This is a genomic window from Mediterraneibacter massiliensis (assembly GCF_001487105.1).
GTDB lineage: Bacteria > Bacillota > Clostridia > Lachnospirales > Lachnospiraceae > Mediterraneibacter > Mediterraneibacter massiliensis.
In genome coordinates this window covers 1,115,340-1,346,025 of sequence record NZ_LN913001.1, presented here as the reverse complement: position 1 = coordinate 1,346,025, position 230,686 = coordinate 1,115,340, and the positions used below count along the sequence as shown (strand labels likewise).

The 230,686-nt window shown below is 42.8% G+C and carries 205 protein-coding genes, 1 tRNA gene, 4 pseudogenes, 2 riboswitches and 1 other annotated feature (2 of these 213 only partly in view); of the genes and pseudogenes, 30 read left to right on the top strand and 180 right to left on the bottom strand.

The window, feature by feature from the left end; all coding sequences use genetic code 11:
* Positions 1-520, bottom strand: the 5' portion of a protein-coding gene (locus BN3282_RS10680) for a glycosyltransferase family 4 protein (RefSeq protein WP_059069048.1). It extends 569 nt beyond the left edge of the window; 520 of the gene's 1,089 nt are visible here — the first part of the coding sequence; its start codon is at positions 518-520; its stop codon lies off the left edge, out of view.
* Positions 521-799: 279 nt separating this feature from the next.
* Here BN3282_RS10680 and BN3282_RS10675 point away from each other — a divergent pair, with 279 nt between their 5' ends.
* A complete protein-coding gene (locus tag BN3282_RS10675) occupies positions 800-1,282 on the top strand; it encodes a sporulation initiation factor Spo0A C-terminal domain-containing protein (protein WP_059069046.1) in 483 nt (160 codons plus the stop codon).
* A gap of 407 nt (positions 1,283-1,689) precedes the next feature.
* On the opposite strand, the gene BN3282_RS10670 is transcribed toward BN3282_RS10675, so the two are convergent.
* The 55 genes from BN3282_RS10670 to BN3282_RS10395 all read right to left on the bottom strand — a co-directional run bounded on the left by BN3282_RS10670 (position 1,690) and on the right by BN3282_RS10395 (position 72,168).
* A complete protein-coding gene (locus BN3282_RS10670) occupies positions 1,690-2,037 on the bottom strand; it encodes a hypothetical protein (protein WP_059069044.1) in 348 nt (115 codons plus the stop codon).
* Positions 2,038-2,470: 433 nt separating this feature from the next.
* Entirely contained in the window at positions 2,471-3,340 is an 870-nt protein-coding gene (rfbA, locus tag BN3282_RS10660; protein WP_059069040.1) for a glucose-1-phosphate thymidylyltransferase RfbA, read from the bottom strand.
* 12 nt (positions 3,341-3,352) lie between these two features.
* Positions 3,353-4,429 (bottom strand): dTDP-glucose 4,6-dehydratase, encoded by a 1,077-nt coding sequence (gene rfbB / locus BN3282_RS10655; protein ID WP_059069039.1) that lies wholly within the window; start codon positions 4,427-4,429, stop codon positions 3,353-3,355.
* A 9-nt stretch (positions 4,430-4,438) separates the two neighbouring features.
* A complete protein-coding gene (gene rffA, locus BN3282_RS10650; protein ID WP_059069037.1) occupies positions 4,439-5,572 on the bottom strand; it encodes a dTDP-4-amino-4,6-dideoxygalactose transaminase in 1,134 nt (377 codons plus the stop codon).
* 31 nt (positions 5,573-5,603) lie between these two features.
* Positions 5,604-7,352 (bottom strand): hypothetical protein, encoded by a 1,749-nt coding sequence (locus BN3282_RS10645; protein ID WP_059069035.1) that lies wholly within the window; start codon positions 7,350-7,352, stop codon positions 5,604-5,606.
* 11 nt (positions 7,353-7,363) lie between these two features.
* Positions 7,364-8,329 (bottom strand): glycosyltransferase family 2 protein, encoded by a 966-nt coding sequence (locus BN3282_RS10640; protein WP_059069033.1) that lies wholly within the window; start codon positions 8,327-8,329, stop codon positions 7,364-7,366.
* 17 nt (positions 8,330-8,346) lie between these two features.
* Complete coding sequence (locus tag BN3282_RS10635) at positions 8,347-9,717, bottom strand: MmgE/PrpD family protein (protein WP_059069032.1); 1,371 nt, start codon at positions 9,715-9,717, stop codon at positions 8,347-8,349.
* Positions 9,718-9,740: 23 nt separating this feature from the next.
* The gene (locus BN3282_RS10630) at positions 9,741-10,592 is read right to left on the bottom strand and encodes a fumarate hydratase (protein WP_059070402.1); all 852 of its coding nucleotides are present in this window, start codon (positions 10,590-10,592) and stop codon (positions 9,741-9,743) included.
* 16 nt (positions 10,593-10,608) lie between these two features.
* Positions 10,609-11,115, bottom strand: a complete 507-nt coding sequence (locus tag BN3282_RS10625) for a fumarate hydratase C-terminal domain-containing protein (protein WP_059070400.1) — start codon at positions 11,113-11,115, stop codon at positions 10,609-10,611.
* Positions 11,116-11,125: 10 nt separating this feature from the next.
* Complete coding sequence (locus BN3282_RS10620; protein ID WP_059069030.1) at positions 11,126-12,271, bottom strand: HpcH/HpaI aldolase/citrate lyase family protein; 1,146 nt, start codon at positions 12,269-12,271, stop codon at positions 11,126-11,128.
* A gap of 15 nt (positions 12,272-12,286) precedes the next feature.
* Positions 12,287-13,174 (bottom strand): peptidase, encoded by an 888-nt coding sequence (locus tag BN3282_RS10615; protein WP_205408543.1) that lies wholly within the window; start codon positions 13,172-13,174, stop codon positions 12,287-12,289.
* A gap of 5 nt (positions 13,175-13,179) precedes the next feature.
* Positions 13,180-14,310 (bottom strand): phosphonopyruvate decarboxylase, encoded by a 1,131-nt coding sequence (aepY, locus tag BN3282_RS10610; RefSeq protein WP_059069027.1) that lies wholly within the window; start codon positions 14,308-14,310, stop codon positions 13,180-13,182.
* Between the two features lie 23 nt (positions 14,311-14,333).
* The gene (locus BN3282_RS10605; RefSeq protein WP_059069025.1) at positions 14,334-15,281 is read right to left on the bottom strand and encodes an aldo/keto reductase family protein; all 948 of its coding nucleotides are present in this window, start codon (positions 15,279-15,281) and stop codon (positions 14,334-14,336) included.
* A gap of 28 nt (positions 15,282-15,309) precedes the next feature.
* Positions 15,310-16,602, bottom strand: coding sequence for an ATP-binding protein (locus BN3282_RS10600; RefSeq protein WP_059069023.1), 1,293 nt, complete (start codon positions 16,600-16,602; stop codon positions 15,310-15,312).
* Between the two features lie 20 nt (positions 16,603-16,622).
* On the bottom strand, positions 16,623-18,050 hold the full coding sequence (locus tag BN3282_RS10595) for a lipopolysaccharide biosynthesis protein (RefSeq protein WP_059069021.1): 1,428 nt from the start codon (positions 18,048-18,050) through the stop codon (positions 16,623-16,625).
* On the bottom strand, positions 18,047-19,201 hold the full coding sequence (locus tag BN3282_RS10590) for an ATP-grasp domain-containing protein (protein WP_059069018.1): 1,155 nt from the start codon (positions 19,199-19,201) through the stop codon (positions 18,047-18,049). The genes BN3282_RS10595 and BN3282_RS10590 overlap by 4 nt, the downstream gene beginning before the upstream one ends.
* A 97-nt stretch (positions 19,202-19,298) precedes the next feature.
* Positions 19,299-20,990: a glycosyltransferase family 39 protein gene (locus BN3282_RS10585; RefSeq protein ID WP_059069017.1), complete on the bottom strand. Its 1,692-nt coding sequence runs from the start codon at positions 20,988-20,990 to the stop codon at positions 19,299-19,301.
* A gap of 19 nt (positions 20,991-21,009) precedes the next feature.
* A complete protein-coding gene (locus BN3282_RS10580; RefSeq protein ID WP_059069015.1) occupies positions 21,010-22,509 on the bottom strand; it encodes an O-antigen polysaccharide polymerase Wzy family protein in 1,500 nt (499 codons plus the stop codon).
* Positions 22,502-23,512, bottom strand: coding sequence for a glycosyltransferase family 2 protein (locus BN3282_RS10575; protein WP_059069013.1), 1,011 nt, complete (start codon positions 23,510-23,512; stop codon positions 22,502-22,504). Before BN3282_RS10575 ends, BN3282_RS10580 begins: the two co-directional genes overlap by 8 nt.
* Before the next feature lie 32 nt (positions 23,513-23,544).
* On the bottom strand, positions 23,545-24,816 hold the full coding sequence (locus BN3282_RS10570) for an oligosaccharide flippase family protein (protein WP_059069011.1): 1,272 nt from the start codon (positions 24,814-24,816) through the stop codon (positions 23,545-23,547).
* Positions 24,789-26,192: an O-antigen polymerase gene (locus BN3282_RS10565; RefSeq protein WP_059069008.1), complete on the bottom strand. Its 1,404-nt coding sequence runs from the start codon at positions 26,190-26,192 to the stop codon at positions 24,789-24,791. The genes BN3282_RS10570 and BN3282_RS10565 overlap by 28 nt, the downstream gene beginning before the upstream one ends.
* A 23-nt stretch (positions 26,193-26,215) precedes the next feature.
* Positions 26,216-27,313 carry a leucine-rich repeat domain-containing protein gene (locus BN3282_RS10560; RefSeq protein ID WP_059069007.1) on the bottom strand — a complete coding sequence of 366 codons (1,098 nt, stop codon included), beginning with the start codon at positions 27,311-27,313 and terminating at the stop codon, positions 26,216-26,218.
* Between the two features lie 30 nt (positions 27,314-27,343).
* Positions 27,344-28,468, bottom strand: coding sequence for a DegT/DnrJ/EryC1/StrS family aminotransferase (locus tag BN3282_RS10555; RefSeq protein WP_059069005.1), 1,125 nt, complete (start codon positions 28,466-28,468; stop codon positions 27,344-27,346).
* 13 nt (positions 28,469-28,481) lie between these two features.
* Positions 28,482-32,282 (bottom strand): GH25 family lysozyme, encoded by a 3,801-nt coding sequence (locus BN3282_RS10550; protein WP_059069003.1) that lies wholly within the window; start codon positions 32,280-32,282, stop codon positions 28,482-28,484.
* 39 nt (positions 32,283-32,321) lie between these two features.
* Complete coding sequence (locus BN3282_RS10545) at positions 32,322-33,395, bottom strand: Gfo/Idh/MocA family protein (RefSeq protein WP_059069001.1); 1,074 nt, start codon at positions 33,393-33,395, stop codon at positions 32,322-32,324.
* A 12-nt stretch (positions 33,396-33,407) separates the two neighbouring features.
* Positions 33,408-34,721 carry a nucleotide sugar dehydrogenase gene (locus BN3282_RS10540; protein ID WP_059068999.1) on the bottom strand — a complete coding sequence of 438 codons (1,314 nt, stop codon included), beginning with the start codon at positions 34,719-34,721 and terminating at the stop codon, positions 33,408-33,410.
* Positions 34,722-34,735: 14 nt separating this feature from the next.
* On the bottom strand, positions 34,736-35,848 hold the full coding sequence (locus BN3282_RS10535) for a glycosyltransferase (protein ID WP_059068997.1): 1,113 nt from the start codon (positions 35,846-35,848) through the stop codon (positions 34,736-34,738).
* A gap of 47 nt (positions 35,849-35,895) precedes the next feature.
* Complete coding sequence (locus tag BN3282_RS10530) at positions 35,896-36,996, bottom strand: glycosyltransferase (protein WP_059068995.1); 1,101 nt, start codon at positions 36,994-36,996, stop codon at positions 35,896-35,898.
* Positions 36,997-37,037: 41 nt separating this feature from the next.
* Positions 37,038-37,937: a UDP-3-O-(3-hydroxymyristoyl)glucosamine N-acyltransferase gene (locus tag BN3282_RS10525; RefSeq protein ID WP_059070398.1), complete on the bottom strand. Its 900-nt coding sequence runs from the start codon at positions 37,935-37,937 to the stop codon at positions 37,038-37,040.
* A 44-nt stretch (positions 37,938-37,981) separates the two neighbouring features.
* Positions 37,982-39,229, bottom strand: coding sequence for an acetyl-CoA acetyltransferase (locus BN3282_RS10520; protein WP_059068993.1), 1,248 nt, complete (start codon positions 39,227-39,229; stop codon positions 37,982-37,984).
* Between the two features lie 10 nt (positions 39,230-39,239).
* Positions 39,240-40,547, bottom strand: coding sequence for a 3-hydroxyacyl-CoA dehydrogenase family protein (locus tag BN3282_RS14745; RefSeq protein WP_082667527.1), 1,308 nt, complete (start codon positions 40,545-40,547; stop codon positions 39,240-39,242).
* Between the two features lie 13 nt (positions 40,548-40,560).
* Positions 40,561-41,808 carry a glycosyltransferase family 4 protein gene (locus tag BN3282_RS10510; protein ID WP_059068992.1) on the bottom strand — a complete coding sequence of 416 codons (1,248 nt, stop codon included), beginning with the start codon at positions 41,806-41,808 and terminating at the stop codon, positions 40,561-40,563.
* Positions 41,809-41,810: 2 nt separating this feature from the next.
* Positions 41,811-43,235, bottom strand: coding sequence for an O-antigen ligase family protein (locus BN3282_RS10505; RefSeq protein ID WP_059068990.1), 1,425 nt, complete (start codon positions 43,233-43,235; stop codon positions 41,811-41,813).
* 14 nt (positions 43,236-43,249) lie between these two features.
* Positions 43,250-43,930, bottom strand: a complete 681-nt coding sequence (locus tag BN3282_RS10500) for a sugar transferase (RefSeq protein WP_059068988.1) — start codon at positions 43,928-43,930, stop codon at positions 43,250-43,252.
* 58 nt (positions 43,931-43,988) lie between these two features.
* On the bottom strand, positions 43,989-45,185 hold the full coding sequence (locus BN3282_RS10495; protein ID WP_059070397.1) for a DegT/DnrJ/EryC1/StrS family aminotransferase: 1,197 nt from the start codon (positions 45,183-45,185) through the stop codon (positions 43,989-43,991).
* A gap of 10 nt (positions 45,186-45,195) precedes the next feature.
* Positions 45,196-47,148, bottom strand: a complete 1,953-nt coding sequence (locus tag BN3282_RS10490; protein WP_059068986.1) for a polysaccharide biosynthesis protein — start codon at positions 47,146-47,148, stop codon at positions 45,196-45,198.
* Positions 47,149-47,335: 187 nt separating this feature from the next.
* Positions 47,336-48,871 carry an LCP family protein gene (locus BN3282_RS10485; RefSeq protein WP_059068984.1) on the bottom strand — a complete coding sequence of 512 codons (1,536 nt, stop codon included), beginning with the start codon at positions 48,869-48,871 and terminating at the stop codon, positions 47,336-47,338.
* A 41-nt stretch (positions 48,872-48,912) separates the two neighbouring features.
* Positions 48,913-49,830: a nucleotidyltransferase family protein gene (locus tag BN3282_RS10480; protein ID WP_059068982.1), complete on the bottom strand. Its 918-nt coding sequence runs from the start codon at positions 49,828-49,830 to the stop codon at positions 48,913-48,915.
* A gap of 57 nt (positions 49,831-49,887) precedes the next feature.
* A complete protein-coding gene (locus BN3282_RS10475; protein ID WP_059068980.1) occupies positions 49,888-50,163 on the bottom strand; it encodes an HPr family phosphocarrier protein in 276 nt (91 codons plus the stop codon).
* Between the two features lie 21 nt (positions 50,164-50,184).
* Positions 50,185-51,435 (bottom strand): CdaR family protein, encoded by a 1,251-nt coding sequence (locus tag BN3282_RS10470; RefSeq protein WP_059068978.1) that lies wholly within the window; start codon positions 51,433-51,435, stop codon positions 50,185-50,187.
* Positions 51,422-52,297 carry a diadenylate cyclase CdaA gene (gene cdaA / locus BN3282_RS10465; protein ID WP_059068977.1) on the bottom strand — a complete coding sequence of 292 codons (876 nt, stop codon included), beginning with the start codon at positions 52,295-52,297 and terminating at the stop codon, positions 51,422-51,424. Before cdaA ends, BN3282_RS10470 begins: the two co-directional genes overlap by 14 nt.
* Before the next feature lie 13 nt (positions 52,298-52,310).
* Positions 52,311-53,432, bottom strand: coding sequence for a hypothetical protein (locus BN3282_RS10460; protein WP_059068975.1), 1,122 nt, complete (start codon positions 53,430-53,432; stop codon positions 52,311-52,313).
* Positions 53,433-53,435: 3 nt separating this feature from the next.
* The gene (locus tag BN3282_RS10455) at positions 53,436-53,861 is read right to left on the bottom strand and encodes a hypothetical protein (RefSeq protein WP_330382194.1); all 426 of its coding nucleotides are present in this window, start codon (positions 53,859-53,861) and stop codon (positions 53,436-53,438) included.
* 52 nt (positions 53,862-53,913) lie between these two features.
* Positions 53,914-54,540 carry a ComF family protein gene (locus tag BN3282_RS10450; RefSeq protein ID WP_317246559.1) on the bottom strand — a complete coding sequence of 209 codons (627 nt, stop codon included), beginning with the start codon at positions 54,538-54,540 and terminating at the stop codon, positions 53,914-53,916.
* 53 nt (positions 54,541-54,593) lie between these two features.
* Positions 54,594-56,804 carry an SF1B family DNA helicase RecD2 gene (gene recD2, locus BN3282_RS10445; protein WP_059068971.1) on the bottom strand — a complete coding sequence of 737 codons (2,211 nt, stop codon included), beginning with the start codon at positions 56,802-56,804 and terminating at the stop codon, positions 54,594-54,596.
* 150 nt (positions 56,805-56,954) lie between these two features.
* Complete coding sequence (gene mreB, locus BN3282_RS10440; protein WP_059068970.1) at positions 56,955-57,944, bottom strand: rod shape-determining protein; 990 nt, start codon at positions 57,942-57,944, stop codon at positions 56,955-56,957.
* 247 nt (positions 57,945-58,191) lie between these two features.
* Positions 58,192-61,038, bottom strand: a complete 2,847-nt coding sequence (uvrA, locus tag BN3282_RS10435) for an excinuclease ABC subunit UvrA (RefSeq protein ID WP_059068968.1) — start codon at positions 61,036-61,038, stop codon at positions 58,192-58,194.
* A gap of 18 nt (positions 61,039-61,056) precedes the next feature.
* Positions 61,057-63,045, bottom strand: coding sequence for an excinuclease ABC subunit UvrB (uvrB, locus tag BN3282_RS10430; RefSeq protein ID WP_059068967.1), 1,989 nt, complete (start codon positions 63,043-63,045; stop codon positions 61,057-61,059).
* 352 nt (positions 63,046-63,397) lie between these two features.
* Positions 63,398-64,501, bottom strand: a complete 1,104-nt coding sequence (tnpB, locus tag BN3282_RS10425; protein WP_059068965.1) for an IS200/IS605 family element RNA-guided endonuclease TnpB — start codon at positions 64,499-64,501, stop codon at positions 63,398-63,400.
* Positions 64,502-64,519: 18 nt separating this feature from the next.
* On the bottom strand, positions 64,520-64,924 hold the full coding sequence (gene tnpA, locus BN3282_RS10420; protein WP_059068964.1) for an IS200/IS605 family transposase: 405 nt from the start codon (positions 64,922-64,924) through the stop codon (positions 64,520-64,522).
* Between the two features lie 342 nt (positions 64,925-65,266).
* Positions 65,267-66,922: a galactose/methyl galactoside ABC transporter permease MglC gene (locus tag BN3282_RS10415; RefSeq protein ID WP_059068962.1), complete on the bottom strand. Its 1,656-nt coding sequence runs from the start codon at positions 66,920-66,922 to the stop codon at positions 65,267-65,269.
* Positions 66,923-66,940: 18 nt separating this feature from the next.
* Positions 66,941-68,449, bottom strand: coding sequence for a sugar ABC transporter ATP-binding protein (locus BN3282_RS10410; RefSeq protein ID WP_059068960.1), 1,509 nt, complete (start codon positions 68,447-68,449; stop codon positions 66,941-66,943).
* A gap of 142 nt (positions 68,450-68,591) precedes the next feature.
* Positions 68,592-69,875, bottom strand: a complete 1,284-nt coding sequence (locus BN3282_RS10405; RefSeq protein WP_059070393.1) for a substrate-binding domain-containing protein — start codon at positions 69,873-69,875, stop codon at positions 68,592-68,594.
* 347 nt (positions 69,876-70,222) lie between these two features.
* On the bottom strand, positions 70,223-71,062 hold the full coding sequence (locus BN3282_RS10400; RefSeq protein WP_059068958.1) for an AraC family transcriptional regulator: 840 nt from the start codon (positions 71,060-71,062) through the stop codon (positions 70,223-70,225).
* Positions 71,063-71,103: 41 nt separating this feature from the next.
* Positions 71,104-72,168 carry an aldose epimerase family protein gene (locus BN3282_RS10395; RefSeq protein WP_059068955.1) on the bottom strand — a complete coding sequence of 355 codons (1,065 nt, stop codon included), beginning with the start codon at positions 72,166-72,168 and terminating at the stop codon, positions 71,104-71,106.
* A gap of 183 nt (positions 72,169-72,351) precedes the next feature.
* On the opposite strand from BN3282_RS10395, the gene BN3282_RS10390 reads away from it, so the two are divergent.
* Positions 72,352-73,521, top strand: a complete 1,170-nt coding sequence (locus BN3282_RS10390; protein ID WP_059070391.1) for a galactokinase — start codon at positions 72,352-72,354, stop codon at positions 73,519-73,521.
* A gap of 16 nt (positions 73,522-73,537) precedes the next feature.
* Positions 73,538-75,031, top strand: a complete 1,494-nt coding sequence (gene galT / locus BN3282_RS10385) for a UDP-glucose--hexose-1-phosphate uridylyltransferase (RefSeq protein ID WP_059068953.1) — start codon at positions 73,538-73,540, stop codon at positions 75,029-75,031.
* Positions 75,032-75,072: 41 nt separating this feature from the next.
* On the opposite strand, the pseudogene BN3282_RS14740 reads toward galT, so the two are convergent.
* From BN3282_RS14740 to BN3282_RS10375, 4 genes and pseudogenes are all read right to left on the bottom strand, one after another.
* Positions 75,073-75,265, bottom strand: a pseudogene (locus BN3282_RS14740) (UDP-glucose 4-epimerase); the annotation flags it as partial.
* A pseudogene (locus BN3282_RS15620) lies at positions 75,264-75,353 on the bottom strand (ATP-binding protein); the annotation flags it as partial. The pseudogenes BN3282_RS15620 and BN3282_RS14740, both read right to left, overlap by 2 nt.
* Positions 75,354-75,369: 16 nt before the next feature.
* On the bottom strand, positions 75,370-76,101 hold the full coding sequence (locus tag BN3282_RS10380) for a YczE/YyaS/YitT family protein (protein WP_242866629.1): 732 nt from the start codon (positions 76,099-76,101) through the stop codon (positions 75,370-75,372).
* A 387-nt stretch (positions 76,102-76,488) separates the two neighbouring features.
* Complete coding sequence (locus BN3282_RS10375; protein ID WP_059068952.1) at positions 76,489-77,145, bottom strand: ABC-2 transporter permease; 657 nt, start codon at positions 77,143-77,145, stop codon at positions 76,489-76,491.
* A gap of 169 nt (positions 77,146-77,314) precedes the next feature.
* On the opposite strand from BN3282_RS10375, the pseudogene BN3282_RS10370 reads away from it, so the two are divergent.
* Positions 77,315-78,689 (top strand): annotated as a pseudogene (locus tag BN3282_RS10370) (transposase).
* Between the two features lie 182 nt (positions 78,690-78,871).
* Here BN3282_RS10370 and BN3282_RS10365 read toward each other — a convergent pair.
* The 12 genes from BN3282_RS10365 to BN3282_RS10315 form a co-directional block, all read right to left on the bottom strand.
* Positions 78,872-79,732, bottom strand: a complete 861-nt coding sequence (locus tag BN3282_RS10365; RefSeq protein WP_059068950.1) for an ABC transporter ATP-binding protein — start codon at positions 79,730-79,732, stop codon at positions 78,872-78,874.
* A gap of 3 nt (positions 79,733-79,735) precedes the next feature.
* Positions 79,736-80,107, bottom strand: coding sequence for a GntR family transcriptional regulator (locus BN3282_RS10360; protein ID WP_059068948.1), 372 nt, complete (start codon positions 80,105-80,107; stop codon positions 79,736-79,738).
* 239 nt (positions 80,108-80,346) lie between these two features.
* Positions 80,347-80,508, bottom strand: a complete 162-nt coding sequence (rd, locus tag BN3282_RS14735) for a rubredoxin (RefSeq protein ID WP_082667524.1) — start codon at positions 80,506-80,508, stop codon at positions 80,347-80,349.
* A 113-nt stretch (positions 80,509-80,621) separates the two neighbouring features.
* The gene (locus tag BN3282_RS10355; RefSeq protein ID WP_059068947.1) at positions 80,622-81,683 is read right to left on the bottom strand and encodes a ribonucleotide-diphosphate reductase subunit beta; all 1,062 of its coding nucleotides are present in this window, start codon (positions 81,681-81,683) and stop codon (positions 80,622-80,624) included.
* 36 nt (positions 81,684-81,719) lie between these two features.
* Positions 81,720-83,996 (bottom strand): ribonucleoside-diphosphate reductase subunit alpha, encoded by a 2,277-nt coding sequence (locus BN3282_RS10350; protein ID WP_330382190.1) that lies wholly within the window; start codon positions 83,994-83,996, stop codon positions 81,720-81,722.
* Between the two features lie 137 nt (positions 83,997-84,133).
* Complete coding sequence (gene ytvI, locus BN3282_RS10345) at positions 84,134-85,261, bottom strand: sporulation integral membrane protein YtvI (protein WP_059068943.1); 1,128 nt, start codon at positions 85,259-85,261, stop codon at positions 84,134-84,136.
* Positions 85,251-85,865, bottom strand: coding sequence for a ribosome biogenesis GTP-binding protein YihA/YsxC (gene yihA, locus BN3282_RS10340; RefSeq protein ID WP_059068941.1), 615 nt, complete (start codon positions 85,863-85,865; stop codon positions 85,251-85,253). Before yihA ends, ytvI begins: the two co-directional genes overlap by 11 nt.
* Positions 85,866-85,878: 13 nt before the next feature.
* The gene (gene lon, locus BN3282_RS10335; protein WP_059068939.1) at positions 85,879-88,224 is read right to left on the bottom strand and encodes an endopeptidase La; all 2,346 of its coding nucleotides are present in this window, start codon (positions 88,222-88,224) and stop codon (positions 85,879-85,881) included.
* Between the two features lie 70 nt (positions 88,225-88,294).
* Positions 88,295-89,566: an ATP-dependent Clp protease ATP-binding subunit ClpX gene (gene clpX / locus BN3282_RS10330; RefSeq protein ID WP_059068937.1), complete on the bottom strand. Its 1,272-nt coding sequence runs from the start codon at positions 89,564-89,566 to the stop codon at positions 88,295-88,297.
* 25 nt (positions 89,567-89,591) lie between these two features.
* The gene (gene clpP, locus BN3282_RS10325; RefSeq protein ID WP_059068934.1) at positions 89,592-90,173 is read right to left on the bottom strand and encodes an ATP-dependent Clp endopeptidase proteolytic subunit ClpP; all 582 of its coding nucleotides are present in this window, start codon (positions 90,171-90,173) and stop codon (positions 89,592-89,594) included.
* Positions 90,174-90,259: 86 nt separating this feature from the next.
* A complete protein-coding gene (gene tig, locus BN3282_RS10320; protein ID WP_059070387.1) occupies positions 90,260-91,546 on the bottom strand; it encodes a trigger factor in 1,287 nt (428 codons plus the stop codon).
* Between the two features lie 86 nt (positions 91,547-91,632).
* Positions 91,633-92,181 carry a DJ-1 family glyoxalase III gene (locus BN3282_RS10315; RefSeq protein WP_059070385.1) on the bottom strand — a complete coding sequence of 183 codons (549 nt, stop codon included), beginning with the start codon at positions 92,179-92,181 and terminating at the stop codon, positions 91,633-91,635.
* A 239-nt stretch (positions 92,182-92,420) separates the two neighbouring features.
* On the opposite strand from BN3282_RS10315, the gene BN3282_RS10310 reads away from it, so the two are divergent.
* Both BN3282_RS10310 and BN3282_RS10305 read left to right on the top strand, forming a co-directional pair.
* Positions 92,421-92,867 carry a CYTH domain-containing protein gene (locus tag BN3282_RS10310; protein WP_059068932.1) on the top strand — a complete coding sequence of 149 codons (447 nt, stop codon included), beginning with the start codon at positions 92,421-92,423 and terminating at the stop codon, positions 92,865-92,867.
* 116 nt (positions 92,868-92,983) lie between these two features.
* A complete protein-coding gene (locus tag BN3282_RS10305; protein WP_059070383.1) occupies positions 92,984-93,370 on the top strand; it encodes a helix-turn-helix transcriptional regulator in 387 nt (128 codons plus the stop codon).
* A gap of 105 nt (positions 93,371-93,475) precedes the next feature.
* Here BN3282_RS10305 and BN3282_RS10300 read toward each other — a convergent pair whose 3' ends face one another.
* From BN3282_RS10300 to BN3282_RS10290, 3 genes are all read right to left on the bottom strand, one after another.
* Positions 93,476-95,755 (bottom strand): adenosylcobalamin-dependent ribonucleoside-diphosphate reductase, encoded by a 2,280-nt coding sequence (locus BN3282_RS10300; RefSeq protein ID WP_059068930.1) that lies wholly within the window; start codon positions 95,753-95,755, stop codon positions 93,476-93,478.
* 93 nt (positions 95,756-95,848) lie between these two features.
* Positions 95,849-96,847 (bottom strand): Gfo/Idh/MocA family protein, encoded by a 999-nt coding sequence (locus tag BN3282_RS10295; RefSeq protein ID WP_059068928.1) that lies wholly within the window; start codon positions 96,845-96,847, stop codon positions 95,849-95,851.
* Positions 96,844-97,785, bottom strand: a complete 942-nt coding sequence (locus tag BN3282_RS10290; protein ID WP_059068926.1) for a ketopantoate reductase family protein — start codon at positions 97,783-97,785, stop codon at positions 96,844-96,846. Before BN3282_RS10290 ends, BN3282_RS10295 begins: the two co-directional genes overlap by 4 nt.
* 95 nt (positions 97,786-97,880) lie before the next feature.
* Between BN3282_RS10290 and BN3282_RS10285 the strand changes: the two genes are divergently transcribed.
* Positions 97,881-97,967: transfer RNA gene (locus BN3282_RS10285), tRNA-Ser, on the top strand.
* Positions 97,968-98,051: 84 nt separating this feature from the next.
* Complete coding sequence (locus tag BN3282_RS15105) at positions 98,052-98,225, top strand: hypothetical protein (RefSeq protein WP_162858242.1); 174 nt, start codon at positions 98,052-98,054, stop codon at positions 98,223-98,225.
* Between the two features lie 165 nt (positions 98,226-98,390).
* Here BN3282_RS15105 and BN3282_RS15615 read toward each other — a convergent pair whose 3' ends face one another.
* From BN3282_RS15615 to BN3282_RS10250, 8 genes are all read right to left on the bottom strand, one after another.
* Complete coding sequence (locus BN3282_RS15615; protein ID WP_408606327.1) at positions 98,391-98,507, bottom strand: AraC family transcriptional regulator; 117 nt, start codon at positions 98,505-98,507, stop codon at positions 98,391-98,393.
* A 72-nt stretch (positions 98,508-98,579) separates the two neighbouring features.
* Complete coding sequence (locus tag BN3282_RS10280) at positions 98,580-99,065, bottom strand: hypothetical protein (protein WP_059068924.1); 486 nt, start codon at positions 99,063-99,065, stop codon at positions 98,580-98,582.
* A gap of 134 nt (positions 99,066-99,199) precedes the next feature.
* Positions 99,200-99,385 (bottom strand): ferredoxin, encoded by a 186-nt coding sequence (locus tag BN3282_RS10275; RefSeq protein ID WP_059068922.1) that lies wholly within the window; start codon positions 99,383-99,385, stop codon positions 99,200-99,202.
* Between the two features lie 180 nt (positions 99,386-99,565).
* Positions 99,566-100,396 carry an Mrp/NBP35 family ATP-binding protein gene (locus BN3282_RS10270; RefSeq protein WP_059068921.1) on the bottom strand — a complete coding sequence of 277 codons (831 nt, stop codon included), beginning with the start codon at positions 100,394-100,396 and terminating at the stop codon, positions 99,566-99,568.
* A 129-nt stretch (positions 100,397-100,525) separates the two neighbouring features.
* Positions 100,526-101,911 (bottom strand): MATE family efflux transporter, encoded by a 1,386-nt coding sequence (locus BN3282_RS10265; RefSeq protein ID WP_059068919.1) that lies wholly within the window; start codon positions 101,909-101,911, stop codon positions 100,526-100,528.
* A gap of 83 nt (positions 101,912-101,994) precedes the next feature.
* Positions 101,995-103,143 (bottom strand): ABC transporter permease, encoded by a 1,149-nt coding sequence (locus tag BN3282_RS10260; protein WP_059068918.1) that lies wholly within the window; start codon positions 103,141-103,143, stop codon positions 101,995-101,997.
* Positions 103,130-104,284 (bottom strand): ABC transporter permease, encoded by a 1,155-nt coding sequence (locus tag BN3282_RS10255; RefSeq protein ID WP_059068916.1) that lies wholly within the window; start codon positions 104,282-104,284, stop codon positions 103,130-103,132. The genes BN3282_RS10260 and BN3282_RS10255 overlap by 14 nt, the downstream gene beginning before the upstream one ends.
* A 14-nt stretch (positions 104,285-104,298) precedes the next feature.
* Positions 104,299-105,228: an ABC transporter ATP-binding protein gene (locus tag BN3282_RS10250; protein ID WP_059070381.1), complete on the bottom strand. Its 930-nt coding sequence runs from the start codon at positions 105,226-105,228 to the stop codon at positions 104,299-104,301.
* A gap of 581 nt (positions 105,229-105,809) precedes the next feature.
* Between BN3282_RS10250 and BN3282_RS10245 the strand changes: the two genes are divergently transcribed.
* Together BN3282_RS10245 and BN3282_RS10240 are read left to right on the top strand one after the other, a co-directional pair.
* On the top strand, positions 105,810-106,514 hold the full coding sequence (locus BN3282_RS10245; protein WP_242866628.1) for a sensor histidine kinase: 705 nt from the start codon (positions 105,810-105,812) through the stop codon (positions 106,512-106,514).
* Entirely contained in the window at positions 106,511-107,131 is a 621-nt protein-coding gene (locus BN3282_RS10240) for a response regulator (protein ID WP_059068912.1), read from the top strand. The genes BN3282_RS10245 and BN3282_RS10240 overlap by 4 nt, the downstream gene beginning before the upstream one ends.
* Positions 107,132-107,209: 78 nt before the next feature.
* On the opposite strand, the gene dnaJ is transcribed toward BN3282_RS10240, so the two are convergent.
* The 25 genes from dnaJ to BN3282_RS10115 form a co-directional block, all read right to left on the bottom strand.
* Positions 107,210-108,400 carry a molecular chaperone DnaJ gene (gene dnaJ, locus BN3282_RS10235; RefSeq protein ID WP_059068910.1) on the bottom strand — a complete coding sequence of 397 codons (1,191 nt, stop codon included), beginning with the start codon at positions 108,398-108,400 and terminating at the stop codon, positions 107,210-107,212.
* A 115-nt stretch (positions 108,401-108,515) separates the two neighbouring features.
* Entirely contained in the window at positions 108,516-110,387 is a 1,872-nt protein-coding gene (dnaK, locus tag BN3282_RS10230; protein WP_059068909.1) for a molecular chaperone DnaK, read from the bottom strand.
* Positions 110,388-110,445: 58 nt separating this feature from the next.
* On the bottom strand, positions 110,446-111,108 hold the full coding sequence (gene grpE, locus BN3282_RS10225; RefSeq protein WP_059070380.1) for a nucleotide exchange factor GrpE: 663 nt from the start codon (positions 111,106-111,108) through the stop codon (positions 110,446-110,448).
* A 27-nt stretch (positions 111,109-111,135) separates the two neighbouring features.
* Positions 111,136-112,185, bottom strand: coding sequence for a heat-inducible transcriptional repressor HrcA (gene hrcA, locus BN3282_RS10220; RefSeq protein ID WP_059068907.1), 1,050 nt, complete (start codon positions 112,183-112,185; stop codon positions 111,136-111,138).
* A gap of 148 nt (positions 112,186-112,333) precedes the next feature.
* Entirely contained in the window at positions 112,334-113,512 is a 1,179-nt protein-coding gene (gene hemW / locus BN3282_RS10215; protein ID WP_059070378.1) for a radical SAM family heme chaperone HemW, read from the bottom strand.
* A 1-nt stretch (position 113,513) separates the two neighbouring features.
* Positions 113,514-115,328, bottom strand: a complete 1,815-nt coding sequence (lepA, locus tag BN3282_RS10210; protein WP_059068904.1) for a translation elongation factor 4 — start codon at positions 115,326-115,328, stop codon at positions 113,514-113,516.
* 33 nt (positions 115,329-115,361) lie between these two features.
* Positions 115,362-116,363: a DNA polymerase III subunit delta gene (gene holA / locus BN3282_RS10205; RefSeq protein ID WP_059068903.1), complete on the bottom strand. Its 1,002-nt coding sequence runs from the start codon at positions 116,361-116,363 to the stop codon at positions 115,362-115,364.
* A 72-nt stretch (positions 116,364-116,435) separates the two neighbouring features.
* On the bottom strand, positions 116,436-118,736 hold the full coding sequence (locus BN3282_RS10200; RefSeq protein ID WP_059068901.1) for a ComEC/Rec2 family competence protein: 2,301 nt from the start codon (positions 118,734-118,736) through the stop codon (positions 116,436-116,438).
* 11 nt (positions 118,737-118,747) lie between these two features.
* A complete protein-coding gene (locus BN3282_RS10195; RefSeq protein ID WP_059068899.1) occupies positions 118,748-119,668 on the bottom strand; it encodes a GerMN domain-containing protein in 921 nt (306 codons plus the stop codon).
* A 17-nt stretch (positions 119,669-119,685) separates the two neighbouring features.
* Positions 119,686-121,161, bottom strand: a complete 1,476-nt coding sequence (locus BN3282_RS10190) for a sensor histidine kinase (protein WP_082667523.1) — start codon at positions 121,159-121,161, stop codon at positions 119,686-119,688.
* A complete protein-coding gene (locus BN3282_RS10185) occupies positions 121,118-121,804 on the bottom strand; it encodes a response regulator transcription factor (protein ID WP_059068897.1) in 687 nt (228 codons plus the stop codon). Before BN3282_RS10185 ends, BN3282_RS10190 begins: the two co-directional genes overlap by 44 nt.
* A gap of 26 nt (positions 121,805-121,830) precedes the next feature.
* Entirely contained in the window at positions 121,831-122,499 is a 669-nt protein-coding gene (locus BN3282_RS10180; protein ID WP_059068895.1) for a helix-hairpin-helix domain-containing protein, read from the bottom strand.
* Between the two features lie 137 nt (positions 122,500-122,636).
* Positions 122,637-123,068, bottom strand: coding sequence for a DMT family transporter (locus BN3282_RS10175; protein WP_059068893.1), 432 nt, complete (start codon positions 123,066-123,068; stop codon positions 122,637-122,639).
* 65 nt (positions 123,069-123,133) lie between these two features.
* Positions 123,134-124,324 carry an aspartate aminotransferase family protein gene (locus BN3282_RS10170; protein ID WP_059068892.1) on the bottom strand — a complete coding sequence of 397 codons (1,191 nt, stop codon included), beginning with the start codon at positions 124,322-124,324 and terminating at the stop codon, positions 123,134-123,136.
* Positions 124,311-125,213, bottom strand: a complete 903-nt coding sequence (gene argB / locus BN3282_RS10165) for an acetylglutamate kinase (RefSeq protein WP_059068890.1) — start codon at positions 125,211-125,213, stop codon at positions 124,311-124,313. The genes BN3282_RS10170 and argB overlap by 14 nt, the downstream gene beginning before the upstream one ends.
* Positions 125,214-125,248: 35 nt before the next feature.
* On the bottom strand, positions 125,249-126,472 hold the full coding sequence (argJ, locus tag BN3282_RS10160; RefSeq protein WP_059068889.1) for a bifunctional glutamate N-acetyltransferase/amino-acid acetyltransferase ArgJ: 1,224 nt from the start codon (positions 126,470-126,472) through the stop codon (positions 125,249-125,251).
* A gap of 47 nt (positions 126,473-126,519) precedes the next feature.
* The gene (locus tag BN3282_RS10155) at positions 126,520-126,966 is read right to left on the bottom strand and encodes a GNAT family N-acetyltransferase (protein WP_059068887.1); all 447 of its coding nucleotides are present in this window, start codon (positions 126,964-126,966) and stop codon (positions 126,520-126,522) included.
* Between the two features lie 40 nt (positions 126,967-127,006).
* Positions 127,007-128,047, bottom strand: coding sequence for an N-acetyl-gamma-glutamyl-phosphate reductase (gene argC, locus BN3282_RS10150; RefSeq protein WP_059068885.1), 1,041 nt, complete (start codon positions 128,045-128,047; stop codon positions 127,007-127,009).
* A 262-nt stretch (positions 128,048-128,309) separates the two neighbouring features.
* Entirely contained in the window at positions 128,310-129,557 is a 1,248-nt protein-coding gene (locus BN3282_RS10145; RefSeq protein ID WP_059068884.1) for a glutamate-5-semialdehyde dehydrogenase, read from the bottom strand.
* A gap of 33 nt (positions 129,558-129,590) precedes the next feature.
* A complete protein-coding gene (gene proB, locus BN3282_RS10140) occupies positions 129,591-130,568 on the bottom strand; it encodes a glutamate 5-kinase (RefSeq protein ID WP_059068883.1) in 978 nt (325 codons plus the stop codon).
* A gap of 391 nt (positions 130,569-130,959) precedes the next feature.
* Positions 130,960-131,319: a fluoride efflux transporter CrcB gene (crcB, locus tag BN3282_RS10135; protein ID WP_059068881.1), complete on the bottom strand. Its 360-nt coding sequence runs from the start codon at positions 131,317-131,319 to the stop codon at positions 130,960-130,962.
* 20 nt (positions 131,320-131,339) lie between these two features.
* Positions 131,340-132,518 (bottom strand): iron-containing alcohol dehydrogenase, encoded by a 1,179-nt coding sequence (locus BN3282_RS10130; RefSeq protein ID WP_059068879.1) that lies wholly within the window; start codon positions 132,516-132,518, stop codon positions 131,340-131,342.
* Between the two features lie 2 nt (positions 132,519-132,520).
* On the bottom strand, positions 132,521-133,105 hold the full coding sequence (locus tag BN3282_RS10125; RefSeq protein ID WP_059068877.1) for a cysteine hydrolase family protein: 585 nt from the start codon (positions 133,103-133,105) through the stop codon (positions 132,521-132,523).
* The gene (locus tag BN3282_RS10120) at positions 133,093-133,692 is read right to left on the bottom strand and encodes a GrpB family protein (protein WP_317246560.1); all 600 of its coding nucleotides are present in this window, start codon (positions 133,690-133,692) and stop codon (positions 133,093-133,095) included. The genes BN3282_RS10125 and BN3282_RS10120 overlap by 13 nt, the downstream gene beginning before the upstream one ends.
* A gap of 2 nt (positions 133,693-133,694) precedes the next feature.
* Complete coding sequence (locus BN3282_RS10115) at positions 133,695-134,528, bottom strand: DNA-3-methyladenine glycosylase family protein (RefSeq protein ID WP_059070373.1); 834 nt, start codon at positions 134,526-134,528, stop codon at positions 133,695-133,697.
* Positions 134,529-134,617: 89 nt separating this feature from the next.
* Between BN3282_RS10115 and BN3282_RS10110 the strand changes: the two genes are divergently transcribed.
* From BN3282_RS10110 to BN3282_RS10090, 5 genes are all read left to right on the top strand, one after another.
* Entirely contained in the window at positions 134,618-135,289 is a 672-nt protein-coding gene (locus BN3282_RS10110) for a response regulator transcription factor (protein ID WP_059068876.1), read from the top strand.
* A 70-nt stretch (positions 135,290-135,359) separates the two neighbouring features.
* Positions 135,360-136,271 (top strand): ABC transporter ATP-binding protein, encoded by a 912-nt coding sequence (locus BN3282_RS10105; RefSeq protein WP_059068874.1) that lies wholly within the window; start codon positions 135,360-135,362, stop codon positions 136,269-136,271.
* Positions 136,264-137,088 (top strand): ABC transporter permease, encoded by an 825-nt coding sequence (locus BN3282_RS10100; protein ID WP_059068873.1) that lies wholly within the window; start codon positions 136,264-136,266, stop codon positions 137,086-137,088. Before BN3282_RS10105 ends, BN3282_RS10100 begins: the two co-directional genes overlap by 8 nt.
* Positions 137,089-137,100: 12 nt before the next feature.
* Positions 137,101-138,000 carry a sensor histidine kinase gene (locus tag BN3282_RS10095; protein ID WP_059068871.1) on the top strand — a complete coding sequence of 300 codons (900 nt, stop codon included), beginning with the start codon at positions 137,101-137,103 and terminating at the stop codon, positions 137,998-138,000.
* Between the two features lie 365 nt (positions 138,001-138,365).
* Positions 138,366-139,589, top strand: a complete 1,224-nt coding sequence (locus BN3282_RS10090) for an argininosuccinate synthase (protein ID WP_059068869.1) — start codon at positions 138,366-138,368, stop codon at positions 139,587-139,589.
* 120 nt (positions 139,590-139,709) lie between these two features.
* On the opposite strand, the gene BN3282_RS10085 is transcribed toward BN3282_RS10090, so the two are convergent.
* From BN3282_RS10085 to BN3282_RS10075, 3 genes are all read right to left on the bottom strand, one after another.
* Complete coding sequence (locus tag BN3282_RS10085; protein ID WP_242866627.1) at positions 139,710-140,585, bottom strand: C39 family peptidase; 876 nt, start codon at positions 140,583-140,585, stop codon at positions 139,710-139,712.
* Positions 140,586-140,730: 145 nt separating this feature from the next.
* Positions 140,731-141,993 carry a uracil permease gene (gene uraA / locus BN3282_RS10080; RefSeq protein ID WP_059068867.1) on the bottom strand — a complete coding sequence of 421 codons (1,263 nt, stop codon included), beginning with the start codon at positions 141,991-141,993 and terminating at the stop codon, positions 140,731-140,733.
* A 68-nt stretch (positions 141,994-142,061) separates the two neighbouring features.
* Positions 142,062-143,027 (bottom strand): dipeptidase, encoded by a 966-nt coding sequence (locus BN3282_RS10075; protein ID WP_059068865.1) that lies wholly within the window; start codon positions 143,025-143,027, stop codon positions 142,062-142,064.
* A gap of 77 nt (positions 143,028-143,104) precedes the next feature.
* Here BN3282_RS10075 and BN3282_RS10070 point away from each other — a divergent pair, with 77 nt between their 5' ends.
* From BN3282_RS10070 to BN3282_RS10060, 3 genes are all read left to right on the top strand, one after another.
* Entirely contained in the window at positions 143,105-143,806 is a 702-nt protein-coding gene (locus BN3282_RS10070) for a gamma-glutamyl-gamma-aminobutyrate hydrolase family protein (protein ID WP_059068863.1), read from the top strand.
* Between the two features lie 131 nt (positions 143,807-143,937).
* Positions 143,938-144,120 (top strand): hypothetical protein, encoded by a 183-nt coding sequence (locus tag BN3282_RS10065; protein ID WP_059068861.1) that lies wholly within the window; start codon positions 143,938-143,940, stop codon positions 144,118-144,120.
* 16 nt (positions 144,121-144,136) lie between these two features.
* On the top strand, positions 144,137-144,394 hold the full coding sequence (locus BN3282_RS10060) for a spore coat protein (protein WP_059068859.1): 258 nt from the start codon (positions 144,137-144,139) through the stop codon (positions 144,392-144,394).
* Positions 144,395-144,508: 114 nt separating this feature from the next.
* On the opposite strand, the gene BN3282_RS10055 is transcribed toward BN3282_RS10060, so the two are convergent.
* The 8 genes from BN3282_RS10055 to BN3282_RS10020 form a co-directional block, all read right to left on the bottom strand.
* Complete coding sequence (locus tag BN3282_RS10055) at positions 144,509-145,174, bottom strand: YoaK family protein (protein ID WP_059068857.1); 666 nt, start codon at positions 145,172-145,174, stop codon at positions 144,509-144,511.
* Between the two features lie 36 nt (positions 145,175-145,210).
* Positions 145,211-145,990: a Cof-type HAD-IIB family hydrolase gene (locus BN3282_RS10050; RefSeq protein WP_059068856.1), complete on the bottom strand. Its 780-nt coding sequence runs from the start codon at positions 145,988-145,990 to the stop codon at positions 145,211-145,213.
* Between the two features lie 79 nt (positions 145,991-146,069).
* Positions 146,070-146,429, bottom strand: a complete 360-nt coding sequence (locus BN3282_RS10045; RefSeq protein WP_059068854.1) for a YccF domain-containing protein — start codon at positions 146,427-146,429, stop codon at positions 146,070-146,072.
* 619 nt (positions 146,430-147,048) lie between these two features.
* Entirely contained in the window at positions 147,049-147,567 is a 519-nt protein-coding gene (locus BN3282_RS10040; protein WP_059068852.1) for a ClbS/DfsB family four-helix bundle protein, read from the bottom strand.
* A gap of 24 nt (positions 147,568-147,591) precedes the next feature.
* Complete coding sequence (locus BN3282_RS10035) at positions 147,592-147,870, bottom strand: hypothetical protein (RefSeq protein ID WP_059068851.1); 279 nt, start codon at positions 147,868-147,870, stop codon at positions 147,592-147,594.
* A 35-nt stretch (positions 147,871-147,905) separates the two neighbouring features.
* The gene (locus tag BN3282_RS15220; RefSeq protein WP_059068849.1) at positions 147,906-148,130 is read right to left on the bottom strand and encodes a hypothetical protein; all 225 of its coding nucleotides are present in this window, start codon (positions 148,128-148,130) and stop codon (positions 147,906-147,908) included.
* A 58-nt stretch (positions 148,131-148,188) separates the two neighbouring features.
* Positions 148,189-149,802: a recombinase family protein gene (locus BN3282_RS10025; protein WP_059068847.1), complete on the bottom strand. Its 1,614-nt coding sequence runs from the start codon at positions 149,800-149,802 to the stop codon at positions 148,189-148,191.
* 111 nt (positions 149,803-149,913) lie between these two features.
* Positions 149,914-150,141, bottom strand: coding sequence for a hypothetical protein (locus tag BN3282_RS10020; protein WP_029731960.1), 228 nt, complete (start codon positions 150,139-150,141; stop codon positions 149,914-149,916).
* Positions 150,142-150,218: 77 nt separating this feature from the next.
* On the opposite strand from BN3282_RS10020, the gene BN3282_RS14730 reads away from it, so the two are divergent.
* On the top strand, positions 150,219-150,458 hold the full coding sequence (locus BN3282_RS14730) for a hypothetical protein (RefSeq protein WP_082667522.1): 240 nt from the start codon (positions 150,219-150,221) through the stop codon (positions 150,456-150,458).
* A 410-nt stretch (positions 150,459-150,868) separates the two neighbouring features.
* Here BN3282_RS14730 and BN3282_RS10010 read toward each other — a convergent pair whose 3' ends face one another.
* The 9 genes and pseudogenes from BN3282_RS10010 to BN3282_RS09975 form a co-directional block, all read right to left on the bottom strand.
* Positions 150,869-152,083, bottom strand: a complete 1,215-nt coding sequence (locus BN3282_RS10010) for a replication initiation factor domain-containing protein (RefSeq protein ID WP_059068844.1) — start codon at positions 152,081-152,083, stop codon at positions 150,869-150,871.
* 406 nt (positions 152,084-152,489) lie between these two features.
* Positions 152,490-153,056 (bottom strand): DUF2625 family protein, encoded by a 567-nt coding sequence (locus tag BN3282_RS10005; protein ID WP_059068842.1) that lies wholly within the window; start codon positions 153,054-153,056, stop codon positions 152,490-152,492.
* Between the two features lie 59 nt (positions 153,057-153,115).
* The gene (locus tag BN3282_RS10000; RefSeq protein WP_059068840.1) at positions 153,116-153,484 is read right to left on the bottom strand and encodes a hypothetical protein; all 369 of its coding nucleotides are present in this window, start codon (positions 153,482-153,484) and stop codon (positions 153,116-153,118) included.
* A gap of 41 nt (positions 153,485-153,525) precedes the next feature.
* Positions 153,526-154,431, bottom strand: a complete 906-nt coding sequence (locus BN3282_RS09995; protein WP_059068839.1) for a hypothetical protein — start codon at positions 154,429-154,431, stop codon at positions 153,526-153,528.
* Positions 154,432-154,638: 207 nt separating this feature from the next.
* Positions 154,639-154,749, bottom strand: a pseudogene (locus BN3282_RS14725) (helix-turn-helix domain-containing protein); the annotation flags it as partial.
* A 155-nt stretch (positions 154,750-154,904) separates the two neighbouring features.
* Positions 154,905-157,337, bottom strand: a complete 2,433-nt coding sequence (leuS, locus tag BN3282_RS09990) for a leucine--tRNA ligase (protein WP_059068837.1) — start codon at positions 157,335-157,337, stop codon at positions 154,905-154,907.
* Between the two features lie 92 nt (positions 157,338-157,429).
* Positions 157,430-157,688 (bottom strand) — a binding site (T-box leader).
* Between the two features lie 99 nt (positions 157,689-157,787).
* Positions 157,788-159,197 carry an alanine/glycine:cation symporter family protein gene (locus BN3282_RS09985; protein ID WP_059070369.1) on the bottom strand — a complete coding sequence of 470 codons (1,410 nt, stop codon included), beginning with the start codon at positions 159,195-159,197 and terminating at the stop codon, positions 157,788-157,790.
* Between the two features lie 2 nt (positions 159,198-159,199).
* Positions 159,200-159,297, bottom strand: a riboswitch (glycine riboswitch).
* Between the two features lie 73 nt (positions 159,298-159,370).
* A complete protein-coding gene (locus BN3282_RS09980) occupies positions 159,371-160,153 on the bottom strand; it encodes a ZIP family metal transporter (protein WP_059068835.1) in 783 nt (260 codons plus the stop codon).
* An 84-nt stretch (positions 160,154-160,237) separates the two neighbouring features.
* Positions 160,238-160,825, bottom strand: coding sequence for a DUF3793 family protein (locus tag BN3282_RS09975; RefSeq protein WP_059068834.1), 588 nt, complete (start codon positions 160,823-160,825; stop codon positions 160,238-160,240).
* Positions 160,826-161,056: 231 nt separating this feature from the next.
* Here BN3282_RS09975 and BN3282_RS09970 point away from each other — a divergent pair, with 231 nt between their 5' ends.
* Positions 161,057-161,479, top strand: a complete 423-nt coding sequence (locus BN3282_RS09970; RefSeq protein ID WP_059068832.1) for a hypothetical protein — start codon at positions 161,057-161,059, stop codon at positions 161,477-161,479.
* Positions 161,480-161,572: 93 nt separating this feature from the next.
* On the opposite strand, the gene BN3282_RS09965 is transcribed toward BN3282_RS09970, so the two are convergent.
* The 4 genes from BN3282_RS09965 to BN3282_RS09950 form a co-directional block, all read right to left on the bottom strand.
* Positions 161,573-163,219 (bottom strand): hypothetical protein, encoded by a 1,647-nt coding sequence (locus BN3282_RS09965; protein ID WP_059068830.1) that lies wholly within the window; start codon positions 163,217-163,219, stop codon positions 161,573-161,575.
* 60 nt (positions 163,220-163,279) lie between these two features.
* Positions 163,280-164,725 carry a TrkH family potassium uptake protein gene (locus tag BN3282_RS09960; RefSeq protein ID WP_059068829.1) on the bottom strand — a complete coding sequence of 482 codons (1,446 nt, stop codon included), beginning with the start codon at positions 164,723-164,725 and terminating at the stop codon, positions 163,280-163,282.
* Between the two features lie 9 nt (positions 164,726-164,734).
* Entirely contained in the window at positions 164,735-166,093 is a 1,359-nt protein-coding gene (gene trkA / locus BN3282_RS09955) for a Trk system potassium transporter TrkA (RefSeq protein ID WP_059068827.1), read from the bottom strand.
* Between the two features lie 161 nt (positions 166,094-166,254).
* Positions 166,255-168,330, bottom strand: coding sequence for an elongation factor G (locus BN3282_RS09950; protein ID WP_059068826.1), 2,076 nt, complete (start codon positions 168,328-168,330; stop codon positions 166,255-166,257).
* 230 nt (positions 168,331-168,560) lie between these two features.
* On the opposite strand from BN3282_RS09950, the gene BN3282_RS09945 reads away from it, so the two are divergent.
* Positions 168,561-169,670, top strand: coding sequence for a prephenate dehydrogenase (locus tag BN3282_RS09945; RefSeq protein WP_059068824.1), 1,110 nt, complete (start codon positions 168,561-168,563; stop codon positions 169,668-169,670).
* Positions 169,671-169,704: 34 nt separating this feature from the next.
* Entirely contained in the window at positions 169,705-170,997 is a 1,293-nt protein-coding gene (gene aroA, locus BN3282_RS09940; protein WP_059070368.1) for a 3-phosphoshikimate 1-carboxyvinyltransferase, read from the top strand.
* Positions 170,998-171,014: 17 nt separating this feature from the next.
* Here the strand turns inward: aroA and folK are convergent, their stop codons facing one another.
* The 5 genes from folK to BN3282_RS09915 are packed head-to-tail and all read right to left on the bottom strand — an operon-like array spanning position 171,015 to position 175,021.
* Positions 171,015-171,827: a 2-amino-4-hydroxy-6-hydroxymethyldihydropteridine diphosphokinase gene (gene folK / locus BN3282_RS09935; protein ID WP_059068823.1), complete on the bottom strand. Its 813-nt coding sequence runs from the start codon at positions 171,825-171,827 to the stop codon at positions 171,015-171,017.
* A gap of 22 nt (positions 171,828-171,849) precedes the next feature.
* Positions 171,850-172,671, bottom strand: coding sequence for a dihydropteroate synthase (folP, locus tag BN3282_RS09930; protein ID WP_059068821.1), 822 nt, complete (start codon positions 172,669-172,671; stop codon positions 171,850-171,852).
* Positions 172,668-173,159, bottom strand: a complete 492-nt coding sequence (locus BN3282_RS09925; RefSeq protein WP_059068819.1) for an HD domain-containing protein — start codon at positions 173,157-173,159, stop codon at positions 172,668-172,670. Before BN3282_RS09925 ends, folP begins: the two co-directional genes overlap by 4 nt.
* A 13-nt stretch (positions 173,160-173,172) precedes the next feature.
* The gene (gene folE / locus BN3282_RS09920) at positions 173,173-173,730 is read right to left on the bottom strand and encodes a GTP cyclohydrolase I FolE (protein ID WP_059068818.1); all 558 of its coding nucleotides are present in this window, start codon (positions 173,728-173,730) and stop codon (positions 173,173-173,175) included.
* Positions 173,720-175,021: a bifunctional folylpolyglutamate synthase/dihydrofolate synthase gene (locus BN3282_RS09915; RefSeq protein WP_059068816.1), complete on the bottom strand. Its 1,302-nt coding sequence runs from the start codon at positions 175,019-175,021 to the stop codon at positions 173,720-173,722. Before BN3282_RS09915 ends, folE begins: the two co-directional genes overlap by 11 nt.
* A gap of 271 nt (positions 175,022-175,292) precedes the next feature.
* Here BN3282_RS09915 and BN3282_RS09910 point away from each other — a divergent pair, with 271 nt between their 5' ends.
* The 3 genes from BN3282_RS09910 (at position 175,293) to BN3282_RS09900 (ending at position 180,164) form a co-directional block, all read left to right on the top strand.
* The gene (locus BN3282_RS09910; protein ID WP_059066375.1) at positions 175,293-177,041 is read left to right on the top strand and encodes an IS1634 family transposase; all 1,749 of its coding nucleotides are present in this window, start codon (positions 175,293-175,295) and stop codon (positions 177,039-177,041) included.
* 513 nt (positions 177,042-177,554) lie between these two features.
* Positions 177,555-179,303 carry an IS1634 family transposase gene (locus BN3282_RS09905; RefSeq protein WP_059066375.1) on the top strand — a complete coding sequence of 583 codons (1,749 nt, stop codon included), beginning with the start codon at positions 177,555-177,557 and terminating at the stop codon, positions 179,301-179,303.
* A gap of 249 nt (positions 179,304-179,552) precedes the next feature.
* Positions 179,553-180,164: a VanZ family protein gene (locus BN3282_RS09900; protein WP_059068815.1), complete on the top strand. Its 612-nt coding sequence runs from the start codon at positions 179,553-179,555 to the stop codon at positions 180,162-180,164.
* A gap of 21 nt (positions 180,165-180,185) precedes the next feature.
* On the opposite strand, the gene BN3282_RS09895 is transcribed toward BN3282_RS09900, so the two are convergent.
* From BN3282_RS09895 to nuoE, 7 genes are all read right to left on the bottom strand, one after another.
* Positions 180,186-181,361 carry a SpoIIE family protein phosphatase gene (locus BN3282_RS09895; protein WP_059068813.1) on the bottom strand — a complete coding sequence of 392 codons (1,176 nt, stop codon included), beginning with the start codon at positions 181,359-181,361 and terminating at the stop codon, positions 180,186-180,188.
* Between the two features lie 3 nt (positions 181,362-181,364).
* Entirely contained in the window at positions 181,365-183,074 is a 1,710-nt protein-coding gene (locus tag BN3282_RS09890; protein ID WP_059068811.1) for a [Fe-Fe] hydrogenase large subunit C-terminal domain-containing protein, read from the bottom strand.
* A 90-nt stretch (positions 183,075-183,164) separates the two neighbouring features.
* Entirely contained in the window at positions 183,165-184,907 is a 1,743-nt protein-coding gene (locus BN3282_RS09885; protein ID WP_059068809.1) for an NADH-dependent [FeFe] hydrogenase, group A6, read from the bottom strand.
* 15 nt (positions 184,908-184,922) lie between these two features.
* A complete protein-coding gene (gene nuoF / locus BN3282_RS09880) occupies positions 184,923-186,710 on the bottom strand; it encodes an NADH-quinone oxidoreductase subunit NuoF (RefSeq protein WP_059068807.1) in 1,788 nt (595 codons plus the stop codon).
* An 18-nt stretch (positions 186,711-186,728) separates the two neighbouring features.
* Positions 186,729-187,112 carry a (2Fe-2S) ferredoxin domain-containing protein gene (locus BN3282_RS09875; protein WP_059068805.1) on the bottom strand — a complete coding sequence of 128 codons (384 nt, stop codon included), beginning with the start codon at positions 187,110-187,112 and terminating at the stop codon, positions 186,729-186,731.
* Between the two features lie 39 nt (positions 187,113-187,151).
* Positions 187,152-187,712 (bottom strand): ATP-binding protein, encoded by a 561-nt coding sequence (locus tag BN3282_RS09870; RefSeq protein ID WP_059068803.1) that lies wholly within the window; start codon positions 187,710-187,712, stop codon positions 187,152-187,154.
* A gap of 3 nt (positions 187,713-187,715) precedes the next feature.
* Positions 187,716-188,210, bottom strand: coding sequence for an NADH-quinone oxidoreductase subunit NuoE (gene nuoE / locus BN3282_RS09865; RefSeq protein WP_059068802.1), 495 nt, complete (start codon positions 188,208-188,210; stop codon positions 187,716-187,718).
* Positions 188,211-188,474: 264 nt separating this feature from the next.
* Between nuoE and BN3282_RS09860 the strand changes: the two genes are divergently transcribed.
* From BN3282_RS09860 to BN3282_RS09840, 5 genes are read left to right on the top strand one after another with little or no spacing between them, the layout of a single operon-like run.
* Positions 188,475-188,819 (top strand): DRTGG domain-containing protein, encoded by a 345-nt coding sequence (locus tag BN3282_RS09860; RefSeq protein ID WP_059068800.1) that lies wholly within the window; start codon positions 188,475-188,477, stop codon positions 188,817-188,819.
* Position 188,820: 1 nt separating this feature from the next.
* Positions 188,821-189,243 carry an ATP-binding protein gene (locus tag BN3282_RS09855; protein ID WP_059068799.1) on the top strand — a complete coding sequence of 141 codons (423 nt, stop codon included), beginning with the start codon at positions 188,821-188,823 and terminating at the stop codon, positions 189,241-189,243.
* 16 nt (positions 189,244-189,259) lie between these two features.
* Complete coding sequence (locus BN3282_RS09850) at positions 189,260-190,651, top strand: [Fe-Fe] hydrogenase large subunit C-terminal domain-containing protein (protein WP_059068797.1); 1,392 nt, start codon at positions 189,260-189,262, stop codon at positions 190,649-190,651.
* A gap of 2 nt (positions 190,652-190,653) precedes the next feature.
* Positions 190,654-190,986, top strand: a complete 333-nt coding sequence (locus BN3282_RS09845) for a DRTGG domain-containing protein (protein WP_059068795.1) — start codon at positions 190,654-190,656, stop codon at positions 190,984-190,986.
* Positions 190,983-191,708 carry a PHP domain-containing protein gene (locus tag BN3282_RS09840; protein ID WP_059068792.1) on the top strand — a complete coding sequence of 242 codons (726 nt, stop codon included), beginning with the start codon at positions 190,983-190,985 and terminating at the stop codon, positions 191,706-191,708. The genes BN3282_RS09845 and BN3282_RS09840 overlap by 4 nt, the downstream gene beginning before the upstream one ends.
* A gap of 56 nt (positions 191,709-191,764) precedes the next feature.
* Here the strand turns inward: BN3282_RS09840 and BN3282_RS09835 are convergent, their stop codons facing one another.
* From BN3282_RS09835 to pheS, 36 genes are all read right to left on the bottom strand, one after another.
* Positions 191,765-192,454 (bottom strand): response regulator, encoded by a 690-nt coding sequence (locus tag BN3282_RS09835; RefSeq protein WP_059068790.1) that lies wholly within the window; start codon positions 192,452-192,454, stop codon positions 191,765-191,767.
* A 1-nt stretch (position 192,455) separates the two neighbouring features.
* A complete protein-coding gene (locus tag BN3282_RS09830; RefSeq protein WP_059068788.1) occupies positions 192,456-193,886 on the bottom strand; it encodes a sensor histidine kinase in 1,431 nt (476 codons plus the stop codon).
* 12 nt (positions 193,887-193,898) lie between these two features.
* Positions 193,899-194,549 carry a potassium channel family protein gene (locus tag BN3282_RS09825; RefSeq protein WP_059068786.1) on the bottom strand — a complete coding sequence of 217 codons (651 nt, stop codon included), beginning with the start codon at positions 194,547-194,549 and terminating at the stop codon, positions 193,899-193,901.
* 38 nt (positions 194,550-194,587) lie between these two features.
* Complete coding sequence (locus BN3282_RS09820; RefSeq protein ID WP_059068784.1) at positions 194,588-195,928, bottom strand: TrkH family potassium uptake protein; 1,341 nt, start codon at positions 195,926-195,928, stop codon at positions 194,588-194,590.
* Positions 195,928-196,395, bottom strand: a complete 468-nt coding sequence (locus tag BN3282_RS09815; protein WP_059068783.1) for a hypothetical protein — start codon at positions 196,393-196,395, stop codon at positions 195,928-195,930. The genes BN3282_RS09820 and BN3282_RS09815 overlap by 1 nt, the downstream gene beginning before the upstream one ends.
* A 181-nt stretch (positions 196,396-196,576) precedes the next feature.
* Positions 196,577-196,726: a hypothetical protein gene (locus tag BN3282_RS15095; RefSeq protein ID WP_162858241.1), complete on the bottom strand. Its 150-nt coding sequence runs from the start codon at positions 196,724-196,726 to the stop codon at positions 196,577-196,579.
* A 129-nt stretch (positions 196,727-196,855) separates the two neighbouring features.
* On the bottom strand, positions 196,856-197,293 hold the full coding sequence (locus BN3282_RS09810; RefSeq protein ID WP_059068781.1) for a precorrin-2 dehydrogenase/sirohydrochlorin ferrochelatase family protein: 438 nt from the start codon (positions 197,291-197,293) through the stop codon (positions 196,856-196,858).
* A gap of 30 nt (positions 197,294-197,323) precedes the next feature.
* Entirely contained in the window at positions 197,324-197,950 is a 627-nt protein-coding gene (locus BN3282_RS09805; protein ID WP_059068780.1) for a precorrin-8X methylmutase, read from the bottom strand.
* Positions 197,941-198,933, bottom strand: coding sequence for a bifunctional adenosylcobinamide kinase/adenosylcobinamide-phosphate guanylyltransferase (locus BN3282_RS14720; RefSeq protein WP_082667521.1), 993 nt, complete (start codon positions 198,931-198,933; stop codon positions 197,941-197,943). The genes BN3282_RS09805 and BN3282_RS14720 overlap by 10 nt, the downstream gene beginning before the upstream one ends.
* A gap of 52 nt (positions 198,934-198,985) precedes the next feature.
* The gene (locus tag BN3282_RS09795) at positions 198,986-200,605 is read right to left on the bottom strand and encodes a peptide ABC transporter substrate-binding protein (protein WP_059068778.1); all 1,620 of its coding nucleotides are present in this window, start codon (positions 200,603-200,605) and stop codon (positions 198,986-198,988) included.
* A gap of 10 nt (positions 200,606-200,615) precedes the next feature.
* The gene (locus BN3282_RS09790) at positions 200,616-202,421 is read right to left on the bottom strand and encodes a dipeptide ABC transporter ATP-binding protein (RefSeq protein WP_059068775.1); all 1,806 of its coding nucleotides are present in this window, start codon (positions 202,419-202,421) and stop codon (positions 200,616-200,618) included.
* 7 nt (positions 202,422-202,428) lie between these two features.
* Complete coding sequence (locus BN3282_RS09785) at positions 202,429-203,253, bottom strand: ABC transporter permease (protein ID WP_059068774.1); 825 nt, start codon at positions 203,251-203,253, stop codon at positions 202,429-202,431.
* Positions 203,250-204,179, bottom strand: coding sequence for an ABC transporter permease (locus BN3282_RS09780; RefSeq protein ID WP_059068772.1), 930 nt, complete (start codon positions 204,177-204,179; stop codon positions 203,250-203,252). Before BN3282_RS09780 ends, BN3282_RS09785 begins: the two co-directional genes overlap by 4 nt.
* A gap of 9 nt (positions 204,180-204,188) precedes the next feature.
* Complete coding sequence (gene cobA / locus BN3282_RS09775) at positions 204,189-205,742, bottom strand: uroporphyrinogen-III C-methyltransferase (protein WP_059068771.1); 1,554 nt, start codon at positions 205,740-205,742, stop codon at positions 204,189-204,191.
* Entirely contained in the window at positions 205,727-206,632 is a 906-nt protein-coding gene (gene hemC, locus BN3282_RS09770) for a hydroxymethylbilane synthase (RefSeq protein WP_059068769.1), read from the bottom strand. The genes cobA and hemC overlap by 16 nt, the downstream gene beginning before the upstream one ends.
* Positions 206,623-208,158, bottom strand: a complete 1,536-nt coding sequence (locus BN3282_RS09765; protein ID WP_059068768.1) for a cobyric acid synthase — start codon at positions 208,156-208,158, stop codon at positions 206,623-206,625. The genes hemC and BN3282_RS09765 overlap by 10 nt, the downstream gene beginning before the upstream one ends.
* Positions 208,159-208,160: 2 nt before the next feature.
* The gene (locus BN3282_RS09760) at positions 208,161-209,246 is read right to left on the bottom strand and encodes a pyridoxal phosphate-dependent aminotransferase (protein WP_242866625.1); all 1,086 of its coding nucleotides are present in this window, start codon (positions 209,244-209,246) and stop codon (positions 208,161-208,163) included.
* Between the two features lie 15 nt (positions 209,247-209,261).
* On the bottom strand, positions 209,262-210,239 hold the full coding sequence (gene cbiB / locus BN3282_RS09755) for an adenosylcobinamide-phosphate synthase CbiB (RefSeq protein ID WP_059068766.1): 978 nt from the start codon (positions 210,237-210,239) through the stop codon (positions 209,262-209,264).
* Positions 210,240-210,255: 16 nt separating this feature from the next.
* Positions 210,256-210,861: a histidine phosphatase family protein gene (locus BN3282_RS09750; RefSeq protein WP_059068765.1), complete on the bottom strand. Its 606-nt coding sequence runs from the start codon at positions 210,859-210,861 to the stop codon at positions 210,256-210,258.
* Entirely contained in the window at positions 210,852-211,622 is a 771-nt protein-coding gene (locus tag BN3282_RS09745; RefSeq protein WP_059068763.1) for an adenosylcobinamide-GDP ribazoletransferase, read from the bottom strand. Before BN3282_RS09745 ends, BN3282_RS09750 begins: the two co-directional genes overlap by 10 nt.
* A gap of 12 nt (positions 211,623-211,634) precedes the next feature.
* A complete protein-coding gene (gene cobT / locus BN3282_RS09740; protein ID WP_205408542.1) occupies positions 211,635-212,708 on the bottom strand; it encodes a nicotinate-nucleotide--dimethylbenzimidazole phosphoribosyltransferase in 1,074 nt (357 codons plus the stop codon).
* A complete protein-coding gene (locus BN3282_RS09735; RefSeq protein ID WP_059068761.1) occupies positions 212,705-214,129 on the bottom strand; it encodes a cobyrinic acid a,c-diamide synthase CobB in 1,425 nt (474 codons plus the stop codon). The genes cobT and BN3282_RS09735 overlap by 4 nt, the downstream gene beginning before the upstream one ends.
* Positions 214,126-215,388 (bottom strand): bifunctional cobalt-precorrin-7 (C(5))-methyltransferase/cobalt-precorrin-6B (C(15))-methyltransferase, encoded by a 1,263-nt coding sequence (locus BN3282_RS09730; RefSeq protein ID WP_059068760.1) that lies wholly within the window; start codon positions 215,386-215,388, stop codon positions 214,126-214,128. Before BN3282_RS09730 ends, BN3282_RS09735 begins: the two co-directional genes overlap by 4 nt.
* Entirely contained in the window at positions 215,381-216,112 is a 732-nt protein-coding gene (gene cobJ / locus BN3282_RS09725; RefSeq protein WP_059068758.1) for a precorrin-3B C(17)-methyltransferase, read from the bottom strand. The genes BN3282_RS09730 and cobJ overlap by 8 nt, the downstream gene beginning before the upstream one ends.
* Positions 216,105-216,965: a precorrin-4 C(11)-methyltransferase gene (gene cobM / locus BN3282_RS09720; protein WP_082667520.1), complete on the bottom strand. Its 861-nt coding sequence runs from the start codon at positions 216,963-216,965 to the stop codon at positions 216,105-216,107. The genes cobJ and cobM overlap by 8 nt, the downstream gene beginning before the upstream one ends.
* Positions 216,962-217,708, bottom strand: coding sequence for a precorrin-2 C(20)-methyltransferase (gene cobI / locus BN3282_RS09715; RefSeq protein WP_059068756.1), 747 nt, complete (start codon positions 217,706-217,708; stop codon positions 216,962-216,964). Before cobI ends, cobM begins: the two co-directional genes overlap by 4 nt.
* Positions 217,705-218,841 carry a cobalt-precorrin-5B (C(1))-methyltransferase CbiD gene (cbiD, locus tag BN3282_RS09710; RefSeq protein ID WP_059068754.1) on the bottom strand — a complete coding sequence of 379 codons (1,137 nt, stop codon included), beginning with the start codon at positions 218,839-218,841 and terminating at the stop codon, positions 217,705-217,707. The genes cobI and cbiD overlap by 4 nt, the downstream gene beginning before the upstream one ends.
* A 78-nt stretch (positions 218,842-218,919) precedes the next feature.
* Entirely contained in the window at positions 218,920-219,693 is a 774-nt protein-coding gene (locus BN3282_RS09705; protein ID WP_059068752.1) for a sirohydrochlorin cobaltochelatase, read from the bottom strand.
* A 202-nt stretch (positions 219,694-219,895) separates the two neighbouring features.
* Positions 219,896-220,087: riboswitch (cobalamin riboswitch) on the bottom strand.
* Positions 220,088-220,205: 118 nt separating this feature from the next.
* Positions 220,206-221,999: a carbohydrate-binding domain-containing protein gene (locus BN3282_RS09695; protein WP_059068748.1), complete on the bottom strand. Its 1,794-nt coding sequence runs from the start codon at positions 221,997-221,999 to the stop codon at positions 220,206-220,208.
* A 165-nt stretch (positions 222,000-222,164) separates the two neighbouring features.
* A complete protein-coding gene (cobK, locus tag BN3282_RS09690) occupies positions 222,165-222,932 on the bottom strand; it encodes a precorrin-6A reductase (RefSeq protein ID WP_059068746.1) in 768 nt (255 codons plus the stop codon).
* 21 nt (positions 222,933-222,953) lie between these two features.
* A complete protein-coding gene (locus tag BN3282_RS09685; protein ID WP_059068744.1) occupies positions 222,954-224,075 on the bottom strand; it encodes a cobalt-precorrin 5A hydrolase in 1,122 nt (373 codons plus the stop codon).
* A gap of 126 nt (positions 224,076-224,201) precedes the next feature.
* On the bottom strand, positions 224,202-225,560 hold the full coding sequence (locus tag BN3282_RS09680) for an MATE family efflux transporter (RefSeq protein ID WP_059068742.1): 1,359 nt from the start codon (positions 225,558-225,560) through the stop codon (positions 224,202-224,204).
* Positions 225,557-226,006 carry a MarR family winged helix-turn-helix transcriptional regulator gene (locus BN3282_RS09675; protein ID WP_059068740.1) on the bottom strand — a complete coding sequence of 150 codons (450 nt, stop codon included), beginning with the start codon at positions 226,004-226,006 and terminating at the stop codon, positions 225,557-225,559. The genes BN3282_RS09680 and BN3282_RS09675 overlap by 4 nt, the downstream gene beginning before the upstream one ends.
* Positions 226,007-226,217: 211 nt before the next feature.
* A complete protein-coding gene (gene queA / locus BN3282_RS09670) occupies positions 226,218-227,243 on the bottom strand; it encodes a tRNA preQ1(34) S-adenosylmethionine ribosyltransferase-isomerase QueA (RefSeq protein WP_059068739.1) in 1,026 nt (341 codons plus the stop codon).
* A 22-nt stretch (positions 227,244-227,265) separates the two neighbouring features.
* On the bottom strand, positions 227,266-229,686 hold the full coding sequence (gene pheT / locus BN3282_RS09665) for a phenylalanine--tRNA ligase subunit beta (protein ID WP_059068737.1): 2,421 nt from the start codon (positions 229,684-229,686) through the stop codon (positions 227,266-227,268).
* A 25-nt stretch (positions 229,687-229,711) separates the two neighbouring features.
* Positions 229,712-230,686, bottom strand: partial view of a phenylalanine--tRNA ligase subunit alpha gene (pheS, locus tag BN3282_RS09660; RefSeq protein ID WP_059068735.1) — the 3' portion only. 45 nt of this gene lie beyond the right edge of the window; the window shows 975 of its 1,020 coding nt (coding positions 46-1,020); its start codon lies off the right edge, out of view; its stop codon occupies positions 229,712-229,714.

The window sequence follows — 230,686 nt, the reverse complement described above, 5'->3', positions numbered from 1 at the left end:
CCGGTGCGATCCAGTTATAGATACTTTGTATCTTCTTCGGCCTGATATGAAACTTTTTTATATAATCCTGCCGGTTCTGTTCGGTCAATGTCACCGTACGATGTGAGATCAAGGCCGCCCAAAACCGAAACAGCGTAATATCCCTTTTCTCCGCTTCGTTGATCAAAGCACCATGGTCACAGAAGACAAACTTCGCTCTAGTAAAGAAGCGGACCGGCGATACCGTAAGAGCCGGATGATTCTCCATCAAAAATACAATATCTATCTGATTCATCTTTATATATGCTTTAAAGGGGTGAAAGCATCTTGTGATCCGCCTGCGTATCCGGCAGTCCCATTTTAATTCCGCATGGTAATGGATCCGCTTATCTAAATGATAAGGTACTTTACCATCTTTCCCGAAAATCGCAAATATATATACCTCATAATCATTACAGAAGGCATTGGCAAGTGAAGTTGTCACCTGTTCAACGCCCCCGGTTACTGTCATATCATAATTTACAAAACATATCTTCTTCATGTTATCCTCATGTTTTTTGCTTTATCAACTTGGTTTTACAAAAACAGACTCATTTTGTCTGTTTCCCTTCCTATTATACGCAGAAATAAACGCTTACGTCAATGCAATCTGCTTTTTTTGAATAATTGTATCCCATTGAGTAACGAAAATTGCTAAATTGAAAATAAATGTGCGCTATTGGGCATTTACGAAAATAGTCGAATAATCCCTATTGTTTTCTATAATTTTCCAATTTAATATAGTTAGCGGAGATTATAAAAGGATTGGGGGATATTGTCATTGAATTGCAAACACTGTATCAGCCGACTCCTGGATTGTCTGGGCGCCAGCAACACATGTACGGGATATGATTACATTATATATGGTATGTTACTGATCATGGATGATGCGAGACGTATAAATCTGATCACAAAATCTCTGTATGTCGATATCGCTCTATTTTACGATACAAGTTGGAATTGTGTCGAAAAAAATATCCGGTCTGTCGTCAGTTCTATATGGGTTTCCGGCAATGAAGAACTATTAGAGATCATTTTCAAAAAATCGCAGAAAAAGCAGAAACCCACAAATAAGCAGTTTTTCCGATGTCTGTATGAGTATATTTCTGCTTTATACAGCGGGATAAGCGAACAGTATGATTTTCCTCTTACTTGTCCAATTTCTAAACAGTATTGTAAATGGCTGGATGAGTTCTATAAGAATATTGGAATATCGGACAGATCATGCAAAAAAACAGACCCACATGCACCAGACAGATCTTAAAAAACAGGCAGCTCATGATAAGTACTGACCGGCAGTATGAAAATACTATCTTTTCAACTGCATTTCCGACAAAAAGAAAAATCTCCCACAGAATATCAACTGTTAAAAACGCTGGTTTCTGTGGGAGATTTATATTTTCTCCGCTGATGAACGGCAACACTCCAGAAGATTTAAGGCCAGTTACATCAACTTTACATAATACTTGAATAATCAGAAAATATATGACGTAACTCTGCCTCACCCGACTGTATTTGATAAATACATTTATAACTTTCTGCCACACTTCTGTTTTCTGCAAGTTAAAAATTCATTTAAATTCTTTTTATCCATGCTTTTTTCATAAAGGTCTAGTGACAAACTATTAGTCACATTCCAATACGAAAATGCGTTCTTTTCATTACACTGACTCAAATCATATGCAACAATATCTCGCAATCTGATTTTCTGTCAGCTTCTACAATCATACTCTTCCCATTATAGATTTTAATGAAGCTACCTTCATCAGAGATAACAACCGGCATTTGTGCATTCCATATTTTCCCGTGGATATCTAGATTAGCCCGACTATTTAAATCATCAAAAAAAATTGTAAATACACTGCCATCTACAATATAAGCAGCATAAGGAGCCAATTCGAGCAACACTCTTCTATCGTGCCATGATAAATCAGTACATTTATCCACATCAGATAAATAGAATAATTTTTCTGATTTATTATACCCTAATTTCTGAATAACCATTTCGATAGTACTCATTTCATCGCCTCCTTGTTTTCATTAAGAGTATAGTATGATATATGCCGTCCAATAAACAGTTCCAAAAGCACATCTTTCACACCAGCCGCATCGAATACCACTCCGACTGCGATTAAGGCAGCGATCAAGAGGCCGATCAGTTTGAAAAACTTCGATATGTGTGTTATAGAATTGTTTCATAATTTTCCCTTAAAAAATTCCCCAAAAACTCTTGACGAACTACCATTTACATCTAGAAGAAAAGAGGCATTATACTTTATAGAAGAAAGAAAAACTCTCGCAAAAAAACGAGAGTTTTTCAGTGCCCTTGATTTTAAAATTTATTTCGAAAGTCGGCTGATAGCATGCCGTAATAACTGGTAATGTATAAACATGGGTACATCTTGTTTTGCGCAGTATCTTTAACCGTGGGGAACTCCCCTTCTACTGCCTATTACAGCCCTTCCGCAATATCTAAAAGATACTGCCCATATGCTGTCTTTTCAATCGGCTCCGCCAACTTGAGCAGCTGCTCTCTATCGATAAATCCACGCCTGTAAGCAATCTCTTCAATGCACGAAATATACAGTCCCTGTCTGTTCTGAAAAGCCGCCACAAAATCCGCCGCATCGATCAGAGCTTCCGGCGTCCCCGTATCCAGCCAGGCAAAGCCTCTTCCTAACAGTTTTACTTTTAACTGATCCTGCTGTAAATACACATTATTTACACTTGTGATCTCCAGTTCCCCTCTGGCTGACGGCTTCACATTTTTGGCAATATCGATCACTTGATTATCATAGAAATAAAGTCCCGGTACCGCATAATTGGATTTGGGCTTTGCCGGCTTTTCCTCGATGGAGCGCACCTTATAGTCCTCATCAAACTCTACAACGCCGTATGCTTTTGGATTTTTCACGTAATATCCGAAAATAGTGGCTCCCTCTTGCCGCTGTACGACTTTTTTCAATATGTCAGAAAAACTCTGTCCATAAAAGATATTGTCTCCCAAAACCAAGGCCACTCTATCTTGTCCGATAAAGGTTTCTCCTATGATAAACGCCTCTGCCAGACCTCGTGGTTCCTCCTGTACAGCATAGGAAATGGACAGTCCAAAACGGGAACCATCTCCTAATAGTTCTTGAAAAACGGGGACATCCCGTGGGGTGGAGATGATCAAAATATCCTGGATACCGGCAAGCATTAGAGTCGACAATGGATAATAAATCATCGGTTTGTCATACACCGGCAAAATCTGCTTTGAAACCGCATATGTAAGCGGATATAGACGAGTTCCTGAACCTCCTGCCAAAATGATTCCCTTCATATCTGTTTCCTCCTAGACTTGATACATTTCCTTATAATACTTCTGGTACTCTCCGCTTGTCACATTGTCTACCCACTCTTCATGTTCCAAATACCAGCGGATCGTTTTCTTGATCCCTTCTGCAAAACATGTCTCCGGATACCACCCTAATTCCTGACTGATCTTGTCCGGTGCAATGGCGTATCTTTTGTCATGCCCTTTCCTGTCTTCTACAAATGTGATCAGATCTTTCCTGATATTTTTCCTTCTGGAATCTTGTTCCGGCAGGTATTCCAACAATGTTTCCAGAATAATATGGACGATATCTATATTCGTCTTTTCGTTATGCCCGCCTATATTATAGGTTTCAAAAAGCCTTCCCTTTTCCTGTACCATATCGATCCCTTTGGCATGATCTTCCACATACAGCCAATCCCGGACATTGAGTCCGTCTCCGTATACCGGCAGCTTTTTTCCTGACAATGCGTTATGTATCATAAGCGGGATCAATTTTTCCGGGAACTGATAAGGACCGTAATTATTGCTGCAATTCGTGATATTTGCCGGGAACCCGTATGTATCCATGTAGGATTTCACAAGCATGTCAGAAGATGCCTTGCTGGCAGAATAGGGACTATGCGGCGCATACGGGGTATCTTCATAAAAATATCCTGTTTCTCCCAGAGAACCATATACTTCATCGGTAGATACATGAAGGAATCTCTTGCCCTCTTTAAATGTCCCGTCCGGCAGTTCCCATGACTCCTTCGCTGCATTCAGCATGACAAGCGTTCCCAGTACATTGGTCCGTACGAAAATCTCCGGATTCTTTATACTGCGGTCTACATGGCTTTCCGCTGCAAAATGCACGACACGGTCGATTTCATACTGCTTGAAAATCGCGCGTATTGCCTCTGAATCACAGACATCTGCTTTATAAAAAATATAATTTTCTCTTTTCTCTACTTCTTTTAGGTTCTCCAGATTCCCTGCGTAAGTCAGTTTATCCACATTGATGATGCGGATCTCCTCTCCATATTTTTGAAACATGTAATGAATATAATTTGAACCGATAAATCCAGCCCCGCCTGTCACTAAATATGTTCTCATAGCACTCTCCTATTTTTCTTTCCAAAACCGCTTGATTGTTTCTGCTGTCTGCTCTACTTCACTGTCTTTTAGACTATAGTACATAGGAAGACGCAGCAATCGTTCACTTTCCTTCGTAGTAAACCTGTCTTCACCTGAAAAACGGCCATATTTCTTGCCTGCCGGTGCTGTATGGAGCGGAATGTAATGAAAAGAAGCCGTAATCTCCCTTTCCTTCAGATAAGAAATCAACCTTGTCCTCTCGTCCAGATCTTTCACCTTGATATAAAACATATGGGCATTGTGCTCGCAATTTTCCGGCACAAACGGAAGCTCCAGATATCCGGCTTCTTCCAGCTCCTTCAGCTGCTCATGATACATGCTGTAAATAGAACGCCGCCGGGCATTTATCTTATCCGCCTGCTCTAGCTGTGCATACAGATAAGCCGCGTTCAATTCACTTGGAAGATAAGAAGATCCTTTTTCTACCCAAGTGTATTTATCCACCATTCCTCTGAAAAACTGGCTCCTGTTCGTCCCCTTCTCCCGGATGATCTCTGCTGCCTCTATATTCTCTTCATCCCGGATCAAGAGAGCTCCGCCTTCTCCCATACTATAGTTCTTCGTCTCATGGAAGCTATAACATCCGTAATCTCCTATCGTTCCCAAAGCCTGTCCCTTATACGTACTCATAACTCCCTGAGCCGCGTCTTCGATGACAAAAAGATGATGTTTCTCAGCAATCTCCATAATCTTATCCATTTCACAGGAGACTCCCGCATAATGGACAGGAACTATTGCCTTTGTCTTGTCCGTGATCGCTTCCTCGATAAGATTTTCATCTATATTCATCGTATCCGGACGGATATCCACAAAAACCGGAATGCCGCCCCGCATCACAAAAGCGTCCGCTGTTGAAACAAACGTATAAGAAGGCATGATCACTTCATCGCCGGGCTGGATATCACAGAGAAGCGCTGCCATCTCTGTCGCATGTGTGCAGGAGGTAGTCAGCAGCACTTTTTTACTTCCTGTACTTTCTTCCATCCACTGGCTGCATTTCTTCGTAAAATTCCCGTCTCCGCAGATCTTGCCTGCTTGGATCGCTTCTTTTATATACGCTTCTTCCTTCCCTACGTATGGTGGGATATTAAATGGTATCATTTTCTCTTTCGCTTCCTTTCTAAAATCTTCATTACTCGCATGAAAATTTTATAACTGAACAGTCTGCCACTTTTTCTACAATTTCATATTTAACAGTACAATCGTATGTTTTACTAAGATAATTTATTAAAGAATTTAATATGGCATTATCATTATTCACAAAATACACATTATCTTCAAAAAATTTATCTGCATATAACTCTGAAAGTCCATTTGCTTCTAACCTTTCATAATATATCGGAGAGAACATGGTTGCGCCCCCCCATGAAAAATAATTCAGCGTAGTATTTCTATTTTCATTTTCCCACGGACTATACCGGGAGCTAACAACAGACAATGCGTAAATATACAAATTATCCGGATGTGATGCGCAATACTCATCCAAAACAGCCTTTTCCTGTATCTCTTTAACAAGTAGTGGATCCTGCATTTTCTTATTCACTTCTTTTATATTTGCAAATGCAAAAATACCACATATACACAGCACTCCCAATATTATTCTTTTTTCTATTTTACAATTTTTGCTGCACATAAGCAACATCTGTAGAACAAGAAGACATAATAACGGAACTAAACACAATAAATATACTCTTATTAATATTCTTCCTTTAAAAGATAAATAAAAAAGTAGTCCGCCTCCCAATAACATTCCGCTGAAAATCCATAATAAATGTCGTCGTTCTTTTTTTACGCACACTATTGCAGTAATTCCTAACAGACATACAACACTACCAAAAAATGTATAAAATGCAAGTTTATTACTAATTAGGAATTGCTGTAAAGTGATAATCCCAGAAATAATCTGATTTTTCAAGCTATTTTGTTCTGCTACATATGCTTCATTTATAATTTGAAAATTTTCTTTAGTGACTGCTTTATCCATAAAAAACCAGCCATTTACCAGCTCATATAGTTCTTCACTCCATCCAGCTTTCTCATAAATACTTCGGCCTTCTTCATAAGAAAGTCTGGGATAATCGCAGAACTGCGCCCGCTGCGCATTATATTCTCGATATGCTTTCCACTCAGCAGCACCATAATATTTTTGATGTATAGCGGAAGCGCCGGCTATCAATATGATTGCACTCATAAATATTGTACTATACAGTATCCCCTTTTGTTTCCAACTTTTTTTTGTGGAACAAAACAGCTTGATCAGCATCGCAAAAATGCTGCAGACCAACACAACTTTTCCAGCCAATGGTCTTGTAATATAAGAAACAAATATTAATAATATCGCCAATATGCCATCTATTATCCGTATAGCTTTAGACTCATTTAAATAAGTTCCCGTAATCAATGCGATTGCTGCCGCTCCTAAGATTCCCGCCAAAGTAGTAAACTGTATAAATACAATGCTATAATGGATACACAAAAAGTAAAATACTAAATAGAATAAAGTTCCTTTCCAAAGCGTCCATCCCTTACTTACAAAAATACGAAATATCGTTTTTAAAATTATAACATTCGCAAAGTATAAAAGTAAAATTGTAGTTATTGTATACCAACTGAAGCCAGGAAAAATCTTATACAAAAAACTAATTCCATAATCTCTGACAATATTAGAATAAATTGTCCCTACTTCTGGATTTCCTGTCTGCCTTCCCGACAATATATTCATCATAGAGCTGTCATCATTTGTTTCAAACTGTACAGGAAAAATACGATATATAATAAGCATCAATATGGCAATTATAACTCCGGCAGCCAGAAAACGTCCTATCTCTGTCTCATATAAGAAACTTTTTCTTCTGGCAGACTTATCACTTTCTTTTTCCATATCTACCTCACTTATTTATTTTTATAAACATTATTTTCATATTTCGTACAATACTTGTTGAGAATTTCATCCCTGACCTGATAATTCGGAAGTCTCACCATAATCAAAAATATTTTACCTAAATATTCGCCGATAATTCCGAGCAGTATCATAATAATTCCGCTCAATACCAACATAACGATCATATTAGACGCATATCCTATCAGCATACTTGGATGGAGCAGTTTCTTGATAAAAATAAAGATTGCATACCCGAAACCTGCTATTGCACAACCTACTCCTAAATAAATGGATAATCCCAATGCCTTTGTACTAAAACTTGTAATTCCATTTTTCCACAGCCGGAATAATTTTCCTAGTGTATAGTTACTTTTTCCGCTTATTCTTTCTTTATGCTCCATTTCTATATCCGTTATTTTTTTCGTCAACCTGCGTACATAACTGGATAATGCGTTAACTGGGCTTCTGCTGTTTTTAATCATTTTAATAGCAAATGCACTGTATGCTACAAAACTAGATACATGAACATCCTTATCTTTCACTTTCATTAATGACAGCAAAAAACTATTCATCCAACTTGTCACTCTTTTAAACAAAGAATGTTTTTTATGCGGAAAATACGCATAAACCATGTCATAGCCTTCCTGTATTTTCTCTGCCAGATCAAAAATACCTTCCGCCGGATGCTGTCCATCATCATCCATTGTAATCATAACATCTCCATGCACATATGGAACAGCTGCCATTTTCGCGCTGCTCTGTCCAAAATTCTGTGATAAATTTACACCTGTAATCCTATTGTCCTCTCGGCATAACTGTTCAATCACTTTAAACGTATTATCCGGAGACCCATCATTTACCAAAATAATTTCGTATTCGTACTCCGCTCTCATTGAAAATGCAGTCTGAATTTCTTCTACTACCATTCTAATTGTCTTTTCGGAACGATAGCATGGAATTGCAATCGATATTAACATTTTCCCATTCTTCCTCCTTAATCAATATAAATAAGACATTCATTAATAGAATGATATTTTTGTAATTTTTCAAAATTTTGTATATATTTTATTACATTTTTATAGTTTATAGCTGGTTCTTTAGCAAAACAGGTTTTTACTTTCAGCCCTATTTCTTCCCAAAAAACAGGGTTGCCTGCCTCCCCTTTTGGTATAGTAACTACTTCTTCAAATACTTTTCCATCTGTTGTTGTTAATACAACCTTTGCGCCTCTTATTCCCCTTCTTTTATCTTCATATGTATTATCTGGAATAAGATTTATTTTATCGATCAATGCTTTTTCCTCTACAGAAATTACAGGTTCTTCTATTTCATCAAATCCATACCTTCCCACTAAAAATGCTTTAGCAAAGGCATAATATAAAGAAAATTTCGCTTCTCCACTTGATTTAGGATATTTTATAGTTCCGGTATACCGAATTGCGTTTTCATATATGCTAATATCAATCTTTTCTATTTTATCCACAAATTGTTTTTCACAAATATGCTTTCTCAATGCCAATGCCGCATCAATAACACAGTGTGTATGTCGGCAAGCAGGATATAATTTCAAATAACTTTCAGCTATTGTATATATTTTCCCAAGAGTTTCTGTAATTTCCTTTATATCTACATGCTCGGACATTGCATGCAGCCATCCTTTATCACTCTCTAGTGGTTTTTTTGGAGTGTCGATACCAAGCTCTGCTAATTTTGCAGAAAAAACTCCTGTTTTTGCTGCATTAGCCGGGTTAATCGGCTTACAGCACTGGCCGCTTTCTGATACTAAAATCAATCCACTTGACTGTACTGCTGCCAATGAAATGGCAGAATATATCTCTTTTTCATTAAGTTTCATAAGTTTTGCACATGCGGCTGCCGCCCCTAAGGCCCCCGCCGTTCCTGTAGAGTGAAAGCCTCTATGAGCCAACCCAGGCTGTGCTGCCGCAGCAACGCGATTACACACTTCATACCCCGCATTAATTGCAGTAATAATATCCTGACCTGATGCTTCCGATTTTTCTGCTATCGCAAATACTGCAGACATCACAGAGACTGCCGTATGTCCCATAGCTTTCCGATTTCCATCATCCATATCAGCACCATGCGCATACAATGCATTCAAAAAGGCTGCCTGCTCCACTGGTATTTTCTTTGTTGTCATAAATACCGAAGCTTCTTTTACTCCGCCTGTATCAAGTATAAGCCTTGTCACTTTTTCATTAAATTCCTTATTGATCCATATTCCTGCTGCCAATGCTGCATAATAATCCGCTATATACAATTTTGTCGTTTCTATAACCTGTGCAGACAAATCAGAATATTCTAATTCGTAAATAAATTTGCTTAACGTTTTTGTTATTGACATCTTTTGTCCCTTCCCAACCCCTTTTATAACTCAACACTGCTGATTCTTGGTTCAAAGCAACAGCATGGACGGATACAAACAATCCGCACTCCACTGGCTCTCTGTGGTCCGACCTTTAAAAATGTGGCCAACACACTTTTTCCTCCTAATCCTAACGGACCTATATCACCTTTATTTACACCATCCGTAATTTTCTTTTCCAACTCATTTTGTCTGTCATAAGTGCCATACACTTGTGCTTCCATCATCAGAGAGGCTGCTTCAAAATGAGAGCGCCCGACTCCTACGGCAAGCGTACACGGTGTACACCCCAACTGTTTCACAGCTTCTGAAGCGCGGCTTATAATTTCTTCTGCTACTACATCTACACTATGTTTATGGAAAACTCTATAGGTCGTGGCTCGAATCGCTGGTCCGCCGCCCTGCATGATAATATGCACACGCAAAACATCTTCCTCTACCTGTTTTATCAAATAAGGAGCAGGCAACACAGCTCCCGGATTCGGACTCAATCTTCCCGCCTGCGAAATTCTCTCACTGTCGTTTCCACAAATCGCCATAGGACGCCCCGGAAGTTTCTCTAACCCATCTTCTATTCCTTCCATAATAATTTCCAGCATTTCACCCGTCATACTTCTATTTTTTCCAATTTCAATAAAAACATGGGGGATACCCGTGTCATCGCAAAGAGGACTTTTAGCTTTTTCTGCCGCAAGTGCATTCTCCAGAATCGTTTCTAGCACCCACTTACTATTTTCATTCTTTTCTTCCGCTATCGCCCGTTGATACGCTGCTATTTTGTCTTGCCGGAATGTTGACCCAGCCAAAATAATTGTATTGCTTATTTTTTCTTTGATTTCCTCTGCTTTTAACATACTCAACTCTCTACCTTTAAAAATATATGGATTTACCATGTGCCGCTGCTATAATTGCAGGAATTTCACAAACCTTTAACATATGAAAAGCCTCCATCCCCTCTTCCTCAAATGCTATAACTTTCTGTTCTAAGGTTTTACTTTTTAGCAATGCCGTTACAGGAGGGATCACAGCGAACACAGAATGATATGTATTGAGTGTATCTATTGTCTCCTGCCGAATCGCACCTTTTCCCAAATGAATTTTCACCCCCATAGAGGCTAACGGTCCTATACTGGATTCTATCTCTAATTTGTTGCTCGAGGTCGGTCCAACTCCTGCCGGACTCACTGCCGTATGAAAGATCACACTTCCAGTCAGATCAATTCCCAATTTTTCTGACACTGCCTCTTTTCCCATTTTAACTAACTTCGGAAGTACTGCGTCTCGTCCACAGAATATATATCCTGACAGACAAATTTTATCTCCCACACAAAGACTATCTATTATATCCTGACTAATTGGTGTATTTATTTTCCGCATTTTCATTCCCTCATTCATTGACCGAAAAAAGTTTCAAATACTCTGTTCCATCCTTTATAACACCATATACTTTTGCTCTCATATATATTTTTTCTGCCCAATTGGTATGAGGCGCAATTTCATTCATTTTATTTGCATTATGACTTTTGATAACACCGCCATCCGTATTTAAAATCTGGCAGGCATCTTCATATTCTTCCAACGTTACAGCCTGCATTGCATTCACGAATTTAATATGTGTAGGATGTATAACGGTTCTGCCTATGAAACCATTTGCTTTATCCAAGATCACTTCCCGTAATAGGCCATCAACCGCATCATTAAATATCGGTACACGTTTTAGCAAGGAATCTTGAATATCATGTTCCGGCAGATCTTCAAACATCATTTCTTTACTGGCTCTAAAATATTCCCATACAGGACCTGATACTACATACTCATTATTTCTAGAAAAAACATTCAAAATATCAGACAGGCAGTCCCTTACTGGCATAATATCATAAATGGTGTAGTCAATTCCTCTTCTTACGCCGAATGCAGATGAAAAATCTGTTGCTCCTACCCTCACTTGTAACACAATACTTTTATAACTATCTAAAATTTTCTTGATTCCCAACAACTCTCCTACTCTTGTTTCTCGAAATGCTACTGTCTCGTCCTCAATAATAGGCATACCATAAATAACTTCAGAAAACTTTTCATTTAGACTTTTTAAATAGGAAAAATACTCCCAGCCATTCAAAGTATTAAACTTAGGGAAATTAATCCCTGCTAAGACTTTAATCTGTTTCTTAGTAAGTTTTTCTCCAAATCTTTTAAACTGCTCAATATTTCTTACACGGCAAAAAATCAACGGAATATTTTCATACGTAATTTCTCCGTTTTCTAATGCTGTACTAATCCTATCCAGCATACTTAAAGTATTTGTCTCCGCTTCTTCCACCTGCTCTTCCGGACATGCATCCTCAAAACACATAACCATAGAAGTCAGGCCCGGTATCGCATTTCTTAATATTTTTTCTGTAAAATCTTTTGTTCCTGGCATATACATAGTTGCTCCCAGGCAGTACTTCAACATATCCAACTTTGTATATTTATTAAACTCTTCCGGAGCTTTTTGAAACACAAACTCTGGATTATATTTTTGATGTCTCATACGATCCCCCCGCTATTATACACGTTTTGGCGACATAACTGCTTCTGGATAATACTCTTTTATTACACGCTTTACAAGCATAATCTGCTTTGCGCGCTTTTTCGCATCTTCTTTAGACGTTTCCCAGCTATGCGTCTTCGCAACAGACCCTCCCGTTTTCAGATATATAGGAGCCGCAATACGTATCATCTCCGGCACTTCATAGTGACGGATAAAGCCGCCTGACGAAGCCGGATTTTCTGTATGAATATCTATGGGAACATCTACAGCAGCCCGCATTGCCGACAGCATTTGAAGCTGGATATCACGAACCGGATTGATAGAATCTGCCCCAATACTCTCCAATAATTTAGCAGAACAGGGATTTCCATGTCCCATATGAGCAGATACCTTAAATTTGCAGTCTGCAGGAATTTCTCCTGCCTTTCTCATCTCATTTAGAAGCCAAAGACATCCTTCATCATACACAAGAAAACTTCGGCAACCTAAACGAGCAGCACGTTTCACATCCTCTGCCGCCCGCACAATCTGTTCCTGTCCGCGCAGCCTATACCCCATCCGTTGCCCTTCAGGGGTATGTACAGATGCACTTGTATCCAAAGTTGCTCTTGGACCAATTGCCAAAACTAATTCTACAGACCATTTCTTTGCCAGATCTACCATTTCTTGAATCTCTTCATCCATAAGCATCATGATACCTTTTGTCTGCGTCACACGATGAATAAACACTCCATATTCATCTAAACTTTCCAATAAGGCACGCATTGTTCCAGGACCTTGTATCCCGGGTACCTCTAAACGATACTGCCCTCCGTCTTCAAATCTCTTTTCAGAGTCTGGAAGTGCGTATAAATCTCCTTCCGGCAGTCCAATTTTCTTTAAAAATTCTCTCGTCTCTAACATGGCTTTTATTTCCTTTCTTTTAGTTCTTCCATAAGTTTTTTTATATCCTCTTTTAATGAAGCTTTCAGCGGTCCTAATGTATCTCGCATACCTGCACGAATACGTACTTCTATAAATAAAGCCTGACGGTCTGCCCGCATTTCTGTCAATGCTCTTTTTAACTCTTCGCTCGTAGCTACACGTACTGCCTTTTCATACCCACATCCTTCTGCAACTTTCGCAAAATCCACGCTTCTTCCTGCGGACGGCTGCCCGCCTACTGACTCATGAGCTCCATTATTTAAAACAATGTGAAGCAAATTAGGAACCGGTTTTTCCCCTATAATCGCAAATGCTCCCATGTGCATAATCGCTGCTCCATCCCCGTCCAAACAGACCACTTTTCTATCTGCATGGGATAATGCAATTCCAAGTGCCACAGAAGAAGCATGTCCCATAGAACCTACATTTAAAAAGTCACATTCATGACTTTCTCCCCTCTCTTCTCTTACAATATATAATTCTCGCGTTGCCCGTCCTGTCGTTGCCGTATATATTGTATCTTTAGGAAGCGTCTCTAAAATAATACGGATAGCGTCTTCTCTGCTCATTGGATAACTAGTATCTGTTATTTTCTTTTTGACGCCTGTAAATACTCCTTTTTTCACAATAAGTGCTACCGCTCTTTTTTCTCTGACAGCTTTCTCTACCACAGAAGCCGTAACCTCCGTCATTGTTTCTTCATTATCCTCCAATACTGCAACCGGTATACCAACTGTTTCAAACATAGCTTTCGTTGTCTTTCCTTGTACCATATGCTGTTCATGATCGCCAATTCCCGGTTCTCCCCGCCATCCTACTAACAAAACCATCGGAATTCCGTATACGCTTTTGTCTACAAGAGATACCAACGGGTTGATTGCATTGCCTATTCCTGAGTTCTGCATATATACTAAAGGAACTTTTTGTTCTGATAAATAGTATCCAGCAGCAATGGCAACCGCATTTCCTTCATTTGCCGCAATTATATTTTCTTTTTCCCCTTTTGTCTGCTGGAGATACGAACAAAAGGAATGTAAAAATGAATCTGGAACCCCTGTATAAAATCCTATTCCATTTTCTTCTAATACCTCTACAAATTTTTCTGGTTGTATCATTTTCTTTTTCTCCTCGTAAAAGACTACACTCCATAATATCTGAAATATTCCGGGGAATCTGCCTTGCATAATTCCCATGCTTCTTCCATTGCATTAACGACAGCTTCCGGCAGTTTATCCCCATTTAATCCATTTATGTTTTGTTCAAGCTGTAAACAGCTGGACGCTCCCATAATAATACCATCTCCGTTTTCAACTTTCAACTCAGAATGATAAGCAAGCCACTTTATAGCAGCTGTTACGATGCTGATCCCATGCTCGTCACAGGCATTCTGTATTACTTTTACTGCATCAAAATAAGATTTCTTCCAATACCGTTTATGGTAAGTAGGTCGGCACTTGAATCTTCCTGCCTCCGGTGCAGTTTCGTACCCTTTATATTTTCCTGTCAGCAGTCCCCCTGCCAATGGATTGTATGCATGAAAGCTTATATGATAGGCATGAAGAGCATCAAACAATTCTCGTTCCACATTTCTGCCCAGTACATTGTACAGTCCCTCATAAACAGAGGGCTTTACCCATCCGTTTTTTTCACATTTAGCCAATACATCTATCACAAGCCATGCCGGAAAATTGCTCAATCCCAACCGCTTAAAAGTTTTCTTTTCATACCAGCTATTTACTGCCTCCAACGCACTCTCTATCGGAGTATTATAATCCGGGAAATGCAAATACAATGTATCTACTTTCGTCACGTTCATCCGCTCTAAAGATTCTTTAATCTGCATATCTACTGCTTCTTTATCCAGTCTTCCTGTAACTCTAGGATTGACTTTTGTAGCAAGCTGTACGTCATACGCTTCTAATGCCGGAAGGATCTCACCTATCATTTTTTCACACTTTCCATCATTATACACATAAGCTGTATCTACTTCATGAAAGCCCTTACTCAAAAACATTGTACACATTTCTTTAGCAATTTCTTTTTCTACCTGTTGTCCAAAAGTCATTGTTCCCAATATCAACTTCATATTATTCAACCTCGTTTTCTTTCCTTTTTTATCTCTTATTATTTAACAAATATCCTGCCTTTTTAATTCTTGCTGTATCAAAATATTTATATATCATATCCTTGCCGTCCATATCTTTTATATCTAAATTTCTCTGGATGAAGTCTATTTTTTCTATAATCTCTTCTTCTGAATCCGCTATGAACTTAAATCTGCCAAAATGTTGCTGTATCGTCCCAATATACTGCGGCTTGATCTCATCTCCTATTTTATAGTAAGTGTCTAATGCCTCCAATTGAATACTGTCTTTTATTTTTTGAATACCATCAATTTCTGCGATTGTACCCACTTTCAATGGAATGTTAAAAATACATGCCTTTTTCCCTCCCATGTAAGGATCTATTTTCTGTATTTCTTCCTGGGTAGCAAATTCTCCCTCTACTGCATAGCGAATCATCATTTTCATATCATTTACTCCGGTCAATGGTTCCACTAACTTATATAACAAACCGCCGCTTAACCGAAGTCCCATCTCGTGAAAATATATTTCATCCTCCACCAGTGCCTGCATAAAAAATGTGGCATTTTCAATTTTTTCTGCTTTAAACATTCGTTTAACATTTTCATCTATATTTTCTATATAATATTGCGTATATTTAGATGGATAAATTCCTACAGCGTTGATCAACCCCTCTTTTTCCTTTTCCGCTACGGTATATGTATCTCCCGTTAATACGAGATAAATCTCACCTTTATTCGCAATATACCGCACATTGAAGCCAATTCCTTCACTCTCCACGAATTTTTCTACAAGCGCTTTTTTACTCTCCGAAGCTTTTAATGCCCTTGTGTATGCGTCTTCCAGTTCATCTTCCTTACTGCATACTGTGATTCCTCTTGAACTATTTCCATCTACTGGTTTTACAATAACCGGATATTTTATATTTGCTCTGTCAGCTATATCAAATTCCGGAGCGCAAGGAACTTTAAATGTGTTGCACATCTGCTTATAACTGCTCTTGTTTGCGCACGTATCCCACTGCTCCTCCGATGCATAAAATCTTAACCCGCTGGCTTTGCATAACTTCATTACATTTATGATATTAAACTCACTTGGTCCGCAGAAAACCCCGTCTATCTTTTCTTTCTCGATCAATTTTTTCAATTCTTCTATATCTGCCGTGCTGATCTGGTAACTTTTATCTGCTTTTTCTTTTGCGGCTCCTCCCTGCAGATAATCTGTGGCAATAACATAATATCCCAATTTCTTAGCTTCTAACACCACATCTAAAGCAGCAGCGCCTCCGCCTAATACCAACAACCGTTTTTGCTCTTTTTCCATTATATCATCCTCCTATTTTCTTACTCATGCTTTTTCAAATTTGGTATTTGTGTCAATAATAAAACGACCCCTATGATACATGCTATGCACCATCTGACTATCCAGTTTACGGAAAACATATGCATTGCTCCTATCGATAGAACTAAAATGGCAAGAGAAATAACCAACATTTTCCACAAAGGGATTATCCGATCTCCGGTAACTCTTTTTTCTAATACTCCCTGTACTAACATAAGCATAAAATAGCTAAACGCTGTCGTATATGCTGCTGCCTGATATCCCCATTGAATAATACAAACATAATTGAGTATAACATTTAATATCATGGCGAAAATTGTTCCCCCCGCCACATATTGGGTTTTCATATAATAATTCTGCATAGCACTATATATATAGCTAAAAAAGCGGAACAATGTACCTACCAGCATGGGCGCTACCAAATAACGCGCCATACTATATTCCTTGCCGCCTAAGATCAGAATTGCTTCCGGCGCTACTATGACGATCAAAATTGTCATAATACCAAAGATAATCGCAATACGAAGCCAGGGCTTCTCTACGTCCCTCTCTTCTTTTCTTGCAATTTTTTCATAAAGCCAGGGCTGCCAGGCATTCCAGACCGAATCTTCTATTACCCACATAATAAACGATATCGTTGTTCCCAATGCAAATATTCCGGCGCTTTCTGCTCCAACCATTTTTTGGATCATAATCTTGTCTGACTGATTCATGATTTGGATAGAAATTTGTTCCGGAATCAACGGGAGGCTGTATAAAAGTCCATATTTCCAATAACTTTTTTTATATAAAAGTTTTCCTTGTCGATAAATAAGGAACATTAAGAAAAAACCTACGAGAATTTGCGAAAAATAATACCCTCCTACTCGCAGTTCTACCAAATATTTTTCATATCCCCATTGATTTCCTAAATACAATAACGCTATAGAAAGCAAGGTAGCCGGCAGCATAGTAAGCGTTGTGATTAACGTAACGTTTTTATACTGCATCTTCTGCTTTTCCCGCCTCTGGTAAAACAAGGTACTTGTATAACTGAAAATATAAAGGAACATTACAGTAAACAAGAATACATTCATTCCCAGAAACGTAGAAATCGGCTTATATAGTATAAGAAAGAAAAGTGCAAATACACTAATACTAATATAAGACAGAGATTGTACGGAAGATACATATTCATCATATTTATCCCCGAAATCTATCTTTGCCTTTTCTAAACTACGGTATAATCCCAATGACATCAAGGGGACTAAAATCAATAGCCAGGACTCGTACACTCTTAATTGACCATATTGCTCTGTACTGACTAACCGCGTATATATAGGTGTTGTAATAAATGTAATCCCTCTTACAATAAGCTGCGTCAATACATAAAAAAATCCTGCCTTTAGCGCAAGATTATTCAATTCTCCATCTCTATCTGCCCTTTTCATTCATGTATTACTCCAAATAAAGCTTTTTTTAGTTCCTTATAGTTTTCTCCTGCAACTATAAAATATCCATGTCTGCTTGAACTGTCTGATACTTTTTTTCCTATTGTCTCTTTATCTATTTCACTTAAAACAACGCTAAATTCTTTACGTTCTTTTATCTTTTCAAAAATTTCCAAGTCACTTTGCTGCATTATGAAACGAATCGCTGCATACTTCTTATATGTCTTTTTTTGAAATACCGGAACATTTCCTTGTGCTACATCTATGACCATCTTCATATAATCCTGACCTGTTGATAATTGAACCAGATCAGAACCAATGCAGTCTCCACCCATACGAGCACCGATTTCTATAATTCTAACAACGCCTTGTTTGTCTATTTTAAATTCCGTATGTGTAGCTCCATTTTGGATCTTTAATGCCTCTAATGCCGCAAAAACAATTTGCTTAATTTTCTCCTGCATATTTTCTGGAATATCAGCTGGCTGAATATGTCCAATTTCGATATAATGAGGTGCTCCGGTTGTAAATTTTTCTGTAAATGCAAGGAATTGATGTTTTCCTTCAAAAGAGATACATTCACAACTATATTCTTTTCCTTCTAAAAACTCCTCTACGATAGCTGCCTTTTCAAAAGATTCGCGCGTAGCTGAAATGAGCGCTTTCTCTATTCCTTCTCTTTGAGATACTTTGGTGATTCCTCTGCTTCCGGAACGATCTGTAGGCTTTACGATCACTGGATATTTCAATTCTTCCGGCAATTTATTTTCGTCTGCTTTTACTTTCGCAAATTTTGGCGTAGAAAGCCCGCCTTCTTGTAAAGCCTTACGCATTTCATACTTATTGGTTGCGATCAAATCACAGATTTCCGGATTGGCCGGTAAATTTAAATTTCTTGCAACATAATTTACAGTCAGCACCGCCAGATCTGAAGCAATTGATAAAACCGCTGCTGGTCGAATTTCTCTGCATACTTCCAAAATTTCTTCTTTTTTAGTTATATCAAGAGGATAATAATAATCGGCTGTTCTTTCGCCAATATCTCCACATTTCCATGCAAATACATGCGTCTCATACCCTAATTCTTTTGCGCGCAAAATCAATCTGTTTTGAAAACTATTTGCCCCTATAATAACAATCTTTTGTTTCATACTTCTCCTTTATCTGATCAAATTTTATATTCCACTTTCTATTTTAATGCTTTTCTTTATTTTGTCTACACTTATTTTTATTCTCTATTTTCGATTTTTAATCCGGAACAAAAATCTGATACCATCCGTTATCATAATGCAGTTTATAATTCCTTTGTTCTATCAGTTCTATAATTTTATCATATTTTTCTTGGCTTCTATATACACCATTTTTATCTATATCAGCCAGCAATATGACCGGTTCCCCCTTTTCTTTTAAACTCTTTTTTAAATCTATATTAAATTGTTCTTCCGGATAGCTCTCCAGATCCACCCACACTTTATCCAAATATGGTTTCATATCCGATATGACACATCCGATATTAAAATCTCCTAACGCCAATAAATATTTATTATCCAAAGAATCTAATTCTCTCTCCAACTCATCAATATACTGAGCACGTTCTTTTGATGTATGGATAAAACCGTACTCTCTTGCCTGTACCTTCTGTGTCAGAAATTTATTTTCACTGTCTCGATAAACATACGTAGTTCCATATTGTATCCCCTGGCAGATCGTCAGACCAGCTATTCCTGCCACTAATATGCAGACGACTTTTTTCAGCTTTTTTGTCTCGATATTTCCTGCGATGATAAAACAACAGGAAAATGGAAACATCATAAACAATAAAAAGTACATCCATCCATTATCGGTTCCTATAGGCAACACACACTCTGCAAGCAACGCTGCCATACACAGCGAACTGAGAACCACCTTCTTTTTATAAAAATATACGATGCCAAACATCAGCAGTATTATCATAAAAATGCCAAACATTTGCAGGAAACGTAAAACTTCTACTTTCATTCCTACATAAATTGCATATCCAACGATGATGCAATTTACTCCCAGATATACTCTCCTCTTTTCTTGTGTTTTGCTTTCATCCCTCTTACTTTCATATATAAACCATAAAACCAAAAGTGGAATTAAAATATAGCCGTATCTGATCCAATCCTTTATTCCCTCTATTCCGCCCATATACAGTTTTGATAAAATATTTCCTGCCCCATGGCTTGTTTCATTTCCCTGCAATGTATTCGTCGTACGCAATAAATAGGAAAGGACTGACTCCTTTCCTAAAATTACGATTGCCGTAATGCCTCCGATGCTCCAGCCTCCAAACACTCCGCCTAAAAAAGCACAGCATGCCTGGAAGCCTTCTTTTATTTTTTTCTTTCCTGGAATGTAGTACCAAAAAACCGCAAGTCCAAAACAGGCTTCTAATATATTTGGCAGTCTAAAAAATGTATTGATCCCTATAAGAAGCCCGGAAATAGCAATCTTACTTGTTTTCTCTTCTTCCAACCCTTTGAACAAACAGCAAAGCGCCATAACCTGGATAAACATAGACGTAGCATTATAATTCATGATATGTGATAATGTCATTGAAAACAAAGAACCTGTCAATACAGATAGGATGAGCAGACCTGAAGATACATATTTCTTCCAGGTACAATAAATCATAATTCCACTGCACAAATATAACAGCCAACTGAGCACCGATAACACAAATGCCTGATGCGAAGGAAAAATCGTATAAATGATTCCTCCTAATAAATCTGTAAAAAATGTACCAAAGCCTTTTATGTTTACTTCAGGATCAAAATAATATTTATATTTTGTCAAATAAAACCCCTGATCCGTAACATCTATTCCTTTATAAATAAAAAACCAGAACCAAGCTATAAAAATCCCCCATAATATCAAATCAATTTTTCTTTTGTTTTTCTCATAACATTGCTTCATGATCCATACTCCTATATTTCTATTTTCTCCTTCTTTTCACATGATCTTTGAACCATTCTGACAGTTTCCATTTTTGCCACCAATACACGCAAAAATAGCACCCTGCTACACACATCCAAAATTGCAATGTCACGATAAATGTCAGCCAGCCGGTTGCCTCTGCCCGAGGTATAAAAAAGATATTCTGAAGGCAAGCCAAAATAATCGTATTGACCAGCATCTTTTTACCGAATCCGTATACCATATACAGCAGAAGAGCACCTAGCAGTACACTAAAAATAAACACACCGATAAAACCAAAGTCTGTTGCCACTTCAAGAAGATAACTGGACCCTCTTCCTCTTCCCTCCAGATACTGATCTTTCATGCTCAAATAGGATAATGCATGAGACAGACTGTTGCTGTTTTCCGCATTAAAAATACTATTATAAGAAGTAAGAGGTTCTGTATGAAAAATAGTCTGTCCGACGGATCCTCTGTACAAATAATCAATGATCCCGCCAAAAGTATAGTTGACTGGTTTTAAATTTTTTAACCCTGAGGTATATCCATAGCCAATGCATAAAACATCAAAAGAAACTCCCTGACTGTAAAAAAATTCAGAAATCATCCCCAAAAAATTTCCTATTTTTATCCCTGCTCCACTTCTGACAGAGGCATATACAACCATAAACAGCATTAATAAAGGGGTACATATGATGATGATTCCTTTTTCTACTTTTCCTATCCATTTTTTGTCATCTACAAGATAATCTCTTAACAGGAAATATGATAAAGCAAAAAACAGACTTAATACAAATGGATTTCTGACTCCTATCAAAAGAGACGGCAAAGTTGAAAATACATACAATATCAACGGCATGATCGCCATTTTTTTCGAAGGCAACGTAGCCAAAAAAATACATAAACTATATTTCATAAAAGAAGCCGCTGTATGAACGATACCTGGCAGCTTACTGGTAAAATTCGTATAATACTCTAAATAATTTCCTGTTCCGATCGCAAGCACCGGTTCAAACTGCTCTAATAGATAAAAAAACATGGAAACCAAAAAAATCATGAACGACACAATACGCATTGCCTCCGCCATGTTGCTTGTATCTTCATGTTTTTTATTGATCGCCTTCTTTGTTCTATATATCCTGTCAGCAAGATTACTTCCCACTAACAGCGCTGTTTCTGTCAAAAACAGCAATTTTAATGCAAACCAGATATTTTCTTTTGCCTGAGAAGCCGTATTCCACCATTCTGTTCCTCTACACAACCCAATAAAAGAACGTGACAATAAAAAAGTAAATATAGTAATTTGCATAAACAAATATAAAAAACTTTTGGAAAAATTTTTTATACCATATAATACATTAATTCCATATAACAGTAAAAGCCCGACCAATGCTATATTAAAATCTTTTTTTAAAAGTCCGATACTCCATACAGCCAAACTGATGATGCCTAAAAACAATACCCCTACATTTTGCTTGCATGGAATTTTCCCCATATAATACTTCAATTTATTCATTTTTCTCCCTCACTTTTTTACGCCAAAACGGCATCTTTATAATACCCACCAGTGTCCCGAAACCATATGCTATGTGAAGAGAGAAAAAAATAACGGGCAGCACAAGATATTGGCAATAAAATTTCTGCTTTTTTATTGCTAACAGCGACATAAGCAAATTCACTATTAGATATACGATGGATAAAATACAAAAGGGTACTGCGCATCCGACTGCCGCTCCAATCACTGTAAGCAAGATAGAAAGAATAAACAGCAGGGGGACAAAATGATAAAATGAAAAACATTGCGGACACACACCTAACGTTAATCCTATCCAATATCCATTTCCGTATTTTTGTTTCAACATCTTTGACCAGGAATTCCGAATATTTTGATAGGATACGATTTCCGGACTATAGCAAATCCTATAACCGGCTTTCCGGATACGATAATGCATTTCGTTGTCCTCCGTCCTGCCAAGATTTTCATTAAACAATCCTGCTTTTTGGAACACTTCTTTTCGATAAGCACCATGAAAGACAGATTTGACATATGTCTTATGATGCCCCTTCCTGTATGGCGCAATACTGCTTCCAAACATAGACGACTCTGCCAATAATAATGTATGTCTCCAAGGTGTGTCTTCCTCCGATATATTTGGACGAGGCCCCCCTGATACGTCCTCTCCTGTCTGGATACACTGTACGTTTTTCGAGACAAACTCTTTCGGTATCATCGTATGGGCATCGATCCGCATGATGATATCGCCCTTAGCCGCCCTGATAGCTATATTCCATCCCGCTGCCTGAATCTTTTTTTCATTATCCAAAATAACAACTCTTCGAAAACCATTCTTCTCTTCTGCAAACTGCTCCATTAACTCCCGCGTTTTGTCAGTAGACATTGCATTTACCAAAATGATTTCCATTTCCCCATGAGGATAATCTTGCTCTCGTATATCTTGAAACAATGATTTTATTGCCTTTTCTTCATTATAAGCAATTACACAAAACGAAACTAACATTATCTTTCCCCATTTTTCTGTAAATTAATTTTTTATGTTACAGGTGATTCTAAACATTTTTTTCTAAAATAAATCCAGTATACTATACCTGAACCTATATATACAAGACCTGTTGCTATACCCGCTCCCCATATACCAAATTTCATGATTGCAGCATATGTTAAGATTATGTGACAGACGCAGGATATCGCTGCCATAATTGCATTAAACTTTGCAATTCCGATTGCCGGAAGGAAATTCATCGGAATCATGCGAATGGCAGCATTCAAAGCGTTCACTACCCAGAATACAGAGGAAAGTGCAATTGCCTCTTCATATCTGCTTCCATATACGATTCGGATAATATACGGAGTCAATACAATCCCGGCTATAGAAATGACTGTGATCAACAGGGCTGTAATCATTCCGATCTTTTTAGATATCTTCCATACTTCCTTCTTGTCTTCTGTCTTTGCTACAATGGTAAAATAATAAACAATAATAGATTGTGTCACAAAGGATAACTGTCCCGGTATCATGATCGCTATTTTATAATTCGACGTAATTGCCTCGCTGCGTAATAATTCATTTACCAAAGTCATTTCGTTAATCGGCATAATAAGAGAAAATAAATTCGACATTGTCAAAGATATGGACATGACCATAAAACTCTTTATCTCTTCTTTTGCCAATCTAGCCGGAGAAACATTCAATAAATATTTCTTTAAGCTTTTTGCGACCACGAATATTGCTATACCTATTGCACAATATCTCGCATATGCAATTCCCGGAATCCCAAGCAAAAGTACAAAGCATACACTCCCCAGAAATACGACGGTGGTTTGTATTACCGCCGCCCTTGCATATGCCGTATTTTCTCCATGGGCCCTTAGATAGCATAACACTGTATTTAAAACATTGTTTAAGATTGGGTAGAATACCAATACATATACCATACTTTTTGCTTCCGGAAAAGGAATTGTCGCAACAGTCACATAAATAACGACTAATAGAGAAAGTATGGCTTCAAAAAGCGTTCCATATTTCATAGCAAATACAAAATACGCTTTATCCAGTTCTTTTGTTTTCGCTGTCGCACAATATTTTAATATACTGGAGGCCATCCCAAGACCGGCAAAAGAAATCACGTAATTATATAAATTATCTGCATAAGTTAAATACGCATAATCGTCTTTACTTACTAAACGTACAATCACAATGCTTGAGACAAATGCTATCATCTTAACCAGAGTATTTCCAATGAATATATGAAAAAAACCGCCTTTAATCAGACTGCCTATTTTCTCCTTGATTGTATAATACATTTTTGAACTCTACCTTCCATTTTTGTCCACTGCTCTAAAATAAATTTCCCAATTTTTCCATTTTTTTCAAAACAAATATAAATCACTAATATAACAAAGAATGAAAAAATAATATCGAAGCTATATACAAAATCACAAAAACCACCTTCCAGCATTGTTCCCATCTTCACTGTCAGTACTCCAAGCAAGGCAATCATACTCGGTGTCTTTTTCAATTTCAGGATGATATACATAAATAACATTGCTATAAACGCTACCCATACAACGGACAGGCAGACTCCTATATATCCCCAATTTGCATAAGCCTCTCCTGTAAACAGAGTGTTCATCACTCCTGCGGAACCATCATACACTCTTTCAGAGCCATAAAACGCCATTGTAACTTTCGCACTTCTTAAATATAAACTTTCATCCATTCCAAGTAACTTTAAAATCGTAGGTGTAAAACTCCGTCCTCCTAAAAAGCCAAATATATGAGGGAACAGATCAAAACAATATGTCAATGTTCCAACTTCTGTAAAAAGAGTCCTGCCTAACGGCCCATTATAAACATCTAAAATATTGCCGGCAAACCCCGTCTGGAAATAAGAAATTATAAGTACGCCGCCCAAAAAAATGCCGACAGCGATCATATAAATTGTTTTAATTCCGCCTTTGAAATAAATATAAATGAGTATAAATACTAAGAGATAAAATACTACCGGTGATTTTTCAAATTTATAAGTTTTAATAATAATCGAAGCAATAAATAGTATTCCCGAAATAACTGCCCACTGCTTTGTTCTAACTGTTAAAAAATAAGAATAGCTAATATAGGATAACAAAGGTATCAAAGAAAGAATACATATATTCGTTACATACGGATGTATAAAATAAGTTTGTCCGATGCGGGTACGCTCCAACGCAAAATTAAAATCTCCTGAAGCAAATAGCAGCTTCCATATTGGAACATACCCTATCTTTAATAAAAAACCTATTAACAAGAGCATACAGAACAGTGTTACAAAAGAAAAACCCCATTCAAAAAAACGATTCCTTTTTGTCTCCACTTTTCTTTTTAAATAATACGCATATTCTGTTTTTATATTGAAACGTACAATCTTTTGAAAAAGTAAAATAAACAATGGAAAACAAACTGCCATTCCCCATACGACTATCGCTGCAATATGACAGCTTTTTTCCTTATTTATGAGATATGCAAACGTATAGTGTTCGTCATATCCCAACATAACAAGAGAAATACCGATAAACGACTGGAGCATAAATATATAATAAATATAAGAGATTATGTTAAATTTCCCTGGATTTAGAGTTCCTGCCGCTTTCTTAAATAAAACTGTTGATATGCCAAAAATCGCTGCCACCAAAATAAACATTTACTAAAACCTCTGCCTTGAATTTATAAATTGTACTGCTTCTGCAATAAGTATTGTTTTGTCTTTGTATCTCCATTTCTAAAATGCCCAATCATAAAATCCAATTGACTCCTGTCAACTCTATCATCCATATAAATGCTGTTAAAAGCTGGCAATACTTTTAACATTTCCACATGTTCTATTTTTGTTGCCCGAATATCTAAATATTCTAACTTTTCGCACTGCAAAATTCCATCCAATGAATGAAAATCATTATACGACAAATTCAATTTTATAAGATTTGGGCAACCATCCAATACCTCCAAGCCTTCCAAATGATTACCATATATATTTAATTCTTGAAGGGAGGGGAAGTCCCCCATCTTGTCCAATTTCTGGAAAGCATTGTTGCTCAGATCCAAAACTTTCAAAGCGCTCATATCAGATAACTGCGGTGTCTCTGATAACTTATTAGAACCGGCATACAGATAAACCAAATTCTCGATGTCTCCTAGCGGATCTATAGATATCAGTCTGTTATTGGCAATATCGATATAACTCAAAGAAACCATTTTTTCAATGCCTGGTTCTATTGAGCTGATATTATTTTGTTGAAGTCCTACTGTTTGAAGACCATTTAAATTATATAAAGGCGTAATATCTGTTATATTGTTATTCCCTAAAAATATTTCTTTTAACGCATAACACTCTGACAAAGGAGTTAAATCCTCTATGTTGTTGCCCGTAAGATTTAAACTCTTCAGTTTATCTAATTTACCTATTACATGGAGATCACTGATCTCACAATTCTTAATAACAAGAGATGTCAAATTAGGAAATTTTACTAAATCTGAAATATCTTCTATCTGCTTGTTGTCCTCAATTTCCAATGTAGTAAGATTTTTAAGATCATCTGTTGTTATATATTTCTTTTCCAAGCTCTTTTGAACTGCTTTTTCAAATTCTTTATCTTCAAACCGCACATGTCTTATTTCTTGACGCTGCTGCACATAAAGATAAATGCCGCCAGAAAAAAGTACTACGAGCAGAGTAACGCATACTGACCATAATATAATTAAAATGGGATGTCGGTTCTCATATTTCTTAAGTTTTTCCCCCCACCGCTTTATATATTTTATCATAATGTCAGTTTCCTCTCGATCGTTTCAAAATTATCCTAAAAAATCTTTTACGTGTTTACTTACTTGTTCTATATCTTTCTCCTGCAAGTATGGATGCATCGGTAAAGACACCACTGTATCACACAACTTTTCCGCTGTCTTACATTCCTCATACTGATGAAGATTATGAAACGCAGTTTGAAGATGCATCGGTTTTGGATAATATACCATACTCGGAATTCCATTTTCCTTCAAATATCCCTGCAGATCATCTCTTATCGTTTTTTCTGTAACCTGTATTGTGTATTGTGCCCAGCTGGAATAGAAGCCGTCAGGCACAACCGGAATTTTGACTGTTTCTCCCAAAAAGCCGTTATATTTTACTGCCGCTTCATTAACTGCCTGCAGCTCATACCTTTTAAACGCCTCCAATTTCACCTGCAGCACAGCTGCCTGTAGTGTATCTAATCTGGAATTCCAACCGATTCGTACATTATCATATTTAAAACTTCCTTTTCCGTGTACTCTTAAAGATTGTAACAACTTTGCAGTTTTTTCATCATTTGTAAAAATCGCTCCACCGTCTCCATAACATCCCAACGGCTTAGCCGGGAAAAAAGAGGTCGTGGCGGCATCGCCAAAACTACATGCTCTTTTTTCTCCGATTTTCCCGCCAAATCCTTGTGCTCCATCTTCCAGAAGATACAGATCATATTTTTTTGCGATTTTTGATAATTCCCGATAATCCGCCGGCTGACCAAATAAATCAACGGCTATGATCACTTTAGGTATAAGCTTACCTTCTGCCAGCACCGCCTGGATCGCTCGCTCCAATGATGCGGGATCTGCGTTATATGTATCCGCATTTACATCATAAAATACCGGTGTTGCTCCTGCAAACGCAACGACCTCCGCTGAAGCGAAAAAAGTAAAATCCGGAACGAATACCGCATCGCCCTCTTTCACTCCCCATGCCATCATCATCATTGATAATGCATCGGTTCCATTTCCACACGTAACACAGAACTTCGTTCCTACATATTCAGATAATTCTTTTTCCAATTCAGAGACCTGTCCGCCACTTATAAAATTACAGTCCTCCAAAACTTTGGAAATCCCACTATCTATATCCTTTTTTAATTCTTTATACTGTGTTTTTAAGTCTCTAAACTGCATACGATCCTTCCTTTCAATATTTCATATAACCAATATTCATATCAACATCACCGGATATACCTGAAACTTTTCCCCTTGAGGAATACTGCCAGATCGTGACTCTTCCGGGACCTCTGTACTGATGTCCCAAATCCGGTGTATAGTCTCTGTACTCTGCCACCCATACATCTTCCCCGGCGAATTCCTCCATGTCGATCATAGACTCTAACCAAGATCTGCTGGCATAGATCATAAATGTATAGCCATTTTCTTCAATTATTTCCCTAAATGTCTTTATAATAGCTGTTCTTTCTGCCATACTAAGTGTTCCCTGGGTTTCCCAATCTTCCATATCATAAGCGATTGGATATCTAAACGTACATCCACTCGCCTTTAAGGCATTGACAACTGCATAAGCTTCTGTCCTTGCCTCAGAAACACTCATGGCATATCCATATCTGTATGCACCGATAGCAATACCATTTGCTGTGGCTCCAGCTGCATTTTGATAAAATTTAGAATCTACGGCAAGTGCGCCCATCTTATTTTCTACAACTCTAAGCATAGCAAAATTCACGCCTTCTGCTTTTACCTTTGCCCAGTTTATATTGCCTTGATAAGAGGAAACATCAATTCCCTTAAAAAGATTTCCATCAGATGCTACTTGCATAAAATAAGATGCCTGTACCACGTTATTCGCCTTATCTTTTACGTTTACATAATAAGTATAATTTCCCGGAATCCCTGTCATAAATGTATACTTATTAGACGTTGAATAGTTCCTGACTATCTTGCTCCCGCCTTCATATACTCTTACAAACTGATATTGATATTCCCCATAGCCTCCTGAAGCTGATGCTGTCAATGTTACACTTCTATTTGAATACTCAGCTGTTGTTTTATTGCTTTCCAACGTTGCATACATCTGATAATCAGGATGTATTTTTACAGTCATGCTATAGGACTTACTCTTTGTTTGATTTTGTCCGTCCCGGACTGTTACTGTATATATATGACTGCCGACTGTTTTTGTCGTAAAATGATACGTATTATCCTTGCTAAACTTCTGTACGACTACAGTTTCTCCTCCGTATGTCTCAGAAAACTGATATTCATAGTTTTTGTCATATCCACCTGAGGCTGTCGCTGTAAGCGCTATTGACCGTCCCACATATTCTGTTGTAGTTTTATTACTGCTTAAACCTACTGCGATCTCATAGTCTGGATGAGCCGCAACTGTCATCTTATATGAAAGTTTTAATGTCTTTCCTTTACTGTCTTTTACATCTACATAGTATGTATGTATACCGACTCCTTTGGTAGAAAAACTATACGTGTTTTTACTGCTATATTTCTGTACTACTTTCGTCTCTCCATTATATGTTTCCGAAAATTGATACTCCAGTGTACCATTTCCTCCCGTTACATCTGCTGTAAGTGTAACACTTCTCTTTGCATATTCTCCGGTACTCTTATTACTGGTTAGAGTCCCTTTCATCGTCTGTTCCGGCTGTGTATCTGGTTCTGCATACACCTGCATCTTATATTTCAATTCCAGTAGCTGACCTGCTTTGTCTGTCACGGTCACTGTATAGGTATGGCTCCCTACTCCTTTTGTCGTAAAGCTATAGGTATTTTTTTCACCCTCTTGCACTGTCTTTGTAATACCATTATAACTTTCTTTAAAAACATAGTTATAGCCGCCATACCCTTTTGACAGTTTTGCCGTTAAAGTGACGCTCCTGTTTTCATACTCCGCCGTCGTCTTATTGCTTGTCAAGGTTCCCGCCATTTCATAGCCGGACTGCGGCACTACTGTCATTGTATAAGAAAGTCTGAGCGTCTGCCCTTTATTGTCCTTCACGTCTACATAATAGGTATGCTTTCCAATTTCTTTCGTTGTAAATGAGTAGGTATTTTTCGTACTATATTCTTGTACTACTTTCGTCTCTCCATTATAGTTTTCGGAAAACTGATACTTACGTGTGCCGTTTCCTCCCGTTACGTCTGCTGTCAGCGTAACTCCCCTGTTCACATATTCGCCGGTGCTCTTATTGCTTTTTAAAGTTCCGGCTAGTTTTACAACCGGTTCCTCGCACACCTGCATCTTATATTTCAATTCCAGCTGTTGACCTGCTTTATCTGTCACTACCACTGTATAGGTATGGCTGCCCACTCCCGCTGTCTTAAAACTATACGTGTTTTTTTCACCTTTTTGCACTGTCTTTGTAGTCCCATTATAGCCTTCTTTAAACACATAGCTATAGCCGCCATATCCATTTTTCATATTTACTGTCAATGTAACACTTCGATTCTCATACTCTGCCGTCGTCTTATTGCTTGTCATGGTTCCTGCCATCTGATAACCGGACTGCGGCACTACTGTCATTGTATAAGAAAGTCTGAGCGTCTGCCCTTTATGATCCTTCACATCTACGTAATAGGTATGCTTTCCTATCTCTTTCGTCGTAAAAGAATACGTATTTTTTGTACTGTATTCTTGTACAACTTTCGTTTCTCCATTATAATTTTCCGAAAACTGATACTTGCGTGTACCATTTCCTCCCGTTACATTTGCTGTCAGTTTAACACTTCGATTTACATATTCTCCGGTACTTTTACTGCTTGTCAAGGTTCCTTTTAATTTTACAACTGGTTCTTCATACACATTCATCTTGTATTTTAATTCCAGCTGCTGACCTGCTTTATCCGTCACTATCACTATATAGGTATGGCTGCCTACTCTATCTGTCTTAAAGCTATAGGTACTGTCTTCTCCTGTCTGCACAGTCTTGGTTATTCCATTATAGCTTTCTTTAAATACATAATTATAGCCGCCATACCCCTTTGACACCTTCGCTGTCAATGTGACACTCCGATTTTCATACTCTGCCGTCGTTTTATTGCTTGTCAAGGTTCCCACCATTTCATAGCCCGGCTGTAACACTATCGTCATTGTATAAGAAAGTCTGAGGGTCTGCCCTGTATTATCTTTTACATCTACATAATAATTATGCTTTCCTATCTCTTTTGTAGTAAAACTATATGTGTTTTTATCACTATATGCCTGTACTACTTTTGTCACTCCGTTATAGACTTCAGAAAACTGATATTCCAGATCTCCATTGCCGCCTGTTACATTGGCAGTCAGTCTGACACTTCGGTTTACATATTCCCCTGTGCTCTTATTACTTGTCAAAGTTCCTGTCAATGCAGTTCCTGTACTTTTTTCTATTCCTTTTTCATCAAAAAAAGAACTTGCGGCATTTTCTCCTTCACCAGCAGCGCTACCTCCTGTATTTTCTATACTCTCAGATGGCGCCTCTTTCTGTTCCTCTTGTTCCACTCCTGCATTTTCCTGACCGTCAGTACTGCTCTGATCATTTTCTTCTTGTTTCTGCACATGTACAACTATCTTTTTCACTTCTAACAGCTGCTTTTCATCCAAGATCTGTATCTCGTATGTTTTCTGGCCTTCTTCTGTAAAATCCAGCTGTAGTTCTTGTTCCGCGCCTTCTGCTAAAACAGTACTCCCGTTTTCTGTATTTTCCATAAATACAAACTCATATGGCTTCTCTTGTGCAGAAACAACAGATAAAGTTGCTTTACTCCCCAAAACAACCTCCAGCTCAAATTCACTCAAATACGGATTTTCTGCTGCTATTTTTTCTTCTTGAAGCAGATCCTCACTCTGTGTATCTGACTGTTCCACCAGCTTCACTTCAAACAAAGACAAGTTATCCTCGTTTGCATTTTCTGCCTGCACCTGTATCACACTCGTCATGAATAATACAAAACACAAAATCCCACTTATTAATTTTTTTACTCTTCTCAAAACAGCTCTCCTAAAATATGTTTTACTCTGTATTGTCTGTTAGAACTCGCCTGCCATATCCTGACTTGCAAATTCTTGTATCGGAAATTTAACGGCTTTTCCTTCTTTTTGGCTTTTGTAGATTCCCAGTACTAACTCTAATGCATTGCGGCCGGCATATGCATCTACATATGGTTTCCGATCCTTTTCTATTGCTTCTATCATATCAGCATACAGACTCGTATGACCGTTTCCATATACATTACTGGTCTGTTCTTCCAGGCCTTTATTCTTTTCATCTTTTTCTGTTTCTTCTGCGAAATCCCATACATCAATATTATTTGTAGATTTCCCGCCCAGTTTCACTGTTCCTTTCTCTCCAAATAAATATAATGTTTCTTCTAAATTTTGGGGATACACATTTGTCGTGCCCTCAATAGTGGCTACTGCTCCATTTTTAAATTTCACAACTGCCATCCCTATATCTTCTGCTTCCAGATAATGATGAAACTGCTGTCTCGTCACACCGTATACTTCCTCCACTTCTTCTCCCATCATCCAGCGCAGCAGATCGATTCCATGAATACATTGGTTCATCAGGGCTCCACCGTCCTGTGCCCAAGTCCCTCGCCAAGGTGCCTGTGTATAATACTCTTTATTCCGGTTCCATCTTACATGGATAGAACCATGTGATAATTTTCCGAATCTTCCGGCTTCCAGAGCTTTCCTCATCTCCTGTACAGCAACATTAAAACGATTCTGATGACATGCTGACACCTTCACTCCCTTTTCTTCTGAAAGTCGGATGATTTTGTCCGCATCAGCTATACTCATTGCCATCGGTTTTTCAATGATCACATTCACGCCCCGCTCTATACAATATAAGGCGATTTCTGCATGAATACCGCTTTCTGTCGCAATAGCTATAAGATCAAATTGATTTTCATCTACCATTTTTTTATAATCTGTATATCTTTTAATATTCGCATCATTCTGCAGATCATGTTTAGACAGCACATTTTCTATATGTTCCGGTACAACATCGCAGGCAGCAACAAATTCCAAATGATTATTAACTACTGCCTTCACATGATTTGTAGATATTCTCCCGCAGCCTATCAAACCATATCTCATCTTTATATCCTCCTACAATATCTCTATGTTTTCTCTATCTTCAATATTTTTCATAACATTTTTTGTATCAAAAATAGCTTTTGCATTTTTCTGTACCATATTGTAATCCACATTACTGTGCGCTGTAGTTATCATGACCAGATCGTAAGAAGCGATCACCTCCGGATTAATTTCTTTCAGCCCTTGATATTTTTCTCCCAAGTATTTATACTCTGCAATCCACGGATCATAAAAAGAAACATCTGCCTTTTCTCTTTTTAAAACTTCGATCACCTTAAGCGCCGGACTCTCTCTGTAATCATCGATATCTTGCTTATAGGCTACACCCAATACGAGTACTTTTGCTCCATTCATTGCTTTGGCGCTGCGATTCAATATTTTGCTTGCTCTCTCTACACAATACTCCGGCATTTTATCGTTGATCATCATAGAGCTTTCAATCATGGAAGTGTGGAAACCATACTCTCTGGCTTTCCAGCTTAAATAATATGGATCCAATGGAATACAGTGTCCGCCAAGTCCTGGTCCCGGATAAAAAGCCTGGAAACCATACGGTTTTGTTTTAGCGGCATCGATCACTTCCCACATGCTGATCCCCATTTCATTACAAAGCATTGTAAGTTCATTGATAAGCCCTATATTAATATTTCTGTATGTGTTTTCCAAAATCTTTTCCATCTCTGCAATTGCGGGAGAAGAAACCTCATATACCTCTCCTTCTAAAACAGCACGGTACATCGTGGCAATGACTTCTGTTGCTTCCTTGCCTATCGCACCTACGACTTTCGGCGTGTTTTTCGTTTTATAAATCAAGTTTCCGGGATCGACACGCTCAGGCGAAAAGCCTAAATAAAAGTCTTCCCCGCACTTTAAACCGGAACCTTCTTCCAGAATCGGTCTAATCAGTTCTTCTGTCGTCCCTGGATAAGTAGTAGATTCCAAAACAACCATAGTTCCTTTTGTCAGATATCTGGATATTGCCTCTGTAGAAGATTTTACATAGCTGATATCCGGCTGCTGATGTTTATCCAAAGGTGTAGGAACGCAAATTGCGATAAAATCCACATCTTTAACAAAACTGAAATCTGTTGTTGCTTTCAGCATCCCTTCCTCGACCAATTTCTGTAAATCTTTATCGACCACATCTCCTATGTAATTGTGACCTGCATTTACCAGATTGACCTTTTCCTCCTGCACATCAAAACCAATCGTCTCAAAACCTGCCTTTGCCTTTTCTACTGCCAGGGGAAGGCCTACATAGCCTAAGCCTACAACTCCTACTTTTAATTTTCTTTCTTCGATTTTCTTTAATAATGTTTCTTTCATTTTCTCTTCCTCTCTCATATATTATTTGCTAAGTCTTTTGCTACTTTCTTTGCCCGTTCCGTCCACAGATTCTCTTGCCGAACATCCTTGAGACGTTTTGACATTTTTTCTAATACAGAAGGATCATCTATGATCTTTCTTAACACTCTTTCCAAGTCTTTTTCCGTATAATTTATACTCCACCCTATATGATTTTCTTCGATAAATCTTCCTGCTTCTGTATCAGCCGTTCCAATCATAGGTTTTAAATGTCCCAAATATTCAAAAACTTTAATCGGCATTGCTATACTCATATATTCACCTTTTCCGGCAAAAGCACAGCATAGATCTGCCCACTTATAATACTTTTCCAGTTCTTCTCCCATAGCATGGACGATTTTGATCCGGGGCGTCATATATTGACCATAGATTTCCTTCGACTCTTCCCATTCTGTTTTTCTACAGCAAAGGATCAATTCCAAGTTTTCAAATTTTGACAAAACCTTCAAAAACATTTCCAGATTATATATTCTATTGATTCCGCCGACATAAAAAATCCGCAGTTTCTCGTTTTCTATATCGTGTTCTTCTAGTTCCTCTACTGCATCACACCCCGGCGGAAGCAAATCTGCCTTACCAAGTAACACGGGATATTCCTCTAAGTATTTTTTCACCGCCATAGAGGTAAGATAAAACTTATTCAGAAGCTTCCCATATTTACATAAATCATAACGATACAAGGGAATGGAAACACATCTTTTATACCACGATACGCTTTCCCTGTACATTGGAAATTTCCATTGTATATCACGGTAAAATAATCCAATCTGAATGCCATGTTTTTTACAAAATTTAAAAAATCCAAAATCCAGTCCCGGATATCTTGGCAAATGATTTTTTTCGGTTAATAAGGTTGGCATAGTACTGCTTTCAGAATATAAAAAATCATATTGTATTCCATGCATAATATTGGACTTTATCCTGTTTATACACTCTTTTCTCTCTTGGCCATACCCCATAACATACTCTACGTCATATCCAATTTCCCGGAATGCCTGCAGCATTTTTACCGGTCTGACATTAGACCCGGAATGTCCCTGCAAATTGATGTGATTTGGAATATGAAATATGCATTTTTTCTTACTCATAGCTATCTTTTTCTTTCCTATCTCTGCATATAAAGCTATATTTTATGTTACTCTTTGTAAAGATTTTCATATATTTCTTCCATAGTTGTGACATTGTTTTCCCAATTATAATATTCTTCTACTCTTTTTCTTCCGTTTTTCCCGAATTCATTACGCAGACTCTGATCCAAGACAAGTTCTTTTAAAGCTTCTTTACACCCTTCTATATCTTTCCTCTGTATAACATATCCGGTTTTTCCCGTTTTCACAACTTCTTTCAATCCATCTGCGTCCGAAACTACAACCGGCACTTCCATTGCCATTGCCTCTACGACCGCCACGCCAAAACTCTCGCTATTGAGTTGGCTAAATGCGCAAAAAATATCTATGTGTTTCAACGTTGCTGGTACTTGTGTATTTGGAATCCTTCCTTTTAAAAACACGCAGTCTTGTAGTTCCTTATCACGAATCAAATGCTCGAGTTCTTGCTTTTGTTCCCCGTCGCCATAAATTTCCAGAACAATGCTCTTGCCGCTTTTTTTGATATCCTCATCTTTCAATAACTTTTCAAAAGCCAAAATCGTTTCTTTTATACCATATTTAGGTGCCAACAGTTTTATATTACCTATCACGATTGTATCCTTTTGCTCCTCTTTATAAGCATACGGATCAAAAAGATTTGTATCCACACCAAACGGAGTAATGTGTATCGGCAGATTTTCTTCATTGATTACCTTTCTTAACTGCTCTGCCATACAAAAACTTGTAGAAGCAATTTCCTTGGCATACCGCACATTCTTTTCCAAGATTTTCTTTTTTATCTTGCTCTCATAGGGAAAATCATATACATCACTTCCCCATATTGATAATAACATCTGCTTAAATCCCGCAAGTCTGGCTAATGTACCATATCCACTTGCATAATGAACATTTATCACATCTGGTTTTATTTTTTTTGCCAATTTTTTTAAGGCAAAAACATTGAAAAAGTATCCTCTATTTCCAGTAAATGGCAACTCACATAATTTTACTTTTTTATCAATTTTATCTGCTTTAGGATTATGTCCCCTATTATATACAAGATAAATTTCATGGTTTCTATTTGCAAGCGAATTGACCCAACGTACAGTATGAATACTATTTGCCGCAGATAAAAATAAAATCTTCATTCGTATTATTTCCTTTCTCCCCTATTATCTGTAGATGTCATTCAACTTTCCGTTTCATTTATCCTTTTCAAATTCTTGATAAATTTACCGTGTTCAATAGCAAAATTCCCTGTTACACTATGATCATCCGGTACATCTTTCGTTGCCACAGAACCGATGTTTACTCTTGCATTTTTTCCGATATGAAGACCATTGCTGACGGTTGCGGAAAAACCGATCCAACTTTTCTCTCCGATAACCGTCCTGCCTCCAACACCGCACTGCGCCACGAGCATGACATTATCCTCTACTTTCACACCATGAGCGATATGCACTAAATTATCTATTTTCACATAGTTTCCGATCACAGTATTATCCCAGGGGTATACAGCCCTGTCTATGCAGGCATTGTACTGTATCTCTACATGTTCTCCTATGTTCACTCCCCCGGCATGAGCAACGCTTAAAATCACATCTCCATCTCTTTTAAACTCAAAGCCAACTCCGCCGATTTTAGAACCTGCGCGTATAATGGAATGATCTCCTATGACCGTATTTTCCCTGATCACAACAAACTCTTCTATTATAACATCATTTCCGATAATTACATTATTTTTACTTATGCTGGCCGTTTCATCTATTTTGCAGTTCTGTCCGATTTTTGTCTCAAATCTTTTGCGGCAGTATGGATATGCCTCATTTTCAGCCAAAAAATTGTGCACTTCAAAAAATAACATTCTTGGATTTTCCGTTACGCAAATCCCTTTATTCCACCCTGCCATTTTTAATTTTTCTGCCACAGCCTCTGTCGCACATATCATGCAAACATTTTGTTTCACATCATTTAAATATTTTTCATTATCCAAAAAAACACAGGTATTAAAATCCACATCTGACGCTGTCAACGCCAACCCTTCAAAATCACATTCTGAAAGGATCACATATTTTTTTTGAAATTTCATTTCATTTAAAATATCACTCAAAAGCATGTACTTTTCCTACCTTTCTAATTTCCCAGAATAAAGACATAATTGGTCGTAGCAGAACCTCCGATATTAAGCATACAGCCATTTTCCGCTTTTCCTTGCTTTTGATAACTTCCCGCCTGTTTTGTCACTTGTTTATATAGATCCAAAAACATCCTGACTCCACTTGCACCAACGGGATGACCGCACCCGATAAGTCCCCCGCTCAAATTAATAGGATATTTTCCGTCTTTCTGTGTTATCCCTTCTAGTACTGCACGGAATTCTTCTCCTGGATCTGTGATCCCAAATGCCGAAACCGCCGCATATTCACTGGAAGTAAAGCAGTCATGTGTTTCAAAAAAGTCTATATCCTTCAATGTAATTTTTGCTCTTCTGTACGCATCCAGTACCGCCTGTCTGGTCCAAGGCAATATATATGGATTTTCTTTACTCTCCCGCATTTTTTTATCGAACAGCATCGGAGCTACTCTATGCCCATATCCTTTGATATATGGTTTATCTTTTAGTTCTCTTTTTTGCAAATAGTTTTCTGAAACTAAAACAACCATTGCAGCTCCATCTGTCACTTGTGAGCAGTCAGAAACAGCCAATCTACCGCCTACAATACTATTTGTTTCGCACCCACGCATATTTGCCTGCGTTTCACTCATAAACCATTTCCGAGTCTGAGAAAGTGGATTACTTTTTGCATTGGCATAATTTTTAGCTGAAATAGTAGCTAAACTTTCCATGAAAACTTTTTCATCCGGATGATACTTTTCAAGAATTTCATCTGCCAATCTTCCAAACAGCTTAGGAAACGGAAAATCAATATTTCGCCCTTCCTGTTCATAATAAGCAGCATATCCCAGGTAGTCTCCGCCGATTTTCGGAGAAACAGTTTTCATAAGTTCAAAACCTATTACCAGTGCTACATCATACTCTCCTGTTTGTATTTTTGTCATAGCTGCATCCAAGGCAACAGACCCTGATGCGCATGCAGCTTCATACCTTGCTGATGGCACTCCGTAAAACGCCGGATTCACTTCTGTCAATAAAGCGCCCAAATGTCCTTGTTCTATATACTTTTCCGCGACAAAATTCCCCACATAACATGCCACTTTATTTTCCTTATTTAAATTTTTAATATCTGAATAACTCAGATTACAATCACGCAGTCCGTCTTCAATAACTTCACGCAGCAATGCGATCACATTTTTTCCTTCTTTGCTCCAGTTTCTTTCAAAATCTGTCTGAGCGCCGCCTAGCACAAATACTTTGTTCATTTCCATCTCCTTATCGTTTTGCTTTAAAATATCTACGATAGTCATATCTTGATTCAGGCAAACTTTTTGTCAATTGCTTCAAATTCACTTCTTTGCATATCGTTTCCCCCAGCCGTTCCGTACAAAGCCGGCAAAACTCTTCTCTGCCTCCCAGAGCTTGTATCAAAGCCAACGGAGGAATCCAACTAAATCCGTCTGCCATGACCGCATCTGCATCTGAAATCGTATCCCCTACCATATGAGTCGCATACAAAGCATATACCGCATATTTTAGTAAAAACTCCATACACAATCTGGCTTCGAGAGACTGATTTGCTTTAAAGCCTCTAAATGTCTCTTTATAATCTCCTACTCGCAAAGTTTCTATCATATCTTCGGCAAATGGAAACTTATATGAATATTTTTCTCTATAGCGTCCTGTCTGTATGTCATACACACGATATTCCTTTTTCCCATTCTCGTGCTTGATCGTCTGGTATACCCCTTTTTTCGTTTTTCTTCCTAAATCTCCCTTTTCGATCATCTGATTTAGAAAGGCAGGCATCGCAAAAGTATCTTTTGCATAATCGCTCGTCTGATCATACAAATTATCCACTATCGCCTTATGCACATCGAGTCCCACAAAATCTGCCGTTAAGATCGGAGCCATATTTCTGCCCGTAAAAGGACCTAAAATAGCATCTATATAATCAATTCCCCCATTATATTTATACTTCTCTGCAGCCTGGATAGCTTCGTTGATAAATTGAAATCCAATTCTATTTCCTAAAAATGCCGGTGAATCTTTCACCTCAACAGTTGTTCTATACAAAACTTTTTCCACATATGATTTTATTTGCTCTACCACAGTTCTATCCGTATATACACTTGGTATCACTTCACATAAAACCATATTATATGGCGGATTAAAGAAATGAAGGCCCAGATACTTCTTCCTTTTTTCAACAGAAAAACATTCCGAAAGCGTTTTTATTGACAAGCCTGACGTCCCTGTACAAATGATCTGTCTTTCATTTGTATATTTTTCTATTGTCTTATTTAATTCCATTTTTATCTGAAGATTTTCTGCAACACTTTCAAAGACAAGATCTGATTCCTGTATACATTCCTCCAGAGCAGAATACTCTTTGGGAATCAAAAGCTCTCCGATCGCCTCGCCTTTGACAGACAACATTGCATTTTTCCTCGCCCGTTCCCCATCTTCCTTTTTTCTGCAGACCATATAGACTTTACATTTTCCAAAGGCTGCAAATATTCCGGATATATTGTATCCCATTGTTCCATTTGCCCCTATAACCGTAACTGTTCTGATTTTCATTCATGCCTCCCTATTATTTTCTCACTGCTTTTTGTATAATATCAATAATTTTATCCGTCAAAGTAATATAATTATAGTCTTTTGCTCCCCGCCGTGCATTCTCGCACATTTCTCCATATTCTTTTTCCTCCAATTTACTCAAAGACAAAAGAAGATCTGCATATTCCTCGGCAGAATTCATATTTCTAGATATTCCACAATGATATTTGTTTATGATATCATATCCCATAACTAAATTTGATATAATCGGTTTTCCACTAGCCATGTATTCAAATAATTTATTCCAGCTGCAACCATACTTTTTTAATTCTGAATTTTTTACATTTATCAAATTAGCATCTGCTTTAGAAAGAATATATGGAATGAATTTTTTTTCTACTCTCCCCTTAAATACAAGATTAATGCCATACGTTTGACTCTTTTGTTCCAAATATTCCTTTTCGGTTCCATCTCCATACACAAGTATTTTTATAGAGCGGATTCCTCTTTCTTTCAAAACTTTTCCGGCTTCTACTAAAGTTCCCAGATTATTTACTAATCGGATAGATCCCATATAGACAATCTTAAAATGAGAAGTATCTTCCAGGTCTTCATCTTGTATCACATATTTCTCTTTATTTTTCTCAAACTCCTCTAAATCCACCCCATTATTCACATGGTTCACTTTCTCCAGATCTATTGCTTTGTCCCAGCCTTTATCCCGTATGTAGTCTTTTCCGCCTTCCATCGTGAAGATCAGCTGATCTGCCTTTTTATATATCCATTTTTCAAGTTGATACAATACTTGGATAATAGGATTTTTACGAGACATTCCTTTATATTCCACAATGGATTCTGGCCATAAATCTCTGACTTCCACTACTACCGGAATTTTATACTTTCGTCCGAACAATAGAGCAAAATAAGCAACAAACAAATCTGGAGAAGACGTGTAGATCACATCCGGTTTTTGTTTATCCAGAAATTTTCTCATCGTCTTCCAAGTCTTAAATGGCAGATCCATCATATTAAATATCCGATCAAGCCCATTTCCTTTATAATCTCTGCTTCTTACAAATGTATATTCTATTCCATCTTCCATTTCTTCCCTATAAAGAGACTTATCACTTATCATATTAATCTCTGTATTATGAATTTTACTGGACGTAAAAATCTTTACAGTATGCCCTTTTTTTTGAAGATACTTGGAAAAATAATAATGCCTCACTAATCCTCCCATATTTGGCGGTATCGCATAGTGATTCACAATCCATACATTCATCTTTATCTCCTTCTGCCAGCTATAGCATGTCTATTTTCTTTTGCTATATTTATATTAAAAAGTATAAAAGTAAATAATACAAACCAATAGTTCTTATCACTTATATATCCAAACGGATATGATATAAATGCATTTACATATACAATTCCAAACAACATTATCAAAAACAGGATATCCTTGTGATACTTTTTAAGATTTTTAATCAAAGAATAGGCGATACTGCATATGATCATAAAACTTATCCCAACCTTACATATGCCACCTGACAGCATATCTGACAGCACAAAATTATGTGTATACATCCAATGCCTCTTTGGTTCTTCTTTTAAATGATAGACTGTCATGAGACTTGTTTTATTTTCTTTAAAATCATAAATATCGCTTTGATATGAAGCGCCTTTCCCAAATAAACATTCTTTCCCATCAAAATTCTTTATCTCATCTGCCGCAATTCCCCATATATACAAACGTTTTTTCAAAAAGTCACCTGAAAGGATTGACTCCATATTATCTGTAGTTTTCCCCTCTTTTATATTGTTTTCTGCTTGTACATATCGTTCATAGAATAACTGCTGTGCTTTCTCACAAATATTGGTACTGATCCAAAAAACTGCCACACTAAGCCCAAACAATAGTATACATTTTTTTATTTTTTCAAAACATTCTCCCTTAAAAAGGAAAATATCTATTATAAAAAGATATATACAAAAGACAATTGTAACTCCGATCATCAAAAGAAAATTTCTTCTTGAGGATACCAAATATAAAACAGTCAGACTAAAAAGAGCAAATAGGCCTAATTCAATATACTTTTTCCAATATATTTTATCATTTTTAAGAAGAAGCCATACCCCTGCAATGTATCCTAATAAAATAAGAGTTCCAAATTGATTATAGTCTTTACATGTTGATAATCTCCTATAATATAGCAGAGGAAATATTTCCAATCTATAATTTATAACGGCGATTATGCTGACAATCAGCTCTACTGCTACAAATGACCCCAGTAACAAATTCATATCCTTTTCTATATTTTGTTTGCCTTTTATCACAAGGTAAAACAGCCAAAGAAACGCCAGTCCTACCATCTCAAGGACAACTATATATTTCATTGCTGCATACATTTTATCTGCTGTATAGATAAAAGTAAACAGATCATAAGCAATATACAGCACAAAACATATTAACACACCTTTTATACAGCCAATCATCTCTAGCATTTGTACTAGCAGATTTTTAAAGGAGCAGATATTACAAATGATGATTTTAACAGCAAAAAGCAGTGACATACAATATACTATTTTAAAAATACTAAACGGAAACGGTACAACACTCTCTACCAATTGCAATACGATATTTAAATATAGTAAATATCCAAATGCTAAAGTTTCTTCCCGACTTAATTCCTTTTTTAACATTAAATGCATGTCGTTTTCCTTTGTCACTTTATGACTGCCACAACTGTGGCGATCATTGTCTTTATATCCTGTCCAAAACTAAAGTTCTGGATAGACTGCAAATTATATTTCATTTTTTCCGGCAATATCTTTTCGATATATACCTGATCCGCATTGTCGGCGGATTCCAATAAACGTTCTTCATCTTTATATTCAATGCTGGCAAGTGACGTCACTCCCGCCGGCATAAGAAGCGTTGCTTTCATTTCATCTGTATAATGGGCAACATACTTCTCCACTTCCGGCCGGGTGCCTACAAATGTCATATCTCCCGTCAGGATATTCAAAAGCTGCGGCAGTTCGTCCAGACGGCAGCCTCTAAGCACTTTTCCCACTTTTGTCACTCTGGCGTCACCTTTTGTCGTCACCTGCGTACCTATCTGATCCGCATGATCGACCATGGTTCTGAATTTAAAAATCCTGAATGTCTTCCCATACTGTGTCACTCTCACTTGTCTGAAGAACACCGGTCCCTTTGAGTCTGTCTTTATCCAGACGCTTAACACAAGTAAAACCGGCGACAGTAAAAGCAACAGAATACTTGCGGCTATTATATCAAATATACGTTTCAGAAGCAAACTTCCCTTACGTCTCTGCAGCATATCATAGTATATTTTTACTTCTTCCACTTGCATATCTTTCGGAAGATCGTTCCACTTCCTCATACTTCTTTTCCTCACTTACACATAATCAGGCAAAGCCGCCTGTCTAAAAGGCATGTACCTAGACAGAAACACATTGTTTGAACACATCGATCACATACTGTACCTCTTCATCCGACAATTTCGTATGAAGGGGAAGCGTAATCTCATTTTCAAACATGGCATATGCGTTCGGATAATCTTTTATATCAAATCCCAGATCTTTATATGCTGTCAAGAGGGGCAGCGGTTTATAATGTACGTTTGTCGCAACTCCGGCTTCCGCCATTTTTCTGATGATCTGATTGCATTCTTCCCTGTTCTTTCCATTTACTCTTACCAGATACAGATGTCCGCTGGATGCATAGTCTTCTCCGAAATGTCTGAGTATTTGTACATCCAGATCTTTCAAGCCTTCATTATACATCTCTATGATTTCTTTTCTTCTCTGCAAAAGTGCGGGATACCTTCTTAATTGTACGATTCCCAGAGATGCCATGATATCTGTCATATTGCATTTAAAATAGGGCGCCACGATGTCATATTCCCATGCTCCCAACTGTGTTTTTGCCAGTGCGTCCTTGGATTGTCCATGTAAAGAAAGGAGCATGTATTGTTTATAGATTTCTTCATTATCCACGCCTTCTATATCTTTCCATACAACTGCTCCGCCTTCCGCTGTCGTCAGATTCTTTACGGCATGAAAAGAAAAGCTCGTAAAATCCGCGAACTCTCCACTGTGTTTTCCCTTTTTCACTGCGCCAAAGGCATGCGCGCCATCGGCAACGACTGCTATACGGCCAATCTTCTTCTGTAATTCCGTCTCTGCATGAAATAACTCTTTTTTACGTTCTACGATTTCAAAGATCCGCTCATAATCACAGATCACTCCTCCCAGATCAACAGGTATGATTGCTTTTGTTTTTTCTGTGATCGCCGCTTCCAGTTTCTCATAATCCATTTCATAGGAGTTAGGCTGTACATCTATCATTACGATCTTGGCGCCTACGTGCTGTATCACACTCGCTGATGCTGTATACGTATAGGCACTGGTGATCACCTCGTCTCCAGGACCTATCCCCAGTACCCTTAATGTCATTTCGCTGCACGCTGTTGCGGAATTTAAACAGACTGCCCTGCTCGTATGACAATATGCTGCGATCTGTTTTTCAAAAAGTTTCGTCTTCGGCCCTGTTGTGATCCAGCCGCTTCTTAATGTATCTGCTACTTCTGCGATTTCCTCTTCTGTAATATCCGGAGGGGAAAATGCTATATGCATGTTCTTCATCCTATTTATCCTCCACTACTGGTTTTTCATGACTTGCTTTTCCAAGACTTAACAATTCCTGATAAGCTTCTTCGTCTCGTTCTTTATCTTCCGGTCTGATATGATAAGTGGGTACAATCCTGGAGACGATTTCCTTTACATCCCTTTGTTCGTCTGCCGCTGCTTCCTCCAGCAGCTTCAGTTCACTTAAGAAATGCACTTCGTTAAATTCCAGCGGCTTTCCGACATAGATCAGATTATTTGCTGTCTTCTTAAGCCCTTCTTCCTTTGTCAGGATTTCTTCATACAATTTTTCTCCCGGCCGCAGTCCCGTATAGACAATATCCATGTCTACTCCTAAAGTATACCCAGAAAGCCGGATCAAATTCTTGGCAAGATCCGCGATCTTCACCGGTTCTCCCATATCCAGGACAAAGATCTCTCCTCCTTTTGCAAGAGCTCCTGCCTGCAATACCAGAGATACCGCTTCCGGTATAGTCATAAAATAGCGGATGATATCCGGATGGGTCACCGTCACCGGACCGCCTGCCGCCATCTGCTTTTTAAACAGCGGTATAACGCTCCCATTACTTCCCAGCACGTTTCCAAAACGAACTGCTACAAATTCGGTACGGGAATATCTGCTGAATGTCTGTATGATCATCTCGCAGAGACGTTTGGATGCCCCCATGATATTTGTAGGATTCACAGCCTTATCCGTAGAGATCAATACAAACTTTTTCACGCCATACTTGTCCGCCGCCCTTGCTGTCTTATATGTGCCAAAGACATTATTTTTGATTGCCTCATTTGGACTGTCCTCCATCAGAGGCACGTGCTTATGGGCTGCGGCATGATAGATCACATCCGGACGATATAGCTCCATCACACTTTCTATCCGTTTTGTATTTCTTACGGAACCGATCAGTACCTCCAGCTTCAGCGCCGGATATTTTTTCTTCAATTCCTGCTGGATATCATAGGCATTATTTTCATAAATATCAAATATGATCAATATCTTGGGATTATGTGCCGCTATCTGCCTACACAGTTCGCTGCCGATAGAACCGCCTCCGCCTGTCACCAGCACTACCTTATTCCTGACATAGCCAGAGATACTGTCGATATCGATCTTGATCGCATCTCTTCCCAGCAGATCTTCGATCGATACTTCCCGCAGTTTCGATACGCTGACTTCCTCTGTTATCAGCTGGTACATGCCGGGAAGTACTTTCAGCTTACATTCTGTCTCATTGCAGATCCGCAGGATCTCCCTTGTATCCTTCGCACTTGCTGAAGGAATCGCTAAAATAATTTCATCAACGTTATACCTTTTGGCTAATTCTTTTATCTTTGTCCGGTCTCCCATAATACGGACACCCCGGATATATTTTCCCTTTTTAGAAGGATTGTCGTCGATCACGCAGACCACATTTCGATTCAAATGCCTGCTGGTCTTCAGTTCCGTGATAATAATATTTCCGGCTTCTCCCGCCCCGATCACCATCGTATTGATCGGGCGCTTTCCGGTCTTTACCAGTCCTCTTTTTAACACATGCAGGATCCGGTAAGAAAATCTCGTAGCCAATGTTGTCATTGTAAGGAAAAAGAAGTAAAAGATATGGAAGCTTCTCGGTACCGGCAGGTACAAAAAGCCCATCCCCATCGCCTGAAATGCCGTAGAAAGCAGACTTGCTCCGACGATCAGTCCTGCTTCATGCATACTTGCATAAGACCATACCCTGTTATACAGATTTAAAACAAGAAAGATTACAAGAGTTGTCACTATATTGATCCATACATAAGCTTTTATACTCGCCATGTATTCTTCCGGCACCCAGCCTGAATACACATTATCCAGCTTAAACCGGATGATCAATGCAGCATAGGTATCAAAAATAATCGTAAGAATATCTACAATAAAAAGCAAAATCATTCTTGTCCTTGACGTCTTTAGACTAAGTATATTTTTCATAAAATCCTCTCCGATAATACTGTTACAAATTATTACAACTTTTTTACATACTATAATATAATACCAAACTTCTATAAATTATACAATAAGTATATAACGAAAAAATGTATATATATTGTGCTTCTCACTGGATAAATACGGCAAAAAGCACAAGAAGAAACATTTCTGCCTTCTTGTGCTTTCTATTTTAATTCAAAGATTCTCCGTCCGTCAAAGTTCCGCCTTCTTCTTCCACCACATTGATCAGGTCTATGATCTCGTCTACCTGCGCATAATCCGGCTCTACAACAGAAAGCAGCGTATCTCCGCTGGAATAACAGTATCCTTCGCTGTTATACCCTTCTGCGGCTATCGACTGGATCGTCCATTTTGCGTTTTTATTTAACTGGTATTTGATCAAAGCATTGATCTGATCCTGGGACATGTTGGTTTCAACATCCTTACTCACCTGATTCATAATGCTGTTTGCCTTTAGGAGCATCGTCGGCGACAGACATTTCTTCAGCATCGCCGTGATCACCGCCTGCTGGTTCTTTCCTCTCTGGTTGTCTCCATCCGGCAGGTTCTGCCTTTCTCTTGAGAAAGCAAGTGCCTGTTCTCCTGTAAAATGATTCATTCCCTGCTGTACATCCATCACATATTCTGAATCCGGACTCGTAGTAAACGTATATTCTGAGTACACATCAATGCCGCCTAACGTATCGACAATATCGATCAGTGACGTAAAATTCAGACGTGCGTAATAATTGATTTCTGTCTCATACAATTCTCCCAACGTTTCCATAGAAGCATCTACTCCATAGATTCCCGCATGGGTCAATTTATCCGGCAAGCCTTCGGAAATACCCGGGATTGGCACATAATAATCCCTTGGCGTTGTCACCAGCAGGATCTGATATGTCTTCGGATTGACGACCGCTATAATATTCACATCACTCCGGCTCGTCTCAGACACGTCGCCATATACATCAATACCGCTGATATATACTGTGAATGGCTTCTTTGTAATACTGCTGTCTCCGGAGCCGCCAAAATCAAGCTGTATGCGGATATCATGACTGTAAATGATCTTCACACTTTCATTAAAATCCGGAACAGCCTCTTCCATGAGGCTTGTATATGCCTGGTTGTAAACAATCGCATCTACTTCACCGTCACGCAGAGCTGCTGCCTGTTCCTGAATAGAGTCATATTCAGCAGTCACTATATCTGCCCCTAACTCCTCCTGGATATCTGTCACCGCGGCCTGCATATTATCCGCGCCTTTTTGGAATTGTACGCCAAACGTATAATCTGCCGCATCTTCCAGAACCTCTGCCGGATCGTCTGCACGCACTGCCACGACCATCTTGTCCACTTTATAACCGCCGCTTGTGATCTTTCCGATCATATCATTTGCCTGTGCCACATAGTAGGAACCAGCCAGCAAAACCATCGTCATAAGAAGGCTGAATATTTTTCCGGGCACTCCCCGTCTGCGGCGTGCCACCTGTGAATTCAAAGTAATGCACCACAGTAAAAATAAAAACGCCGCTATCAACGCCAGATATTTTACAGGCAGCATGCCCAAAAGATACAGGACGATCATCAAAAGGATACTGGCAATCGTCTGAAGAACGATACAGACTGTACCGAACCGATTCCGTTTTGACCGTCGTGCATATTTATCTGTCTTTCTTTTGCTTTGTGCAGCAGTATCTGCCCGCCTTGTTTGCTTTGCCATCCTATTTTCTTTTCTCCATTACCTTTCCCGCAGTCTTTATATCATTCAAATAATGTGGAAGGATATACTCCGTTTTGGATCAGTCCACGGATTGCGTTTACAACTGTTTCCTTATCCTCTTTATAAGTCACTCCAAACCATTCATCAGGAGATTCTAATACTTTTACTTCCAATTTTTTCTCCGCCAATAAAGAACCTATGAGCGTCGGAAGTAAATATTCTGCTTTTAAATCTTCTTCCTTTATATTATCCAAAAACTCTGCAAACCCGACTTCCAGAACACCAAAGAAGGTGGGATTTAATCCCCACATATTCATAGAAACCGGTAAGTTTGCATCCAGCACAATCTCTTTGCCCTCTTCACGGATCACTGCGTTCTCCCCGTCTTTTTCTATATGATGGGTCTCCGTTATATCTAACAGGTATCCATCTTCATCAACGTGACAAACGCCTCTTGTCACGCCTCCGTTGTCACTAAGCGTGTTTTTTAAAACAAAGCTGACCATGCAAATTTGTATTTTATCAGTTTTCACAGGTGTTGTCAAATAGGCATATGCTTTTGCAAAAGCTTCTTTCCCATAATAATCATCTGCATTTATCACGAGAAACGGCGTATCGACAAGTTCTTTGCAGCAAAGGATCGCCTGCCCTGTCCCCCAAGGCTTTGTACGTCCGGCAAAACGTTTTTTATAGGCTTTGGGAATATCTTCCACTTCCTGATAGGCATATTCCACTTCCACGATTTTTTCGATCCGGTTTCCGATAACCGCCTTAAAATCTTCTTCCAGATTTTTACGGATCACAAATACAACTTTATCGAATCCCGCTTCCAAAGCATCATAAATAGAATAATCCATGATGATCTCACCATTTGGTCCCACCGGTTCCAACTGTTTGATCCCTCCTCCGAATCTACTCCCAATGCCTGCGGCCATGACCACCAACGTAGCTCTGCTCATAGCTTTCTCCTTTCTCTGATTTTTCTATACTTTTATGTAAAACCACACTTGAAGTGCCTATTCGCCCAGTCCATCTTCTACAATCCGCATCATTTCTTCGAGAGCTTCTATTTCATCTTTTCCCTCACAGAAAATCTCAATCTCATCTCCGCTCTTCACACACGCTCCTAGAACGCTCAACACACTTTTTGCGTTTGCGGTCACATCCTCTGCTCTGCTGATTTTCCGGATAACGATCTTACTTGCGAACTGCATCGCTGTTTTGCAGAATAATCCCGCCGGCCTTAAATGCAGACCCGTCGGATTTTTGATTTTCACTTTTCCACTGACCATCCCTGACACGCCTTTCCTTTCCTAACTTTCTTTTTCCTCCAGTGTAACCTTGATGGAAGGAATCTCTTTTAAACTAATGCCATCCGGCACATCTACAGTCACAGGTACTTTGTAGACGCCCGGCTCCGTATATTTCTTCAGATCTACGGAGACAGCTTCTGTAATATCCAGTGTTTCCAACAATTCTTCTTTCCCCGTAAACTGCAGGGAGATTTCTGCTCCAGGCTCATAACTGACCTTCAGTTTTTCTGACAGATTTGTCACTTTTATAGACTCTGCCTGTATTTCTACTGTCTTGACACCCTCCTGCTCTGCCATGACCGTAACCACAACCGTATTTGCCGTCTCCTCTGCCAATGTGACCCCTTCCGGAAGATACGGAAGAACATCGACCGCTCTTTCTTCCTTGCCCTGGAGACCTGTGATATCTATCACAGAGTTCGGGATTACGATCTCTTCGATTTGATCTAAGTCTTCTTTGTCACCGCATATCTGTATGCTTGACGGCTCTACCGTCAAACCTGTGTAGACAAAGCCTTCAGCAGGGATGCCGGATACAGTCAGATTCAACGGCACTGTCTTTGTTTCCAACATTTCTATATATACACTGATTCCCTGTTCTCCAAGGTTATTTGTCAGCTGTGTCTGATCTATCACATTTCCATTGACATCATATAAGATCAATTCAGCTTCTAGTTCTGTATCGCGCGAAAGTCCAGATACATCTATCTTTGCTACAGCTTTGCTGATCTGCTGTACCAAGGACTCCGAGCCGCCGATAGAAACTTTCTCCGGATTGACAGTCATCTCTCCAACTACATAACCGTCCCTAGGAGTTCCTGTCGCACTGACTGTCAGCGGGAATGTATTTTTCGTCTTTCCTTCTACTTTGATCTTGAGATTCCGCGGATTAGCCTCTGCCAGTTCATATTTGTCCGAATATCCTTTTACACTTGCGGAAATAGGCACAAGATAGGTATTTGTATCCATCTCGCTCAAGTCCGCCGTAGCGACGATATCTTCTTTCGAAATATCGGACAGCACAGACCTTTTCGCATACACAGTTACAGAAGTTTTCTGTTCCTCCAGAACCTGATACACCTTTCCTTGATTCGTTACGATCTCCGGATTGACGATCATGACATCCACATCTGAAAATGTTGCCTTTGACACCGGATCATCTATATTTACTACGATCAACCAGAGCAGGGCAGCGAAAACAAACGCCATGATCTTCAGGCCAAAATTTTGCTTCCATCTATCTTTCTTCATTTTTCCGCCGTCCTTTCTTCCTCAAAGTAAATTTCTTAGATTCAGGACTCCTATATTGGATCTGATGCAGTCTTGCAGACAGATATTCTCTTGTCACTCCTCTGGTCAAATATCCCGCCATCGCAATGGATACTTTTCCTGTCTCCTCAGAAACAACGATCACCAGCGCGTCGCACACTTCGCTCATTCCAAGAGCCGCTCTGTGTCTGGTCCCCAAATCTTTGCTGATCTGCATATTGTCAGAAAGAGGGAGATAGCAGGTAGCCGAGGTGATCCTGTCTCCGCGTACGATCACCGCTCCGTCATGAAGCGGCGTATTGTGCTCAAAAATATTTAGAAGAACCTGGGAAGATACTTTACAATCAAGTTCAATACCTGTCATCTCATATTCTGTAAGGCGGGTTGCCTGCTCTACAACGATCAGAGCTCCGGTACATACTCTCCCCATGTCAAAACATGCAGAAACAATCCCTTCTATCGTTTCATCTGAAAATCTCTGATTTTCCTTATTTTTGTCAAAGGGGTTGATGGTACTCAAAAGATTCTTTTCACCTAATTTTTCCAATGCGCGGCGTAATTCCGGCTGAAATACAACTACCGCCGCTATTGCCAATACATTGATCGATTCTTTTGCAAGAAAAAGGATCGTATGCATCTGAAAGATCGCCGCAGCCAAAATAAACAAAGAAAGTATGATGATCCCTCGCAGCAACATCCAGGCTTTCGTATTTTTGATCCACAACATAATCTCATATACAATGACAGCAACAATAAAAATTTCAATAATATCTGTCACTTGTATATCTGGAAAATACCAGCCGTCTATGAAGTTTTTAAAAAATCCACTAAGCCATAATCTCACCTAAGCCACCGCCTTATTTCTGTTTTTCTTCATCCAGCCCAAGTTCCTTGCTCAGACTCCTCGTAAGGAGAATCTCATCCGTGGACTTTGCTCTTTCCTCTCTGCTGTTTTCCACTGCTTTTCTATTCGCTGTTCTTCTTTTCAGTTCCATCGCCCCATCGGACATGTGCTGCAGTTCGGATGAATCGATCGCAACTGTCTCCTGTCCCTGATGCTTAGTAATACGCTTTACACTTTTTTCAGGCACTGCCACGCCCACTTTAGGAACTGCCTTTACATAATAATAGTATTCATCATCTTCAAACTGTATATGCTCTGTTCCGCTGTAATCGACAGAAAAGAATAAAAATTCCAGTACTAATCCCACAAGCATTGCCATAATGCCGCTGCCGATCAGAACAGCATAAGAAATATGCAGTCCCAGGGCAAGATTCCCAGCCATCCCGACAATGACCGCAGCAACCGCTCCTGCTGCGGAAGCAATCTTCCACGCATGATCTACAGCACGAGTGCGTATCGCATTTACAACCAATAATCCAAGGACAACAGCTAATGCTATCGTCCACATTTCTTTATTTCCGACCGCCTGCTTCGCGAAAGTCATAAGGGTACTTATCATCCCGCCTGCATCTGCGCCCTGCAGTGCAGTGGAAGAGACCTTCACCAAATGTACCAGATAATATGCCATCACACCGCACACTGCCGGCACAGCTAAAACCGGAGCTCCCATAAGGCCAAACGCCACCGGCAGCACTACAGGCATTTTATATGCACAGGCAAGCACCGCTATAAGGACCACCCACGCTCTTTTTGGAGTAAAACGGAAATAAAAAATATACATCAACAGAAAAACCCCCGCCGCAAACGCTGCGATCGGCATAGACAGAGCATACAGATGAACCAGTACCAGAGCCGTTGCCGCAAGCGTCATGATCAGAAGCGGCAGAAACGCACAGACAGCTGCCAGACCCACCGTACATATTATAGAAGAAGCGCCTTTCATAAAACCGATATTTGCATTGATCGTTCCAAATAAAAGGAGCCCAAATAAAAACTGCAGCGCTTTTGTAATATACATAGAATATTTCGCATATATCTGTTGGATCTGTTCTTTTAAAACAAGTAATGTACTCATAATCTACCTTTTCTCCTTCATATACAACTTTCCGATACGGGATAGATCCCTGTAATATTTCTTTACTCTTTGCTTTGCTTTATTGTGTTTTTTCTTATAAAAACTGCTCGCACAGATCCCGTATATAACGATCAGAACAAGGTAAGCACCGATCGCCACAGCCGCTATGACAAATAATTTTGTAAAATCTAGATTTTGCAGCAGACTGTCTGAATAGCAGAACACAATCCCGCCTGCCAGACAGGCGTATCCGATCGTAATCCACACAAGTGTCAGCCATGTATGGAGACTTGCATAATCCTTTTTATAATAACTGCTGATTTTCAAATCTTCTTCAGCCTGATGTTTCTCGTAAATTGCTGTTTTTGTCATCAGCCGTATCCTGCCTTTATCCAACATATATACTCTGCACACCTTTCTATTCTTCACGTTATTTTTTCTCGCACTTATGCTAACACATCATTTTTAGTATAGCATACACTCAGAGCCCTTGTCCAATGCTTATAGTCAAAAAATAGACATTTTGAGCGCCTGCTTTTTTTAATATTTTTGCTGCCGCGTGTATCGTATTTCCGGTCGTATAGATATCATCGATCAACAATACATTTCTCTTTGGTTTCCACGTTTTTTCCACCCCAAATGCCCTTTGTATGTTTTCCCTTCTCTCACTGTCGCTGAGCAGTTTCTGCGGCATCGTTTTTCTAACTCTTCGCAGTGCGCCTGCGTTTACCGGGATCTCCATATATTCTCCAAGCTTTCTCGCCACCAGCTCTGCCTGATTGAAACCTCTCCTCCTCTGCCTTGACGAATGAAGAGGGATTGGGAGAATTTCTTCAATCTTCCAATTTTCTATCTGTCTGCCATACCGTTTCGCAAGTTCTTCTCCAAAAACGTCTGCATACACTCTTTTATTATGATATTTAAACTGATAGATAGCCGTACTTACCGGCTCTTTATGTACCCAAAGACTCCTTCCCTGAGCATAGGACAGTGTATGCCGCAGACAGTCACTGCAATATTCTTCCTCTTCTGTCTCCAATGGTTTTCCACACTTCATGCAGCGCGGCTCATCTATATAGACGATCTTTTTTCTGCATACAGCACAGATGCCTTTCCTTTCTATCCGTCCACAAAACGGACATACCGGTGGATATAACAGATCTAAAATTCGGCTATGCGTTCTGCCAGGCTTGTGTATCTGTTCTGTTCGTTTTTGTTTTGTATCATTTCCTGAAATGTCGCATCACTCCCTACAATTGTTAGACATTTTTTTGCCCTTGTCACAGCTGTGTACAACAGATTGCGGTTATACAAAAGTCTAGGACCCGGAAGAAGCGGAATGATCACTGCCGGGTACTCGCTTCCCTGGGATTTATGTACCGTGATCGCATAGGCAAGTTCTAACTCATCCAGCATGTCAAACGAATATTTTACTTTGCGTCCTTCTTCATACTCTACTTCTACCGTCTCATCATAAAAATAAATATCTCGGATGATCCCCATATCTCCATTGAACACACCCAGCCCCTTGTCTACCACGAGCCCGAACTTCGTACTGACTTCCCATTCCAGCTGATAGTTGTTTTTTATCTGCATCACTTTATCTCCCACCCGGAATATCCTGCCGTTTATTTCCTTTTCTTGTTTCTGCGGTTCCGCAGGGTTCAAATATTTCTGTAGGATCGTGTTTAATCTTTCTACCCCAAGAAGTCCCTTTCTGGTAGGCGTCATCACTTGTATCTCTGTAGGAAGTGCATCTACATATTTCGGCAGCTTCTTTTGGATCAGTGTAATAACTACACTGATGATAACATCTGCTTCCTGCCGTTTCAAAAAGAAAAAGTCTCTGCTTTTATTATCCAAGACCACCGGTTCACCGGCATTGATCTTATGTGCGTTTACCACAATATCGCTCTGTCCTGCCTGCCGGAATATTTTTGTCAATGTCACGACCGGAAACCGGTTTGAAGAAATGATATCTTTCAGGACGCTTCCCGGACCTACGGACGGAAGCTGATCCACATCGCCTACCAGTACGAGACGCGTGCCCGGAATCACCGCGGATAAAAGCGCATGCATAAGTGGCAGATCCACCATGGACATTTCATCGATGATGAGCACATCTGCCTCCAGAGGATTGTCGCGGTTCTTCATAAAACCGCCTACATTTCCTTCCTCCTCCGGGTTGCCGTTTACCTCCAGCAGACGATGTATTGTCTGCGCCTCATAGCCCGTCGCCTCCGTCATTCGTTTTGCCGCCCTCCCGGTAGGCGCTGCCAGTAAAATACTCATCCCTTCCTTTTCAAAAAATTGTATCATCGTATTAATGGTCGTCGTCTTCCCGGTACCCGGTCCGCCCGTCAGTATCAAAAGCCCATGCTTGATTGCTTCGATCACTGCCTTGTGCTGTAATATGTCCAGAGAAATATTTTCCTGTTCCTCCACTTTTTTCAAGCGCTTTTCCATCATATCTTCTGGCATTTTACAGTCTATATCTAAATCATGAAGCATTTTTGCTGTATTGAGTTCCATATAATAATAATGGGCGGGGTACACACGGATTTCGCCTTCCGTCTCTTTCATTACTGTCTTGCGCTCCACACATAGATCCATCACATATTTTTCAATATCTTGGATCTCTATCTCCAAAAGTTCTCCTGCCCTTCTCAGCAGGATATCCTGCGGAAGATAAATATGCCCTTCCCCAACTGCCTGCTGTAATGTGTAAAACAATCCGCTGCGGATCCGATAATCTGAATCTGTGTGTATCCCGATCCGGGAAGCGATCTCATCTGCCGTTTTAAAGCCGATTCCCTCTATATTGTCTGCAAGCTGGTAAGGATTTTCTTCCAACACACGGTATACTTTTTCTCCATAATGCTTATAAATCTTTGCCGCCAGAGTAATGGAGATCCCGTATTTCTGAAGATAGATCATGGCCTGGCGCATATCCTTCTTTGCCGCTATCTGCTCAGCAATCTCCTGCGCTTTTCTCTCACTGATCCCTTTTACTTCTGCCAGCCTTTCCGGTTCCTGCTCAATGATCCGGAAGGTATCTTCCCGAAACTTTGCCACAATCCGCCCCGCCAGCGCTGCTCCTACCCCTTTCACAGCCCCAGACCCCAAGTATCTTTCGATAGATACTTTGTCTTCCGGCTCTTTTACCTTATGTAAAACTACCTTAAACTGGCTTCCATATACATTATGATTTACATATTCTCCATGCAGTTCCAACAGTTCTCCTTCACTGATAAAATTAAACTCTCCAACGCAAGTGATCTCTCCATCTTCATTTTCCAGATTCAGCACTGTATATCCATTCTCTTCATTCCGAAATACAATATGTTCCACATACCCAGTAACTACTTCCACGCTTTTCTCCTTCTCTCCCCGTATACAGCTCGATTTTTCCTATAATTATTTATAGAAGCAACTATATAAAGACAACATATAGAAACGGAGATATGCCCTCTCAAAGACCACACCCCCGTTCCCTGTTCTTTGTTGATTTTATCCTACAATCTAAAAATCTTTTCTGCCGCTCATAAATTCGACAAACTGCCCTGTTCCTATTGCAACTACCTTCATCGGATCTTCTGCCGTCATCGTATTAATTCCTGTCTTTTCTTCTATCAATTCTTCTAGACCACGCAGCATAGCGCCGCCTCCTGTCAAGACGATACCTCTGTCCAAAATATCAGCAGACAGCTCCGGCGGTGTCTGTTCCAGTACAGAAATAACCGCTTCTACGATCTGCCCGGTTGCTTCTCTGAGCGCTTCCTCTGTCTCGGAGGACGTCACCGTCACGGTCTTGGGCAGACCTGTCACCAGGTTCCTTCCTCTGACTTCCAGTGTCTCTTCCTCCACCAGAGGATACGTTGTTCCGATTTTGATCTTTATATCTTCAGCCGTACGCTCGCCGATCAGAAGATTATGCTTCTTCCGCATATATCTGACGATTGCCTCGTCAAAATCATCGCCTGCAACTTTTATGGACGTATTGACGACTGTACCGCCCAGTGAGATCACAGCAATATCCGCTGTTCCGCCGCCTATATCTACGATCATATTTCCACATGGTTTTGCAATATCTATCCCGGCTCCGATAGCCGCTGCTACCGGTTCCTCGATCAAATGTACTTCTCTTGCGCCGGCCGCAAAAGTAGCCTCTTCTACTGCTTTCTTCTCTACTTCCGTAACACCGCTCGGCACACAGATGCTGATACGTGGTTTCTTGAACGTACGCTTTCCTAAAGACTTCTGTACAAAATACTTGATCATTTTCTCCGTCACTGTGTAATCTGAGATTACTCCCTGACGCAGAGGCCGGACTGCTATGATATTCCCCGGTGTCCGCCCGAGCATCAGACGCGCTTCCTCCCCGATCGCCTTGATCACATTTGTATCTCTGTCAAAAGCCACTACCGACGGCTCCTTTAATACTACGCCTTTTCCCTTTACGTATACCAGTACACTTGCCGTACCTAAATCTATCCCGATATCCACTGACATATCGACTCTCCCTTCTAATTTCTCTATACTCTTCCACTCTTATCCCCTGTATCTTTCTGTCTCATAAGACAAGATTTTATCCGATCACTGTTGCAGATAAAGCATCCATCCCCATATGCTCCTTTACCCTTAGTATACGAGAAACAGACAAAACCGTCTCACAATTTTGTCTATCCACACACTGAGGGTATCTGCACCAATTAGTATAATAAACTTTTTCTGAAATGGAAACCCCTTTTTCATATTTTTAGTTTTTCTTAAGGATTGCGTCTATATACTTGCCTGTATATGATTTTTTATTCTTTGTCACCTCTTCCGGCGTACCCACAGCAACGATCGTACCGCCTTTGTCGCCTCCCTCTGGTCCAATATCGATAATATAATCTGCTGTTTTGATCACATCCAGGTTATGTTCGATCACCACTACCGTATTGCCGTCTCCTGATAACCTGCGCAGGATCTCCGTCAGTTTATGCACATCCGCAAAGTGCAGACCTGTGGTAGGTTCATCTAAGATATATACCGTTTTCCCTGTACTTCTCCGGCTTAATTCAGAAGCCAATTTAATACGCTGTGCCTCGCCGCCGGAAAGTTCCGTAGAGGGCTGTCCCAGACGAATATACGAGAGTCCTACGTCATTTAGTGTCTCCATTTTTCTCCGAATACTCGGAACATGTTCAAAAAACTTCAACGCTTCTTCCACCGTCATATTCAGGACATCATAGATCGTTTTCCCTTTGTATTTTACTTCCAGCGTCTCTCGATTGTATCGTTTTCCCCCGCAAACTTCACATGGCACATACACATCCGGCAAAAAATGCATCGCAATCTTTATGATCCCGTCCCCACTGCATGCCTCACAGCGTCCGCCCTTGACATTAAAACTAAACCTTCCCTTTTTGTATCCTCTCGCTTTCGCATCCGGCGTAGCCGCAAACAAATCACGGATCAAGTCAAACACGCCTGTATACGTCGCCGGATTTGAACGTGGTGTTCTGCCGATCGGCGACTGATCGATAGCGATCACTTTATCCACCTGTTCCAGTCCTTCAATCCTTTTATGCTTTCCCGGGATCGTACGGGCATGGTTTAATTCCTTTGCCAGCTTTTTATATAAGATTTCATTGATCAGGGAGCTCTTCCCGGAACCGGAAACACCTGTAACACAAGTCATCACCCCCAGTGGAATCTCTACATCTATATTTTTCAAATTATTTTCCTGAGCGCCGACAATCTTTAAGAAACCTATTGGTTTCTTTCTTTCCTTCGGAACCGGAATTTTTATTTTTCCGCTTAGATAAGCGCCTGTTACAGATTTTTCATTTTTCATAATCTCCTTTGCCGTGCCTACCGCAATAACTTCACCGCCATGTTCTCCTGCTCCTGGTCCAATGTCTACAATGCAGTCTGCCGCAAGCATTGTATCTTCATCATGCTCCACTACGATCAAAGTGTTTCCCAGATCCCGCAGGTGTTTTAACGTAGCCAGCAGTTTATCATTATCTCTTTGGTGCAGCCCGATACTCGGCTCATCCAAAATATACGCCACACCTACCAGACCAGACCCTATCTGAGTCGCCAGCCTGATCCTCTGCGCTTCTCCTCCGGATAAGGAGCCTGCCGCTCTGGAAAGGGTCAGATATTCTAATCCCACATCCATCAAAAACTGCGTCCTGGCTTTGATCTCTTTTAAAATCTGGCTTCCGATCATTTTTTGCGTATCCGTCAATTCCAGGCCGGATAGAAATTGCTGCAGCTTTTCAATTGAAAGCGCCGTCACCTCTGCAATATTCTTTCCTCCTACAGTCACTGCCAGTGCGCCGGGCTTTAATCTTTGTCCGCCACAGGCAGAGCACGGCGTAATATTCATAAACGTCTCATATTCCGCCTTCATCGCTTCTGAACCTGTTTCACGGTATCTGCGTTCTACATTTTTTATCAATCCTTCAAACACCACGTCATAGACGCCTTCCCCACGCTGACCTTTATAATACACCTTTACAGATTTACCATTTGTACCATAAATTAATACATCATGAATTTTTTTCGGGTACTTTTCAAAGGGCGTATCCAGATCAAATTTATATTCCTTGCACAAAGCGTCTAAGATCGCCCTCGTAAAACTAGATTTATCTGCACAGGACTGCCAGCCCAGGACTGTGATCGCTCCTTCTCTGATAGACAAAGACGGATCTGGGATCATCAGTTCTTCTGCGAATTCCATCTTATAGCCCAGTCCATAACAGTCCGGACATGCGCCAAACGGATTATTGAAGGAAAAACTTCTAGGTTCGATCTCCTCAATACTGATCCCGCAGTCCGGGCAGGAGAAACTCTGACTGAAATTCAGCGGCCTGCCTCCTATTACATCTACAACAAGCAGACCTTCCGCCAGATGCAATACGCTTTCCACAGAGTCGGTCAGACGTTTTTCTATTCCCGGTTTTACGATCAGGCGATCTACTATGATCTCGATCGTATGTTTGATGTTTTTATCCAACTGTATCTCTTCAGAAAGTTCATACAGATTTCCATCTACACGTACACGTACATACCCGCTCTTTTTGGCCCTTTCAAATAATTTAGTATGCGTTCCTTTCCTGCCTCTGACTACCGGTGCCAAAAGCTGGATCCTTGTACCTTCCGGGAGCGCCATCACCTGATCTACCATCTGATCTACAGTCTGCTTTTTGATTTCCCTGCCGCATTTCGGACAATGCGGGATTCCGACCCTCGCATAGAGCAAACGAAAATAATCATAGATTTCGGTTACAGTCCCGACTGTAGAACGCGGATTGTGATTTGTCGACTTCTGGTCGATGGAAATTGCCGGAGACAGTCCTTCTATACTTTCTACATTTGGTTTCTCCATCTGCCCTAAGAATTGTCTGGCATAAGAAGAAAGCGACTCCATATATCGCCTTTGTCCTTCCGCATAAATCGTGTCAAATGCCAGGGAAGATTTCCCTGATCCGCTCAAACCGGTAAGAACGACCAGTTCATTTCTTGGTATATCCAAATCTATATTTTTTAAGTTATTTTCATTTGCGCCTCGTATCTTGATATACTTCCGCGCATCCATCTTTATGCCCATATTGTGGTTTTATCCTTTCTATTCATCCATTTCATGCAAAGATTTTTTTAACTGTAACAATTTATCACGTAATTCTGCCGCCGTCTCAAAATTTAATTCTGCCGCCGCCTTCTTCATTTGTTTTGTGATATCTGCCACTAATTTTTCCAATTCTTTCCGGCTCATAGATTCTGGGTCTTTTTCCATACGCATCTCTTCTGCTGCCACTTTCTTTGAGATACTGATCAGATCCCGTACCGATTTCTGTATAGTCTTAGGCGTGATCCCATGCTCCTCGTTATATTTTATCTGGATCTCACGGCGACGCTTCGTTTCCTCCATTGCCAGTTGCATAGAGTCTGTGATCATGTCTGCATACATGATCACATGTCCTTCTGCGTTCCGCGCCGCGCGTCCGATGGTCTGGATCAGCGACGTCTCAGAACGGAGGAATCCTTCCTTGTCCGCATCTAAAATTGCGACCAATGTGATCTCTGGAATGTCCAGTCCCTCTCGCAGCAGATTGATCCCTACAAGCACATCAAATACATCCAGCCGCATATCTCGTATGATTTCTGTCCTCTCTAGTGTGTCTATATCCGAATGAAGATACTTTACCCGTATCCCCACCTCACGCATATACTCTGTCAGGTCTTCTGCCATCCGCTTTGTCAGCGTCGTTACAAGCACTTTATTCTTCTTGGAGACCTCCTTGTTGATCTCCCCGATCAGATCATCTATCTGTCCTTCCACCGGACGGACTACGACCTCCGGATCCAAAAGCCCCGTAGGGCGGATCACCTGCTCTGCCCGCAGAAGCTCATGCTCTTCTTCATAAGGTCCCGGAGTCGCGGAAACAAACAATACTTGGTTGATCTTAGATTCAAATTCTCCAAAATTCAGCGGACGATTGTCCTTTGCCGATGGCAGGCGAAAACCATACTCTACCAATGTCGATTTCCTAGATTGATCGCCGGCATACATACCGCCGATCTGTGGAACAGTCTTATGAGACTCGTCGATCATTATGATAAAATCATCCGGAAAATAGTCGATCAGTGTATACGGAGCCTGTCCCGGCTTTAGGCCTGCAAGATGACGGGAATAATTCTCAATTCCCGAACAAAACCCTGTCTCTTTGAGCATTTCTATATCAAAATTCGTACGTTCCGCAATTCTCTGTGCCTCCAAAAGCTTATCCTGGCGTTTAAACTCTTTTACTCGTTCTTTCAGTTCTGCTTCTATGTCTTTCACTGCGCGATTAATATTTTCTCTGTCGACTACATAGTGAGAAGCTGGAAAGATCGCTGCATGCTTTAATTCATCTTTGATCTCTCCGGTCAAAATATCTATTTCTGTGATTCTGTCGATCTCATCTCCAAACCATTCAATACGGATGGCTGTATCCATAGAGTTCGCTGGGATAACTTCCAGTACATCCCCTCTTACCCGGAAAGTCCCTCGATGAAAATCCATTTCATTGCGGTCGTATTGGATCTCTACCAGCTTTGCCATCACTTCATCTCTGTCCCGTATCATGCCCGGTCGCAGAGAGATTACCATATTCTGATAATCTACCGGACTGCCCAGTCCGTATATACAAGAAACACTTGCCACGATCACCACGTCCCTGCGCTCCATCAGAGCCATGGTCGCTGAAAGGCGCAGCTTGTCTATCTCATCATTGATAGAGGAATCCTTGGCAATGTAGGTGTCTGAGGAAGGAACATAGGCCTCCGGTTGATAGTAGTCGTAGTAGGATACAAAATATTCTACTGCATTATTGGGGAAGAATTCTTTGAATTCCCCATAGAGCTGCGCCGCCAGCGTTTTGTTGTGGGCGATAATCAGCGTCGGTTTATTTAATTGTGCGATGACGTTCGCCATCGTGAAAGTCTTGCCGGAACCGGTGACCCCTAGTAAAGTCTGGCATTGGTTGCCTTCCTTGAAGCCTTTTACAAGCTGCTCAATGGCTTGGGGCTGGTCGCCGGTAGGGGCATATTCTGATACTAATTCAAAATGATCCATGAAATTCCTCCTATGAATCTATTATCTTCATTCTCTCTGGCTATTATATCAGAATATAAAATAAAAGTACAGAATAAATCGAATGTTTGTTCTGTACTTCTCATTACCATTTTCCTTATTATATCTTCTGCATAGCCGAAACAGCCACGCCTTGCAAGGAATTATTATTCTCCAGAATCTTTTCTTATTTCGTGAACTACCCATTGTCTAAAGCCAATGGGCTTCCTGCTTCATCGACCTCGTGTCTCCGCTCCGCTTCGGTCGGCTCAAAGCCGACGTTCACTGAACGTCGTTCGCCCTACTATCTCCACAGGCGTTAATTCGGGCAGTTCCTGCCCTATATATGCTTCTTTTATGCTATTTGCCTTAATCCTTCTGCCAGTATATTTTTTGCGGCATTGATATCTCTATCTTGTTTTGTTCCACAATTCGGACATATCCATTCCCTTACCGATAAATCTTTTGTATCTGTATTTTGATATCCACAGGCAAAACACAACTGGCTACTGGCATAAAATGTGTCTATTTTGACATATTCCCTGCCATTCCATTTTGACTTATATTCCAGTTGCCTTGTAAGCTCATACCATGACACATCACTGATTGATTTTGCTAAATGATGATTTTTTACCATGTTTTTTATCTGCAGATTTTCCGAAACTATTACTTGGTTTTCGCTGACAATTTCGTGTGAAATCTTATGTAGATAATCTTTTCTGCTATTTGTTATCTTCTCATGGCATATTGCGATTTCTTTTTTCTTCTTCTCGTAATTTCTGCTGCCTTTTTCCTTATATTCCAGTTGCCTTTGCAGTCTCGACAGCTTCCTCTCATTCTTTTTTATTATCTTTGGATTTTCGTACCTTATCCCATCCGATGTGATACATAAATCCTTAATCCCTAAATCCAATCCTATATTTTGGTTTCTGTGTGGCAATTTTTCATGCTCTGTTTCTACCAGTATTGACACATAGTATTTCCCACTTGGAACCTGACTGACCGTGGCTGATTTTATTTTGCCATGGAATTCTCTGTGCAGTTTTGCTTTTACTTCTTTTAACTTTGGCAGCTTTATTTTTCCATTCTCTAAATCTACAGCTATATTTCCATTCGTAAAATTCGTTGTATAGGATTTATGGGTATCGTGTTTACTCTTAAACTTTGGATAGCCCGTATGTTCTTTGAAAAACTTCTGATAAGCTGAATCCATATTATAGATTGCATTCGTCAGGGCAAACTTATCCACTTCTTTTAACCATTCATATGTCTTCTTTAATTCTCTGTTACAGTAATTGTTGCAGCCTGTTTTACTGATGGTTTTTTTCTCTTTCTCGTAAGCTTCTTTTCGATATGCAAGCGTCTGGTTATATACAAAACGGCAACAGCCAAATGTTTTAGCTATCTGCATTTTCTGCTCATTGTTTGGATATACCCTGTATTTATATGCTTTTAACATTTGCTGACGCCTGCCCTTCTATCCTTGATTTTCTATATACTTCTTTAACATTTCTTCGGAAACATTTCCTACACTACAGGCAAAGCATCCATCTGTCCAAAAGGTATGTTCTTTCCAAAAATGTTTTCGTAAATAAGTGGAATATCTCTCCCAAATGTGATATGTTGTATAACCTTTCATCAGATTTACGATTTTACTGACAGACATTATTGGTTCTGTCTCTATCATGTAATGAATGTGATCTTTGTCAGTTTCCATATACCTAATAATTACATTATGTCTTTGACATATCTCATAAGAAAACTGTTTTATATCATCTGATATTTGCTTTGATGTCAGTAATTTCTTTCTATACTTGCACACAAAAATATTATGATATTGGAGTAAATATTTGTGTCTGCTTTTTGATTTCCATGTTCCCATGGCGTAAGTATAACACAAGCCACTACTTTTGGCTATCTTAACCCACCGTCTAAAGCCAGTGGGATTGCGGTAGCCTTATTTCAATAAGATATGACTTTTCGTACGTTTACTATCAGCCACATTTTCAAATATATTCGTAACAGGATTCGTCACGAAGCCACAAACTCTATGCCCCATACACATCTGCTGTACTAATTTCTTTGAACTGTCCCAGTCATTGTGTTTTTTGTATCCCCAAATTTACGTCATGCAAGTCTTGATTTTCCTTGCGTTTTAGAAGTATCGTTATCTAACGTCAACTTTCGTTCTGTCCGTAATGTCTTATTTTCTCTATACTGTCTACTACTTTTTCTGTACATATTTCAGACAATCGAGTGTTACCGCGATAAGAATGATGATACCAGAAAATACAAACTGAAGGTTTGTATCAATTCCAAGTATTGTCAGTGCATAGGTCAGCGCCGTGAAAATGATAACACCGACTACAACGCCGGAAATCTTGCCGATACCTCCTGTAAAGGATACGCCGCCAACAACGCAGGCAGCGATTGCGTTCATTTCCCAGCCCTGTCCGTATGCCGCGGAACCGGATCCGACCATTCTCGCACATTCCAGCCAGGAGCCGAAACCATAGAGAATACCTGCCAGGATGAACGCTCCCATTGTCACCTTAAATACGGATATACCAGACACAGAAGCCGCTTCCGGATTTCCGCCGACCGCATACAGATTCTTTCCGAATATGGTTTTGTTCCAGATAAACCATACAATAGCAATCGCTGCAACCGCCCAGATGATAATCGTTGGGAAGGCGTTGAATTTCGGGATAATCATAGTCGGGATCATCGGATTGATCGCTCCGAAGGACACACCCTTTGTAGCGTAGGTTACAATACCAAAGATAATCAGTGTATTTGCCATTGTTGAAATAAACGGATGCATTTTAAACTTCGCTGTAAAAAAACCTGCAATGATTGTAAATATCGTGCAGAGCACAATACACACGATAAGCGCCAGGATAAGCTGTGCGATGACCGGGATCCTCGTAAAGTCGAACACGTGCCCAAACACAGCGCCTGTATTTATACCTTGATGCATGATGATCGTGGCGGCAGTCATACCCATACCTACCATACGTCCGATAGAAAGATCGGTTCCTGCCAGCATAATCAGTCCCGCAACTCCCAGTGCAAGAAACATCTGCGGTGACGCCTGCTGGAGTATATTCAGTACATTGTTATATGTCAACAGCGGAGCCCCTTTCACAAGCGGGGTGATGATACATAATGCGATAAATACGATAATTATTGCGAAATACAGTCCATTACGCAGAAGAAAATCCCTGCGGTTGAAGGTATACTTATAGTTTTCCCATTTCTGTGCTTTTGCTTCTGCAAATGTAAATTTTGACATGCGCAGCAGATCGATCAGGTGGTATTTATATGTATATGCCGCATGTCTTCTGTCTTTTACCGCCTGATAATCTTTCTGGAGTTCCATCTTCGCATCAAACAGCCTGTTTTTGTATACATACTTCTCATCCTTGATTTCCTGGTGATCTGTCGTCTTGGAAAGAAGCTGGGCATGTTCTTTCCCTAGCGCCGCGACCGCACTCCGGTATTTTGCCTTTGCCGCTTTCTTTTCCTCCTTGCAGCTTGCCTTGACAGCCTGATAGTAATCCTTGTCAAAATGTTCTTTCAAGTGTTCTTCCGCCTTGGCGATTAATTTTGAGACCTCCGCCTTATGGCTGTTTTCCACAGCCTTTGCTTTTTTCAATTCTTTTTTCAGATCTGCGAACCGATTCGCCTGTTCGCCTTTTGTCATAGTTTTGTCTCTTTTAAGTACGTCCATACTGCTCTGGAGCGAAACCACTTTATCTGTACCGTCTTTCCGTAAGCTGTCGATCTTTGCCTGAATTCCTCCTACATAATCTTCTATAGGCTTAAGAAGCTGTGCTTCCTGTCCAGCCGTAAGAATTTTTCTATTTCCATTTGCCATATCTTTAAATCTCCCTTTTTATAGGTGTTTTGCACTGAGCCTTAACAATTCTTCCTGATCTGTTTCTTTTGTGTTGACTATGCCAGAGAGCCGCCCATTCGACATAACGCCGATCCGGTTCGTAATACCCAGGATCTCCGGCATTTCAGAGGAAACAACGATAATCGTCTTTCCCATTTTCGCCATCTGGATAATCAGTTCATATATCTCATATTTCGCCCCTACGTCAATTCCGCGCGTAGGTTCATCCATCATGAACACCTGGGGCTGTCTCTCCAACCATTTCCCGAAGATGACCTTCTGCTGGTTTCCGCCCGACAAGCTGGAAATCATATCCTCCGGCCCCATACATTTTGTGCGCATTATTTTAATCTCATCGGAGGTTGCTTTCGTCATCTTTGAATCGGAAAGCGCCACTCCCGATTTATAATGATCCAGATTTGCTATTGTAGTATTGAAAACGAGGTCGCCTTTCAAAAAAATCCCGTTTGCCTTCCGTTCCTCCGTAATCAAAGCAAAACCATGATCCATTGCCTCTTTTGCACTGTTGAAATTCATCAGTTTATTGTTAAAGTACACTCTTCCCGCAGCCCTTGTACGGATTCCGAAAATCGTTTCCAGAAGCTCTGTCCGCCCCGCCCCGACAAGTCCGTACAACCCAAATATCTCTCCTTCCCTCACCTTAAAAGAAATATCCTGGAGATAAGGTGCAAACTTTGTTGAAAGGTGCTGGACGGAAAGCACCGATTCTCCCGGTGTATTGTCCACCAGTGGGAAACGGTTGTCCAGTGAACGTCCGACCATCGCCGCAATCAGCTCGTTCATATCTGTGTCCTTTGTTTTCTTTGTCATAACAAGATTACCATCCCTAAGTACAGAAATCTCATCGCATATCTCGAATATCTCATCCATTTTATGTGAAATATAAATAAGCGCCACGCCCTGTTCCCTGAGCATCCGCATCATCTCAAACAGTTTCTCTACTTCCTGTACGGTCAATGATGAAGTCGGTTCGTCAAGAACAATAATTTTTGAATTATAAGAAATTGCTTTGGCGATCTCACACATCTGTCTCTGTGATACAGACATATTTCTCATTGGTCCTGAAAGGCTGACAGTTATCCCGAGCTTTCTGAAAAGCTCGGATGCCTCTTTTTTCATCCTTCCTTCATCAACCACGCCTATGGAATTAGTCGGATAACGTCCGAGAAACAAGTTATCTGCCACATTTCTTTCCAGACACTGGTTTAGTTCCTGGTGAACCATTGCAACGCCGTTTTCAAGTGCGTTTTTGGGTCCTGTAAAGTTTACTTCCTTCCTGTCAAGGAAGATCTTTCCTTCGTCTTTCTGATACGTACCGAACAGACACTTCATCATTGTTGATTTTCCGGCGCCATTTTCACCCATCAGTCCCATAACTGTCCCTCGTTTCACATCCAGGTTAATGTGATCGAGAACTCTGTTGCGTCCAAAGGACTTGCTCAGGCCACGTATCGATAAGATAATATCCTCTCTTCTGTCTGCCATTATTTCTTACTCCTGTTCACATGTAGTCATATTTTCAACATTCTCAGATCATGGAAAACCTCTGCAGTATCCTTGCCCCATGAAAACAATTAGGGGGAATTTCTTCCCCCTAATAAAATGCCCATCCTTATTTCAACAGATATTATTGATCAAGTATTGATGTGTAGGAAGCTGCATTATCAGTCTTAACCATGTTAATCGCGAATGCATCATACTGGCTTGGATTTCCAAGACGATTTGTGATGTTAGACTCTGTCTGTCCATCGCCGCCGATATATTCAACTTCAAGGTTAAGTAGATCGTCATAACTCTGAAGAAGCGGCTGGTATGTAGAACTCAAGAAGTTATCTGAGGCATTGTAGATATCCAGCCATACTGATTTCTTCGGAGATGTTTTGTCATCCAACTGATTAGATACCGCGTCAAGAATTTTCGTTGAGTCTGTAAAGTCTTTGTAGTTTTCAGAAGTAACAGGTACATTCATCGCGTAGTAAGAACGCTGTTCTTCATTGTATATATACAAATCTTCGCTCAATACGTTTCCTTCTTCATCCTCTGTGCTGATACCTGTATTGATGTCAACGCCGTCCAGCGCATTGCGGATCAGGCGAAGTGTCAGATATGCCTGTACGTCCGCGTGCTGACTGATTGTTCCGCCGTATCCCTCTGCGATAGCTGCAACAGCATCACTGTTGGCATCGTATCCGAATGTAGGTACTTTGTTATCCTTAGACCATGCATTGAACATAGACATTCCCATACCGTCATTGTTGGAAACGATAATGTCAATCTGATCTCCGAAAGAACTTGACCATGTTCCGATGGCATTTCCTGCCGTAGCCGCATCCCATGTTGCTCCTGAGTTATTCTTCATTTCTTGGGAAGCAAGTTCACGTACTACATATGTCTTTCCATCAACTTCAATAGAACCGTCTTTTACTCCCGTTTGTTTCCCGTCTGTATTTGTTCCTATTGGATCGCTGTTGATATTCCCGTCTTTATCAACACCTGTACCAAGCGCCTCACGAGTTCCTCTTGTACGTGCGATAGAATCGTTATGTCCAATATCGCCAATTGCTAGAACATATCCGATTGTGCCATCGCCGTTTCTGTCAATCTTAGCCGCATGTTCCTTGATATAGTCAACAACCATTTGTCCTTGTGCTTCTCCGCCCTGTGCAGCATCAAATCCCACATAATATGTATTATCGTTGTAAGTCAGTGCGGCTTTATCCAACTCTCCTGTAGAGCTATTGGACGGCTGACGGTTGTACCAAATCAACGGTTTGTCCTTGTTTGTTGCTGTGGATTCTGATTTAGCGTCTCCGCCTTTATCCGCGCCCTTGTCAGAGCCGCCTCCGCCGCAGGCTGTAACAGAAAGTGCCACTACGGCCGCCATGGTTATCAAAGCTAATTTTTTCTTCATACTTTTGATTTTCATAATACTTTCCTTCCTTATCCCTTTTCATAAATATTTCAGCTTATACTTTATCTATGTAGTTATGAAAAGTCTATCTGATTTTAGATTTTTAAACGTTTTTTACATATTTTTTATCGCAAGCTCTTTATTGTTGTTCTGTTCTCAATTTTTATTAATTACAATATGGTTATTGTCATTTGTATAAGTAAAATTTCTTTTATTAAAAAAACGATTAGAGAGTCTGACCTTTTGGTCTTTTTTACTTCTCTAATCGTTCTTATTCGTCTATTTTTTTCCTGCACGTAATATACCTTTGCAAATAGGCAATAAATTACAAGCCGCGTTCTATCTTTTCATTTTCTTTTCCCAAGTTCTCTGTAAACAGACGGACTTACCTTTCTATATTTTTTAAAAACCTTTGAAAAATATAGATTGTTGTCAAAACCTACCGAATAAGCCACCGCAGAAATAGAAAGACTTGTTTCTTTCAAAAGACTGCACGCCTTCTCTATTCTGTATTCAGACAAATACTCTTTCGGCGCCTTTCCCATATATAGCTTAAACGAACGGAACAGATGGCTCCGGCTTATCCCTACATATACTGCCACATCCTCTACTGTCACAGGGTAAGAATAGTTCTTTTCAATATACTTTCGGGCTTGTTCTACATACAACATTTGTACATCCTCTGTCCCGCTTTTTTCATCATAATATCTCATAAATACAGATAACAGGCTGTAGAGCACTCCCGTCATCGCCGCAGACGCTTCATATGTATTTCCTTTTACGGTATAAATTTTTTCAAGATGTTCCCGAAGCTCCTCATTTGGCATTTGTCCGTTCAAGATATACGGTTTTTCTCTAGAAAATTCCGTATTTCGGATGAGCTCCCCTGCCTCTGTTCCCATAAATCCGACCCATGCATATTCCCACGGTTCTATTTTATCCGCATAATAACGCACTTCTTCTCCCGGATACAGAATAAATGTATCTCCTTTATGCAGATGCCAAACTGTTCCCCTCGCGGAATAATAACCGCTCCCTGACAAAATATGATGGATACAATAATGATCCCTTATTCCAGGTCCCCACTGATATTCCGGTTCGCATTTCTGGTATCCGACATTATAAACCGACAGTGCATTCAGCCGGGGTTCCCCAATCTTATATGAATGTTTATACGTACCCGTCATTTCTACCGCCTCTTTTGCTTCCTGTTATATTAGTTCTCACTTTAAGAATCTTTATCTGTCGAAAAACGAAACGCCGTATGAGTATCATATTTTTCTCCCGCCCTGCATACAGGGCTCGGAAAATTTTCGTGGTGTACCGCGTCCGGCCAGCACTGCGTCTCCAAGCAGACTGCGCTTCTCTTTCCGTAGACGGCTCCGTTCTTCCCTTTTTCATTCTCCACGTAATTTGCCGTATAAATCTGTATGCCGGGACGATCCGTATAGGTTTCCATCACGATCCCGCTTTTTTCCCCACGCAGTTCTGCTGCTTTTTCAAATTTCCCCTGATTTTTCAAAACCCAGTTATGGTCATACCCGTTTCCAAAATGCAGGGGTTCATACTCTTCTTCTATTCTTGCTCCGATTTTTGCTCCATTTCTAAAATCCATTGGCGTCCCTTCTGCCGACAGAATCTCTCCCGTTGGAATCGCATAGGCGTTTCCGGGAGTAAAACAGTCCGCTTCTAATTGCAGCGTATGCCCCAGCACACTCCCGCTGTCATGTCCGTCTAAATTGAAATAGCTGTGATTCGTCAGATTGAACAGGCTGTCCTTGTCAGCAGAAGCCTCGTACCGGATGTCCAGCGTATCCCTTTCATCCAGACGGTAGGTCACATATATGTCCGCATTCCCCGGGAACCCTTGATCCCCATCCGGGCTGTGCAGCTTAAAACGAACATAACTGTCGGTATATTCTTCCGTTTCCCATATTCTTGTATTATAAAAATCCGTTCCGCTATGCAGATTATTCCCGTTATCATTATCCGCGAGTGTGTATGCCATTTTATTCAGTTCGAACTGCGCTCCGGCGATACGGTTCGCGTTCCTTCCTACGATCGCGCCGAAAAAACAGGTACCCTTTTTATACCCTTCGGGAGTGTCATAGCCGAGCACCACATCTGTTCGTTTTCCCTCTTTATCTCTTACCCATAAGCGAACCAGCGACGCGCCCAAGTCTGTAATCTCCGCCGCTGTCCCGTTCTTATTTTGCAGAACATACAAAGAAACTGTACGCCCTTCTTTCGTCCACCCGAATTCTCTTTTTGTTCCTACGTTCTTCCTTTCCATGTTTTTCCTCCTCAATCACGCTTTTTTACTTTTGTTTTGTCTATTATATCCTTAGCCCCTATATCAGGCAACATTTTTACATCATATTGCACGAATTTATCATATGTCCGGAAAAAATTATATAGTATAATTAAATTGTAATATTTTTTTAACCGTATAAAATTTTCAGGAGGAAAACAGATGATGAAAGAAAAACTGTATGACAAATTCAAAGAGCTTTTCGGGGATGCCGATGGCGCGCATTTTTATTTTTCTCCCGGACGTGTCAATCTCATCGGCGAACACACGGACTACAACGGAGGACATGTGTTTCCCTGTGCGCTGACGCTCGGCACATATGGTGTGGCAAGGAAAAGGGCAGACCGTCTGATGCACTTTTATTCCCTTAACCTGGATCAAATCGGAGTGGTGGAAGCATCTCTGGACGATCTGACAAACAAAGCCGTATATGACTGGGCAAATTACCCTCTAGGAGTTGTATGGACATTTGCCGAAAAAGGGTACTCCTTAGATACCGGATTCGATATGGTGATCTGGGGGGACATTCCGGGCGGCGCCGGACTTTCCTCTTCTGCTTCCTTAGAAGTCCTTACCGGAATTATGCTCACAGATTTATTCGGCTTCACAAAGTTAAGCCTTACGGATCTCGCTTTATTCGGCCAGTATTCTGAAAATAATTTCAACGGCTGCAACTGTGGTATCATGGATCAGTTTACGGTGGCGATGGGGAAAAAGGACAATGCCATTTTCCTTGACACAAGCACATTAAACTATGAGTATGCCCCCGTTCTCCTTGACGATGCCAAAATCATCATTACCAACAGTAAAGTAAAACACAGCCTCGTTTCCTCTGCGTACAATGACCGCCGGCAGGAGTCTACAGATGCCCTGGAGGATTTACAGAAAGAACTTTCCATTGCGTCTCTCGGAGACCTTACCGTGGAAGAATTCGAAGAGCACGCGGATCTGATCCGGGACGATGTCCGCACACGGCGCGCCCAGCACGCAGTCAGTGAGAATCAGCGAACTATAGAGGCTGTCGCTGCGCTTCAAAATGGAAATATTGAAAAGTTCGGAAAACTGATGAACCAGTCTCATATCTCTCTCCGGGATGACTATGAAGTGTCCTGTAAAGAAATTGATCTGCTCGTTTCTCTCGCATGGGATATCCCCGGCGTCATCGGTTCCCGCATCACAGGCGGTGGTTTCGGAGGATGCACAGTCAGCATTGTGAAAAATGACGCTGTTGAAACCTTCATTGAAACTATCGGAAATACATATAAAGAAACATTCGGGCATGAGGCAGAATTCTACACTGTAGATATCGGCGCCGGAGCCGGCCGTCTCGATTAAGAGGGGAGGAACTGCCATGCTATATGAAGCTATAAAAAAATTAGTACAATACGGAATTGCCAGCGGGCTGACCCCTGCTTCCGAAAAAATCTATACGACCAATCAGCTGCTCTCCCTCTTTCACGAGGACAGTTATGAGGACGTACCCTGCGATTCCTCTTCCCTTGTACTGGAAGATTTGCTCCGTAAACTGTTGGATGAAGCTGTTTCCCGTGGAATTATCACAGACAGTATCACATACCGTGATCTGTTTGACGCGAAAATCATGAATTGCCTCGTTCCCCGCCCAGAGCAGGTGCAGAGAGAATTCTGGGAGAAATACCGGATTTCTCCGGAATCTGCGACCTCTTATTTCTATAAGTTCAGTCAGGACAGTGATTATATCCGACGTTACCGTATTAAAAAAGACAGAAAATGGAAAACAGACACCCGGTACGGCGCGCTGGATATTACGATCAATCTCTCCAAGCCCGAAAAGGATCCGAAGGCGATCGCGGCTGCAGGAAAAGCCGTCTCTTCCTCTTATCCTAAGTGCCTGCTCTGCATGGAAAATGAAGGATATGCCGGAAATCTGCGCCACCCTGCCCGCGATAATCACCGTATTATTCCGCTTACGCTTGACAACAGTGAATGGGGATTCCAGTATTCGCCTTACGTCTATTACAATGAGCATTGTATTGTATTTAACAGAAAACACATTCCTATGAAAATAAACAAGCAGACCTTTACACGGCTGTTTGACTTCATCCGCATATTTCCGCACTATTTTATCGGTTCCAACGCGGATCTGCCAATCGTGGGCGGCTCTATTTTAGAGCACGATCATTTCCAGGGAGGCCGCTATACCTTTGCAATGGCAGAAGCGCCTGTTGAAATACCATTTATATTAAAGGGATACGAGGAGATACAGGCCGGTATCGTTAACTGGCCCCTGTCCGTTATCCGTCTGCGCGGATCTGACACACAGCGGCTTACCGCCCTCGCTTGCCATATTCTTGATAAATGGCGGGGATATACAGACAAAGAAGCCTTTATCTTTGCTGAAACAAAAGGAACGCCCCACAATACAATCACACCGATCGCGCGGAGAAAAGGAGAACTCTATGAGCTAGATTTGACACTGCGAAACAACATGGTGACAGACGAGCATCCTCTCGGCGTATATCACCCCCATGAGGAACTGCATCATATCAAGAAAGAAAATATCGGACTGATCGAAGTGATGGGACTCGCAGTTCTTCCAAACCGGCTGAACCATGAAATGGAACTTCTAAAAGAATATATTTTAGAAGGAATCGATCTGGATAGTAATCCTGAAACGTCTAAGCACGCCGCCTGGGTAAAAGAATTTCTGCCATCTTACACGGATGTCACAAAAGAAAATATCGGATATATTATCGAACAAGAGATCGGCAGAGTATTCTGCCGCGTACTAGAAGATGCCGGCGTATACAAATGCACTCCAGAAGGAAGAAACTCTTTCCTGCATTTTATAGAAACTCTCTCATAAATGTTAAGAGGGTATCCCCAAAGCTATAAAATGGCTAAAAGGTAACACATAGCGATGTCTCCCGCCCGATGTGGCTTAATCTCATAAGGAATGTCTTTTTTACATGCATATACTCCGTACTCCTGTACCGTCGGGAGTATCATAATCATCTCCGAATACTCCTAGGCGCTCCCGTTTTCCAATCGCCGCCTGCGATATATAAGGCAGCAGATTATTCGGGATGCCTTTCGGATCTCCGTATACTGTCGCGGCTGTCAATCACAAAAAACATCTGCTCCATCGCGTAGTCGGTGCTGCGCTCTACGCCTAAACCGTCAATGATAAACTCCAATGTGCCATCAAGATCTACTTGGCTGTGCCAATTTTCTGGATAGGAATCTCACAACAAAACCAACCAAAAAAGCCGCGACGATCGTCCCCTCACGAATACCTTGTAGTTTTCCGAAAAAGATGACGGACAATAAAACGGCTATAACAGTTATGGCTATATCAAATACCATTTTTGTCACGCCAAATTCTGTTTTCCATCTGAATACGATCGCGCGTACGAGAGATTCTCCCGGAAGCATGGCCACATTGGCACGCACTTCCATATATACGCCTACACCTAGGATTATGCAGCCGATCAACATACAGATAACTTTCATAACATAAGTCTGCGGATTTACAAAAAACAGCAAGTTCATACTCACATCAATAAAATATCCAAACACGATGGATACCGGTATTTGCAGTGCATGTTCCCATTTAAAGTCTCTTTTTAAAATAATCAACTGAAGCACGATCAGGAAAACACTGAACAATACTGTAAATTCTCCCAGCGTAAACGGAAATTGCAAACTCAGAATATAGGGAATAGACGAAAGAGGAGATGTTCCCAAATCTGCCTTAATAGCCATGCCTATTCCCACAGAATTAATAAACAAACCGCTGATAAATATGATATACCGTTTTAACTTATCCATTTTACCTCCACATAGGATCCCATCTGCTGTCACTTCCAAACAACCATATCCAGTATGTACCGTAACATATTTTTCTATCTCCTTCAAGAGCAATGCGCGGCGCATTGGCAAATATTGAAATTTTATTTCTTCTGCCTTTCTAACATCAGTATAAATTGCATTCTCGATTTGGGTAACTATTAGGCAACATTGCGAATACTAAAATTGGGGATATCTTCTTTTTGCACAGGATTCTTTTTCTCATATGCCTTACCTACAGTTTTATGTTCCCTCTTATTATGCTTGAATATTTGTACATGTTCAGTATCTATATACAAAACGAGGTGTATAGTAATAAAATATCTTATTATCCTATGGATTGCATATTCCTCTACCTTTGCAGCAGCCCTGCTTTCCTCTTTATATATTACAGATCGAACACGTTTTATCTCTTACTGTGCTGTCCGCATAATTAATTTTGGCAGAATAACAGGCACATTTTTTGTCCCCTTTTTAAAATTCTTTCTTTTTCATGATCTGTACACTGAGGCCAAAAGAAAAAAACAAGATAAGTATAAGGATCACAAATCCGGTTATCCAAAGCGCTGCCGTCCCCATAGTAGACAGCCTGCTGAAAATCTCCTCTATATTTATGCCTGCCTTTTTTAAGATATATATACTCCCGTAACATACAAGAAAGAGACCGCCCAATGTAATGATCATTGCTGTTCTGCCTTTATTTCCACCAAATTTCAACTGTACAGGTACTGTCACAGAAATGATCAATAGTACAAAACCAAGATACACCATATAACCCATCAGCCATTCCGCATCCAGCGCCAATCTGCCGGACACAGCTGCATAAGCTGCCGCCAAAGCCGTCGTCACACACCATGTGCCGCCTCCATAGAGAAGTGCAAACACATATTTTTCTGATACATAGAGTTTCCGTGAGATCGGGAGTGTAAATAAAAATGCATATCCATTATCAAATTCGTCATAACTGATCGTCGTCAATACAAATATAGTAGCAATAAAAGTGAGAAACCCTACCATATAAGACGGACTTTCCCACAAAAAGGAAAAAGCAATTCCCATGACAAGTATCAGTATCCCAAATGTTTTCTGCAGTTTTGCTATATAGAAATCTTTCAGCAGCAGTCCTTTCATAGTGTTTCTCCTTTCATCATCATCAATACATAGGCGTTTGCGAAACGCCACAAGCCGCATAAATACGGCATTTTAACTTTTATAAAACAAAACATCTCCTCAACGGATTGTGGTAAAATAGAGTTGCCTAGAAACTATAAACCAACCACCCGAAAGGAGATGTACCTATATGATAACATATAAGCAGCTCACTTTGGCAGAAGTTTTTGAAAATTGCCAAAATAAATTCGATAATGACAAATATCAGTTTCTTTCTCTACTTGACCAAACCATTAATCTTGATGAAATTGTTCCTGTTTCTTTTGTTACTCATTTTCACGCTTCTACAGGAAGACCTCGCAAGCATCAGCTTTATCCTATAATCAAGGCTCTCCTTATTCAGCGCATTTTCTCAATCCCGACCGATACTCTTCTGATCATATTTTTAAAATATTCTCAGGAACTACGGGATTTTTGTGGCTTCCGTGTTGTTCCTGATGCCTCAAAATTCACTCGTTTTAAACAGGACTTTCTTATGGACTTACAATCGATGTTTGATCACTTAGTTGATATCACTGAACCGATCTGCCAACGTATTGATTCTAACCTTGCTTCCATGAGCATCTTTGATACTTCTGGAATTGAGGCATGGGTGACAGAAAATAATCCGAAATACGCGAACCGTATCATAAAACAGTTAAAGGCCTTTGCAAAGGCTCACAACTTTGATCCTTACAAAGCTGCTTACGGCTCAATGCCCACACACGCTGCTGCTAACCCGGCTATCCAACAGATGTATATCAACGGACATTTCTGCTATGCCTATAAGTTTGGTATTGTCACGAATGGTCTTGGTATTGTTCGCGATATTACCTTCTACAATAAAGATTTCCTAAATGCTCATCCTGATATCATTGTTGAAAAGAAATCCGATTCGCCAGATGAAGATAAATCACTTGCGGACTCTAAGGCGCTGCTCCCTGTTTTGATTGATTTCTTTCAGAAGCATCCTTTGATTAACCCTAAAACTTTTCTAGGCGATGCCGCTTTTGATACCATTGAAATCTACAAAGCCCTTTTGGATGATCTTGGCTTTGAAAAAGCATTGATTCCACTCCGGACAAAACTATCAATGGAAGAACATGGCTACACCTTCAACGAAAATGGTGTTCCTTGCTGTCCGCATGATTCCACACTTCCAATGAAACGGGAAGGGAGTAAATCTCATCTGAGAAGCAAACTTCCCAGCATGAAGTTTGTATGCCCTAAAATGAAATGGGAATACAACCGTGAAACCAAAACGAAACGCCGTGTCTGCCACTGTGAGAACCCCTGTACCACATCTTCCTGTGGAAGAATGATTTACATTTACCCCGAAAAGAATCTGCGTGCCTATCCCGGTGTGGAACGTGGTTCCGTAGAATGGGATGAGACCTACAAAATCCGTGTAAACGTTGAAAAATCAATCAACCATTTTAAAGACAGTTTCTGTATTGCCGGTCGTAAAACCCAAAATGAGAAAACACTACATGCAGATTTGTTGCTTGCAGGAATTTCTCAGTTAATAACTGTCATGGTTGCTGATAAAATTCACCAGCATCAATATATACGAAGTTTAAAACCACTCATAGCATAGGACTTACCAACTTCATAAGCCCATGAGGTTTATTTGTTGTGCCAAGAAATGAACGATTTTCACTTCCTATCTCAAGAATCCTGCATGACAGGATCCTTTGCCTGTTTTTAATCAGGATTGCGGACTTGTTTCGCAATTACCTATCATCAATACAACTTCGTCAATGCCGACATTTTCTATTACGATCCTCGGATAGTTTTCCATGTAATATTGCTTCTGTTCTGTCAGAAGCTGATACCCAAACGCTTCCTTTCTCTTACGCAAAATATATTGTGTATCTAAATTTTTAAATTGTTCTTCATCTACCTTTATGACCGCGTATCTGTCCAGCAAACGATCCGTTTCTTCATGCAAGATAATCTGCCCGTCCTTAAGCATATACAGATCGTCGCACAACCCCTCCAAATCCCCGGATATATGAGAACTTATCAGAATGGCGCGTTCCTCACCTTTTTCCATATATTCTCTTAAAATATCCAGCATTTCCTCTCTTGCCGCAACATCCAGACCTGCTGTAGGCTCATCAAGCAGCAAAAATTTCGCCTCATGGGACATCGCCAGAAGAAGTTTTAACTTTGCTTTCATGCCGGTAGAAAACGCCTTAACCTTTTTATTTAGCGGGATACAAAACTGTTCACATTGCTCCAGAAACTGCTCTTTATGAAAATATGGATACATATTCTCCATAATGCGAATGATTTCCTTCACAGACAAATATTCACTGAAACCCGAATCTGACAGCACAACTCCCATCTCCGCTTTCTCTCTATTTGTCAGTATCCTGTTGTCTTTTCCTCCGATTTCTATTGTTCCTCCATCTATACGCAGCAAGCCTAGCACTGCCTTAAATACTGTCGTTTTCCCTGCTCCGTTCGGTCCGATCAAACCGGTGACATAGCCCGGCTTTACTTCCATAGAACATTGCAGCATAAACTTCCCATACTGCTTCTGTACATCGTTTATTCTCAACATATCCTATCCCTCCAATATCAATTCCATCAATGCGCGGATATCTTCCGACGTCAGCCCATATCTTTTTGCTCTGCGGATTAATTCCTCCAGTTCTGTTTCAATCTCTTTTCTGTATTCTTCCAACATTCTCTCTTTATTGGCCGCCGCTACATATGTGCCTTTTCCATGTACTGTGACAGTAAACCCCTCTTGTTCCAGATAGTCGTATGCCTTTTTCACGGTAAGGGCGCTGATTCTCAATTCTTTTGATAAAGTCCGGACAGATGGCAGGTTCGCATTTTCTTTCAGCTCTCCGCTTAAGATCAAAGCTTTGACTTGCTCTACAATCTGTTCATAGATTGGTACCATCGATGAACTGTTTATGATTATCTTCATATATTCTCTCCTCCATCCACAAACAGTATATAACAGTTTATAACTGTTGTCAACTGTTATATACTGTTTATTTCATGGAATCTACTTGCAAAAGCAGATTTTCTTCTTTCTAGAACAAATTCCGCTCTCCCTATTTCTCACATAAATAATAAAACAGACACTTCTTTTCAGAAATGTCTGTTCTATACCATTTGCTCATCTTATACCTTGTCGTGCGCAGCACGCCCGCATGGATATACTTACTCTGTCTCAGAGAACTGGTCTTTGCCTACTCCGCAGAGAGGACAGAGGAAATCTTCCGGAACATCTTCCCATTTTGTTCCTGGATCGATGCCGTTATCCGGATCTCCTGCTGCTTCGTCATAAATGTATCCACATACATCGCAAATATATTTTTTCATTATATTGCACCTCCATTTTCTTTTCCTGCTTTTCATCATAACATACCCATTTTCTTTTTTCAATGTGTTCTGTCATAGTTTATCCAGAGTTGTCTAATTCTAATAAATTTCTCTTATAGATCATCTATCAGCGCCGTGGATTTTGCATATGCCGTAGAACGTGCTTCGAAAAAATCTGTTTTTACCATATTGGCATTAGCATATTGCGCCACCCATTTCATAGATCCCGGTTCTTCTTCATATCCCGGATACAGACTCTCATAGCCTAATGATCTCCATCTTACATTCCCCAGATATCGGATATAGTCTGTGATCATTTGTTTATTCAGTCCGGGCACACCGTCTCCTATCACATAATGCCCCCAGGAGATTTCCTGGCGAACCCCCTCTGTGAGCAGCTCTTTCATCTGTGCCTCTGTCTCTTTGTCAAATAATTCCGGACATTCCTCTTTCAATTCTAAAATGATATTCCTAAAAAGCCACAGATGTGTATTTTCATCACGGTTGATATAGCGGATCTCCTGAGCAGAACCGGGCATTTTTCCATTTCTTGCCAGATTATAAAAAAACATAAAGCCAGAATAAAAGTAGATTCCTTCCAGAATATAATTTGCCATGATTACTTTCAGAAGAGTCCTCGCATCCTTTTTCTGTTGAAACGCGTTATAACAATCCCCGATAAATGTATTTCTCCTAAGTAAATGTTCATCTGTCTTCCACTGATACAAGATTTCCATTCTTTCGTCCGGTGAACAGATCGTATCCAACATATACGAATACGACTGAGAATGTACACATTCCTGAAATGTCTGGATGTTCAGACACAGATTGACTTCATTAGCCGTGATGTACTCTCCTATGCAGGGAAGATTTGCCGTTTGGATAGAATCCAGAAAAACCAAAAAGGATAATATCTTATCATATGCCTTTCTTTCTCCTTCTTCCAACTTTGGATAATCCTTTACATCCTGGGACAGATTGATCTCCTCCGGGATCCAGAAATTATTCATCGCCTGCCGGTACCAGGCGGATGCCCATGGATATTTTAAATTATTATAGTCGTTTAAGTTGGTCGTATTGCCTCCGATCATCCGCCTTTTCCGCACTTCTGTATCTCCGTTTGGATTAAATAAAGGCTTGCGCTCCAAAGGTCTTTCAATCTGTCGTTTCTCCATATCTGACTCTCCTCTTGATATATAGTAAAGCATTTCTTAAGAAGAACAAGATTCACATTCTTCTACCTCTAATGCCTTCGACCTGACATAATAGATAGTCTTAACACCGCTTTCCCATGCCAGCAGATATAATTCCAGCACCTGCCGCATCGTATACTCATTCGTGATATACAGGTTGACCGACTGCGCCTGGTCGATATGACGCTGCCGTATCCCGCATGCCCGCACCGACCATTTCTGATCGATAAGATGTGCATTTTTATAGTACCAGTATGTCTCCGCGCTCAGTTCCGGCGCCGTCCTCGGCAGCATAGCTCCCTTTTTTTCCTCTAAGAAAAACTTCTTCATGACCGGATCCACCCCTGCTGTTGTCCCTGAAAGGATCGACGTAGAACTGGTCGGCGCTACCGCCAGAAGATAGGCGTTTCGCATGCCCTGCTTTTTTACTTTCTCACGCAGCTTCTTCCACTGGACAGAATCATATCCTCTCTTTTCAAAATAAGCACCCGTATCCCAGTCTGAACCTGTGAAATAGTTATATCTCCCCTTTTCCGCCGCGTAATCGCTGCTCGCTTCTATAGCCGCATAATTGATTTCTTCAAATAAGGCGTCCACAAATGCAAGATGTTCTTCTGATTCCCATCTTATATGCTGTTTCGCCAACATATGATGATATCCGCTCACGCCAAATCCTATGGCTCGGTACTTTCCATTTGTAATCTCTGCATAAGGAAGAGGGTAAAAATTCAGATCAATAACATTGTCCAACGCCCGCACCACTGTGCGGACCACTTCTCTGACATAAGCTTTATCCTGTATAGGAAGCCTCCCCAACGTCAAGGATGCCAGATTACATACGACAAAATCGCCTGCTTTTGTTGTATTGACAACGACTGTATCGCCTTCCTCTGTCTGTATCTGCGTACTGACAGTCGATATAGGAGACATATTCTGCGCGATCTCTGTACATAAATTAGAACAATAGATCATGCCCTTGTGTGGATTCGGATTGGCACGGTTCACCGTATCTCTGTTAAAGGCAAAAGGAGTTCCGGTTTCCACTGCGGATTTTATAATAAGGCGTACAATCTCTTTTAAACGTATGGTTCTTTTTGGTATCCGCGCATCTTGTACACATTCCCAATATTTTTTCTCCCATTCTTCTCCATAACTATCCTCCAGACAGTATCCCCTGGCCAGAAAAATATCATGGGGACACATCAGATGCCATTCCTGATCCAGATCTTCCTTCGCCATCTTCCAAAAAAGATCCGGATAACACACTGCCGGAAAGACATCGTGTGCCTTCATTCTCTCATCTCCATTATTTGTACGGATCTGCAAAAACTCCGGCAGATCTCTGTGCCATGCATCCAGATAAACCGCCGCTGCGCCTGCGCGTACTCCCAGCTGATCTACGGCAACCGCCGTATCGTTGACAATCCTGACCCAGCGTATGACTCCGCCTGCTGCTCCTTCAAACCCTCGGATGGAGCCGCCTGCCGCACGAACTTTCCCAAAATACAGTCCCATTCCGCCCCCGTATTTACTCACTTGGGCAAAATTATCCACAGAACGGAAAATCCCTTTCAGACTATCCGGCACCACATCAATAAAACAGGAACTTAATTGGTGGAACGGCTTTCTTGCGTTCGATAATGTGGGAGTCGCCATCGTCACCTCCATCTTAGAGAGGACAGTATAAAAACGTTTTACCCATTCCATACGATTCCGTTTTTCTTTCATCGCAAGATGAAGCGCAATCCCCAAAAACATTTCCTGCGGACTTTCCAGCGGTACATGCTGATGCGTCGATATGACATACCGTTTCAAGAGCAGTTCCAGGCCGGAAAATGTAAATACCTTATCTCTTTCACGCTCTATATAATTCTCTGCCTCATATATTTCTTCCTTGCTGTACGCCTCCAGAATGTAGGCTCCATACAGCCCCTGCTCTGTAAGATAACAGATCTTTTCATAAAAGCCGTGGATCCCTCTTTTTCCCTCTTCTGCCTCTAATTTTCTGTAAAACGAAAATGCCAGAAGTCTTCCGGCAATCTTTTCCCATTCGGGAGCTTCCTGGCTTGTCAGCTCTGTGGCTGCATTGATCAAAGCCTCCAGCTGTTCTTCCTTATCCATCTTTGGCTTCAAAAAGCCGGTTGCTCTTTCTTCCAATATAGACAGTGCATACACTTCTTGTGGGAAGTCTTCCTCTATCTCCCGTAATACTTCTGCGATCCCCTCTGTATCAAATTTTTTCTCTGTTTCTTCTCTCTGTATAGTCATACGCCCCTCCCGTCTGTATTCTAGCAAGATATAGAGCAATTATATACTAGAATTAGATTATTTTCAACAGCAAAATACAATATATTGTGTTTTTACATAAAATATCAGCTCTGTCACCATTTTTTGGAGATCACCAGAGCTGATATTCTTCTTTTCACTTTTTTTCAGTTTCTTTCTTCCCGCAGTCCTAGTATTCCTTCTACTAAGATCTTTACGTCATTAAAAATATAGTCGAATGCCCCTGCCTGACACATATTCATAAGGATCATCCCGATCGGTACCGCCAGGATCATACCGATGACGCTGCTGATCCTATATCCGATATACAGTAAAAATAATGTGACCAGGGGATTGAGCCCCATACTGTCTCCTACCAGCTTAGGCTGCAGAAGCTGCCTGACGAGCTGGGTAACCACATAGAAAATGACTAAAATAACCGTCATCTTATAATCTCCCATAAAAAACTTGTAGATCGCCCACGGGATCATAGCTGTTCCTGTTCCAAAAAACGGCAGAAAATCCAAAACTGCGATCAAAAATGCGATCAGAACAAAGTAGCGGACATTCAAAACAGCAAAGCCAATCAGAAGGATCACAAACACAACTCCCATGATTTTAAACTGGGCTTTAAAATATCCTCCTACCGCATATCGCAGATTATCCATGACAAGGGACATGCGCTTCGTGACCGATTCCGGAAAAACTTTCTTAAACCACTGGATCACTTCTTCTCTCTGAACTGTAAAAAAATATGCAGACATGATCGCTACGATAAACCCGATCAGATAAGACGGCAGACTTTTCGCAAAATTTCCGGCCGCCGTTACTGTAGGCTCGCTGACTTTGGATACCCAGTCTCCCATATACTGATCCAAGTTTGCCACAATCGTGTTCCAGCCATTTTGTACTCCCTCCGGCAGTTTTTCAAAAACTCCTGACAGCGTATCACCTATCTGCCTCAAGCCGCTTTCTAGCTGTGCGTACAATTCCGGAAAATTCCTTGCCAGATCTCCGATTTCATTTACGATCCTGCTGACAGCAAAATACAGAACAAACACGATCAATGCAAGCACCAGTATAACGATCAGCGCAGATCCTAATTTTTTTACGATCTTTAGCCTTCTCTCCAACCAGTTTACCAAAGGCGCTGCAATCGCCGATATGATCCATCCGATCACAAAAGGCATAAAAAAGCCGATCGCCTTTATCCCAATGATGACAAATGCTGCTGTTGCTAATAAACTAAAGAGCAGGCTGACCGTAACCTGCCAATATGGGCGCCTATTTTCCATTCATTTCCACCTCTGTCTTACCCAAATATTCTGTCTCGACCAGTTCCCAAATCTCCTCTCTTCCTTGTTTTGTAACGGAAGAAAACGGGATCACTCTTGTTCCCGGCACAAGATCTAATCCTTCTTTTATCATCTTTATATGTTTCTGGACCTGGCTTCTCTTTAGTTTATCCAGTTTTGTAGCAATAATGATCGGTGCGAATCCTTGCTCCACGATCCATTGGTACATCATTTTATCGTTGGCAGAAGGCGCATGCCTGCTGTCAATAAGCAGAAACACTGCCTGCAGCTGCCCAGAAGCATGCAGATATCGTTCGATCAGCTTTCCCCACTGCCGCTTTTCTTCCTCCGACACCTTTGCATATCCGTATCCCGGAAGATCTACCAAGTACAATTCTTCATTGATATTATAGAAGTTGATTGTCTGTGTTTTCCCCGGCGTGGCAGAAATCCTAGCATACGATTTCCGATTCATTAATGCATTGATCAAAGAAGACTTTCCTACATTGGATTTGCCCGCAAACGCAATCTCCGGCTTTTCATTTGCCGGCAGCTTACTCGTGATTCCACAGACTGTCTCCAAATTTATACTTCTTATTACCATGCTCTCCCCCTCCCTATCCTTTATTTTCTTCTTCACCGTGAGCAGGGACAAGTGCTTCCTTTAACACTTCATCCATATTTACTACAGGTATGATCTGCATTCCTCTTGTAATCTCAGCAGCCAACTCTTCCACATCTACTTTATTATCTTTCGGAATAAGAACCGTCTTTATTCCCGCATTTTTTGCTGCCAAAAGTTTTTCTTTCAGTCCACCTATAGGAAGTACCCTTCCTCTTAATGTCACCTCCCCGGTCATTGCCAGATCGGAACGTACTTTTCTCCCCGTAATGGCGGAAATCATGGCTGTCGCCATCGTGATCCCAGCAGAAGGGCCGTCTTTCGGTACTGCTCCTTCCGGAATATGTACATGAATATCATGTTTCTCAAAAAATGTTTCTGAAATCTTATACTGTTCACTGACAGAGCGTATAAAACTGATACCTGTCTGAGCAGACTCTTTCATCACATCGCCTAACTGACCTGTCAGCATGACTTCCCCATTTCCCGGCATAACATTTACTTCTATTTGCAGTGTATCTCCGCCTACGCTCGTCCAGGCAAGTCCTCTGACAATACCGATCTCCGGATCTGGATTTGCCATCTGATACGTATATTTTTCTCTTCCCAGATATTTATGGATATTCTTTTCGGTCACTGCTATTTTCTTCTTTCCGGTCGTCAAAAGCTCTTTGGCTGTTTTACGGCAGATATTTCCTATTTCTCTCTCTAACTGCCGTACCCCCGCCTCTTTTGTATAATTTCTGGCAATCTTCCAGATCGCGTTCTTGCTGATCGTAAGCTGTTCCTGTGAAAGTCCATGCTTTTCCATCTGTTTTGGGATCAGATGTTCTGCGGCTATATGCAGCTTCTCATTCTCTGTATAACTGCTGATCTCGATCACTTCCATCCGGTCTAAGAGGGGTCTTGGAATCGTCTGAAGTGTATTTGCCGTCGTGATAAACAGAACCTCTGACAGGTCAAGCGGCACTTCCAGATAATGGTCACGGAATTTATGATTCTGCTCACTGTCCAAAACTTCTAATAAAGCCGAAAACGTATCGCCTTTATAATCTGTGCTGACCTTATCGATCTCATCCAGAAGCAAAAGCGGATTTTTTACGCCTGCCATTTTTATCCCGCCGGCTATACGTCCCGGCATGGCTCCCACATAGGTCTTTCTGTGTCCCCGTATTTCTGCCTCATCCCGAACGCCGCCCAGGGAAATTCGTACATAGGGCTTTTTCAGAGACTTTGCCAGTGACTTTGCGATAGAAGTCTTTCCAGTTCCCGGCGGCCCCACCAGACAGAGAATCGGACTTTCTCCTTTTTTTGTCAGCGTACGGACTGCAAGAAACTCCAAGATCCTTTCTTTTACTTGCTCTAATCCGTAATGTTCCTCTTCTAATACCGCTTTTGCATATGCAATATCTGTGGAATCTTTGACCGCTTTGTCCCACGGCATTTCCAAAAGCGTCTCGATATATGTCCGGATCACACCGCTCTCTGCCGGAGAATTCAAAGAACTTTTAAACCTGCTGATCTCCTTTTTCAATTTATCTTTTATTTCCTTTGGAGCCTTCAGCTTCTTTGCAGCCTGTTCAAATTCCTCTGCGTCCGAGAGCGTCGTGTCATCCCCCAGCTCCTCTCTGATAAGCTTTAACTGTTCTCTTAAAATATATTCCCTCTGGTGCTTATCCACACGTTCTTTTACTTTCTGCTGTATTTCTTCCTTGATGTCCATGATCTGCACTTCATTCACTAACTTGAAGCAAAGCAGTTCATATCGTTTCCAAAAATCTGTTTCACTGAGTATTTCCTGCTGATCACCATAATATAACGGAATATTCGCCGCGATCTCATCTGACAGCTTTTTAAGATCTTTGATCTCCAATATCTGTGCCACAGCTTCTTTGGACATTTTCCCCTTCTTTGCCGCATACTCCACAAACATATCTTTCAGACCCCGCAGCAGTGCTTCTCCGTTCAGATCTTCCGGCACCGTGATATCCGAGTCATCTACGATATCCACTTCACCACGCAGATAAGGTTCTTCATATTCCATACGTTTTAAGATTCCTCTGGTCTCTCCTGCGACTAACACTCGTACGATATGTTTCGGCAGTTTGATGATCTGTTTGATCGTACCTACAGTCCCGACCTCATACACATCCTCCAGCTTTGGGTCTTTCGTCTCTATGTCTTTTTGTGCGGTCAAAAAAATCTTCTGTTCTTCTATCATTGCCTCCTGGATCGCTGCGACAGATTTGTCTCTGCTTACGTCAAAATGTACGACCATGCCGGGCATGATCACCATTCCTCGAAGCGCCACCATAGGGAGGCTTCTCGTCTCCTTCTTCATATGATCTCCTCCTGGATCTTGATATAGAAAAGGCAGGTACATGGTCTATCCTCTGCACCCGCCTGAAATATTAAGCACTCTCAGATGTCAAAAACGACCGGCGTTCTTCTCCATCACACTCATAGAGCGGCACGCCCGTTCCCTGAACAACTTCCTTTGTGATCCGGCATCCTTTGATCGTGTCGTCTGACGGTACTTTAAACATCGTATCCATCATGATATTCTCCATAATCGCACGCAATCCTCTGGCGCCGGTTTTTCTGGCAAGGGTAGTCTCCGCTATCGCAGTCAAGGCATCCTTGTCAAATTCCAATTTTACCCCATCCAATTCCAATAACTTCTGGTACTGCTTCACGATCGCGCTCTTAGGCTCTGTCAGGATCCTTATCAACGCATCTTTATCCAGCATATCCAGCGATACCGTAACCGGAAGACGCCCTACCAATTCCGGGATCAGTCCGAATTTTACTAAATCCTGGGGAAGTGCTTCGTGCAGAAGCACATCAATATCATATTCATGTTTTGACGCTATCTCTGCGTTGAAACCGATAGACTTGCGATCCAGCCGTGTCTCTATAATTTTGTCGATTCCCTCAAAAGCTCCTCCGCAGATAAACAAAATATTCGTTGTATCAATCTGGATCAATTCCTGATGAGGATGTTTTCTGCCGCCCTGAGGAGGAACGGAAGCAACTGTCCCCTCAATGATCTTTAAGAGTGCCTGCTGTACGCCTTCACCGGATACATCACGAGTGATCGACGGATTCTCCGATTTTCTTGTGATCTTGTCGATCTCGTCAATATAGATGATTCCATGCTCTGCCCTCTCAATATCTCCATCTGCTGCCTGAATCACCTTTAACAGAATATTCTCCACATCCTCACCGACATATCCCGCCTCTGTTAAAGCAGTGGCATCAGCTATTGCAAAAGGAACATTTAAAATCTTCGCCAGTGTCTGTGCAAGCAGGGTCTTGCCGCACCCTGTAGGCCCTAACATTAAAATATTACTCTTTTGCAGCTCTACCCCCAGATCCTGCTCTGCCATGATTCTTTTATAATGATTATAGACAGCCACAGACAGCACTTTTTTTGCCTCATCCTGACCGATGACATAATCATCTAAAAAGGCTTTTATCTCCTCCGGTGTCAAAAGATTAATATCGTCAAAACCTCTGCGGTCTCCATAGTCAAATTCTTCCTCTATGATCTCTGCGCACACATCTATACATTCGTCGCAGATGTACGCGCCATTCGGCCCTGCTATCAGCTTGCGCACTTGTGACTGTGTCTTATTACAGAAAGAACATCTCACGATGTCGTCATTTGGTTTTCCTGCCATATACTCTCACCTCATATCGCCGCCTTTAGTGGCTGGCGATCACTTCGTCTATTAATCCATATTCTTTCGCTTCAGCCGCAGACATAAAGTTATCCCGTTCTGTATCTACCTTGATAACTTCCAACGGCTGCCCTGTATTTGCAGCCAGAATTTCATTTAACTTCTGACGCGTACGCAGGATATGCTCCGCAGCGATCTGAATCTCTGTCGCCTGCCCCTGTGCTCCGCCGGACGGCTGATGGATCATGATCTCAGCATTAGGCAACGCAAATCGCTTTCCCTTCTTCCCTCCGGAAAGGAGAAACGCTCCCATACTTGCGGCCATACCGATACATACTGTCGATACGTCACACTTAATATATTGCATTGTATCATAAATAGCAAGTCCCGCAGTTACAGAACCACCCGGACTGTTGATATAAAGCTGGATGTCCTTGTCTGGATCATCTGCTTCCAGAAAAAGAAGCTGTGCCACAACTACACTCGCCGATACATCATTTACTTCTTCACCAAGAAAAATAATCCGTTCTTTCAATAACCGGGAATAAATGTCGTAGGATCTCTCCCCACGGCTCGTCTGTTCAATGACATAAGGTACTAAACTCATCTGTCTTCCTCCTAACTCTATCTGAATCTATAAAGTAGAATCGGGATGCCCTCAATACCCAGGCACCCCCTTCACTACAGGTTGTCTTATCCTTCTACCGCAGCCTCAGCGATGAGTGTTACCGCCTCCTGTACCGCAATATCTTCTTTCATCTGTTTCTTTTCATTTTCGCCCATAAATTCTTTCAGTTTCTCAACTTCCATCTGATAAGACTCTGCCATCTTCTTCAATTCTTCTTCCAGACGTTCTTCTGAAACTTCAATATTCTCTGCAGCGACAACCGCTTCCAGAACCAATCTTGTCTTGATCCGTTTCTCTGCCTGCGGTCTTAATTCTTCCATCATCTTTTCTTCCGTCATCCCTGTAAACTGGAAGTATTGCTCTACAGTAAGTCCCTGCTGCATGATACGGCGTGCGAAATCATCCGCCATCTGCTTTGTCTGCAGATCGATCATTGCCGCCGGGATATCCATCTGCGCATTTTCGATCGCTGCGTCTACAGCCTGGTTTTCTTTCTTTTCTTTTCCTTCACGTTCTTTGCGCTCTTTGATCTTCTTCTTCACTTCTGCTTTGTAAGCATCCAGTGTCTCACATTCAGAAACGTCGGAAGCGAACTCATCATCCAATTCCGGCAGTTCTCTCACCTTAATCTCATGAACTGTACATTTAAATACAGCTGCCTTGCCAGCCAGTTCTTTTGCCTGGTATTCCTCCGGGAATGTTACGTTTACTTCCATTTCTTTTCCAATCTCAGCGCCAATCAGCTGTTCCTCAAAGCCCGGGATAAACGCGCCTGAACCAATCGTCAGAGGATACTTTTCTCCCTTTCCTCCTTCAAATGCTTCTCCATCCACAAAACCTTCAAAATCAAGAAGCACCTGATCCTTGTCCTGTACTGCGCGGTCTGTCACTTCAATTGTTCTGGCGTTGCGCTCGCGTTCTTTTTCGATTTCTTCATCCACTTCTTTCTGTGTGACTCTTGTGGACACTTTATCTACTTTCAGACCTTTGTATTCGCCTAATGTCACTTCCGGCTTCACCGCTACTTCTGCTGTAAAAATAAACGGTTTGCCTTTCTCCAGCTGTACAATATCGATCTTCGGCTGAGAGACAAGTTCTAACTCACATTCATCGTATGCTTTTCCATATGCCTCTGAAATCATATGATTTGCCGCTTCATCATAGAACACTTCCGGTCCATACATTTTCTCGATCATCTGGCGCGGAACTTTCCCTTTACGGAATCCCGGCACGCTGATTTTTTTGCGTTCTTTTATATATGCCGCCTGAAGAGCTTTTTCCACTTCTTCAGCAGAAACTTCGATCGTCAGTTTCGCCATATTATGTTCTAATTTTTCTACCTGTAAACTCATTTTTTTATCTTCCTCCTTGATTTTATCCAGATATTCGCAGTCATTGGAACAGTATAGCATAAATAGCCGCAAATTTCCAGCATTTTTTAAGTATAAACAATGGCTTTTTTCACTTCCTGTGCCTTTTCTTCCCCATACAGAACAGAAACAAGGCGGAGTCCGAAAGCAATGGCTGCTCCCATACCTCTTCCTGTGGTGATATTACCGTCTGTTACCGTCGGTTTCTGCACCACTGCCGCACCTGTCAGAGCCTCTTCAAAAGATGGATAGGCACATGCCTGCCTGCCTTCTAAGAATCCAAGACTTCCCAATATAGACGGCGCCGCACAGATCGCCGCGATCTGAAGCTTTCTTTCATATGCCGACAAAAGAAGTTTTCTTAAACCTTCATGTTCTTTCAGGTGGAGCGTACCCGGCATACCTCCAGGAAGCACCAGCATCTCCATATTCTGAAAATCCATTTTTTCAAATAGCTCATCCGCCAGCACATCAATCTGATGAGCCCCATGAACAGTATAGTCCCCAGTCACTGAAATCGTTTTAACACAGGCTCCTGCGCGACGCAGAATATCGACTACGGTAAGCCCTTCTATCTCCTCAAAGCCATCCGCAAGAAATACACACACTTCTTTCATTGCTCTTTCCTCCTTCATTTTTCCGGCTTTTTCTCCTGTTTTCCCACCGGTTCTGCCCACAACTCCGGCGCACAGGCGACAGTATCAAAATCCGCCATACCGCCGCCTGTACATCGATCCTGCAGTATTTAGTTTATCAAATACATATAGGAAATGCAACGTTTTGTCCCTCTTTCCTTGCCAGAGAACCCCAAAATATATTATGATAAGAAAAGTTCCCGGACAGAAAGGAGAATAAAATGGAAATTGAGCGTAAATTTTTGATCGATCCAGATCAACTTCCCTTCCCCCTTACAGACCTTCCTTCCCATCACATAGAACAGGGGTACCTCTGCACAGAACCTGTCGTGCGTATACGCAGAGAAGACAATGACTATATTTTGACTTACAAGTCAAAAGGACTGATGATACGGGAGGAATACAATCTTCCTTTGACACAAGAAGCCTACGTACATCTGAGAACAAAAATTGACGGCAAACTGATCCAAAAAAGAAGATATCTTATCCCCGCCGGGCAAGGACTCACGGTCGAACTCGATGTGTTCGAAGGCGAACTTGCTCCGCTTTGCCTCGCCGAGGTAGAATTTCCAGATGAAGACTCTGCCAGATCCTATATCCCGCCCGAATGGTTTCAGAATGAAGTCACATATGATCCCAGCTATCATAACAGCAGTCTCAGTAAATAGCAACGCTTTGTGTCTATTCTGCATTTCTTTTCATTTCGTCGCATAAATATCCATTTATAGGGAAACTTGCTATAATAATGTGTACTATCAAATTCTGCGTAAATGGAGGTGTCAGTGTGTCGAATATACAGCTTGTAAGTAATCTATTGAGATTGCGGAAAACACATAATTACACGCAGCAGCAAGTCAGCGATATGCTGAATATTTCCAGACAAGCGTATTCTAATTATGAGACGAGCAAACGTACTCCGGATCTAGATTCTCTGATACGTCTTTCTCAGATTTATCATATTTCGCTGGATGAACTTGTAAACCACTCTTTTCGGCAGGACGGCATCCTGCAGGAACAGAAAGGTCCATATACTACCGCTCTGGAAATTTCATCCGCCGACACGATTTATCTGACACAAGAAGAAGTCACATTGATCCGCCAGTATCGCGATGCTTCTGACGATGACCGCAGACTGGTCAAAAAGGTGCTAAATGTGACCGATTCTCTATAGAAAAATCAGGAGAATATCCACAAATACGAGGATATTCTCCTGATTTTTCAGCTTATTTCAATTAAACATCTTATTATATCTATTTTTTAATTCCGTTCTATATTCTTACAGGCATTTACTCCATCCACAACTTTTGCAGATATTACATCCTCCCTCAAATACAAGCGGCTCTCCACATTCCGGGCAATAGATTTTATCAATGGATGCTTCTGTCGTTACAGCCTTTGGCTTCGGTATCTTTTTCTCCTTCTTAGGTGCTCCTTCCGCCTTCTCCTGCAACTCCTCCTGCATTTCATTGTACATATCCAACAGCGCATTTCCCACTGCCATCGGACAGCAGGCGCCTTTGCTCGTATCTTTTCTGGTCACCCTGCGCGCTGTATAGGACGGACAGGATCCACTGGAATTCAGCTGATCTACGATTGTTTCGATATCAATGCCGCCTCTTGCACTGATCGAGATCATACGGGACAGCCCTACCATGAAGTTGTTACATCCTCCCGTAGACCCTTTACTTAAATAGGTTTCCAGCAAAGCGCCCGTATGTGGATCGAACAAGGCGATACAGTGCAGGCTGCCGCAGCCTGTGATCAATTTTCTCTTCTTGCCGACTACATCGTCTGTCACCAGCAGAATATCCCCTCTTTTTAACCCCTCTCCTGCCTTTACCTTCTTTACTTCTTTCGCCGTATCTGTATTTAAGATCCCGATCCGCTTACAGCCGTCGCGGAAGATCGTGATTCCTTTAAGACCTTTATCATAAGCATACATGTAGAGTCCTTCTGTCTCTTCCACCGTAAAACTGTTTGGCACATTAACTGTAGAACTGATCGAAGCATCGATGTGTTTCTGCCAGATAGACTGCATATCAATCCTCTGCCGATAATCCAGAGTCATCGCTGTCACAAAATAATCCGGGAGCAGTTTATCATCCTTTAATTCAAACTGCTTCATATAGCGCTCCACGATTTTCGTATAAACCTTGTAGTATACATCTTCTCCATGCAGCGACTCTGTTTTTCTCTCATAGTAATTTGCATAGATCGGCTCGATCCCACCAGAAATCCCCAGCATAGTAGACAGTGTTCCCGTTGGCGCGATCGTAAGGAGCTGCGAATTCCGCAGTCCATATTTACGGACCATTTCTTTTGTCTTTTCTGTTGTGTTCGCAAGAAAATACGGTGTTTCTTCAATCTCTTCTGTCTGGCAGGCCGGAAATGTTCCCAGTTCTTTTGCCAGCTTCGCAGATGCCATGATCGCGGCGTCCGCCATCGCAAACCCGATTTTGTCACACATGTTTACCGCATCTTCTTCCCCATATGTCAGTCCCAGTTTGATCAGACAGTCTGCCAGTCCCATGATCCCCAGTCCAATCTGACGCCACTTTTTCACACTCTCCTGCTGCTCTTTCAAAGGATGCAGAGGAAGTCCTTCTTCCAATACTTCGTTTAATGCGCACACGGAAGCCTGTACACATTTTTTAAAATCTTCAAAGTCAAATACCGCGTTTTCCGTAAATGCATCCTGCACAAATTCTGCCAAATTCAGACTGCCAAGCAGACAGCTCCCGCCTGCGGGCAGCGGTTCTTCTGCACACGGATTGACGCCTGCATAGGAAAAACTTTTTGTATTGCTCAGCAGATTCCAGCTTGTGATCCGATCCCAGAATAAAGCGCCCGGCTCCGCATAATCCCAGTTTGTCTCTGCAATCTTTCGGAACATCTCTCTCGCATTGACTTTTTTTTCTATCACTTCTCCCGTTGCCGCTCTCTCATAATGCAGAAGATAGTCTTTATTCTCCTTTACTGCATCCATAAAATCTTTGTGGATCCGAATAGATATATTCGCCTTGGTCACCTTATCCAAATCCGTTTTGAGGTCGATAAATTCCTCTACATCCGGATGTGAACTGTCAATGGAGATCATCAGCGCACCCCTTCTGCCATTTTGACCGATCAGTCCCGTTACGAGAGAATACAGATCCATAAAGGATACAGAACCACTTGTCTCCTTCGCAGCATTATTGATCTTCGCTCCCCGCGGACTTAGATTGGATATATCTATTCCACATCCTCCGCCGTAGCTGTATGTCCTGGCCAGCTTCTTTGCACAGTCAAAAATACTTTCAATCTCATCTTCCGGCGGCGCGATTACATAGCAATTTGAATACGTGACTTTCCTTCCTTCCTTATGAAGTCCCCGATTCGATAATATCCTGCCCCCAAACAGGAATTTCTTCTCCCGGACATATCCTTCGATCTCCTCATTTCCTCCGCTTACACGATGCAGCCAATCCTCAAAGGATTCTCCCTCATTACAGTACTTCTTCGTCCATATATCTATACCAAGCTGATTGCCTTCTCCCAGCCATTCCTCTACTGTCATTTTTCCTTCCTTTCTTTTATCTTGTTATTTTGTTTCTCTTATTTACTGTTTCTGTTCCCAGACATATGCCAGAAACAGAAAATCCACTGCCCTCTATGGCAGTACAGGCTCTGCAACTTTGTCTGCCGGAAATACAATCTGAAGCTTTCTTCTTACTTCGTCCATCATCTCCATCTCCATAGCAGAAATGTGAAGTGCTTCCTCAGACGGCAGTTTTTCCTCAATCAGATCACACCATTTCTCGATCTCATACAGCATATTATTTTCCGGTTTCTGAATCCGAATCTTTTCGTCCTCTTTTTTTCTGTAAAGAATCCTTAGTTCTTTCGGATCCACGAGCCTGTCAATGATCAAAATACCTTCTTCTCCCTGTATCTCGCTCTCTGCCATTCCATTTGTAATCTTAGAGTAAGAAAGTTCTGCCAGCATATCAGGATACCCTGCCAAGATTGTTCCTTCCCCGTCCACTCCATTTTCTAAAAACACCGCGTCCGCCTGTATTCTGTCCGGTTTTCCAAAGAGCAGAAGAAGCGGATGCACACAATATACACCTATATCCATCAGCGCCCCATTGGACAGTTCCGGTTTAAATGCATTCTCGATCTGTCCAACTTTAAATTTATCATACCTGGAAGAATACTGACAAAAACGAAACGACGCTCTTCTGATCTTTCCCAACTTAGGCAAATTTTCTTTTACAGCTGCCATGCCCGGATCATAGGCTGGACGCATTGCCTCCAAAAGTACGACATTATTTGTCATTGCCGCCTGTCTCATCCTCATAAATTCTTTGTAGTTGCTGCAGATTGGTTTTTCACAGAGTACATGTTTTTTATGTTCCAACATAAGCACCGCCTGTTCACAATGCAAAAAATTCGGGCTTGCTATATAGACTGCATCGATTTCTTCCGCCTCTGCCAATTCTGTCAAATCTGTATACACCGTGTTTACACCGTGCTTTTTCGCAAACTGCTCTCCTGTATCTCTGGAACGGGAATACACCGCAGTATGCATAAGACGCGAACACTGTCCCGCCGCCTCCAAAAATAGATCCACAATAAAATTTGTACCGATTGTCGCAAAACGTATCATCTGTTTTCCTCCAATAATCCTATGTTTTTTTCTTCCAGCACCTGTATTGCTTTTAAGAGCATCCAGCATATAGGCGTATCTACACCTGTCTCCTTACCCATGCGTACGACCGCCCCCGCAAACATCTCGATTTCCGTTTTTCTCTTATTTTCCAGATCCTGCAGTGTGGATGGCTTGTTATAAAAAGGAATTCTGTACAACGCTTCTTTCTGCCGATTCAACTGTTCATCTGTCAGTATAATTCCTTTTTTCAGGGCGATCTGCTGCACTTCCCGCATCGCCGCCATCCGGATTTCATCTGCCGGTTCACTTTTTATCAATGAACCAAAGGGAATGCCAAGCAGGGCACAGGGAAGATTCTCTCCGATATTGCAGGCGAATTTATGCCAGATACCATGCAGCATATCCTTTTGTATCTGAAAAGGGATATCACTCTTTTCAAATAACCGGGCTATCGCCTGCACCCGCTGTGTATAAGGCTCTTCATTTTCCTTTTCCCCAAAATATACCTTTCCGCTATATGGGTTGAATTCTGTCTTTCCGTCTTTCATCACGATCGATACTCTCATATAGGAGTATAAAACATGTTCCCAACCATACTCGTACGCAAGTTTCTCCTCACTGTCCACACCGTTCATCACACAGAGTATCTGTGTATCTTCTCCCACAAATTGGCGGATATCCTGTATCGCCTGCTCAAGGCTTGTATCCTTGACAGCCATGATAACCAGATCCACCCTTTTTCCTTCTTTTGGCGGCAGGATACGGAATCGATGCACTACGCCGTTTACCGTAATTCCCTGCTCTTCCAAACGCTTCTTTCTTTCTCCTTCTGCGATCACACAGAACTTATCTTTTCCCAGGCATGCTTCCAGCCGCGGCGCAAAAAAAGAACCCATCGCACCAAGACCGATGAGCGCTACACTATTTATCTCCATCGTTCTTCCTCCTTTTTTCATATTATACACGAATTTTCTTTTAAAATCTATTTGCTTTATTCTGTTTTTTTGCTATAATAGCTAGGAAAACTTATGGAGACGTATCGAAGTGGTCATAACGAGCCGCACTCGAAATGCGGTTGTCCTTTTGGGGCACGTGGGTTCGAATCCCACCGTCTCCGCTTTTTTTATTTCTAATATTTTATATTTGTATATATCCTTCTGCGGCGAAACTATAACTTTTCCGTTAGATAGGGAGTGATAATATGAAATTGACCTCTGAACGGCTTACCAATGCAAACATTTCCCAGACTATGAACAATATTATTCAAGATATTCGAAATATTGGCATGCACTTTGCAATGCTAGAGGATATAAATACAGATTTAGCTGAGGAGATTATTCAAAATGTATCGGCTATAGACAACAAAAAATCTTGAAAAGCGGGTATGATGATATTATGTGTTTCGGCATACGAAACATTGATACAATAGACATACTTGCTGATTTCTTGTATAAATACTAAATAAGTAATACAAAATAACGTGGGCCTGCTTCATTTTAAAAGTAAGCCCGCGTTTTATATTTTTATTCTCTGTTTTTAATCACGCAGGGGGGCAAAACCTGTTCTTTTTTACGCGACTGAAATAATATGCATCGGAATACCCCACTTGTTCAGCTAATATAGACAGCGTAACCTCCTCACAGTAATTTTTGTGAATATATCCAAAGAGGATGTCTCACCTGTTTTGCAGCGCCCCTTTTATCCTTGTATCAATCTGTGTGTTTTCTCATCAATAGGAACACAGCACAACGATCTTCTGCGGCGTTGTCTGCGGCGGAATACTGAACGTCGTCGCCGTATAATATACAAGCAGATCTGCATTTTCCGGGAAACAAGTATATCTCTGTCCATTGGCTGTCATAATATTCGTAAATGGTGTCAGATTTAATTGCAGCGCATTGTTCTGCGCAGTCAGAGTCTCATCAAAATAATCCAGCATTACATTTTGTTCTCTTCTTAACACAGTGACCAGCTCTGCCTGATATTGCGGAGGGAAGATCGCCGGTGCAGGCAGACTTGTATCATAAAAGGCAGCTACCCGCATTCCCTTTCTTAATCTTACACTGTCGATCACCTGCGTCTCCGGCGAAATGATAAGATTGATTGTCTCCATATTACTATCTGTCATGATCGAAACCATCTGAGAACAGCAGTCGCTCCCGCTGGTCACATTCTGGATCGTCCCCGTTACTTTCTGGTAATTTTCATATGCCATGGCAAAAACCCCTTTTTTTTATGATATGCGAAAACCATGGATCAGTGCAGAACTATAAAAAGAAGCCCGCGAACGAGCTTCTTATATTGCGCCGAACAGCTTTTATGACCAGACATCTCGACGCGTCGTATCTTCTATTCTTCTGTATGAATTGCATCTACCGGGCAATTGTCTCTTGCTTCTCTGACTGTATCCTCCGTCGCCTCGCAAATCTCTCCCACAGCCTGCGCTACCTGATCCTCATTTATCTCAAAGACCTCCGGACAGATGGATGCACAAAGGCCGCAGCCAATACAGTTTTCGTCTACATACGCTTTCATATATTTGCTCCTTTTCCATAATAATACCGTTTTGGATGTTTTTGGTCGCACACCTGCTTCCATGCAGCAGACGAAGAAGCCTATAGATAAAAAGCATCTTAAATCTTTCGTCCACTTTTATATAAGTATGTGCCCAAATGTTTCAGATTATACATAAGCGTACGCTTCCGTCTAAATCTTTTACAATGTGATGTCCTTCAGATATGGATTCTGCGCCTCGTAGAACTTCTCTGCCTCCACGACTTCTGCAATAGCCGTATCTATCGGCATTTTCCCAAGTACCGGTATATCCAGTTCTGCTGCGATCTCATCAATATGACTTTCTCCGAACACTTTGATTTCTTTTCCGCAATCCGGACATTTTACATAACTGTAATTCTCTATGATCCCAAGTACCGGTATATCCATCTGCTTTGCCATATGATATGCCTTCTTTACGATCATCTGCACCAGATCCTGCGGCGACGTCACGATCACGACTCCGTCTACAGGAAGCGACTGGAATACAGTCAGCGGCACATCTCCTGTTCCCGGCGGCATATCCACAAACAGATAATCCAGATCTCCCCACATAACATCAGACCAGAACTGCTTTACCACACCTGCAATGACCGGACCTCTCCAGATGACCGGAGCAGATTCATCCTCCATGAGAAGATTCACAGACATGATCCTCGTCTCATCCTTTGCGATACACGGTAAAATCCCTTCTTCCGTTCCTCTTGCCATGCCATGCACACCATACATTTTAGGAATGGATGGTCCTGTGATATCTGCATCCAAAATACCTACTGTATATCCCTTTTCACGCATCATACGTGCCAAAGATGCTGTCACAAGAGATTTCCCAACGCCGCCTTTTCCGCTGATCACACCGATCACTTTCTTTACCTGCGTATACATATTAGCCGGTACGCGAAAATCCTCTTTTTTACTCTCACATGTAGACGCATGTTCACAGCCTGCGCAGGAAGACTCTGAACATCCTCCATTATTTTGTTCTTCTGCCATCTTTACATACCTTCTCTCTGCTTTCTTTTATTTCCTGTTTTTACAGTTTTCATCTGTACAGTCGATATACAGTATAACATATTTTCAGGAAGGAAAACACTCTTTTTATACATTTACCCTGCTATAATATCAGCTATCTTCTTCTCGCGTCACGATCTTCAGCCACTTGTAGCTTCTATACCGCTTATATGTGATCGGTAATTTGATCAGTTCATCACTCATCAGTATCATATATACGAGCGGTACCGGCAAATGCAGTATGAACGCGGCGATAAAACCTAACAAAATGGAACATCCCCACATCGTCCCTACATCCAGCAGCAACCCGAAACGTGTATCCCCGCCGGAACGAAAGATGCCTACGACCATTGTGGTGTTCCATGCCTGCCCGATCACGAAATAAGACATGACAAAAAACATAAATTTTAAATACTCTTTCGCCGCCATTGTCAGCGACAATGCTGCCGCTGCTAACGGAGCCGCCGCCAGGATCAAAAGTCCGCCGGCCAGACCCATAACGACACTTAAGAAAATAAACCGCCGCGCATATGCCTTGGCATGTTCCATCTTTTTCTCACCGATCGTCTTCCCCAGATAGATTGCTGCCGCGCTGGCAAGCCCGAATGCGACGACCGTCGCAAGCTGTCTTGCTACCTGCGCCACAGAATTTGCCGCTACTGCCGCACTGCCCAAGTGCCCCAAGATCGCTGTATTAGCAGCAGTGCCTAGACCCCACATGATTTCATTTGCTACGACGGGAAGCGAATATTTCATAAAATCCGAAAACAATGTCCTGTCCACATGCCAGATATAGGACACTTTCAATTTGATATCCTTATTAAAAAAACGCGCATACCCTGCCACGAGGCATATCTCCAGCACTCTCGCGCATACTGTTCCAATTGCCGCCCCTTTCACGCCCATTGCCGGACATCCGAATAAACCAAAGATGAAGATTGAATTCAGCGCCACATTGCACAGCAGAGAAAGCAGATAAACGACCGTCGCTACCACGACTCTCTCCACACTTCTCATCACATACAGATAGCCTTGCGTGATCCCCATCAAAACATAAGAAAAAGCGACGATCCGCAGATATGATACGCCCTGTTCTATGACTGCCGGATCATTTGTAAAAATCTTCATAAGCAGACCGGGCACCGCAAGTGCTGCTGCCATAAAAGCAGCTGTGACAAGGATCGCCGCTTTCACTGTCATTCCCAGGATCTTTTCGATTGCCTTTTTATCCTTCTTCCCCCAATACTGCGCTGTCAAAACAGTGGCTCCCGACGTCAGTCCAAACAAAAACAAGGTCATGATATATTGTACCTGCCCAGCAAGGGAAGCGCCCGAAAGCGCTTTTTCTCCTACCCTTCCCAGCATAATAACATCCGCCGCCGTCACTCCGACATTAATCAGATTTTGCAATGCCATAGGAATGACAAGCGCGATGACATTGTAGTAAAAAACTTTCCAGTCTATTCCCAGATTCTCTTCCTTTTCTCTTAAAAACATACTATCCCTCTCATTTCCTTTTCTCATCCGTTATTATAGCTGTTTTTCGAAAGGGATGTAAAGCATATTTTTCTGTTTTTCTCCTACCAGTGTTTTTCTCTTGATACCACAAATGTCACACACATAAACGCCAAGGCAAATACAAGCTGGATCCCGATCCCCTGCAGGACTTCTGTCCTGACGCTTCCTGTAATATCCCCAAACTCACTCAGGATCTGATTGACCTTCTCATACCAGTAGATCGGAAGAAACTGTGCCGCCGTCTTCACCGTCTTATTCATATACTCAAGCGGTACAAAGACTCCGCATACAAAGCACATGCCCAAAGTAAGCGTATTGACCAGTCCGCTAAGTGCATTGGAATTTTTTATTGCCAGTCCGCATAGATAAGCGATCGACAGAACAGTCAGTACCAGGACAAGCGAATTTAGCAAAAACCACACAAACCCTTCGCTCTTTATAAACCGCTGCCCATACAGCAATATTCCCACCGCCGTCAAGATCGTCCACAAGGCAAGCGACAGAATACATGCCGCCGCTATCCCTTCCGCGCTCTGCCTCTGTCTCGATACAGCAGATGCCTGCATTCTGCGTGACAGCTCGCCTCTTCTGAAGCCTAACAAGATATACCCCAATATATAACATATAACACTCATAACAAGATAAGGCATATATTGATAATAAAACGTATAGTCCGGTGTTTTTCCTACATTCTTCTTTGTATCAAGCAAGGTAATCTCTGCACTTTTTATATCCCGCATTTTTTCTGCAGCTTCTGCCTCTGTAAAATCTGCCGCTTCATAAATTTGGGCATACTGCAGGAAACTATTGATCTGTCGATCTATATAATATCCGGAAGAGGATCCCGGCAGCTTCACAACTTTCAAAGGTTCCCCTTCTGCGATACACGTCTGCGCAAAGGATTCCGGTATCCACAAAATATACTCTACATTCCGATAAAACAAATTTTCCTGCAGTACTTCTTTCTCATTTGGAAGAAGAACAATCTCATTCGTCCTTCCCAAATATTCTTTCAGACTGTCTGCCAGCACGCCTTCGTCCTCATCTACAATTCCAATAGGCACACTTGCTTTCTGATATCCCGGCGCCTTTTTCTCTCCTGCCGATACTTTTTGAAAGACTACGGTAACTACAAAGAAAATAGCAAGGTACATCATAAACAACCATATATTTTTCTTTGCGATTTTCATATATGCCTTAAATACTGTCATACCGTTCCCTCCTCACGATCAAAAACGCTCCGGTCACCATCAAGATACACAAACTCCCAAGAAGCATAAGATTTTTCATATAGCGCGCCGGATCATCATACACATTGATACTGTACAATGCATCCGCAATCACTGCCGCCGGATTCACGCGATTGAGAAAGGGTATATTTCTCTCCACAACATCCTTCATCGTACCATTGAACAAGCCTGCCAAGAAACTGCATAGCATAGAGACGCCGATCAAAATCCCAATCTTTACGCCTTCACCCATTTTCCCAATACTGCTGACAAACAGTCCCATAGAAACACCAAGCATACTTCCAAGGAGCGCGATCGGGATCATCTTCAGAAAATTACCGCCAAATGCCAGTCTAAATCCATATTTCAAATAAAGAAGCAGAACCATAATATTAAAAAAGTGTAATGCGAAAGAAATAAGGATTTCCATCAAAATATGTTTCATTTTGTGTACAGGACTGACACATCTGCGCGCGGCAAGCGCTGTCAGATTCGCCTGCAGACACATCGCCGACCCGAAGCCGATGAAACATCCGTATAAGCATGCCATTCCGATCAATGCATAGAAAAACTGCGCATTTCCGTCTGTCGTCTTACCTCCTAAAGATACCTGTTTGATATATACATCTTGTTTGGACAGACTCTTTATCACCATCTCGACTTTCTCCGGATGTTTCTGCGCTATATTTAACAGCACCTGTCTGCCATTCTCATAATTTTCAAGGAGAGTCTGCAAAATACTCTGAGAAATACCGTTTCCTCCTACAGTCAGAGAACGTTCTTTCCCTACATAGAAGATTCCTTGCACCTTTCCGGCCCGCAGAGTTTTTTCCGCTTCTTTTTCCGTCATTTCCTCCGTGCGGAGCAGTCCGTTTTCTGTCTCCTTTTTTACACTTACTGCAGCAAGAAACTGCAAAAACACTTTCTGTTCTTCTTTTACGCTCTCGCTTTGTACTTCCTGTTTCACGACTGCGACCGGGATCGTCTCAAAATCCGCTTCTGAAATATTTCCAAACGAGAGATAGAAGAAGGTAGCTAGAAGCAAAGGAAAGAAGAAGGGCCAAAATACAGTGCTTAAATTCCTAAGCTTTGCTTTCCCTGTATATTTGATCAAATCCAGCATTACCGTTCCCTCCTTTAATCCCGAAGCTGTTTTCCTGTAATTTCCAAAAACACATCGTTGAGTGTGGGCAGTTCGGAAAATACCCTGCCAAAATCAATCTCTCTTTCCTGCATATAGGTTAGAATACGGATCAGATTGTGCTTCGCCTTAGTACACCGCACCGTTAATATCTGCTCTTTATACAGCACTTCAAAAACATGTGGTATCTCCTGGATCTCCTGAAGCTGCTCTTCTGTCAGGGCAACAGCCTCAACTGTCACCATTTCTCCCATCTTTATCATGCTTTTTAATTCTTCTTTTGTCCCTTCTGCCACGTTTCTCCCATGATCCATGATCGCGATCCGTGTGCAGATCTGCTCTACTTCTTCCATATAATGGGATGTATAAATGATCGTAGAGCCTTGCCGGTTCAATGCCTTCATCCCTTCCAAAATCTTATTTCTGCTCTGGGCGTCTACCGCCACTGTCGGTTCATCCAAAATGATCAATCTGGGCTTATGCGCGATCCCACAAGCTATGTTCAGTCTGCGCAGCAATCCACCGGATAGTTTCTTAGGGTACATCTTCTTAAACTCTGTAAGTTCCACAAATTCCAACGCCTCTTCCACCAGCTTTTTTCGCTCTTTCTTATCTCTTATATATAATCCGCAGAAATAATCAATATTTTCATACACATTCAATTCATCAAAAACTGCCACCTCCTGAAGGACGATCCCAATCTGTTTTTTTACCCGATAATTATCCGGCGCCATCTCTTCACCGAAAATACGGATATCGCCTCTGTCGTATTTTAACAGGGCCAACATACAGTTTATAGCCGTAGACTTCCCGCTGCCATTGGGTCCGAGCAGTCCGAAGATTTCTCCTTCCTCTACTTCCAGATTAAAATGATCTAACGCGACCAGACTGCCATATCGTTTTACCAGGTTTTTTATCTCGATGATCATATCCTTATCTCCTTCCTCTTGTTATCTCTTAGTATACATACTGATATTTTCTCTTTGCAGTGTAATCTGTCATAACTTCCATATGACAAATGTCATAACTCCTGTTTTTTCTTTGCTCTATCTCTCCTTTTGTACTATAATAAATCCAGGAAACTTAAAAACGCTCGCTGCCCTGCGAGCGTAAAAGGAGGGGCTTTCGCCGTCTGAATATGAAGCATTTTCTCAATCTGTGTTTACTTATGCTGACCGGTATTCTATGTCTGTTCTTTATAGAGCCAGACATTCAATATGTGTTCTCATTTTTGATGACCTTGATTTTTTACTGCCTGACCCGTATCATCACAAGAGATTTTTTACTTTACCTCTTATGCATTTGCGGCTTTTTTTCCGTCTTGTTCTATGCGGAATTCTTTTGCTTTTATCCTGTCTTTTTCTATATGCTTTTCTTGAAAAAACAGTATCTTCCGGCCATCCTAGGGGGGATTTCTTTTTTGATGATCGTACGTATGCATCTTTTCCCCTATCCTGTTCTCATACTTGTCTGTTTTGGTACACTGCTTGCTTTTTATCTCCAATATATGGCAACGCATTATGAAACTTTAGAGGCTCGTTTTCTTTGTACGCAGGATGACAGCCGTGAGCGTACGCTTCTGCTCGCAGAGAAAAACCGATCTCTGATGGAAAAGCAAAATTATGAAATCTATGCGGCCACATTGCGTGAACGTAACCGGATCGCCAGAGAGATCCATGACAATGTAGGGCATCTCCTCTCACGCTCCATCCTTCTTCTTGGAGCTGTAAAAGCAACAAATACCGACATCTGCCTGCATAGCACTATAGATTCCCTAGAAATGACATTAAACTCCGCCATGGATACGATCAGAAACAGCGTACATGACCTGCACGATGAAGCCATAAATTTAGAGGAGGCGATTGCTTCTGTCATAAAAGACTTCTCATTCTGTCCCGTACACTACTGCTATGACTGCGGCAGAGACGTTCCCAAAGATGTAAAATACAGCTTTATAAGTATTACAAAGGAAGCGCTTTCTAATATGATACGGCACAGCAATGCCACGAAAGCCTCCATTCTGATCCGAGAACACCCGGCACTCTATCAACTCTGTATCGAAGACAATGGTTCCAGCTATACGCCAAAGACTTACGGGATCGGTATTTCCAATATGAAAGAGCGTATCAGTGCCCTGCACGGCAATGTACAAATACTGACAGAAGACGGATTTAAAATATTTATCACAATTCCAAAGGAGACAACCTTATGAAACTGATCTTGATCGATGATGACTGCCTCGTTGTAAACGCTTTGCAGATGATCCTCACTGCCGTACCTGATTTTTGTGTGGCCGCGACTGCCTTCGACGGTCGGCAAGCCCTTCCCCTGTACAGAAAACACCGTCCGGATGTCCTTCTCATGGATATCCGGATGAAAGAAAGAAACGGTCTGGATGCTGCGGCAGATATACTGGCAGAATTTCCAGATGCGAAGATCTTGCTTCTGACGACTTTTTCTGATGATGAATATATTGTAAAAGCATTAAAAATAGGGGCAAAAGGATATCTTTTAAAACAAGACTATCAGACCATCGCTCCGGCGATACGTGCCGTCTGCTCCGGTCAGACTGTCTTTGGGAATGAGATTGTATCGCGTATCCCAGATCTTCTCCACAAACAGCCTGCGTTTGACTATGCCTCTTATGATATCAATGAACGAGAGACTGCTATCATCCGTCTTATAGCAGAAGGTTTAAGCAATAAAGAAATTGCCGCACAGCTATATTTAAGTGAGGGAACTGTACGGAATTATCTGAGTGCCATTCTGGATAAACTAAATTTAAGAGACCGCACGCAGCTTGCTGTTTTCTATTATCAAAACAAATAGGATATCTGTCTCGTCTGCACAAAAAAGTGGGTGTCGGAAATATTCCTGGCACCCACTTTTTCTGTGCTTTCAAGTTTTTTATTCTTCAAAAGCTTCTTTTACTTTATCCATAAATCCTTTTTTCTTAGACTTCTTTTCACTTTTTTCGGATACAGATTCATTCTGACGCAACGTATTCCCTGTCAACTCATCAAATCTGCGCAAAGCTTCTTTTGCCTCCTGGCTCAATCTCTCCGGTGTCTGGATGACTAAAGTGACATAATGGTCTCCTCTTACCTGCGAATTTCTCAGAGACGGCACACCTTTTCCTTTCAGACGTACTTTCGTATCTGTCTTCGTTCCCGCTTTTACCGTATAGAGCACGTCTCCATCCACAGTCGGGATCCTCACATCGCCGCCTAACGCCGCCTGCGCGAATGAAATCGGGACAGTGGAAAAAATATGCATATCCTGTCTCTGGAAGATGGGATGTCTGGATACATTGACTTCAACCAACAGATCTCCTCTCGGACCGCCGTTTACACCGGGTTCTCCCTTATCCCGTATACGCACGCTCTGCCCATTATCTATCCCTGCCGGAATCGTAACTTTAATTTTCTTCCTGCTGGATGTATACCCTGTTCCTGAACAGGAGGAACATTTTTCTTTGATTACTTTCCCTGAACCTCCGCAATTCGGACATGTCTGCACATTTTGTACAGTTCCAAAGAATGACTGGGAAGTATATACGACCTGACCTTTTCCTCCGCATTTCGGACATGTCTCCGGAGATGTCCCCGGTTTTGCCCCGGTTCCATGGCAGGCTTCGCAGGGATCTTTCAATACTAAGTCCAGTTCTTTTTCACACCCGAACACAGCCTCCTCGAATGTGATACGAATACTCTTCCTTATATTGCCGCCTCTCATCGGTCCGTTTCCGGCACGGCCGCTTCTCCTGCCACCGCCAAACAGATCTCCAAAAATATCTCCAAAAATGTCACTGAAATCAGCGCCGTTAAAATCAAAACCGCCGAATCCTCCTGCTCCCCCGGCGCCGCCTTCAAATGCCGCATGCCCGAACTGGTCATACTGTCTGCGTTTATCAGGGTCACTGAGTACTGCATACGCTTCTGATGCCTCTTTGAATTTTTTCTCTGCCTCGGCATCTCCCGGATTCATATCGGGATGGTACTTTTTAGCCAGGGCACGATAAGCCTTCTTAATCGCTGCTTCATCCGCGTCTCTGCCGACACCAAGCACCTCGTAATAATCTCTTTTTGACTCTGCCATAATACTATACTCTACCTTTCACTCTTTCATTCATCTTTTATACACGGCACAAAGAGTTCCGCAAACGGAACTCTTTGTGCGGCGTATCTGTCCTCGCAAAGCGTTGTAAGTGCTCTTAGACTTCCTTATAATCTCCGTCTACAACGTCGTCACCCTGGAAGCCGTCCGGTGCCGGTCCTGCCTCCGGTGCGGGGCCTCCTGCGGCTCCTGCTCCTGCTGCAGCTCCTGCCTGCTCATACATCTTTGTGAAAAGTTTCTGCGCGCTCTCCATCAATTTTTCTTTTGCAGCCTTGATTTCAGCTATCTGTGCTTCTGTAGCCTCCTCAGGAGTAGATTTTGCCAACACGTCTTTCAATGCCTGACAGTCTGCCTCAACTGCTGCTTTATCATTTGCATCCAACTTATCGCCCACTTCTTTGAGAGCCTTTTCTGTCTGGAATACCATAGTGTCTGCTTCATTTCTTGTATCGATCGCTTCTTTTCTCTTCTTGTCCTGCGCCTCAAATTCTGCTGCTTCTTTCACAGCCTTGTCAATATCTGCGTCTGACATGTTAGAACCTGCGGTGATCGTGATATGCTGTTCTTTTCCTGTTCCCAGATCTTTTGCAGATACATTTACAATACCATTTGCATCAATATCGAATGTAACCTCGATCTGCGGTATTCCGCGTGGAGCCGGCGGAATACCATCCAGTCTGAACTGACCAAGTGATTTATTATCTTTTGCGAACTGTCTCTCGCCCTGCACTACATTAATATCTACTGCTGTCTGATTATCTGCTGCTGTAGAGAAAATCTGGCTCTTCTTTGTAGGGATCGTCGTATTTCTCTCGATCAACCTTGTAGCGACACCGCCCATTGTCTCAATAGACAGTGACAACGGAGTAACATCCAGAAGAAGGATATCTCCTGCGCCTGCGTCTCCGGCAAGTTTTCCTCCCTGTACAGAAGCGCCCAGCGCAACACATTCGTCCGGATTCAGGGACTTGCTTGGTTCTCTTCCCGTCAGACGTTTTACTTCTTCCTGCACAGCCGGTATACGTGTAGAACCGCCGACAAGCAGCACCTGCCCTAATTCAGATGCGGTCAGTCCTGCGTCAGAAAGTGCTCTCTTCACAGGTTCTGCTGTTTTATCAACAAGATCTCTTGTCAACTCGTCAAATTTTGCTCTTGTCAGATTCATATCAAAATGCTTCGGCCCTTCTGCTGTTGCTGTGATGAACGGAAGGTTGATATTCGTCGTTGTAGCAGAAGAAAGTTCTTTTTTCGCTTTTTCTGCGGCCTCTTTTAATCTCTGGAGAGCCATCTTATCTGTAGATAAATCTACGCCTTCTTTTGCTTTAAAGTCAGCAAGCATATAATCTGTAATCTTCTGGTCAAAGTCGTCTCCGCCCAGTCTGTTGTTTCCTGCCGTTGCAAGTACTTCGATGACTCCGTCGCCAATCTCGATGATCGAAACATCAAAGGTTCCGCCGCCCAAGTCATATACCATAATCTTCTGCTCTTTTTCATTATCCAGGCCATAGGCAAGTGCGGCAGCCGTAGGCTCATTGATGATACGTTTTACATCCAGGCCCGCGATTTTACCGGCATCCTTTGTCGCCTGACGCTGTGCGTCATTAAAATAAGCCGGAACAGTGATCACTGCTTCTGTAACTTTCTCACCTAAGTATCCTTCTGCATCTGCTTTGAGCTTCTGCAGGATCATAGCCGAAATTTCCTGTGGTGAATATTTCTTTCCGTCGATATCTTCCTTATGGTCTGAGCCCATCTCTCTTTTGATCGATGAGATCGTCCTGCTTGCATTCGTTACTGCCTGACGCTTTGCCGGCTCACCGACTAAACGTTCTCCTGTCTTTGTAAATGCTACGACAGACGGTGTCGTTCTCGCGCCTTCTGTATTCGCGATGACTGTGGGCTGCCCACCTTCCATAACAGCCACACAGCTGTTTGTTGTGCCTAAGTCAATTCCTATTATTTTTCCCATACTAAGATTCCTCCTTCATTGATCTTCTGATCTATTTCTTTATTCTGTTTATGGAATATTAATTTGCTACTTTTACCATACTGTGCCTTACCACGCTGTCTCTGTATGTGTACCCTTTCTGGAACTCTTCTGTGATGATATTCTCTCCCAGTTCCTCATCCTCTACATGCATCACTGCATTATGAAAATCCGGATCAAATTCCTTGCCGACTGCTTCTATCGGTCTTACTTCAAGGGCTTCCAGTGTTGTCATCAATTGTTTATAAATCTTCTCCATTCCTTCTGCAAAAGGATTGCCCTTTTCCTCTTCCTTCACCGCTGCGAGCCCTCTCTCGAAATTATCGACAACTGGAAGGATCTTTTCAATCACATCTTTTGCTCCGATTTCATACATCTGTGATTTTTCTTTATCTGTACGCTTTCGGAAATTATCAAATTCCGCCATCTGCCGCGTCAGCCGATCTGTAAGTTCTTCTATTTTCTCATCCTTTTTGTCTTTCTTCGGCTTTTTAGAAAACAACTTCTTCTTTTCTGGCTTTTCACTTTCAGTATCTTCTACGTCTTGCTCCGTGCCTTCCTCGGTCTGTTCTTCTTTTGTCTCTTCTGCTTCAGCTGCTTTTGTCTCTTCTGCATTTACGCTGTCTTCATCTTTTTTCTGCTTTTCACTTGCCTTTGCTTTTGCCTCTTCAACAGCTTCTTTTACCATATCTTCTTTGCTCATCTTTTCATCCACTGATTTTTCACCTTCCTATTCTTTCGACTCTTTACTGTAAATCGCATCCAACTCATTTTGCAAAGTTTTCAGCGTTTTCATGACATGTTCATAATCCATACGTTTAGGACCGATGATACCGATCGTTCCTTTCATGCCTTCTCCCAGTTCGTATGTTGCTGTCACTACACTGCAGTCCTTCATCGTCTTAACAGGCGTCTCATCTCCGATATACACCTGGATCCCATGATTGTCCTCACTGGCAAGCGTCTCCGTCACCAGATCAGCTAGCTGCTGCTTTTCCTCAAATGCACTGATGATCTCCTGGGCGCTCTGCTTATCGCTCAATTCCGGATATTTGAAAATATTCGTCGCGCCGCTCGTATAAATCTCCATATCATCTTCTACATGGATGATCTCCGCCACTGCGTCCAGCACATTTCCGATCACCTGGCTGTGGATACCTGCCTGCTCTTTTAACCGCGCGATCAGCCCCAGTGTGATCTGATCGATCGACATCCCGTTCAATGTTGTATTCAGCAGCATATTCAGCTTCAGAAGGTTTTCATTACTTAAGCTTTCGCCAACTTCAATGATCTTATTCTTGATTACATTCCCTCCCATTACAATAACAGCCACGATCTGTTCTTCATCCACCTGGGACAACTGGATGAACTTCAGTGTATTGCGGTTGTTCATAGGAGACGATACCATGGTCGCATAATTGGTATTTGCGGCAAGCACCTTTGCCGCCTGCTGCAAGACCTGCTCCACCTTCCCCGTCTTCTCAAGCATTGTATTTTTCAGTTCTGTAATCTCCTGCTCTTTTTCCTCCATCAGCATATCGACATATAGCCGATATCCCTTGTCAGAAGGAATCCGCCCCGCAGATGTATGCGGCTGGAAAATATAACCCAAGTCTTCCAGATCCGCCATCTCGTTCCGGATCGTCGCAGAACTTAAATTCAGTTCTGTATATTTGGAAAGGGTCCTTGAACCAACAGGTTCTCCTGTCTCAAGATAGTTCTGGATGATTGCCTTTAGTATCGTCAGTTTTCTTTCATTTAAACCTGTGTCCGTCACCATCTTATTCTCCCTTCCTAAAGTTTATTAGCACTCTTTAGTTTTGAGTGCTAACACCTTACGTATATTAAGATAGCACTAGGATTTGTGTTTGTCAACACTGTTTATACATTTTTTAGGATTAGAAAGGCAAAAGATATACTTTCCTATATTATCTGTCAAAAATAAATTTTTCAAATACATAGTTGCTGATATCTATGCCGAAATCTGTCAGGGAAAGGAAGCCGCCCTGCTCTTTTAAAAGTCCCTCTTTTTTTAGCTTTCGGATCGGTTCTCCATATACGCTGTATACTTCTCTTCCAAACCGATCAAAAAATTCCGCGTAAGAGATCCCTTTCATTTTGCGGAGCCCCAGAAACATAAATTCTTCCATCTGCTCCTCTATGCTTAAGATCTCCGTGCCGACTCTCGCAGAAGCAGACGGCTGTCCAGTCTCAAAGATCTGAAGATACTCGTCTAAACTGCTTGTATTGGAAAAACGTCGTTCCCCTATCAAAGACGCGGCGCCAAGTCCCAGGCCTAGGTATTCTTTTCGTTCCCAATATCCTAGATTATGACGGCATGCATATCCCTTCTTTGCATAATTTGAGATTTCATACCTTTCGTATCCGTATACTTTTAAAATGCGCTCTGTTCTTTTGTACATCTCCCGGTCTGCATCTTCTCCTGGAAGCGCCGGCATATCCTGCTTTTCCTGTGGTCGTTCTCCGTTTATATACCAGGTATAAAAGGGCGTACCTTCCTCCAATATCAGGCTATATGCTGAGATATGTTCCGGTTTTGCTTCTGCCGTTTTTTTCAAAGTCCGCTCCCAACTCTCAATATCTTGTCCCGGGATCGCAGAAATCAGATCTACATTAATATTCTCAAAACCGCAGCTCCGTGCCATATGAAATGTATCTGCAAATTCCTCAAATGTGTGTATCCTGCCCAAAAATTCTAATTCCCGATCGTCCGCCGACTGCAGTCCGATACTCAGACGATTGATCCCGGACGCTTTCCACTGTCTTAATTTTTCCGCCGATACAGTGCCGGGGTTTACTTCTATCGTAATCTCGGGTTTCTCTGCAAATGTAAATATCTGATGTAGCGCGCGGAAAATCCGCGCCGTTTCTTCTGCTGCTAAAATGGACGGAGTTCCTCCGCCCATAAAAATTGTTGTCACTATATATTGCTGTGCAAATATGCTCTGGCTCTCTATCTCGCAGATCAACGCATCTACATATCGCCGCATCGTTTCTTCATCCGCAGGCGCAGACAAAAAATCACAATATGCGCATTTCCTGACGCAAAATGGTATATGCAGATACAATTCTAGTTCTTTTCTCATATCAATCATCATCCAATTTTAAAACACTCATGAATGCTTTCTGTGGAATTTCTACATTTCCTATCTGGCGCATTCTCTTCTTTCCTTCCTTTTGCTTCTCCAACAATTTCTTCTTACGGGAAATATCACCGCCGTAGCATTTTGCCAAAACGTCTTTTCGCATCGCGCGGACAGTTTCTCTGGCAATGATCTTACTGCCGACCGCCGCCTGGATAGGAATTTCAAAAAGCTGACGGGGGATTTCTTCTTTTAATTTTTCACACATTTTTCTTCCCCGTTCATATGCGCTTCCGCTAAAGACGATGAAGGACAGTGCATCTACTTCTTCTTTGTTGATAAGAATATCCAGCTTCACCAGTTCAGAACGTTCATATCCCAACATCTCGTAATCAAAAGAAGCATAGCCTCTGGAACGAGATTTCAAGGCATCAAAGAAATCGTAGATGATCTCATTTAGCGGAAGATGATAATGAAGAACCGCCCGTTTTTCTTCAATATACTCCATTCCCTGGTATACCCCCCGGCGTTCCTGGCATAGATCCATGATCGCACCGATAAATTCAGATGTCACCATAATCTCTGCCTTTACCATTGGTTCTTCCATATAATCAATCTCCGCCGGATCCGGCAGATTCGTCGGATTCGTCAGATCGATCACTTCCCCATTTGTCTTATGCACCTTATAGATAACACTTGGCGCCGTTGTCACCAGATCCAAATTATATTCTCTTTCTAAACGTTCCTGAATGATCTCCAAATGCAGAAGTCCCAGGAAGCCACAGCGGAATCCAAAACCGAGCGCAACAGACGTCTCTGCTTCAAACTGCAGGGCAGCGTCATTTAACTGTAGTTTTTCCAAGGCATCTCTAAGGTCCGGATACTTTGCGCCGTCCGCTGGATATAAACCACAATACACCATCGGATTGACCTTCTTATATCCCGGAAGCGGCTCGGCACATGGTTCCTGCGCATTGGTCACCGTGTCACCTACTCTTGTATCTTTTACATTCTTAAGACTCGCCGTTATATATCCTACCATACCGGCGCTCAGTTCCTGGCATGGTATAAACTGTCCTGCGCCGAAGTATCCGACTTCCACCACATCTGCCACAGCGCCTGTAGCCATCATTTTGATCGGAGTTCCCTTTTTTACTGTTCCTTCTTTGATCCTGCAGAACACGATCACCCCCTTATACGCGTCATATACGGAGTCAAAGATCAGCGCCTTTAGAGGCGCCGCCGCATCTCCGCCCGGCGCGGGAATCTTCGTGATGATCTGTTCCAATACGTCTTCCACATGCAGCCCCGTCTTAGCCGATATAAGCGGTGCCTCATCCGCCTCGATACCGATCACATCTTCAATTTCTTCTTTGACCCGATCCGGATCCGCGCTTGGCAGATCGATCTTATTGATGACCGGCATGACATCCAAGTCATGATCCAGGGCAAGATACACATTCGCCAGCGTCTGCGCTTCCACCCCCTGTGCCGCGTCCACGACCAGAATGGCGCCGTCGCACGCCGCAAGACTTCTGGATACCTCGTAATTAAAATCTACATGCCCAGGAGTGTCTATCAGATTAAAAATATATTCTTCCCCATCCTTTGCCTTGTAGACAGTCCTGACCGCCTGCGCCTTGATCGTGATCCCTCTCTCCCTCTCCAGCTCCATATTGTCCAGCACCTGGGACTGCATCTCCCGGCTTGTCAAAAGCCCTGTTTTCTCAATGATACGATCTGCCAATGTCGACTTTCCATGATCGATATGTGCGATGATACAAAAATTTCGTATTTTACTCTGTTCTATCTCGGACACTTCTTTTCCTCCTGTTATATCCCGTATTTTTCTCTATTTTTTACAGTTTTTCTGATTACCCGCGGAATATTTCACTAAAAACAATTCCACTGCCAGATGATCTGTCAAAAGCCCCGTTTTTACTCTCTGTTCAATGTCGGCGGCATCTTCCATGATCAGGCGCAGTTCCCGGCTCTTAAAATATTTCTCCTGCTCCATATATTTTCCCGCCGCGAACGGATGGAGCCCTGCTTTTGCCGCGATTTCCTTTCTGCCATATCCCTTTCCGATCAGCTCTTTTACATGAAATAAGATCCGGTACTGCCTTGCCAAAAGGAATAAGATCCGCATAGGCGGTTCTTTTAAAGCAAGCAGTTCATAATACAGATCCAACGCCTTTTTCTGTTTCTTCTCTGCCACTGCGTTGACCATGTCAAAAATATGATTTGTCATCTGTGTTACACAGACAGCGTCAATATCTTCCTTTGTGATGCTGTTCCGTTCCATAGTATAACAAAACAGCTTTTCAAGTTCCCGCAGAATATTCTCCATATCGGTTCCGATCTTATTCAGAAAATATACGATACAGTTCTCTGAAATCTGCTTATTCTCTTTTCGTACGAGCCCTGCTACCCACCGTTTCAAAGTCCCCTCATCCTGCATAGAAAGCTCAACAATACGCCCTTTTGCCTTTACTGCCTTATACAGTTTACTGCGTTTATCTACTTCACTTTCTACAAAAAGGAAGAAAGAAGTCTGCGGCATTTCTTTTACATATTCTGCCAAATCCGCACCTGCGCTCTTAAAAAAGCCGGTATTTTCAAATACCAAAAGCCTGCGCTCAGAAAAAAAAGGAAGCGTCTCTGCCAGGTCTATCACCTCTTTTACATCCACATTCTTCCCTTCATAATACGCATAGTTCATCGTATCCCCTTCTGGAAGCATTGCTTTTGTAAGCCGTTCCTTATACTGTTTCTTCAAATATCCTTCCTCTCCATAGAGAAGATATATTTGTTTAAATTGTCCTGTTTTTAAATCTTCATTTAAACTCTTCATAGCTTCTCTATTATATATGAAGTTCTTCCTGTTTGACAAGAGGTTTATCTGACTGTTCCCTGACTGCGTGCTTCATTTTACATATCCTTGTATCCGTATACTCTGTCCGTCACTTTCTATTGTGATTGCTCCATTGTCCTGGGTAGAATAGAGCCTACTTCCCTGCGTCTTAAGTCTTTTAAGTACTTCTTCATGGGGATGCCCATAACGGTTTTCTATTCCTGCAGAGATCAGAGCGATCTCTGGATCTACCTGTTCTAAAAATCTTTGCCCACTGGAGCCCTTGGAACCATGATGAGCCACTTTTAATATCTCATAAGTCCCCCGTATTTCCTCTTTAACCAATGTCTGTTCACTTTGTCCTTCTATATCCCCTGTCAGCAGAATGTCCAGATTTTTATAGGAAATATCCAATACCATAGAAGCCTCATTCCCTTTCTCCTGATCATATTCCTGGTCGGGATGCAGACAGACAATTTTCATTTTTCCTTCTGTGAGTCGATCTCCTTTTCCCATCACCAAAACTTTTGTGTCATTTTGAACTGCCGTCTGTGCCAGATCTGTCAGTTTCTCGTCCCACACCTGCTCTGGCGGAAGAACCAGATTTTTTATGCGGACTCCTATCTTCTGCCTTTCCAGCAATTCTTTTGTTCCATTTATGTGGTCTTCATCACCATGAGAAATCAAAATATAGTCCAGTGTGTCTACTGCTCCTGACAAAAGATATGGCTCTATCCTGTACTTTCCCACCATAGATACATCGCTGCTTCCACCGTCGATCAGATACCTCTTGCCTTTCGGTCCTCTTATGAAAATCCCATCCCCTTGCCCCACATCCAGAACTACTATTTCCATCCCTGTTTTTATACGGTGGCTGCACATACAGGCAGCTGGCAAAATAAACGCTGCCGCCGCAAACCCTCCGACAGCTTTCCATGCTCTTTTTCTCTGCCTGTCTTTCTCTGCCTGTTCGTCTGTACTCTGCTTTCTATCCCTGTCTTTTTTGTTGTAAAACCATATGCAGATTCCTGCCAGTACGACATAATACAGCAGCATATATATTTTGGGCGGTCTGCCTGTCACCACACGACTTCCCGGCAGTCTGCCTGCCAAGGTACATGCTTTGTCATAAAAAAACAAGATCCCTTTGCACAGAAATAACACCTTTTTCCCTGCGCTTTTCGCAAAAAGAAGGAGCCCAGAACCCAAAAGCCCTGCCGACATAAAAAGCGGCATCAGCGGAATAATGAGCATATTCAAAAATATAGAATAAGGCGGGATTTCAAAATAAAAATATAGCATGGGCCCAAGAAGTGCCAGATTGACTGCTGCGCTGGCACACAATCCTCGAAGACAATGCTTTTTTACTCTTACCTGTACTTTCCGTTTTTCTTCCCCGCCGGATATTAGCCCCTTCTCCAGGATAGGAAGCAGAAGGAGCAGTCCGGCAAGGGAACCAAAAGAAAGCAAAAAGGAAGCATCCAGCACGCTGAGTGGTGAAGACACCGCCACAATCGCTGCCGCCAGAGAAAGGCTTGTCGCCATATCATATTGTCTGCCGGACACCTCCGCCCCCATGCGTATGGCAAACATAAGAAGCGCACGTATACTGGAGATCCCTGCCCCTGTCATCATAGTATATAACAGCATAAAAACGGCAGATACTGCGCCGGATACTGCAAAAGGCAGACCCAAACGGCGCAGTATCTTATACAGCCCCATTCCGATAAATGACATGTGCAGCCCGGAAATAGCCAATATATGTCCAATCCCTGTCTTACGGAATCCCTCCTTCATAGATTCGTCAAGTCCTGCCTTTTCCCCCAGCAAGACCGCACTGACTCCGTTTCCATAATACCCGCCTAATATCTCGATGAGACTATTTTTCCACCTATATTTAAGTGCTGTCAGTTTCTCTCTCACGGCCGCCGTATCGGCGCTGATCACTTCTATGCTGTCTGCCCATAAAAGTGCGTGGATCCCCTGTCTACGGTAATAAAATCTAGTATCAAAATTCCCGCGGTTTCTCGCTGTTTCAAAAACCTCTGCTGCTCCTTGTACATATACCTGATTTCCTATTTTTACCTGTTCTTTGGATATATTTGGTTTGAGATAAACCAGAATTTTAGATTCTTCTATGATCTGCGTTTTACACTTTCCACTTATTCGTATATTTTTTATATAAAACGCCTGTACATGTTCTTTTTCTTCCCGCTTATATACTGTCCCACTTATTGCTGTATCCTCCCCTGGGACAGCGCTTTTTTCTGGCCGGGAGAGCTCTTGTTTTTTAGAATCTTGGAGTTCTCCCGCCAGTACTGTCACAATACCCAGAAGAAAAAGTGACAGTACACATAAGGGTCTCTTTATCATACTTTCATTTTTTAAGATGTCCAGTCCATATCTGCTTTGAGCGGTTTGCTCAAGTCCACCTTCTCCATATAGACTGCGTTTGATTCTCCGTTTACTGTAATCTGAACTTTTGAAGCTTCTGTTCCTTCAACGAGAGAATTTACAATCGAATAGACCGCGACTTCCGGCAGCACATCACACGTACTGTTTAAAAATTCACTGTCGAAATTCACATAACAGATCCCGTCTTTGATCGTAACCCCCAATAGATTCGCCGACGGATTGATCGTTGGATAAACGCCGTCCTTTTTCGGTCCTTGCATCAATTTCTCAACGATCAGTTTCTCCTTGGAAATATTGCTGCTATATTTTACATCCATTGTCTGTTCTACTAATTTATCGCCCTTTTCATTTGCAAAATATAATTTTAAAGAAGTACTCTGATAGGAACTGGGAGAGGAGCCTGCATTTTGTACAAAATCATCTGCATTCATCATCCCGATTTCTTTTCCTTCGCTGTCACGGATCGGGTCGCCTTCCACACTAAAGCATACTCCATTTATCCCTTTTATCTCCAAAAGGGACTGCACGGAAGCTGCACGCACCAATTTTTCTTCCACCGGGTCGATCTTCGCATATTCTTTATTAAAATCAATATATAGTATGCTTCCTTTTAACCGGCACTCTTTCACTTTCACATCTTTTGGAAAAACCGTTGTATAGGCAATATCCTGGGCAGGCCTCTTTAATTCTTTAAGCATTTCTTCCGCACATTCTTCCGCTTCCGACTTTTTCTGCTCGTATGTGACTTTGACAAGCCCCGTCCTGTCTTCATTCAGGCAATAAATGAAGGGATCCCCCTCTTTTACATCCGTACGCTTATTGCAGCCAGACAGAAGTACGATAAAAAAGACTATACAAAATATCTGTAAAATTCTTTTCCTTTTATCCACTGCTTTTTCTGCCTCCTTTAAACCGCCGCATAGATCAGAGGAATACGTACCGTAAACGTCGTTCCTTCCCCTTCGCTGCTGTATACTTTCACCGAGCCACGATGCATGATGACCGCTCCCCTCACAATGGACAATCCAAGACCTGTTCCACCCATCTCCCGTGAGTGGGATTTATCCACCCGGTAGAATCGCTCAAAAATATGTTCTTGATCTTCTTTTGGAATACCGATGCCAGAATCCGCTACCTTTACATAAAAGTATTTATGATCCGCATTCAAAGATACATGTACCCACCCATTTTCATGATTATATTTCAAAGCATTCTCCACCAGATTCGAAAAAGCAAGCGATAACTTCATCTCATCAATCTCCGCCACCACTGGACGAAAACTTTCCAATACGACTTCTACGTTCTTTTTCTCCGCTATTGGTTTCAACCGTTTTAATATCTGCTCCAACATCTCATTGATCTGAACGGAAGTTATATTTAAGGTTGTTCCCTTTTTATCCATCTTTACAAGAGACAAAAGATCCGTGATGATATCATTTTCTCGATCTATTTCTTTAGCTATATCCCCCATAAATTCCTGATATAATTCTACCGGCACTTCTTTTTGCGCCAGGAGCGAATCTGCCAGTACTTTCATGGACGTAAGGGGTGTCTTTAATTCATGAGATACATTGGAGACGAATTCCTCTCTGGAATCATCCAGCTGTTTTAGTCTGCCCAACATTTTATTGAACGCCTCGCTCAGCATCCTTGTCTCTGTAAATGTATCTTCATGCAGCACGTCATCCTCATAGCCTTCTGATACATTCTCAATGGATTTTGTAATCTTGTGCAAAGGACGTACCATTCTGTCCGCGATCAGGATCCCGAATGCTGCTACAAAGATCAACACTCCTGCGATGATAACAAGACTATTTGTCTTAAGAATCTTCAGATTGTTTTTGACCGTATCGGTAGAAACGCTTGCCAGCATAACTCCTGTGATCTCTTTCCCTTTAGGATCCAGGATCGGAGAAGCGACTTCAATATACTGGTTCCTGCTGTCGTAAATGTTTATGCTGTTTCCTTTCATACATTCCACAACATTTTCTGAGACGATCGTCTTGCCTTCATCTAAATCGTATGTATCCTTGATCACTTTTAGATCACTATTGACGATCATGACACGCCCATTATAAATATTCGTAAGTTGTAATAAATTTGCATTGATAACTTCGGAAGAAGGATCCGTCAGATAGTGATAACGATTCAACTGATCACTTAGAATTGTACATTGATTTTGAATCTCTGCGGTCCGCACAGAAATCTCTCTGGCCTCATATGCCTTTGTGATCCCTAGATAAGCGCCTGCACAGGGCAGGATCCCTGCGCAGAAGATCACCAATATGATACGAAACCGCAGATTCTTTATGATCTTATCTTTTATTTTGAAACGAACTTTAACCCTGGAAATAATAACCCACTCCCCACTTTGTATGTACATATTTTGGTTCACTCGGCTTGATCTCTATCTTTTCTCGCAGACGCCGTATATGCACATCTACCGTTCTTGCATCTCCTGGATAATCATACCCCCATATCAGATTCAAGAGATTTTCTCTACTATAGACCTTATTTGGATTCATCGCCAACAGTTCCAGCACGTCAAATTCTTTTGCCGTCAGATTGATCTCTTTCTCACCAATGAATACCCGCCTGCTCTCACAGTCAATGCGCATAGCGCCTTTTACGAGTATTGTGCTGTTAGGTGTTTCTTTTTTCTTGGACGTCCTGCGCATGATCGCCTTGATCCTAGCCTTCACTTCCAAAATATTAAATGGCTTGGTGATATAATCATCCGCCCCGTATTCCAGCCCCAGTATTTTATCCATATCTTCGCTTTTTGCCGTCAGCATGACTACTGGCATATCTGAAAATTCACGGATCTGCTGACAGACCTGGAAGCCGTCCAGTTTAGGAAGCATAACATCCAGAAGCACCAGGTCATATTCACAGTTCCTTGCATACCGTAAAGCTTCTTCCCCATCATAGGCACAGTCCACTTCCATGCCATCCTGCTCAAGGCTGAAGCGTATCCCCTTCACGATCAATTTTTCATCATCTACTACCAAGATTTTCTTACTCATACTCCTCGTCGTCCTATCTCCCTTACCTATACCGTAATCTTGTCTTTTATTTTATTAAATACTCCCTCCTTGATTCCCTCAACGTTCATCACTTCCTCGATCGTTTGAAACTCCCCGTTTTCCTCTCTGTATCTTATGATACTTTGAGCCTTTGCGTCACCGATTCCGCTTAAAGTTTTGAGTTCCTCCAGTCCAGCCGTATTCATATTTATCTTTCCCTGCTCACTGTTATCCGAACCTGCCGTTCCTTCCACAACCCCGTCCGAATCCGCCGCATTTTCAAGCAAGCCCTCTGCAGCTTCTTCTTTTGTGGGCACATAGATACGCCCGCCGTCCTCGATCTTTCCCGCCTGGTTTAAGATCTCCTGCGCCGCTTCTTCCTTCATGCCGCCTGCAGCTTCGAGCGCTTCATATACGCGCGCGCCGCTGTCTAATTCATATACTCCCGGAGACACAACCGCTCCGCATACATAGACAAAAACCGTGTCTGCTTCCCGACCGATTTCTTTCTCTTTGTCTGCCTCTTGTCCTTCTCCCGTATCCGTATCGTTCTCTTCTGTCTCCTCTGCAGCTGCCTTTATATCCGCCTCCTGCAAAGGAGCTGTTTCTTTCCCTTTGCAGCCGGATACTAAAATGCCTGCGCATACTGCTGCCGCGATCCACAGAAAAGTTCTTCTTTTTTGTCTGTCTTGCATACTCTTTCCTCCCAGTCTGTAAAACTGAAGGAATACCCCTTTATGCCGGACAATCATATTGTAACGAATCCCGTACCAAATTACAATACATAAATTACATTTTTGTTACAGCTTTGTTACAGCAGACTTGTTCTGTTTTATTCCCATTGGAAGATGGCTATCCCGATCAAAGCAAGCGCAAGACCTCCCACTTTTCTCATATCCAGAGGCTCTTTCTCCACACCAAAAATCCCCAGCAGCTCGATCACATATGCGACGGTCAACTGTGCGATCACTATCAAAAGCGCAGCTTTCGCGGGTCCTAAAACTCCCATGCTCTTGATCACTGTCCAGGTGATACCTGCGCCGATGACACCGCCTAACAACATATATTTCGGCTCCACTTTTGCGATCGCAGATATACTGTCACGTCCGTTAAACAGCCATAAAAGAAAACAAACGCCAAAAGCACTCAGCTGCACCCAAGCATTACTGACCCACATTCCTGTCGTCTTTGTCACCTGTGTATTAAATACTCCCTGCACACTCATCAATGCTCCTGAAAGAAGCGCGATCAAAAAACCAGCCATTGGTCATACCTCCTTATTTCTTCTAGGTTCTCCGGATAGTATTTCCCAACAGCTGGTATTTCATTCTACTGTATTTGTTTTAAAGCATTCCGCAGTTTACAGACCATTTCGTCAATGTGCTTTTCTTCCGCGATCAAAGGCGGTAGGAAACGGATGACATTTCCCTGTGCCTGGATCACAAGCAGTCCTTCTTCCAACGTTTTAGCATTGATTTCTGACACCGGTCTTGAAAAAACTAAGCCCTGCATAAAGCCTTTTCCCCTGCGCCCTGTCACAAAGGCAAATTCCTCTGCGATTTCCTCTAACCTTTTCTCAAGATAAGGCGCTGTCCTTTTCACATGGCCGACAATATCGTCTCTTTCAAAAATTTCGATTGCTTTTTTGACTGCTGTGCAGGCAAGTGGATTGCCTCCATATGTCGCCCCGTGGTCTCCTGGTTTTAAAGAATATTCCGCCACTTCTTCTGTCATGGCAAAGGCGCCCACCGGAATCCCGTTTCCAATCGCTTTTGCCATTGTCAGGATATCCGGCTTAACGCCAAATCCTTGCCATGCAAACATACTGCCTGTCCTGCCCATGCCGCACTGCACTTCATCACAGATCATCAGTATCCCCTTTTCATCGCAGAGCCTGCGGATCCCCTCCATAAATTCCTGTGTAGCAAGGTTGATCCCGCCCTCTCCCTGCAAGGGTTCCAGTATGATCGCACAGGTTTTCTCGCTCACAAGTTCTTTCACACTATCCAGATCATTAAACCTGGCAAATTTCACACCGGGAAGCACCGGTTCAAAGGGCTCTCTGTAAGCCTCGTGCCCTGTCACGGAAACTGCGCCGAAACTGCGCCCGTGAAAGGAATTATCCATGGCGATAAACTCATAGCGTCCTGTCTTTTTTGTATAGGCATATCTGCGCGCCGCTTTGAGCGCCCCTTCATTCGCTTCGCTTCCACTGTTCGTAAAAAAAACCCGATCCATGCCGGAAATACGATTTAGTTCCTTTGCCGCCTCTCCGCATGTTTCGTGATAATATAAATTAGAGATATGACAGATCTTATCGATCTGCTCTTTCAAAGCTTCCTGAAACTCTGTATTGCCGTATCCCAGACCGCATACCGCAAATCCGGCCGCAAAGTCCAAGTACTCTTTGCCCTCTGTATCGTACAGATACATGCCTTTCCCATGATCAAGGGCAATCGGAAAACGATTATATACGTGGATCAGATTTTCTTCCGCTGCCTGTATCTTACTGTTCACCATCATAATACCTGCTTTCTTTCTCATGTAATATAGCTGTCCCGATCCCTCTATTTGTAAAGATCTCCAAAAGGAGGCAGTGCGGGATTCTGCCGTCTAGGATATGCACCCTGGAAACGCCATTTTTGATAGCATCTATGCAGTTTTGCAGCTTTGGAAGCATGCCGCCTCCTATATATCCTTCTGCCATCAGTTTTTCTGCTTCTTCCACGCACAGTTCTGAAATCAGTGTGGAAGGATCTTTTGGATCTTTATATACGCCTTCTATATCCGTCAAAAACGCCAGTTTCTCCGCATGCATCGCCCGTGCGATCGCACATGCGGCATCATCCGCATTAATATTATATGTATGATACGCATCATCTAATCCAACCGGACAAACAATCGGCAAAAAGTCTTTTTCCAGCAGATCATACAAGATCTCCGCATTAACTTGTTTAATTTCTCCTACATAGCCGATGTCTTCTCCCTGCGCATATTTTTTCTCTACTTTCAGTAAAGCGCCGTCTTTACCGCTGATGCCAATGGAGCGCACGCCAAGCTGTTCCACCATCTGCACAAGGCTCTTGTTTACTTTGCCAAGAACCATCTCTGCTACTTCCATTGTCTCCTCGTCCGTCACACGCAGGCCGTTTACAAAATGGGGTTCCATTCCTACTTTTCCGACCCATCTGCTGATCTCCTTACCGCCTCCGTGCACAATGATCGGCTTAAAGCCGACTAGCTTGAGCAGTGTAACATCCTCGATCACTCTTTTTTTCAGATTCTCATCTACCATTGCGCTTCCGCCATATTTCACCACGATGATCTTGCGGTTGAAACGTTGGATATAGGGCAGCGCTTCGATCAACACCTGTGCCTTTTCCAGATATTGCTGCATATTCTCATTCATTTTCTCCTACTTCCTCTCTTCCTGCTATTTCTCTCTTAACTTCTGTAATCTGCATTGATATCGATATATCCGTGCGTCAGATCACACCCCCATGCAGACGCCTGCTCTTTTCCTTCCTTTACATCCGCCGTCACGGTGATCTCTGGACAGGATAAGATCTCCGTCGCCTTTTCTTCACTATAAGCAAGGGCTTTTCCGTTCTGGATTATGGCGATCTTTCCGGCTGCACTTTCAAATACAAGGTCTACTTTTTCAGGGTCAAACGCCGTCCCTGCATATCCCATTGCACAGAGGATCCTTCCCCAGTTCGCGTCATGTCCTGCGATCGCCGCTTTTGTCAGATTAGAGCACACGATTGATTTTGCAAGTGTCTTCGCCTGCTCCTTCGTCTTTGCTCCTATTACCTTTGCCTCCAAAAGCGCTGTTGCACCCTCTCCGTCCCCGGCAATCTTCTTTGCCAGATATTCATTGACATAATGCAGTGCCTCTTTAAATTCCTCATATTCTTTCGTATCCAGCTTTATCTTCTTATTGTCCGCCATGCCGTTTGCAAGCAAAAGGACTGTATCATTGGTAGAAGTATCTCCATCTACGGAGATCATATTGTACGTATCTGATACATCCGCGCTTAAAGCTGCCTTCATCGCCTTTCTGGAGATTACAGCATCTGTGGTAAGAAAAGCAAGCATAGTGCACATATTAGGATGTATCATACCAGAGCCTTTAGCCATACCGCCGATCGTCACTTTTTTTCCGCCGATCTCAATAGTAACCGCAATCTCCTTCTCACATGTATCCGTTGTCATGATCGCCTTTGCCGCATGAGTTCCGTCCTCTATCGTGTGTCCTTTTTGTTCTGCTAAGATACGAATGCCATTTTTTACTTTTTCCATTGGAAGCTGCATGCCAATGACTCCTGTTGATCCAAGAAGAATGCCTTTTTCATCCACTCCTAATATATCTGCCGCTTTTTTAGCTGTTTCTTCACAGTATCCCATGCCTTCTTCTCCTGTACAGGCATTGGCAATCCCGGAATTAATCACGACTGCCTGTGCTTTCACCTTTTCTTCTACGATCCTTTGATCCCATTTTACAGGCGCCGCTTTCACCACGTTTGTTGTAAAAGTCCCGGCTGTTTTGCACGGCTTTAGGCTATATATGAGAGCCATATCCGTTCTATCTTGATATTTGATGCCTGCCGCAGCTGAAGCTGCTTCAAAACCTTTTGCCGCGGTTACACCGCCTTTGATCACTTCCATATTTCTTTTCCTTTCTTTTGTCATATACTGTTTAAATTCTGTTGCCTCTACTGCTCATTGAACGCCGTGATATTCTTCTCATTCAATGTAAAATCATAATAGTTTAGATCCAATCTTTCCGTCCAGCCTATGGTATTCCAAAATGCATTTCCCACATCATTTTTTGTAAATGCGATCAGAGACACTTTATTGATCTTCTCCGCCTTAAGCGCCTGCATCGACTGCACGACCATCGCTTTGCCGATCCCACGGCGCCGGTATTTTTCATCTACACAGACATGATATAAGCAGCCTCTGCGTCCATCATGCCCGCAGAGAATACTTCCCACGATTTTTCCATCCTCCACAGCGACCACACTTGTCGTCGGATTCCGCTTTAAGAACCGTTCTACCCCACTCTTAGAATCGTCAATGCTGCGTATCCCAAAGCCTTTGATCTTTTTCCAGAGTGCATAGACCCCGTCATAATCTTCTATCTTCATTTCCCGTATCATGCTTCTGCTTTCCTTTCCTGTCTACTCTTCTTTCTACTGTCTAAGGGAACATAGGGACAAGATCGAGGCCTTCTTCTTCCTTCAGGCCAAATACTAAGTTCATATTCTGTACTGCCTGTCCCGCCGCGCCTTTTACGAGATTATCGATCGCCCCCATCATAATGATGCGGCCGGTCCTTTTGTCGATCTGGAAACCAATATCTGCATAATTGCTGCCTTCCACCCATTTTGTCTCCGGGTATGCCCCGTCTCCGAGCACACGGATAAAGGTTTCTTTTCCATAATAACTGTTATATATCTCTTGTATTTCCTGTGCGCTGATGTCTTTTTTCAAATCTGCATATTCTGTCACAAGGATACCCCTGTTCATCGGAACAAGATGAGGCGTAAAATTCAATACCACTTTTTTCCCGGACGCATAGCCTAATTGTTCTTCTATCTCCGGAGTATGCCGATGTGTTGTCACCCCGTAGGCTTTCATATTCTCATTCACTTCGCAAAACAGATTCGCTGTCTTAGCGCCTCTGCCTGCTCCGGACGTCCCGGATTTTGCATCAATGATCAATGTATCCATATCAATCATCCCTTCTTTTGCCAGAGGATATGCAGTCAGGATAGAACAAGTCGTATAGCATCCCGGATTTGCTACAAGGCGCGCCTTTTTTATCTTTGCCCTGTTCACCTCGCATAGACCGTATACTGCTTCTTCAATAAACTGCGGCGCCTTATGTTCGATTTTATACCATTCTTCATATGTATTTACATCTTTGATCCTAAAATCTGCACTCAGATCAATGATCTTTGTCTTGGAAAGTATCTCCTCATTGACAAGTGAAGCGCAAAAGCCCTGCGGGGTTGCCGTAAAAATAACATCTGCCTTCTCTGCAAGTTCTTCCATATTATCATCCATACAGGCAGCATCCACAATCTGAAACATATTTCTATATACACTGGCATACGGTTTCTCTATATAGCTTCTGGAACCATACCATACGATCTCTACTTCCTTATGTCTGCTTAAAATGCGGACTAATTCGGCGCCTGCATATCCTGTCGCCCCTATGATCCCTGCTTTTATCATTTTTAAACACCCTTTCTTGTTTTATATTTTCTAATCATAAACCTCATTTAATAGGAAGTAAAGTATTTTCTTTCTGAAACTCCCTCTTATATTTACGCATAATTATACATCTTATATGTATATTATGCAAGTATTTATTTTCGTACATGCACAGTGGAGTTATAGGCACATTTCACCTCTATTTCCATAAATATACAAAAAACGACAAAGAGGATATGCGCTATACATACTGCGCGTTCCCTTTGCCGTTTCACTTTATACTCTACGACCTAATCTGTCCGTCTCCGAATATGATATATTTTGTTGTGGTCAATGCCTTCAGACCCATTGGCCCTCTCGCATGGAGTTTTTGGGTGCTGATCCCGATCTCAGCGCCAAAGCCAAATTCAAAGCCGTCTGTAAATCTTGTAGAGGCATTCACATATACTGCTGCCGCATCGATCTCATCCTGAAATTTCAACGCATGATTATAATCTTGTGTGACGATTGCTTCCGAATGTCCTGTATTATACAAGTTGATATGTGCGATCGCCTCGTCAATAGAATCTACGACCTTCACCGAGATAATGGCATCCAGATATTCTGTCCCCCAATCCTGCTCTGACGCCGGGATAATTGACTCACTGACGAGACATGCCCGTTCGTCTCCGCGCACTTCTACTCCATGCATCTTTAAACGTTCTACAATACCCGGCAGCATGTCCAGTGCGTGTGCATGAATGACTAGTGATTCGCATGCATTGCACACGCCCATCCGCTGTGTCTTTGCATTTTCAATAATGTCTGCAGCCATTTTTCTGTCCGCAGATTCATCGACATAAATATGACAATTTCCCGTTCCTGTCTCAATGACCGGAACCGTGCTGTTTTCCACTACATTCGCGATCAGACTGGCGCCGCCTCTTGGAATCAGCACATCGATCAGACCGTGCATCTTCATCATATCCTGCACCACTTCCCGGCTTGTATCTTCTACTAAAAGGATCAGATCCTGCAGCAGTTTTTCTTTTCTAAGGCCCGCTTTAATCGCAGAGACGATCGCCTGATTGGAATGAATCGCATCACTTCCTCCACGCAGGATAACTGCATTTCCAGTTTTAAAACACAGACCGAACGCGTCTGCCGTCACATTCGGTCGAGACTCGTAAATGATCCCTACCACACCGATCGGCACTCTTTTTTCGCCAATCCTAAGCCCGTTTGGTCGATTTTTCATAGAAAGAACCTCTCCCACTGGACTTTCCAGGGCAGATACTTGTCTTAATCCTTCTGCCATATCCTCGATCCGCTTCTCGTTGAGTTGCAGTCTGTCTAAAAGAGACTGTTTGATTCCTTTCTCTCTTGCTGTTTTCATATCCTTTTCATTTTCCTCTAAGATATGCTTCTTTTGCAGTAGTAATTCTTCTGCCGCCGCTCTAAGCCCTCTGTCCCGTTGGGTTCCTCCTATCCTGGCTGCTTTCACAGATGCCGCTTTCGCGCGTTTTGCAAGCGTCTCCATATAGTTTTCCATTCTGATTTCCTCCTTATAACAGATTTCCCGGCCTTATTGCTCTTTTTGTTCTTCTACTTGTTTCTTTTCTTCCCCCGCATTTATCAAAGCCTCTACTTTTTCTGTATTAGCCAATGGTTTTGCCGCCTCTTTTTTCTGCCGCTTTGCCTGCCTGCGGTACTGTGCCTTTTCCGGAGACATCTCCATCTTCATTTCTTTCCTGTGCTCTTTCGATAAAAATAATGTCCCTATCTTTTTTCCCGCCATAATATCATTGATCGTATAAATATTATCCCCATTGGCGATCACCATGTCCGCGCCGATGCCTGTGGCGATTTTCGCTGCCTTGATCTTTGTTGCCATCCCGCCTGTTCCATATTCGCTGGAAGCCCCTTTTGCCATCTGTTCTAACTTTCCATCGATCGTGGAGACAGTATGTATGAACCGTGCATTTGGATTCTTTTTTGGATCGTCCGTATACAACCCTTCTATATCAGACATTAAGATCAACAGATCTGCATCCACCAACTTTGCCACATATGCCGCCAGTGTATCGTTGTCTCCAAAATTACCATATGCTAGTTCATCTACAGAGATCGCATCATTTTCATTTACGATCGGCACGACTTTCATACGGAATAATTCATCAAATGCCTGCCTTGCATTCCTTCTGCACTCTTTATTTGTGATCGACTCCTTTGTCAGAAGAACTTGTGCCGTCAGCTGGCTGTACTCATTAAATAATTTCTCATAGATCATCATCAGCCTGCCCTGTCCGACTGCGGCACATGCCTGCTTCGCAGCTTCTGTCTCCGGTTTATGTTCCAAGCCCAGCACATTTCTTCCTATCCCTACCGCGCCCGAGGAGACGACGATCACTTCTTTGCCTTTATTTCTCAGATTAATCAGTATTCTTACAAATTTCTCCAACTTATCCAGATTGATGTTCCCTGTCTCATCATATGTGATCGTCGTTGTACCTACCTTAATCACAATTCTTTTCTTTCCACTAAGTATCTCTTTTCTGTCCATGTTCATTTTCCTTTCCTGTCCCACAGATCAAAATGAACCGAAATGCCCATACAAAATGCAAAAAGGGCAGAAGCATACAGCTATACTTCCACCCTTTGTATTCTCAGTTTCCAAATGATCCGTACAACAATACCCTTTTTCATCTGCTTATTTTGTTTTCAACTGTGACACACCCCAAAGGGATTACCTGTGCACGGCACAAAAACAACACTGTCAGCAAGCGGCAGAGTACGAAAATTATCCATGATGACAAAACTACTTTTTCTTTTATCCATCACTGAAACCCCAATCATTTGTACCTATTGTTAATCATATCATCTTTTACTTATGTTTATATTTTACTCATAACCGGAGGTTTGTCAACTCTTTTTTCCCTTTATCAAGATTCCTCCTATACTCTTTTTGCGGCGTACATACCCAGCACGATTCCCGCAAAACAGAACAATACGCTGCATACGGTATATGCCGCGCTCAAGAAATACTGCTTTTCATGGAACAGCTGATACGCTTCCAAAGAAAAGGTGGAAAATGTTGTAAACCCACCACACACCCCGGTTTTCAAAAATAGAAGAAGATACTGGGGCATCTCCCTTCGTACCGCAGTTCCTGCAATAAAACCGATCGCTAATGCTCCAAGCACATTCGTCGCCAGCGTAAGCACAGGAAAAGGCGACCTGCACGGAAGAAGACTGATCGCATATCTTAACATTGCTCCTGTCGCCCCGCCAAGTCCTACAAATATAAAACCCATCAATACTACCTTCTCCTTTTCTATCTTGCTGCCTGATAGATCTTATACATATCTTCCCGATCCAGTTTTTTCACACAGCCGATCGTGCGCTGTCTGTCAAAACTGCATTTGTCCGCCAGTTTTTCTATCTGTTCCTCCGTCGGTTCAATGCCCAACTCATGTATAGACACCGGCATATCGATAGAACGATAAAAGTCCTCCATCGCCTCAATCCCTTTTCTTCCGGTCTCCAAGAGATCTGTTCCCTTCTCTATGCCCATGACCTTCTCTGCAAACTGTGCAAATCTTTCTGGACGTGCATCCAGCACATACCGTGCCCAGCTTCCCCATACGGCAGCAAGCCCGGCTCCATGGGCCACATCAAACATACCGCCAAGTTCATGTTCTAACTGATGGCTCGCCCAGTCTCCTCCATCCGTTCCGCATCCCATCAGTCCGTTATGTGCAAGGCTGCCTGCCCACATAACCTCAGCCCTTGCCTCATAATTATCCGGTTCTTCTTTCAAGATCTTTGCATTCTTCATGACCGTGCGGATCAAGTGTTCACTGAAACCATCTGTTAGTTCCATATTATCCACCCGGTTAAAATAACGCTCCATCGTATGCATCATAATGTCTACACAACCGCTGGCTGTCTGATACGCCGGCAGTGTCATCGTAAGTTCTGGATCCATAACTGCGAACTTGGCACGACAGTATTCGCTGTTGCATCCCCGCTTCTTCCATCCCTCTTCATTCGTGATAACAGAAGAATTACTCATCTCTGACCCTGCTGCCGCAATCGTCAGAACTACACCGATTGGAAGACAGTTCTTAGGCGCACGCTTTTTCTCATAAAAATCCCATACATCTCCTTCATTTGTCATACCATATCCGATGGCTTTTGCCGAATCGATCACACTTCCTCCGCCTACTGCAAGAATAAAATCCACCTTTTCTTTCCTGCACAGCCCAATCCCTTCATATACAAGAGACAATCTTGGATTCGGAACAACACCGCCTAAAGATACATAGGAGATCCCGGCCTCCTCCAAGGATACATAGATCCGATCCAGAAGTCCGCTTTTTTTCACACTCCCGCCGCCGTAATGTACCAGTACTTTCGTACAATGCTGTTCTTTTACCAAATCTCCGACCTGTTTCTCAGTTCCCCTGCCAAAAACCACTTTTGTCGGTGTGTAATACAAAAAATTTTCCATGACTATCCTATCTCCTTTTCTTCATTTATTATATCTATCTGACATGCCTTCATTGCCTCCAGGGCTGTTTTATGGCTATGCACAGTAACTCCGGCGCACAGAGACGCGTCTACTTTGATCTCTGTCTCCGGCAGAAGCGCTTTGATAAAAAGCGCATTGGAAATCACACATATATCCGTACAAAGACCTGCCAAGGTAATGCTTTCGATTTCTGTTTTATTTTCTTTTAATCGCAGTAAGTACTGCGCAAGCTCCCGGCTTGCGAAAGTGGGTTTGTCAAATATCCTCCTGTTAGTTTTGCCCCAGTCTTTTTCTGACATTTTTTCTGCTTGTTCTTCCAAAGCCCGCGCGATCAAAGAATGCAGCTGCCATCCTCTTGTACCGGCAATGCAGTGCACTACAGGAAGTTTCTTTCCTTCCAGCGTAGACAAGTAATCCTCTCCGTGCGTATCCCTTGTCGCCAGGACCATTCCGTCGAACTCTTTGATCTTCTCTGCCAGCCGACCTGTCAGTGCATGTGCTTCCTTCGTTCCTAAAGAACCATCAATAAAATCATTCTGCATATCTACTACGATCAATACCTGCATATATTTCCTCCTTTTCCATATCGATCCCCATACAATTTCCGTGCTTCTTTTGTACTGCGCTTTATAAATTCCGTCTTTCCTTCTGTGTAGGCATTCCGGTTATATTCATATTTCTCTTTCAATTTTCTTTTCAATGCGGCATATTCTTCTGCCTTTTTTGTATATTCTCTTAAATAATCCCGAAAATACAGTTCGTCCCAATCCCCATACATTCTAACATGCAGATGAAATACCTTCTTTGCAAAACCGGTTTTTGTATATCCCTTATTAAATACCAGTTTATATTCCGGTGTCTTTTCCTGCGACATACAGATCCATCCTTGTTCTGTAAGCTGCGCTTTCCATCTGGATATATCTGAAATGGAAGACAACTCTGCTAAAATATCAATAGTCGGTTTTGCCAAAAGTCCCGGCACAGACGTGCTCCCTATATGACTGATACGGCAGAGACTCTCACTGGAAAAGATTTGTTCCAGCCTACATTTTTCTTCTGCGTACCATCTTGGATATGCCGGATCATATTCTTTCAATATGATCGGAAATAACTGCCAGAGTTCGGTCAATGTCATTTCTGTCAACTCTTTCACTCTTACATCTCCTTCATTGCTACCCCGTTTTTTAGATCATAATAAAAAATATACTGCTGCATTACTCCTGCATATCCTCTGTATCGTTCAAAAGGAAAACCTTTCTTATATTCCCTTTCTAAAACTTTCTGTATATGGGTATCTACCGGAAATGCATCCAACTTGTGCAGGGCAAACAGACAAATACAGTCCGCCACTTTTGCGCCGATTCCGCACAGCTTCATCAATTCCTTTTTGGCTGTTTCATATTCCATGCCGCTAAGATCGCTAAGCCGTACTTTGCCTTCCGCAACAGCACGCGCCGTTTCTTGTAAATACCGGCTCCTGTATCCCAGTTTCCATTCCCGGAATGTACTTTCCTCCACTTCAGACAATCTCTCTGCCGTCGGAAATGTATAATACACCCTGCCTTCCGGGCTTCTTCTTTCTTCCCCGCATTGTTCACAGAGTATCCGGATAAGCTGTTTGATCCTTGGAATATTGTTCTGCTGCGAAAGAATAAAAGAAACGATCATCTCCCATACATCCTGTCTAAGGATACGGATCCCTTCCCCAAATGCTGCTGCTTTGCTCAAATATGTATCTCCTTTATCAATAGACTCTATATATGTCTCATAGCAAACGTCCAGATCAAAATACATTTTCCAAAAACACGTATATTCTTTTTCTGTACAATAAAAGCTTGTCTTATCTGGGTATTGCTTTATCTTTAAATACTTCTCTCCTGCTATGACTTCATAGATCCTATCCTCTACTCTGTCCAGACGAAAACACTGTCCGGAACCACAGATCTGGTCTATCCGGAAATGATGATTTGGCACTTCTATCTTATGCATAGGCTCTGTCACTCCTTCTTTGACAGTATACCACAAACTCCTCCTGTTGTGATATAATAAAACGAATATGACAAAGGGAGTGAGCATATATGCCCAAAATTTTAATCATTGAAGACGATACAGATATTAACAATATGATCTACGAATTTTTGACAGAACATTCCTTTTCTGCTGTGCAGGCATTCTCCGGTACAGAAGCACGCCTGCTTCTTGACCTGCAGTTTGATTTCAGCCTTATCCTCATGGATCTGATGCTCCCCGGTATTTCTGGCGAAAGCCTTCTTACCCAGATCCGCGGTATCAGCAATATTCCCGTCATCATTTTGTCTGCCAAAAGTGCACTGGACGACAAAGTAGAACTCCTCACCAAAGGAGCCGACGATTATCTGACTAAGCCTTTTGCCTTAGAAGAACTGCTCGTGCGCATACAAGTACAGCTCAGGCACCAGAAGGGCAGTTTCTCCCCGCGTCGGACAGAATACAAAGATTGGACGCTCGACCTGGACTCCCGCCGCCTTCTTATAGATACAAGACCGCTGGAACTTACCGCACATGAGTTTGACATACTTGCCCTTCTCATGCAAAGACCAACTAAAGTATTTACCAAACAAGAAATCTATGAATCTGTTTGGGGAGAGGCCTATGCCATCGAAGACAAGACGATCAATGTCCACATCAGCAATATACGCGCAAAACTAAAGGCCAGCGGCACAGCGGACTACATACAAACCGTATGGGGAATCGGCTTTAAACTTTCTTAAACTTTTCTTTGCGGTTTCTGTAAACTTATACTCTATAATAGCCATATCAATCGAAGGAGGATCACAGAATATGTGTGTAGTAGAATTGTCGTCTGTCTCCAAGGTCTATGGCAGAAAAAGGGCTGTAGACCATCTGGATATGACTGTACACAAAGGAGATATTTATGGTTTTATCGGCAGAAACGGAGCGGGAAAATCCACGACTTTAAAAATGATATGCGGGCTTGCTGCGCCCACAGAAGGAGCGATCCGTCTGTTTGGCAAGACCGGCCACAATGACATCATACGCAAAAGGACCGGCATGCTGATTGAAAATGCCGGTCTGTACCCCGGACTTTCCGCAAGGGAAAACATGCTTTTAAAAGCCAGATGTCTAGGGCTTATCGACGCAAGACAAAAAACAGAGGAACTTTTAGCCTTTACCGGACTTGCAGACACCGGAAATAGGAAGACAAAACACTTCTCTATGGGAATGAAGCAGCGTCTGGGTATTGCCCTTGCCCTGCTCGGCAATCCAGATCTTCTCATCTTGGATGAGCCTATAAACGGATTAGATCCAGAAGGCATACGGGAAATCCGTTCTATGTTGGTACATTTAAATGAAGAACAGGGCATGACGATCATCATCAGTTCCCATATCCTAGGAGAATTAAGCAAAATTGCCTCACGCTATGGAATCATCAAAGACGGAAGTATGATACAGCAGTTACCTGCAGCCCAACTTGCAAAAAACTGCCGGGATTACCTCCTGGTAAGGGTAAACAACGCAAAGTCAGCCTCTGTTCTTTTAGAAGAACATCTGCAGCTTTCGGACTACAAAATATATCCGAACGGGGAGATCCATATTTACTCTCCCTGCGATCCGCAGCTTATCAGCCAGACTTTCTTAGAAAGCGGTATCTCTATACAAGAATTATACCGCCATCAGCAGGATCTGGAATCCTATTTTCTCCATCTGATGGGAGGTGAAGAACATGTTTGATATGCTTCGTATGGACTGCAGAAGAATCTTAAAAAGCAAATCCCTTTATATATGCTTTCTGCTTTTACTTGTCGCTGTCACTGGTTTTCTCTTTACATTTAAACTTTCGATCGACGACCAGATGCGTTCCGCCGCAGAAACAAACGGTATCATTTTTATGATGAACGGAGTAGAAATGAGCGGGGATCAGATTGCCTCGGCATACGCCAAAATACCGGCTGTCGATATCCTATCTACCACGATATTCCGGGGCGGCTTCTTTTTCATCATCATTGCGCTTATGACTTCCTTATTTATCTGTTCTGACTTTGACTGCGGCTTTGCGAAAAATATCTTCTCGCTCAGGAACCGGCGTTTTACGTATATACTCAGCAAATGGATCGTCATACAGGTAGTTTCTGCTGTTTATATTTTACTTTTGATCATAGGATTTATCCTTGCCTGCCGCATGTTTCGACTGCCGTTTATGGAGACTTCTTTCCAGGAGTACGCAAAATTCACTCTGCTCTTCTGGCTGACAGGAAGCGGATTTTCTGCCATGCTGACTTTTGTCTCCATCTTGTTTCGCAATAAGGCCATCTCTGTTGCCGCTGCTCTGCTCCTCGCAAGCGGAACTGCGCTGACAGCACTTGATAGTATTACGTCGGCTCTGCATATTGCTTTTATAAACTATGACTATACACTCTACGGATGTATACAGGACATATCCTTTCCTGTCCCGGCTGAGAAACTCACTCTATGCCTTGGTACCAGTCTGACTTGGCTGCTTATTTGGCTGCTTTTGTCCGTCTTCATCCTACAGAAAAAAGATATCTAGGAGGTTTCATTTATGCTGCTTATTCTGATTCTGTCACTGCTTTCATTACTGCTTCTGTTCGATCTGCTGCGTATTCGTCTACAGCTTAAAAGATGGGCAGAGGAAATAGAAGAAACAGAAACTGGCAGCAATCTGCGCCTCTCCTTAAGCGTGCGCACTCCCAGCCTCAAACGACTGTGCCGGGCTTTCAACGCCCGGCTTTCACAGGAGCAAAAAGCCTATATACAACAGCAGACTGCCGGAAAAGATCTAAAATATACCATTTCCTGTATCTCACATGACATCCGCACTCCCTTGACCGGCGTTTCCGGATACGTGGAATTACTAAACCAGACAACAGACAAAGAAAAAGCCGCGCATTATATACAGATTATACAGAAGCGTCTGCAAGACCTAGAATCTCTTCTCGATGAGCTGTTTCTTTATACAAAGCTGACACAGGAAGAATATGTGCCAGACTTGAAGTCTGTTGCTCCCTATCCCATCCTGTGTGATCTGCTTGCCTCTTTTTATGACCGCATTGCTTCTGCCGGTTTTCGCCTGAACCTTCACTATCCGCAGGAGGCGCTGACAGTATGCGGAAATGAGGACAGCATACGCCGTATCTTCTCGAATCTGTTGAAAAACGCACTTGCCTATGGGACAGATACCATCTCCATTGATCAGAAAGGAACATCTATTACCTTTTCTAACTCTCTTCCAAAAGGCACAAAAATCGATACAGATCGTCTTTTTGAACGCTTTTACAGGGCAGATGCGGCAAGACACAGTACCGGTTCCGGACTCGGGTTGTCTATCGTGGAACATCTGACTCGCAAAATGGGCGGTCAGGTATCTGCGTACCTCTGCGAAAATACTCTGCACATCACTGTCTCTTTCTGTCCAAAACCACTGCCGGCAATAAAAAAGTAGGAAAATCAACTTGGCATAGCTCTAAAATATCTCTTCACTCTTTCTATTAAAAGTATTTTTATGCATATTTTTATGTATAATATTCATTTTTGTTTTTTCTGACTGCCTGTATCTTTTTCTCGTCCTTTATGATTCTTCCCCTATTTTTCTTTCTGTTTCTTTTGTTCCGTCTGCATATTTCTTTCATTTTCTGCATATTTCTATTCCCTTTTCAAAAAACAAGTGCACAGTTCCGGAAAATCCCTCCGCCATCCGCCAAAAATATTTTTTCAGATATATCAAATTTACTATTGCATAATTATTAAATTTAGTGTATAGTATGTGTTAGTTTATTAAGGAAAAGATATATTTAGGAGGCAAATAAAATGAGTAAAGAAAAAGTTGTTTTAGCATATTCTGGCGGTCTTGACACAACTGCCATCATTCCATGGCTGAAAGAGAATTTTGACTATGACGTTATCTGCTGCTGTATCGACTGCGGTCAGGGAGAAGAACTGGATGGTCTGGAAGAAAGAGCAAAATTATCAGGAGCTTCCAAATTATACATTGAAAATATCATCGACGAATTCTCCGACGACTATATCATGCCGTGCGTCAAGGCCGGTGCAGTATATGAAAATAAATATCTGCTCGGTACCTCCATGGCACGTCCTGTCATTGCAAAAAAACTCGTCGAGGTCGCAAGAAAAGAAGGCGCTGTCGCTATCTGTCACGGCGCGACCGGCAAGGGAAATGACCAGATCCGTTTTGAGCTTGGTATCAAAGCTCTGGCGCCGGATATCAAGATCATCGCTCCTTGGCGTATGACGGACATATGGACAATGCAGTCCCGTGAGGAAGAGATCGAATACTGCAAAGAACACGGAATCGATCTTCCATTCGACGCAAAGCATAGTTACAGCCGCGACCGCAATCTGTGGCATATCAGCCATGAAGGGTTGGAATTAGAAGATCCTGCAAATGAACCAAACTATGACGATCTTCTTGTGCTCGGTGTCACACCTGAAAAAGCGCCAGAAGAAGGGGAATATGTAACCATGACATTTGAAGCCGGTGTTCCAAAAACTCTCAACGGCAAAGAAATGAAAGTTTCTGATATCATTACGGAGCTAAATACACTTGGGGGCAAACACGGGATCGGCATTATCGATATTGTAGAAAACCGTGTCGTAGGCATGAAATCCCGCGGCGTCTACGAGACTCCCGGCGGAACCATCCTTATGGCAGCTCACGAGCAATTGGAAGAACTTGTGCTTGACCGCGCTACATATGAAGTAAAGAAAGATCTCGGAAATAAATTTGCACAGATCGTATATGAAGGAAAATGGTTTACCCCGCTGCGCGAGGCGATCCAGGCTTTTATCGATGTGACACAGCAGTATGTGACAGGTGAAGTAAAATTCAAACTGTATAAAGGCAATATCATCAAGGCAGGCGAGACATCCCCTTATTCTCTGTACAGCGAGTCACTGGCAAGCTTTACCACCGGAGAACTCTATGATCATCATGATGCAGAAGGATTTATCAATCTATTTGGGCTGCCGCTGAAAGTACGCGCTATGAAGATGCAGGAAGTAAACGACAAATAGAATTTTCTCACACAGGAACAGCAAAGGAACCGATGCCATCATTTTTGTATCGGTTCCTTTTTGTATTGGATAAAGAATTCTGCCCCGCAAAGAAAGTAATTTCCTATAAAATAAAAAAATTTACAACTCCGTAAACGCCCATAGATTGTTGATCTGATATTTTATTTCGTCATATTCCCATGCTCTAGCGCTGCGCTTCTCACTGTTCGAATCATGGATCTTGATTTTTCCATCCTCTACACCTGTAAGTACAATGAAATGTCCCGTCGTTGTAAAATCTCCCGGGCGCATACTGCATATGATCGGATGTCCGTTCTCCAGCGCAGATAGGACAGATACCTCATCTGCTCCGATCTCTTCGCCTGCAACACCAAACGCCTTACCGCCTTCCGTCATAAGCAGCCAACTCGTTCCGCTTTCGCCTGCATAATACCCGTTGTCCTGCGCATACCGCGCTACCGCATAGGGCGTGATACTGTCATTTCCCGTCAGTCCGGCTGCGACCATGGCAAGCGAGGTCGGACCACAGCCGCTCACTGCCAGAAATGTATCCCCGTATTCTGCATATCCCCATCGTTCATCCCATTGCAAAAACAGTGGAATCTCTCCTTTAACAACACCTTCTGTGGTCGTTGTCGGTTCTCTGTCTTTCTTCTCCGGATACTGCAGTACAAACTCTGCTGCCTCGGCATTGCCGGCGAGCATATCTAAAAGATCTTCCGGATACCGATCGGCATGGTTTAGTATCATCTCCACTCTCTCATCTGTCTTCGCCATCTCACGTAATTTTTCCAATGTATCCTGGTTCTTTATTCCATGCTTCCTGCCGATCAAAGAAGCAGTCTCTACGGAAATCTCACGCAGCCAACTATCATAAAATGTATTTTTCACCAGAACAATACTCCCAAACAAAAAAATACCCGCAATAAACAGTTTCTGTATCCTCTTTCTTCTGTATTTTCTTTTTTTTCTTCTGTAATATGTCCTTCTGTCCATTCTCTGCCAGCCTCCTTTGGTCTGATTATATTCCCCCTTTTTTATATCTTTTATAACCTGAACTTAAGAATTTATGAAGATTCTCCTTCTATAACCCAATCTTTCCACGAAAAAAAGAAGTCCCTGTCGGAACTCCTTTTTTCCTCTACTCTTCTTCTCTATCGTTTGTCAATTTTAATTTATCCAAAACAAAGAACATAAGTCCCATTAGCATACCTACCACACAGGCGAGCACCATACCCGTCAGCTGAATACTTCCAAACTGCACTTTGATACCTGACAATCCGGTTACAAATATAACAGAGGTCATCGCCATATTGCGAGATCTTGCATAATCCACCTGCGATTCTACTAATATACGGATGCCGGACGTTCCGATCATTCCATAGAGAAGGAAAGAAATACCTCCGATCACAGGACCTGGGATTGTATTGATCAGTGTTGTCATTTTACCGATAAAAGAGCAGATAATCGATAAAACCGCCGCACCGCCTATCACATATACGCTGTATACTTTTGTCATCGCCATAACACCGATATTTTCCCCGTAAGTCGTCGTCGGAACTGATCCGATAAAGCCGGAGATCATGGTAGAAAAGTTATCCGCAAACAGGGAGCGATGCAGTCCCGGATCCTTCAGCAGATCTCTGCCTACAACCTTGCTTGTCACGATCTGGTGTCCGATGTGTTCAGATGCAATTACCAGAAGGACAGGCAGTATGATCACAATCGCCTCCCATTTGAATTTTGGAAGAGAGAAGTTCGGCACCGCGAATACCGACGCTGCCGCCACCTCGCTAAAATCTACGATCCCGCATAAGATCGCCGCCACATATCCTACAATGATCGCGATTAAAATCGGTATGACCGCAAAAAACTTTCGGAATAATACAGAACCCAATATGGCTGTCAATAATGTAGCAAGAAAGACAATGACATTTTTCATATCAATACTGCTTTCTGTCAATCCGGCATTTGAAGCCGCTGTTCCTGCCAGTTCCAGACCGATCAGGGCAACCACAGGTCCCATGGCCGCCGGAGGCAGCACCACATCGATCCATGCCGAACCGAATTTATAGATCAGCAAAGCAAGTACACATCCACAGAAACCGACTGCTACAAAACCTCCCAATGCATACTCATATCCCCACTTTTCAATCACAATCCCCGCAGGCGCCAAAAAAGCAAAGCTGGAACCCAGATAGGCTGGCGCTTTGCCTTTTGTGACAAAAATAAAGAGCAGTGTTCCGATTCCATTCATAAACAATACCACTGCCGGATTAATGCCAAATACGAATGGAACGAGAACAGATGCCCCGAACATTGCAAACATATGCTGAATACTCAAAGGTACGAGCATGTTAAACGGTACCTTTTCCTCCACCTGGATGATTCTTTTGTTTTCCACTACTTAAGTCCTCCTCTTCTCTCGATAGCACCTCAAAATTTTATCTTTTCTATTCTATCACACTCTCCTTATGATTTCCAGACATCTCTTAAGATTCTTTGTACATTTTTATACCATATCTTATCCAGCTGCCTTTCTGTAAAACCCGTGCGTTTCAGTGCTTCCCATATTCTTCCCATGTCTTGAATGCCTGCGATTTCTTCCGGCAGAGCCTGCGTTTCAAAGCCATCGAAATCCGTTCCGAACGCAACGGCATCTTCTCCCGCCCACCGCAGCATATGCCGGGCATGCGCCGCAATATCCGAAATATTTGCCTTTTTCTTTTCTGTCAGAAAAGCAGAATAAAAATTCACTCCTGCCACTCCTCCTTTTTCTCCGATGGCTTTGAGCATACGGTCTGATAAGTTTCTCGGATGCGGGCACAGCGCACGCGCATTAGAATGGGATGCTACCACCGGAACAGGACTATTTTGCACACAGTCCCAGAATCCGCCGTCAGATATATGCGATACGTCGATCAGCACTCCGAGCTGATTCATTCTCTCTATCACAAGATGCCCAAATGGTTTCAGTCCGTTTTCCATGACCTTCTTATCTCGGCTGTTTGGATATCCTATACAATTCTCATAATTCCATGTAAGCGTCAAAAGGCGTACACCTTTTTTATACAATGTATCTATTCTCTCTATCCTGTCGTTTAATATTCCGCCTTCTTCCACTGTGATGATACCGGAAATGCAGTGTTTCTTTTTATTTTCTTCTAATTCTTTCTCCTGAAAAATACAGCCAAAATCTTCTCCCTCCTCCTGCCTGATCCGTTCGATCAGAGACAGTACTTCTTTATATGCCAGCTCCCATCTGTCCGTTTTGGTTTCGAATTTTCCTATATTTACAAAACATGCCAAAAACTGTGCCTGACTGTCTGCCTTTTTTAATTTTTCTATATCCACGCACAAATGGTTATGCGCAAACGATGCATCGCTTTGTTTATAAAGTTCGCTGATCGTATCACAATGCATATCTATCAATTTCATGTATAAATCTCTCCTTTCTTACATATCCTATCATACAATTATGATGTTAAACAGAAAAATATGTTTCAGGAGGATGTATGGAACCTAAAATCGGCATTGTTATCTGCGGCTTGCAAAACAGCCGGCAATTTGTCTCAAACGCTTATATCCAGTCCGTCAGATATTCAAAAGGACTCCCTGTTGTGCTTCCCCTTGTCCGTTCAGATCATCTTCTGGAAGAATATATCGCCCTGTGCGACGGTTTTCTCTTCTGCGGAGGGGAGGACATCACGCCCCTTCTGTTCGGACAAGAACCTAAGGATGGGATCGGACGGACGGATATTACTCTGGATCTGTTTCAGATACGTCTTATGAAAAAAATCTTAAAAACCACAAAACCTGTTTTTTCCATCTGCCGTGGCATGCAGATCTTTAACGTAGCCTGTGGAGGAACGATCTGTCAGGATACTATGCTGCAATCCGGAAATATATTAAACCACATGCAACATTCGGATACAAAAAGCGACGTCAGCCACCGCATCACCACCCGACGAGGAAGTCATCTAAAACGCTGCATCGGCTCCTGTCTCTATGTAAACAGCTTCCACCATCAGGTCATTGAAACTATAGGGCAGGGACTTACCGCGTGCGCGCACGCTTCAGACAAAACTGTAGAAGCATTGGAACTTTCCGAACATTCTTTTGCGCTCGGCGTCCAGTGGCACCCGGAATGTATGTACCGTACTTCTTCAGAAATGCGGGAACTTTTCAGTGAATTTATTTTTCATTGTGCTTCTTAAAATTTCCCTCATATATCTGACAAAGATAGGACATACTAATTTACGAAAAGTCACAGACTTTGCCGCAGGCAGGAGCAGGCGAACTTGCGACCTGACGGCCGCCTGCGGGAATAAAAAAAAGGAGGTTGCTTATGTCTGAGATTTCTATTCTTGATCTGCAGAATCTCCGCCACCTCATCGGCGGATATACGACGACACATTGCAAGATGACAGAATACGCGCAAGATGCGCAAGATCCGGAGGCAAAAAAACTTTTTCAGGATGCCGCGGATTCTGCCATGAAAAACAAGCAGGAACTGATGAAATTTTTATAAGAGGAGCGCAGGAGATATGGATGAAAAAACAATGATTTCCGACGCATTAGTCGGAGTAAACGGTGAATTAAAAATGTTTGGAGACATGATTCCCCAGACAGAAAACAAAGAATTAAAACAATGCTTAAAACAGATCCGCAATGAATGTGAAATGTCACAAGAAAAACTATACCAGTTTGCCCGGGAAAAAAGCTATTATGTCCCCGCCGCAAAGGCTACACAACAAGAGATTGAACATGTAAAATCTATCCTGACACAGCCGGCAATGCGGTAAACAGACCTTTAACAAAGAAAAATGCTCCGCAGAATTCTCTGTCTGCGGCGGGTTGCTCCAGCAACATGATACCTTTTACCGCAGCGTGAGCCTTGCAGAGCATTTTTCTTTTATTTACCTTCTATCCTGCAGCAACATGAGCAGAGATGCCAGCAAAAGCAATACGCAGCACAGCCAGATACTCTTTATTCCTATCATTCCTGCCGCTATCGTACCCGCTGCGGCACCTGCGATAAAAAGGAAGATCACACCCCAATAGTGGACTGCGCTTTTTCCTGCCTGCCGGTCTCCTTCCATCAAAAATACATACAACTTTTCTGTTCCCGACCGCAGGTTCCCCGTGCACATCGTAGAGGCATATGGAACCTCTCGCACCTTTCTGAATGCATTCACCTGCAAAGAACAGATAAAAGAAATCATTACATTAATGATTCCATCCGGCATTTCTGCCGGAAGAAAGCCTATGACAAATAAAAGTCCTGCCTCAAAGAGCAGAATACAATGCTCAAACTGTAAAAAACCGCTTTTCTTTAGACGTTCTCTTAACAGATTCGTCACAAAAACACCGACTGCAAACGCTGCAATCGGAATCAGATAGTATCCAGCCTTCCCCCATTGTCTTTCTGCCATATTGACCGCAAGCAGCACAATATTTCCCGTCTGTGCATTCGCAAACACACCGCCTCGCAGAAGATAAGTATATGCATCCAGAAATCCCCCCACCAAAGCTAACAACGCTGCTATTTTAAATGTCTCATGGGACGGAATTTTTTGCTTCATAGCCTTTCCTCCTTTAGCCATACACATATGCCGCACTCATATTACTCCATACTCTTCCAAAGCTTTTTTGATTCCCTCTTTGTCTACCCTGTCCGTCACATAATCTGCTGCTTCTTTTACCTTATCATTAGCATTCCCCATTGCTACGCCAATCTGTGCATAGAGCAGCATATCTATATCATTCTCTCCATCGCCAAAAGCCATGATCTCCTTTGGGGAGATACTGTAATGTTTCAGAAACGCCTCTATCCCTTTTCGCTTTCCGGCTTCTTCTGCGATAATGTCGTATGCAGCATCATTCCATTGTGTTGCACGGCAAAAGCGCAGTTTCTTTTCAATCTCTCTCATCTGTGGTTCTTCTACATACATACAACACTGATATATTTTGCCGCCATGATACTCCGCCACTTCCGGTACAGGACTTAATATCTCTTTTTGCCGCCTCCGCAAAAGATCATTGACAAAATTCACATAGATTCTGTCCTTCTCTACCATAGACACAGGTATTTCCCGCCGTTTAAATATCTCCAGTATCGTATCTGCCCCCTCTTTGCAGATTGGTTCGTCATAAATCGTATTTCCTTCCCCATCCAAACATAACTGTCCATTCAGGACCACATAGCCGTCAAATTCCAGATCACGAACCGGCAGAGCCTCAAGCTCTATCGTATGCCGTCCTGTGGCAACAACCACTTTGATTCCCCGCTTTTTCAACAGACGAAGAGCTTCCTTTGTACTTTCAGGCACACCCCCGTCTTTGTGGGAGATCAATGTCCCGTCCACGTCGAAAAATACTGCTTTTATGTTTATTTCCATCCATCTGCTCCTTCTTCTCCCGTTCTGCTTTTCTGTTTTTGCCCATGGCTTATAGCACAATTGCATATCGTCTCTGTCGTCACCGTATTTCTGCTCCAAAGGGCATCAGAGCCAATTTAGCCAGTTTAAACTGCTGCATTCCGAACGGAATCCCGATCACTGTTATACAAAGTATAATGCCCAGCGCTGCATGTTCTATCGCTAAAAGCAACCCCGACACAAGCAGCCAGATTATATTCAAAAGCAACGAACCGGCTCCGCCGCCATACACAACTTCCTTTCCAAAAGGGAAAAAACTCAGTGAAGCAAGCTTAAAACACTGTACGCCTACCGGTATCCCTATGATCGTAATGCACCATATGCATCCCGCCAGACACCAGCTTAAGCCACTGATGAATCCGCCAAACAAAAACCACAATACATTACCTAAACAACCCATTTACATTCCCTTCTTTTCTATCCTGCCTCTGTAAAATGTTACGCATTTATTCTATCACAGTTACAGTGCAAAATCATCCGCAAAAACAAACGATATTCTAGCTGCTTTCCCTTTTATTTTAAAACACTTCCTCTTTTGTCTATATACATTCCGTCAAAGACAGACCTATATCGTATCGGCTTTGCCTTGTTCCTTAATTTCACTACATTTCTCTCAGCTTTTTAGAAATCAGCAGGTGTATCCGACTTTGTATCTTCTCTGATCTCCTCTTGAACCATTTTCACAACGACAAACTATCTGTCTTGAAACCTATAGTTTGTCTGCAAATTGTTGCTGGGTGAACTTTTTTCTTCTCTGAATTTTTTGATGTTATCACTTAATGCCATACACAATACCTCTCTTTCACTCACATCATATAATGATAGAACTTAAAATAAAGGAACTTTCAATATCGTTTCATCAAAATACGCTCATATATTCCGTAAAGCTTGCTTCTGCTCCGGTATTCTTAACCGTACTTTAAATCAAGATCTTTTGCTTTAATATAATTTTCTTTAACATTTAATTCAGATTCCAAAAACAACATTACTATTTTATTTTCACTCGGTTTGCATAATATTTACAATGCTGCCTTTTTCCATTTTCTGATCTTGGTTCTAAAAGTTCCGAAAGGAGCAACAGTATTAATGTGAATAAACTTGTAAACTTCCCATACCGCTGTTTTTGTAGCATCATCAGCCCACTTTCTCATATGTGGTTGAAATAATTCTTCATCACTCATTGAATCAATCATTGTATGGATAGATATAATATTTTCTTTTAGTCTATCTTTCAGTTCTGCTAACGATAAATATGAGTAAGTATCTGTAAACCATTGATATAATTCACCTAGTTGATTCCACTTAAACATATCCGATGGTGTTTTCACTTCAATCCCTTGTTTCTCATCGTCTTCCCATTTCAAAACTAATGTCGTCCATCCAACTTGATAAGCAAGATTTTCTGCTGGTGTTCTATCTACTTCGATTATTCTCTTATCTTTTAAAGATTCAGGAATATTATCAAATTCAGAAATATACTTTTCAAAACTTTTATTTATCTCATTTTTTAATTCTTCTTTGTCCTTGTATGTTCTCAAAATATCTACCCCACAAATTCATATTTAACGCTTACTAAGCACCCAATTATCTTCTTGATTTTCTCTCGTCGCATAATAACCGCAAGGCATATCTACTAAAGTTCCAATCGAATTGTCTAACTCAAATACCTCCTTCAAAGAAACTAATTTTGCGTCTTCTGTTTCATGTGCTTTGCCACATAAAAATTGCCACATACCGTCATCTTCATCATGTGATACAAATAAAATAGGTTCTTCTCCATTCATTATGTGACAGCAAATTATAGTTGCTGTATTTGGTACATCATGAAAAGGAAATTCCATATGTAATCCTCCTTATCAAATTCAGCTTTTATCTATTATTTTTTATTCTTCCATTTTCTAATAAAATAATTGTTAAAATCCCAAGTCAAATATTCGCTATTCATAGCCGCGAAAGCAATAAATACTACTACAATAATTGCACACACTAAAATAAGCAGGTAACGAATTGTCCGAATTTTCACCTCACTTCTTTCCTGTTCCGTTTCTCCGAGCAACACACTTACAGATGTATCCAGTTCTTCTGCCAACAAGACAAGCATACTTGAATCAGGAACCGATAATCCGCTTTCCCTTAGTTAAAGATATGAACCCTATTTATCAGTCTACTTTTCCAATAAATCGGTAGTATATCTCTATTTCCTGTATTCTTTCGTTCTCCTCATTCGTTGTTGCTTCGTGAATGAGTATTTTTTCTATCATTGCATTTAATAACGGTGCTGTCAGTTCCTTTGGTACAGAATACTCCTTGATTAACTCAATCCACTTTTCAGCACCTATCATATCCTGTTCCATTTTACTTAATTCTTCTCTTAGGCTGGTTATCTGCTGTTCTAGTTCTATCTGTTCCTTTTGATATTTCCCCGACAGCATAATGAAGTTTCGTTCCGTTATCTTCTCACAGGCTCTATCTTCATACATTTTCGCAAACAAGCGGTCAATCTCATTTTGTCGGTTCTCGGCTTTCTTCAAGGCACTTGCCTTTTTCTTCTTTTCCCGTATTCGCTCTGCATTGCCGACTTTCTGTATCTTGTTCAATGCCTTTTCTTCGTCCTGCTGTACTGCCTTAGCCCAATACTGCAATCGCTCCAATACAGCTTGATACAGCACATCATAGCGGATATAGTGCATAGAACAGTAACCTTTGCCAAACTGTCCGTAGAAACTGCAAGAATAATAACTGTAAGGCGTCTTATTTGCTTTATTTGTTGCAAACCGCATAGACCAGCCACAATCCGCACACTTGACAAGCCCTGCAAATATCGGCGTTGCCTTTTCCTTTGTCTGTCTACGCCTTGATTTTATCTGCTCCTGCACACGATAGAACACTTCCTTGTCAATAATCGGTTCGTGCGTGTTTTCTACTCGAAACCATTCGCTTTCGGGCTTTCGTACTTTCTTCTTGCTCTTAAATGAAACCGTAGACTGCATATTGTGAACGCTGTTGCCTATATAAACCTCACTTTTTAATATTGCCTTAACATGAGCAATCGTCCACTCATAACGCTTGCTTTCGGGCTTTCCCTCAAAGATATGTGCAAAAGTACCGTACCTTGTGAAATTCAGCCAAGACGCTGTCGGAACTTTTTCTTCTCGCAGTACCTTTGTGATTTTGGCACTACCGTAACCTTGATAGGCTAGGGAGAAGATTTTTTCAACAATCCATTTTGTTTCCTCATCAACCAGCAGTTTTCCTTTGATGTCGGGGTGTTTCTTATATCCTAACGGAGCATAAGCCCCATAATACGCACCCTCTGCAAATTTTGTCTTAAATGCCGATTTCACTTTACGGCTTGTATCTCTTGCCACCCATTCATTGATGATGTTCTTAAATGGTGCAATCTCACTTTCGCCTTTTTCGCTGTCTACACCGTCGTCAATCGCTATGTAACGGACATTATGGCTGGGAAAATACAATTCTGTATATTGTCCTGTCATAATATAATTTCTGCCAAGTCGGGAAAGGTCTTTCGTTACAACACAGTTGATTTTTCCTGCCTCTATATCTTCAATCATTCTCTGGAAACTCGGTCTTTCAAAATTTGTTCCCGACCAGCCGTCATCAATATACTCATCAATCACATTCAAATGATGTTCTTTTGCATATAGACGCAACATACTTCTTTGTGTGGTAATGCTGGAACTTTCGCCCTGTAATTCATCATCTCGGCTTAACCTAAGATAAAGTGCAGTATTGTAAATCTGTTGTTTCATTGTCAGTTATCCTCCTTTATAACTAACCCGTGTTTACAATACCTGCTTGCAAGTAAAGTATAACACGGGTACTTTTTGCCATTCAATCTATTTCTTACAACTGCACCGATTTTATGCGATTGTCTGCTTTGCTTTTTCCAGCATAACATCAGTCAGAAGTTCTTCCATTGTCTTTCCTTTTTCGGAAAAATGCTCTTTTACTACAATCTTTGTCTTTCCTCTGTTGCCAATGCCACGCTTATTATTTGTCTTTTCTTGCATTGTTTTTACAATATCAGCAATAACACATACCCCCTTTCTGTAAAAATAGTTTCTAAGCAATTCAACGGCTTTTGTCATAGCCCACAGGAGTTCCACCTCTGCATAATCCTTATGTAGCCGTACCCATTGCGTGCGACGCTCTGAACGCTCAAGCTGTGGCTGTACGGGAGTATCATTATCAGACAGGACAGGTCATGGCGATAAAAGAGGACAAGTCTTTTACAAGAACACAGATAGGTTGTCGCTCGCTTTGGCAGGGGAAAGGTCATGGCGTATCTGTTTCAACGGCTCGCTGTCTGTCTAATGTATTGAATTGCTTTATTCAGTTGTCAAAGAACACGGAAGAAGAAAATCGTCTTTCCTATATACCGCGTTGGAAAAGAGCAAAAGCGTAACCAATACTCAAAACTTTTTTCTTTTCACTTCATGTCTGTACAGCAAACGCTTATTTGTTAAGTTGAAATGAAAATATTTTAAATCTCTTTTCCTGCACCATATAGGGAACAGCAGTCATCAAATGTTAAGTTAAAAATGAAAATATTTTCTTCCTTTCACATCAACACTCAACTGCTAATGCCTGTTTGAATACAAATAACGACAGTTTTTCCTTTTTTCGCATAATACTGTCCACCAATCACGAATTTCCGTCATATTTTTCAAAAAAGTATAGATTTTTTCAACTTCCACTCCATATAAGGACAGCAACCCTCGGTTTAATGAGTAATTTTGAAAAAAAGTTAAATTTCCTTTTCTCACACCATATCTGTACGCTAGTTGATATTTTGTTGCAGATTTTTTGAAGAAATTAAAAAATACCGTCATTCTCTTGTGGAACAACGGTATCTATGCGTTCTTCTATGGTTGATTTTTCTAACTGTAATAAATGTTTATGCTTGTCTTTGAGCTCTGCCTGCTCAATCATATCTTTCAGTATCGTTGTATGATTTTCTTTATCCAATGCCTGTACCATTTTTATCGTTGGTGCAACTTGTCTTTGTAACCAATGCAATGCCTTTTGTAAGGTATAAGGCTCTGGCTTTGTGGTTAAGCGTATAGGTTCTCTGTTATCCCCTACAAACCATGCCCAATCATCATTCATTTTCCATTGACTTTTAGGTTTATCGTCCTCTCTATCTACAAAGCGAACATAATGATTGATAATAGAAAAAGCGGTGCGTTCAGCGTCCCGATAGGTCAGTAAATCTACAACTGCATAATAGGCTCGTTCATTCTTCATGCGTATTTCAAAACGGTTCTTGATTTCTGTATCTTCAACTTCTGTGCCATTCTTGACATACTGCTCATAATTCTTCTGATAAGCACACATATATAATTCGCTACTTGTTGAACCAAGATATAAGGTTTCTCCTGTGTTCTTTGGTGTATCACTCCCACATTTCTCTGTACCACTGTAATCTTTCTGCATACGGAAGTAGGAAATACATTCTCCTGCTTTATATTTTGCCTTTAATTTTGGAATATCCAATATTCCTGCTTTATCATTGATTGCCAAGTCAAGCCGTTTCATCACACCGCCTGCCGTCATACAATCAAGCATAAAGTCATACCATGTGCGTTCCTGTGCCAATAGATAACTTTCCATTTGCCGACACCCTCTGCCTTTCAGTTCTAACAAAACGCCTAAATGCTCTTGCATAGAACACATGATATTGATATCGCCCAAAACATACTTGCTTTCATATCCGTACTTTCCAAAATCTTCATAAAGCATATAATCGGCTTTTAGTTGTAATACATCACGAATAATCTTTAATGCGTCCGTAGTAGGAAAGCGGACACGGAAGTAATCAATCAATAAGAATAGCGGTTCTTTTGGGTTGAAATGCTCAATCTGTTTTTCTATCGTTTGTTTTAATTCATCAGAGGGAACAACAATCCCATTCTCTATCTGATTAAAATATGTACGGCTGATACCGCAGGCAACCGCAAGCCTTGTTTGTGTTACTCCATATTCTTCACGCTTTTGTCTTAATTCTTCTATAAAGTTTTTATCATTCATTCTTCAATTCCTCCAATCAAAAAAGGCAACTACCATATTTGATAATTGCCTATGCTTACATTTCTGCAAAAGACAAAGACAATCAGTTTCTTATTTGAAACCAACTGTCTTTCCTATGTCTTATTTAATTTTTATGTGTTAAATGAGTGTCTTTCAGTTAACACCCTGTCAAAAGCGGTTTTGCCTTGTAAATACAGCGTTTTCCGCTTAGTAGTGTCTATTGTCTCTTGTTTTTTGTGCCCCCCTTGTTAGATAACGGGGGCTTGATGTTCGCTCGCAAGCTCGCTCAACTGTCGAAGTGAACCAGCCACTAAAAACGGCGGAAAAATCTAAAAGATTTTCCCACCGCCGTGTCTGGATCACTCCGTCAGAATATGATATTTTGGTATCTACAAACTAGGAGTTGCTATATACCAAGATTTAAACGAATTAACTCATCAATAGATACAACTTTTCTACTTCTATGATTAATATCAGTATTTACTTGAAGTAAAGGATAAAAGGAATATCCATCATTTAATTGAATTTTAGAACAATCCTCTTTCCAATTAACCCATCTGAAACATTCATAGAATTTATTTACACCATTAGGATTGTTGATTAACCAATTTACAAATTGTGTATAATATATTTCTAAAGATTCCCATTCATTTGTATCGGGAGCAAAATAATAAACAAAATCATCTTTCAAACCAAACAATCCACCTAAAATATCTTCTGCAATTAAAATATCCATAGTTTGATTTGTGTTATATAGTTTATTCTTTTCAATTACATTCAGTTTGCCACAACCATATATTCTTATCCAATTATCAATAACAATACCACCAGAATTCATAAACTGTTCGTAAAAAAATTTATCTTGGAAATTACTGTATTTTTCAGAAAAATCTTTTACTAATTCATCTTTGGGTTTAAGTAACAACACATTATTTTTAGTGCTTAAATCATCAAAAAAAATCTTCGTTTTCATATATACCACTCCTCAAAATTTCCGATTTATATACTTTTCGTATTATCTAATACCGATAATCAAGATTTCTGTTGCAACCAATAACTAGAAATTGCTTCTAACGGAGCATATTTATTGTATTCCTTTTCACGATTTTTCAATTCTCTATATTCTCTTTTTTCTTCCTCACTCATATTTAGTGGATTCTTATACAGCAAATCTTCATACAAATATACACTAATTTCCATATTTATAATTTCATCATGTAATTCACTTATATCTTCTTCGGTCACATCTAATTTAAGAGAACAAGGAATCTCATTTACAAAATCAAGTTTATATAAATTGTAATCCTCAATAATTATTTCAACTTTCCAATTAGGTTTCAACTCAGAGAGTAACGACTTATATAATTCAGCTAAAGCTTTTGGTATGTTTCCTATAATCACAATATCACTTCCTCGACAACTTCTACATTTATCAACAATCCTTACTTACTCATTCGTTTATCAATAGTTATAAAAATCAAAGCACAAACAACCATAACTAGCGGAATTGCAAGACCAAATCCATCAAGAATATTTTCAACTCTATCAGTAAAACAACTTATTATCGCTAAAACAACAGCTATATAAGCCGGTAATGAAATATAATTATGAATCATGGCAAATAACTTTGTCTGTTTAGGATTTTTTGAAAGTTCAATAAGTTTTGGGATAATCTCTTTACGAGAATCACCTAATTCCAACGCCTTTCTTCTCGATACTCCTGCTGATTTATAAACAACCGGATATATCCATATTCTTGTAATAAACATAATCGGAATACACAATACATAAACAAGAACTCTTACAATATTATCAAATGATGTTTCTTGATTCCAACCAGTATCAGCTATATTAGGATATCCTAAAGAATTAAGTACTTCTTTAATTATACTTGAATTTTCAGAATCACAATAAGCATATACCGCTGTATTTTCATTATACATAGCAACGTAATAATTTGTTTCTATATCTAAAATATATATACGATAATTTAGCTTTCTTTCATTAAACTCTACCCTATTAGTTGTTCTGTTCCCGTATATTTTATTGAATGCTTGTGTATAAACTTTTCTTGCACTTTTTACATTATCAAATTGATAAAATTCAAAACGCAAATCATCTTGTTCAGCAACAATACAATTTTCTAATTCCATAGCAGGAAAATTATTTTGTGCATTATCTGTAATATTAAAAGTTTGTATTCCTTGTTTTGTAAGTGCATTTTCGACCTGTGTTACATTTAGCGGATTAGGACGATTAGCTACAAATGCGTAGAAAATACCTCCAGCAAATGCAGTAAATATAATAATAAAAATTAATATAGGCTTAATTCTTATTTTATTCTTCAATGATAACATCTCCTCAAATTCATAAAGCTTATCGTTTTCTTAACATAAATTATATCACGCTAAAAATGAACAGTCATTCTTTTTCACTTATCTAATGAAAAATTATTAGATATAGAAAAAGACACTATATTTCAAGTGTCATTCTCTTATATACCAATATTCTGCAAGCAGGTAAACACAGGTTATTCCTTAATATCCTTTTGTTTGGGAAACTCCTTTTTCCCATTTAGATACCGTTTGTCTTACTACATTTAGCTTGATAGCCAGTTCCTCTTGCGAAAGTCCTTTTGCTTTTCGTAAATTTCTAATTTTTTTAATTAAACTGTAATTGTTTATTTCTCATAATATCATACTCTGTAATTATTTACATCTTTATAATCACAAAAAAATAACGCAGACAATATCTCTATCATCTGCGTCATTCCTCTAATGATTTCCAAGCACTCTATTCTGTTGTGAAATATTCTTCTCTATTATTTCTGCACAATATTCACGATCTTCTTCGGGACATAGATTTCTTTTATGATATTTCCGGTCAGTTTATCTGCGATTGCTTCTTTTCCTGCCGCAATAGCTTCTTCTTTTGTCGCTTCTGCAGAAATACTGATGACTGCTTTTGTCTTTCCGTTGATCTGCACCGGAATTTCGATTTCATCGTCTTTCATCGCATCTTCGTCATAGGTCGGCCATCCTGCTCTGAAAACGGTTGTATCGTGTCCTAACCGTTCCCACATTTCCTCTGAAAAATGAGGCGCAAATGGAGACAAAAGCACTGCGATCGTCTCCAGTGTTTCCTTATCAATACCACCTGCTTTTTTAGCAATATCAATAAACTTGTTATTGTATTCCATAAATCCGGAGATTACTGTATTCAGGCTGAAACTTTCCAAACGACTCGTAATATCAGCGACCATTTTATGGCGCTGTTTTATCATTTCTTTTGTTGCTTCTGTCGGATTCTCCAAGCTGTCTAACAACAGATTCCAGAGACGTTTTAAGAAACGGTTTACTCCGTCGATTCCTCTGTCATCCCATTCTGCGTCCAGCTCCGGCGGACCTACAAACAGCTCATACATACGCAGAGAATCACATCCATAATCATTTACCAGATCATCCGGGGAAACGACATTGCCCTTTGACTTACTCATCTTAATCCCGTTTTTCCCGGTTATCATTCCCTGGTTAAACAGCTTCTGGAACGGTTCATCAAAATCGATCGCACCGATATCGCATAAAAATTTCGTATAAAATCTGGAGTACAGAAGATGCAGCACCGCATGCTCTACTCCTCCGATATACATATCTACTGGAAGCATTTCATCTGCTTTTTCTCTAGAAACCAGTTCCTTATCATTATGGTTGTCTACATAGCGCAAAAAATACCAGGAGGAACCAGCCCACTGCGGCATTGTATTCGTCTCTCTTTTTGCAGGTTTGCCGCATACCGGACATGTACAGTTGACCCATTCTTCAATTCCAGCAAGCGGAGATTCCCCTGTCCCTGTCGGTTCATAGGATTCTACATCCGGCAGACGAAGAGGCAGCTCTTCCTCCGGTACCGGCACTGTACCACAGTCCGGACAGTGGATGATCGGGATTGGTTCTCCCCAATAGCGCTGGCGGGAAAATACCCAGTCACGCAGCTTATAATTGACAGTGGCCTTACCGAGCCCTCTTTCTTCTATGATATGAGGCGCTTCTTTTTTCAGGACTGCCGACTCCATTCCGTTCCATTCCCCAGAATTGATCATCGTACCTGCCGCCTCTGTATAGGCTTCTGTCATATTCTCGATTTCTTTTCCATCCTTTGCAATGACCTGGATGATCGGAATATCAAATTTTTTCGCAAATTCAAAATCACGGTCATCATGTGCAGGCACACACATGATCGCGCCTGTACCATAATCTGCAAGCACATAGTCAGAAAGCCAGATAGGTGTCTTCGCACCATTTAACGGATTGATCGCATAACTTCCTGTAAACACACCCGTCTTCTCTTTGTCCTGCATACGATCTACATTAGATTTCATAGAAGCGTCATAAATATATTTTTCTACTGCTTCCTTTGTCTCAGGTGTAGCAAGAGATGCCGCCAATTCATGTTCCGGCGCCAGTACCATGAACGTAGCTCCGTACAGTGTATCCGGTCTGGTTGTATATACAGTAATTTTCTCATCCCTTCCCTCTACTGGGAAATCTACTTCTGCGCCGTAAGATTTGCCTATCCAGTCTGCCTGCATCTTCTTTACTTTCTCCGGCCAGTCAAGTTTATCCAAATCATTGAGAAGACGTTCTGCGTATGCAGTGATCTTCAGCATCCACTGACGTAGGTTCTTCTTTGTCACCTCTGCGCCGCAACGCTCACATTTCCCATTGACAACTTCTTCATTTGCCAGACCCGTCTTACAGGACGGACACCAGTTAATGGGGAACTCTTTCTCATAAGCAAGTCCTTCCTTGAACATCTTCACAAAGATCCACTGTGTCCATTTATAGAATTCCGGATCTGTTGTGTTTACTTCCATATCCCAGTCATAGAGCGCTGCGATCTCATTGATCTGTCTCTTGATATTCTTTACATTTTCCGCTGTGGAAATCGCCGGATGTACGCCCATCTTGATCGCATAATTTTCTGCCGGCAGGCCAAACGCATCCCATCCCATAGGATGTACGATATAGTATCCCTGCTGCAATTTATAGCGGCTCCATACGTCGGAGATCACATATCCTCTCCAATGCCCTACATGCAGTCCGTTTCCTGAGGGATACGGAAACATATCCAGACAGTAGTATTTCTGCTTCTTATTTCCGTTCTCATCCACTTTGGGATTCACCGGATTTTCCTGCCATCTTTCACGCCATTTTTTCTCAACAGCTTTGTGATTATAGACAATTTTCTGTGCCATATGTCTTTACCTCCCATTTTCTTCTTTTCCAGAGCTTGTCTGCGTCCATTTAGGAATTTGGGGAAATCCATTATAAAAAGCCTTTTCCCCTCTTAAGAGACGAAAAGGCTTCTTTTCCGTGGTACCACTCTTATTCATTTATCGTTTCTAAAAAGGATAAATGCACTCATTTCTTCTATAACGGGAAGCCCCGCTTTCACCTATTTTCCTGCAAGCTGTTAACACAACCCACATACACTTTCAGTAAAAGGACTCTGAGGCGAGTTGGGAACGTCTGTCTGCTGCCTCTCACCAGCCGGCAGTTCTCTGATAGTACAAAACGCTCTTAATACTCCTCTTCCTTGTCTTTACGATATTCTTATTCATTATACGTAGTATATTAAAATAAGTCAAGTACATTTCCCAGATGATTTTTCAAAACAATTCACTAAATCATCTTCCTATCTGCTTTTATTTTGCCTTTGTTCTCGCAAAATATTCTTTTGACTCTTTCACAACAACACCGCTCAACGCAAGAAGTGCGATCAAGTTAGGAAATGCCATCAGCGCATTGAATATATCTGCAATATTCCACACTGCCGCCACAGTCATATAAGGTCCGATAAACACAGCGATAATATATAACCAGCGATATGTTTTTACCGCTTTTTTATTCCGGTTAAACATATATTCAATACAGCGTTCTCCATAATAATTCCATCCCAAAATCGTCGTAAACGCAAAGAACACGAGACACAACATCAGGCAGAAAGAAGATACCGCCGGCGGAAACGGCAGTCCTTTCTCAAATGCCGCCATCGTAATCGCCACACCTTCCAGCTTCGGATCCGTCCATGTACCTGCGATCACAATAGAGATTCCTGTCATTGTACAAATAATAATCGTATCAATAAAAGTCCCTGTCATAGAAACCAATCCCTGCCTTGCAGGTTCTTTCGTCATTGCCGCTGCCGCTGCGATCGGAGCGCTTCCAAGCCCTGATTCATTGGAAAAGATACCTCTGGCTATCCCTTTTTGCATAGCCACGATCATGCTTCCCATCGCACCTCCCGCAAGAGCGCTGCCTGTAAAAGCAGATTTCACGATCGATACAACTGCTGCCGGGACGAGCGTGATATTCGTAATGATGATCATCAAGGCAAGCACAATGTAAAGAACTGCCATAAAAGGAACGACTACTTCCGAAACCTTAGCGATCCTCCTGATTCCTCCGATCACGACCAGTCCTACACATACTGTAAGAAAGATACAGCTGATCACCGTTGCAAGGGAATATTCCTTTCCGAACAATGTAACCGCATACATAGTCTGCGGATCAAAAAAATCTTTTACAGCAGAAGCGATACTGTTTACTTGCGTAAATGTACCGATACCGAACAAACCTACGCCTGCGCCAAAAAAAGCAAAGATCATCGCAAGCCATTTCCATTTTTTCCCCATACCATTCTCGATATAGTAAAATGGACCGCCCAGCACGTGCCCTTCTGCATCAATCGTACGATATTTGATCGCCAAGAGCCCTTCTGCATATTTTGTCGCCATTCCAAAAAATGCCGCTACTACCATCCAGAACAGGGCTCCCGGACCGCCAGCTGCAATCGCAGTTGCCACTCCCGTGATGTTCCCTGTCCCGATCGTCGCAGACAAAGCGGTACAAAGCGCTCCAAAACTGGTTACTTCTCCATGTCCGCCTTCTTCATTTTTCACCATGAATTTCAGGGCCTTTCCAAGATGTCTGATCTGTAATAACCCCAATCGAACTGTAAGATAGAATCCTGTTGACAGGATCAGAATGATCAATGGCAATCCCCATATTCTTGCATCGATCCAAGTGATAATTGCATCAATTTGTGCTAACATTCCTTTACTCCTCCATCCTTTTGCCTGAGAGATTAACAGTCTGTGCAGACTGCGTACACCTTCGGCGCTCTTTTTCAAGAGACTCTCCTGAGTTTATTCTTTTGTGCTTTAACACACCAGAGTAAAGGATACCACTCATCTAGCCAGATTGCAAGCTTTTTTTCTATAAATAGTCAGCCTAACGCTACATCCAAGATCATCATCAAAGCAAAACCGAACGCTACCCCGATCGTACTGATATTGGAATGCTTTCCAATCTGTGCCTCCGGGATCAGTTCTTCTACAACCACATAGATCATAGCGCCCGCGGCAAAAGACAATAGATATGGCAAAAGAGGTACAACCAATCCTGTCAGTAATATAGTGCCAAAAGCCGCTATCGGCTCTACGATCCCGGACAACGCTCCATATGCAAAAGCTCTTCCTTTAGATAGCCCCTGGCTTTTTAAAGGCATGGAGATAATAGCTCCCTCAGGGAAATTCTGGATCGCGATGCCGACTGCCAGAGCAAATGCCCCTGCCATAGTCATCACATTATTCTGAGACAAAACGCCCGCAAATGTAACACCTACCGCCATGCCTTCCGGAATATTGTGAAGAGTCACTGCCAGGACAAGCATCGTTGTTTTTTTTAAATGGGCCGGAACCCCTTCTGGTTTTTCCTCTGTAAAATGCAAATGCGGAGTTAACGTATCCAACAGCAGCAAAAATCCCATTCCAAGTAAAAAACCTCCTGCCGCTGGGATCCAGGCGATCCCGCCCTTTTGTTCTGCCATCTCAATAGACGGAAGCAGCAGTGACCAGACAGATGCCGCAATCATCACTCCCGACGCAAAACCTAGAAGAAGTTTCTGCAGCGCCTCATTCATTCCTTTTCTCATAAAAAAGACCATCGCCGCTCCAAGCGTCGTCCCGGCAAACGGTATAAAAATTCCGATCAGCGTATTTGTATCCATATGCATTCTCTCCCCTTTATTTGTCTTCCATAAAATTTTACCGATGTCTTATCATATGCAAAGAAGAAAGATTTTGTCAATATTCTATTGCGCAATTTCCTGAATACTTTTTCCGATCAAAAATTCATTGACTGCATGATCTTTAGCACGGTCGTATGCATTGAAGGTCGTCTGTGCTTCTGAAATATCCCCATATACCTTCCAATATCCGCTCATCCGATACCGCTGCCCTTCGTTCTCGATAAAACCACTGACATCCTCCGCCGGATATCCCAGGAAAACGCCTATCTCATGAGGAAATCCCATTCCTCGTTCAGAAAAAACACATACTCGTTCAGATAATCTACTTAAACATGGCTCCAGATCCTTGCTATGATAGCCAAACGCTTCCAATAAACTCCGTATATCCGGGCGAATCAAATACTCCTGCAACTCTTTGGCATGAAAAAACAGAATAAGAGATTTCTCCTCCATACTGCAAAGTTTCCGATAGGAAATATCCATTTCCCGAAATATTTCTTCTAACTCTTCGTAGAGAATACTTTCCACCGTGATCACCGATGAAATCTTCAGCCCTTTTAAAAAGGGGGCGCACTGAAGCACAATTTGAAACTTCAGACGTAGTTTCTGATCACTGTTTTTTAAAAAGTAAGATAAGACTTCCGCCGGCATGCTTTCCTCCTATATATTGAGAATAGTTTTCAATTCACTTTATGATAACATACCGTTTTTCCTCTTTCAACGTATGTTTTTGATAAACTTTCTCACTATATTCTTTCTTTGATTTTCTGTTATTTTATCCTTTTTTTAGTTGTTCCATGCACTGCTTTAGTGTATAATATTTATAAGATCTTTGAGAGGTGAGAAGTCTCAAAAATACATACATATAAGGAGAGATTCGCCATGGTAAATTTAATAACAGGCCCTAGAGGCAGCGGAAAAACACAACAAATGATAGACCTTGCCAACGAAAAGGTAAAGACGTCCAACGGAAATGTAGTTTTAATTAAAAAAAGCCACAAGGATACGTATACTGTAGATTTTAATATCCGTGCGATCCGTATGGCTGATTATAAGGATATTCTGACTTTGGAGGAATTTGTAGGATTCCTTTACGGCATGGTAGCCGGCAACCATGATATTGAAGCAATTTTTATTGACAGTGTTCTTAAACAGGTAAATATTACATTAGAAAGCCTTCCTGCTTTTCTTCAAAAGCTAAGCAAAATCTCCAACGAAAATAATATTGAGTTCTATCTGAGTATCAGCGCAGATAAGAATGAAATTCCAGAAATAGATTCTCCTGATTATACTGTATTAAATTAGGTCTTTTATCTTCATACAAAAAACAGCAGAGATGTCTCCCTGCTGTTTTTTGTATCCTTATTTTCTAAAATTTTCCTGTTTTCTTCCGAACTATCATTCTTCATCCCTTACCCTGTCCTCGACCTGCTTGACTGCCTCTTTTCCATTCAAGGACAAAACTGTATTGCTCGGTTCTCCTTCTTTATACTCTACCGTCACCTCGTCTCCTTCATTGAATTTGATGATATCAATGAAATCCACGACCGGTATATCAAAGATGTCTTCCGAACCTTCCAGCATAATATAATAATGTGAGTTTCCTTCAATAACACTCTGTGCTATCTTCGTGATCTTTCCAGAAACAGTCAGTATATCTCTCGTGTCTTCCTCTGTCTGCTTAATGCCATTTTCATACATAAGTGTCGTGTAGTTATCTTCACACGCACTGACCGTATCCCCGATCGCTACGATCTGGTATTTCTGCACGTTCACCATCGCATATTTTTTCACCAGACCTGCATCATCCTTCAAAGCAATAAAATATGTGGGTTCCCCGGAAATATTAAGCAAGAGCGGGAAAGCAGCCTTATATTTCAGATTCTGTACCTGACCTTCCGCGGACGACATCGCCGATGACTCTGTCGCTCCCTCTACTTCGTAGAACTTTGTTTCCATAGTACGCTGGTTCATCAACACAAAGCCTACATTAGACTGATCTCCTGTGATAGAAGTTACCCCGGTATATACCCAGACATCATCATTGATCGCCAGATAATTATACCCGTCTGTCGTGTGAAGACAATCTTTCTGTCCTAATATACTGTTAAAAAACCCATGCTTTAACGTTCCATAATAATCATACAATTCCACCAGCAGATCTGCAGAGTATGCCCGGTCTATCCATTCCGGTGCATCTTCTATACTATAATCTTCTGTCTCTCCGGTGACCGCATTGCACAGCACGACTCTTCCGATCGTTTCTCCGCCAAACAGGCCAATATTAAATTTTTTCACCGGACATATCCAATACGGAACCCCTGAATCATCAATCTCAAAACTAAGATCGTTAAAAATATATGTCGGATATTTAAAACGCAGATGTCGGTAAATATTTCGGTTGAAATGATCGCTTTCCGTATATTTCATGCCCTCGTCCAATTTTACCAACTCTGTGTTCTGTGTCGCCATGTCTATCTTGATATACGCCGGAATCCCTTCGCTCTGGTTTGTCAGCCATTTGATGATGTTGGCATACCGCAAAGGAGATACCCGCACAGGCTGGTTCTGGTAGTTGATCTGACTGTACAGTTCATCTACCTCAAACTGGGAGACCATATCTACCATACTTCCCATCTTCCTGTTCCCTAAGATTGCCGCCGAATCCTTATCCAAAAGTGGAATCTGGTCAAATGAAAGTTCCTCGATGTCTTTTGAAAACTCTCCGTTATCCACAGACATCAGTTTTTGATATTTTCTGGCGTTGACGATCGGAGAAGACAAAAGTGTTCCTGCAAGATAGACGATCACAACAGCCGCTAATATCCCCAGAATAACCTTCAGCCCTTTAGAAGTTTTTAACTCGTATCTGTTTAACCTCTTTTTCCTCACATAATATACTGCCGCCAACACAAGGAGCATAATGAGAAATATCCAAAATCCCGTAGAATGGATATTAATCGCAGGCAGAGCCACGTAATAATAAATTCCCGCCAAAAGCAGGACTGCAATCACTGCCATAATCTTTGTCTTAAAATTTTTCATCTTTTCCTCCTAAAATGAAATAACAAAATTGTCTCGTTCCCTCTTTATCTTCGCTGTACATTAAAATTTCCTTCTCCACAGATCTGGTGAAAAGATAATCAGATAAGGAATAATTTCCAGACGTCCAACCAGCATATCTATGCAAAAAACAATCTTGGACAAAGGGGAGAACATATGGAAATTCTCAATCGGCCCTACCTGCGCGATACCCGGTCCCACATTGTTTACCGTTGTCAGTACTCCGCTGAAGGAAGTCGCAAAGTCAAAATTATCAATAGATACAAGAAGTATGGATCCTATAATGACCAGTATGTATGCAATAAAGTAAAGATATACACCCTGCATTGTATCCCGACCTACTTTTTTTCCATTCACCCGCACGATCGTCACAGATTTCGGATGCAGTATCCTTCTTATCTCCTGCCGGATTGTCTTTAACAAGATCAGCAGTCTTGAAACTTTGATCCCGCCGCCTGTGCTCCCTGCGCACGCTCCCACGACCATCAAGGCAAGCAAGATAGCCTTGGACAATTCCGGCCACAGATCATAATTTGCCGTACAAAAACCGGTTGTCGTAATGATGGAGGCAACTTGGAAAGAGGCATAGCGGAAAGCCTCTGCCACGCCTTCATACATATGAGAAATATTGATCGTGATCACAGCAACAGAAGCCGCGATGATTCCAAGATATGTCCGCAGTTCTTCATTTTTCAACGCACTTTTCCATTTTTTTAACCGAATCAGAAAATATAAATTAAAATTAACTCCGAATAAAATCATAAAAACCGTGATCACGCCGTCAATATACGCGCTGTCATAATAGGCCACGCTTGCGTTTCTGTTGGAGAAGCCTCCCGTCCCCGCAGTACTAAAAGCATGAAGCAATGCAGCATAAAAACTCATCCCGCCGAGCATGAGCATGATCACTTCTGCAACAGTCAGCACAAAATACATTGCGTATAAGATCTTCGCCGAATGCCTCGCCCTGGGCACCAGCTTATCTGCCTCCGGTCCCGGAACTTCTGCACGCATCAAATGCATAGAGTGATCATCTTCCAAGGTCGTAAGCATCATGACGAACACGAGCACGCCCATACCGCCTATCCAATGCGTCAGACTTCGCCAAAAAGCAATCCCTTTAGGCAGTATTTCAATATCTGTCAGTATTGTAGAGCCTGTTGTCGTAAAACCGGAAACTGTCTCAAAAAACGCATCCAGATAATTAGGGATGCTTCCGGAAAGAAAAAACGGCAACGCACCAAATAAAGACCACAATACCCATGCAATCCCGACGATCACAAAGCCTTCCTTTCCGTATATCGTCTTTTCCTGCGGAGCCTTTTTCCCGAAGAGGAAAAAAAGGAACCCTAATACTACGCTGACGATTAAAAAAGACAGAGAACTTTCCTCCCCATATAAGAAAGAAACCAGCGCTGGGATCAAAAGTACTGCTCCTTCTACCCCCAGCATTTTCCCTAAAATATATAATATCATCCTCTTATTCATGAGCCGCACCTACATCAAAATATCCCGAATATCCTGGATCTGTTTTTCCATGGTCACAACGATCACACTGTCTCCCACCTGGATACAGTCCTCGCCATTCGGAATAATGATTTTTCGCTTTCTCGCAATACATGCGATCAGATTATTGGATTTCAATGGCAATTCTTTTAGCGGAACTCCGGTATATTCTGTCTCTGATTTTACAATAAATTCCAGTGCCTCTATCTTATCATCTACAAGCTGATAGAGCGTTTCCACATTTACACTTCCCTGTGAATTTCTCCTCGCCCGTACATAGCTAAGTATAGCGTCTGCTGTCACGGTTTTTGCCGATACAATGCTGTCCAGACCAAAGTCCTCTATCATCTTTGCTCTCCGATCCTCATTGATCTTGACAATGATCTTATCTACTCCCTGTCCTTTGGCAAATAAAGACATGATGATATTTTCCTCATCCATACCTGTCAGCGCGATAAAAGCGTCTGCTTCCCCTATGCCTTCCTCTATCAGCAGATCATGATCTGAAGCATCGCCGTTGATGATCGTCGCCTTTGGCAAGAGCTCACTTAACTTCTCACACTTTTCTTCTACTTTCTCGATAATCTTGACCTGCATGCCGATAGACAGCAGCTGGACGGCAAGATAATAGCTGACCCTTCCTCCGCCGCAGAGGATTACTTTCCTGATTTTTTGTTTATGGTATCCTGCAAGCTTAAAGAACTGCTCGATCTCTTTATGCGATGCGGCAATGTGTATTCTGTCCCATTCTTCCAATATATAATCTCCCGACGGGATAAAAACCTCTCCGCTCCTTTCCACCGCGCATACCAGGAGCTTGATCTGTGATCTCGTATACATCTGGGCAAGAGACATTCCGATCAAAGGACTCTTTTTCGCCAATACATACTCTATAAGTTCCACCCGTCCTTTTACAAATGTCTCTATCTTACTTGCATCCGGGAAAAGCAAAAGCCTGGAGATTTCTCCTGCCATGGTAAGTTCCGGATTGACTACCATACTTAAATGCAGATCTTCCTTCAAAATATCGATCTGCTGATAATACATTGGATTTCTTACTCTCGCGATCGTATGCCTGGCTCCAAGCCGTTTTGCGATCAAACAACTCAGCATATTGCATTCATCTGTTGAAGTACATGCGATAACCAGATCTGCATGGGGAACGTCTGCTTCTTTCTGAACAGCTACGCTGCCCCCATCTCCGGTCACACAAAAAATATCCAGACGGTCTATTGCTGCCTTTAGCTTTTTCTCATTACTGTCAATCATGACAATGTCATACTGTTCGGCGGAAAGCGCCCGGGCAAGCTTATATCCTACTTTACCGTCCCCGATAATTACTATTTTCATTTGTCTTTTCCTCGATTTTCCTTCTCATTTTTCCTTTTTTGCCAACGGCAGACAAATTATAGCACTTTTATGTATAAACTACAATGCTTTTAGCACTTTCTTTATTCTCACTTTATATACATTGTGGGAGGAGGGCACTGCCCATCCTCCCACATATTTTTCTATTCTCCTGACTCTCTCGCCGCGATTTCTTTTTCCTGTACGTCTGACGGTGCCTGTTCATATCTTGCAAAGTCATATTCATAAGTTCCTCTGCCGCCGGTCATGGAACGCAGCGTCGTGCAGTATCCAAACAATCCGGTCATTGGAATATCTGCTTCTATCACCTGCTTGCCGCCTGCGATCGGATTCATGCCCAGCACACGTCCACGCCGCTTGTTTAAGTCACCCATCACATCTCCTGTATAATCATCCGGCACAGTCACTTTCAGAGACGCGATCGGTTCCATCAGTACCGGTCCTGCCTCCATAAATCCTTTTTTGAATGCCTGGCTCGTCGCTGTCTTGAACGCCATCTCAGAAGAATCTACCGGGTGATAAGAGCCGTCATAGAGGATTGCTTTCACGCCGACTACCGGATACCCTGCAAGAGGACCTTTCAATACCGAATCCTGGAGTCCTTTTTCCACTGCCGGGAAGTAGTTTTTCGGCACAGCTCCTCCGACTACACATTCCTCAAATACAAACGGCTTTTCCAGATCTCCGGAAGGTTCAAATTTCATCTTCACATGTCCATACTGTCCATGCCCACCGGTCTGCTTTTTATATTTCATATCTACATCGGATTTTTTGCGTATCGTCTCTCTAAAAGCAACTTTCGGCGTCTCCAGTGTGATCTCCACCTTATACCTGGCCGCGAGTTTGCTCGCCGCGATCTCCAAATGCTGTTCGCCCATTCCATACAGCAGTGTCTGCCTGTTCTCACTGTCATTGACCGCTTTCAGAGTCACATCTTCTGCGGTCATCTTTGCAAGTGCCTGCGACACTTTATCTTCGTCGCCTTTATTCTTCACACGATACCGCATGTATGTATATGGTACCGAATATTCTGTCTTGGCGTAGGTAACCGTCGTTCCTTTTGTGGAAAGTGTGTCACCTGTACGGGTGTTGGTCAGCTTCGCGATCGCTCCGATATCTCCCGCAAACAACTCCGATACCTCAGACGGTTTGTTCCCGCACATTGTATAGAGTTTGCCGGGCTTTTCCTCTGCCTCTGCATCCGCATTGTATAAGACATCATCTCCTTTTAATACGCCCGAACAAACTTTTACGAATGAATATTTTCCGATAAACGGATCTACCATTGTCTTAAATACGTATGCTGTCTTTGCTTTTGCAAAGTCATAATTTGCTTCAAAAATATCATTGGTCGTCCTATTGATACCGGCACAGGTGCGCTTATCCGGACTTGGGAAAAATCTTACAATATCAGAGAGCAGATTTGCCACCCCCTGTGCCTGCAGATTCGATCCCATTGCCACAGGAACAATATCTCCGTCCATAACCTCTGTACGCATCGCCGAACGTATCTCCTCGACCGAGAATTCTTCTCCGTTAAAATATCTTTCCATAAATTCTTCACTTGTCTCTGCCACAGATTCCATAAGCGCGTCTCTTAAGATCTGAAGGTTGGGCAGACAGTACTCCGGAATCTCACATTCTTCTCGCTGTCCCACACCTGTATAGCGGCGGCCTGCATTTTTAATGACATTGATATATCCGACCAATTTTTCATTTTCACGGATCGGCTGGAAATGTGGTGCTATCTTCTTTCCATACCGTGCGGTCAGATCTTCGACTACCTGCCGAAAACTTGCGTCATCTACGTCCATCTCTGTCACATAGATCATGCGCGGAAGATTGTATTTGTCACATAGTTCCCATGCCTTTTCTGTGCCTACCTGTACGCCGGCCTTACCCGACACTACTATAACCGCTGCGTCCGCCGCACTAACTGCTTCTTCTACTTCACCGACAAAATCAAAATACCCCGGTGTATCCAGAATATTGATCTTTGCCTTTTCCCATTCTATTGGAACCAGGCTGGTGCTGATCGAGAAACCGCGCTTCTGTTCTTCTTTGTCAAAATCACCGACTGTATTTGCGTCTGCGATCTTTCCCATGCGTGTAGATGCCCCCGATACATACAACATCGCTTCTACAAGACTTGTCTTTCCGCTCCCGCCATGTCCGAGCAATACTACGTTTCTAATCTCGTCTGTTCTGTAAACCTTCATGCTGCTGCCTCCTTGTGTGTAGTTTTCTATGTGCACAGCTCGTCACGTTCTCTCTGCGCGCATATATCATATGTGTATATTGTACTAAAACCCAACAATAATTACAACTATTTTATTAAGTTTTAACAACTATTCCACATTTTTTTCTGACACGCATCTTCCATTTTACTTTTATAATGCAAAGTGATAAAATATTGGACATGAGTTATACCTTAGAAAGGACTATGAGCATGCATACAACTATCTCACTTAAAAAAATTGGTTTTATCGGTCTTGGGCTGATCGGCGGTTCTATTGCCAAAGCAATACGGCTATACTATCCGGACTGTGAGCTGATCGCATTTGATAAAAATAAAGAAACTCTTGCTCTTGCGATCGCAGAGGGAACGATCCACACCTCCTGTTCTTCTATAGACGACAATTTCAAACACTGTGACTATATTTTTCTGTGCGCTCCGATCTCTTATAATGCAGCCTATCTTTCTCAATTAGAAAAATATATGGACAGAAACTGTATACTCACCGATGTAGGCAGTGTCAAAACTTCCATCCACCGGGAAGTCATCGCTCTTGGTATGGAAGAATATTTTATCGGCGGACATCCTATGGCCGGATCGGAAAAAAGTGGTTTTGTCAACTCGAAAGCGCATCTGATCGAAAACGCATATTATATCCTCACGCCATCCGCGAAAGTATCGGAAGAAAAAGTACAGGCATACTGTGCTTTCGTAGAATCTTTAAAGGCGCTCCCGATTTTGTCGGACTATAAAACACACGATCAGATCACCGGCACGATCAGTCATCTGCCGCATATCATTGCTTCCTGCCTTGTCAATTTTGTAAAAGATACTGACACAAAGGAAGAACTTATGAAAATGCTGGCTGCCGGAGGTTTCAAAGACATTACCCGTATTGCCTCCTCCTCCCCGGTCATGTGGCAGCAGATCTGCCTGAAAAACAAGGAAAACATCGCAAAAATACTGGAACAATATATAGAGGAACTAAAACAGGCAAAAACCTGGATTGAAAATGGAGCCGAGCAGAAACTATATACCATGTTTGAATCTTCCAGAGATTACCGGAATTCCGTGCCCAACTCTTCCGCCGGCCCGATCAAAAAGCAATTTGCTCTTTACTGTGATATTGTCGACGAGGCCGGGGGGATTGCCACGATTGCCACGATACTTGCAAGCAACCACATCAGTATCAAAAATATCGGTATCGTCCACAACAGGGAATTCGAAGAAGGTGTTCTGCGCATTGAATTTTATGATGAGGGATCTTCTGAAAATGCCGGACGGCTTCTTAGAAAATATCGATATATCGTCTATGAGATTTAAGGAGAATACATACGAGAAAGGATTGGATAAAAAAATGGAATTATGCAGTATCAATGGCTTAAAAGGAACCATTACCGTACCGGGAGACAAGTCTGTGTCTCACCGCTGTATCATGTTTGGTTCCATTGCGAATGGAATAACAGAAGTCGAAAATTTCTTAAAGGGAGCTGACTGCCGCGCCACGATCCAGTGCTTCCGCACACTGGGGATCGAAATCGAAGAAAACGGTTCTTCTGTTCGTATACACGGAAAGGGGCTGCATGGGCTTATGCCGCCTACAGATATTTTAGATGTAGGAAACAGCGGCACAACAACCCGACTCTTAGCCGGTATTTTAGCCGGACAACCTTTTGATTCCAAACTTTCTGGAGATGCTTCTTTAAATGCCCGCCCTATGAAGCGGATCATGGAACCACTTACGCAAATGGGCGCAAATATCTCCAGTATTTTACGAAACGACTGTGCCCCGCTTTATATCACACCCGGAAAACTTCATGGCATCCACTATTCTTCTCCGGTAGCATCTGCGCAAGTAAAATCTTGTATTCTTCTTGCCGGTCTGTATGCGGACACTGAAACTTCTGTGACAGAACCAAGCCTTTCCCGAAATCATACAGAACTTATGCTCAGAGAATTCGGAGCAGACCTCCATTCCAGCCATGCTCTGGACAGCACACAGGCAACTGTCTCCCTAAACCCAGGCAGAGAACTCTATGGACAGCGCATCCTTGTACCCGGCGATATTTCTTCTGCCGCATATTTTATTGCCGCCGGCCTGTTGGTCCCGGATTCCGAGATCTTGATCCAGAATGTGGGCATCAATCCTACCAGAGCAGGACTTTTAAAGGTCTGCGAAGACATGGGGGCAGACATCACTCTTCTCAATGAACACACCCAGAGCGGCGAACCGATCGCCGATATTCTCGTGCGCACAAGTACTCTGCACGGCACTACCATAGAGGGAGACATCATTCCTACTCTGATCGACGAGATCCCGATCATCGCTGTGATGGCGGCAGCGGCCGAAGGGACCACCATCATCCGTGATGCCGCCGAATTAAAAGTCAAAGAAACGGACCGGATCGAGACGATCACAGATAATCTGCTGGCCATGGGCTGTGCAGTCACCGCCACAGAAGATGGTATAGTGATCCATGGAGGCCGCCCACTAAAAGGCGCTGTCATCCACACACTATTAGATCACAGGATTGCTATGGCATTCAGCATTGCAGCACTGATCGCCAAAGGCAATACACAGATCTTAGACAGTAAATGTGTAGACGTATCCTACCCTCAGTTTTACGACACATTTGAAGAATTACTATAAAACAAAGGGAGCTGGGTTTATCCCAGCTCTTCTAGCATCTCTCTGACTGTCTTTCCATATACCGGATGTCTCTTATACGGCGCGATTTCATGCAAGGGCGCAAGGACAAATTTCCTCTTATGCATCTCTACATGGGGAATACAAAGTGTTTCCTCCTGACAGATCATATCATCATAAAAAATAATATCCAGATCCAGCGTCCGCGGTCCCCAATGGATCACTCTTTCGCGTCCGGCCTCCTGCTCGATCTCATGGAGCCTGGCAAGCAGTTCACCCGGCATGAGCAGTGTCTTCAGTTCCAGACATGCATTTAAGAAATCTTCCTGCTCTGTAAATCCATAAGGAGGCGTTACAAGATAAGAAGACACCTTCTCTACTTTGCATCCTTTCGTTTCTTTCAACTTCCCCACTGCCATATCCAGATACTTCTCTTTCTCTCCCATATTCGATCCAAGCGCGATATAGGCGGTATGCCAGCCTCTTTCGATCTCCACAGATACCGTTTTGAGGGGCAGTCCCACAGGCGCCCATGGCTTTTTTATTTCCAATTTTATCTTTTTTAAAAGCGGCGTATGTAAAAGCAATTCTTCTGCCAGACGCTCTGCCGCGCGTTCGATCAGCTTACACGTATTCTCTTTCATAAAACGATCGATAAACTGGCTGACCTCTCCGTAGTGGATGGAAGCCGTCAGTTCATCTGTCATTCCAGCTTTCCTTGTATCTACATACAATACGGCAGAGACAAGAAACTTCTGTCCGAGCACGTTTTCTTCCGGAAATACTCCATGTCTGGCAAACACTTCCAGATCTTCTATCTTGATTTTGTCCATTCTTTTATTTCCTTTCCCGTTCTTACCGGTCTGTTGTGTGTTCCCTCAACAACGCTTCCGTCATCTGCACCGCCCGTTTATTTTTCTTCACATCATGTACTCGCACAAAAGCGCAGCGTTTTTGTACTCCAAACACAGTTGTCACAAGCGTGCCTTCTTCTCTTTCTTCTGCCGGGAGATCCAGTGTCAGCCCTATCACTGATTTTCTGGATGTCCCTAGTAAGATCGGATACCCAAGATCATGCAGGATCTCCAGACGATGTATGATCTCCAGGTTCATCTCACATGTTTTGGCAAATCCTACTCCTGGATCCAAAATGATCTTATCCTCTTCAATACCGGCTTTCTGTGCCAGTTTTACGCTCTCCTGCAGATCTTCTATAAAATCCTGCAGGAAATTTTTATACTCCATATTTGTACGATTATGCATCAGACAGCAGGGCACCTTATATGCGGCGATCAAAGCCGCCATTTCCTCATCCGCCTTCAGCCCCCATATATCGTTGACCAGATCTGCGCCTGCCTCCAGCGCCGCCTTAGCCACTTTGCTCTTATATGTATCCACAGAAACCGGAATATCGTATTCCTGCCTGATCTTCTCGATCACCGGAACAACACGGTCGATTTCTTCTTCATCTGGGATCCGTGTATGTCCGGGTCTTGTAGATTCTCCGCCTATATCCAGAATATCCGCTCCGTCCGCTATCATCTCTCCTGCGTGAAACAACGCCTTATCCATCTGGTTATATCGTCCCCCGTCAGAAAAAGAATCCGGCGTCACATTCAGGATACCCATGATATATGTCTTGTTCTCTGTATCAAAAAATCTATTCCCTATTTTCACCTTTCTATCTCCTTATTTTTCTTTTCTTCAGACCAACTGCACAGTTTCTCTGCCGGACATGCATAACACATCCGGGATTTCTTGTCACTTTCACAGAGCAGTTTTTCCAACGGCTCCATATTTTCCCTCGCTTTTCTATGTCCCTTGACTGCCGTTACAATCTGCCGTATTTCCTCTTCCGTAAAACACTGCTCATTCGGTAGTGTACGTAAGATTTTCTCCGCAATCTGCGCAGAGGCCACTTCATGAGGTATCCCTTCCTCATACTGACAGCATTTTCCTACATCATGTAAAAGCGAAGCCGCGTAGATCCACTCCTTTTCTAACCCCAGATGTTCCTCCAGATTCTGTATATATGCGATTCGCGCCGTATCCAGCAGATGTTCCAACTGGTGCCTGCAAAAAATCCTGTCAGCTTCCAGTTCCTGCAGCCTTTTATAATATGCCTGGAATACAGGATGTTCCCAGATCGCATTGACTCTCTTCATCTTAGCAGCCCTCCTAACGACTCAGCATCCGGAAAAACTGTTCCTCCAGAGCAGGATCTCGGAGAAATGCTCCTCTACGGGCTAATGTAACTGTCTTGCTTCCCGGTTTTTTGATTCCTCTCATAGTCATGCACATATGCTCTGCTTCCAACAGTACAATTGCTCCTTTCGGATCTATATGTTCCATCAGCGCGTCCGCAATCTGACCAGTAAGCTGTTCCTGCAACTGCAGTCTCCTCGCAAACACTTCCACTGTACGTGCCAACTTGCTTAAACCCACGACCTTCCCGTTGGGTATATACGCAATATGCGCCTTTCCATAAAAGGGGAGCAGATGATGTTCGCAGGTCGAATAAAAGGTAATGTCCTTTTCTATTACCATCTCACTACTGTCCACGTGAAAAGTTTTCAAAAGATGTTCTCCTGCATCTTCTTCCATTCCCCCGCATATCTCTCGATACATACGAGCGATCCTGTCCGGTGTCTCCAAAAGACCTTCCCGATTTATATCTTCACCTATTCCTTCCAACAGAAGCCGGATCCCCTGCTTTACCTTCTCCTCATCTATCATCTATTTCTCTCCTTTTTTTCACAATCTCCAAAACTTCGCCCAGATAAGACAGCGAACCGAACACCAGGATCGCATCTTCTTCTCCCGCCTCCGCCATCGCTTTGTCCACCGCATTTTCGATACTTTTTTCCGCCTGCGCCGCCGGGCAATATTTTTCTGCTTCCTCAGCCAGCTTCTCTGCCGAAAGCGATCTCTCTTTATCCGGCAGATCCACCGTATGGACGGATGCCGCGAGAGGGCACATGATCTGTACGATCTTTGCGTATTCCTTATCTTTAAATACTCCCATAATGTAGATCAGCCGTCGCCCCGGCAGATAAGCTGTCACATTTTCATACAGGCGCCGTGCCGCATCTTCATTGTGCGCTCCATCTAGAATCATGAGAGGATGTTCTAAAATGCAGGAAAACCTGCCTGTCCATCTCGTCTTTTCCATTCCCCGGTACACACAGTTCGGTGCGATCTCATACCCTTTGTCTTTCAGCACTTCTATAATCTCCAGCGCGGTCACGGCATTCTCCACCTGATTATTTCCTGCCAGACATGTACGTATCCGGGGATACTCTTTATAAGAAAAACAGCTTCCCTTATAGGATCCTTCCAGTATTTCCACTGCGCTCATATCTGCTTCTATAAATGGACACGCTTTTTTATTCGCTTTTTTTTGCAAGATTTCTTTCACTTTTTCCTGCTGTCTTGTCGTAACCACTGTACAGCCTTGCTTTATGATGCCTGCCTTATTTTCTGTGATCGCTTCTACTGTATTTCCCAATATCCCCATATGATCTCTGCTAATAGAAGCAAATACCGCGCACAGCACGTTTTCTATTATATTCGTCGCATCCAGTGCACCGCCAAGCCCTGTTTCTAAAACAACAAGATTACACTTTTCTTCCCGGAAATACAAAAAAGCCATCGCCGTCTCTATCTCGAAAACTGTCGGATGGGGTTTTCCCGCAGCCTTCATTCGGGCAATCGCTTCTTTTATTCTCTGCGTCAGTCCTGCAAAGGACTCCTCTGTTATCATTTTGCCGTCTATCTGGATCCTCTCCAAATAGGAAACCACTGTCGGTGAAACATAGCGCCCGATCCTGTATCCTGCCTCACTTAAAATGGTTGAAGTGTATGCAAGTACAGAACCTTTTCCATTCGTTCCTGCAATATGTATGAACTTTAGATCATTCTGGGGATCGCCAAGCTCACGCAACAGACCTCGGATTGTATCCAAGCCAAGTACACTTCCGTATTTCGACACTTCGTCCAAATATACCCTTGCTTCTTGATAGGTCACGTTCTTTTTTCCTTTCTGTATTCAATCACTGATGTCCATCATACCACTAAATGAGATACCCGGCAAGTATTTCCTCTCACTCTGCCTAAAACTCATCTAAAACCTACAAAAATTCTTAAGAATTTCTTTTCGGTTTCCGGGGGTTTGACAGTTGAATAAAGAAAAAAACCTTACAATGCCTATAAAAAGGCACTTTTTTTGTCAAATTTTTTAAATTTATTAGTGCTTGTTTGTGCTAGTTGCGATATAATAAAAAGAAAAGAGGTTTTTTATGTACGTAAATATCACAGGTAGTGCAAACAACAAAGATGTATATATTTATCAGTCCTTCCGCAAAGAGAATGGAAAAACTTCCTCCCATATCTATAAAAAATTGGGAAAGATGAACGATCTCCTCGCACAATTCGACAATGATAAGGATAAGATGATGGCGTGGGCCAGAAACGAGGCAAAGAAAGAAACCGAACTTTATAATCTGAAAAATGGAAAAGTATCAGTGGACTTTTCACAAGGAGCTCGCATCCTAAAAAATGAACAGCGCCTTTTTAATACCGGATATCTCTTTCTCCAGTCTCTGGTTACAGAGCTCCGGCTGGATAAGATCTGTCGGTCGATCAAAAGTCGTCACAAGTATCAGTATGACCTGCTCGCTGTTTTTACGGATCTGATCTATGCACGCATTCTCCATCCTTCCAGTAAACGTGAAAGCTATGAGTACTGCAAAACTCTGCTGGAACCACCAAAGTATCATTTGCAGGATGTTTACCGCGCCCTTTCTGTTATTGCAGAAGAATCCGATTTTATACAAAGTGAGTTATACCGGAATTCCAACTTTGTCCATCCCCGGAACAAAAAAATCCTGTACTATGACTGCACAAACTTCTATTTCGAGATCGAGCAGGAAGATGAACTACGCAAATACGGCAAAAGCAAAGAACACCGACCAAATCCGATTGTCACCATGGGATTATTTATGGATGCGGATGGAATTCCTCTGTCTTTCGATATTTTTCCCGGAAACCAGAATGAGCAGACCACTTTAAAACCGTTAGAGCAAAAGATCATCCGGGATTTCAACTGCAGCGAATTTATTTTCTGTTCAGACAGTGGATTGGGTTCTCACAACAACCGCCGCTTCAACAGTTTCAACCACAGGGCTTATGTAATCACACATTCCCTGAAAAAAATGAAGGCGGAAGAGCGAAAAGAAGCGATGAATCCCACACAGTTCCGCAAGATAGGAGCACAGAAGTTCATCGACCTTCGTACACTGGATGAAACAGATGAAGAAATCTATAACTCCGTTTACTATAAGGAATATCCCCTTATAACAGGAGATATGGATGAGACACTGATTGTTACCTATTCTCCGAAATATGCTGCTTACCAGAGAAAGCTCCGGGAATGTCAGATTGAACGGGCACAAAAGATCTTGGATTCACCAGGAAAAAAGAGAAAAGGAACAAACCAAAATGACCCTATGCGGTTTGTAAAACGTACGACTGTTACCAAAGATGGAGAGATTGCTGAAAAAACAGTGTATGGACTTGATCAGGAACAGATAGAAAAAGAAGCAATGTATGATGGGTTCTACGCAGTAGTGACGAATCTGGAAGGAGACGTGGGTGATATCATCCGGATTAATCAGCAGCGTTGGGAAATAGAGGAAAACTTCCGGATCATGAAAGATGAACTCGGCTCCCGTCCCGCATTTGTCCGCCGAGAAGATCGGATCAAAGCCCATTTCATGACTTGCTATATCAGCCTGATTATTTATCGGCTCTTAGAGAAAAAGATTGGGAACAGATTCACTTGTGACCAGATCATCCAAACTCTGCGGGCCATGAATATGACCTTTTTAAGTGCTGCCAGTAGTTATATTCCTTCGTATACTCGCACGGAACTTACAGATGCTCTGCATCAGAGTTTTGGATTCCGTACGGATTACGAGATCATTACGAAAGCCTCTATGCGAACAATCATTAAAAATACAAAAATTTTAAAAAGACCTGAAATATAGCACATATCGATGCAAGACAAGAAACGGCTACACCTCCCATATTTACTGGGTTTGTAGCCGTTTTTTTCTCTTCTAACTGTCAAAGACGGGATTACATCTGTTTATTTGTCTGCATAGTATCATATTTTCTTGTATTTAACAATTTGTAAATGTATAATAATGAAAATAGTATAGAATTTTGTTGAATAATCATAGTCCAGTGGTGTGATGTAAAATGAGAATGGATAATAAAAACACATATTTTCTGCTATGTTTCATGAAAATAAAAAGCACCTGCCTAAGCTCTGTCGACCATGTTTTTTTATAAGCAGGGCGTAGCTGATCAGCAAGTAGACGAATTTATCTTGCCGGATAATATAGACGATTGTATTTGAGCAGTCGGGGGTTTGACAGTTGAATAAAGAAAAAAACCTTACAATGCCTATAAAAAGGCACTTTTTTTGTCAAATTTTTTAAATTTATTAGTGCTTGTTTGTGCTAGTTGTGATATAATAAAAAGAAAAGAGGTTTTTTATGTACGTAAATATCACAGGTAGTGCAAACAACAAAGATGTATATATTTATCAGTCCTTCCGCAAAGAGAATGGAAAAACTTCCTCCCATATCTATAAAAAATTGGGAAAGATGAACGATCTCCTCGCACAATTCGACAATGATAAGGATAAGATGATGGCGTGGGCCAGAAACGAGGCAAAGAAAGAAACCGAACTTTATAATCTGAAAAATGGAAAAGTATCAGTGGACTTTTCACAAGGAGCTCGCATCCTAAAAAATGAACAGCGCCTTTTTAATACCGGATATCTCTTTCTCCAGTCTCTGGTTACAGAGCTCCGGCTGGATAAGATCTGTCGGTCGATCAAAAGTCGTCACAAGTATCAGTATGACCTGCTCGCTGTTTTTACGGATCTGATCTATGCACGCATTCTCCATCCTTCCAGTAAACGTGAAAGCTATGAGTACTGCAAAACTCTGCTGGAACCACCAAAGTATCATTTGCAGGATGTTTACCGCGCCCTTTCTGTTATTGCAGAAGAATCCGATTTTATACAAAGTGAGTTATACCGGAATTCCAACTTTGTCCATCCCCGGAACAAAAAAATCCTGTACTATGACTGCACAAACTTCTATTTCGAGATCGAGCAGGAAGATGAACTACGCAAATACGGCAAAAGCAAAGAACACCGACCAAATCCGATTGTCACCATGGGATTATTTATGGATGCGGATGGAATTCCTCTGTCTTTCGATATTTTTCCCGGAAACCAGAATGAGCAGACCACTTTAAAACCGTTAGAGCAAAAGATCATCCGGGATTTCAACTGCAGCGAATTTATTTTCTGTTCAGACAGTGGATTGGGTTCTCACAACAACCGCCGCTTCAACAGTTTCAACCACAGGGCTTATGTAATCACACATTCCCTGAAAAAAATGAAGGCGGAAGAGCGAAAAGAAGCGATGAATCCCACACAGTTCCGCAAGATAGGAGCACAGAAGTTCATCGACCTTCGTACACTGGATGAAACAGATGAAGAAATCTATAACTCCGTTTACTATAAGGAATATCCCCTTATAACAGGAGATATGGATGAGACACTGATTGTTACCTATTCTCCGAAATATGCTGCTTACCAGAGAAAGCTCCGGGAATGTCAGATTGAACGAGCACAAAAGATCTTGGATTCACCAGGAAAAAAGAGAAAAGGAACAAACCAAAATGACCCTATGCGGTTTGTAAAACGTACGACTGTTACCAAAGATGGAGAGATTGCTGAAAAAACAGTGTATGGACTTGATCAGGAACAGATAGAAAAAGAAGCAATGTATGATGGGTTCTACGCAGTAGTGACGAATCTGGAAGGAGACGTGGGTGATATCATCCGGATTAATCAGCAGCGTTGGGAAATAGAGGAAAACTTCCGGATCATGAAAGATGAACTCGGCTCCCGTCCCGCATTTGTCCGCCGAGAAGATCGGATCAAAGCCCATTTCATGACTTGCTATATCAGCCTGATTATTTATCGGCTCTTAGAGAAAAAGATTGGGAACAGATTCACTTGTGACCAGATCATCCAAACTCTGCGGGCCATGAATATGACCTTTTTAAGTGCTGCCAGTAGTTATATTCCTTCGTATACTCGCACGGAACTTACAGATGCTCTGCATCAGAGTTTTGGATTCCGTACGGATTACGAGATCATTACGAAAGCCTCTATGCGAACAATCATTAAAAATACAAAAATTTTAAAAAGACCTGAAATATAGCACATATCGATGCAAGACAAGAAACGGCTACACCTCCCATATTTACTGGGTTTGTAGCCGTTTTTTTCTCTTCTAACTGTCAAAGACGGGATCATACCACTAAATGAGATACCCGGCAAGTATTTCCTCTCACTCTGCCTAAAACTCATCTAAAACCTACAAAAATTCTTAAGAATTTCTTTTCGGTTTCCTAATCTCTTTTCTCTATACTGATAATATCAGTCCAAAAGGAAACGGGAGGAATTCTTTATGAAATTTTTCATGTATCCGCTTTTATGCGTTTTTGTTCCATGTCTGCTCTGCAGTCTTTTATTGTATCTTGATCTGCGGCACAAATATCCACTGCGGCGTCTCTCTTATCTTGGCCTCCATCTTATATGGATCTGCATCTTTCTTTTTTATCTGTATATGGTACTGGAAACAACGGGAATCGGAACGATATGGGATATCGGGAAATTCGGTGCAGTCATCCGCCTTGAGGAAATCAATCTGCTTCCTTTTTCGAACACTTCCTTTGGCACCTGTTTTTTAAACGCATTCATGTTTATGCCTTTGGGTTTTTTGCTCCCACTCATCTGGAAAGAGTTCCAGACTCTCACAAACGTAGTGCTTGCCGCCTCCTCCTGGTCTCTTTCCATAGAAATATGTCAGCTTTTTAACAGAAGACGGACAGATATAGACGATCTGCTCATGAATACACTGGGCGCAATGATCGGCTTCTTTTGCTGGAAGTTCTTTGATCTTTGCTTTCAAAATCGAAAAAGAAAAGCCGTCTCACTCTCAAAATGGGAAGCCGCTCTCTATCTGATCTGTTCCATAGGAGGACAATTTTTCTTTCTGAATTGGTATTGGCTTCTCTGACATAGCAGAGAAGCCAATCTTTTAATAGTATTCTACCGTCGCTTTTTTCCCCATCTCTTCTGTCACCTGCAGAAGCTGTCCTACCAGATTCATTCGCATACTTAGATCGAAACTTAACTCTGAGTTCTTATGCGCCGCATTGACGGCTGTTCCCACAAACAATTTAAGCTCCGTACACTCTTCTATCAATATTTTCGCCAGTCTGGATGCCCCGTTGTCTGCGTCCAGTTCATCAAAAAACTCTACATCAAACTCGTCTTTTACATAGCGTCTCAAAAGCTTTAACACTTTTCCCAGCGTCAAAACCCCTTCCGTCACCAGATCCAGCCCTTCTATAACAGCCATAGGCGGCACATCCGGGGACGTATGATCTACACGTGTGATAATGTCCTTATGTAGGATACGCGCCGCTATATTCGCGCTTGTTCCCCCACAGACAATTTTCTTTCCTTCCGCATGCATAAAATCATACATTAATTTTTCATCGTCTGCTTTGTCTTTCGGCGGCCCGGTAAAAATATTTACCACTTTTCTTTCGATCACTCTTGCCACTGCCACCGTCGTATCGTCTCCCGGCCGTTCTTCATACAATTCATCACATGCCTGGCTCAACAGTGCTGCAAGTCGGGAAGCGGACAGTGTTTTCTTTGTACAGCGCAGCGTATATTCTGCCATACTTTCCCAGGTCCATCCCTGCAAGTTCAATATTTCTCCTGCTCCTGCATAGATCACACCGTCACTCATTAATACAAAACAGTCGTTTTTCTTAACCTGAAACCTGTATTCATGAATTTTTTTCCCTTCGATCGTTCTCTCCTGATAAGGATATTGTACGATTTTCCCATCCCGGATAAATACACAGCCCGGATTGTCAAACTCCACCAGATAGGCTTCCCCGCTGTGAAAAATCTGCAGGATGGAAAAAGTCGCATAGGCCACTTTTCTGACCCGACAGATTGGGAGCGTCTTCGCGATTGTCTCTACACAGGAATCCAACGCCGCTCCTTCATGAAGCATCGTCCCCAGTATTTTAGAAGTGAGCGTGGCCAGAATATTTGCTTTTACTCCGCTCCCCATTCCGTCTGCAAGGATCAGAATATCAGAATCTTCCGTCTTTAGGATCTCCACCTTATCTCCGCACAATTCTTCCTGGTATTTGTTCAGGCTTTTCCAGGCAACATCAATGCTCACACTCATACATCAGTCCTCCTCTTCTAAGATGGAATCCCGAAGCTTTGTCAGCGTCACCTTTGTCTCTGCCGTTGTCTCGCCTAAGAGTCCTGCTATTTCCTGTGCCACCATCATCTGCTTTTCAATAACTTTCTGCGCCATTTCCACTGTCTCTACTTTCAGGTGATAGTGCTGCTCTTTCATTTTCTCTTCTCTTGTCACATCCTGGAAGGTAACCAGTACAGAGTCCAGATTCTCAATATAGACAATTGTTTCTTCTGCTGTCATCCTTCCATGCTCCAGACGGATCTTCTTATGTATGATCGGTTCTTTTGTCCGCAGTGTTTCTTCAATGTCCTCTGTCTCTATAAATTCAAAAATATAGCGCTGCACAGCCTCCTCTCTGCCGACTCCAAGCAGTTCCTGTGCTTTTTTATTACAGTCCAATATTTTCAGATCACTGCCAATGACAAAGATCATATTAGGCGTCACGTCCATTACCACATTGGACATAGACTCTGCCTGATTCAGCGCATACGGCATACACATCGACAGTTCCGCTTTTCCCTGGGATACCGCGATTGCTTTATCCCGGCAAGTCGGATAGCCGCAGGCGCCGCAGTTAAGTTCATCCTCCGGTGCATATTTTCCTGTAGATCTTAGTATTTCCCGTATTTCCTGTTCTGAAGGTATCCGGTCTGACAGTCGGTTGTCCCGGAATTTCTTCTCCAGTTCCTGCGTATTCATATCCGGCAGCTTTTCCATCGCTTTGTGTGCCACAATATTAGCGATCTTCACTTTTGCTTTTACATAGGAGGTATTCCACCGGGCAGATGCCGGTCCTTTCGCGCAGCCTCCCTCACAAACATTTGCCTCGATAAAACAGTGTGTCAATTCTCCTTTTTTCAGACATTCCAGCATTTCCATACAGTTTTCCAGCCCATCCACATATACCTTGTGGTATGTGTCCGCCTCTTCCTCTGTTACCACCGACTGTACGATCCCGCCGCTGACAGGATACAGACGATTGATCCTCGGATCTGGATTTCCCATTGCTTTTTCCTCACACTGATAAATATCGATGCCGGCTTCTTCCAGCCAAATGGCAAGTTCCTCAAATGTCAGGATCGCATCGATTGCCCCAAACACTCTCTCGTCTCCGATCGCCTCCTGCTTCTTGGCGATACAGGGGCCTAAAAATACAACCTTCACATCATCTCCATATATTTTCTTAATATATCTCCCATGGGCGATCATGGGCGATACAACAGGCGCCATAAGAGGCACACACTCCGGATAGTACTTTTCGATCAGATCGTTCACACTTGGACAGCAGGTCGTGATGATATTCGGCATCTTATTTTCCCGGATGATCTTCTTATATTCGTTCGTCACCAGTGCAGCACCTTCTGCCGTTTCTCTTACTTCAGCAAAACCAAGTTTGAGCAGAGCATCCACCACCTGCCCCGGTTTGTCAAATTCTAATACTCCCGCATAGGAAGGAGCGATCGAAATAATGGTCTTAATCCCCTGTCGCAGATATCCTTTTACTCGTTCCATATCACTTGCGAATGTCTTCGCATTCTGCGGACAGACTTCCAGGCATCTCCCGCAGTTGATACAGTGATCCAACATGATATGTGCCTGTTCATCTTTGACAGAAATTGCTTTTACCGCACAGTAGCGGACACATTTATAGCAATGCCGGCACTTTGCGTCTTTGAAGTCTATTACTCTCATACTGCAAAACTCCTTTTTCAGCCTATTATATGCGCAGGGCGCCGCTTGTCAAAGCCGCGCCCTACTGACAGATCTTTTAAACTTTATCTTCTAATTAATGGTTCTCTTTACATAGGTAGTATGCAGAAGGTGATGTGCTTTCTCGCTTCCTGGTGCTCCCAGATATTCTTCATACACTCTCTTGATCGAAGGATTCTCATGAGATTTCCGCAGTGTCTTTGCCTTATCATTGTCATACAGCACTTTCGCGCGGATCGCACGTACATCCGTAAAATTGCGGACATCTGCATGTACCTGCGGCTGACCGCCGCCGTTTACACAACCGCCCGGACAGCACATGATCTCTACAAAATGATAATCCGCTTCTCCGGCACGAATCTTATCCATAATAATCTTTGCATTACTAAGACCGGATGCCACAGCCACTTTCACATCCATACCCGCCACATGATATACCGCCTCTTTGATACCTTCTGTTCCGCGTACTTCCACAAATTCCACTTTTTCAAGTTCTTCTCCGGTAAGTTCTTCTACCGCAGTACGAAGAGCAGCCTCCATTACGCCGCCGGTTGCTCCAAAGATAACGGCTGCGCCCGTAGATTCGCCAAGCGGATCGTCGAAACCTTCATCCGGAAGGCTTCTAAAATCGATTCCCAGCTTTTTGATCAGGCGTGCCAGCTCTCTTGTCGTGATAGAAATATCTACGTCCGGAACTCCAGCTGCATTCTGATCTTCTCTTCCGATCTCAAACTTTTTCGCCGTACATGGCATAACGCTTACACAAACGATATCTTCCGGCGCGATCCCCATTTTTTCCGCGTAATATGTTTTTGTGATCGCCCCAAACATCTGCTGCGGTGATTTACAGCTTGACAGATGTTCCAACTGATCCGGATAATAATGCTCACAGTATTTGATCCATCCAGGAGAACAGGAAGTCATCATCGGAAGGACTCCTCCGTTTTTCACCCTATCTAAAAATTCATGTGCTTCTTCCATGATCGTTAGATCCGCACTGAAGTTTGTATCAAATACTTTGTCAAATCCGATCCTTCTAAGAGCTGCCGCCATTTTTCCTTCCACGTCCGTTCCCATCGGATAACCAAATTCTTCTCCCAGCGCAGCGCGTACTGAAGGAGCAGGCTGTACAACTACATGCTTTGTCTCATCTGCCAGCGCGTTTAATACATCCTCAATAGAGTCTTTTTCATAGAGCGCTCCTGTCGGGCAGGCAGCGATACACTGTCCGCAGGATACGCAGCTTGTATCGCCTAATCCCATATTAAACGGAGATCCGATAAAGGTGGCAAAGCCTCGGTTGTTTGGTCCGATCACGCCGACTGTCTGCACTTTCTCACAGACTGCAGAACATCTTCTGCACAGAATACATTTGTTATTATCCCGGATCATATGAACCGCACTGTCGTCCAGTTCATATTGTGTCGTCTCCCCGGCGAAATGGTTTTCATCCGTCACACCGAGTTCCTGGCACAATTCCTGCAGTTCACACTGTCCGCTTCTTACGCAAGACAGACACTTCTTATCGTGATTGGACAGCAGAAGTTCCAGGGTCCGTTTTCTAGATTCTCTAAGGAGAGGCGTATTCGTCTGTACTTCCATCCCTTCACTGATCGGATGTACACACGCTGCGACCAGATTTCTTGCGCCTTTTACTTCCACCACACACATACGGCAGGCGCCGATTTCATTGATCTCTTTCAAATAGCAAAGTGTCGGTATTTTTATCCCCGCACCGCGCGCTGCCTCTAAAATCGTAGAACCCGCAGGTGCAGTGACTTGTAAGCCATTTATTTTTAAATTCACATTTTCCATCTTCTTATGCCTCCATTACTCTTTGTAAATTGCACCGAAACGGCATTTTTCCATACAAGCTCCACACTTCAGACACTTCTCAGGATTGATCATATGCGGTTCCTTCACCTTGCCGATGATCGCATCTGCAGGACAAGTTCTGGCACACAGTGTACATCCTTTACATTTGTCCGCATCGATCTTATACTGCAGAAGGTCTTTACATACACCTGCCGGACATTTCTTATCTACAATATGCGCGATATACTCCTCTCTGAAATAACGCAGCGTAGAGAGCACAGGATTCGGCGCTGTCTGCCCAAGCGCACAAAGGGAATTCGTCTTTAGGTGTTCGCAGAGTTCTTCCAGCTTATCCAAATCTTCCATGGTCGCCTGCCCTTTTGTGATCTTATCCAAGATTTCCAGCATACGTCTTGTACCGATCCGGCAAGGCGTACATTTTCCGCAGGATTCTTCTACCGTAAATTCCAGGAAAAATTTAGCTATATCTACCATACAAGTATCTTCGTCCATAACGATAAGACCGCCGGAGCCCATCATGGAACCGATTGCCAGCAGGTTGTCATAGTCAATGGGAACATCAAAATGTTCTGCCGGGATACAGCCGCCGGATGGTCCTCCGGTCTGTGCCGCTTTAAATTTCTTTCCATTTGGAACGCCGCCGCCAATTTCTTCTACGATCTCACGCAGAGTTGTCCCCATCGGGATCTCTACCAGCCCTGTATTGTTTATCTTTCCGCCCAAAGCAAATACTTTCGTTCCTTTGGACTTCTCAGTCCCCATGGAAGAAAACCACTCCGGGCCTTTTACGATGATCTGCGGAATGTTCGCATAGGTTTCTACGTTGTTTAATATAGTCGGTCTCTGGAAAAGACCTTTTAAGGCAGGGAACGGCGGACGGGGTCTTGGCTCTCCCCTGTTGCCTTCGATGGATGTCATGAGAGCCGTCTCCTCGCCGCAGACAAAAGCACCTGCACCAAGTCTCAATTCTATATCAAAATCAAATCCGCTTCCGAAAATATCTTTTCCAAGCAGTCCGTATTCTCTCGCCTGGCCGATTGCGATCTCCAGCCGTTTTACTGCGATCGGATATTCCGCACGCACATATATATACCCCTGGGATGCCCCAATCGCATATCCGGCGATCGCCATCGCCTCAAGCACTGCATGGGGATCTCCCTCCAGAATGGATCGATCCATAAATGCTCCCGGATCCCCCTCATCCGCATTACAGCAGACGTATTTTTGTTCAGCATCATTTGCCGCCGCGAACTTCCATTTTAAACCGGTCGGGAAGCCGGCTCCGCCCCTTCCTCTCAAGCCGCTGTCCAAAAGGATCTGGATCACATCTTCCGGCTTTTTCTCCGTCAGGACGATCCCCAACGCCTCATATCCTCCTGTTCCTATGTATTCCTCGATATTCTCTGGGTTGATGACTCCACAGTTGCGCAGCGCCACTCTATGCTGCTTTTTATAAAAATTCGTTTCATTCAAGGGAATGATCTTATCTGTCTTTGTTGTCTCATCATAGAGCAAACGTGTAACTACTCTTCCTTTGAGCAAATGTTCTGATACGATCTCCGGGATATCCTCTTCTTTGACCATAGAATAAAAAGCCCCTTCCGGATATACGATCATGATCGGTCCTAAGGCACATAGCCCAAAGCAGCCCGTCTGTACAACGCCGACTTCCTCGGAAAGTCCCTGCGCCGCAATTTCTTTTTTCAATTTTTCTATAATCCTGTGGCTTCCGGAAGACGTACATCCGGTTCCGCCGCAGACTAATACATGTGAACGATACATATGTGATCTGCCTCCTTTTTACTTACGCATTTTTTCCTCAGCGCTTAATGTATACTTTGTCACCACCTGGCCGCCTTCTAAATGAAGTCTGAACACTTCCAACGCTTTTTCCGGATTCATCTTGACATATGTAACCTTCTCTTTTCCAGGTTCTATTACTTCTACAATTGGTTCATACTGACACAGACCGATACATCCTGTCTGTGTCACACTGATCTTCTCAGACAGCCCCTTTTCCTGGACTGCATCGGATAAAGCGCTCAAAACCGGTCTTGCGCCGCTTGCAATCCCACATGTCGCCATACCGACGATCACTCTGATCTGATTTTCGTTCTCCGCGCGTACTCCTACTTTTCCCTGCATTTTTTCTCTGATCGCGCGTAATTCTTCCAGACTTTTCATATCTTTCCTCTCTTTCTCGATCCTGCGGTCTTTCCCGCCTCAAATATCCGCTCCGTCATCTGTCTCTTCTTTATTTATCTGCAGATATTCTTTTATAAACGCAGATATTTCTTTCTCTGCAAAGGAGATATCGTCTCCTATGATCTTTCGCATTTGTCTTGTATCCAGGATAAACTGCCTGTCTTTATACTGATATGTATAAAGGAAATCTGTCGTTTCATTGAAAACGATCAGCGTATGGATCGTGGCAGTTATATCTCCCAGAGGCATCCTGTCTATATGTGACAGAATAAATACCGCTTCTACCGTTGTTCCTTTTCCTTTTTCTGACTCTATCCTGAATGTACCGCCTGTACTCTCTGCCGCCTGCTTAAAAAACGGCACTCCCAGACCAATCTTTCTTGTCTTCCGGGTCGTAAAAAACGGATCCTGCACATGTCTTAACTGTTCTGCATCCATCCCGCACCCATCGTCTTTAATCAGCACAGTCAGCCTATCTTCGCCCGGCTGGACAGATACAGTAATTTCAACTAAAGCGGCTTTGGCGCGGATCGAATTTTCCGCCACATCCAGAATATGCATCGCAATTTCCGGCATCATAGTTTATTCGTATTTTGCCAGAATATCATCTATATCATCTACCGTCAGACGTCCGTACACTTCCCCGTTGATCATCATGACAGGTGCAAGACCGCACGCCCCTACACAACGGCATGCGTCCAGAGAAAACTTCCCGTCCGGTGTGCACTCTCCGCCAACGATCCCAAGTTTTTCCATCAGGGCATTATAAATATCGCCAGCCCCCTTTACATAACATGCTGTCCCAAGACAAACAGAAATCTGATACTTTCCTTTGGGATTTAAAGTAAACTGGGAATAAAACGTTGCAACTCCATAAATCTTTTCCATTGGGATCCCTGTTTCATCCGAAATCATCCTCTGCACCTCTAGGGGAAGATAGCCGTATATGTCCTGGGCTTTCTGTAAGATCGGCATCAGGGCGCCTTTCTCATCTTTGAGTTCGGCTATGACCTTCCTCAGTGATTCTTCTTGTTCCTTTGTTCCGGAAAACGGAACAGTCTCCTTTTTTTCAAGCATTCTTCAACCTCCATTTCTGCGTTTAGAGCTACATTGACTATATATTAACACAATATATAACAAACTTCCAGCAATTTATTTTCATTTTTTTATAAGATTTTACCAATATTTTTGAGAACCATTTTCATTTTTTCAACATTTTTTCTCTTTCTTTGCTCTTATTTTATGTTTTTACATCTATTTTACACAATCCTCCGCATTGCTTATTATACTTTCCAATGATATACTAAAAGTATTCTATTCTTACGTGAGGGGGAACGATCTATGACGATCAAAGAAATGCAGACCGCTTTAGATGCCAAATTACTTTTCGGAGAAGAACTTTTAGATCTGGATGCCCAGTTTGTATTTTCCGCAGACATGATGAGCGATGTTCTTGCGTTCTGCGGTCAATGTTCTGTTCTGATCACCGGATTATGTAATCCGCAGGTCGTACGGACGGCAGAAATGCTGGATATCGTCTGTATCATCTTCGTGCGCGGCAAGCAGCCTGACGAACATATTCTGTCTCTGGCACGCAGCAAAAAAATCGCGCTTCTGATGACAGAACATTTCATGTTCACCGCCTGCGGAATTCTGTACGAACATGGATTACGGGGAGGTGCATAAGATGAAAGATAAGCTGACTTTTCAATATACAATCCCCGGCGACGACTTTACACGTGCCGGGGAGGCGAGCAGTTCCATAAAGAACAAACTAAAGCAGCTTGGCGTGGACGATACAGCCATCCGCAAGACGGCTATTGCCATGTATGAAGGGGAGATCAACATGGTCATCCATGCTGACGGCGGCACGATCTCCGTGTCCATCTCTGATTCCGTGATCGAAATGATTCTTTCCGACCAGGGGCCCGGTATCAAAGATATCGCCAAAGCAATGCAGGCAGGATATTCTACAGCTCCTGAAGAGGTACGCTCCCTTGGTTTCGGCGCCGGCATGGGACTTCCGAACATGAAAAAATTCTCTGATGAGTTCCAGATAGAAAGTACGCCCGGTGTAGGGACTACGGTCACAATGAAAGTATTTTTATAGGAAGGAGGACCTTGTGATGGATAAATTCATCCGTTCTGTACGTCTCGACGAAGCTGCCTGTCAAGGCTGTATCAACTGTATTAAATATTGTCCTACACAGGCAATCCGGGTACATAATGGAAAAGCGCATATCATTGATAAATTCTGCATTGACTGCGGAAGATGTATCCGTTACTGTCCCCACCATGCCAAGATCCCTGCCTATGATCCGCTTACCGTGATCAATGATTTCAAATACACTGTGGCTCTGCCTGCGCCGTCGCTGTACGCACAATACAATAATCTGTCCAATGTAGATATCGTGTTAAACGCCTTGATCCGTCTGGGTTTCGATGATGTATACGAGGTCAGCGCGGCGGCGGAGCTTGTATCTGAAATATCCAGAGAGTATATACAAGCGCATGAAGAAGATGCACCCTTTATCAGCTCCGCCTGTCCCTCTGTAGTACGATTGATACGGGTAAAATTTCCTTCTCTCATTCCCCGGCTGCTTCCGATCAAACCTCCTGTAGAAATCGCAGCGGAGATTGCACGCAAGCGCGCCATGAAAAAGACAGGACTGCCTTCTAAAGAGATTGGAATTATTTTCATCTCCCCCTGTCCTTCCAAAGTCTCCTATGCAAAAGCTCCCTTAGGCATCGACAAAAGCAATATCGACAAGGTCGTTGCGATCAAAGATGTCTATCCGCTCCTTTTGCCCCTTATGAGCCGGGATGAAAGCCAATTAAGACCACTTTCTGCTTCCGGAAGGATCGGGATCGGATGGGGCAACTCCGGTGGAGAGATCGGCGGGCTTCTGACAGACAATTATCTGGCCGCTGATGGGATCGTCAATATCTTGCGTGTATTGGAAGCGATGGAAGACGAAAAAATACACGGTCTGAAATTCGCCGAGTTAAACGCCTGCAGCGGCGGCTGCGTAGGAGGAACGCTGACTGTGGAAAACGCCTATGTTGCCACGGCAAAAACAAAACGGCTCCTAAAATATCAGCCTGTATCCCGTAGTCATCTCGCCACAACACCAGAAGCCGGCAATCTGTACTGGGATGATAATGTAGAATATGAACCTGTATTCCGTCTCGGCAATACGTTTAAAGAGAGTCTGGAAATGATGAGTACAGTAGAAGCACTCACGCAAAAATTTCCTGGACTGGACTGTGGTTCCTGCGGAGCGCCTACCTGTCAGACACTGGCCGAAGACATCGTGCGCGGCGCCGCTACAAGCAATGACTGTATCTATGTATTAAGGGAACATATTTCCAGCCTTTCAAAAGAAATTGAGCATCTGTCAAAATCTATAAATTTATCTGGAAACTGTCAGGATGAAAACACCCAGCTTCTCTGCGACTATATCCAGAAACTGACTGCTGAACTTTCGGAATTCGGCGTACCGAAAAAGGAGGAATAACTATGAAAGTCAAATCCATTCTTGCCCTGCCGGAATGTACTCTTTTGGCAAAGGGGGATCCGGAGCGCACTGTTTCCAAAGTGTTTTGCTGTGATCTCTTGAGTATCGCCATGGGCAAAGCTCCTGCAAACAGTGTATGGGTCACTGTCATGGGAAACAAAAATACTCTTGCCGTCGCTTCCCTTGCCGATGTGTCCTGTATCGTCCTGGCAGAGGGCGTCTCTTTGGATGAAGGGACCTTGACAAAAGCCGAGGAGGAAGGCATTACGGTGTTGTCCACCCAGCTTCCTGTGTTTGACATCGCACTGGAGATTTATGAGGCCGGGCTCTCATGAACGGGCTTTACTATGACCTTCATCTACATTCCTGCCTCTCTCCCTGCGGCGATGAGGATATGACTCCTGCCAATATCGTAGGAATGGCGGCTGTAAAAGGGCTGGATGTCATTGCTCTTACAGATCACAACAGCTGTAAGAACTGCCCTGCAGCCATATACCATGGACAAAAGTACGGTGTTATCGTCATTCCTGGCATGGAGCTGTGTACAGCGGAAGAGGTGCATGTGATCTGCCTGTTTCCTGAACTGGAGGCTGCGCTTCTTTTTGATCGGTATGTATATGACCGGCTGCAGGCAATAGAAAACGATGAGCGTATCTTTGGCAGACAGCAGATTATGGATGAGACCGACACGGTCATCGGCACGGTCAAAAAACTTCTGATCAATGCTACGGATATCGCTTTTGACGAAACATTTTCTCTCGTATCTTCCTATGGCGGCATAGCGTATCCCGCACACATTGACAAAGCTTCTACCAGTTTGCTCTCAAATCTGGGGTTTGTTCCACCTGACAGTACCTTTACATGCGCAGAGATCCACGATTTTCGGAATCTCCATACCATACAAAAACAGCATCCCTATTTCTTAGGCTGCCGCATGATCAGCAGTTCAGATGCGCATTATCTGGAGGATATACGAGAACCGGACTATCAGATTTTTTCAGATTCAAGAGAGATTCCATACATTTTGCAGGCTCTCACAAAGAAAAGCAGCACATGATTCCAAGCACAGCAAAGCTGTCCATGTGCTGCTTTTTTATAAAACATCCTATATTTTTATGCCTGAAAACGGTATCCTACCCCCACCTCTGTAAGGATAAATTTAGGTTCCGAAGGATTTTCTTCTATCTTTCTTCTGAGTGTCGCCATAAACACTCTGAGTGTCCCTGCTTCCACTCCTTGGCTGTATCCCCATATCTCTCTTAATATATAGTTCTGCGTCAATACTTTTCCCCTGTTTTCGATCAAAAGGAGCAGGATCTTATATTCGATCGGTGTCAAATGTACTTCTTCGCCATTTACTGTCACCATACGTTTCTCATAATCTACTGTCAGTGTATCTTTGCTAAAAACTGTTTCCTCCACTGCTGCTCTTTTCTCTTTTCTGCGTATAGAAGCACGTATCCTTGCCAGCAGCTCTCCCATATAAAAAGGCTTTGTCACATAATCATCCGCGCCCTCATCTAACGCCTGTATCTTATCTTGTTCCTCCTGCCTTGCCGATACTACGATAACCGGCGTGTCCGCTATCTCACGGATATTTTTAAGTGCTTCCATTCCGTCTCCGTCGGGAAGCCCCAGGTCTAAAAGCACCACATCCGGCCGGTTGGCATAAAAAAGACTGATGGCCTCTTTCAAAGTCCCAGCGGTATCATATCCATAACCTTCTTCTTTCAAAGACATAGATAAGAAATTCACGATATATTTGTCATCCTCTACAATTAAAATATGTTTTTTTTCTTCCATTTTACCCTACCTGTTCTGCGTTCAGCCAAAATGTAAATCTTGCTCCGCCTTCCGTACGGTTCTCTGCCCATATTTTCCCGCCATGGGCTCTGACGACCTCTTTACATATGGCAAGTCCCAGTCCGATCCCTCTCTTTCGGTCTGCGCTATTCTTCTCCTGCCCGCTGCCTTCTGAAATGGAGACAAACTCTTCAAAAATCTTTTCTTCCATTCCTTCTTCTATCCCTTTGCCGTCATCTTCCACGATAAAATATGCCCTGCCTTTCCGAAAGAATACATGCAGGCTGATCTTTCCACCTTCCTCCGTATGTTTCATGGCATTATCCAAAAGATTGACTAATACTTGTATGATCATTTTCCCATCCGCCTGTACAGTGATCACAACTTTCGGAAGCGAATTACAAAAGTCTCTGTGTTCTTTCAGCCCGATAATGTGTTTTTCCGCCTCATAGACAAGATCATCCACTACCTCCCGACTTGTCTCTATAAACTGCGCCCCGCTTTCAATCTTTGTCATACTCAAAATATTTTCCATCATCTTATTCAGCCAGATTGCCTGTTCCATAATATCACGGACAAGTTTTTTCTGTTTTCTTTCTTCCTGGCCATATCCGTTTAATATCAGACCGCAGTCTCCGATGATCCCTGTAAGCGGCGTCCTAAAATCATGGGAAATACTGCGCAGCATACTGCCTTTCATGTGTTCCCGTTCTACTTCTAACCGTGTCTGCTCCTGCTGCGCATAGATCATCTCACGATCCAGGGCGATCCCCATTTGATTAGCTGCAGCCTTGATCAGCATTTCCTGCTCAGGATGCAGTCCCTGTCTGTTATTAAATACTTTTAGTATGCCCTGCTGCCGCAATATTCCTCCTATCGGAAACAGAAGATAGTTTCCTCTGGCATCCGCTTTCCCCTTTTCTTCTACCACACATACATATCCGGTATATTCCTGAACATATTTTTCCCCCAAACGGATAATATTTTCTTTCCCCGTAACATTGATAAATTTCTCTGACATTTCTGACAGCCTAAGAGCAGTCTGCTCATTTCTCTGTGAGATCAGAAGCTGTTTCTGAAAACGTACGGTCAAACTCGAAGAAATGCAGGCAGCGATCAGAAAAAACACAAGCAGCGCCACATCATTTGGATTCCTGATCGCAAATGTATGCACCGGGACAGTAAAAAAATAATTAAACATCATCACACTGACAATAGCCCCGATCATCCCATATTTATATCCTTCTGTAAAAGCACTGATCAACAGTACGCCTACCAGAAAAATCATCAGACCATTTTCTTTTTCTATACCAAATCGATTTAACAGCAGACAGACAAAACTGGCGGACAGTACGATCAGTACAGTCCGCAATATGTAGACAAGTCTCTTATATATACCTGCTTGTTTGAGAATCCTTCCTGCCTTTTCCACACTTTCCTCCTGTCAGATATTTTCCAATATCCGGTCAATATCTTTTTTCAGTCCAACAACCATCAGATGATCCTTTTCTTCCAGTATCCGATCCGACTGCGGCAAAAGCTGCAAATGCCCATTTGCCTTGATTCCGAGAACACTGACATGATAGGCGGAACGAATAGCGAGCTGCCGTATACTCTTTCCCACCCAACTCTTCATCGGGGGAATCTCGAAGATTGAATATCCTTCCGTCAGTTCAATATAGTCAAACACATGGTTCGCACTGTGCTTAACCGCAAGTCTTTCTGCTACATCCCTGTCCGGATAGATCACCTCGTCCGCACCGTTTCGCAGCAAAAATTTTGCCTGAATGTCACGGTTCGCTTTGCTGACAACATACTTGGCGCCCATCTCTTTTAAAAGACTCGTGATCTCCAGACTGCTCTGGAAATTGGAACCGATACATACAAAACAAATATCAAAATTCCCCACACCCAGACTTTTTAATACATCCTCTTTCGTACAATCTCCAACTTTCGCCATGACTGCATGTGAAAGCAGATCCTGCATGCTTTCTTCATCTTCATCCACGATCATCACTTCATTGCCCAGACGGGACATATTGACACAGAGGTGATGTCCCAATCTCCCAAGTCCTATGATCAAAACCGATTTCATATTCTTTCCTCCTCATATCCTTATAAAAGGAATGTATATCATCCTATCATAATCTGTTCTGCCGGTTCTCTGACAGGCGCTTCGACTTTGTGTCCACGCAGGGAAAGAGCAAATGTCATACTTCCCACTCTTCCGCAGTACATCAAAAAAATCAATACCAATTTCGCGATCACTCCTAATTCTCTTGTGATCCCCGTAGACATTCCTACCGTTCCCATGGCGGAAACAACTTCAAACGCTACATCAGTCACATCAATACCATGGATCGTAACAATGATCAGAACTGCCAGCACAGATAAAAACAAATGTATGCTCATCACCGTACTCGCCTTGCGGATCGCTCCGTCATCCAACCTTCTGCCCAGGACATTGCAATCATGCTTTTGCCGGAGATTTGCGTGGATATACACAAGCAACACCACAAATGTCGTTGTCTTGATGCCTCCTGCCGTAGACCCCGGACTTCCGCCGATGAACATTAATATTATAGTAAGTATTTTACTGCTGTCTGTCAATGCCGCTGTATCCACTGTATTAAATCCGGCAGTCCGCGCAGTCACAGACCCAAACAAAGAGCATAAGATCTGTTCGCCAATGGGTCTCCCCTGTATCGTATTTTCCTGTTCAAATATAAACAGAAGCGCCGCGCCGCCGAAAACTAATACAACTGTCACAAGCAAGGTAATCTTCGTATGCAGCTTGTATTTTCGGAAATGAAACTTATGAATAGAAATATCGTTCCAGACGAAAAAACCGATCCCGCCGATTATGATAAGCAGCATCAAAACTATATTGACAACCCAATCTTTGGAATACGTCGTAAAAGAAGAATATACTCCATTCTCTCCCATAAGGTCAAACCCCGCGTTGCAAAATGCAGATACAGCATGAAAGACTCCAAAATATACCGCTTTGCCCAGTTCCATAGTCTTGCTGAACCGCCAGGATAAAAGCAAGGCGCCTGTTCCTTCAAAAAACAACGTTCCTGCAATGATCTTCTTGGCAAGACGGACAATCCCTCCTACCTGCATGATATTGACACTTTCCTGCAATGTCCCTCTTGTCCACAGTCCGATCTTTCTTCTCAATATAATGGCAAAGAAGACACCGATCGTCATAAAACCCAGACCGCCGATCTGGATCAGCAGCAATATCACACACTGCCCGAACACTGACCAGTACTGAAATGTATCTGCAATAATAAGCCCTGTCACACAGGAAGCTGAAGTTGCCGTAAATAAAGCATCCACCGGAGAGGTAAATACCCCTTCCCGAGTGGACGCCGGAAGCATCAAAAGAAGTGTCCCTGTCACAATGATCAGCACGTATCCTATCACGATCATCTGTGTCTGTGTCAGCCGTTTTTCCATTCTGCCCATTATGCCACACCTGCCTCATGTTCCATAAGCAAAAGTTCCAGCCGCTGCAGGAGTTCTTCCTGATGACAAAAAACCGTAAACCCCGCCTGTTTATACAGCTTTCTGTTTGCTCTTTCATTGCACACACCAAATGTCTCTGCCTGCGGATACATCTGCCGGAACAGATTTAAAACAGAGAGATTATCAATATCTGCCTCTCCTGCCGCAATCACACAGCACACATGATCCAGCCTTGGTTGTGCATAAATGCCTTCTATCCAGACGGTCTCTACACCTACCTTTTCAAACCAATCTGTAAGTTCCTTCTTCTCCTTCATGCCAAATACGATAGCTGTCCTGCGCTTTATTTCTTCTTTTTTCTTTAACTCTTGTTCCTGCATTCTCCAGTCATCTAACTGACGCATTAAATACAGTCCATACAGCATGCCGCCGGTCACGATGATACCAAGCAAAAGATCTGTCAACATATCATCACCTTCTTAAAAACTGTTTCCCTTTCTTTATCTGCTTCTATCATACCCATTTTTCTATTAAGACAGTGATAATATTATACGCACGTATATTAAGATTGTGTTTAGAGAAATTTCATATAATTAATATAAAACAGGGAGAATACATGCACTGCACATATTCTCCCTTCCTTGTTCATTATTTTCTGTTCTCTCTATACATTCTTCTTACCGGGACCCGCACGGGCACAGGTTCCTTTATAAGGACGGGGATCCATCCATTTATGATCTCTTTCAATTTTCTGCCGATCCCACTATTTATCAGTACATAATATCTTTCTATCGTCATCGCATTTGCCTCCTTATATGTTCTGCTTTTCTTATATGCTCTGTTAACAAGTAACTGTCTGTATTTTAGCAGAACAGGAGTTGACTGTCAGTGACTTTATCACTTATTTTATAATACTTTATATCTCTTTTATAAATTTTCTATTTTCTTTCGTATTTCTTTGACCTTTCCAGGTGATCTGCCAGAAGAATTCAGACCGATCACGACTTCCTCTTTTTGCACGATGCTTGGAAAATAGAAATCGCATAGTTCTTTTCTGTCGCATATATTGACCAGTATTTTTCTTTTTTTGCATTCTTTCCATATATGCAGATTAACGTCTTCCCGATCTGTTGCCGCTAAGACGATCTCTTTTCCTTCCAGATCAACATCCTGAAATACACGGCGCATACAGCATATCTTTCCTGTCTGTTCCAGCCTTTCGATCTCCCGGCATACGTAAGGCGCCACCACTGTGATCCGGGACGCAAACATGGAAAGGGTCTCCACCCGGCGTGCCGCGATCTTTCCTGCGCCCGCCACCAGTATTCTTTTTTCTGATATATCTACAAACAATGGAAAATACATGCTTTTCTCCTCTCTGCGTGCAAGACGATATCACATATACAGCAGCGCATTTACGATACAGGCTGCTATATTGCTGCCGCCTTTTCTCCCCCGTGCCACGATGTAAGGCGTATCCGGCAAAGACAGGATCAACTCCTTAGACTGTACTACATTGACGAAACCGACCGGCACACCAATGATCAATTCTGGCTTGACTATTCCTTCCTGTATCAGTTCATAGAGACGGATGAGCGCCGTAGGCGCATTTCCTACGGCAAAGATTAGTCGTTTATCAAGAGCCGCCGCTTTTTCCATACTAATACTGGCTCGTGTGACACCTTCCTCTTTTGCCCTGTTCGCCACATCCTCGTCTGACATAAAGCAGAAGACTTCTCCTCCATACTCTGCCAGTTTCTTCTTATTAATGCCTGCTTTTGCCATCTGTGTATCTGTCACGATACATGCGCCGTTTCGCACTGCATGGAGTGCTTTTTCCACCACTCCTTCCGAAAACAACAGGGTATCCGCATATTCGAAATCCGCACTGGTATGGATACAGCGTTTTACGATAGGTTCTGTCCCCGGCACCAGTTTTTTATTTCCCAGTTCCTTCGTGATGATCTCAAAGCTCTTCTTTTCAATCTCCGATGGAAGTATCCTTTCTAACTCTATCTGCATTTTTCTGCTCCTTTCTCCTGCTTCAGTACGATCTTTTGTCCGCATACGACGCGGATAACGGATGCCGCCCGCTTTGCAATGCACGTACATATCCGCCCTGTTTTCTCCCTGTAGAGTCTGTCAAAGCCATCCACCGGGACAAGTCCGCAACCTATCTCCCCACTGACGACCACCAGGGTAGGATTCCGTTTCACTATACTGTCTGTAAATATTTCGGGATCCAGTGCCGGATCCTCTTTTAGCAGACGCCGAATATACGTCTCAAAATGAAAGATCCCCTGACAGGTGTACATATCGTCCCGGCTGCAAGTTCTCCCGTCACACCAGGCAAGATCGGGATATAATTCTTCCGCGGCAGCTCTTTTCCCCTGAAAAGCGCCTCCGATGATCAGCTTCATCTGTTCCGTTTCCTTTCTTTGTTCTTCTCTTTCGGGGAGAGTCCCTTTTATACAAACCGGGATACCATATACGATCTCCGCAGCATGATCTGCCTGCCTTGTCATATGGCAATTTATCTCTCCCAGTACTTTTTTATACGTCTGCATTTCCTTCGTGTATTGTTCCGCCTCCGAAAAAATTTCATTTGTCACTACCACCAGATGCCTGCACCATTTTTTCAGTATTTCGATTCCCTCCAAGATTTCACGCACAGCATACTGTTTCGCTCCCTCTTCCATATATAATTCATTTGCCGCCAGATTAGACATACATTCCAGGAGCACACATGGTTTCTTTTTCTGCTCCTTTTTCAGACTCTCCGCAGCCTCTTTTAGACCGGTATAACACTCTATCGTAGAAAAGCCTTTTCCGGCGCGTACCTTCTTATGCCTCTTGATCTTCTCTTGTGTCTCCTCCCCAAAGGGAACCATCGTAGCAAAATAGTACAGCTTCCCCTTAGGATCTTCTTGGCTCAATCTCTGTATCAGGCTTTCCGCATATTCCGATTTTCCGCTGCCGCTTCCTCCTGTAAGGACATAAAACATATTTCTCCTCTTTTCCTTCTTCTATGTGTGTTTGTGGGATATAATTCCCTTTTTATTTTACTTTCACATCCGCATATCTGTATTCCAAGGCTCCGCTTGCAGGAATCTGCCGGATCCCGATTATATCCGTATCCACCAGATTACAGCTTTTCATTCCATACAGTGGGATTATATAAAACTGTTCTCCCACTGCATACTGTTCTGCCTCATGCAGAAGTAAAACGCGCTTGTCTGCGTCCAATTCCGTCTCTGATTCCCGTACAAGTGCATCATATTTCTCATCCTGTATATTGCTGCAATTATATGTACTGTTGGAAAGCAGCATAGACAAATAGGTATACGGATCCGCAAAATCTGCTGTCCAGTTCATCCGACACAACTCGAAATCTTTCGCGTGCCGGTCCGCATAATTCGTCTGCAGTTCTTGAGGAACAAGCTTTATATCTATATTCAGATTTTCTTTTAACTGTGCCTGAATGACCTGCGCCGTATCTGCATCCATTTCCAGCGTCGGATATTTATATGTCAGTACAGGAAAACCCTCTCCATCCGGATATCCTGCTTCAGCAAGAAGTTGTTTTGCCCTTTCTACATTTTCCGTAAAAGGCGGCGCCGCTTCCTCTGCAAAATATTTTCCCGTCGTTTTATCTATAAGATATTTTGCCACCAGATTATATGTTGGACTTACATCTTTTCCCACGATCTTACACAGTTCTTCTCTGTCTATAGCCAGGTTGAGAGCTTCTCTCACCCGCACGTCCCCTAAGGGTTCCGCGTCCAGATTCGGGTAGATATACCTTGTTGCGATCAACTCTGTGACCATAAGTTCCGGCCTGCCTTCATACAATTCCATCACAGTGTAGTTAAGAGATGTGGCTATATCTACCTCGTTTGTCTCATAAGCATTCGCCATAGACTGTTGGTCGTCATAGAAACGATACACGATACTGCCCAGATGAACGGCGTCTTTATTCCAGTACTGTTCATTTTTCTTCAGTACCATGTACTGTTTCGGCTCATACTCGGCAAGATAGAAAGGACCGTTTGAAAGACTGGTATCTGCCTGTTTATCCCACCCGCTTTGTACCGAATCTGCATACTTTGCACAGGACGGCATATAGACTGGAAGGCGGAGCAGATCCAGAAAATACGCACATGGCTCCTCTAATTTAAAGATCAGTGTATATGCATCCGGCGCCTCTGCTCCCAGACTTTCTGCCGGCTTTTCTCCATGATAGATTGCCTCCGCGTTCTCTATGGGGAAGAGATAACTGACATATCCGCTCCCGCTTGCCGGATCCAGAGCACGCGTCATGGTATTTAAAAAATCTTCTGCCGTCACTGGACTTCCATTGGACCAGCAGGCATTTTTGCGCAGATGGAACGTCCACACCGTCTTTTCTTCATTTACCTCATAACTTTCAGCAGCACGATACTCGATTTCTCCTTCTTCGTCAAAAGTCACCAATTCATCCAGCGCTGCCGCACTGTACGTGAGAAAAGTCAGTGCGATCGAACCGGATGGATCCATAGAGCCCGTATCGCTGCTTACCGCCACCGTGATCGTTTTACCTTCTGTCTTTGGAAGTTTTTGTGTCTGTATACACCCGGCAGCAAAAACAGCCGCGCACACACAAAGCAGTCCTATATATGCGACAAATCGTTTCTTCATCTTTATCCTTTCAAATCTGTGCTGTCATGGGCACATCCTTATTTCCTTTTCTGTGTTCTTCAGAATACAAAAAGCATGCCACTTCTCTGTTTCCAAACTGATACCTAGGAGGACTCTCCTTCTCACAGCGTTCCATCTTGTATCCACACTGTTCCAGATACGGACATCCCTTTCCTGTCCACTCCTTTTTTTCTCGGAGCATGGTGTATTTTTTCCGCCGCGCTTTTTTCGGATCCGGCTCTGGATTGGCTTTTAACAGTTCTTTTGTATACGGATGCCAGGGATCCGAAAGGACATCCTTTGTCTGTCCACATTCCACCAGACTGCCAAGATACATGACGCCTACATTCTGGCTGATCTGTCGGATCACATGAAGATCATGCGAGATAAACAGACAGGCAATCTGCATTTTCTTCTGCAGATCTTCTAACACTCTTAAAACCTGCGCCTGTATGGAAACATCCAGCGCGGACACTGCCTCGTCGCAGACTAGGATTTCAGGATCCCGTATCAGAGCCCGTGCGATCCCGATACGCTGTCGTTGTCCTCCAGAGAATTCTTCCGGGTATTTTCCTGCATCCTGTGGAGAAAGTCCCACACATACCAGCATCTGCTCCACTTTTTTCCTGCACGCTTCCAGTCCTTCTCTTTTTCTTGTGTCTGCGGAAAACGCTTCTAAAAGCGCCTTTCCTACCGTCATTTTAGGATTGAGAGATGCGTATGGATCCTGAAATACCATCTGAATCTTCTCCAGGCATTCTCTGCGTTTTTTCTTTGGCAGCGCATCTGCCCGCATCATTTGATAATACATAGCTCCTCTGTCTGGTTTTTTCTGCCCAGTGATCAGCTTTGCCAGCGTACTTTTCCCACAGCCGCTCTCTCCGATCAGACCAAATGTCTCTCCTGCCCGTATGGTAAAGGATATGTCCCGCACGCCTTCTTCCCCGATTCTTCTCTTTGCTTGTCTGTCCGGATACAGCTTCGTAACAGCATCCAGCCTTAAAAGAGTTTCTTTTTCAGCTTCTCTTTTGCGTTCTTTTCTCCCCGGTTCCTTTATATATTGTAAAAATTCTCTTGTATAGGGATTTTGGGGGTTATAAAAAACCTCTTCTGTCGGCCCTTCTTCTACAAAAGACCCTTCTTTCATCACATACACCCGTTCACACATGGAAGCGATCACAGCAAAATCATGGCTGACAAGCAATATGGACACGTTCGTCTCTTTCGCCACTTTTTTCAGCAATCCGATCATCTGCCCCTGCGCGATCACATCCAGCGCCGTCGTCGGCTCATCTGCAATGATCAGCTTAGGGCTGCAGGCTAATGCGACAGCGGTCACAACTCTTTGACGCATGCCCCCGGAAAGTTCATGGGGATATTGCCGCATGCGCTTCTGTGGATTGCGAATCCCTACCATATCTAATAATTCACATACTCTCTGCTTTACCTGTCTCTTTCTGCCCCCTTCATGGACACGTATCGCCTGGGCGATCTGTTCTCCGATCTTTACTGTAGGATTCAGATAAGAAAAGGGATCCTGAAAGATCATTGCCATCCCCTCAGGTACCTGCTTTTTTTCTGCGCAGACTGGTTCTTCCTTTCCCTGAAAGTAAAGCCGCTTACAAGACACTTTTGCTGTCTCTGGATACAGTCCCATTAACGCACGCATGGCAGAACTTTTTCCACAGCCCGATTCGCCAACGATCCCAACGATCTCTCCTTCTTCTATAGTAAAGGAAAGCCCTTTGACCGCCTCTGTTTTCATTCCGTCTTTATCATATTGTACTTCTAATTTTTCTACTTCGAGCAGGCTCATCTTTCGTCTACCTTCCTGTTTTTTCCCGATACACTGTTTCCACACCCCGTCCGATCAAATGAAACGCCAGGATCAATATACACAAAATCAATATAGGATATACCATCTGATACGGATACAGGCGCAGCTGACTTTTGGCTTCCTGAATCATCACCCCTAAACTTGCCGCAGGCGGGGCGATCCCCACCCCCAAAAAGCTTAAAAACGCCTCTGTAAAGACTGCCTGGGGAACGAGAAACGTCAGACTGACAAGAATCGGTCCCGCCACATTGGGGAGCAGATGCACCAATAGAATACGAAAAACCGGGATTCCCTCCATCTTTGCTGCCTGTATATATTCTCTATCCTTTTCCCGCAGTATTTCCCCCCGTACGATCCTCGCCACGTCAATCCATCCTGCCACACATATCCCTGCAATGATACTCTCTACGCCTGCGCCCATCACTAAAGTAAGCAGGATCACATATAAAAGAGACGGAACAGAGGCAATTATATCTGCTATGCGCATGAAGATAAAATCTACTTTTCCTCCTATATACCCGGAAACACTTCCGTACAGGATACCTGCGATCCCATTGATGCATGCTCCGGCAACGCCTACAAGAAGGCTGATCCGTGCCGCATACCATACCCGCACAAAAATATCTCGTCCAAACTTATCTGTCCCGAAGAAATGCAGAATCGAACTTCCCTGGTTCTGTATATCCGCATCCATTCCCGTATACGTATAGGACGAAAATACAGGCACAAACAACGCGGCTGCTGTCCAGCAAAGCAGAAGCACAATACCCAGACAAAAAGCTCTGTTTTTCTTTCTTCTCAATCTTCTCACCTCTTCTCCAGATATGTATTTCTTATCCTCGGATCCAGCCAGGCACAGAGCAGATCTGTCAAAAGGTTCATACCGATCACGACGCTTCCCATAAAAACGGTCAAACCCATGATCAGCGTGTAGTCTCTGTTCATGATGGAACTGACAAATTCTCTGCCAAGTCCCGGGATCGTAAAAATACTCTCCACCGCGAAACTCCCTGTCAGGAGAAAAGCAGACATAGGCCCTAAATAATTTAAGACCGGAATCGAGACATTTTTCAGCACATGGAAAACGATCACCTGCCAAAACTTCATGCCTTTTGCCCTCGCAAGCACGACATACTCTTTTTTTAGTTCTTCCCGCACAGCCTGCTTTACCATTTCCGCTGTTACTGAGGCAGGATAGACAGCAAGGGAGATCACCGGCAGCACATAGTGCGCGGGTGAAGAAAGGCCTGTGACAGGACACCATTTTAGTGTCACGCCAAATACGAGCAGCAGCAGAAGCGCCGCTGCAAAATTGGGAATCCCTACTCCGAGAAGAGCGCTGCCTGAAAGAAAGACACGGACGATCCGATTTTTAGACAATGCCTGCCATATGCCCGCCAAGGTTCCCACAACTGCAGCCAACAGCACAGCCTCAAGTCCCAGAGAGGCTGTCACCGGCGCCGCGTGCCCAATGATACTGGATACCGTCACTCCCTGCTGTTTATAGGAAATGCCCCAGTCACCTTTCAGCAGATTCAACATATAGGTTTTATACTGCTTCAAAGGGGCATCCTGTAGACCATATTCTTCTTCCATCGCTTCTCTCACAGATTCCGGCACATTCCCACTCTCAAAAGGACTTCCCGGCATGGCGCGTGTCAAAGCAAATGTCACAGTAGCCAGAACGAACAAGGAAAAAAGCCCTACTTCAATTCTTTTTATTGTATAGACTGTCATACATACTCCTTATCTGCCGCCGTATTTTTGCAGGATCAATTCTTCCATCCCATCCATGGATGCCACCGCTGCTACTTCTGTCTGCATGCCGTATTTTCTGGCTTCCTGCGCGGTCTGCTCGCCGATACAGACCGCCTGTATCCTTGAAAAAGAAAGCCCTTCCATTGCTTTGACAAAACCCTTCACCGTAGATGCACTTGTAAAAGTCACCGCATCGATCTCCCCATTTTCCAGCATAGAACCGATTTTTTCTTTCCATGCCTCCTCTTTTTGTATACAGGTACGATACAGCGCCACATCTTCCACAAAAAGACCCGCCTCATGTAAAGGAGGCACAAGCAGCGGGGAACCTTCTTTGGCTCTGAAAATGGTGATATGGCTTCCTGGTTTTGCCTGCTTTGCCAACATCCGTCCTAATTCTTCTGCATTATACATCTTTGGCACCAGATCGGCAAAGAAACCGGCTTCACAAAGCGCCGCCGCGGTGGCGGAACCAATCGCCGCTATTTTGATCTGAGATCTGCGGCACAAAAGTGTGCGGATATCCATCTTTCTCTTGCGAAGCTGCGCAAAAAAGGCGGAAACACCCACAGGACTGGTAAAGACCATCCACTCCTCGTCCCCTCTCGTGCCTGTTTTTTGAAGCGCGCAGTCGAATGCCTCGTTCGGTGAGATCTCCTCGGTGCGTATGGCGGGCAGTTCGATCACTTGCGCCCCCAGATCACGAAGTCGTTTGGCAAGAATGGAACTGTTCTGTACCGGTCTTGTTGTCAGAAACTGTCTTCCCCCAAGACTTCTTTTCTCTGCCCACGTAAAAGCAGACGAAAAGCTGCACACTGCGCCTACCAAAATGATAGCAGGAGGCTGTATCTCTGCCTGTCTTGCCTTCTTCTCAATATCTTGAAGCGTGCCGATCACCCTTCTTTGTTTTGCCGTCGTTCCCTTTTCTAACACTGCTGCCGGCATAGATTCTTTCATACCTGCCTCTAAAAGCCCTTTTACGATCCATCCAAGCCGTGCCATTCCCATAAGAAAGATCAGAGTTCCATCCAGACGGACCAATGAAGGAAAATCTATCCGACAAGACCCATCCTTTCTTGCGTGCCCTGTTATAACATGGAAAGAAGACGTCCAGTCCCTATGTGTGACCGGTATCCCGCCATAAGCCGGAACAGCCGTACAGGACGTAACCCCCGGGACTACCTCAAAGGGAATCTGCTCTCTTACAAGTGCTTCTACTTCTTCTCCCCCGCGTCCAAATACAAAAGGATCTCCCCCCTTTAAACGAAGGACCTTTTTCCCTTTTTTAGCTTCCCGTACTAAGATCCGGCTGATCTCCTCCTGGGGAACCAGGTGATTCCCGGAACGTTTGCCTACATGTATTTTCTCTGTCTGTGCCGGTATCTGCGTCAGAATCTCCGCACTGATCAAGGCATCATAAACGATTACATCTGCCTCTTTTATAAGCTGTGCTGTCTTGACTGTGAGAAGCCCTATATCTCCCGGTCCCGCTCCGGCAAGCCAGACTTTGCCAAAACCTGCCTGTTCTAACTCCTTTTCCATCTGCCTGCCTCCTTTTTCATTTTTTCAGCAAGGGATATGCCCAGTTTTTCTGCCTGCTCTTTATCTCCAGCAATCACATCCACCGCATACTCCTTCTGTTCTTCCTCATAATAGAGACCTCTTAATTCCAGCGTCTCCTGCTTTATCCGGGCATATGCCGCTACTGGAGATGTGCAGCCGCCGTCCAGTGCTTTTACGAAGGCTCTTTCTGCCCTGCCCGCGATCTGTGCCGCTTCATCCCGGACACCTTCCAAATAAGGGTAAACCTCCCCATACCTGCCCTGTATGGCTAAGATTCCCTGTCCCGCTGCCGGCAGGAGCTCTTTCACAGAAAAATATCGCCCAATAATCTCTTCCATACCAAGTCTCGCAAGTCCTGCTGCCGCAAGGACAGTCGCCGTATACTCCCCTTCTTCCAATTTGGAAAGACGGGTCTGCACATTGCCTCTCATCCCCACAAATCGGCACTGTGGATACAGCTTTTCAAGCTGCAGAGCGCGTCTTCTGCTGGAAGTTCCGATGACCGCCCCTTTCTTCTTTAGATCTTCTTCTGTTTTGCCCTCTTTTAAGAGCAGCACGTCTCTTGCATCTTCCCGTTTTGTACAGGCTAGGATCGGAAGACGTTCATCTGTCTCCATCGGCACATCCTTTAAACTGTGCACGGCAAGATCGATCTCCTTGTTCAGAAGAGCCTTATCCAGTTCTTTTACAAACAGACCTTTTCCGCCGATTTCCGCAAGACTCTTATCCAAGATCTTATCCCCTGTTGTTTTCATGGTGATGATCTCTACTCTTACACCTGGGTGCGCACGCTCGATCTGCTGCTTTACGATTTCTGCCTGTATGACGGCAAGCCTGCTCTGTCTGCTCCCTATCCTGACTATTGACATGGCATCTTATTTCCTTTCTCTATCATTTCATAAATTGCCTGCATATCCAGATTCTCACGCAGGATGTTCGCCAGAAGGTCATACTGCCTTTCCTTATATTCCTTTCGGTCCACCGCTTTTACGCAGTCCGCGCTGTATCCCTTCTTCTTAAGAAGCGCTGCTGCAAAACTACGGCTTGCCTCTCTACTGTCAAAAAAGCCGTGTATATAACATCCATATACATTTCCTGCCTGTGCGCCGTCTAGAAGATCTGCCTGTGCGCTCCCCTCCCCTGTCTGCTCCCGCATGGAAAGAAGGGCGCTCCCTCCTTCTTCCAGAATCGTGGTCCCCATATGGATCTCATAACCTTCCACCCAGACACCCTCCATGCTTTTTAAGTCACCGTCCGGTTTTCGTACTCTGCCTTGTACCCTCGTCCTTTTCTTTTCCTTTGTAAATACGGTGTGGACAGGGAGCAATCCTATCCCTTTTATTTCGCCTTGTCTCTCCACTCCGTCCGGATCTGCAATGGTTTTACCCAGCATCTGGTATCCGCCGCATATGCCAAACACCACACCGCCTCTTTTCGCATACTGCAGGATTTTTGCCTCCATACCGCTCTGGCGCAGCCACAGCATATCTTCCATGGTATTTTTGCTTCCCGGCAGAAGGATGGCATCCGGATCTTTTATTTCATCCGGATTGGATACATACTGCAAAGAGACCTCCTCCATACATTCCAACGGCGCAAAATCTGTAAAATTAGAAATACGCGGCAGACGCACTACTGCAATACGGAGCAGTCCTTCCTTTTCTTTCTTCTCAAACCGGCTTGTCAAACTGTCTTCTTCATCAATATCCAGATGAAAGTACGGGATCACGCCGCGCACAGCGATCCCCGTGCGTTCTTCCAGCATCGTAAGTCCCGGCTTTAAGATTTCCTTATCCCCCCGGAATTTATTGATGATCGTCCCTTTTATCCGCGCTCTTTCCTCTGCTTCTAAAAGCTGGATCGTGCCTACGATCTGAGCAAACACCCCTCCCCTGTCTATATCTCCTACAAGCAGTACCGGGGCGTCTATCATCTGCGCAAGTCCCATATTGACGATATCTCCGTCCTTTAGATTGATCTCTGCAGGGCTGCCTGCGCCTTCTGCCACAATCACATCAAAGGTACGGGACAGCTTTTCATAGGCTTCCATGATATAGGGAATGTATTCTTTTTTCTTTCTGTAATATTGAGCCGCAGACATGACTCCTTCTACTTTGCCGTTTAAGATAATCTGAGAGCCTGTGTCATTAGTTGGTTTCAAAAGAATCGGATTCATGGCTGCTATCGGCTCGATCCCCGCCGCTTCTGCCTGCATGACCTGCGCCCTTCCCATCTCCAGTCCTTCCTCTGTGATAAAGGAATTGAGCGCCATATTCTGAGATTTAAAAGGAGCAGCCCTATACCCGTCCTGGACAAGCACTCGCAAAAGTCCTCCCGTTAAAACACTTTTTCCCGCATTCGACATGGTGCCTTGTATCATAATCGGTCTTGCCATTTTCAGACTCCTTTCTGCTGTTCTTTTGCTTTCTGCCTGTAGATCTGCGAAACTGCCTCTATAAGCTTTTTATTTTCTTCATGGAGTTTTACCGCGATCCGGTAATCTCCTTGTTCAAGTCCTACATAATTCCGGCAGTCCCTGATCAAGATTCCTTTCTCTTTCAAAAGAGCAAACAGGTCAAAGGGACTGGACAGTAAAATATAATTTGCTGCAGAAGGAATATACACGATTCCCATCTTCTTTAATTCTTTCTCTATAAAACTTCGCTCCTGCGCCACATATTTTCGCATCTGCTCCGTTCGCTTTTTCTCTGCCGCCGATAATGCCGCGACGCCTGCCGCCTGCGCAAGTACGGAAACATTCCACGGCTGCATACAGGCGCGCATCTTGGCAAGGAGTCTTTCGTCCCGGGAAATACCATACCCAAGCCTAAGTCCAGGGATCCCATATGTCTTCGTAAACGCCTCCAGCCAGAACACACACCGGTACGCTTCCTTTCTGACAACCTCGTCTATCCTTCCGGCAGCGGAAGAAAATTCTGCAAAGCAGACATCAAAAACAACCCGGATATGCAGACGTTCACAGGTATCTAAAATCTGCTTTAGAAGCCCCTCTTCGATCAGCCTCCCCGCAGGATTGGAAGGGGAACATAAAAATAGTATGTCTGTCGTTTCATCCAGTCTTTCCAAAATCTCCTCCGTCACATCAAACTGCTCTTCCCTTTTTAAATATACATATTCTATTGTGCATCCTGCACTTTGTAAAGCACGTTCATATTCTCCGAAGGAAGGCACCGCCAGCAAGGCTTTCTTTGGCTTCTCCGCCTGCACAAGGGAAAAAATCAACTCTGCGGCGCCGTTTCCACAAATACAATATCTCTGCTCGATCCTTTTTGCCACAGACAGAGCCTGTAAAAGCTCCCGCCAATGTACATCCGGATACCGTGCGATCTCAGACACCGCCCTGTGCACCGCCTGCTGTACCTCCTGGCTTGGGCCGAAGGGATTGATATTTATAGAAAAATCCAGTACCTTGCCATAGCTATAAATATCGCCTCCATGCTGATATTCCAGCTGTTCTTCCATTTCTTGTCTCCTTTCCTACAGCAGAAGTACACATGCTTTGCCCCCTCCCAGGATAAGAAGGGTAAGAAATGCCGTCATATACAGCAGTTTTCCTGCACGGATAATGTCCTCTGCCTCTGGTTCTCTGTACGGAATACCGATCGTCTCTTTATGCACCCATTTTCCAAAATAAGACGCATCCCCCGCCAGTTCGATGTCTAATGCCCCTGCGCAGACAGACTCCGTCTGTGCCGCATTTGGACTGGCATGTTTTCTGCGGTCTTTTTTATATACTTTATACGCATTTTCCCCATCCAGCCCGAGTAAAAACGAAGAAAGGAGCATAATGACCGCACTGACACGTGCCGGGATAAAGTTCATCACATCATCCAATTTCGCCGGGATCTTTCCAAGATACAGATATTTTTCATTTTTATACCCTACCATGGAATCCATGGTATTCACAGCCTTGTAAAAGAAACCCAAGGGAGCTCCTCCCAAGAGCAGGAAGATAAGCGGCGCCACCTCGCCGTCTGAGGTATTCTCCGCAACTGTCTCCACCGCCGCTTTTATCACGCCCTTTTCATCCAGCGTATCTGTATCTCTCCCTACGATCATAGAAACCGCTTTTCTTGCCTCTGCGAGCGTCCCTTTCGTCAGCTTCTCATACACCTTTTTACTCTCTTTTCTAAGTGAGGCCGCCGCCAGAAGCTGATAGCACCAGAACGTTTCCAGAGAAAACGCAAAAATCGGATGGATCTTCTCTGCCAGGAACAAAAGCAAACATGGGGTACCTGTACTTACAAGAACAACCGAAACCCAGAGGAAGCCCCCTCCGATCAGAAGCTTTTTTTTCCTCTTTTCTTCTGTATATTTTTCACAAAAACGAAAAATCTGCTTTTCCAGAAAAGTGATCCACCTGCCGATCAGACGCACCGGATGATATAACCACACCGGATCCCCGAACAGCAGATCCAACAAAAAGCCTATCACACACGCTGCCAATGAAACCATGTTTTCTTCCTTTCCTTCATATTACTTTCAACGGTGTAATGTCCCGCATGCACCGCTTTCCTTCCCGAAATTTCTTTTCCTCCAGGATGGCCCTGTATCCTTTGCCATTTGCCGCCTGCCATGCATAAAAACCTCGTTCTTTTTCATCCAAAGCAGACAGGATCGCCATGATCGTACCGCCATGGACGACAAATGCCGCCTTTTTCACTTCGTTTCCTATCAGCAGTGTCTCTATGCTGCTTTTAAATCCCTGCACGCATCTTTTTCGAAACACTTCTTGGGATTCCCCTTTGGGAAACGGCAATGTTCCGTTGGAGGCAAGCCAACGGATATATCGGCTGTCTTCTTTTAATTCCTCATAGCTCTTCCCCTCGAATTCGCCAAAATCGCACTCTTTTAGTAGCTTTTGTATGTGCAGCCTCTTTCCCGGATATAAAAGTTCTGCCGTCTCTATGCACCGTCGCATGGGGCTTACGATCACCTGTGATACATCTGTATAATAAAACGGCGCTTTTCTATACGATGCTTTCGCATGCTGGGAAAGCGGTTCGTCCGTCCTGCCGATATACTGCCTCTTTTCATTTCCGGCAGTCGCAAGATGCCGGATCAAGATCAATTCCATACCCCGCCTCCTGCCAGCACCATCCCGGTGGCTGTAAACAATTCACACAGCGAAAGAAAATACCCTGCCAGATCGCCTGTGATGCCCCCGAATCTTACTCTGCTCATATGTCTGTAATACGCAAATATCACGCCTGCGCAAGCTGCCGCCACGAGGCACTTCTGCACATCCATCCAGGCAAGAAAGCAAAGCGCTGCCAGCATCCAGAAGACCATTACAACCCGCACGGCTTTTCTCTGTGCTCTGTCCTGAAATGTTTTTAGAAGTCCGCTGTCCTTTGCCGCCCGAAAGGTCACTACAGAAAAACCGCTCAATGCTCTGGACAGTACAAAAATGCAGGAGAGACCGGGCAGCATTTCCACCGTAACTTCGCTGTAGACCGCTGTACTCCACAACAAGTAGCATCCCATCCACAAAACAGCAAATGCCCCTGCATGGGAGTCTTTTAAGATGGCAAGCTTTTTCTCTCTGTCTGCGTAAGAAGAAAGTGCATCCGCCGTATCCATCAGCCCATCCAGATGAATCCCGCCGCTTATGAGAATTGGGATCAGCGTAAGCGCCGCACCCAAAAACAGTGGACTGCAGGACGTATGCCGAAGCAGAAAAGTCCCTGCAAGATACATGCAGATCCCTATCACAACGCCTATGACTGGGAAAAAACACATTGCATACTTCATATTTTTTTCTTTCCATTCCACCCTGGGAACAGGAATCTTTGAATACATGGATATCGCGATCAAGCATGCCTGTATCAGTCTCATCATCCTCTCCTTTTACAATACTTTATATTGCTCTACTTTTATCTCCTCAAAGGTACTCATCTCCCGGTACACGGACAGCCCCATATCCAGAAGGGGCATGACCGCCACAGCGCCGCTTCCCTCTCCCAGACACATATCACAGGTCAGAAATGGCTCCAGATGGAGTGCGTCTAAGATCTTTTTTCCTCCGGGTTCCTTCGATACGTGGGAAGGCAGCATATATCCGGCAGAAAGAGGTGCCATCCGCACTGCCCACAGCGCCGCGGCAGCCGAGATAAACCCGTCGATCACTACTGGGATATGGTATAAAGCACCGCCCAAAAAGGCGCCTGCCATTCCTGCAATGTCCAATCCCCCTACTTTCGCTAATACATCCAGCGGATCTTTCGGATCCGGCCTAAGTCTTTCCACTGCTGTACGTATCACTTCTCTTTTTCGATCCAGTCCGGCGCCGCTTAATCCGGCGCCTTTTCCGGTGACTGCCTCCACCGGTTCTTTCAATAATACGGAAACTACCGCACTGCTTGTGGTCGTATTGCCGATCCCCATTTCGCCCGTCGCCAAGATTTCATATCCCTCTTCTGTTTTCTCCTTTACAAGACGGATCCCCGTCAGGACTGCCTGCGCAGCCTCCTCTCTCGTCATCGCCGGTTCTACAAGAAAATCCTTTGTTCCATAAGAAATTTTATATTCTGGTCTTGTCACTCCCGGCACATCCCGGATCATACCGATATCCACCGGGAAAATATCCACTCCAGCACGTTCTGCCATCAGGCACACACTGGCGGCTCTTTTTGTAAAATTCTCCGCAACGACAGCTGTTACCTCCTGCCCGGTCTGGGTGACGCCTTCCTGCACCACGCCATTATCCGCACAGAAGATCAAAAGCCCTTTCTTCTCAAGCGTATACTTTGCCGTTCCTTTCATGCCCGCTATATCTGTCACCGCCTGCTCTAACTTTCCCAGGCTGAACAACGGTTTCCCGACCGTCATCCAGCGTTTGGCCGCAAGTTCTCTGCTCGCTTCATCTGCCGGCAGGATCTTTTTGAGCATGCGGATAAGCTGTATTTCCTGTTTTTCTTTCATATCGTGTTCTCTCCTGTATGTACCTTACTGTCTGCACATGCTTGTACAAATCTCTCAGCAAAAGGAAGGAAGGAGGGCAGATACAGGTGCGGGTATCCGGCAAACAGATTTCCTCTTTCGTGTATACAGTTCCAGGATCGTTTCCCATCCGGTTTTCGGGCAACACAGGCGCTGCCGTTGTCTGTACTGTCCCAATAATGAAACTCATGCCCGCGGATGACTTCGCCTTTTTTCAAATACGTTCCGTCGCAGTTTCCCTCCACATGGATATATCCAAACCGGACTAGTTTCCCCCGGAAGGAGGCATGTCCCTTTATCACGCCTGCCATCGGATATACGTTTTTCTCTCTGTCCGACAATGTCTCATGCAGATACATAAACCCTCCACACTCTGCCAGACAAGGAATCCCCTGTTCTACTGCTTCCTTAACAGCACGACGCATTTTTTCATTTTCTGCCAGCGTTTTCGCATATAACTCTGGATAACCGCCGCCCAAAAGCAGCCCTTTTATCCCCTCCGGAAGTCTAGTATCAGAAAGGGGGCTGAATTCTACTAGTTCACACCCTAATTCCTGCAAGACTTCTATATTGTCTCTGTAGTAAAATCCAAACGCCTCATCTTTTGCCACAGCAATCCGTATCAAAGATCTGCCCGGCATATGTATCCCGATATTTTCTCTGCTCTGGTCTCCTGACAAAGACCGGTCCGGAAATTCTGGGGCAGATGCGGCAATCTTGAACAGTCTTTCCAATTCCACTGTTTCGCTTACTCTGCGCCCGGCTTCTTTCATTTTTTCCTGCAGTCCTTTTAATTCTGCCGGAGTCACAAGACCTAAGTGCCTGCTCTCAAGAGAAAAGACCTCCTCCTCCGGAAGATACCCCAGCACCGGTATCTCGTATCCCCGCCTTTTTAATTCTTCTTCCAACATCTGTTTCATCCGGGGATACAGATGTTCCCCTGTCCGGTTTAAAATTATTCCCCGGATATTGCTGTCCTTTTGGAAGCAGATGATTCCTTCCACGATCGCTGCCGCAGACAATGCCATCCCCTTGGGAGAGAGAATTAAGATCACAGGTGCCTTCAATGTCCGTGCCACATCGTAGGAACTTGCCTCGTAAGAGTCCATGCTTATTCCGTCATAATACCCCATCACACCTTCTATGACTGCGATGTCTTTGTCTTTTGCCTGCCGACAGAACGTCTGGCCTATCTTCTCTCTCTCACAGAAAAACAGATCCAGATTGCCGGTTTCTATGCCCAGTACTTCCCTGTGAAACATAGGGTCTATATAATCCGGTCCACATTTATATGCCGCCGCTTTCCTGCCCTGCATAGACAGCGCTTTTAGCAAAGCACAGACAGTCACCGTCTTCCCGCTGCCGCTGGAAGGAGCCGCAAATACGATTCTTGGGATCTTCATGAGCACTCCTTTCCTCCTGCCGAGATAATATAAATGGGATTTTCTCCCATCATCATATGGAACTTTCCTAAACTGCGCGATCTTGCGACTGCCATCTGGATAACCTTGGCAGAAGGCAGAAGACCTTCCTCCATCGCTTCCATTGCCTCTTTGACCGTCTCCAGAGAGATTGCTGTCAGTACGATACGTACCTCCGGATTTTTCAAGCGTACTGTCTGCAGGATTGTTTTTAAATTCCTGGAACCACCCCCGATGAACACATGACTGGGGACCGGAAGATCTTCCAAAACCTCCGGCGCAGTCCCTTTCACAATCTCCATCCAGTCTGCCGCAAATTTTCTTTTATTTTCCTCCAGAAGAGAAACGGCTTCCGGATTTTTCTCTACTGCGTACACCCGGACAGAAGCGTCGCTTAAGGCTGCCTCCACAGAGACAGAACCGGTCCCTGCGCCAATGTCATAGAGAACCGCTCCTTTTTCAAGCTGCAGCTTGGATAAGCAGACTGTGCGTATCTCTTCCTTTGTCATAGGAACCTTTCCCCGGATAAATTCCGCATCTTGTACAGCTGCCCTGCACTTCACATGCGGATGTGCGTTCAGAAACAGTGCCACAGACAGCCCCTTTACATCTTCCGCCGTGAGATCTCCTGAGCGTTTTGCCAAAATCTGTTCATCCGGGTAGGACAGATTCTTTCCTATGACTGCCTGCATCTCTTCCAGCCCATAGTATTTGATTTTCCGGCAGATTTCTCCTTCCTGTCCCTTGGTTCCCAGTAAGAGAAACGTTTTTTCATTGTGCAGTATCTCATAGATAAAGTTTGCCTTCTGACCGTGCATACTGACGATCGCCGCATCCTCCCAGGAGATGCCAAGTCTTGCCGCCAGATACGATACAGAAGAAACACCTGGAAGGATGCTGACTGTAAAGTTTTGCAATGCCCGCACCAGATTCTTTGCTCCACTGTAAAAGCCCGTATCTCCGGAGAGTACAACGGCAAATGTATCTTCTGTCTTATGGTTCTTGATAAATCGTGCGATCTCGTCTGCACGATATTCTGCCAACCGTTCTTTGCTGCAAAACGCTTCTGCTTCTTCCGCAGACAGGTATTGCTGTATCTTGTCAAATACACTTCTTATCAGGCGCTCTGCCCCGATCACGCAGCCGCAGGCCAGAAGAACGTCTTTTACTTCCCCGGTGATCCCTTTGGGATCTCCCATTCCGATTCCAAGCAGATAAACCTTCTTTTCCTTTTCACACATCACGATATCCTCTCGGTGTTACCATTTTCCCTGCTATTTCTTTTGTCTGCTCATTTCCGATAAAAACCGTCGTGAACATATCTGTCTGTTTCTCTTTTAATGCCTCCAGCGTCAGTATCTCGTAAGATTCTTCTTCCCTGCCAATGTTGCGGACGATCCCGCATACTGTGTCTTTTCTTTTATATTCCAGCATACAAAGACACGCCCGCCGCAGATAATCTGCACGCTTTTTACTGGACGGATTATATAGACAGATGACAAAATCCGCCATTGCCGCTGCTTTTAAACGTTTCTCAATCTTTTCCCAGGGTGTGAGCAGATCACTTAAACTGATAACAGCGAAGTCATGCATAAGAGGCGCTCCCAAAAGCGCTGCTCCTCCGGATGCCGCCGTGATTCCCGGCACAATCTCCAGTTCTACCTCCGGGAAGTCTTTTTTGATCTCGTACATCAGCCCTGCCATTCCATAAATACCGGCATCTCCGCTGCAGACGACCGCAACATCCTCTCCTTGCTTTGCTTCCTCAAATGCCATCCTGCACCGCGCTGTCTCCTGCCGCATAGGCGTTGTCAGATAAACTTTATCTGGGAAATCCTTTTTCAAAAGATCTGCATATACCGTGTAGCCGATGATCACTTTGCAGCGCTGTATCACCTTCTTTGCCTGCAGTGTCATCTGTTCGCCAGCTCCGGGGCCCAGCCCCACTATATATGCTTTACTCATCCGCGCCTGCCTCCTTTTTGCCTATTCCCTGTATATCCTGTATCTGCTGTTCTTTGTTTTTTCTGCTGTCTGCCTGCAGTTTCTTCTGTTCTTCATAGGGAACATGTGCCTGTCTGTATTCTGTCGTAAACGCCGGATTATACAGTTCGGACCTTTCATATCCGCCTGCCAGTATATCTCCTACGACAATCAGTGCTGTTTTCGTAATCTGTTCTTCCTGTGCCGTCCGGGACAATTCACATACCTTACAACGGCATACTTTCTCATCCTCCCACGTTGCCTTATACACGATTGCTGCCGGAGTATCCTCCGGATAGCCGCCTTCTGTCAACGCCTGCTCCAGCTCTTTTAGCATCCCTGTGCTTAAGAAGATCACCATCGTCGCCCGGTGCGCCGCCCAGCTTTGGATCGACTCTTTGACAGGAACCGGCGTGCGCCCTGCCATGCGTGTAATGACCACAGACTGGGAGATACCGGGAAGCGTATACTCTGCTTCCAGAGCGGCTGCCGCTCCGCAAAAAGAACTGACGCCTGGACATATCTCGTAAGAGATGCCTTTGCTTTTTAACAGATCGATCTGCTCTTTGATGGCTCCATACAAGGAAGGGTCTCCGGTATGCAGGCGGACTGTTTTCTTGCCTTTTTCTTCCGCTTCCTCCATCACATGGAGCACTTCTTCTAAAGTCATATACGCACTGTTGTATATCTCACAATCTTTCCGGCATACTGCAAGCAGATCGGGATTTACCAATGAACCTGCATATATCACAACATCAGCTTCTTTTAGAAACATCTGTCCTCTCACCGTGATCAGATCTGCTGCCCCCGGACCTGCGCCGACAAATGCGATCATCTCTTTTCCTCCTTTACGATCAGCAGTGAATAATATCCCGCATTTTCCGGAATTTCTTCCACGCCTTTATAGATTCTCTCCTGCGGCATGCCGCAGTTTTCCACCATCTCAATCTCCAGCTTCTTACTCTTGACTGCCCGTTTTACTTCCGGCATTTTTTTCCCTGCCTTCATCAGTACTTTTGTACCGGGTAGCAAAAGTGCTTCTTCCACCCCATAGGACGCCGGGATCACATGCAGCTGTTCTTTATTTTCTGCCAGTCCCATGCCCAGCCGCGCCGCTGCCGCGCAAAAAGACGGCACCCCTGGGATCAATTCTGTATGATAGCCTTTTCGCTTCAGCCGTTTCTGCACATACAGACAGGTCGAATACAGACTCGGATCTCCCAGCGTGATGAATACTGTCTTTTTTCCCCTATCCAAAAGACGGGCGATCGCTTCCGTTCCTGCATCATGTATCTGCTTAAGCTGCTCTTTATCTTTAATCATCGGCATAGGAAGATATAACTTTGCCTTTTCCTTCACTCCTTCTATCTTCCCCTGCACGATCTGATAGGCCACGCACTGCCTGCGAAACGCTTCTGTCTCTTTTTCTTCTGCTTCTTCATAGATTGGAGTTGTCAGGCTTTTATCCGATATCGGAAGGATAAGGATATCCCCTTCCACAATCTTTCTTGCCGCCTTGAATGTGAGAAGTTCCGGATCTCCCGGTCCCACGCCTACGCAAAAAAATGTTCCGCTCATATGTCTTCTCCTTTTATTTTCTCAAGCAATCCTACCGCGCCCCCGGTCTCTCCTAAAACTCCTTCTTCCCGGGAAAACAAAATCGCTTCCGTCTGTATCCTGCCCTGACATCGCTGACGCAGATAAAAAGCTATCCGCTCCATGACAGATTCCATGACTGTATGCAGCAGACCTTCCTGTTTCAGCAGTTCGATCGCTTCCGCAGTCGTGACACAGTGCATGATCTGTCTGATACTCTTCTGTTCTGCGCCTGCCATCGCCGCATGAGAAGCCAACACTTCCATGCGGCAGTCCGCCTGCCTGGAATGGGTATTCATCACGCCTGCGGCTAGTTTGACCAATTTCCCCACATGCCCGATCAAAAGTACCGCCTCCATCCGTAAGTTTACCGCGTCATCCAAGGCTTCCCCAATGTAATTGCTGCATTTGACAGAAAGTTTTCCATCATATCCCAGTACTTCTTTTAAAAAATCGCTTCCATAATTTCCCGGTACCAGATAACACATCCTGCTGCCGTTTTCTCTTAACACTTTCATTTCCAGATAAATCGTATCTGTCAGTGCCTTTTCGCTCATTGGTTCTACGATCCCGCTCGTTCCTAGGATAGAAAGACCTCCTTCGATTCCCAGTCTGGGGTTAAAAGTACGTGCAGCCAGTTTTCTTCCCTCCGGGATCGAGATTATGATCTTAAGCCCTCCACTGTAGCCTGCTTCCCGGCAGACTTCCTCTGCCGCCCCAAGGATCATCTGCCGCGGCACTCTGTTGATCGCTGCCGCTCCTACCTTCTGCTCCAGGCCCTTTCGTGTCACTATGCCGACACCTTCTCCGCCTTCTAAAAAGATTCCCTGCTTCTCTGTCTTTTGTACATGAGCATGTACAAAAATCCCATCCGTAATGTCCGGATCGTCCCCACTGTATTTTCTTACCGCACACGCAGCCCCCTGCTCATACCGCTCAATGTGCTCCACATCCAGATACAGACAGATCCCTTTCGGTGTCATCAGTTTTACCTGCCTGATCTCCTCGCCCAGAAGCAACATATGCGTTCCTGCTTTCGCAGCGGCGGCGGCGCAGCTTCCCGTCGTATATCCAAAACGTAAACCCTCTTTTGTCTGTCCGATCTCCAATGTCACGTTTTCCTACCCCTTCTGCAATACTGCTGTCCGTACAGTATACTACCTTCTATATTTCTTCTTTACTATGCAGCTTTTTTACATAACCTCTTCAATATGTTCCAAAAATAAGTTCTGTATCCCTTCCATTTCCCCTAATCCACGTATCTGTGCACGCACTTCATAGCCTTCTTCTGTCAGTTCGCTCATCCAAGAGTCTTCTTCTCCGGCCATATCGTTTTGTGCGTGATCGCCGGCTACGATCATAAACGGCATCAACAGCACCTTCTTTTTCCCGGATATCTTCAATTTTGCCAGAACATTTTTCAGTTCCGGAAAACTTTCTACCGTTCCTACCAGCACCTGCTGATAGCCAAGCGTGTGAAAGGTATATTCCAGCGTCGGATAGGCGGCGTTGGCATGATGCTCTGTCCCATGTCCCATCAGAACCAGCATTTCATCCTCTTGCAATTCCACTTCAGACATCACCGCATGGATTGCCTTTTTATAATCATCCACGCTGTTTAGCAGAGGCTTTCCTACACGGATCTTTTGAAACGCGTCCATTTGCTCCATTAGATCGTCCATCATCCTGTCATTTTCAATTCCGTTAATAACATGTGTAGGCTGCACGATCACCTGTTCTATCCCATCGGCAGCCATTCTGTTCAGCGCTTCTTTTACAGTATCCACCTCTATTTGTCTTGTCCTCTTTAGCTTCTTGACGATCATTTGGCTCGTAAATGCCCGGTATACCCGGTAGTCCGGATACATGGCGGCAATTTTTCTTTCGATTGCTCCGATTGTCTTGTCCAGTGTGTCCAGATAGCTGGTTCCAAAACTAACAACCAGGATTGCTTTTTTTTCCTTCAAATTCTTTCACTCCTTTTTTAGCGCTTTATATACAGATGGGAATCTAATTGCCAGAACCGGCAGATATGCTCTCTTTTTGACAGAATCCTGTTCTTTTCTTTAAAATGTCTATCTATGCTATCCTCTAAAGCTTTATGCTCACAGAGCATAAAACTGTATGTCGAAAATATAGAATTGCCTGTCTGGTCATATTCCCGTAACCATTCTTCTTCATTTAAAAGCGAGTCTTCTGACTTAAGTCTCACACACGGCATTCCGCCTTCCCATAATCTAGTTACAGTGGCATACAGGAACACCGCTTGACTAATACAGCAACGGGCATTGCGCAGGATTCTCACCTGACTTCCTCCTATCCGCTCAAACAGGCGGATCTTCTTCTAAATGCATATGCGGTTGATTCGTATTCGCAGGACGACTCCTTGGTGATTAAAACTTGTTTTATTTTATCATATACCTGCATACAAGTAAAGCCTGATACTTTTATGTATCAGGCTTTATACCAAATGCTCTGTCTATCTTCTTTTCTTTATGCCACATACGGTCACGCCTGCTATGCATGCGCCTGACAGAAGCAGTATGCCCAGCATAGGCAGCATATTCACAACATCGCCTGTATGCGGCGTCGTACTGGTTATCTGTTCTGTCTTTTTGTCTGTACCGTCTGTCTTATCTTTATCCGTTTTCCCCGTATCTGTCGGTTTATATGCAGGATCTGCGGCACCACATATCGTACATTTTCCATCTTTATATACATGTTTTCCAGTTGCCGGAATCTGAACCGACTGTACATCTGTATACTCTGTTCCCTGGAAATTTACTTTTGCCGTATAGACTGTTTTTCCAGCCTTTACACATGTCGGATCTGTAGTCTGCGCCGTAATGACTGCATCTTCTGTGAATAGATGCCCTGCATTCTGTGTACAGACAAACTCTGCGGAAGCGCCTGAGTGATCCGCTGTCCAAGTCCAGACCGACACGTCCCACGTATGACTGCATATCGTCACGCTTCCACTGGCCGGCACAGGTTCTTCACTTCCTCTTGCGACGAAATAAGATTTCCCATTCTGGTCTGTATATACCTCCAGCCCAAAAGCATCGAAGCCATCACCTACTGTAATACCTACACTTTTATCTTTCATCACACCTTCTGCCAACTTTCCGCCGGCCGTATGAGAAAGTGTAACGGGCGCTTGCAGATAGATACCGCCGTTTCTTACATTTCTGATAACTGCTTTATCTGCTGCGCTGGAAACAGCCTCTGTCACTGTATCTGCTCCGGTGATCCTGATCTGACCGTCCCGAGATACCATAGCACTCTCGTCTTTTGACACCACTTCGACTTTGCCGCCGGTGATCTCTATGCCGTTCCATCCATATAATGCATTATCATCAGAAGTTACGTTAACTGTACCGCCCTCTATCTTCAGAGTGCCATCGGAAGACTCGATACCTCTGGAACCATTGACGATGATCTGTGTCTCTGCTCCTGTAACCGTAATATCTCCCTCACTGTACAGCGCTCCGCCTGTAACATTGCTGTTGATGACCATATTCTCTGCCTGGATGCCGCCGGTTCCGCAAAAGATTCCGTACGGATCCGCCTCTTCTGCTGTATTATCTACTGTCATATCCAGCGTACTGTTTTTTAACGTAACAGAGGAAGGGATATCTTCATCTGTATCAGAATCATACGTCCGTGCAAATATGCAAGTATCCTTTGCCTGTATCCCGACATTTGCATTCTCTATCGCGACCTCTCCTTTTGCCGCATACATTCCTACTTGGTCTGATACGATCTGCATCTGCAGACCTCCATCGATAGAGATATTTTCTGCATATAAAGCCGGATAGTCTCCCGCCGCATTGGCCAGCATCTCGCCGGTTCCCGATACATGCAGACGACTGCCGTCCGTATAGATGTTATTTCCCCCTTGTGTGTACAAAGCCAAGACAGCGCCTTCTGCCACCTGTACATGCAGATCAGGAGAATTCCAGCTATACAATGCGCTCCCGTTTATCCTTGCCGCTTCACTGCCCAAAGATACCTTTCCTTGTATCAGCACCGTAAATGCACCTTCTGCTGTAATGCCAACAGACTCTGACACAGAAACATTTTCCAGCGTCAATGTCTGTGCAGCCGTATCCAGCGTAGCCGTTCCGCCGCCGATCGTGTTTGCCCCTTCTGTAAGCGTCTTATTTCCAATCCGTACAGTCGTACCTGCCGCTGAAACAGTCATGGGAAGCAGGGCAGCCGAAAGAACAAAAACCAGAAGAAGTCCGAGCAGCTTCTTTCCTCTTTTTAACATAAAAACCTCCTTTCGATCTATGCCAAATCTGAAGGAGGTCTGCCTCTCTTATTCAGGGATATTTCTTCCTATCCTTCCAGATATGAACAAGATCTCTCCCCCCAAACGAATGAAAGGGATATTCTTCTATTTCCTCTCTTAGGATAGCATATTTCTACTGTTTTTTCAATCTGGAACCTTCGCCAAATATGCCAGATATTCCAGTACTTCCGCCAGATTTTTGCCTTCTTCTCTCGGACGTCTGATCACCACAAGTTCCGTCCCCGTTTCTTCCGCTGCCTGTCGTTTTTCTTGAAATCCCCCTGCCTGTCCGGATTCTTTTGTCACAAAATACGCCGCCTTTACCTGTCTGAGCAGAGCGATATTCATCTCCTTTGAGAAAGGTCCCTGCATGGCGATCAGATGTTTACCTTCGAATCCCAACTCTGCCGCCTGTTTCACAGAAGACACTGTAGAAAGAACCCGTGCATAACACCGCTTTTCAAAACCGGGGATCCGCCTGTATTCTTTCAATTCCTTTGTGCCTGTCGTGAGCAGGATGTTTCCCTTTGTGTCTTTTAAAAAAGCTGCCGCCTCTCTCACACTGGCAAATACTTTCATTCCCCCACCGCTGTCTTCCTCTTCTTTTTCCCGCAGACAGCGCACATATTCACAGTCTGCCTTCCGGCATGCCTTTTGAATGTTCTCCGTCACCTCGCGGGCAAAAGGATGCGTAGCATCGATGACAAGTTCTATTTTTTTATCCCAGATAAATGCACACATCTGAGAAACTTCCATTCTGCCGCTCATCCTGTTCACATGTTCTATATGACCCAGAATTTCTTTTCCATACTCCGTTGCCGTGCTCACATAGCAATCCAGGCATAATTCTCCTGCCCGTTTCGCGATCAAACGCCCTTCTGTCGTCCCGGCAAATACTAAGATTTTTTTCATCTTTTCCCTTTCCCGCCCGTTTCAAAACTGAAGCTGCACTTTCTGTTCCACAAGAGCGACCGTCATTCTGCCTAATTTTTGTTTATGCAGAAGTATTCGCCCCTGCGGACAAGCAAAAATCGCCGCCCGTTCACATACATTGTCCACTCCCGTCACCTGCTTTACGAAAGCAGAGCTTTCTACATTCAACTCCGTCGGCAGCAAAGTCTCCACTGTCTGCAGCTGCTCTGCCGTATAGGTGTGAAAAGGAACTTGATACTTTTGAGCAAGCTCTAAAAGCCCTGTTTCTTCTTTTTTCAGATCTATACTTGCGATTGCCGCCATACGTGCCAGAGACATCCCTTCTTTTTGAAATACCCGGCAGATTTGTTCTTCCAGGACATAACAGGAGAGTCCTTTTCTGCACCCAATGCCTGCAATGATATTTTGGGGAAAAAGAAACAGAATGTGCTCTTTGTCTGCTGCGCTTTTTTCGACAGGCATTTCTTTTGCTCTTTCCTGTTCTTCTGTCACCGCAATACCCAGTCCGCCTGCTTTCTTCATCTTTTCCAGACTTTCGTAAGGCACCAGTTCCTTCGGGAGATTCCCCTCCCATCCATAAGCACTGTAGAAACCAATCTTTTTCTCTTCCAGCACAGCCGCTGTGATCCGCTTTGCCAGTTCCCGTTTCTCGATATACAGCCCATTTCTGCGTGCAAAGACATCCACCGCGAATTTTTCCTGCACATCTGTCGCCGTTGTAAGGACTGGAACTGCTTTCGTGCTGGCCGCTATCTGTCTGGCAATCTCTACTGCATTTCCCATATGCCCGGACAGAATTGGTATAATGTACTGTCCCTTTTCATCCATGACCAGAACCGGCGAATCTGTATATTTATCCTTCACCCAGGGTGCAATATAGCGCACAGCTATGCCCGCCGCCCCTATAAATAAGAAGCCGACTCTGCCCCACTGTGCTCCGATCCATTTGCCTAGCAAAGAAGGAAGTACCTGAAGCGTCTCCATGCCTTCTTTCCCCGCATATTTCTGCAAAGTAAAGCCGTTGCATACGAACCCTTGTTTTTTCAAGATACGGCTTATTTCTTCATTTTTTTTACTTCCGTTTTTTGTAAAACTGCATATCACAAGAGGTTTTTCTTTCATTACTGCTCTCCCCTTCCCCAGTATGATCAGTATAACATACTTACAGAATAAATCTATTTCTTTTCTGTGCCGGCTTTTTCATGCCGGCTTTTTTATCCTTGCACAGGAATATGTATTTTACGCTTTCTAAATCGCGGAGAGTGCCTTTTTAAATCGTGCCGCAAACAAAATCGCCGTAAATGTGACCGCGATCGTATCTGCGATAGGTTCTGCCATATATACGGCAAAAGTCGGATTTGCTTTCCATACTGCCGGCATAATATAGATCAAAGGGAGCAGCAGCACGAACTTTCGCATGACAGCTACCACGATCGATTCTTTCGCTTTCCCCAATGCATTGAAGGTCATCTGGCACGCAACCTGTATGCCAAATAAAACCATTACCGCCATGTAGATCCGCAGCGCCGTCTTAGTAAACTCCAACAATGCCATGTCAGATGTGAACATTGCAGCAAATCCCTGTGGAAACAGCATGACACACAGCCATAAGATTCCAGCATAGCACATACTTACCTTCAAGAGTAATGTAAAAGCAGCCTTTACTCTGTCCTTATTACGGGCACCGTAATTATAACTGATGATTGGCTGCGCGCCCTGTCCAAGTCCCTGCAAAGGAAGCATAGCGAACTGCATGACACTGGTTAAGATCGTCATAGCTCCCACTGCAATATCTCCTCCATATTTTAACAAAGAAGAATTAAAGCAGACTGAAATAATACTTTCACTCGCCTGCATGATAAATGTAGAAACGCCCAAAGCCAGGCAGGGAAGGATCACCTTCTTTTTTAACCTCAAGTTTTGCTTTTTGATCTTCAAAACCGTCTTTTTTCCAAACAGAAAATGCAGTACCCATATACAGGAGAGCGCCTGTGAAAGAATTGTCGCAAGGGCTGCTCCGCGTACTCCCATTCCAAAGCCAAAAATGAAGATAGGATCCAGTACAATATTTGTCACTGCACCAATTAAGACAGAAAACATCCCTGTTTTCGCAAATCCCTGTGCCGTGATGAAGGCGTTCATCCCTAAGGTTAACTGTACAAACACAGTGCCAACGGCATAGATGTTCATATAGCTGACCGCATATTCGATCGTATTTGGGCTGGCGCCAAACGCAAGCAGCAGCTTCCTGTTCCAGAGCAGTAAAGCCGTTGTCAGGAGAACTGATATGATAACCTGCAGGCTGAAACAGTTTCCCAGTATCTTCTCCGCTTCCTCTGGTTTTTTCTTTCCCATGCAGATGGATGCACGCGGAGAACCCCCGTATCCTACCAACGCCGCGAATGCCGATACGATCATGATCAAGGGCATACATACACCGACCCCAGTCAGAGCCAATGCGCCGGTCTTTGGAATATGTCCGATATACATACGGTCAATAATATTATACAACATATTGATTAGTTGTGCTGCCACTGTAGGAAATGCCAATTTAACAAGGAGTTTCCCCACCGGTTCTTTTCCTAGAAAATCTTTCTCTGTATTCATCTGTCTGTTCCCCTTTCTGCCACTTTCTGTACATTTTGTAAGATTCTTTCTCCATATTGTAAGTACAGCTTCTTTTCTTCTTCTGTAAAGTTATGGAAGATAATTTTCCAGAACTGCTCCTGGACAGCTTCTATATCTGCCATGACAAGCTTTGATGTAGGAAGCATATGAAGATGGATCTTTCTTCTGTCCTGTACGTCCTGTTCCCGCTTTATCAAGCCTTTCTGAATGAGAGACTCCACTGCCTTGGACACGCATCCCTTCGACAACATGCGGAACTTCACAATATCCATCGCGGTATCTTTTCCCGGATTATGCTGGAGAAAACTGATAATGTCTGTTTCTATCCCTGTCAATCCATGCCGTTGTGCCACTTCGTGCAGCATCTCTTCATAAAGTCGGATGCTCTTTCGTATCCTTACCCAGTACGCTGTATTTTGATACATGTTCCCACCTCTCCGCAAAAGTTTTTGTATAAATAGTTTTTATATAAACCTTTTATCAGTGAACTATTATACACCTTGTTTCTTTTTTGTCAATTCTTCATCATGGAGCTTTTCTCAAAATTTGCAGCTTGTATTTCACGATATATATAAAAACCCGCAATAGTCCGATGTCTTCGTACTATTGCGGGTTTTTCATCTCTGTATCACAATCCTATTTAATAAACATGGCATCCCCAAAGCTAAAAAAACGATATTTTTCCCTAACGGCCTCCTCATACGCTGCCATCACATGCTCTTTTCCTGCCAGTGCCGAGACGAGCATGATCAGGGTGGATTCCGGCAGATGGAAATTGGTGATCAGACAGTCCAATACTTTAAATTGGTATCCCGGATAGATAAAAATATCCGTCCAGCCGCTGCAGGCATGAATCTGCCCTTTTTCATCCGCCGCGGATTCGATCGTCCGGCAGCTGGTCGTACCGACACAGATCACACGTCCGCCCTGCGCTTTCGCGCGATTGATCTTTTCTGCCGCCTCCGGTTCGATCATATAGAATTCTGAATGCATATGATGCGCCTCTACATCATCCACCTTTACCGGGCGGAATGTTCCCAAACCGACATGCAGTGTCACCCGTGCGATCTCGATTCCTTTTTCTTCTATTTTCTTTAGAAGTTCCTGCGTAAAATGTAGTCCGGCAGTAGGCGCCGCCGCAGAACCTTCATGGGAGGCATATACTGTATTATAGCGTTCTTTATCCTGCAGTTGATGTGTAATGTACGGCGGAAGCGGCATCTGCCCGAGCTGATCTAGGATTTCCTCAAAAATCCCTTGGTATTCAAAGCGGATCAGACGATTTCCTTCTTCCACGACATCTACTACTTCTCCGGTGAGCAGTCCGTCGCCAAACCGGATCCTCGTACCCGGTTTGGCCTTCCTGCCTGGTTTCACAAGTGTCTCCCATATATCCTTTTCTTTTCGTTTTAAAAGGAGTACCTCGATCTTTGCTCCTGTCTCCTCTTTTGCTCCGATCAGCCTTGCTGGAATGACTTTCGTATCATTGATGACAAGGCAGTCTTTCGGATGCAGGTATTGGACGATTTCTTTAAACACATGGTGTTCTGTCTGACCCGACTCTTTATCAAGCACCAGGAGACGAGAGTCTGAACGCTTCTTTAAAGGATCCTGTGCGATCAGTTCCTCCGGCAATTCATAGTAAAAATCACTTGTCTTCATTCTGATTCCTCTCCACTTCAGATTACTGTCTTAATTCGATCCCCAGTTCTTCCAGTGCCCGCAGAATCTTCTGCATTGCAGAAGTAACCTCCGCATCCTCCAGCGTCTTGTCTTTTGCACGGAATACGATGGAATAAGCGACTGATTTAAATCCTTCCTTTATCTGGGATCCTTCATACAGGTCAAACAAAGAATAGCTCTCCAGATAAGCTCCGCCTTTTCCTGCGATCACTTCTTCTATCTGTCCGACAAGCACCTGCTTTGGAACGACCATACTGATATCTCTGGTCACTGCCGGATATTTAGCGATCCCTTCATATTTTCTGTCGAATGTAGCGCACTTTGTCACCTCCGGCATATCGATCACCGCAATATATGCGCGTTCTCCGATCCCATACGTATCTAATACGTCCGGGTGGATCTCTCCTAAATATCCAACTATATTCCCGTCATACAAAATGTTCGCCTGGCGTCCCGGATGCAGATATGGCTTTCCTGCATTTGGATCATACGTTTCTTTCTTCTTCATGCCGACCTTTTCAAAAAATTCTTCAATCACACCTTTCATCGTGAAGAAATCCCCGTCTCCATACATACCAAGTGTAAACTGCATTCTTTCCTCCGGCAGTTCTGTAAGCGGAAGCTGTTTCGGAAGATACACATTTCCTAATTCATAGAGACGCACATTTTTATTTCTCCGGTTATAGTTTGTGGCCAGAGAAGTCAGCATACCGTTTAAGGAAGTCGTACGCATAACGCTGTAATCCTCCCCTAATGGATTCAGAATATCTACTGTTTTCCGAAGTGAAGAATCTTTTGGAAGCAACAGCTTGTCAAACACTTTCGGACTTTCAAAGGAGTAGGTCATACCTTGACTGAAACCGCAGAATTCTGCAATGTCTCTCGCCACCTGCTCGATACGGAGTTTGAAGGACAACTTGCCTGTTGTTGATTCTCCTTTGGGCAGTGTAGTCGGGATATTATCATACCCATAAAACCTCGCCACTTCCTCTGCAAGATCGGCGATACGGAATACATCATGCCGGAAAGTCGGTGCGATCACTTCCTGAGTGCCGGCATCATAGGACAGTCCGATCTTTTCAAAATACTGGAGCATTTTTTCTTCGGAAATATCTGTTCCCAGCATGGAATTAATCTTTTCTGCGTCAAAGGGTACTCTGACCGGCTCTTTCTTCTTTCCATATACATCCACTGTGCCGCCTACGACTTCTCCTGCTCCCAGCTCTTCTACAAGCTGGCAGGCACGGTCGATCGCAGCCTTGGCATTATTCGGATCCAGTCCTTTTTCAAATTTTCCTGACGCATCTGTACGCAAGCCCACACGTTTACTGGATTTTCTTATATTTACCCCGTCAAAGCAGGCCGCCTCAAATAGCATGGTCTGTACATTGTCTGTGATCATGGAATTTTCTCCTCCCATGATCCCTGCTATACCGATCGCTTTTTCCCCATCGCAGATCATCAGGACATTGTCATCCATTGTACGTTCCTGTCCATCCAATGTTGTAAATTTTTCTCCATTCTCCGCTGTTTTTACTATAATCTGGCGTCCGGCTATCGTATCTAGGTCATAGGCATGCATGGGCTGTCCATACTCCTCCATGACATAGTTGGTAATATCCACCAGATTATTGATCGGACGGATACCCACAGAAGCAAGTCTTCTCTGCATCCACTTTGGGGAAGGTCCTATTTTTATATTTTTCACTACCCGTGCGCAATAACGTGGACATAATTCTGTATTTTCAACCGAAACTTTGATATACGCATTAACGTCTTCCGCATTTCCCGTCTCTTTTACCACAGGCGGAACAAATTCTTTGTCAAATGTAGCTGCCGCCTCACGCGCGATACCGATCACGCTATAGCAGTCTACGCGGTTTGAGGTCACTTCATACTCAAACACCACATCATCAAGTCCTAGAGCCTTCACCGCATTTGCCCCGACTTCCGCATCTTCCGGGAAAATATAAATACCATATTCCGGGGCTTCCGGATACATCTCTTTCGTAGAACCAAGCTCCTCAATAGAACACATCATCCCACAGCTCTCTACGCCGCGCAGTTTTCCCTTTTTAATCTTAATACCGCCTGCGACTTTTTGTCCGGGCTCATGACCGCCGGCAACTCTGCCTCCATCCAGCACCACCGGAACTTTGTCGCCTTCCTTTACATTCGGAGCTCCTGTGACGATCTGCACAGACTCTGTTCCTATATTCACCTGACAGATGATCAATTTATCCGCATCCGGATGTTTCTCAATCTTTTCAATCTGTCCGATCACGATCTTATCCAGATCTGCGTCCATTCTCTCATATCCTTCTACTTTCGTCCCAGAAAGTGTCATCGCGTCCGTATACTCCTGCGCGGTTACGTCTAACTCCGGCACATATGCTTTTATCCATGATAATGAAGTATTCATAATTTACATCCTTTCCTTTTTCTTTTTAGAACTGTTTTAAAAATCTGATGTCATTTTCATACAGCAGTCTCATATCGTCGATCTCATATTTCAAAAGAGCGATTCTCTCCAAACCTACTCCAAATGCAAAACCGCTGTATTCTTCCGGGTCTATCCCGCACATTTCCAATACATGCGGATGTACCATGCCGCAGCCTAGAATTTCGATCCATCCGGAACCTTTACAGAAGCGGCAGCCTTTTCCTCCGCATTTGAAGCAGCTTACATCCACCTCTGCACTAGGTTCTGTGAATGGGAAATGATGTGGCCTAAATTTTGTCTTTGTATCCGGACCAAACAGTTCTTTTGCAAAGATCTCCAATGTTCCTTTCAGATCGGCAAAGGAAACATTTTTGTCTATCACAAGCCCCTCTATCTGGTGGAAGGACGGAGAATGTGTCGCATCCACCTCATCAGATCTAAACACTCTGCCCGGCGCGATCATACGGATCGGAAGTTTTCCCTGCTCCATCACACGTGCCTGGACCGGAGACGTCTGCGTCCTGAGGACAATCTCTTTATTGATATAGAAAGTATCCTGCTCATCTTTCGCCGGGTGATCCGCCGGGATATTTAACTTCTCAAAATTGTACAGATCATACTCTACTTCCGGACCTTCTACGACTTCATATCCCATACCGATAAAAATGCGTTCTACTTCTTCCAAAGCTATCGTGTTGGGATGTCTGTGACCAACACTGTTTTTCTTAGAAGGAAGCGTCACATCAATAACTTCTGCTTTCAGCCTTGCTTCACGGATCGCCCTTTCCATCTTTGCCTTTGACTCATCCAACAATTTTTCTATCTGCGCTCTTGTCTCATTAACAAGCTGTCCGACTTTTGGCCTCTCTTCGGGAGCGACATCTTTCATTCCCTTTAAGACCGCAGTCAATTCTCCTTTCTTGCCCAGAAATTTCACACGCACGTCATTTAGTTTTTCCGGCATATCTGCCCCTTGTAT

Excerpts from the sequence above, each read along its gene's own strand:
- dnaJ (WP_059068910.1), bottom strand. The coding sequence starts at position 108,400 with ATGGCAGAGTCAAAAAGAGATTATTACGAGGTGCTTGGTGTCGGCAGA.
- BN3282_RS10600 (WP_059069023.1), bottom strand. The coding sequence starts at position 16,602 with ATGGAAAAAGAGCAAAAACGGTTGTTGGTATTAGGCGGAGGCGCTGCT.
- BN3282_RS10155 (WP_059068887.1), bottom strand. The coding sequence starts at position 126,966 with ATGATACGGGAAATGAAGATAGAAGATTATGACGGGGTCTATGCACTC.
- BN3282_RS10005 (WP_059068842.1), bottom strand. The coding sequence starts at position 153,056 with ATGAAAACGAAGATTTTTTTTGATGATTTAAGCACTAAAAATAATGTG.
- BN3282_RS10485 (WP_059068984.1), bottom strand. The coding sequence starts at position 48,871 with ATGGCAAAGCAAACAAGGCGGGCAGATACTGCTGCACAAAGCAAAAGA.
- BN3282_RS10630 (WP_059070402.1), bottom strand. The coding sequence starts at position 10,592 with ATGTTAAAAGCAGAGGAAATCAAAGAAAAAATAAGCAATACAATTATT.
- BN3282_RS10640 (WP_059069033.1), bottom strand. The coding sequence starts at position 8,329 with ATGTTAATATCGATTGCAATTCCATGCTATCGTTCCGAAAAGACAATT.
- cobI (WP_059068756.1), bottom strand. The coding sequence starts at position 217,708 with ATGAGCGGAACATTTTTTTGCGTAGGCGTGGGACCGGGAGATCCGGAA.
- leuS (WP_059068837.1), bottom strand. The coding sequence starts at position 157,337 with ATGGCACAGAAAATTGTCTATAATCACAAAGCTGTTGAGAAAAAATGG.
- pheT (WP_059068737.1), bottom strand. The coding sequence starts at position 229,686 with ATGAATACTTCATTATCATGGATAAAAGCATATGTGCCGGAGTTAGAC.
- BN3282_RS10010 (WP_059068844.1), bottom strand. The coding sequence starts at position 152,083 with ATGAATGATAAAAACTTTATAGAAGAATTAAGACAAAAGCGTGAAGAA.
- grpE (WP_059070380.1), bottom strand. The coding sequence starts at position 111,108 with ATGAGCAAAGAAGATATGGTAAAAGAAGCTGTTGAAGAGGCAAAAGCA.
- cobK (WP_059068746.1), bottom strand. The coding sequence starts at position 222,932 with ATGAAAAAAATCTTAGTATTTGCCGGGACGACAGAAGGGCGTTTGATC.
- BN3282_RS10555 (WP_059069005.1), bottom strand. The coding sequence starts at position 28,468 with ATGCAGTTTAGAGACTTAAAAACACAGTATAAAGAATTAAAAAAGGAT.
- rd (WP_082667524.1), bottom strand. The coding sequence starts at position 80,508 with ATGAAAAAATATATTTGCGATGTATGTGGATACATTTATGACGAAGCA.
- folK (WP_059068823.1), bottom strand. The coding sequence starts at position 171,827 with ATGGACAAAATCAAGATAGAAGATCTGGAAGTGTTTGCCAGACATGGA.
- rfbB (WP_059069039.1), bottom strand. The coding sequence starts at position 4,429 with ATGAGAACATATTTAGTGACAGGCGGGGCTGGATTTATCGGTTCAAAT.
- BN3282_RS10645 (WP_059069035.1), bottom strand. The coding sequence starts at position 7,352 with ATGGAAAAAGAAAGTGATAAGTCTGCCAGAAGAAAAAGTTTCTTATAT.
- BN3282_RS10495 (WP_059070397.1), bottom strand. The coding sequence starts at position 45,185 with ATGCATATAGCATTTTCCCCTCCGGATATTACAGAAGAGGAAATCGCA.
- rffA (WP_059069037.1), bottom strand. The coding sequence starts at position 5,572 with ATGATACCATTTAATATCCCACCATACGTAGGGAAGGAAGAAGCGTAT.
- BN3282_RS10145 (WP_059068884.1), bottom strand. The coding sequence starts at position 129,557 with ATGGAAAACTATATGGAGACGCTTGCAAAACGCGCGAAAGCGGCATCT.
- BN3282_RS09795 (WP_059068778.1), bottom strand. The coding sequence starts at position 200,605 with ATGAAGAAACGATTTGTCGCATATATAGGACTGCTTTGTGTGTGCGCG.
- BN3282_RS09810 (WP_059068781.1), bottom strand. The coding sequence starts at position 197,293 with ATGTATTTTCCATTGTTTGTAGATATATCAGAAAAAAGAATACTGGTG.
- argC (WP_059068885.1), bottom strand. The coding sequence starts at position 128,047 with ATGATAAAAGCAGGGATCATAGGGGCGACAGGATATGCAGGCGCCGAA.
- BN3282_RS09815 (WP_059068783.1), bottom strand. The coding sequence starts at position 196,395 with ATGTTGACAGATCTTTTGCTTGGTATCATCGTGACCGGCGGCATGCTG.
- BN3282_RS10505 (WP_059068990.1), bottom strand. The coding sequence starts at position 43,235 with ATGCATTTAATGTTAAAAAAGGAATTAAGTCGGGAAGAAACTTTAGCA.
- uvrA (WP_059068968.1), bottom strand. The coding sequence starts at position 61,038 with ATGGGCATAAAGATGGATGCGCGGAAGTATATCAAGATACGAGGCGCA.
- cobA (WP_059068771.1), bottom strand. The coding sequence starts at position 205,742 with ATGGAAAAGGAGTTAGAACAGGCAGGTTTTGGCAAAGTCTGGCTTGCC.
- BN3282_RS09735 (WP_059068761.1), bottom strand. The coding sequence starts at position 214,129 with ATGAAGATCCCAAGAATCGTATTTGCGGCTCCTTCCAGCGGCAGCGGG.
- BN3282_RS09820 (WP_059068784.1), bottom strand. The coding sequence starts at position 195,928 with ATGGGCAGAATGGAAAAACGGCTGACACAGACACAGATGATCGTGATA.
- BN3282_RS10570 (WP_059069011.1), bottom strand. The coding sequence starts at position 24,816 with ATGTATTATACAATCAAGGAGAAAATAGGCAGTCTGATTAAAGGCGGT.
- BN3282_RS09860 (WP_059068800.1), top strand. The coding sequence starts at position 188,475 with ATGACGATCAAAGAAATGCAGACCGCTTTAGATGCCAAATTACTTTTC.
- BN3282_RS10065 (WP_059068861.1), top strand. The coding sequence starts at position 143,938 with ATGTCTGAGATTTCTATTCTTGATCTGCAGAATCTCCGCCACCTCATC.
- folE (WP_059068818.1), bottom strand. The coding sequence starts at position 173,730 with ATGATAGATGAGGAGAAGGTAAAGCAGGGGATCCGGCTTCTGTTGGAA.
- BN3282_RS15105 (WP_162858242.1), top strand. The coding sequence starts at position 98,052 with ATGAAATTGACCTCTGAACGGCTTACCAATGCAAACATTTCCCAGACT.
- BN3282_RS09875 (WP_059068805.1), bottom strand. The coding sequence starts at position 187,112 with ATGAAAAGTCTGGAAGAATTACGCGCGATCAGAGAAAAAATGCAGGGA.
- BN3282_RS10480 (WP_059068982.1), bottom strand. The coding sequence starts at position 49,830 with ATGAGCAGAGCTACGTTGGTGGTCATGGCCGCAGGCATTGGGAGTAGA.
- BN3282_RS10310 (WP_059068932.1), top strand. The coding sequence starts at position 92,421 with ATGGAAATTGAGCGTAAATTTTTGATCGATCCAGATCAACTTCCCTTC.
- BN3282_RS14745 (WP_082667527.1), bottom strand. The coding sequence starts at position 40,547 with ATGAAAATCAGAACAGTTACGGTTATAGGGGCAAATGGAACAATGGGA.
- BN3282_RS09925 (WP_059068819.1), bottom strand. The coding sequence starts at position 173,159 with ATGAAGAGAGTCAATGCGATCTGGGAACATCCTGTATTCCAGGCATAT.
- BN3282_RS10290 (WP_059068926.1), bottom strand. The coding sequence starts at position 97,785 with ATGGAGATAAATAGTGTAGCGCTCATCGGTCTTGGTGCGATGGGTTCT.
- BN3282_RS10620 (WP_059069030.1), bottom strand. The coding sequence starts at position 12,271 with ATGAGACATCAAAAATATAATCCAGAGTTTGTGTTTCAAAAAGCTCCG.
- BN3282_RS14720 (WP_082667521.1), bottom strand. The coding sequence starts at position 198,933 with ATGTTTTATGTCCTTACAGGAGGAAGCGGCAGCGGAAAATCGGAATAT.
- BN3282_RS10245 (WP_242866628.1), top strand. The coding sequence starts at position 105,810 with ATGGCAACGCATTATGAAACTTTAGAGGCTCGTTTTCTTTGTACGCAG.
- nuoF (WP_059068807.1), bottom strand. The coding sequence starts at position 186,710 with ATGTATCGTTCACATGTATTAGTCTGCGGCGGAACCGGATGTACGTCT.
- BN3282_RS10110 (WP_059068876.1), top strand. The coding sequence starts at position 134,618 with ATGCCCAAAATTTTAATCATTGAAGACGATACAGATATTAACAATATG.
- BN3282_RS10560 (WP_059069007.1), bottom strand. The coding sequence starts at position 27,313 with ATGATAAAATATATAAAGCGGTGGGGGGAAAAACTTAAGAAATATGAG.
- BN3282_RS10170 (WP_059068892.1), bottom strand. The coding sequence starts at position 124,324 with ATGGTGAACAGTAAGATACAGGCAGCGGAAGAAAATCTGATCCACGTA.
- nuoE (WP_059068802.1), bottom strand. The coding sequence starts at position 188,210 with ATGCTTGAAAAAAAGGAGACTGTTCCGTTTTCCGGAACAAAGGAACAA.
- BN3282_RS09900 (WP_059068815.1), top strand. The coding sequence starts at position 179,553 with ATGAAATTTTTCATGTATCCGCTTTTATGCGTTTTTGTTCCATGTCTG.
- BN3282_RS09970 (WP_059068832.1), top strand. The coding sequence starts at position 161,057 with ATGGTAAATTTAATAACAGGCCCTAGAGGCAGCGGAAAAACACAACAA.
- BN3282_RS10180 (WP_059068895.1), bottom strand. The coding sequence starts at position 122,499 with ATGCAAGACAGACAAAAAAGAAGAACTTTTCTGTGGATCGCGGCAGCA.
- crcB (WP_059068881.1), bottom strand. The coding sequence starts at position 131,319 with ATGGGTTTTATATTTGTAGGACTTGGCGGGGCGACAGGAGCAATGTTA.
- BN3282_RS09765 (WP_059068768.1), bottom strand. The coding sequence starts at position 208,158 with ATGGCAAGACCGATTATGATACAAGGCACCATGTCGAATGCGGGAAAA.
- BN3282_RS09745 (WP_059068763.1), bottom strand. The coding sequence starts at position 211,622 with ATGAGACTGATACAGGCATGCTTGATCGCGATATCCATGTATTCAAAG.
- dnaK (WP_059068909.1), bottom strand. The coding sequence starts at position 110,387 with ATGGGAAAAATAATAGGAATTGACTTAGGCACAACAAACAGCTGTGTG.
- BN3282_RS10545 (WP_059069001.1), bottom strand. The coding sequence starts at position 33,395 with ATGAGATATGGTTTGATAGGCTGCGGGAGAATATCTACAAATCATGTG.
- BN3282_RS09975 (WP_059068834.1), bottom strand. The coding sequence starts at position 160,825 with ATGCCGGCGGAAGTCTTATCTTACTTTTTAAAAAACAGTGATCAGAAA.
- BN3282_RS15220 (WP_059068849.1), bottom strand. The coding sequence starts at position 148,130 with ATGCTTGTCTTGTTGGCAGAAGAACTGGATACATCTGTAAGTGTGTTG.
- BN3282_RS09695 (WP_059068748.1), bottom strand. The coding sequence starts at position 221,999 with ATGTTAAAAAGAGGAAAGAAGCTGCTCGGACTTCTTCTGGTTTTTGTT.
- BN3282_RS09945 (WP_059068824.1), top strand. The coding sequence starts at position 168,561 with ATGCATACAACTATCTCACTTAAAAAAATTGGTTTTATCGGTCTTGGG.
- aroA (WP_059070368.1), top strand. The coding sequence starts at position 169,705 with ATGGAATTATGCAGTATCAATGGCTTAAAAGGAACCATTACCGTACCG.
- BN3282_RS09750 (WP_059068765.1), bottom strand. The coding sequence starts at position 210,861 with ATGGAATTGATCTTGATCCGGCATCTTGCGACTGCCGGAAATGAAAAG.
- BN3282_RS09760 (WP_242866625.1), bottom strand. The coding sequence starts at position 209,246 with ATGGAAGAACAGCTGGAATATCAGCATGGAGGCGATATTTATAGCTAT.
- BN3282_RS10540 (WP_059068999.1), bottom strand. The coding sequence starts at position 34,721 with ATGAAAGAAACATTATTAAAGAAAATCGAAGAAAGAAAATTAAAAGTA.
- BN3282_RS09780 (WP_059068772.1), bottom strand. The coding sequence starts at position 204,179 with ATGACAGTCTATACAATAAAAAGAATTGAAGTAGGGCTTTTTTCCTTG.
- BN3282_RS10055 (WP_059068857.1), bottom strand. The coding sequence starts at position 145,174 with ATGAAGCAAAAAATTCCGTCCCATGAGACATTTAAAATAGCAGCGTTG.
- mreB (WP_059068970.1), bottom strand. The coding sequence starts at position 57,944 with ATGTCAGTGGATATCGGGATAGATTTAGGTACGGCAAGTGTACTGGTA.
- BN3282_RS10060 (WP_059068859.1), top strand. The coding sequence starts at position 144,137 with ATGGATGAAAAAACAATGATTTCCGACGCATTAGTCGGAGTAAACGGT.
- BN3282_RS10255 (WP_059068916.1), bottom strand. The coding sequence starts at position 104,284 with ATGCTGGATTTGATCAAATATACAGGGAAAGCAAAGCTTAGGAATTTA.
- uvrB (WP_059068967.1), bottom strand. The coding sequence starts at position 63,045 with ATGGATCATTTTGAATTAGTATCAGAATATGCCCCTACCGGCGACCAG.
- BN3282_RS10605 (WP_059069025.1), bottom strand. The coding sequence starts at position 15,281 with ATGAAGTTGATATTGGGAACAATGACTTTTGGACAACAGGTAGAAAAA.
- galT (WP_059068953.1), top strand. The coding sequence starts at position 73,538 with ATGCTATATGAAGCTATAAAAAAATTAGTACAATACGGAATTGCCAGC.
- BN3282_RS10565 (WP_059069008.1), bottom strand. The coding sequence starts at position 26,192 with ATGTTTATTTTGGTGGCAGCGATTTTTGGCATATCAACAGTTTTATTT.
- BN3282_RS10270 (WP_059068921.1), bottom strand. The coding sequence starts at position 100,396 with ATGGCAGAAGAACAAAATAATGGAGGATGTTCAGAGTCTTCCTGCGCA.
- yihA (WP_059068941.1), bottom strand. The coding sequence starts at position 85,865 with ATGGTAATAAGAAGTATAAATTTGGAGACAGTCTGTGGAATCACGAGT.
- BN3282_RS09845 (WP_059068795.1), top strand. The coding sequence starts at position 190,654 with ATGAAAGTCAAATCCATTCTTGCCCTGCCGGAATGTACTCTTTTGGCA.
- BN3282_RS10265 (WP_059068919.1), bottom strand. The coding sequence starts at position 101,911 with ATGTTTTTAAGAGAAAAGGAAGAGAATCTGGGAATAGACTGGAAAGTT.
- BN3282_RS10365 (WP_059068950.1), bottom strand. The coding sequence starts at position 79,732 with ATGTTGAGAATAAACGATGTACAGAAGCAGTATGGGAAGTTTATGCTG.
- BN3282_RS10375 (WP_059068952.1), bottom strand. The coding sequence starts at position 77,145 with ATGAAAGGACTGCTGCTGAAAGATTTCTATATAGCAAAACTGCAGAAA.
- BN3282_RS09965 (WP_059068830.1), bottom strand. The coding sequence starts at position 163,219 with ATGAAAAATTTTAAGACAAAGATTATGGCAGTGATTGCAGTCCTGCTT.
- BN3282_RS10295 (WP_059068928.1), bottom strand. The coding sequence starts at position 96,847 with ATGATACGTTTTGCGACAATCGGTACAAATTTTATTGTGGATCTATTT.
- BN3282_RS10300 (WP_059068930.1), bottom strand. The coding sequence starts at position 95,755 with ATGACAGTAGAGGAATGGCTGGGAGAAGGCAATCAGCTTGGTATAGAT.
- BN3282_RS10490 (WP_059068986.1), bottom strand. The coding sequence starts at position 47,148 with ATGAAAAATATACTTAGTCTAAAGACGTCAAGGACAAGAATGATTTTG.
- cobM (WP_082667520.1), bottom strand. The coding sequence starts at position 216,965 with ATGATCGCATTTGTCGGCGCAGGTCCGGGGGCAGCAGATCTGATCACG.
- BN3282_RS09840 (WP_059068792.1), top strand. The coding sequence starts at position 190,983 with ATGAACGGGCTTTACTATGACCTTCATCTACATTCCTGCCTCTCTCCC.
- BN3282_RS15095 (WP_162858241.1), bottom strand. The coding sequence starts at position 196,726 with ATGACGATAGAAAGATATTATGTACTGATAAATAGTGGGATCGGCAGA.
- ytvI (WP_059068943.1), bottom strand. The coding sequence starts at position 85,261 with ATGGAAAATAGGCGCCCATATTGGCAGGTTACGGTCAGCCTGCTCTTT.
- BN3282_RS09980 (WP_059068835.1), bottom strand. The coding sequence starts at position 160,153 with ATGGATACAAATACGCTGATCGGAATTTTTATACCGTTTGCCGGGACG.
- BN3282_RS09950 (WP_059068826.1), bottom strand. The coding sequence starts at position 168,330 with ATGAAGGTTTACAGAACAGACGAGATTAGAAACGTAGTATTGCTCGGA.
- BN3282_RS09850 (WP_059068797.1), top strand. The coding sequence starts at position 189,260 with ATGGATAAATTCATCCGTTCTGTACGTCTCGACGAAGCTGCCTGTCAA.
- BN3282_RS10035 (WP_059068851.1), bottom strand. The coding sequence starts at position 147,870 with ATGGAATTTCCTTTTCATGATGTACCAAATACAGCAACTATAATTTGC.
- tnpA (WP_059068964.1), bottom strand. The coding sequence starts at position 64,924 with ATGGGAACATGGAAATCAAAAAGCAGACACAAATATTTACTCCAATAT.
- BN3282_RS10625 (WP_059070400.1), bottom strand. The coding sequence starts at position 11,115 with ATGCGGAAAATAAATACACCAATTAGTCAGGATATAATAGATAGTCTT.
- rfbA (WP_059069040.1), bottom strand. The coding sequence starts at position 3,340 with ATGAAGGGAATCATTTTGGCAGGAGGTTCAGGAACTCGTCTATATCCG.
- BN3282_RS10475 (WP_059068980.1), bottom strand. The coding sequence starts at position 50,163 with ATGGTCAGTGGAAAAGTGAAAATCAAAAATCCGACGGGTCTGCATTTA.
- aepY (WP_059069027.1), bottom strand. The coding sequence starts at position 14,310 with ATGATACAACCAGAAAAATTTGTAGAGGTATTAGAAGAAAATGGAATA.
- BN3282_RS10575 (WP_059069013.1), bottom strand. The coding sequence starts at position 23,512 with ATGTTAGTTTCGTTTTGTGTAATTGCTTATAATGAAGAAAAGGCAATA.
- hemC (WP_059068769.1), bottom strand. The coding sequence starts at position 206,632 with ATGTCAATAGTCAGGATAGGGAGCAGACAGAGCAGGCTTGCCGTCATA.
- BN3282_RS09825 (WP_059068786.1), bottom strand. The coding sequence starts at position 194,549 with ATGAAATCGGTTTTGATCATAGGACTTGGGAGATTGGGACATCACCTC.
- BN3282_RS09870 (WP_059068803.1), bottom strand. The coding sequence starts at position 187,712 with ATGATGCCGGAAATTGCGATGCATATTCTGGATGTGGCGGAAAATTCG.
- BN3282_RS09805 (WP_059068780.1), bottom strand. The coding sequence starts at position 197,950 with ATGCAGATAGAGTTAGAAAGGATACTTCCATCGGAGATTGAAAAGAAG.
- BN3282_RS09905 (WP_059066375.1), top strand. The coding sequence starts at position 177,555 with ATGTACGTAAATATCACAGGTAGTGCAAACAACAAAGATGTATATATT.
- trkA (WP_059068827.1), bottom strand. The coding sequence starts at position 166,093 with ATGAAAATAGTAATTATCGGGGACGGTAAAGTAGGATATAAGCTTGCC.
- argJ (WP_059068889.1), bottom strand. The coding sequence starts at position 126,472 with ATGGAAGTGATCAAAGGCGGTGTAACCGCGGCAAAAGGTTTTGAAGCA.
- BN3282_RS10025 (WP_059068847.1), bottom strand. The coding sequence starts at position 149,802 with ATGAAACAACAGATTTACAATACTGCACTTTATCTTAGGTTAAGCCGA.
- cobJ (WP_059068758.1), bottom strand. The coding sequence starts at position 216,112 with ATGAGTAAAGCATATATAGTGGGGCTGGGCCCCGGAGCTGGCGAACAG.
- BN3282_RS09890 (WP_059068811.1), bottom strand. The coding sequence starts at position 183,074 with ATGAGAGTAATAGACTTCAAAGACGCAAAGTGCCGGCATTGCTATAAA.
- BN3282_RS09855 (WP_059068799.1), top strand. The coding sequence starts at position 188,821 with ATGAAAGATAAGCTGACTTTTCAATATACAATCCCCGGCGACGACTTT.
- BN3282_RS09885 (WP_059068809.1), bottom strand. The coding sequence starts at position 184,907 with ATGGAAAATGTGAATTTAAAAATAAATGGCTTACAAGTCACTGCACCT.
- BN3282_RS09675 (WP_059068740.1), bottom strand. The coding sequence starts at position 226,006 with ATGTATCAAAATACAGCGTACTGGGTAAGGATACGAAAGAGCATCCGA.
- BN3282_RS10590 (WP_059069018.1), bottom strand. The coding sequence starts at position 19,201 with ATGAAACAAAAGATTGTTATTATAGGGGCAAATAGTTTTCAAAACAGA.
- BN3282_RS10190 (WP_082667523.1), bottom strand. The coding sequence starts at position 121,161 with ATGTACATACAAAGTGGGGAGTGGGTTATTATTTCCAGGGTTAAAGTT.
- queA (WP_059068739.1), bottom strand. The coding sequence starts at position 227,243 with ATGAAGACAAGTGATTTTTACTATGAATTGCCGGAGGAACTGATCGCA.
- BN3282_RS10535 (WP_059068997.1), bottom strand. The coding sequence starts at position 35,848 with ATGAGTAAGAAAAAATGCATATTTCATATTCCAAATCACATCAATTTG.
- clpP (WP_059068934.1), bottom strand. The coding sequence starts at position 90,173 with ATGAGTTTAGTACCTTATGTCATTGAACAGACGAGCCGTGGGGAGAGA.
- BN3282_RS10585 (WP_059069017.1), bottom strand. The coding sequence starts at position 20,990 with ATGAAGCAATGTTATGAGAAAAACAAAAGAAAAATTGATTTGATATTA.
- BN3282_RS09835 (WP_059068790.1), bottom strand. The coding sequence starts at position 192,454 with ATGGAAGAAAAAAAACATATTTTAATTGTAGAGGATGACAAATATATC.
- BN3282_RS09985 (WP_059070369.1), bottom strand. The coding sequence starts at position 159,197 with ATGTTAGCACAAATTGATGCAATTATCACTTGGATCGATGCAAGAATA.
- BN3282_RS10125 (WP_059068877.1), bottom strand. The coding sequence starts at position 133,105 with ATGCAGGTATTGATCGTAGTAGATATGCAGAATGATTTTATTGATGGT.
- BN3282_RS09685 (WP_059068744.1), bottom strand. The coding sequence starts at position 224,075 with ATGAAAGAAAAACCTCTTGTGATATGCAGTTTTACAAAAAACGGAAGT.
- tnpB (WP_059068965.1), bottom strand. The coding sequence starts at position 64,501 with ATGTTAAAAGCATATAAATACAGGGTATATCCAAACAATGAGCAGAAA.
- BN3282_RS10075 (WP_059068865.1), bottom strand. The coding sequence starts at position 143,027 with ATGAAATTGATAGATATGCATTGTGATACGATCAGCGAACTTTATAAA.
- BN3282_RS10415 (WP_059068962.1), bottom strand. The coding sequence starts at position 66,922 with ATGGCAAATGGAAATAGAAAAATTCTTACGGCTGGACAGGAAGCACAG.
- BN3282_RS10240 (WP_059068912.1), top strand. The coding sequence starts at position 106,511 with ATGAAACTGATCTTGATCGATGATGACTGCCTCGTTGTAAACGCTTTG.
- BN3282_RS10635 (WP_059069032.1), bottom strand. The coding sequence starts at position 9,717 with ATGTCAATAACAAAAACGTTAAGCAAATTTATTTACGAATTAGAATAT.
- BN3282_RS09960 (WP_059068829.1), bottom strand. The coding sequence starts at position 164,725 with ATGAATAAGAGGATGATATTATATATTTTAGGGAAAATGCTGGGGGTA.
- BN3282_RS10085 (WP_242866627.1), bottom strand. The coding sequence starts at position 140,585 with ATGGACAGAAGGACATATTACAGAAGAAAAAAAAGAAAATACAGAAGA.
- proB (WP_059068883.1), bottom strand. The coding sequence starts at position 130,568 with ATGGACAGAAAAGAGATACTTAGTGGAAAGAAAAGAATTGTGATTAAG.
- BN3282_RS10380 (WP_242866629.1), bottom strand. The coding sequence starts at position 76,101 with ATGCGCCGCGCATTGCTCTTGAAGGAGATAGAAAAATATGTTACGGTA.
- tig (WP_059070387.1), bottom strand. The coding sequence starts at position 91,546 with ATGAGTTTACAGGTAGAAAAATTAGAACATAATATGGCGAAACTGACG.
- BN3282_RS10510 (WP_059068992.1), bottom strand. The coding sequence starts at position 41,808 with ATGAATGTATGGATTGTGAATCACTATGCGATACCGCCAAATATGGGA.
- BN3282_RS09895 (WP_059068813.1), bottom strand. The coding sequence starts at position 181,361 with ATGAGTGTGAGCATTGATGTTGCCTGGAAAAGCCTGAACAAATACCAG.
- BN3282_RS10275 (WP_059068922.1), bottom strand. The coding sequence starts at position 99,385 with ATGAAAGCGTATGTAGACGAAAACTGTATTGGCTGCGGCCTTTGTGCA.
- BN3282_RS10260 (WP_059068918.1), bottom strand. The coding sequence starts at position 103,143 with ATGACAGTATTTAAGGCATATATGAAAATCGCAAAGAAAAATATATGG.
- argB (WP_059068890.1), bottom strand. The coding sequence starts at position 125,213 with ATGAATGAGAATATGCAGCAATATCTGGAAAAGGCACAGGTGTTGATC.
- BN3282_RS10130 (WP_059068879.1), bottom strand. The coding sequence starts at position 132,518 with ATGGAAAATTTTTTGTATTACACACCGACAAAAGTGGTTTTTGGCAGG.
- BN3282_RS10100 (WP_059068873.1), top strand. The coding sequence starts at position 136,264 with ATGTTTGATATGCTTCGTATGGACTGCAGAAGAATCTTAAAAAGCAAA.
- BN3282_RS09910 (WP_059066375.1), top strand. The coding sequence starts at position 175,293 with ATGTACGTAAATATCACAGGTAGTGCAAACAACAAAGATGTATATATT.
- BN3282_RS10400 (WP_059068958.1), bottom strand. The coding sequence starts at position 71,062 with ATGACGGGTACGTATAAACATTCATATAAGATTGGGGAACCCCGGCTG.
- BN3282_RS10670 (WP_059069044.1), bottom strand. The coding sequence starts at position 2,037 with ATGAGTACTATCGAAATGGTTATTCAGAAATTAGGGTATAATAAATCA.
- BN3282_RS10520 (WP_059068993.1), bottom strand. The coding sequence starts at position 39,229 with ATGAACAAAGTATTTGTGCTAGGCGGCGCTCAGACAGATTTTGAAAGA.
- BN3282_RS10530 (WP_059068995.1), bottom strand. The coding sequence starts at position 36,996 with ATGAAGATTTTATTTTTATCTGCGGCAAATAGTATTCATACTGTACGT.
- BN3282_RS10355 (WP_059068947.1), bottom strand. The coding sequence starts at position 81,683 with ATGGAGAAACGACAGATTGAAAGACCTTTGGAGCGCAAGCCTTTATTT.
- BN3282_RS10410 (WP_059068960.1), bottom strand. The coding sequence starts at position 68,449 with ATGGCAGACAGAAGAGAGGATATTATCTTATCGATACGTGGCCTGAGC.
- BN3282_RS10095 (WP_059068871.1), top strand. The coding sequence starts at position 137,101 with ATGCTGCTTATTCTGATTCTGTCACTGCTTTCATTACTGCTTCTGTTC.
- BN3282_RS10090 (WP_059068869.1), top strand. The coding sequence starts at position 138,366 with ATGAGTAAAGAAAAAGTTGTTTTAGCATATTCTGGCGGTCTTGACACA.
- BN3282_RS10315 (WP_059070385.1), bottom strand. The coding sequence starts at position 92,181 with ATGAAAGAAGTGTGTGTATTTCTTGCGGATGGCTTTGAGGAGATAGAA.
- BN3282_RS10405 (WP_059070393.1), bottom strand. The coding sequence starts at position 69,875 with ATGAAGAAAAAATTAGCTTTGATAACCATGGCGGCCGTAGTGGCACTT.
- BN3282_RS10500 (WP_059068988.1), bottom strand. The coding sequence starts at position 43,930 with ATGAGGAAGTGGAACGATCTTCCGAAAGATATGCAAGTGGAAGAAGTA.
- BN3282_RS10595 (WP_059069021.1), bottom strand. The coding sequence starts at position 18,050 with ATGAAAAGGGCAGATAGAGATGGAGAATTGAATAATCTTGCGCTAAAG.
- BN3282_RS10175 (WP_059068893.1), bottom strand. The coding sequence starts at position 123,068 with ATGGCTGGTTTTTTGATCGCGCTTCTTTCAGGAGCATTGATGAGTGTG.
- hrcA (WP_059068907.1), bottom strand. The coding sequence starts at position 112,185 with ATGGTGACGGACACAGGTTTAAATGAAAGAAAACTGACGATACTAAAG.
- BN3282_RS10470 (WP_059068978.1), bottom strand. The coding sequence starts at position 51,435 with ATGAAGAAAGATAGATGGAAGCAAAATTTTGGCCTGAAGATCATGGCG.
- BN3282_RS10395 (WP_059068955.1), bottom strand. The coding sequence starts at position 72,168 with ATGGAAAGGAAGAACGTAGGAACAAAAAGAGAATTCGGGTGGACGAAA.
- BN3282_RS10115 (WP_059070373.1), bottom strand. The coding sequence starts at position 134,528 with ATGCATAAGATAGAAGTGCCAAATCATCATTTCCGGATAGACCAGATC.
- holA (WP_059068903.1), bottom strand. The coding sequence starts at position 116,363 with ATGAAGAGTTTAAATGAAGATTTAAAAACAGGACAATTTAAACAAATA.
- BN3282_RS10280 (WP_059068924.1), bottom strand. The coding sequence starts at position 99,065 with ATGGCATATGAAAATTACCAGAAAGTAACGGGGACGATCCAGAATGTG.
- BN3282_RS10525 (WP_059070398.1), bottom strand. The coding sequence starts at position 37,937 with ATGAAATTTCAAAAAAAATATGTGATCCTTTCAGAATGTGATTTTGAA.
- BN3282_RS10105 (WP_059068874.1), top strand. The coding sequence starts at position 135,360 with ATGTGTGTAGTAGAATTGTCGTCTGTCTCCAAGGTCTATGGCAGAAAA.
- BN3282_RS09680 (WP_059068742.1), bottom strand. The coding sequence starts at position 225,560 with ATGAATACAGAGAAAGATTTTCTAGGAAAAGAACCGGTGGGGAAACTC.
- BN3282_RS10070 (WP_059068863.1), top strand. The coding sequence starts at position 143,105 with ATGGAACCTAAAATCGGCATTGTTATCTGCGGCTTGCAAAACAGCCGG.
- BN3282_RS10615 (WP_205408543.1), bottom strand. The coding sequence starts at position 13,174 with ATGTTAGAGACGAGAGAATTTTTAAAGAAAATTGGACTGCCGGAAGGA.
- BN3282_RS10050 (WP_059068856.1), bottom strand. The coding sequence starts at position 145,990 with ATGGAAATAAACATAAAAGCAGTATTTTTCGACGTGGACGGGACATTG.
- BN3282_RS10390 (WP_059070391.1), top strand. The coding sequence starts at position 72,352 with ATGAAAGAAAAACTGTATGACAAATTCAAAGAGCTTTTCGGGGATGCC.
- BN3282_RS10200 (WP_059068901.1), bottom strand. The coding sequence starts at position 118,736 with ATGATAAAGAGACCCTTATGTGTACTGTCACTTTTTCTTCTGGGTATT.
- cbiB (WP_059068766.1), bottom strand. The coding sequence starts at position 210,239 with ATGGTTTCATTGGCAGCGTGTGTGATAGGCTTTTTGTTGGATCTGCTG.
- BN3282_RS09730 (WP_059068760.1), bottom strand. The coding sequence starts at position 215,388 with ATGTGTGAAAAGGAAAAGAAGGTTTATCTGCTTGGAATCGGAATGGGA.
- BN3282_RS10460 (WP_059068975.1), bottom strand. The coding sequence starts at position 53,432 with ATGAGTACATTACTTGTTTTAAAAGAACAGATCCAACAGATATATGCG.
- BN3282_RS10360 (WP_059068948.1), bottom strand. The coding sequence starts at position 80,107 with ATGAAGATAATCATAAACAGTTCATCGATGGTACCAATCTATGAACAG.
- hemW (WP_059070378.1), bottom strand. The coding sequence starts at position 113,512 with ATGAGAAAAGAACTAGAATTGTATCTGCATATACCATTTTGCGTCAGG.
- lon (WP_059068939.1), bottom strand. The coding sequence starts at position 88,224 with ATGAAGAAGGAGACGAGAAGCCTCCCTATGGTGGCGCTTCGAGGAATG.
- BN3282_RS10580 (WP_059069015.1), bottom strand. The coding sequence starts at position 22,509 with ATGAATAAATTGAAGTATTATATGGGGAAAATTCCATGCAAGCAAAAT.
- BN3282_RS10045 (WP_059068854.1), bottom strand. The coding sequence starts at position 146,429 with ATGGGTTGTTTAGGTAATGTATTGTGGTTTTTGTTTGGCGGATTCATC.
- BN3282_RS09790 (WP_059068775.1), bottom strand. The coding sequence starts at position 202,421 with ATGAGCCTGCTCGAAGTAGAAAAATTAGAAGTACAATATGATAAAGAC.
- clpX (WP_059068937.1), bottom strand. The coding sequence starts at position 89,566 with ATGGCAGGAAAACCAAATGACGACATCGTGAGATGTTCTTTCTGTAAT.
- cobT (WP_205408542.1), bottom strand. The coding sequence starts at position 212,708 with ATGAAAGAAAAACAGGAAATACAGCTTATCCGCATGCTCAAAAAGATC.
- BN3282_RS10185 (WP_059068897.1), bottom strand. The coding sequence starts at position 121,804 with ATGAGTAAGAAAATCTTGGTAGTAGATGATGAAAAATTGATCGTGAAG.
- BN3282_RS10020 (WP_029731960.1), bottom strand. The coding sequence starts at position 150,141 with ATGACAAAAGCCGTTGAATTGCTTAGAAACTATTTTTACAGAAAGGGG.